General features: G+C 59.8%; 180 protein-coding genes, 1 pseudogene and 1 riboswitch (2 of these 182 cut by a window edge). Of the genes and pseudogenes, 88 read left to right on the top strand and 93 right to left on the bottom strand.

Annotated elements, in window-relative coordinates; genetic code table 11:
- The 3 genes from QOM10_RS11990 to QOM10_RS12000 all read right to left on the bottom strand — a co-directional run.
- Window positions 1–446, bottom strand: partial view of an NAD(P)/FAD-dependent oxidoreductase gene (locus tag QOM10_RS11990; protein WP_316918129.1) — the 5' portion only. The gene continues 874 nt to the left of window position 1, outside the view; 446 of the gene's 1,320 nt are visible here — the first part of the coding sequence; it begins with the start codon at window positions 444–446; the stop codon falls past the left edge of the window.
- A 206-nt stretch (window positions 447–652) separates the two neighbouring features.
- Complete coding sequence (locus QOM10_RS11995; RefSeq protein WP_160039495.1) at window positions 653–919, bottom strand: FecR/PupR family sigma factor regulator; 267 nt, start codon at window positions 917–919, stop codon at window positions 653–655.
- 63 nt (window positions 920–982) lie between these two features.
- Window positions 983–1,801 carry an alpha/beta fold hydrolase gene (locus QOM10_RS12000; protein ID WP_160039497.1) on the bottom strand — a complete coding sequence of 273 codons (819 nt, stop codon included), beginning with the start codon at window positions 1,799–1,801 and terminating at the stop codon, window positions 983–985.
- Window positions 1,802–1,983: 182 nt separating this feature from the next.
- Here QOM10_RS12000 and QOM10_RS12005 point away from each other — a divergent pair, with 182 nt between their 5' ends.
- The 5 genes from QOM10_RS12005 to QOM10_RS12025 all read left to right on the top strand — a co-directional run bounded on the left by QOM10_RS12005 (window position 1,984) and on the right by QOM10_RS12025 (window position 15,942).
- Complete coding sequence (locus QOM10_RS12005) at window positions 1,984–2,433, top strand: winged helix-turn-helix transcriptional regulator (protein ID WP_095125772.1); 450 nt, start codon at window positions 1,984–1,986, stop codon at window positions 2,431–2,433.
- A 97-nt stretch (window positions 2,434–2,530) separates the two neighbouring features.
- Complete coding sequence (locus tag QOM10_RS12010) at window positions 2,531–3,079, top strand: hypothetical protein (RefSeq protein ID WP_160039499.1); 549 nt, start codon at window positions 2,531–2,533, stop codon at window positions 3,077–3,079.
- Window positions 3,080–3,127: 48 nt separating this feature from the next.
- Window positions 3,128–3,538, top strand: coding sequence for a lipocalin family protein (locus QOM10_RS12015; RefSeq protein WP_095050056.1), 411 nt, complete (start codon window positions 3,128–3,130; stop codon window positions 3,536–3,538).
- Window positions 3,539–3,693: 155 nt separating this feature from the next.
- Entirely contained in the window at window positions 3,694–5,400 is a 1,707-nt protein-coding gene (locus QOM10_RS12020) for a ShlB/FhaC/HecB family hemolysin secretion/activation protein (RefSeq protein ID WP_316918130.1), read from the top strand.
- A 24-nt stretch (window positions 5,401–5,424) separates the two neighbouring features.
- Window positions 5,425–15,942 (top strand): toxin C-terminal domain-containing protein, encoded by a 10,518-nt coding sequence (locus tag QOM10_RS12025; RefSeq protein ID WP_316918131.1) that lies wholly within the window; start codon window positions 5,425–5,427, stop codon window positions 15,940–15,942.
- 571 nt (window positions 15,943–16,513) lie between these two features.
- Here the strand turns inward: QOM10_RS12025 and QOM10_RS12030 are convergent.
- Together QOM10_RS12030 and QOM10_RS12035 are read right to left on the bottom strand one after the other, a co-directional pair.
- Window positions 16,514–17,557, bottom strand: a complete 1,044-nt coding sequence (locus QOM10_RS12030) for an LLM class flavin-dependent oxidoreductase (protein WP_160039505.1) — start codon at window positions 17,555–17,557, stop codon at window positions 16,514–16,516.
- A 152-nt stretch (window positions 17,558–17,709) separates the two neighbouring features.
- On the bottom strand, window positions 17,710–18,195 hold the full coding sequence (locus QOM10_RS12035) for a flavin reductase family protein (protein WP_160039507.1): 486 nt from the start codon (window positions 18,193–18,195) through the stop codon (window positions 17,710–17,712).
- 324 nt (window positions 18,196–18,519) lie between these two features.
- Here QOM10_RS12035 and QOM10_RS12040 point away from each other — a divergent pair, with 324 nt between their 5' ends.
- Both QOM10_RS12040 and QOM10_RS12045 read left to right on the top strand, forming a co-directional pair.
- On the top strand, window positions 18,520–19,926 hold the full coding sequence (locus tag QOM10_RS12040) for a purine-cytosine permease family protein (RefSeq protein ID WP_160039509.1): 1,407 nt from the start codon (window positions 18,520–18,522) through the stop codon (window positions 19,924–19,926).
- Between the two features lie 249 nt (window positions 19,927–20,175).
- Window positions 20,176–21,276, top strand: coding sequence for a polyamine ABC transporter substrate-binding protein (locus tag QOM10_RS12045; RefSeq protein WP_160039511.1), 1,101 nt, complete (start codon window positions 20,176–20,178; stop codon window positions 21,274–21,276).
- Window positions 21,277–21,399: 123 nt separating this feature from the next.
- Here the strand turns inward: QOM10_RS12045 and QOM10_RS12055 are convergent, their stop codons facing one another.
- The gene (locus QOM10_RS12055) at window positions 21,400–22,374 is read right to left on the bottom strand and encodes a TerC family protein (protein ID WP_316918132.1); all 975 of its coding nucleotides are present in this window, start codon (window positions 22,372–22,374) and stop codon (window positions 21,400–21,402) included.
- A gap of 164 nt (window positions 22,375–22,538) precedes the next feature.
- Between QOM10_RS12055 and QOM10_RS12060 the strand changes: the two genes are divergently transcribed.
- On the top strand, window positions 22,539–23,483 hold the full coding sequence (locus tag QOM10_RS12060; RefSeq protein ID WP_316918133.1) for a Dyp-type peroxidase: 945 nt from the start codon (window positions 22,539–22,541) through the stop codon (window positions 23,481–23,483).
- Here QOM10_RS12060 and QOM10_RS12065 read toward each other — a convergent pair whose 3' ends face one another.
- Window positions 23,484–24,272: an AraC family transcriptional regulator gene (locus QOM10_RS12065; RefSeq protein WP_160057396.1), complete on the bottom strand. Its 789-nt coding sequence runs from the start codon at window positions 24,270–24,272 to the stop codon at window positions 23,484–23,486.
- A gap of 84 nt (window positions 24,273–24,356) precedes the next feature.
- Between QOM10_RS12065 and QOM10_RS12070 the strand changes: the two genes are divergently transcribed.
- The gene (locus tag QOM10_RS12070) at window positions 24,357–25,355 is read left to right on the top strand and encodes a bile acid:sodium symporter family protein (protein ID WP_150693596.1); all 999 of its coding nucleotides are present in this window, start codon (window positions 24,357–24,359) and stop codon (window positions 25,353–25,355) included.
- 82 nt (window positions 25,356–25,437) lie between these two features.
- Here the strand turns inward: QOM10_RS12070 and QOM10_RS12075 are convergent, their stop codons facing one another.
- The 13 genes from QOM10_RS12075 to QOM10_RS12135 all read right to left on the bottom strand — a co-directional run bounded on the left by QOM10_RS12075 (window position 25,438) and on the right by QOM10_RS12135 (window position 41,358).
- The gene (locus tag QOM10_RS12075; protein ID WP_116029146.1) at window positions 25,438–26,067 is read right to left on the bottom strand and encodes a hypothetical protein; all 630 of its coding nucleotides are present in this window, start codon (window positions 26,065–26,067) and stop codon (window positions 25,438–25,440) included.
- Between the two features lie 167 nt (window positions 26,068–26,234).
- The gene (locus tag QOM10_RS12080; RefSeq protein ID WP_127926863.1) at window positions 26,235–26,990 is read right to left on the bottom strand and encodes an ABC transporter ATP-binding protein; all 756 of its coding nucleotides are present in this window, start codon (window positions 26,988–26,990) and stop codon (window positions 26,235–26,237) included.
- A complete protein-coding gene (locus tag QOM10_RS12085; RefSeq protein ID WP_150751909.1) occupies window positions 26,984–28,045 on the bottom strand; it encodes a FecCD family ABC transporter permease in 1,062 nt (353 codons plus the stop codon). Before QOM10_RS12085 ends, QOM10_RS12080 begins: the two co-directional genes overlap by 7 nt.
- Window positions 28,042–29,223: an ABC transporter substrate-binding protein gene (locus QOM10_RS12090; RefSeq protein WP_160042504.1), complete on the bottom strand. Its 1,182-nt coding sequence runs from the start codon at window positions 29,221–29,223 to the stop codon at window positions 28,042–28,044. The genes QOM10_RS12085 and QOM10_RS12090 overlap by 4 nt, the downstream gene beginning before the upstream one ends.
- Before the next feature lie 62 nt (window positions 29,224–29,285).
- Window positions 29,286–31,700: a TonB-dependent receptor gene (locus QOM10_RS12095; RefSeq protein WP_316918134.1), complete on the bottom strand. Its 2,415-nt coding sequence runs from the start codon at window positions 31,698–31,700 to the stop codon at window positions 29,286–29,288.
- A 97-nt stretch (window positions 31,701–31,797) separates the two neighbouring features.
- Window positions 31,798–32,775 carry a FecR domain-containing protein gene (locus QOM10_RS12100; protein WP_316918135.1) on the bottom strand — a complete coding sequence of 326 codons (978 nt, stop codon included), beginning with the start codon at window positions 32,773–32,775 and terminating at the stop codon, window positions 31,798–31,800.
- A complete protein-coding gene (locus QOM10_RS12105; RefSeq protein ID WP_150773864.1) occupies window positions 32,776–33,291 on the bottom strand; it encodes a sigma-70 family RNA polymerase sigma factor in 516 nt (171 codons plus the stop codon).
- 85 nt (window positions 33,292–33,376) lie between these two features.
- A complete protein-coding gene (locus tag QOM10_RS12110; RefSeq protein WP_316918136.1) occupies window positions 33,377–34,561 on the bottom strand; it encodes an aminotransferase class V-fold PLP-dependent enzyme in 1,185 nt (394 codons plus the stop codon).
- Window positions 34,562–34,574: 13 nt separating this feature from the next.
- Window positions 34,575–35,816, bottom strand: coding sequence for an MFS transporter (locus QOM10_RS12115; RefSeq protein WP_150751915.1), 1,242 nt, complete (start codon window positions 35,814–35,816; stop codon window positions 34,575–34,577).
- 13 nt (window positions 35,817–35,829) lie between these two features.
- A complete protein-coding gene (locus tag QOM10_RS12120; protein WP_316918137.1) occupies window positions 35,830–37,680 on the bottom strand; it encodes an IucA/IucC family protein in 1,851 nt (616 codons plus the stop codon).
- A 36-nt stretch (window positions 37,681–37,716) separates the two neighbouring features.
- A complete protein-coding gene (locus QOM10_RS12125) occupies window positions 37,717–38,877 on the bottom strand; it encodes an NAD/NADP-dependent octopine/nopaline dehydrogenase family protein (RefSeq protein WP_150751917.1) in 1,161 nt (386 codons plus the stop codon).
- Window positions 38,878–38,905: 28 nt separating this feature from the next.
- On the bottom strand, window positions 38,906–39,949 hold the full coding sequence (locus QOM10_RS12130; RefSeq protein WP_077573287.1) for a PLP-dependent cysteine synthase family protein: 1,044 nt from the start codon (window positions 39,947–39,949) through the stop codon (window positions 38,906–38,908).
- Window positions 39,950–39,963: 14 nt separating this feature from the next.
- Window positions 39,964–41,358 carry a Y4yA family PLP-dependent enzyme gene (locus QOM10_RS12135; RefSeq protein ID WP_316918138.1) on the bottom strand — a complete coding sequence of 465 codons (1,395 nt, stop codon included), beginning with the start codon at window positions 41,356–41,358 and terminating at the stop codon, window positions 39,964–39,966.
- 614 nt (window positions 41,359–41,972) lie between these two features.
- Between QOM10_RS12135 and QOM10_RS12140 the strand changes: the two genes are divergently transcribed.
- From QOM10_RS12140 to QOM10_RS12155, 4 genes are all read left to right on the top strand, one after another.
- On the top strand, window positions 41,973–42,863 hold the full coding sequence (locus QOM10_RS12140) for an HpcH/HpaI aldolase/citrate lyase family protein (RefSeq protein ID WP_127926873.1): 891 nt from the start codon (window positions 41,973–41,975) through the stop codon (window positions 42,861–42,863).
- Window positions 42,864–42,888: 25 nt separating this feature from the next.
- The gene (locus tag QOM10_RS12145; protein ID WP_127926874.1) at window positions 42,889–43,290 is read left to right on the top strand and encodes a ParB N-terminal domain-containing protein; all 402 of its coding nucleotides are present in this window, start codon (window positions 42,889–42,891) and stop codon (window positions 43,288–43,290) included.
- 110 nt (window positions 43,291–43,400) lie between these two features.
- Window positions 43,401–45,617 carry a TonB-dependent siderophore receptor gene (locus tag QOM10_RS12150; protein WP_316918139.1) on the top strand — a complete coding sequence of 739 codons (2,217 nt, stop codon included), beginning with the start codon at window positions 43,401–43,403 and terminating at the stop codon, window positions 45,615–45,617.
- Window positions 45,618–45,749: 132 nt separating this feature from the next.
- The gene (locus QOM10_RS12155) at window positions 45,750–46,130 is read left to right on the top strand and encodes a fe2+ zn2+ uptake regulation protein (protein ID WP_127926876.1); all 381 of its coding nucleotides are present in this window, start codon (window positions 45,750–45,752) and stop codon (window positions 46,128–46,130) included.
- A gap of 90 nt (window positions 46,131–46,220) precedes the next feature.
- Here QOM10_RS12155 and QOM10_RS12160 read toward each other — a convergent pair whose 3' ends face one another.
- On the bottom strand, window positions 46,221–46,826 hold the full coding sequence (locus QOM10_RS12160; RefSeq protein ID WP_150751921.1) for a LuxR C-terminal-related transcriptional regulator: 606 nt from the start codon (window positions 46,824–46,826) through the stop codon (window positions 46,221–46,223).
- A 115-nt stretch (window positions 46,827–46,941) separates the two neighbouring features.
- On the opposite strand from QOM10_RS12160, the gene QOM10_RS12165 reads away from it, so the two are divergent.
- A complete protein-coding gene (locus QOM10_RS12165; protein WP_316918140.1) occupies window positions 46,942–48,564 on the top strand; it encodes a hybrid sensor histidine kinase/response regulator in 1,623 nt (540 codons plus the stop codon).
- 101 nt (window positions 48,565–48,665) lie between these two features.
- Here the strand turns inward: QOM10_RS12165 and yecR are convergent, their stop codons facing one another.
- The 4 genes from yecR to QOM10_RS12185 form a co-directional block, all read right to left on the bottom strand.
- Window positions 48,666–48,974 carry a YecR family lipoprotein gene (gene yecR / locus QOM10_RS12170; protein WP_007918065.1) on the bottom strand — a complete coding sequence of 103 codons (309 nt, stop codon included), beginning with the start codon at window positions 48,972–48,974 and terminating at the stop codon, window positions 48,666–48,668.
- A gap of 32 nt (window positions 48,975–49,006) precedes the next feature.
- Window positions 49,007–49,321, bottom strand: coding sequence for a hypothetical protein (locus tag QOM10_RS12175; RefSeq protein ID WP_127926879.1), 315 nt, complete (start codon window positions 49,319–49,321; stop codon window positions 49,007–49,009).
- A gap of 510 nt (window positions 49,322–49,831) precedes the next feature.
- Window positions 49,832–51,004: a cystathionine gamma-synthase gene (locus QOM10_RS12180; RefSeq protein WP_316918141.1), complete on the bottom strand. Its 1,173-nt coding sequence runs from the start codon at window positions 51,002–51,004 to the stop codon at window positions 49,832–49,834.
- The gene (locus QOM10_RS12185; RefSeq protein ID WP_127926881.1) at window positions 51,001–52,377 is read right to left on the bottom strand and encodes a pyridoxal-phosphate dependent enzyme; all 1,377 of its coding nucleotides are present in this window, start codon (window positions 52,375–52,377) and stop codon (window positions 51,001–51,003) included. Before QOM10_RS12185 ends, QOM10_RS12180 begins: the two co-directional genes overlap by 4 nt.
- Before the next feature lie 423 nt (window positions 52,378–52,800).
- On the opposite strand from QOM10_RS12185, the gene metE reads away from it, so the two are divergent.
- On the top strand, window positions 52,801–55,089 hold the full coding sequence (gene metE, locus QOM10_RS12190) for a 5-methyltetrahydropteroyltriglutamate--homocysteine S-methyltransferase (RefSeq protein ID WP_316918377.1): 2,289 nt from the start codon (window positions 52,801–52,803) through the stop codon (window positions 55,087–55,089).
- 204 nt (window positions 55,090–55,293) lie between these two features.
- The gene (locus QOM10_RS12195; RefSeq protein WP_316918142.1) at window positions 55,294–55,845 is read left to right on the top strand and encodes a GNAT family N-acetyltransferase; all 552 of its coding nucleotides are present in this window, start codon (window positions 55,294–55,296) and stop codon (window positions 55,843–55,845) included.
- Here QOM10_RS12195 and QOM10_RS12200 read toward each other — a convergent pair.
- From QOM10_RS12200 to phnD, 11 genes are all read right to left on the bottom strand, one after another.
- The gene (locus QOM10_RS12200) at window positions 55,784–56,548 is read right to left on the bottom strand and encodes an ABC transporter ATP-binding protein (RefSeq protein ID WP_316918143.1); all 765 of its coding nucleotides are present in this window, start codon (window positions 56,546–56,548) and stop codon (window positions 55,784–55,786) included. The two genes, QOM10_RS12195 and QOM10_RS12200, sit on opposite strands and share 62 nt — an antisense overlap.
- Window positions 56,545–57,549 (bottom strand): iron ABC transporter permease, encoded by a 1,005-nt coding sequence (locus QOM10_RS12205; protein ID WP_177413900.1) that lies wholly within the window; start codon window positions 57,547–57,549, stop codon window positions 56,545–56,547. Before QOM10_RS12205 ends, QOM10_RS12200 begins: the two co-directional genes overlap by 4 nt.
- An 8-nt stretch (window positions 57,550–57,557) precedes the next feature.
- A complete protein-coding gene (locus tag QOM10_RS12210) occupies window positions 57,558–58,571 on the bottom strand; it encodes an ABC transporter substrate-binding protein (protein WP_316918144.1) in 1,014 nt (337 codons plus the stop codon).
- A gap of 143 nt (window positions 58,572–58,714) precedes the next feature.
- Window positions 58,715–58,909: riboswitch (cobalamin riboswitch) on the bottom strand.
- A 42-nt stretch (window positions 58,910–58,951) separates the two neighbouring features.
- Window positions 58,952–59,887: a Ppx/GppA family phosphatase gene (locus QOM10_RS12215; RefSeq protein ID WP_160039541.1), complete on the bottom strand. Its 936-nt coding sequence runs from the start codon at window positions 59,885–59,887 to the stop codon at window positions 58,952–58,954.
- Between the two features lie 349 nt (window positions 59,888–60,236).
- The gene (phnX, locus tag QOM10_RS12220; RefSeq protein ID WP_316918145.1) at window positions 60,237–61,064 is read right to left on the bottom strand and encodes a phosphonoacetaldehyde hydrolase; all 828 of its coding nucleotides are present in this window, start codon (window positions 61,062–61,064) and stop codon (window positions 60,237–60,239) included.
- Between the two features lie 74 nt (window positions 61,065–61,138).
- Complete coding sequence (locus QOM10_RS12225; RefSeq protein ID WP_150751932.1) at window positions 61,139–62,008, bottom strand: LysR substrate-binding domain-containing protein; 870 nt, start codon at window positions 62,006–62,008, stop codon at window positions 61,139–61,141.
- 10 nt (window positions 62,009–62,018) lie between these two features.
- Window positions 62,019–63,314 carry an MFS transporter gene (locus QOM10_RS12230; RefSeq protein ID WP_150751933.1) on the bottom strand — a complete coding sequence of 432 codons (1,296 nt, stop codon included), beginning with the start codon at window positions 63,312–63,314 and terminating at the stop codon, window positions 62,019–62,021.
- Between the two features lie 129 nt (window positions 63,315–63,443).
- Window positions 63,444–64,535, bottom strand: a complete 1,092-nt coding sequence (gene psrA, locus QOM10_RS12235; RefSeq protein ID WP_150751934.1) for an iron-containing alcohol dehydrogenase PsrA — start codon at window positions 64,533–64,535, stop codon at window positions 63,444–63,446.
- Window positions 64,536–64,645: 110 nt separating this feature from the next.
- Entirely contained in the window at window positions 64,646–65,464 is an 819-nt protein-coding gene (gene phnE, locus QOM10_RS12240) for a phosphonate ABC transporter, permease protein PhnE (RefSeq protein ID WP_316918146.1), read from the bottom strand.
- Window positions 65,465–65,466: 2 nt separating this feature from the next.
- A complete protein-coding gene (phnC, locus tag QOM10_RS12245; protein WP_316918147.1) occupies window positions 65,467–66,258 on the bottom strand; it encodes a phosphonate ABC transporter ATP-binding protein in 792 nt (263 codons plus the stop codon).
- Complete coding sequence (gene phnD, locus QOM10_RS12250; RefSeq protein ID WP_316918148.1) at window positions 66,255–67,121, bottom strand: phosphonate ABC transporter substrate-binding protein; 867 nt, start codon at window positions 67,119–67,121, stop codon at window positions 66,255–66,257. The genes phnC and phnD overlap by 4 nt, the downstream gene beginning before the upstream one ends.
- A 109-nt stretch (window positions 67,122–67,230) precedes the next feature.
- Here phnD and QOM10_RS12255 point away from each other — a divergent pair, with 109 nt between their 5' ends.
- The 3 genes from QOM10_RS12255 (at window position 67,231) to map (ending at window position 69,168) form a co-directional block, all read left to right on the top strand.
- Complete coding sequence (locus tag QOM10_RS12255) at window positions 67,231–68,088, top strand: LysR substrate-binding domain-containing protein (RefSeq protein ID WP_127926894.1); 858 nt, start codon at window positions 67,231–67,233, stop codon at window positions 68,086–68,088.
- 64 nt (window positions 68,089–68,152) lie between these two features.
- Window positions 68,153–68,380, top strand: coding sequence for a ParD-like family protein (locus QOM10_RS12260; protein WP_007918027.1), 228 nt, complete (start codon window positions 68,153–68,155; stop codon window positions 68,378–68,380).
- The gene (gene map, locus QOM10_RS12265; protein WP_077573263.1) at window positions 68,377–69,168 is read left to right on the top strand and encodes a type I methionyl aminopeptidase; all 792 of its coding nucleotides are present in this window, start codon (window positions 68,377–68,379) and stop codon (window positions 69,166–69,168) included. Before QOM10_RS12260 ends, map begins: the two co-directional genes overlap by 4 nt.
- 201 nt (window positions 69,169–69,369) lie before the next feature.
- Here map and QOM10_RS12270 read toward each other — a convergent pair whose 3' ends face one another.
- The 5 genes from QOM10_RS12270 to ribBA all read right to left on the bottom strand — a co-directional run bounded on the left by QOM10_RS12270 (window position 69,370) and on the right by ribBA (window position 74,801).
- A complete protein-coding gene (locus tag QOM10_RS12270) occupies window positions 69,370–70,524 on the bottom strand; it encodes an ABC transporter ATP-binding protein (protein ID WP_316918149.1) in 1,155 nt (384 codons plus the stop codon).
- 16 nt (window positions 70,525–70,540) lie between these two features.
- Window positions 70,541–71,350 (bottom strand): ABC transporter permease, encoded by an 810-nt coding sequence (locus QOM10_RS12275; RefSeq protein ID WP_007918021.1) that lies wholly within the window; start codon window positions 71,348–71,350, stop codon window positions 70,541–70,543.
- Window positions 71,351–71,356: 6 nt separating this feature from the next.
- Entirely contained in the window at window positions 71,357–72,304 is a 948-nt protein-coding gene (locus QOM10_RS12280) for an ABC transporter permease (RefSeq protein ID WP_150707628.1), read from the bottom strand.
- On the bottom strand, window positions 72,301–73,326 hold the full coding sequence (locus QOM10_RS12285; protein WP_316918150.1) for an ABC transporter substrate-binding protein: 1,026 nt from the start codon (window positions 73,324–73,326) through the stop codon (window positions 72,301–72,303). Before QOM10_RS12285 ends, QOM10_RS12280 begins: the two co-directional genes overlap by 4 nt.
- 365 nt (window positions 73,327–73,691) lie before the next feature.
- Entirely contained in the window at window positions 73,692–74,801 is a 1,110-nt protein-coding gene (ribBA, locus tag QOM10_RS12290) for a bifunctional 3,4-dihydroxy-2-butanone-4-phosphate synthase/GTP cyclohydrolase II (RefSeq protein WP_095050094.1), read from the bottom strand.
- A gap of 68 nt (window positions 74,802–74,869) precedes the next feature.
- Between ribBA and QOM10_RS12295 the strand changes: the two genes are divergently transcribed.
- Window positions 74,870–75,166, top strand: coding sequence for a DUF1330 domain-containing protein (locus tag QOM10_RS12295; protein WP_127926901.1), 297 nt, complete (start codon window positions 74,870–74,872; stop codon window positions 75,164–75,166).
- A 155-nt stretch (window positions 75,167–75,321) separates the two neighbouring features.
- Here QOM10_RS12295 and QOM10_RS12300 read toward each other — a convergent pair whose 3' ends face one another.
- The 7 genes from QOM10_RS12300 to QOM10_RS12330 all read right to left on the bottom strand — a co-directional run bounded on the left by QOM10_RS12300 (window position 75,322) and on the right by QOM10_RS12330 (window position 80,652).
- Complete coding sequence (locus tag QOM10_RS12300; RefSeq protein ID WP_160039545.1) at window positions 75,322–75,885, bottom strand: NUDIX hydrolase; 564 nt, start codon at window positions 75,883–75,885, stop codon at window positions 75,322–75,324.
- A 1-nt stretch (window position 75,886) separates the two neighbouring features.
- Window positions 75,887–76,639 carry a GntR family transcriptional regulator gene (locus QOM10_RS12305; RefSeq protein WP_099758791.1) on the bottom strand — a complete coding sequence of 251 codons (753 nt, stop codon included), beginning with the start codon at window positions 76,637–76,639 and terminating at the stop codon, window positions 75,887–75,889.
- Window positions 76,640–76,681: 42 nt separating this feature from the next.
- Window positions 76,682–77,086 carry a carboxymuconolactone decarboxylase family protein gene (locus QOM10_RS12310; protein ID WP_316918151.1) on the bottom strand — a complete coding sequence of 135 codons (405 nt, stop codon included), beginning with the start codon at window positions 77,084–77,086 and terminating at the stop codon, window positions 76,682–76,684.
- 134 nt (window positions 77,087–77,220) lie between these two features.
- Window positions 77,221–77,706, bottom strand: coding sequence for a flavin reductase family protein (locus QOM10_RS12315; RefSeq protein ID WP_016984497.1), 486 nt, complete (start codon window positions 77,704–77,706; stop codon window positions 77,221–77,223).
- A gap of 12 nt (window positions 77,707–77,718) precedes the next feature.
- On the bottom strand, window positions 77,719–79,200 hold the full coding sequence (locus QOM10_RS12320) for an aldehyde dehydrogenase (RefSeq protein WP_316918152.1): 1,482 nt from the start codon (window positions 79,198–79,200) through the stop codon (window positions 77,719–77,721).
- Window positions 79,197–80,030, bottom strand: a complete 834-nt coding sequence (locus tag QOM10_RS12325; RefSeq protein WP_316918153.1) for an alpha/beta fold hydrolase — start codon at window positions 80,028–80,030, stop codon at window positions 79,197–79,199. The genes QOM10_RS12320 and QOM10_RS12325 overlap by 4 nt, the downstream gene beginning before the upstream one ends.
- A 31-nt stretch (window positions 80,031–80,061) precedes the next feature.
- Window positions 80,062–80,652 (bottom strand): amino acid synthesis family protein, encoded by a 591-nt coding sequence (locus QOM10_RS12330; RefSeq protein WP_064119855.1) that lies wholly within the window; start codon window positions 80,650–80,652, stop codon window positions 80,062–80,064.
- 462 nt (window positions 80,653–81,114) lie between these two features.
- On the opposite strand from QOM10_RS12330, the gene QOM10_RS12335 reads away from it, so the two are divergent.
- Window positions 81,115–82,158, top strand: coding sequence for a WD40/YVTN/BNR-like repeat-containing protein (locus tag QOM10_RS12335; RefSeq protein WP_127926907.1), 1,044 nt, complete (start codon window positions 81,115–81,117; stop codon window positions 82,156–82,158).
- On the top strand, window positions 82,155–84,539 hold the full coding sequence (locus tag QOM10_RS12340; RefSeq protein ID WP_150751944.1) for an efflux RND transporter permease subunit: 2,385 nt from the start codon (window positions 82,155–82,157) through the stop codon (window positions 84,537–84,539). The genes QOM10_RS12335 and QOM10_RS12340 overlap by 4 nt, the downstream gene beginning before the upstream one ends.
- A 262-nt stretch (window positions 84,540–84,801) precedes the next feature.
- Here the strand turns inward: QOM10_RS12340 and QOM10_RS12345 are convergent, their stop codons facing one another.
- Together QOM10_RS12345 and QOM10_RS12350 are read right to left on the bottom strand one after the other, a co-directional pair.
- Window positions 84,802–85,521, bottom strand: a complete 720-nt coding sequence (locus QOM10_RS12345; RefSeq protein ID WP_122600168.1) for a FadR/GntR family transcriptional regulator — start codon at window positions 85,519–85,521, stop codon at window positions 84,802–84,804.
- Window positions 85,522–85,720: 199 nt separating this feature from the next.
- A complete protein-coding gene (locus QOM10_RS12350) occupies window positions 85,721–87,457 on the bottom strand; it encodes an IlvD/Edd family dehydratase (RefSeq protein ID WP_007917984.1) in 1,737 nt (578 codons plus the stop codon).
- Between the two features lie 193 nt (window positions 87,458–87,650).
- Between QOM10_RS12350 and QOM10_RS12355 the strand changes: the two genes are divergently transcribed.
- The 8 genes from QOM10_RS12355 to QOM10_RS12390 all read left to right on the top strand — a co-directional run bounded on the left by QOM10_RS12355 (window position 87,651) and on the right by QOM10_RS12390 (window position 94,514).
- Complete coding sequence (locus QOM10_RS12355) at window positions 87,651–88,973, top strand: MFS transporter (protein WP_127926910.1); 1,323 nt, start codon at window positions 87,651–87,653, stop codon at window positions 88,971–88,973.
- 151 nt (window positions 88,974–89,124) lie between these two features.
- Window positions 89,125–90,117 carry an AraD1 family protein gene (gene araD1 / locus QOM10_RS12360; protein ID WP_127926914.1) on the top strand — a complete coding sequence of 331 codons (993 nt, stop codon included), beginning with the start codon at window positions 89,125–89,127 and terminating at the stop codon, window positions 90,115–90,117.
- 9 nt (window positions 90,118–90,126) lie between these two features.
- The gene (locus QOM10_RS12365; protein WP_316918154.1) at window positions 90,127–91,707 is read left to right on the top strand and encodes an aldehyde dehydrogenase (NADP(+)); all 1,581 of its coding nucleotides are present in this window, start codon (window positions 90,127–90,129) and stop codon (window positions 91,705–91,707) included.
- Between the two features lie 178 nt (window positions 91,708–91,885).
- Window positions 91,886–92,188 carry a DUF5629 family protein gene (locus tag QOM10_RS12370; RefSeq protein ID WP_095050106.1) on the top strand — a complete coding sequence of 101 codons (303 nt, stop codon included), beginning with the start codon at window positions 91,886–91,888 and terminating at the stop codon, window positions 92,186–92,188.
- Complete coding sequence (locus QOM10_RS12375; RefSeq protein ID WP_316918155.1) at window positions 92,185–93,360, top strand: lactonase family protein; 1,176 nt, start codon at window positions 92,185–92,187, stop codon at window positions 93,358–93,360. The genes QOM10_RS12370 and QOM10_RS12375 overlap by 4 nt, the downstream gene beginning before the upstream one ends.
- A gap of 156 nt (window positions 93,361–93,516) precedes the next feature.
- Entirely contained in the window at window positions 93,517–93,696 is a 180-nt protein-coding gene (locus QOM10_RS12380) for a hypothetical protein (RefSeq protein WP_007917967.1), read from the top strand.
- A 351-nt stretch (window positions 93,697–94,047) separates the two neighbouring features.
- Window positions 94,048–94,260, top strand: a complete 213-nt coding sequence (locus tag QOM10_RS12385) for a hypothetical protein (protein ID WP_150730916.1) — start codon at window positions 94,048–94,050, stop codon at window positions 94,258–94,260.
- Complete coding sequence (locus QOM10_RS12390; RefSeq protein ID WP_127926921.1) at window positions 94,257–94,514, top strand: hypothetical protein; 258 nt, start codon at window positions 94,257–94,259, stop codon at window positions 94,512–94,514. The genes QOM10_RS12385 and QOM10_RS12390 overlap by 4 nt, the downstream gene beginning before the upstream one ends.
- A 127-nt stretch (window positions 94,515–94,641) precedes the next feature.
- Here QOM10_RS12390 and QOM10_RS12395 read toward each other — a convergent pair whose 3' ends face one another.
- From QOM10_RS12395 to QOM10_RS12405, 3 genes are read right to left on the bottom strand one after another with little or no spacing between them, the layout of a single operon-like run.
- Window positions 94,642–95,226 carry a glutathione S-transferase gene (locus QOM10_RS12395; protein ID WP_316918156.1) on the bottom strand — a complete coding sequence of 195 codons (585 nt, stop codon included), beginning with the start codon at window positions 95,224–95,226 and terminating at the stop codon, window positions 94,642–94,644.
- Window positions 95,223–98,864, bottom strand: coding sequence for an AAA family ATPase (locus QOM10_RS12400; protein WP_316918157.1), 3,642 nt, complete (start codon window positions 98,862–98,864; stop codon window positions 95,223–95,225). Before QOM10_RS12400 ends, QOM10_RS12395 begins: the two co-directional genes overlap by 4 nt.
- Window positions 98,861–100,105 (bottom strand): exonuclease SbcCD subunit D C-terminal domain-containing protein, encoded by a 1,245-nt coding sequence (locus tag QOM10_RS12405; protein ID WP_160039561.1) that lies wholly within the window; start codon window positions 100,103–100,105, stop codon window positions 98,861–98,863. The genes QOM10_RS12400 and QOM10_RS12405 overlap by 4 nt, the downstream gene beginning before the upstream one ends.
- A 404-nt stretch (window positions 100,106–100,509) precedes the next feature.
- Between QOM10_RS12405 and QOM10_RS12410 the strand changes: the two genes are divergently transcribed.
- From QOM10_RS12410 to QOM10_RS12425, 4 genes are all read left to right on the top strand, one after another.
- On the top strand, window positions 100,510–113,739 hold the full coding sequence (locus QOM10_RS12410) for a hemagglutinin repeat-containing protein (RefSeq protein ID WP_316918158.1): 13,230 nt from the start codon (window positions 100,510–100,512) through the stop codon (window positions 113,737–113,739).
- Window positions 113,736–114,047 carry a hypothetical protein gene (locus QOM10_RS12415; RefSeq protein WP_316918159.1) on the top strand — a complete coding sequence of 104 codons (312 nt, stop codon included), beginning with the start codon at window positions 113,736–113,738 and terminating at the stop codon, window positions 114,045–114,047. Before QOM10_RS12410 ends, QOM10_RS12415 begins: the two co-directional genes overlap by 4 nt.
- Before the next feature lie 165 nt (window positions 114,048–114,212).
- On the top strand, window positions 114,213–114,653 hold the full coding sequence (locus QOM10_RS12420) for a hypothetical protein (protein ID WP_316918160.1): 441 nt from the start codon (window positions 114,213–114,215) through the stop codon (window positions 114,651–114,653).
- A gap of 346 nt (window positions 114,654–114,999) precedes the next feature.
- The gene (locus QOM10_RS12425; protein ID WP_316918161.1) at window positions 115,000–115,302 is read left to right on the top strand and encodes a hypothetical protein; all 303 of its coding nucleotides are present in this window, start codon (window positions 115,000–115,002) and stop codon (window positions 115,300–115,302) included.
- Window positions 115,303–115,414: 112 nt separating this feature from the next.
- On the opposite strand, the gene QOM10_RS12430 is transcribed toward QOM10_RS12425, so the two are convergent.
- The 7 genes from QOM10_RS12430 to QOM10_RS12460 form a co-directional block, all read right to left on the bottom strand.
- Window positions 115,415–117,052: a BatD family protein gene (locus QOM10_RS12430; RefSeq protein WP_316918162.1), complete on the bottom strand. Its 1,638-nt coding sequence runs from the start codon at window positions 117,050–117,052 to the stop codon at window positions 115,415–115,417.
- Window positions 117,049–118,788 carry a tetratricopeptide repeat protein gene (locus tag QOM10_RS12435; protein ID WP_316918163.1) on the bottom strand — a complete coding sequence of 580 codons (1,740 nt, stop codon included), beginning with the start codon at window positions 118,786–118,788 and terminating at the stop codon, window positions 117,049–117,051. Before QOM10_RS12435 ends, QOM10_RS12430 begins: the two co-directional genes overlap by 4 nt.
- On the bottom strand, window positions 118,785–119,864 hold the full coding sequence (locus tag QOM10_RS12440) for a VWA domain-containing protein (protein WP_316918164.1): 1,080 nt from the start codon (window positions 119,862–119,864) through the stop codon (window positions 118,785–118,787). The genes QOM10_RS12435 and QOM10_RS12440 overlap by 4 nt, the downstream gene beginning before the upstream one ends.
- Window positions 119,857–120,354 (bottom strand): DUF4381 domain-containing protein, encoded by a 498-nt coding sequence (locus QOM10_RS12445; protein WP_034155614.1) that lies wholly within the window; start codon window positions 120,352–120,354, stop codon window positions 119,857–119,859. Before QOM10_RS12445 ends, QOM10_RS12440 begins: the two co-directional genes overlap by 8 nt.
- Window positions 120,351–121,295 (bottom strand): DUF58 domain-containing protein, encoded by a 945-nt coding sequence (locus QOM10_RS12450; protein ID WP_127926941.1) that lies wholly within the window; start codon window positions 121,293–121,295, stop codon window positions 120,351–120,353. Before QOM10_RS12450 ends, QOM10_RS12445 begins: the two co-directional genes overlap by 4 nt.
- Before the next feature lie 5 nt (window positions 121,296–121,300).
- Complete coding sequence (locus tag QOM10_RS12455) at window positions 121,301–122,260, bottom strand: AAA family ATPase (RefSeq protein WP_007913915.1); 960 nt, start codon at window positions 122,258–122,260, stop codon at window positions 121,301–121,303.
- A 272-nt stretch (window positions 122,261–122,532) separates the two neighbouring features.
- Complete coding sequence (locus tag QOM10_RS12460; protein ID WP_150652196.1) at window positions 122,533–122,886, bottom strand: hypothetical protein; 354 nt, start codon at window positions 122,884–122,886, stop codon at window positions 122,533–122,535.
- Window positions 122,887–123,390: 504 nt separating this feature from the next.
- Between QOM10_RS12460 and QOM10_RS12465 the strand changes: the two genes are divergently transcribed.
- Window positions 123,391–128,286 (top strand): NAD-glutamate dehydrogenase, encoded by a 4,896-nt coding sequence (locus QOM10_RS12465; RefSeq protein WP_316918165.1) that lies wholly within the window; start codon window positions 123,391–123,393, stop codon window positions 128,284–128,286.
- A 61-nt stretch (window positions 128,287–128,347) separates the two neighbouring features.
- On the opposite strand, the gene QOM10_RS12470 is transcribed toward QOM10_RS12465, so the two are convergent.
- The 5 genes from QOM10_RS12470 to QOM10_RS12490 form a co-directional block, all read right to left on the bottom strand.
- Complete coding sequence (locus QOM10_RS12470) at window positions 128,348–129,646, bottom strand: hypothetical protein (protein WP_316918166.1); 1,299 nt, start codon at window positions 129,644–129,646, stop codon at window positions 128,348–128,350.
- Window positions 129,647–130,011: 365 nt separating this feature from the next.
- Window positions 130,012–130,725 carry an ATPase gene (locus QOM10_RS12475; RefSeq protein WP_316918167.1) on the bottom strand — a complete coding sequence of 238 codons (714 nt, stop codon included), beginning with the start codon at window positions 130,723–130,725 and terminating at the stop codon, window positions 130,012–130,014.
- Between the two features lie 214 nt (window positions 130,726–130,939).
- A complete protein-coding gene (locus tag QOM10_RS12480) occupies window positions 130,940–131,344 on the bottom strand; it encodes a cupin domain-containing protein (RefSeq protein WP_186616058.1) in 405 nt (134 codons plus the stop codon).
- 238 nt (window positions 131,345–131,582) lie between these two features.
- Window positions 131,583–131,876: a putative quinol monooxygenase gene (locus QOM10_RS12485; protein ID WP_016984406.1), complete on the bottom strand. Its 294-nt coding sequence runs from the start codon at window positions 131,874–131,876 to the stop codon at window positions 131,583–131,585.
- A 123-nt stretch (window positions 131,877–131,999) separates the two neighbouring features.
- Window positions 132,000–133,433, bottom strand: a complete 1,434-nt coding sequence (locus QOM10_RS12490; RefSeq protein ID WP_316918168.1) for a PLP-dependent aminotransferase family protein — start codon at window positions 133,431–133,433, stop codon at window positions 132,000–132,002.
- A gap of 312 nt (window positions 133,434–133,745) precedes the next feature.
- Between QOM10_RS12490 and QOM10_RS12495 the strand changes: the two genes are divergently transcribed.
- Window positions 133,746–134,186, top strand: coding sequence for a carboxymuconolactone decarboxylase family protein (locus QOM10_RS12495; RefSeq protein WP_122599514.1), 441 nt, complete (start codon window positions 133,746–133,748; stop codon window positions 134,184–134,186).
- A gap of 128 nt (window positions 134,187–134,314) precedes the next feature.
- Here QOM10_RS12495 and QOM10_RS12500 read toward each other — a convergent pair whose 3' ends face one another.
- Entirely contained in the window at window positions 134,315–134,629 is a 315-nt protein-coding gene (locus QOM10_RS12500; protein ID WP_102902194.1) for a hypothetical protein, read from the bottom strand.
- Between the two features lie 207 nt (window positions 134,630–134,836).
- Between QOM10_RS12500 and QOM10_RS12505 the strand changes: the two genes are divergently transcribed.
- The 3 genes from QOM10_RS12505 to QOM10_RS12515 are packed head-to-tail and all read left to right on the top strand — an operon-like array spanning window position 134,837 to window position 137,020.
- Window positions 134,837–135,502, top strand: a complete 666-nt coding sequence (locus QOM10_RS12505; RefSeq protein WP_316918169.1) for a secretin and TonB N-terminal domain-containing protein — start codon at window positions 134,837–134,839, stop codon at window positions 135,500–135,502.
- Window positions 135,499–136,050, top strand: a complete 552-nt coding sequence (locus tag QOM10_RS12510) for an RNA polymerase sigma factor (RefSeq protein ID WP_007913935.1) — start codon at window positions 135,499–135,501, stop codon at window positions 136,048–136,050. Before QOM10_RS12505 ends, QOM10_RS12510 begins: the two co-directional genes overlap by 4 nt.
- Before the next feature lie 31 nt (window positions 136,051–136,081).
- A complete protein-coding gene (locus QOM10_RS12515; RefSeq protein ID WP_316918170.1) occupies window positions 136,082–137,020 on the top strand; it encodes a FecR family protein in 939 nt (312 codons plus the stop codon).
- A 705-nt stretch (window positions 137,021–137,725) separates the two neighbouring features.
- Here QOM10_RS12515 and QOM10_RS12520 read toward each other — a convergent pair.
- Both QOM10_RS12520 and gspH read right to left on the bottom strand, forming a co-directional pair.
- Complete coding sequence (locus tag QOM10_RS12520; protein ID WP_316918171.1) at window positions 137,726–138,334, bottom strand: prepilin-type N-terminal cleavage/methylation domain-containing protein; 609 nt, start codon at window positions 138,332–138,334, stop codon at window positions 137,726–137,728.
- On the bottom strand, window positions 138,331–138,777 hold the full coding sequence (gene gspH / locus QOM10_RS12525; protein ID WP_316918172.1) for a type II secretion system minor pseudopilin GspH: 447 nt from the start codon (window positions 138,775–138,777) through the stop codon (window positions 138,331–138,333). Before gspH ends, QOM10_RS12520 begins: the two co-directional genes overlap by 4 nt.
- Window positions 138,778–138,897: 120 nt before the next feature.
- Between gspH and QOM10_RS12530 the strand changes: the two genes are divergently transcribed.
- Window positions 138,898–139,329 carry a type II secretion system protein N gene (locus tag QOM10_RS12530; RefSeq protein ID WP_316918173.1) on the top strand — a complete coding sequence of 144 codons (432 nt, stop codon included), beginning with the start codon at window positions 138,898–138,900 and terminating at the stop codon, window positions 139,327–139,329.
- A 231-nt stretch (window positions 139,330–139,560) separates the two neighbouring features.
- The gene (locus tag QOM10_RS12535) at window positions 139,561–141,831 is read left to right on the top strand and encodes a hypothetical protein (protein WP_316918174.1); all 2,271 of its coding nucleotides are present in this window, start codon (window positions 139,561–139,563) and stop codon (window positions 141,829–141,831) included.
- A gap of 275 nt (window positions 141,832–142,106) precedes the next feature.
- On the opposite strand, the gene QOM10_RS12540 is transcribed toward QOM10_RS12535, so the two are convergent.
- The 3 genes from QOM10_RS12540 to QOM10_RS12550 all read right to left on the bottom strand — a co-directional run bounded on the left by QOM10_RS12540 (window position 142,107) and on the right by QOM10_RS12550 (window position 144,754).
- Window positions 142,107–143,018 (bottom strand): hypothetical protein, encoded by a 912-nt coding sequence (locus QOM10_RS12540; protein ID WP_316918175.1) that lies wholly within the window; start codon window positions 143,016–143,018, stop codon window positions 142,107–142,109.
- A gap of 201 nt (window positions 143,019–143,219) precedes the next feature.
- Window positions 143,220–143,906 carry a hypothetical protein gene (locus QOM10_RS12545; protein ID WP_316918176.1) on the bottom strand — a complete coding sequence of 229 codons (687 nt, stop codon included), beginning with the start codon at window positions 143,904–143,906 and terminating at the stop codon, window positions 143,220–143,222.
- 107 nt (window positions 143,907–144,013) lie between these two features.
- Entirely contained in the window at window positions 144,014–144,754 is a 741-nt protein-coding gene (locus QOM10_RS12550) for a hypothetical protein (RefSeq protein ID WP_316918177.1), read from the bottom strand.
- 556 nt (window positions 144,755–145,310) lie between these two features.
- On the opposite strand from QOM10_RS12550, the gene QOM10_RS12555 reads away from it, so the two are divergent.
- A complete protein-coding gene (locus QOM10_RS12555; protein ID WP_316918178.1) occupies window positions 145,311–145,670 on the top strand; it encodes a DUF6124 family protein in 360 nt (119 codons plus the stop codon).
- A 179-nt stretch (window positions 145,671–145,849) separates the two neighbouring features.
- Here QOM10_RS12555 and QOM10_RS12560 read toward each other — a convergent pair whose 3' ends face one another.
- Window positions 145,850–146,791, bottom strand: a complete 942-nt coding sequence (locus QOM10_RS12560) for an aromatic alcohol reductase (RefSeq protein ID WP_316918179.1) — start codon at window positions 146,789–146,791, stop codon at window positions 145,850–145,852.
- Between the two features lie 96 nt (window positions 146,792–146,887).
- Here QOM10_RS12560 and QOM10_RS12565 point away from each other — a divergent pair, with 96 nt between their 5' ends.
- Window positions 146,888–147,346, top strand: coding sequence for a winged helix-turn-helix transcriptional regulator (locus QOM10_RS12565; RefSeq protein WP_141128565.1), 459 nt, complete (start codon window positions 146,888–146,890; stop codon window positions 147,344–147,346).
- A gap of 567 nt (window positions 147,347–147,913) precedes the next feature.
- On the opposite strand, the gene gspI is transcribed toward QOM10_RS12565, so the two are convergent.
- A complete protein-coding gene (gene gspI / locus QOM10_RS12570) occupies window positions 147,914–148,300 on the bottom strand; it encodes a type II secretion system minor pseudopilin GspI (protein WP_316918180.1) in 387 nt (128 codons plus the stop codon).
- Window positions 148,301–148,447: 147 nt separating this feature from the next.
- Between gspI and gspG the strand changes: the two genes are divergently transcribed.
- The 9 genes from gspG to QOM10_RS12615 all read left to right on the top strand — a co-directional run bounded on the left by gspG (window position 148,448) and on the right by QOM10_RS12615 (window position 170,860).
- Entirely contained in the window at window positions 148,448–148,906 is a 459-nt protein-coding gene (gene gspG / locus QOM10_RS12575; protein ID WP_038368790.1) for a type II secretion system major pseudopilin GspG, read from the top strand.
- A gap of 8 nt (window positions 148,907–148,914) precedes the next feature.
- On the top strand, window positions 148,915–149,874 hold the full coding sequence (gene gspK / locus QOM10_RS12580) for a type II secretion system minor pseudopilin GspK (protein ID WP_316918181.1): 960 nt from the start codon (window positions 148,915–148,917) through the stop codon (window positions 149,872–149,874).
- Window positions 149,871–151,049, top strand: coding sequence for a type II secretion system protein GspL (gene gspL, locus QOM10_RS12585; RefSeq protein ID WP_316918182.1), 1,179 nt, complete (start codon window positions 149,871–149,873; stop codon window positions 151,047–151,049). Before gspK ends, gspL begins: the two co-directional genes overlap by 4 nt.
- Window positions 151,042–151,590 carry a type II secretion system protein GspM gene (gspM, locus tag QOM10_RS12590; RefSeq protein ID WP_316918183.1) on the top strand — a complete coding sequence of 183 codons (549 nt, stop codon included), beginning with the start codon at window positions 151,042–151,044 and terminating at the stop codon, window positions 151,588–151,590. The genes gspL and gspM overlap by 8 nt, the downstream gene beginning before the upstream one ends.
- Window positions 151,587–153,962 carry a type II secretion system secretin GspD gene (gene gspD, locus QOM10_RS12595; RefSeq protein WP_316918184.1) on the top strand — a complete coding sequence of 792 codons (2,376 nt, stop codon included), beginning with the start codon at window positions 151,587–151,589 and terminating at the stop codon, window positions 153,960–153,962. Before gspM ends, gspD begins: the two co-directional genes overlap by 4 nt.
- Window positions 153,959–155,365, top strand: a complete 1,407-nt coding sequence (gene gspE / locus QOM10_RS12600; RefSeq protein ID WP_316918185.1) for a type II secretion system ATPase GspE — start codon at window positions 153,959–153,961, stop codon at window positions 155,363–155,365. Before gspD ends, gspE begins: the two co-directional genes overlap by 4 nt.
- Window positions 155,365–156,576 (top strand): type II secretion system inner membrane protein GspF, encoded by a 1,212-nt coding sequence (gene gspF / locus QOM10_RS12605; protein WP_180697982.1) that lies wholly within the window; start codon window positions 155,365–155,367, stop codon window positions 156,574–156,576. The genes gspE and gspF overlap by 1 nt, the downstream gene beginning before the upstream one ends.
- Window positions 156,577–157,064: 488 nt before the next feature.
- Window positions 157,065–158,174 (top strand): substrate-binding domain-containing protein, encoded by a 1,110-nt coding sequence (locus tag QOM10_RS12610; RefSeq protein ID WP_095049840.1) that lies wholly within the window; start codon window positions 157,065–157,067, stop codon window positions 158,172–158,174.
- 191 nt (window positions 158,175–158,365) lie between these two features.
- Complete coding sequence (locus QOM10_RS12615; protein WP_316918186.1) at window positions 158,366–170,860, top strand: filamentous haemagglutinin family protein; 12,495 nt, start codon at window positions 158,366–158,368, stop codon at window positions 170,858–170,860.
- Window positions 170,861–170,907: 47 nt separating this feature from the next.
- Here QOM10_RS12615 and QOM10_RS12620 read toward each other — a convergent pair whose 3' ends face one another.
- The 3 genes from QOM10_RS12620 to QOM10_RS12630 all read right to left on the bottom strand — a co-directional run bounded on the left by QOM10_RS12620 (window position 170,908) and on the right by QOM10_RS12630 (window position 172,579).
- A complete protein-coding gene (locus QOM10_RS12620) occupies window positions 170,908–171,249 on the bottom strand; it encodes a type II toxin-antitoxin system RelE/ParE family toxin (protein WP_127930382.1) in 342 nt (113 codons plus the stop codon).
- Window positions 171,182–171,376, bottom strand: a complete 195-nt coding sequence (locus tag QOM10_RS12625; RefSeq protein WP_095123340.1) for a stability determinant — start codon at window positions 171,374–171,376, stop codon at window positions 171,182–171,184. The genes QOM10_RS12620 and QOM10_RS12625 overlap by 68 nt, the downstream gene beginning before the upstream one ends.
- Before the next feature lie 255 nt (window positions 171,377–171,631).
- A complete protein-coding gene (locus tag QOM10_RS12630; RefSeq protein ID WP_316918187.1) occupies window positions 171,632–172,579 on the bottom strand; it encodes a transporter in 948 nt (315 codons plus the stop codon).
- A gap of 211 nt (window positions 172,580–172,790) precedes the next feature.
- On the opposite strand from QOM10_RS12630, the gene QOM10_RS12635 reads away from it, so the two are divergent.
- The 11 genes from QOM10_RS12635 (at window position 172,791) to QOM10_RS12685 (ending at window position 183,759) form a co-directional block, all read left to right on the top strand.
- Complete coding sequence (locus QOM10_RS12635) at window positions 172,791–173,888, top strand: AraC family transcriptional regulator (protein WP_316918188.1); 1,098 nt, start codon at window positions 172,791–172,793, stop codon at window positions 173,886–173,888.
- Between the two features lie 244 nt (window positions 173,889–174,132).
- A complete protein-coding gene (locus QOM10_RS12640) occupies window positions 174,133–175,020 on the top strand; it encodes a Dyp-type peroxidase (protein ID WP_150776054.1) in 888 nt (295 codons plus the stop codon).
- A gap of 10 nt (window positions 175,021–175,030) precedes the next feature.
- Window positions 175,031–175,999, top strand: a complete 969-nt coding sequence (locus tag QOM10_RS12645) for a Gfo/Idh/MocA family oxidoreductase (RefSeq protein ID WP_316918189.1) — start codon at window positions 175,031–175,033, stop codon at window positions 175,997–175,999.
- Window positions 176,000–176,209: 210 nt separating this feature from the next.
- The gene (locus QOM10_RS12650) at window positions 176,210–176,962 is read left to right on the top strand and encodes a GntR family transcriptional regulator (protein ID WP_038368826.1); all 753 of its coding nucleotides are present in this window, start codon (window positions 176,210–176,212) and stop codon (window positions 176,960–176,962) included.
- Entirely contained in the window at window positions 176,959–178,689 is a 1,731-nt protein-coding gene (locus QOM10_RS12655) for a fumarate reductase/succinate dehydrogenase flavoprotein subunit (protein ID WP_160039643.1), read from the top strand. Before QOM10_RS12650 ends, QOM10_RS12655 begins: the two co-directional genes overlap by 4 nt.
- A 27-nt stretch (window positions 178,690–178,716) precedes the next feature.
- Complete coding sequence (locus tag QOM10_RS12660) at window positions 178,717–178,962, top strand: ferredoxin family protein (protein ID WP_003225615.1); 246 nt, start codon at window positions 178,717–178,719, stop codon at window positions 178,960–178,962.
- Window positions 178,963–179,193: 231 nt separating this feature from the next.
- The gene (locus tag QOM10_RS12665) at window positions 179,194–180,597 is read left to right on the top strand and encodes an ABC transporter substrate-binding protein (protein ID WP_316918190.1); all 1,404 of its coding nucleotides are present in this window, start codon (window positions 179,194–179,196) and stop codon (window positions 180,595–180,597) included.
- Between the two features lie 300 nt (window positions 180,598–180,897).
- Entirely contained in the window at window positions 180,898–181,677 is a 780-nt protein-coding gene (locus tag QOM10_RS12670; protein WP_316918191.1) for an ABC transporter permease, read from the top strand.
- On the top strand, window positions 181,677–182,525 hold the full coding sequence (locus QOM10_RS12675) for an ABC transporter ATP-binding protein (RefSeq protein WP_150752005.1): 849 nt from the start codon (window positions 181,677–181,679) through the stop codon (window positions 182,523–182,525). Before QOM10_RS12670 ends, QOM10_RS12675 begins: the two co-directional genes overlap by 1 nt.
- Window positions 182,522–183,484, top strand: a complete 963-nt coding sequence (locus tag QOM10_RS12680) for a HEAT repeat domain-containing protein (protein ID WP_316918192.1) — start codon at window positions 182,522–182,524, stop codon at window positions 183,482–183,484. Before QOM10_RS12675 ends, QOM10_RS12680 begins: the two co-directional genes overlap by 4 nt.
- On the top strand, window positions 183,481–183,759 hold the full coding sequence (locus QOM10_RS12685; RefSeq protein WP_160039649.1) for a DUF971 domain-containing protein: 279 nt from the start codon (window positions 183,481–183,483) through the stop codon (window positions 183,757–183,759). Before QOM10_RS12680 ends, QOM10_RS12685 begins: the two co-directional genes overlap by 4 nt.
- A gap of 121 nt (window positions 183,760–183,880) precedes the next feature.
- On the opposite strand, the gene QOM10_RS12690 is transcribed toward QOM10_RS12685, so the two are convergent.
- Together QOM10_RS12690 and QOM10_RS12700 are read right to left on the bottom strand one after the other, a co-directional pair.
- Window positions 183,881–184,618 (bottom strand): TorF family putative porin, encoded by a 738-nt coding sequence (locus QOM10_RS12690; protein ID WP_150752008.1) that lies wholly within the window; start codon window positions 184,616–184,618, stop codon window positions 183,881–183,883.
- 184 nt (window positions 184,619–184,802) lie between these two features.
- The gene (locus tag QOM10_RS12700) at window positions 184,803–186,545 is read right to left on the bottom strand and encodes an amidohydrolase (RefSeq protein ID WP_316918193.1); all 1,743 of its coding nucleotides are present in this window, start codon (window positions 186,543–186,545) and stop codon (window positions 184,803–184,805) included.
- Window positions 186,546–186,648: 103 nt separating this feature from the next.
- Here QOM10_RS12700 and QOM10_RS12705 point away from each other — a divergent pair, with 103 nt between their 5' ends.
- From QOM10_RS12705 to QOM10_RS12740, 8 genes are all read left to right on the top strand, one after another.
- Complete coding sequence (locus QOM10_RS12705; protein ID WP_127927015.1) at window positions 186,649–187,566, top strand: LysR family transcriptional regulator; 918 nt, start codon at window positions 186,649–186,651, stop codon at window positions 187,564–187,566.
- 188 nt (window positions 187,567–187,754) lie between these two features.
- Window positions 187,755–188,372, top strand: coding sequence for a transcriptional repressor LexA (gene lexA, locus QOM10_RS12710; protein WP_316918194.1), 618 nt, complete (start codon window positions 187,755–187,757; stop codon window positions 188,370–188,372).
- Entirely contained in the window at window positions 188,372–188,989 is a 618-nt protein-coding gene (gene imuA / locus QOM10_RS12715; protein ID WP_150752010.1) for a translesion DNA synthesis-associated protein ImuA, read from the top strand. Before lexA ends, imuA begins: the two co-directional genes overlap by 1 nt.
- 7 nt (window positions 188,990–188,996) lie before the next feature.
- Entirely contained in the window at window positions 188,997–190,412 is a 1,416-nt protein-coding gene (locus QOM10_RS12720) for a DNA polymerase Y family protein (protein ID WP_316918195.1), read from the top strand.
- A complete protein-coding gene (locus tag QOM10_RS12725; protein WP_316918196.1) occupies window positions 190,388–193,486 on the top strand; it encodes an error-prone DNA polymerase in 3,099 nt (1,032 codons plus the stop codon). The genes QOM10_RS12720 and QOM10_RS12725 overlap by 25 nt, the downstream gene beginning before the upstream one ends.
- 259 nt (window positions 193,487–193,745) lie before the next feature.
- Window positions 193,746–194,432: a CsgG/HfaB family protein gene (locus QOM10_RS12730; protein ID WP_162483052.1), complete on the top strand. Its 687-nt coding sequence runs from the start codon at window positions 193,746–193,748 to the stop codon at window positions 194,430–194,432.
- Between the two features lie 29 nt (window positions 194,433–194,461).
- Window positions 194,462–194,833 (top strand): DUF4810 domain-containing protein, encoded by a 372-nt coding sequence (locus tag QOM10_RS12735; protein WP_007912524.1) that lies wholly within the window; start codon window positions 194,462–194,464, stop codon window positions 194,831–194,833.
- Entirely contained in the window at window positions 194,830–195,489 is a 660-nt protein-coding gene (locus tag QOM10_RS12740; RefSeq protein WP_007912525.1) for a DUF799 domain-containing protein, read from the top strand. Before QOM10_RS12735 ends, QOM10_RS12740 begins: the two co-directional genes overlap by 4 nt.
- Window positions 195,490–195,636: 147 nt before the next feature.
- Here the strand turns inward: QOM10_RS12740 and QOM10_RS12745 are convergent.
- Window positions 195,637–195,774, bottom strand: a pseudogene (locus QOM10_RS12745) (flavin reductase family protein); the annotation flags it as partial.
- A gap of 114 nt (window positions 195,775–195,888) precedes the next feature.
- On the opposite strand from QOM10_RS12745, the gene QOM10_RS12750 reads away from it, so the two are divergent.
- From QOM10_RS12750 to QOM10_RS12760, 3 genes are all read left to right on the top strand, one after another.
- A complete protein-coding gene (locus QOM10_RS12750; RefSeq protein ID WP_127927029.1) occupies window positions 195,889–196,578 on the top strand; it encodes a GntR family transcriptional regulator in 690 nt (229 codons plus the stop codon).
- 134 nt (window positions 196,579–196,712) lie between these two features.
- The gene (locus QOM10_RS12755; RefSeq protein ID WP_316918197.1) at window positions 196,713–198,824 is read left to right on the top strand and encodes a PAS domain-containing sensor histidine kinase; all 2,112 of its coding nucleotides are present in this window, start codon (window positions 196,713–196,715) and stop codon (window positions 198,822–198,824) included.
- A 31-nt stretch (window positions 198,825–198,855) separates the two neighbouring features.
- Entirely contained in the window at window positions 198,856–201,489 is a 2,634-nt protein-coding gene (locus QOM10_RS12760) for an excinuclease ABC subunit UvrA (RefSeq protein ID WP_316918198.1), read from the top strand.
- Window positions 201,490–201,700: 211 nt separating this feature from the next.
- Here QOM10_RS12760 and QOM10_RS12765 read toward each other — a convergent pair whose 3' ends face one another.
- The 6 genes from QOM10_RS12765 to QOM10_RS12790 are packed head-to-tail and all read right to left on the bottom strand — an operon-like array spanning window position 201,701 to window position 207,128.
- On the bottom strand, window positions 201,701–203,644 hold the full coding sequence (locus QOM10_RS12765; RefSeq protein WP_150752016.1) for a response regulator: 1,944 nt from the start codon (window positions 203,642–203,644) through the stop codon (window positions 201,701–201,703).
- On the bottom strand, window positions 203,634–204,509 hold the full coding sequence (locus QOM10_RS12770; RefSeq protein WP_127927037.1) for a sensor histidine kinase: 876 nt from the start codon (window positions 204,507–204,509) through the stop codon (window positions 203,634–203,636). The genes QOM10_RS12765 and QOM10_RS12770 overlap by 11 nt, the downstream gene beginning before the upstream one ends.
- A complete protein-coding gene (locus QOM10_RS12775; RefSeq protein WP_316918378.1) occupies window positions 204,502–205,512 on the bottom strand; it encodes an ATP-binding protein in 1,011 nt (336 codons plus the stop codon). The genes QOM10_RS12770 and QOM10_RS12775 overlap by 8 nt, the downstream gene beginning before the upstream one ends.
- Window positions 205,509–205,913, bottom strand: a complete 405-nt coding sequence (locus tag QOM10_RS12780; protein ID WP_064587766.1) for an anti-sigma regulatory factor — start codon at window positions 205,911–205,913, stop codon at window positions 205,509–205,511. The genes QOM10_RS12775 and QOM10_RS12780 overlap by 4 nt, the downstream gene beginning before the upstream one ends.
- On the bottom strand, window positions 205,910–206,272 hold the full coding sequence (locus QOM10_RS12785) for an STAS domain-containing protein (RefSeq protein WP_007912539.1): 363 nt from the start codon (window positions 206,270–206,272) through the stop codon (window positions 205,910–205,912). Before QOM10_RS12785 ends, QOM10_RS12780 begins: the two co-directional genes overlap by 4 nt.
- Before the next feature lie 4 nt (window positions 206,273–206,276).
- The gene (locus QOM10_RS12790; RefSeq protein ID WP_095120999.1) at window positions 206,277–207,128 is read right to left on the bottom strand and encodes an STAS domain-containing protein; all 852 of its coding nucleotides are present in this window, start codon (window positions 207,126–207,128) and stop codon (window positions 206,277–206,279) included.
- Between the two features lie 248 nt (window positions 207,129–207,376).
- On the opposite strand from QOM10_RS12790, the gene QOM10_RS12795 reads away from it, so the two are divergent.
- Window positions 207,377–207,640, top strand: coding sequence for a hypothetical protein (locus tag QOM10_RS12795; protein WP_316918199.1), 264 nt, complete (start codon window positions 207,377–207,379; stop codon window positions 207,638–207,640).
- 252 nt (window positions 207,641–207,892) lie between these two features.
- On the opposite strand, the gene QOM10_RS12800 is transcribed toward QOM10_RS12795, so the two are convergent.
- Both QOM10_RS12800 and QOM10_RS12805 read right to left on the bottom strand, forming a co-directional pair.
- Window positions 207,893–208,414: a DUF4142 domain-containing protein gene (locus tag QOM10_RS12800; RefSeq protein WP_127927042.1), complete on the bottom strand. Its 522-nt coding sequence runs from the start codon at window positions 208,412–208,414 to the stop codon at window positions 207,893–207,895.
- A gap of 30 nt (window positions 208,415–208,444) precedes the next feature.
- Complete coding sequence (locus QOM10_RS12805) at window positions 208,445–208,621, bottom strand: hypothetical protein (RefSeq protein WP_191629882.1); 177 nt, start codon at window positions 208,619–208,621, stop codon at window positions 208,445–208,447.
- Between QOM10_RS12805 and QOM10_RS12810 the strand changes: the two genes are divergently transcribed.
- Both QOM10_RS12810 and QOM10_RS12815 read left to right on the top strand, forming a co-directional pair.
- Window positions 208,620–208,862 (top strand): DUF465 domain-containing protein, encoded by a 243-nt coding sequence (locus QOM10_RS12810; protein ID WP_150752018.1) that lies wholly within the window; start codon window positions 208,620–208,622, stop codon window positions 208,860–208,862. The two genes, QOM10_RS12805 and QOM10_RS12810, sit on opposite strands and share 2 nt — an antisense overlap.
- A 107-nt stretch (window positions 208,863–208,969) precedes the next feature.
- On the top strand, window positions 208,970–209,134 hold the full coding sequence (locus QOM10_RS12815) for a hypothetical protein (protein WP_007912545.1): 165 nt from the start codon (window positions 208,970–208,972) through the stop codon (window positions 209,132–209,134).
- Window positions 209,135–209,267: 133 nt separating this feature from the next.
- On the opposite strand, the gene QOM10_RS12820 is transcribed toward QOM10_RS12815, so the two are convergent.
- The 4 genes from QOM10_RS12820 to QOM10_RS12835 form a co-directional block, all read right to left on the bottom strand.
- A complete protein-coding gene (locus tag QOM10_RS12820) occupies window positions 209,268–210,284 on the bottom strand; it encodes an SMP-30/gluconolactonase/LRE family protein (RefSeq protein ID WP_410479222.1) in 1,017 nt (338 codons plus the stop codon).
- Between the two features lie 56 nt (window positions 210,285–210,340).
- Window positions 210,341–211,486: a sterol desaturase/SRPBCC family protein gene (locus tag QOM10_RS12825; RefSeq protein WP_316918201.1), complete on the bottom strand. Its 1,146-nt coding sequence runs from the start codon at window positions 211,484–211,486 to the stop codon at window positions 210,341–210,343.
- A 111-nt stretch (window positions 211,487–211,597) separates the two neighbouring features.
- Window positions 211,598–212,461, bottom strand: coding sequence for a LysR family transcriptional regulator (locus QOM10_RS12830; protein WP_150752021.1), 864 nt, complete (start codon window positions 212,459–212,461; stop codon window positions 211,598–211,600).
- 226 nt (window positions 212,462–212,687) lie between these two features.
- On the bottom strand, window positions 212,688–214,406 hold the full coding sequence (locus tag QOM10_RS12835) for a hydrogenase maturation protein (RefSeq protein ID WP_316918202.1): 1,719 nt from the start codon (window positions 214,404–214,406) through the stop codon (window positions 212,688–212,690).
- A 296-nt stretch (window positions 214,407–214,702) separates the two neighbouring features.
- Here QOM10_RS12835 and QOM10_RS12840 point away from each other — a divergent pair, with 296 nt between their 5' ends.
- The 10 genes from QOM10_RS12840 to QOM10_RS12885 all read left to right on the top strand — a co-directional run bounded on the left by QOM10_RS12840 (window position 214,703) and on the right by QOM10_RS12885 (window position 229,025).
- The gene (locus QOM10_RS12840; protein ID WP_034152323.1) at window positions 214,703–215,209 is read left to right on the top strand and encodes a sigma-70 family RNA polymerase sigma factor; all 507 of its coding nucleotides are present in this window, start codon (window positions 214,703–214,705) and stop codon (window positions 215,207–215,209) included.
- Window positions 215,206–216,171, top strand: coding sequence for a FecR family protein (locus QOM10_RS12845; protein WP_316918203.1), 966 nt, complete (start codon window positions 215,206–215,208; stop codon window positions 216,169–216,171). Before QOM10_RS12840 ends, QOM10_RS12845 begins: the two co-directional genes overlap by 4 nt.
- Before the next feature lie 208 nt (window positions 216,172–216,379).
- Window positions 216,380–219,289, top strand: a complete 2,910-nt coding sequence (locus QOM10_RS12850; protein WP_316918204.1) for a TonB-dependent receptor — start codon at window positions 216,380–216,382, stop codon at window positions 219,287–219,289.
- A gap of 270 nt (window positions 219,290–219,559) precedes the next feature.
- Entirely contained in the window at window positions 219,560–220,036 is a 477-nt protein-coding gene (locus QOM10_RS12855) for an antitoxin Xre/MbcA/ParS toxin-binding domain-containing protein (protein ID WP_180988161.1), read from the top strand.
- Entirely contained in the window at window positions 220,033–220,536 is a 504-nt protein-coding gene (locus tag QOM10_RS12860; RefSeq protein ID WP_102901928.1) for an RES family NAD+ phosphorylase, read from the top strand. Before QOM10_RS12855 ends, QOM10_RS12860 begins: the two co-directional genes overlap by 4 nt.
- Window positions 220,537–220,654: 118 nt before the next feature.
- Window positions 220,655–223,309, top strand: a complete 2,655-nt coding sequence (locus QOM10_RS12865) for a TonB-dependent receptor (RefSeq protein ID WP_316918205.1) — start codon at window positions 220,655–220,657, stop codon at window positions 223,307–223,309.
- A gap of 225 nt (window positions 223,310–223,534) precedes the next feature.
- Window positions 223,535–225,376, top strand: coding sequence for an extracellular solute-binding protein (locus tag QOM10_RS12870; RefSeq protein ID WP_316918206.1), 1,842 nt, complete (start codon window positions 223,535–223,537; stop codon window positions 225,374–225,376).
- A complete protein-coding gene (locus QOM10_RS12875) occupies window positions 225,363–226,427 on the top strand; it encodes a microcin C ABC transporter permease YejB (RefSeq protein ID WP_316918207.1) in 1,065 nt (354 codons plus the stop codon). Before QOM10_RS12870 ends, QOM10_RS12875 begins: the two co-directional genes overlap by 14 nt.
- Entirely contained in the window at window positions 226,427–227,449 is a 1,023-nt protein-coding gene (locus QOM10_RS12880) for an ABC transporter permease (protein ID WP_316918208.1), read from the top strand. The genes QOM10_RS12875 and QOM10_RS12880 overlap by 1 nt, the downstream gene beginning before the upstream one ends.
- 1 nt (window position 227,450) lies before the next feature.
- Window positions 227,451–229,025 (top strand): ABC transporter ATP-binding protein, encoded by a 1,575-nt coding sequence (locus QOM10_RS12885; protein ID WP_316918209.1) that lies wholly within the window; start codon window positions 227,451–227,453, stop codon window positions 229,023–229,025.
- A 159-nt stretch (window positions 229,026–229,184) separates the two neighbouring features.
- Here the strand turns inward: QOM10_RS12885 and QOM10_RS12890 are convergent, their stop codons facing one another.
- A complete protein-coding gene (locus QOM10_RS12890; RefSeq protein ID WP_007912567.1) occupies window positions 229,185–229,502 on the bottom strand; it encodes an SCP2 sterol-binding domain-containing protein in 318 nt (105 codons plus the stop codon).
- A gap of 50 nt (window positions 229,503–229,552) precedes the next feature.
- Window positions 229,553–230,263 carry a histidine phosphatase family protein gene (locus QOM10_RS12895; protein WP_316918210.1) on the bottom strand — a complete coding sequence of 237 codons (711 nt, stop codon included), beginning with the start codon at window positions 230,261–230,263 and terminating at the stop codon, window positions 229,553–229,555.
- Between the two features lie 204 nt (window positions 230,264–230,467).
- On the opposite strand from QOM10_RS12895, the gene sohB reads away from it, so the two are divergent.
- Window positions 230,468–230,686, top strand: partial view of a protease SohB gene (gene sohB, locus QOM10_RS12900; RefSeq protein ID WP_127927073.1) — the 5' portion only. Its footprint extends 813 nt past the window's final position; only the first 219 of its 1,032 coding nucleotides appear in the window; its start codon is at window positions 230,468–230,470; its stop codon lies beyond the right edge, outside the window.

A 230,686-nucleotide genomic window follows, 5' to 3' on the forward strand; every position in this document is an offset into this window, starting at 1 on the left:
TCTTGCGGGGCAATCGCCGGGATCACCGGTTTCTGAAACGGGCCCGTGGCGGCGACCACACGGCTGGCTTCGATCACGCCTTCGGAGGTCTCGACGGTGAACCCCGGACGACCGACATTGCGCACCACGCTTTTCACTTCCACACCGGTGCGGATCGGCGCATTGAATTTCTTCGCATAGGCTTCGAAGTAATCGGCGACGCGTTCTTTCGGGGCGAAACCGTCAGGGTCGACGTCATCGAATTCCAGGCCGGGGAAGCGGTCGTGCCACGCCGGGCCGTTGGCCACCAGCGAGTCCCAGCGCCCGGTGCGCCAGCGTTCGGCAATGCGATTGCGCTCCAGCACCAGGTGCGGCACGCCGAGTTTGCTCAGGTGCTCGCTCATGGCGACGCCTGCCTGGCCGGCACCCACGATCAGCGTGTCTGTTTTTATTATTTCAGGGGTCATCTCTACATCCTTCCTAGCAAGGCAGTGGGATTCGGGCCGCTGTTGGCTTGTCCGTTTGGCTTGAGGTCAGACTAGGGAGAGGGGGGGTATCGGTAAAATATTATTAAGCTGGGATGTGAATATATAATTCTGATGCAGAGAGCCGAAAGCCTTTAACCATGCGGGCTACAGCTTTGCAGGCGGGAAGGGAGGGGTGAACCTGACTCTTAAATTTCACGCTTGTGTTGTGGCGCCAGCCCATGACCGGTGAGGAGTTTTTTCGCCGTCTCGGGCTCATCCGGCAATTGGCCGCTGAGATCCCAGATATCGAGCATTTTGGCGTACTCGAAAGCGTGGCGCGGGTCGCGCTCTATCCAGCGCTGGAAATCCTGGCGTACAGCCGGCGGACAATCGTCATCGTGCAGACGCATGCACCAATCGGCGGCTTGCAGAGAGAGGTCTTCGTCCATTTCGTTGCGGTCGGAAGGGGTCATTGAACGAGGGTAACAAAAAAGTCCGTCAAGCCGATGCCGACGGACTTTTTTAATGCCGAATTTTCAGCGTTTGAGAAACGCTAGCAAATCCTCATTCAATGCCTGCGCATGCGTCACCGCAAAGCCATGTGGCGCCCCGGCGTAAACCTTCAACTCGGCGCCTTTGATTTGTGCAGCAGCCTGTTTGCCGGTGGTTTCGAACGGCACGATCTGGTCGCCGTCGCCATGGATCACCAACGTCGGCACGTCGATTTTCGCCATGTCCGGACGGAAGTCGGTTTCCGAGAACGCGGTGACGCAATCCACGGTGCCTTTGAGCGACGCCAGCAGGGCGACGTTCAGCGTTTGCGTGAGCACGCCGTCGGAGACTTTCTGGCCCTGGTTGGTGCCGTAGAACGGCGCGGCGAAATCAGCGATGAACTGCGCACGATCTTGCAGCAAACCAGCCTTGATGCCATCGAACACGGCGGTATCGACGCCCTGTGGGAAGTCGGCTTTCTTGCCGAACAGCGGCGTCACCGCGCCCAACAACACCAGGCCGGCAACGCGCTCGCTGCCATGCCGGGCGATGTAGCGGCTGACGTCGCCACCACCCATCGAGAAGCCCACCAGTGTCACGTCGCGCAGGTCCAGGTGGTTGATCAGTTGCGCGATGTCGTCGGCGAAGGTGTCGTAGTCGTAACCGGTCCACGGCTGATCGGAACGGCCGAAACCACGGCGGTCGAAGGCGATGGTGCGGTAACCACGGCTGCTCAGGTATTCCATCTGGTATTCCCACATGTCGGCATCCAGCGGCCAGCCGTGGCTGAACAGCACGGGTTTACCGCTGCCCCAATCCTTGAAGTAAATCTCGGTGCCGTCTTGCGTGGTGAAAGTGCTCATGGAAACTCCTGCTTCAGGGTTCGCGATAGTGCCGAAATGGCGGTATTCACTATCAGCGCAAAGCGATCTGGCTACTTGTATGCAGGTGCTGGTTTTACGCCGGCACAGTCGTGGATCTGCTGCAGAGTTGTATGATGCAACCCAAAGCCACACGTTCGGCCACTGAAAGGGAGTACGTTTACGTGAAACGCAAAAGCCTGCAGGGCAATGCCTGCCCGGTCGCCCGGACGCTGGACCTGATCGGCGACTGGTGGTCGTTGTTGATCATTCGTGATGCGCTGGATGGCATCTGTCGCTTCAATGATTTTCAGAAGAGTCTGGATATCGCCAAGAACATGCTCAGCGCGCGCCTCAAGGGGCTGGTGGAGCAGGGGATTCTGCAGGCGATGCCAGCTGCCGACGGCGGCGCCTATAAGGAGTATGTGCTGACTGAGCGCGGCAAAGCCCTGCAGACCGTGATCGTCGCGCTGTCGCAGTGGGGCGGCGAGTTCATGTACGCGCCGGGTGAGCCGGGGTCGGTGATGGTTGATGCAAAGGATCGTCAGCCGATTCGCAAGCTGGAATTGATCTCGGCCGATGGTCGGTCGCTGGCTCCGGAGGACGTTGCGACGCGACTGGGTGTTGAGCACTGACCAACAAAGGTTTGACGCCAAAATGATGGCCAACTAGTATCGCGCCACTATTTTGATGTCATTCTTGGCGCCCGTCCTTAATCGAGAAACTTCGTCCGTGAATAAACACGCATTACTGCCTCTGGCTGTGATTTTTACGCTGGCAGGCTGCCATTCCAATGTTCGGGATTCTTCTCCAAGCCTGCTGAAAGATGGTGTTCAACTAGGCCAGAACAAAGTGGCAACGGATGACCAGCACGCCAAGGTCATCATGAAAGCCTCCGGTGGCACCCATCCGGTGGAGTTTTCCATCCGGCGCGCGGATGATCCTGACCGTCGAATGGAGGTCCTTGGCACCGTCGTCGATTCAGGTCGGGGCCATGTTTTCGGCTGGATCGCCAAACTCAATGAAGTGGCGAACAGCGCCACGGTCAAGCGCTTCCCGCAAGTGGAGGCACAAGCGGATGCCGACAAGCCCTTTGAAGTTTCGGGGTATTCGAACAGCCGGGTTACGGGAGGTATTTATACCTGCGGGCCGCTGACCACTGTTTTCACTCCCGAGCGTGGCAAGGTCTACCAGGTGGAGTTCCAGTTCAGCGGTGAGCATTGTGAACAGCACGTTTATGACGTTACTCAGCCCCGGCAGCGCACGCTCGTAAAGAGTTGAGTCGGCACGCACAGCGCACTGAATTTATCGAAAAAAAGGAAACACCCTGTGAAACGGAATCTCTCCCTGGCACTTATTATTCTGGCCGCGACATTGTCTGGCTGCGCCACTAATAAGCCGGTCGTTGACCCATCGCTGGTCGGTTCATGGAAAGGTCAGCGCGACGAAAACGGCAAATGCCAGTTCATGTCCTGGAAAAACCAGTTCAACGCCGACGGTACTTTCTCCATCACCTTTTTCCGCGACGCCAAGCAGACACAGAAGGTGCAAACCGAGCATGGCACCTGGACAGCTACCAATGGCAAAAGTGTGCTGAGAACCAATGGCGTCGCCGCACCTGATGTTTACACCTACAAGCTTACTGATGCTGACACGGTGCATTACGTCAATGTGGAGAAAGGCCCTTCGGCGGATTGCCAGGAAGATTATGCTTTTGATGAGCACCGTATTCGCGGGTAAGCCAGTCAGAAGCATTGCGGGGCTGCAACGGTCCCGTTTGTTCAATCCTTGATACAAACCCGACAAAAGGTCGAAACGATTGTTTGACGTCAAAATGATGGCCATCTAATATCGCGCCACTATTTTGATGTCACTTTCGTCTCGAGGGATCGAACATGTCCTCACCCGCCCTCGTGGCGAGGTTGTGCGTAGCTTTGCTGTGCCTGTCTCCACTTCAGATTGCCGTCGCCGCTCCTACCCCCGGTGACACTGACCTTATCCGTGACCGCCAGAACCGCCTGCTCGAAGAGCAGCAGCGGCGCCTCGAAGAACTCAAGGACCTGCCCGGCAAGGACGCCAAGCCTGCGCAACCGGCAGCCCCCACCGATACCCGCTGTTTCCCGATCAAAGACATCGAACTCAAAGGGGCCGACAGTCTTTCCGAGCGCGACAAGACTCGTCTGCTCAAACCCTATATCGGTGAATGCCTCGGTGTGCCGCAGCTCAACGAGCTGCTCAAAGTCATCACCGATCACTACATCGAGAAAGGCCTGGTCACCAGCCGCGCCTACCTGCCGCAGCAGGATCTGTCCTCCGGGCATCTGCAAGTGCTGGTGGTCGAAGGCAAACTTGAAGGCATGAAAGGCGCGGAAAACAGCCAGCTCTCGGAGCGCGAACTGGCCATGGCCTTTCCCGGCAAAACCGGTGACCTGGTCAATCTGCGCGAGATCGAGCAGATGGTCGATCAGCTCAATCGTCTGCCATCCAATCAGGCAAAAATGGAGCTGGCGCCCGGCCAGAACGTCGGTGGCAGTGCAGTGCTGGTCAACAACACCCCGCAGAAGCCATGGCGAGTCGGGCTGTCACGCAACAACGACGGCCAGCGCAGCACCGGTGAGCAACAGTGGGGCACCACGTTTGACTGGGACAGCCCGCTTGGCCTGGCCGATCAGTTGAGCCTGCGCGGTGGTCACGATGCGATGACTGACCATCAGCACACCTCGCGTAACGCCATGCTCAATTACAGTTTGCCGTGGGGCTGGTGGACGTTCAGCTACACCTATAGCCAGAGCGAATACCGCTCGCAAATCGCCGCCAACCTCTACAACTTCAAACAGACCGGCGACAGCGAAAACCATCAGTTGCGCGCCGAGCGGGTGATCCACCGCGATGCCGTCAGCAAAACCTCGCTCAGCGCTGGCCTGTCGTACCTGCGCACCAATAACTTCATCGAAGACAGCAAGCTCAAACTGAGCAGCAACCGCATCAGCGAAGCGCAGTTCGGCTTCAACCACGGTCGCCGCGTCGGCAGTGCTTTCGTCAACTTTGACGCCGGCATGCAAGAGGGCATTGGCGCCTTCGACGCTCAAGGCAGCCATGATCCGGGACCGGGTGAGCCGAATGCGCGCTATCGCAAATACACCGCCACCCTGAGCTACCTGCAGCCGTTCAAACTGTGGGGCGAGTCCTTCAGCTTCAGCAGCCTGATGACCGGCCAGCGCAGTGAAGACGTGCTGTTCAGCCCGCAACGCACCAGCCTTGGCGGCTCGTCGTCGATTCGTGGTTATAAGGACCAGTCGCTGTCCGGTGACAGCGGTGGTTACTGGCGCAATGACCTGCGCTGGAGTCGTCCGGTGACTGTCGAGTGGCTGCAACCGGTGTTCTCCGAATACGGCACTAGCCTCGGTTACGACCAGGGTGTGATCCAGAACGGTCGCTATAACGGCGATCAGCACGGGCGCATGTCGAGCAATTCGCTGGACCTGTTTGCCCGTGGTCAGCACGTCGCCGCCAGCGTGACCTTTGCCCATTCCCTGGAACGCCCGGACGCGCTGACCGAGCGTGAAGCACCGATCTATTTCCGTCTGGATTTCTTCCTCTAATACCGCCCGCCCCGAGATTCTGAAATGGACATCCTTCAACCGGCCTTTCTGGCCGGTCAGCCTGCTGCTGCCGAAAAAAACCGCGAACACTTCCTCGGCATGCCCAAGCGCGGGCTGGCGTTTCTCTTGGCGAACGTCATGTTCTGGCAACCGATGTGGGCGCAGGCCGACGGTATTGTGGTGGCCAATCCGAACACCTCGCTGGATCGCGCCGGCAACGGCGTGCCGATCATCAATATCGCCACGCCCAATGCCAGCGGTCTGTCGCATAACCAGTTCCACGACTACAACGTCGGTGCGCAGGGGCTGATCCTCAACAACGGCTCGACGCAGAATAATCTCACCCAGCTGGGCGGGCATATCATCGATAACCCGAACCTGAAAAACAGCGGTTCGGCGCAGGCGATTCTCAACGAAGTCATCAGCGGTAACCCGAGCCAGTTGCGCGGTTACACCGAAGTGGCGGGGCAGTCAGCACGGGTCATTGTTGCCAACCCTTATGGCATTACCTGCAACGGGTGCGGTTTCATCAACTCGCCGCGCGTGACTCTGACCACCGGTAAACCGGTGCTCGACAACGGTCGGCTGGATCGCTTTCAGGTGGATCAGGGCACGGTGGCCATCGACGGCGCGGGCCTTAACGCGACCAATGTCGACCGCTTCGAAATCATCACCCGCAGCGCGAAGATCAACGCCGAGATTCAGGCGCAGAACCTGACGATTGTGGCCGGTCGTAACGACGTCAACGCACAAACTCTCAATGTCACCGCCCGCGCCGATGACGGTAGCGCCAAACCGCAACTGGCTATCGACTCATCTGCATTGGGCGGCATGTACGCCGGGGCGATCAAACTGGTCGGCACCGAGGCCGGGGTCGGGGTGAAACTCGACGGCAAACTGATTGCCAGCGGCGGCGACATCCAGCTCGACGCCAACGGCCAGTTGAGCCTCGCAGAAACCTCGGCCACTGGCGCCGTCAACGTCAAGGCTGCCAGCCTCGATACCCAAAGCGCGATCTATGCAGGCACCGCGCTCAATGTGCAGACTCAAGGCAACCTGACCAACCGCCAGACCCTCGCGGCCCGCGACAGCATCAGCCTCAGCGCCGGCGGGCAATTGACCAACGCCGGCACCATCGAAGCGGGCGTCAACGCCGACGGCAGCCGCAATGCCAGCGGCGATCTGAGCCTGACCGCTCAGCATCTGGACAACACCGGCAAGAGCTTGCTCGCCAGCCGTAATCTGACGGTCAACGCCGCCACCCTGAACAACCAGAACGGTACGCTCAGTGCAAAAAACATCGCCCTCACCGGCGGGTCTCTGGACAACCGCAGCGGTCAGATTCTTGGCGATCTGGGCCTGAACATCGATCTCAGCGCGGCGCTGGACAACCGTGATGGCGTGCTCGGTTCCGGGCGGGCGGTAGACCTCAAAGCCGCCAGTGTCGATAACCGCGATGCCGGCTCGGTGGTCAGCGATGGTGGTCTGACGCTGCGCGTCAGTGGCTTGCTCGACAATCGCAACAAGGGCGAGATTACCGCCAAAGGCGCGACGAGCCTGACCAGCCAAAGGCTGGACAACAGCGGCGGCAATTTCAGCAGTCTCAATGGCTTGGTGATTACGCTTGATGATGCGCTGACCAATGCTGGCGGCGTCATCAGCAGTGAAGGCACGCTGACCCTCAACGCCGGGCGTATCGATAACAGCACCGGCAACCTGAGCAGTGCTGGCAAGCTCACGATCACCAGCGCGGGAGCATTGCTGAATCGGGCAGGTTCGATCAGCACCGATAGCCTATTGGCCGTCAACAGTGCAAGCCTGGACAACAGTCAAAAAGGCCTGATCATCGGTAAACAAGACAGCCGGGTCGATACCGGTCTGTTCGACAACAGCAATGGTCAACTCCTCGGGCAACAAGGTTTGACGTTGCGCGTAGCGCAAGCTTTGAACAACGTCAAAGGGGTGATTTCCGGCGCGTCCGTGGACAGCCACAGCGCCAGCTTCGACAACCATGATGGTCTGATCAGTAGTCGCGGTGTGTTGCTGCTGACCACCGACAAAACGCTGGATAACCAGCAGGGTACGGTGATTGCCGACGGCCAGCTCACGCTCGCGGCCGGTGTTCTGGACAACCGGGTCGGTAACATCGCCGGCAAGTCGGACGTCAGCGTGCAGGCACAGAACCTCAACAACCAGAAAGGCAAGTTGATCGCCACCGGCGTGTTCAAACTCAACGCCGATCAACTTGATAACCGTCAAAACGGTCTGTTGGGCTCGACCAAAGCCATGACCTTGACCGTTGGTGAACTGGACAACCGTGGCGGCGAAATCAGCACCAACAGCGATCTGCTGCTCACCGGTAAAAAACTCGACAACAGCGATGGCGGCAAGCTGTTTTCCGGCAAGGCGCTGAAGCTGACCATCGATGAAGTAATCAACCGCAACAAAGGCCTGATCGATGCGGGCACGCTCTTGAATGTGCAAGCGCGTACTCTGGCCAACAACGGCGGTGAATTGCGCAGTCAGCAAACCATGCTCCTGACCGCCGCCGACGCCTTTGATAACACCCAGGGCAAGGTCAGCAGTGAAGCGACGTTGACGGTCGACGCCGCGCAGATGAGCAACGCTCAAGGCAGTCTTTCCAGTGCCACTGATTTGAAACTGGTCAGCCGTGGCGGCGTGGATAACCAGGGCGGCAAGGTTGTCACCGATGGTGCACTCCTCATTGAAAGCGCCAGCCTCGACAACCGCCAGCAGGGCACGCTCAGTGGTAAAGGTGCCGTCACCGTTACCACCGGCGCCTTCGATAACAGCAACGGCCTGCTCAGCAGCGCCGATACACTGAACCTCGTCGCCGCTCAGGTCACCAATGCTGGTGACGGCATTATCGGCAGTCAAGGTGCTTTGACGGCTTCGGTTACAGGACTCGATCAACAGGGCGGCAAGCTGTTCAGCAACACGCGTCTTAGCCTGGATTTGAATCACGGTCAGTTGAACAACGGCGGTTTGATCAACGCCCCTGGCGCACTGCTGCTCAAACAACTCAACGGCGTCAACAACCAAGGCGGGACGATTTCCAGCGCTGAAGCTTTCACGCTGACCGCGCAAAGCCTGGATAACGGCAACGGCAATCTCTTGAGCAATCAGGGCCTGACCCTGCGCATTGCCGCAGCACTGGATAACGTCAAGGGCATGATTGGCGCCGCTTCCATTGATGTCCGCGCGGGAAGCGTGAACAACGGCGGTGGTGGCCTGATCAGTCGTGGCGATCTGGACATCACCGTCGACGGCCAACTGCGTAACGACGCCAAAGGCCTGATCAGCGCTGCAGAAGCACTGCGCATCGACAGTGCCGAGCTCAACAACCGTGACGGTGGCTTGATCAATAGCAAAGGCAATCTGACGCTGAAGGCGACGGGGCTCGACTCCAGCAATGGCGGCGAAGTCTCCGCCAACGGTGACGTTGACCTGACACTGACCTCGTTGACCCAGAACGGTGGGCGACTGCTGAGTGACCAATCGATCACCGTGGATCTGGCCAACGGCGACCTCGACAACCAAAACGGTCTGCTCACCGCCAAAGGCCCGCTGACCCTCAAGCGCCTGCGCGATCTGAGTAACCAGAACGGCGAAGTCTCCAGCAACCTCGGTTTTGACCTCATCGCCCGGGCGGCAAACAACAGCGCCGGCAAAATCATCAGCGGTGAAAAACTGTTGGTACGCGGCACCGAACTGATCAACCAGAAAGGCCTGCTGTCCGGCTGGCAAGGGCTCACTGTCAACGGCAACAGCCTGGACAACCGCGACAGCGGCACGATGTCCAGCAAGTACGCCGATGTCAGCGTGGATTTGACGGGCGCGCTTCTCAACAGTGGCGCGGGTGCTGTGGTCGCTCAGGGCAATCTGAGTATCAACGCTGGCAGCGTTGATAACAGCAACAAAGGTAATTTCAGCAGTGGGGCTGGGCAGACCCTGACGTTGGCCGGTGCGCTTAATAACAATCAGGGCGGCCTGATTGCCAGTGGCGCAGCGCTGGATATCGTCAGCACGGCATTCAGCAATATCGGCGGTGTGATCAATGCACAGCAGCTCTTCAATGCCACGGCATCGAGCCTCGACAATCGTGGCGGACAGATCGCCAGTAACGATGCGATCACCCTCAACCTGAGCGGTGACCTGAACAACAATGCCGGTAAACTCGCTGCTGCCGGTCCGCTGTTGATCAAGGGCGTAACTGATCTGCACAATCAGAACGGCCAGCTCGCCAGCCAGAAAACCCTGGAACTGCGTACCGGCTCGCTGGATAACAGCAACAAGGGCACGCTCGCCGCCAACGACCACTTGCTGATCACCGCGACGGGCGCCGTCAGCAACCATGCCGACGGCCTCATCTACAGCAAGAATGCCGATGTGCAACTGCACGCGGCCAGGCTGCTCAACGGCAAAGGTTCGATCCAGAGCGACAGCGGTCTGACCCTGGAAATCAGCGGCGACTTCGACAACCAGAGCGGCAAAGTCATCGCCCAGAACGGTGATGTGCTGATCAAGGCTGCCAACATTGATAACCGTGGCGGTACGCTCGCCAGCATCAAAGGTGCACTGGAAGCGCGCACGGTTGGTGTTCTGCGCAATGGTTTCGACCTGAACAACAATCGTCAGGGCGGCATCATTCAGGCACAGAGCCTGACGCTGACGGCATTGGCGGGCCTCAACAACAACGGCGGGCGGATCTCGGCGCAAGCGGCAGACAGCAGCATCACCACGGCGGCGCTGGATAACGGCGCTGGTGTGCTTTATGCGAAAGGGCTGCTGGGTGTTACCGGCGCGAGTCTCGATAACAGTGGCGGACAGATCGCCGCCGAGCGTATCGACTTCGGCCTCAGCGGTGCGCTGCGCAATGGCGCGGGCGTCATCGAAAGCAACAGCCAACTGAGTGTCAAAGCCAGCGCGGTTGATAACCAGAACGGTCGCCTGCGCTCGCTGGGTACCACCGGCAACACCGTGTTTCAGCTCGGCGGCTTGCTCGACAACCGTAATGGCGTACTGGAAACCGCCAACACTGACATGACCCTGGCGGTCGGTAGCTTCCTCAACGGCGGCGGGCAGCTCAACCATGTTGGGCGCGGCAAGTTCGATATCTCCACAGCCAATGTGCTTGGCGCTGGTGGCAGCATCGTCACCGGTGGGCTGCTGGAACTCAATGCCGATACCTGGAACAACACCGGCGCAATTCAGGCCGGTCGCCTGAACGTTAACGTGCGCGAGTTCAGCCAGAGCGCCAGCGGCAAGCTGCTGGCTTCGGAGTCTCTACAGGCCCGTGGCGGCAATTGGACCAACCACGGTTTGATCGCCAGTGACGGCATTATCGACATGCAGCTGTCGGGCAGTTACGGCGGCAGCGGCCGCTTGACCAGCCAGCGAGGGACCGAACTGTCTGTCGCGCAGATGAACATCGGTGCAGGCGGCAGTTTTGCCGCCGGTGCGACGTCGACCATTCGTGTCAGCGGGCAACTGATCAACTCGGGCCGCATCACGTCCAGTGAAGACCTGACCGTCAACGCTGGCAGCGTTGCCAACTACGGCAGTCTGGGGGCGGCGCAGAACCTGACCATCAACACGCCTTCATTGCTCAACGATCGCGGACTGATTTTCAGCGGCAATGACATGACGCTCGGCGTCAGTACATTGACCAACCAGAACGGTGATTTCTACAGCCTGGGCAATGTAGTCATCGGCGGATATGGCGGTGCGGCGCGGGCTGCCGGGGTCTACAACATTTCCGGCTCGATGGAGAGCGTGGGCGGGTTCACGCTCAATGCCGATGTGTTCGAGAACCGAACTGAAGGCTCGGCGGCTTCGTCTGAGCGCAAGCTGATATCGGGGTATATCGCGGCCAGTTGTGGCGACTGCGTCGGCAGCACTTTCAGCAACTTCCTCACGGCTCGTGAGATTTATGAAAGTGTCGACACTGACGCCAGCGCCTCTGCCGTGCTCAACGTCGGCAAGGATTTTGTATTTCAGGGTGGCACGTTTCTCAACAGTAAAAGCACGGTGGCGGCCAGTGGCAACATCGATATCAACGCTACGAGTCTGAAGAATATCGGCGCAAAAAGCGGGACTATCGAAGTCACCCGCGAGTACGCCTTTGAAATGGGCGCCGGCAGCACGGAAAATTTCATGGCCAACTACGTTGCGCCTTACAACCAGCACAACAACCCCGATTTTCCGTATGTGTATTACCTCGCCCCTGATAGCACGGTGCGCAAAGCCATCGCGAAATCAGGCAGTAAAAGGGAGGGCGGGCGAGACGGGGAGACGTTTCGAGTCGTTATTCTCACAGACAGTGAAACAGGCGAAGTCGTCAGTGATCGCAAGTATGGTCGGGGGCTATCGGGGCTGAAATATGGCTTTGAAACCTCGATGCCATCGCTGTACGACCCCAATAACCTGGTTGCGTTACCGAGCGAACTGGCGCCATACCAGCAAGGCGATGCCATCGAGCTACCCACTGACAGCACCGGCTCCACCGGTACAGTCACCAGTCGCAACGCGGTCATCCAGGCGGGCGGCAAAGTCTCGATCACGGCCACCCGGGAAGTCGAAAACAGCGTTATCCATGAGGACTACAACTCCGCTGGGGGTACTAACAAAATCGCCGACACCAACGTCGGCAAGAGTGGCACTACCGTTGTCCGCATCAACAGCCAATTGCCGCCAGATCTTGCACAGCAGCAAGTCAATCCGCTGAGCTTGCCCGGTTTCTCCCTGCCCACCGGCGAAAACGGTTTGTTCCGTTTGAGCGGGCAGGGCAGTAGCACGGCATCGCCCGGCAACGGCCCCGCGCCAACCTGGACTGTGGGCGGTCAAGCGGTCAGCGCTCAGGACCACATGGTCGCCGCCACCAGTGGCGGTCCGCGCAATCTGTTCATTGACGCGCCGGCTCAGGTCTCCGACAGCACCCGCGCAGTCGATACATTCCGTCGCACGCCGAGTGCTGGCAACGACGCCAAAGACTCGATCGACAACCGCCCGGTGACCCGCGTCACCGGCCTGCCGGACACCAGGGCGTCGTCCAACGCGCACAAATACCTGATCGAAACCAACCCGGTGCTGACCGACCTCAAGTCGTTCATGAGCTCCGACTACCTGCTGGAAAAACTCGGCTATGACCCCGACCAAAGCGCCAAGCGCCTCGGTGACGGTCTCTACGAACAACGCCTGATCCAGCAAGCCGTCACTGCGCGCACCGGTCAGGCCTTCCTCGACGGCCAGACCTCTAACGAGGGCATGTTCAAGTACCTGATGAACAACGCCATCGCCAGCAAGGACGCGCTCAACCTGTCGGTCGGTGTGGGCCTCACGTCGCAGCAAGTCGCGGCACTGACCCACGATATCGTCTGGCTCGAAGAGCATGAAGTGAATGGTGAAAAAGTGCTGGTGCCGGTGGTGTATCTGGCCCAGGCCAACGGCCGTCTCGGCCCGACCGGCGCGTTGATTGCCGGTAACGATGTGACGCTGATTGCCGGGGAAAACCTCGATAACGTCGGCACCTTGAAAGCGACCAATAACCTGTCGGCGACGGCGGGCAAGGATTTGGTCAATAGTGGATCAATCGAGGCGGGTAATCGTCTGGATCTGTTGGCGACCAACAACATCGTCAACAAGGCCGGCGGGATCATTGCCGGACGCGATGTCAGCCTGACCACGCGCACGGGTGATGTGATCAACGAGCGGACCCTTACCTCGTCCGACAACAGCACTCGATATGCCAAGCAACATAATGACTATGCCGATAACGCAGCCCGCATCGAAGCCGCCAATGACCTGACCGTCAAAGCGGCGCAAGACATCAACATCGTTGGCGGCGTCATGCAAAGCGGTCGCGACATGACAATGAACGCCGGTCGCGACGTCAACGTGTCGTCCGTGCAAGTCACCAACAGCGTGTACATGGACGCGAAGCACAACCGCAGCGACATCACTCAGTTGGGTGCCGACATCGATGCCGGGCGTGACTTCAAGGCCGATGCCAAGCGTGACATCGCTGTCATCGCCAGTGAGATTGATGCCAAGCGTGATGTAGCGATGTCAGCGACTGAGAACATGCTGATCAGCTCGGCGGCGGACGAACAACACTCGCTGTCCAAAAGCAAGAAAGTCACCCGTCAGGAAGACCATGTCAGTCAGGTCATGTCCGGCATTACCGCGGGTGGTGACGTGTCGCTGGCGGCAGGGCAAAACCTCGCCGTGGTGTCCAGTCGTGTCACTGCTGGCGATGAAGCCTACCTGGTCGCGGGTGATCGTCTGGATATCCTTGCTGCGCAGGATACCGATTACTCGCTGTATGACATGAAGAAGAAAGGTAGCTTCGGCAAAAAGAAAACCAAGCATGACGAAGTCACTGATGTGAAGAACATCAGCAGCGAAATCACCTCCGGCGGCAGCATGCTGCTCGCCAGTGGCGGCGATCAGCATTATCAGGCGGCCAAGCTGGATAGCGGAAACGACCTAGTTATCAGCAGTGGCGGAGCCGTCACGTTCGAGGGCGTGAAGGACCTGCATCAAGAGAGCCACACAAAAAGCAATACCAGCCTCGCCTGGAACTCGATGTCGGGCAAAGGCAAAACCGACGAGACTTTGCGCCAAAGTCAGCTAATTGCCAAAGGGCAATTGGTGATCAACGCGGTTGATGGCCTGAACATCGACATCAAACAGATCAACCAGAAAACGATCAGCCAGACCATCGATGTAATGGTGAAGGCAGATCCACAACTGGCGTGGCTGAAAGAAGCCGAGAAGCGCGGTGACGTCGACTGGAAACTGATCAAGGAAACCCACGACTCGTTCAAATACAGCAGCTCAAGCCTTGGTCAGGGCGCGATGTTGGCGATCATTATTATCGTCACTGTGCTGACGGCGGGTGCCGCGAGTGCGGCGGTGGGAACTGCCGCCAGCGCTGCGGCGGGATCAGGGACAGCCATGGCAGCTGCGGGCACGGCAACCGCATCGGCAGTTGCCGGTGGTGCTGCAGTCGGCTCAACAGTCGCTGCAGGGTTGGGGAACGTGATGGCCTCTGCGGTATTGACGTCCATGGCCAGCGCCGCCGCCGTTAGTACGATCAATAACAAAGGTAACGTGGGAGCAGCCTTCAAAGACGCCTTCTCTTCTGAGAACCTCAAAGGCTATGTGCTCGCAGGCGTCACCGCGGGCATCGCTGCACAGTTTGGCTTTAACCCTACAGAGTTGACGTTAGATTCGGCCGGTGCCAAGGCAGTGACAACCAAGATTGCAGCGGACACGGTGGCCAAAACGGCAATTATGGGAGGTAGCCTGACGGATAATTTGGTCGACGCTACGGTAGGGGCAGGGATCAGTATTGGCGGGGCCCTTGGGGCCAGCAAGATCGGTGATGTAACTCTGTTTGAAAACGGCAAGTTAACGAAATTCGCGATGCACGCGGCTCTCGGCGGCCTGATGGCTGAGGCCATGGGCGGCGACTTCCGTACGGGGGCTCTAGCTGCGGGGGCAAATGAAGCGGTCGTAGACTTCTTAGCTGAAAAGTTGTTACCGGTAGGTATGGATAGAAATAGCCTCGAGTATCGGCAAGGGATCAGCAAGTTGCTGGCTGCGTCTCAACTAATTGGTGTTTTAACGGCGGCCGTGACGGGGGGGGATGCATCGTCAGCCGCTGCAGTTACGGCCAACGCAACGCAATACAACAACCTCGACCACCCATCTGCTGAAAGGTTACTTGAAGAACTTCAAGGTTGTCGGGTTACCGCCGGCTGTAGTTCAGAAAATATTCGCGAGATTATTGCGCAATACGAAGATTTATCCACCACGCGTTCGATGGCAATCAATGCCTGTGATAGTAGAGCATGTGTAGACTCGATTCAAAAAAGTGCCGTTTCATTAGAAACGCCGGTGGCCAAGGATTTGATGGCGTTTTTGCGTCAGCATGTTTCTTACGATATGGCCGGACTCCTCACCGGGAATCCAGGAAGTATTGCCGTTCCATCGCAAGGGGTCGATGGTTGGGGAGCTTTGTTTACTTCGGACAAACAAATAGCTTTTGCGAAGAACCTAAAGGAAGGTTGGCTGACGCAGAGTGAGTTGGCAGGTGTCGATCAGTGGGTCAAGGAAACCAGTTGGCTTAATCCACAGTCTGGACAACAGCTGTCTCTAGAAGAGCGAGCAACGTTGCTGACTGAGCTCAAGTTCACGCTGGGAATGGCCATCCTAGGTAAAAGCCCGATCAGTGCAGGTAGTGGCGGTCCAACGACTAGCCGTGTAAAAATTGAGCCTGTGTACAAAACTAACGCTGAGGCTCAGCAGGCGGCAAAAAAACTGGGATTTGAAAAAATAAACGAGACAATCCACGGTGGTCAGGCAATATTCAAGAAGGGTAAGTATTATATTACTCGAGACATCGCTGGGCATGTTGGTGGTGCGTGGAAGATGGCAGACTCTGTCAAGTCACTTGGAAGTAAAAAGACTAGGTCAGGGACTTATGACATAAACTTAAATCGTATTGGAGATTGACATGATCGATAAAAAAAATCCCGATTGGATTGGCCGGGGGAAAACTATTAAGCAGCTTATATCGGAGCTCCAATCGTTCGAGAATCAAAATTTGTTAGTTGAGTTGTCAACGGATGATGGCGTGACTACAAAATCGATTAATTTGGTTGTCAAATCTGGAGATGCTTGTGTGTTGATAAGTTGCAGTTCGTAGAGAATAAATGGGGGCGCGTTTAGAGTAATTTGATAAACGCAGTCTGTCCCTGAGGGATCCCCACAAACCTACTCCAGGCTCTGCGCCTGATGATGCACCTCATCACGCAGAGTTTTCTCCAATGTTTCCCAGTCTCCGCTGCCTCCGAACTCTATGCATCTACGCCAATACTCTAGGCCCCGTCGCCACAATCAGAGCACAGGTCTTTCTCTGAGGCCGCTGCTTTGATAGCGCCGTCCCAGATGACTTTCACTCGCCTTAAGGGAGGCCGGGATCTGGTCGATTCCGGGAGTCGTAGTGTCTTGCCGATAGCCAAAAAATAAAACGCCCCGAACACTGTCGGGGCGTTTCATAGGTCAAGCTCAATCAGCAGAACACTTACCGAAACGCTGGCACCACATGCTTGATAAACAACTCCAACGACTTCTTCTTCTCCTCATGCGGCAAGCTGTTGTCACACCAGAAACTGAACTCATCCACCCCCAGTTCCTGGTAATACTTGATCCGCGGAATAATCTCTTCCGGCGTACCAATCATCGCCGTCTTGTGCAGACTCTCCAGTTCGAACTCCGGACGTCCGGCAAACTTCTCTTCCGGGCTCGGCGCCAGAAAGCCATTGACCGGTGTTTCTTTGTTGCCAAACCACGCATCGAACGTGCGATAAAACCGTGAGATCGCTTTCGCGCCGATTTTCCAGCCATCCGGATTATCAGCGGTGTGCACATGGGTGTGACGCAGCACCATTAATTGCGGGCGCGGTACATCTGGATTGTTGTCCAGCGCGGTCTGGAACTTGTTCTTCAGGTCGAGGACTTCTTCGTCGCCCTTCATCAATGGTGTGACCATCACATTGCAGCCGTTGGCCACGGCGAAGTTGTGTGAATCCGGGTCGCGGGCGGCGATCCACATTGGCGGATTCGGCTTTTGGATCGGTTTTGGCACGCTGGTCGAGGTGGGGAATTTCCAGATGTCGCCGTCGTGGGCGTAGTCGCCTTGCCACAGGGCGCGGACCACCGGGACCATTTCGCGCAATGCCTGGCCACCAGATGAGGCAGGCATGCCGCCGGCCATACGATCGAATTCAACCTGATAAGCGCCACGGGCGAGGCCGACTTCCATACGCCCGTTGCTGATCACGTCGAGCAACGCGCATTCGCCGGCAACGCGTAGCGGATGCCAGAACGGCGCGATGATGGTGCCGGCGCCGAGGTGGATGGTGGTGGTTTTGGCGGCGAGGTAGGCGAGCAGTGGCATTGGGCTTGGCGAGATGGTGTATTCCATGGCGTGGTGTTCGCCAATCCACACGGTGCTGAAACCGCCGGCCTCGGCCATCAGGGTCAGTTCGGTGAGGTCTTCGAACAGTTGGCGGTGGCTGACGCTTTCGTCCCAGCGTTCCATGTGGATGAACAGGGAAAATTTCATGACGCTTCCTCGGATCTTTTGTTGTTGAGGCTACAAAACTTGTAGGAGTGAGCCTGCTCGCGATGGCGGTGTGTCAGAAAACATATCGACATCGGATAAATCGCTATCGCGAGCAGGCTCACTCCTACAGTTGATTTGTGCGGGGCTGACGATCAGGCCAGGACGGGCAGGGCGCCCATCTTGCCGTGGCAGTACACCAGCGGGCCGGCGTTTTGCTCGGGGACGATCAGGTTCTTCACCGCGCCGACCATGATGGCGTGGTCGCCGCCTTCGTATTCGCGCCACAGTTCACATTCGATGATAGCCGTCGCGTTGGCCAGGATCGGGTTACCCAGTTCGCTTAAGGTCCATTCGATGCCTTGCGCCTTGTCTTTGCCTTTGCGGGCGAAGGCGTAGGCTTCGCTTTGCTGGCCGCCGGACAGAACGTGGATGGCAAAACGTTTGTTCTTGATCAGTACCGGGTAGGAATCAGAGCTGTAGTTGGGGCAGAACAGCACCAGCGCCGGGTCCATCGACAGCGAGCTGAACGCGCTGGCAGTCAGGCCGACGATCTGACCGTCATCGTCCAGGGTGGTGATAACGGTTACGCCGGACGGGAACGAGCCCATGACTTGTTTGTAGATGGCGGCATCGATCATTGGTCGGTCCTCGGGTGTGGTGCTGCTGTTTTTATGTGTTTGTTGGTCTGATGGTATACCAGTATTCAATCTTTGCAAGGGCTTTTAAGCTGAACCGATAAACGTGCTGCGTTCGTCGGAAACTCAGTATTTACGGGGCTTGCGGCTGGTCTGCAGGCCACGGTTTCAGCGAGGATGGCGTATCAGTTGGCACCGCAAACTACGGATCAGTCTTGTGAATTGTTTGGAATACCATAATATGGTCTGCATCTGAGGGGCGGCCAGAGAGTCCCCCCGGTTTGGCTTCATACAACGATAAGAACAGACAAACTCGAGTTCATGCATATGTCCCAGATGTCCCGGCAAGATCCGTTGATCGAGAATCATACGGTCGACTACGTCCCACTCGCGGAACGCCACGGGAAGGCCCGCGACCTGTTCACCCTTTGGTTCAGCACCAACATTGCGCCCCTGCCCATCGTCACCGGTGCCATGGTGGTTCAGGTGTTCCATCTCGATTTGCTCTGGGGGCTGCTGGCGATTGCGCTGGGGCACCTGATCGGCGGTGTGGTGATCGCGCTGGCGTCGGCGCAAGGCCCGCGTATGGGCATTCCGCAAATGGTCCAGAGTCGCGGCCAGTTCGGTCGTTACGGCGCGCTGCTGATCGTGTTCTTCGCCGCGCTGATCTACATCGGTTTCTTTATTTCCAACATCGTCCTGGCGGGTAAATCCATCGTCGGCATTGCGCCGTCGGTGCCGGCGCCGCTGAGCATTCTGATCGGCGCACTGGCGGCCACGGCGATTGGCGTGATCGGCTACAACTTCATTCACACGCTGAATCGCATCGGCACCTGGGTGATGGGCAGCGCGTTGCTGGCCGGGTTCATCTATATCTTTGCCCATGACTTGCCGGCGGACTTTCTCACTCGCGGCAGTTTCAACCTGTCCGGCTGGCTGGCGACGGTGTCGCTGGGGATCATCTGGCAGATCAGCTTTTCGCCGTACGTTTCCGATTACTCGCGTTACCTGCCAGCGGATATCGGTATTGCCAAGCCGTTCTGGGCGACTTATCTGGGCGCGACGCTGGGCACGATTCTGTCGTTCAGCTTCGGTGCGGTGGCCGTGCTGGCGACCCCGGAAGGCACCGAGGCGATGGTCGCGGTCAAGCAATCGACCGGTTGGCTGGGGCCGATTTTGATGGTGCTGTTTCTGCTCAATATCATCAGTCACAACGCGCTGAATCTGTATGGCGCGGTGCTCTCGATCATCACCTCGATCCAGACCTTCGCCAGCCAATGGACGCCGAGCATCAAGGTGCGCGTCGTGTTGTCGAGCGTGGTGCTCGCCGGTTGCTGCGTGGTCGCGCTGGGTGCGTCGGCGGATTTCATTTCCGAGTTCATCGGTTTGATTCTGGCGCTGTTGTTGGTGCTGGTGCCGTGGGCGTCGATCAACCTGATCGACTTCTACCTGATCAAGCGCGGCTGCTACGACATCAGCTCGATCTTCCGCGCCGATGGCGGGGTTTACGGGCGCTTCAACCTGCACGCGATCATCGCTTATTTCATCGGCATCCTCGTGCAACTGCCATTCGCCAACACGTCGCTGTATGTCGGACCGTACGCCAATCTGGTTGAGGGTGCGGACTTGTCCTGGCTGGTGGGCCTGGTTGTCACCGTGCCGTTGTATTACTGCTTGGCAACACGCAGCCAGACACAGCAGAGCAGGGCGGCGAGATTGGGTTACACCGACTGAGCTGATCCGTTACTCAACAATGCCCGGCCAAGTGCCGGGCATTGTTGTTTCCGCATCCCGGCGGTCAATCAAATTGGCCACATCGATCCCCTTTTGGCCCATCCCCCACTGTGCTCCAGCTACGCTGTCAGCAAGAATCAAAACCATAACCAGACGCTGAATCTTTTTTACCCTTGGCTACCTTTACAGCCGCTGCCGTGTACAGAACATAAAAACCATCGAACTCACGCTGCCTTTTGGGGAACAACCATGGTCACGATGAAACGCATTCTGGGAGCCACTGTGTGTGGGCTGACGCTGCTGGCCGGGGCCGTCCAGGCTGAGCAACGCGAACTCCGCGTGTACAACTGGGCGGATTACATCCTGCCGTCCGTGCCCAAGGATTTCGCCGCAAAAAGCGGCATCAAAGTGACCTGGGACACCTTCGACACCAACGAATCCCTGGAAGCCAAACTGCTGACCGGTAACTCCGGTTACGACCTGGTGGTGCCGTCGAACCAGTTCCTCGAAACGCAGATCAAGGCTGGCGTGTTTCAGAAGCTGGATAAATCGAAACTGCCGAACTGGAGCCACCAGGATCCGGAACTGTTGAAACTGCTGGGCAAGAACGATCCGGGCAACCTGTACGGCGTCCCCTACATGGTCGGCACCGTGCTGATCGGCTTCAACCCGGCCAAGGTCAAGGCTGCATTGGGTGACAACGCGCCGGTGGACAGCTGGGATCTGGTGTTCAAACCGGAGAACATGGAAAAACTCAAATCCTGCGGCGTGGCGATGCTTGATTCGCCGACGGAAATCCTGCCGTTGGCCCTGCATTACCTGGGCCTCGATCCGAACAGCCAGAACCCCGCCGATTATGAAAAGGCCAAGGAGTTGATGCTTAAGGTTCGCCCGTACGTGACCTATTTCAACTCGGCCAAGTACATGACCGACATCGCCAACGGCGACATCTGCGTGGCCATCGGTTACTCCGGCAGCTTCTACCAGTTCGGCAACCGCGCCAAAGAAGCCGGCAACGGCGTAGTGGTTGACTGGCGCTTGCCGAAGGAAGGCGCGCCGATCTGGTTCGACACTTTCGCGATTCCGAAGAGCGCGAAAAACGTCAGCGAGGCCCACGAATTCCTCAACACCTTGCTCGACCCGAAAGTGATCGCGCCGATCAGCGACTTCCTCGGTTACCCGAATGCGAACAAGGATTCGATGCCGCTGATCAACAAGGAAATCACCGGCAACCCGAACCTGACGCCGACCCCGGAAGCGCTGAAAAACCTCTACGTTGTGCAGCCGTTGCCGCAGAAACTTGAGCGTGTGCGTACACGGGTGTGGACCAGCATCAAGTCCGATAAGTAACCACCACCGCAATCCAAATGTGGGAGCGAGCCTGCTCGCGAAAGGGGAGTGTCATTCAACTTCGATGTTGACTGGTCCGACGCCTTCGCGAGCAGGCTCGCTCCCACAGGGTTTTGTGCGGTGTCATTCAGTGCTGCGTTCGCTCTCTCTGGTGGTCAATAGGCTCAGCAAAACCGAACTCAGGATGACCCCGCCCACCACCGCCAACGACCACTCCACCGGCATGTGCAACCACGGCATCAACACCATTTTGCCGCCGATAAACACCAGCACAATCGCCAGCCCATACTTGAGCAAGTGAAAGCGGTCAGCCATGTCCGCCAGCAGGAAATACAACGCGCGTAATCCCATGATCGCGAAGATATTCGAGGTGAAGACAATGAACGGATCAGTCGTCACGGCGAAGATCGCCGGGATGCTGTCCACCGCGAACATCAGGTCACTGGCCTCGATCAACACCAGCACCAAAAACATCGGGGTTGCCCAGCGCACGCCGTTTTGCAGGACGAAAAACCGTTCGCCATGAAACCCGCTGGTGATGCGCATATGCCCGCGCACCCAGCGCAGCAACGGATTCTTGTCCAGGTCCGGCTGGTGGTCGGCAAACACCAGCATTTTGATCCCGGTGAAGATCAGGAACACGCCGAACGCATACAGCAGCCATTCAAACTGCGACACCAGCCACACCCCGGCAAAAATCATCACCGCGCGCATCACGATCGCCCCGAGCACGCCGTACAGCAGCACCCGCCGCTGTAACTCCGGCGGCACGGCGAAGTAACTGAAGATCATCACGAAGACGAACATATTGTCGATCGACAGCGACTGCTCGATCAGATAACCAGTGAGGAATTCGAGGGTTTTCTCCCGCGCGATTTCAGCGCCGAACGCGCCGTGCAGATACCACCAGAGCAGCGCCGCGAAACTCAGTGCCAGCAAGCACCAGGCGATGACCCAGGACAAGGCTTCGCGCACTGATACCCGATGCGCCTTGCGCCCACCGAAGACAAACAGGTCCAATGCCAGCATGGCAAGCACGAAGACGATGAAGGCGGCCCACATCCACGGTTCGCCGATATTGATGTTTGTGGCTGGCATGTCACGCTCCCTGTCTATTCTTCGATTGGGGTCAGACGAGGCCATGCTAGCGACGGGCTTGCCGCAAAGAAAAATCGTTTATTTCTGCGCAACAGTTCGATAAAAACGAACTATCCGCCCCCGTTAACAGCTCGGGCACTTTTTACGGAGCAATGTTTTCAACGATGAATACCGACATTCTTGAACCTCAAGCGGTGTGCAGTCCGATCACCAGCAGCGCTATTTTCATCGTCGCGACGCTGAACCCGGGGGCTGATGCCGCGCAAACCGTCAAAGACTGGTGCGGTGATGTCGCCGGGCTGGTGCGCTCGGTGGGCAAGCGTGTACCGACCGGCAATCTGACCTGTATCTGCGGCTTTTCCTCGAACGCCTGGGATCGCCTGTTTGGCCATCCGCGCCCGGCGTCGCTGCACGGTTTTCGCGAATTTGGCGGGGAAGGGCGACATGCCCCGGCAACCCCGGGTGATCTCCTGCTGCACATTCGCGCCGATCAAATGGACCTGTGTTTTGAACTGGCCACGCAGATCATGGCGGTTCTCGGCGATGCGGTGACCGTGGTCGACGAAGTGCAGGGTTTTCGCTATTTCGACATGCGCAGCATCATCGGTTTTGTCGACGGCACGGAAAACCCGGTCGGGCGCAAAGCGCTCAACTTCACCATCGTCGGTGACGAAGATCCGGGCTTCAGCGGCGGCAGTTACGTGCTGGTGCAGAAATACCTGCACAACATGACCGCATGGAACGGCTTGAGCGTTGAAGCGCAGGAACGCGTGATTGGTCGCACGAAACTGTCCGACATCGAGCTGGATGACGCGGTCAAACCGAGCAACTCGCACAGTGCACTGACCACCATTACCAACGCACAAGGCGAGGAAGTGAAGATCCTCCGTGACAACATGCCGTTCGGCCGACCGGGAGCAGGGGAGTTCGGCACCTTCTTCATCGGCTACGCGCGCTCGCCCGAGCCGATGGAGCAGATGCTGGAAAACATGTTCGTCGGCAAGCCACCGGGTAACTACGACAAGTTGCTGGATTTCAGCACGGCGGTTACCGGCAGCCTTTATTTCGTGCCGTCAGCGGACTTGCTGGAAGAACTGGCGGATCGCTGATCAGCGAAAAAACTCCCCCGGCGTTTCACCAAACTGCTGTCGAAACGCCGCGATAAACGCCGACGTCGAGTCGTAACCACAGGCCAGCGCAACATCGGTAACGCGTTCACCTTTCTCCAACGGCGTCAGTGCACCAAGCAGGCGCAAGCGCTGGCGCCAGGCGCGGAAGGTCAGGCCGGTGTCGCGCAGAAACAGACGGGTGAGGGTCTTCTCGGTGACGCCGAACTTCTCGCTCCAGTGGCTCAGCGTGGTTTGCTGTTCCGGATGGTGTTCCAGGCTCTGGTAGATCTGCTTTAAGCGGGCGTCTTGCGGCAACGGCAACATCAGGTCGATCTGCGGCGCTTCGGCCAGTTGATCGAGGATCACTTGAGCGAGGCGTCCGTGCGGGCCACTCTGGTCGTATTCCACCGGGACCTGACTGAACGCGCGGATCAGCTCCCTGAGCAGATCGCTGACGCCGAGCACGTGACAACGCTCGATTGCCCATCCGGCAACGCTGCAATCGATGTAGAGGCTGCGCATTTCGGTGTGCGGCGAGCTGAACACCCGATGCGGTACGCCCGCCGGGATCCACACGGCGCGTTCGGGCGGGGCGACGAAACGGCCGGCGCTGGTCTGTATTTCCAGCACACCCTGAATCGCGTAGGACAACTGCACCCACGGGTGACTGTGGCGCCGAGTCAGGGCGCGATTGGGCAGCGATTCGGTGCGCCCGTAGAGTGGACGCGGCAGGCTGGGCAGCCCGGGAATGCTGCGACGGACGCTTTTGTCATGTCCTTTAGGCGGCATCTTGTGGCCCTTCGGCGTTAGTCGGTAATTGGCAGTCACGTTAGAGTCGTCGGCACGCACTGGCAACCCCCGGATGAACCGACCATGACTCGCCCCCGCTTTTTGCCCGACAACTTCACCCTGACGCTGATCGGCGTCGTATTGCTGGCCAGCTTCCTGCCGGCCAGCGGCCAGGTCGCCGTCGGCTTCGGCTGGCTGACCAACATCGCCATCGCGCTGCTGTTTTTCCTGCATGGCGCCAAGCTCTCGCGCGAATCGATCATTGCCGGCGCCGGACACTGGCGCCTGCATTTGCTGGTGTTTGGCCTGACGTTTGTCCTTTTCCCGTTACTGGGCCTGGCGCTGAAACCACTGCTGTCACCGCTGATCGGCGACAAGCTGTACATGGGCATGCTCTACCTGTGCGCACTGCCGGCCACGGTGCAGTCGGCGATCGCGTTCACCTCGCTGGCCCGGGGCAACATTCCGGCGGCGATCTGCAGCGCGGCGGCATCGAGCCTGTTCGGGATTTTCCTCACGCCGCTGTTGGTCACGTTGCTGCTCGATGTCCACGGTGATGGTGGTTCGACGCTGGATGCGATCCTGAAAATCAGCGTGCAATTGCTCCTGCCATTCATTGCCGGACAGATCGCCCGGCGCTGGATCGGCGCGTGGGTCGGACGCAACAAGAACTGGCTGAAGTTCGTCGATCAGGGCTCGATTCTGTTGGTGGTTTACGGCGCGTTCAGCGAGGCCGTCAACGAAGGCATCTGGCATCAGATTCCGCTGTTCGAGTTGCTGGGATTGGTGGTGGTCTGCTGCATTCTTTTGGCGCTGGTACTGCTGGCGTCGACGTTGCTCGGCAAGGCATTCGGCTTCAGCCAGGAAGACCGCATCACCATTCTGTTCTGCGGTTCGAAAAAGAGCTTGGCCACCGGCGTGCCGATGGCGCAGGTGTTGTTTGCCGGCAGCACGATTGGCGTGCTGATCCTGCCGTTGATGCTGTTCCATCAGATCCAGTTGATGGTCTGTGCGGTGCTGGCGCAGCGCTACGCCAAGCGCCCGGAATCGGTGCCAGAGCTGATGGCACAAGTCGATCCATGATTCCGACTCGGGTCTATCGGAGCGCTGATGACGAAGTATTAGCCCGGTTGCACCGCGAATGCAGGTGGTCGCAAGGCGTCTTTCAGGCGCTTAGCTGAAACGTGCACCACGCCGCACTGTCGTTGCGCTCCTTTACTCCCACGGGTGCTCCGTCGTGGTAGATACGAACATCTGTAGTGGGCGAACGACTCCCTTTGGCGTTATTCGCGACGTGTACGACTGTGCGACCGACAGACAGAGCACGGAGCTTGGCACCGAGAATATGCCAACGGCCCATCAGTGAGTGAGCCGGATTCACCAGAACGTCAAAAGGCAGTTGGATTTCAGCTTTCGCCAAACCATCGGTGTTGAAGGCGTTGATTTCACCGCAGAGTATGAATGAGACCTCACGATGGCGGATCTTGAACGTCCGGCCCTGAAAACTCGATTCCAGTTGTCGCAAGTTTTCAGCGTTTGGGGCTTGAGCAAAAATCTGCTTTGGCATCCCGATGATTTCCGTCGGGGAAACGAGCCAGGGAGTGACTGATTGCTTCTTTCCCGACTCCAGGAAAACCTTGGTGCCGGGGTGGAGTACTTTCTGAATGGCCGCTGCAGCAGGAATGTTTTCTGCGAAGCCTGGCAGTACAACGAGGTCTGAACGAAGGGTCGATATCAGGTCGACAATAGACTGCGGTGTTGCGCTGTTCAACGGTGAAATGGCTGTGATTTTCATGCCTTTTTCTTCCTGAAATTATTGACGGCCAGTCCAGTGACGACGGTGTTTTGCCACTTCTCGACGAGCAATGCTCTACGGCAAAGATCGGCGCTGATTGGCGCTTGGCACGAGGCGGGCACAACGTTACAACACCGCGCTGCACCGTTGCCAGCAGCGATTGCACTTCATACGATGTCGTCGATCAGAATGTGGTTTACCCCACGGCTGCACTGCTCGATGCGCGCCTCAACCTTGTAGACATCGCGCAGCATCTGTTCGGTGATCACCTCATTGCTCGGGCCGCTCCCCTGACTGGTGCCATCAGCAATCACCAACACCTGATCGGCGAAGCGCAACGCCTGATTCAGATCATGGATGGCAATGAACACAATCACCTCGCGTTTGCGCGCGAGGCTGCGCATGAAGTTCAGCACTTGCACTTGTCGATGCATGTCGAGGGCGCTGGTCGGTTCGTCCATCAGTAGGATTTCCGGTTCGCGCACCAGCGTCTGGGCGATGGAGACCAACTGCTGCTGACCGCCGCTGAGTTCACCAAGGTTACGGAACGACAGCCCGGTGATGCCCAGCGCGGCGAGAATCTCGTCGACCAGTTTCAGCTCATCATCATGGACCACCCAGCCCGGCGTCAGTTGCTTGCGCGCCAGCAGCACGGATTCGTACACCGTCAAACGCGCACTGGCATTCAGGCCTTGCGGCATGTAGCTGATGCCGCTCGAGCCTTTTTTCGAGCCCTGCAAAATCACCTGCCCGGGGCCATCGATCAGCCCGGCCATACGTTTGAACAACGTCGATTTGCCGGCCGCATTGGGCCCGACCACGGCCACCACCTGACCGCCAGAAAACGTCGCCGTCGAGACACCACGAATGATCTCGCGCTGACCGTAGCGTGCGCCGAGATTTTCCAGTTGCAGCGTCACCATGAGTTTTTCTTCCCGCCGAGAATCAGTGAAATGAAGAACGGCACGCCGATCAGTGAGGTGACCACGCCGATAGGGAAAATCGCACCGGGGATCAGGGTCTTGCTGACCACCGAACTGGCCGAGAGAATCAACGAGCCGGTGAGCAAGGAGGCCGGCAAAAAGAAGCGCTGATCTTCACCGATCAGCATGCGCGCGATGTGCGGCCCGACCAGTCCGATAAAGCCGATGGTGCCGACGAAGGCCACGGGAAACGAGGCGAGCAGGCTGACCATGATCAGCGTCTGAAAGCGCAGGCTGCGCACGTTGATGCCGAAACTGGCAGCCTTGTCGTCGCCCAGGCGCAGGGCGGTCAAGGCCCAGGCGCGTTTGGCGAAAATCGGCAGGGTGATCAGGATCACCAGACAAATCACCCCGAGTTTCGGCCAGGTGGCTTTGGTCAGGCTGCCCATGGTCCAGAACACCACGGCGGCGACGGCTTGCTCGGTGGCGAAGAACTGCACCAGCGCCAGCAGCGCATTGAAAGTGAATACCAGCGCGATGCCGAGCAGCACGATGGTTTCGGCAGTGACGCCACGGCGCATGCTCAGAAAGTGAATCAACAGCGCCGAGAGCATGGCCATGATGAAGGCGTTGAGCGGCACCATGAATTGCGCGGCCAGCGGGAACAACGCCACACCGAAGGCCAGGCCCAGCGCCGCGCCGAAACTGGCGGCGGCGGAAATACCCAAGGTGAACGGACTGGCCAGCGGGTTGTTGAGGATGGTCTGCATCTGCGCGCCGGCCAGCGACAGCGCCGCGCCGACCGCCACTGCCATCAGCGCCACCGGCAGACGAATGTCCCACATCACCACGCGCACTTGTGGAGACGCGCTGTCCGGTGAAAACAATGCGCCAAGCACTTCGCTGAAACTGTAACTCGCCGGGCCCAGTGCCAGATCGAGCAGCACACTGCACAGCAACAGAACCACCAGCCCTGCGAGGATCAGGCGTTTACGCAGCACCAGTCGCCGATAGGTTTCGCGCTGCACCTCGACGGTCTCGGTCAACGAACTCATGGTTTGACCTCAGGATTACGCAGGCTGACGAAGTAGCCCGGCTCATACGGCACAGGCAGAAAACGCTCGTGCAGTTCGCGGAAGGAGGCGTCCGGGTCGAGATCGGCAAACAGCTCCGGGTGAAACCATTTGGCCAATTGCTGAATGGCCACGAACTGATAAGGGCTGTTGTAGAACTGATGCCAGATGGCGTGGAAGGCTTGTGTCTCCTGAGCCTTGATCCCGGCGTAGGCCGGACGCTGCGTATACCACGCGAGTTTTTTCCGTGCCTGGTTCATGTCGGCGCCGGGCCCGACACCGACCCAGTGGCCACCGGGTGCAAAGGCTTCCCAGTTGGCCGTGGTGACCACCACGTGCGCCGGATTGGCGACGATGACCTGCTCGGGATTCAACTGGCCGAACGTGGTCGGGATGATCCCCCGGGCGATGTTGTTGCCGCCGGCCATGTCGACAAACAGACCAAAGTTCTCGTTGCCGAAACTCAGGCAGCAATCGTCGGTGTAGCCGCCAATGCGCTCAATGAACACGCTTGGACGCGGTGGGTGCTGTTTCTCGATGACGTCGGTGACGCGGTGAATCTGCTGGTTGCGAAAATCAATGAAGGCTTCGGCGCGTTGCTCTTTACCGAACAGTTTGCCGAACAGACGCATGGTCGGTTCGGTGTTCTGCATCGGGTTGTTGCGAAAGTCGACGTACACCACCGGGATGCCCAAAGCGTCGAGCTTCTCGATGTAGCGTGCATCTTCGGTGGCGTGCTGCGCTTCGATATTGAGGATGATCACATCCGGGCGCTGCGAGATCGCTTGTTCGATATCAAAGGTGCCGTCTTCAAAGCCGCCGAAGGTGGGGATTTTGGCAATGCCGGGGAATTTGCGCAGGTAGGCATTGTAGGTGTCCGGGTCGGACTGGATCAGGTCCTTGCGCCAGCCGACGATGCGTTCGATCGGATTCTGTGTGTCCAATGCGGCGACCAGATACAACTGCCGGCCTTCACCGAGGATGACCCGTCTGACCGGCAGATGCACCTTGACCTTGCGCCCGAGCAGATCGGTCACTTCGGTGCGCGCCGTATCCGCTTCGGTGGCGTTTGCATTGCGCGGCGCCAGCGCAGACAGGCTCAGCAGTCCTGCCAGTAACAGCGCAGCCAACGCGAGGCTGCGTCGATCGAAAATCACCATGGTCAAAGCCTTTGCAAAGGTCAGTTCGGCCAACGGCTCACACCGCTGTCCGGCTGAACGTTTCAGAAATCGACAGTCGCCGACAGTAATAAGGTGCGCGGTGAGCCTTGGGAGAACGCGCCGTAGGAAGCGACGCCCGACCAGTACTCGTGATCGAACACGTTCTGCACGGTGGCGCGAAACGTGGTCGGTCGATCATCGATGCGCGTGCTGTAGCGGGCGCCGACATCGAAGCGGGTCCAGTCATCGAGTTTTTGTGTGTTGGCCTGGTTCACGTACTGGCTGCCGGTGTGGATCGCGCCTCCGGTCAGTGTCAGCCCCTCGACCCAAGAGGTGTCCCATTCGGCCCAGAGGTTGACCTGAACCTCGGGCACGCCGACCGGTTTGTTGCCGCGGTTGGCGGCCACGCCGGTTTTCGTCAGTTCGGCATTAAGCAGGGTCACGCCGCCGAGCAGGCGAGTGCCCGGCGTGACTTCGCCGAACACGTTCAGCTCCAGCCCGCGATTGCGTTGTTCGCCCTGCACCGAGAACACCCCGGAGGCCAGTTCGCCGCTGGGTTTGGTGATCTGAAACAGGCTGATGGTGGAGGTGAACGTGCCGTAATCGGCTTTGACCCCGAGTTCGTGCTGGCGGGAAACATAAGGGGCAAAGATCTCGCCAGCGTTGGACGCGGTGGAAGGCGCGATGTCGCCCTTGCTCAGCCCTTCGAGGTAGTTGTAGTAGAACGAAACGTGGTCCCAAGGCTTGATCACCGCGCCGAACAACGGGGTCGTCCGGCCGTCGTCGTAGGACGTGGTCACCACGCCGGCGGCGTTGTAGTTGTCGGATTTGATGTTCTGTTTGCGCAAGCCCAGGGTTACCTGCGCGCGGTCATCGAGAATCGACAGCGTGTCGGCAAGCGCCACGCCAGTCAGTTCGCTCTGCGAGACCTTCGGCGTATCCGGCTTGGGGATGTAAGGTTGCGGGCGATCCACCGGGTGATAAATGTTCGACAGGATCGGTGCGCCGGAAATGATCCCGCGCGACAACACATCGCGATAGCGACTGACCTGCACAGTGGTGCGGTGACTGATCGGCCCGGTATCGAAGCGCAGCCGCGCACCGGTATCAACGGTGTAACGCTCGACTTCGAACTTGTAGTAACCGGGGATCGATGAGGTGTCGCCTGCGGCATTGATAATGGTCGGCGTCTGGTCGGACATTCGCGCCACATCCGATTTGCCGCCGCCGGCATGGGCGAACACCGTCAATGCGTCGCTGAGGTCATATTCGCCGCTGAGCAGCGCCGATTTGTCACGGGTTTTCGACCAGCCCCAATCCTGACTGACGTTGCTGCGACCGTTGGCGGCGGAAGGAATGTCCACGCCCGGAGCAATCAGGAACGGCCGCGAAGCGGCGTCGAAGCTTTCTTTCTGGTTGAGCCAGTCGAAGGTTGTGCGCAGGCGTTCGCCCTGATAGTCGAGGGAAATCGCGCCGATGTCGACGTGGCGCGATTGATCGTCGATCGCCGTGTTGCCCAGTTGCGTACTGCCGTTGAAGCGCACGCCAAAACGGCGCTCTTCACCGAAGCGGCGACTGACATCGAGATGGCCACCGGCCTGAGAATCCATGGCGTAACTGGCGGTGAAACGGGTCAGGTCTTCATCGAGGGAGCGTTTCGGCACCACGTTGATTACGCCGCCGACCGCGTTGTTGGGTGACATGCCGTAGAGCAGGGCGCCGGGACCTTTGACCAGTTCGATGCGCTCGGCGTATTCGGTGAACACGCGGTAATTGGGCGCCACGCCGTACACGCCGTCGAAGGCCAGTTCACCGAGGTTGCCTTCGCCGACGGGAAAGCCACGGATGAAGAAGGAGTCGACAATCCCTCCCGTCTGGCCAGTGGATCGTACCGAGGAATCACGTTCCAGCACATCGCCGACGGTGACGGCCTGTTGATCCTTGATCAGCGACGAGGTGTAGGTGCTGATGCTGAAGGGGGCGTCCATGACATCCGTATTGCCAAGAATGCCCAAGCGCCCGCCGTTGGCCACTTGTCCACCTGCATACACTTCTGGCAGGGAATCGGCGCGCTTTTCGGTGCCGATGATCGATGTTTCATCCAGCGTCACCCGGCGTGGCACCAATGTGTAGCTGCCGTCACTGCGCAAGACCATGTCCAGGCCACTGCCCGCCAGCAAGCGATTGACCGCCTCCTGCGTCGAGTAATGGCCGATCAGCGCAGGGCTGGTCAGGCCTTCGGCCAGCGAGGGCTCGAACGACAGGGCAATGTTGGCGTCCACGGCGAAGCTCGACAGGGTCGCACCCAGCGGCCCGACGGGAATGTTGTAGGCACGAACCGCGACAGCGTCCAGTTGCACCGGCACGGCGGCCAAGGCAAACGGGCAAACGGCACCGATCAGGACAAGGCTTAGCAACGCACTGCGAACAACGGGTTTGAGCTGACGTTCCGGGCGCAGGTGGCGTGCGGCAAGCATGGATGAATGAGCCTATAAACAGGACGAAAAGGTGCTTCTCCCCAATAGCCAGTCGAGATCGAAAAAAGTATCACCGCTACGGCAATTATTTTTTCACTCAGGCGGGGGAAAGCATGACCCAGTAGCCATTCAGGTGGCCGCTGACGAGGATCGGGTAGGTTTGCGCCAGCATGTTCAAGGTGCGTTGACTGTCGCTGATCGGGTAGGCGCCGGAAATGCGCAGATCGGCAATTGCCGGATCGAGGCGCACGAAACCGCGGCGATAGCGCGTCAGCTCGTTGACGAAATCGGCTAGGCGCATCTTGTCGGCCATCAGCATGCCCTGCGCCCAGGCACCGACATAACGGTCGGCAACGTTAAGCTGGCCGAAGGTGTCGGAAGAGAAGTCAGTGCGTTGACCGGCGTTGACGATCAGTGGCGTGGTCTGGCGATTGTCCGCGAGTTCAACTTTGACCGCGCCTTCCAGCACCGCGAGGTGCGTGCGCGGTTGCTGTTCGCGCACGGTGAACCGCGTGCCCAGCGCCTGCATACGGCCCTGACGGGTGCTGACCAGAAACGGTCGCGCCAGCGGTGAAATGTCCGGCGCGGTCTGCACCAGTATTTCGCCTTCGCGCAGGTGGATGAGGCGTTGATTGGCGTCGAACAGCACGTCGATGGCGGTGTCGGTGTTCAGGGTGATTTTCGAGCCGTCGGCCAGGGTCAGCTCGCGTTGCTGGCCAACGGCAGTGCGATAGTCGGCTGACCATTGCTGCGACTCTGCCAGCTTCCAGCTGCCCCAACCGGCCGGCAGGATGGCCAGAATCATCGCCAGTTTGCCCAACGCCGCACGGCGCTCCGGGCTGCTCGGGCGATCGAGCGCCGACATCGCCAGTGACGGTGGCAGGCCGCCGAGTTTGCTCTGCAACAACTGCGCCCGCGCCCAGGCACGACCGCGCTCGGGCGTGCTGGCTTTCCAGTATTCCCATTCGCCGCGCTCGCTGTCGCTGAGTTCACCATCACTCATGCGGATCAACCAGTCGGCCGCTTCCTCGAGGGCCTGATGATCAAGGTGTGGTTCATTGCTCCGTGCGAGCATTTACTCCACCAGCAACAGGCACTGCACGAAGGCTTGCTTCATGTAGCGTTTGACGGTGATCAACGACAAGCCCAACTGCTCGGCAATGTCGTCGTATTTAAGGCCGCTGATCTGCGACAACAGAAAGGCGCGTTTGACCAGCAGCGGCAGGGCGTCGAGCATCGCGTCGATTTCGTGCAGGGTTTCCAGCACCATGAAACGCACTTCCGGCGAAGGCACTTCCGGCGCCGGCACATGGGCGAGGGCGTCCAGGTAGGCACGTTCCAGCGCCTTGCGTTGATACCAGTTGACCAGAATGCCTTTGGCCACGCAGCTCAGATACGCGCGCGGCTGCTCAATGACGGTGACTTGCGAGGCTAGGATGCGCGTGAAGGTGTCCTGCGCCAGATCCGCCGCATCCATGGAGTTTCCCAGTTTTTTTCTCAGCGTCGCGTACAGCCAGCCGTGATGGCCGCTGTACAGGGCTTCGATCGCGCGCAGGTGATTGGCATTATTCGCGGGAAGGGTTTCGCTCATGGCTGCAGATTTTCATGCAATTGAGAAGTATTCCCAATGCTAGTTTACAACCCCTCTTTGACGCAAGCGCCGATTGGCGTCCTGCTCAGGCACCCTGCAAACCGCGCAGTGCAGCAACCATTGTGTCGATTTCCGCCTCAGTGTTGTACGCATGCACCGACGCACGGCTGACCTCCAGCAAGTCCCTGTGCTGCATGTCGAGCAGGGTCGAACGGAACGTCGAGGTGCTGACGTTGATGCGCTTTTCCTGGCCGGCCAGCCACTGCTGAACGTGCGCGGCGCTGCTGTCGCGATGAGTAAACGTGACGATGCCGGACTTCTGCACCCCGAGGTCTCGCGGCGTGATACCGGGGATATCTGTCAGTTGCCGGCGCAGGTAATCAGCCAATTGCTGAATCCGCTGCCACATCGGTTCGATGCCTTGCGCCAGCGCGTATTCCACCGCCGCACCGAGGCCCAGCTTGGCGGCGACGTTGCATTCCCAATTCTCGAAACGTCGGGCATCGCCGCGGATTTCGAACGTCTCGGCGTCCTGCAATGAGGCGGCATGCAAATCGAGAAATGCCGGTTCCAGCTTCTGGCACAGGGACTTTTCGACATACAAGAAGCCCATCCCGCGCGGCCCGCGCAGGTATTTGCGACTGGTGGCCGCGAGCATATGACAGCCGATTTTTTGCACGTCGATCGGCATCTGCCCGACACCCTGACAGGCATCGAGCAGAAACAGCACGCCAGCCGAACGGGCGAGGGCACCGATCTGCTCGATGGGTTGCACCGGGCCGCCATTGGTGGCGATCACCGGCAGGGAAATCAGCGCAACCCGATCATCGTCGAGCATGGCCGTTAGTGCCGACATGGAAACCTGGCCGTGTTCATCGTTAGGAATGACCCGAATCTCGATACCACGCCGCTGCTTCATTTGCAGATAAGGAATGTAGTTGCCGGCGTATTCGGTGGTCGATGTCAGCACTACATCGCCGGGTTGCAGCGGTAACGAATAGAACGCCATGTCCCAGGCGCGGGTCGCGTTCTCGATCACCGCAATTTCGTCAGGCTGAGCGTTGATCAATTGCCCGATGGCGGCGTAGACATTTTCCACTTCGGCCGATTGCTGCCCGGCGGCTTCGTAGCCGCCCAGAGTCGCTTCAAGCTGAATATGACGGGTCATGGTCTCGATCACCGGCGCGGGCATCAGCGCCGCGCCGGCATTATTGAAGTGGATCAGTTGCGCGACGGCGGGGGTGTCGGCGCGCAGTTGTTCAATGTTCAAAAGCAGACTCCTTTCATTCCCCGTCCGGGGCAGGGCTCGGTTGCATCGCCGCCGGCCAGTAGCGCAACGCGACGATCGGGATCAGTGCGACGACGTAAGCGAGGCAAACAAACAGATAGGTGTACTGCAAACCGTAGACCTGACTGAGCAGGCCGCCGGCGGAAATCCCCGCAATCGAAGCGAATTGCGCAGTGCCCTGAGCGATGCCCAGTACATGACCCTGTTGCGAGCTATCGGCGGTCTTCGAGATCAGCGCCATCAACACCGGCGTTGTTGCACCGAGCAGTACGCCCCAGATGAAGTAGGCGACCACGAACACCAGCGGGTTGTGAGTGATTCCCGCCACCGCAGTGAGGACGATGCAGCCGATGACCACGTAAGTCATGCGCTGCAAGGTGTCCTGCTGACCACGGTGTTCGAAATAACGCGACCACGCCGTGGCCGACAGAATGAAGCCCAGCGCCAGCAAGCCGTAGCAGAGACCGACCACCGAATTGCTGACCTCGAACACCGAGCTGACATACAGCGAAAACGAGGTCTGCGGCAGCATCCGCGCCAGCAACAGAATACCCATCACACCGAGCAGCGACAGCAATGGCGAGCCTTGCCAGAGGCTGCCGGAACGAACCGGCGCAGTTTTGTCGACGATCACGGCTTTCTTCACCGGCGGCACGTCTGGCAAGGTCACGGCGGCGATCACGGTACACACCGCACACAGCGCCGAAGCGATGATGTTGATCCAGAAGAACGTCGCGTAATCGAGGATCAAGCCGCCGACCACCGCACCCAGCAGCGAGCCGACATTGGTCGAGATTTGCAGAATGGCGAACAGCCGAGCGCGCCGCGACGGCGCTTCAATGCTGACGCCATAGGCCTGTGCCGGCGCGATATAGCCGGCAAACGCGCCTTGCAGAAAACGCAGGATCAGAATCACCCAGATATCACTGAAGAGCGCCAGCCCAAGCTGGGTCAACGACAAGCCGGCGAGGGCGCGGATCATCATCAACTTGTGGCCGTAGCGATCACCGATCCGGCCCCAGAATGCACTGGTGAGAATAATGCCCAGCATCGGCCCGACGTACACGGCGATGCTGGCGAAGCTGAAAAGCGACTCTGACGTCGTCAGCCCACGCAGGTGGACAGGCCAGAACGGCCCGCTCATTTCCATCGCGCCCATCGATACCAGCTGGATCGCAAATAGAAGATAAATCAGGATTCTTACTCTCGAACCCTGGATGGCACCTGCTTGGGACATGAGTCAGCCTCGGTTAAGCGCTAGCGAGCGGGTTGGTCAGGGTGTGTTGCAAACGATAGTTGCTGTACTGCATCAAGTGCATGCGCAACAACGAACGGGTTGGCCATGGCTCTTCGACGAACGCCTTGTGCTCGGTTTCCCACACGTCTGCCGCGACCCGGTCACGCACCGCTTCGAAGGCGAGGTCGGTTTCCTCGCGCAACACCTGCCAGAGCCGCGTGTTGTTGAAAGCGTATTCCTTGGTCAGCCACAGGGCGATTTCATGCAGGTGCGTGAGGAACGCCGCGTCGAGCACAAACATGCGCACCGGCTCGATATCACCGGAGAATACTGTCGGCAGAATACCCGGCTGCACGTGCGGTTGCAGGCTGTAACCACGGCCCTCGAGCAACGGCGCGTAAGTGCGGCCATCGCCGAAATCGCGGATCAGCAGACTACGTGCTTTGCCGTCCGGGGAGAACAGCACCATGGTGTTTTGCTGGTGCGCCTCAAGGCCGATGCCGTACATCAAGTAGATCGCCACCACCGGGTGAGTCACCACTTTCGCGTACTCGCGGAACCAGTTCTCGACCTGCGCAGTATTGGCGCGCACACCGTCACGTTCAATCAGATCAGTGAACAGCGGACGACCGCTGCCGGGCAAACGGGTGAACAGTGAAGCCACGGTTATCGGCAGACACTTATCGTTGCGTTCGAACGCTGGTGCGCTGGCGCGATACACCACGGACAGATGACGGCCCGGGTGATCGTCCTGCGTCACCGCGTTTTTGTAACGCACACCGATTTCTTCCGGGAAGATTTCCAGGCGCTGATCGAAGCCGTTTTCCGTCTCGAGAATCTTGCTGATCACCGTACTGATGCGCGGACCCATGTGAATCGACTTGGCTTGCAGGCTGCGCAGTTCGCTGGTCATCCATACCGCGATGGGCAGTTTGATCAGCGGCGCGGATTCGTCCAGTACCGGCATCATTGTGCGATAGGACATGGTCGGCAGGGTTGGCAGGTCCGGGCCATCGGTGATCAGGATGCCGTCGGCGATTTCCTGCGCGAAGGTTTCCAGCACGTAGGCTTGTAAATGCCAGCTGTGGATCGGCAAGGGCAGCCATTGGTTTTCGTCCAGCCCCTTGCTGTTGAGCGAGGCTTTCCATTGCGCCCATTGCGTCGGGAAATGCTCGGCGAACCAGGCGCGGTAATCGATCACGTGCGGCATGCTTTCGCTTTTCGCGTTGTCGGCGCGCAGTGCGGCGATGCGCAGCGGCACCTGTGCGTTGAACTCGGGCGACAGTTGCTCGACCTCTTCATCGGTCAGGCCCGGGCGGGCTTTCCAGGTCGGGTAATAAGGATGGCCTTCCAGCGAACCCCACTGGTCGAGAAGAATGGCGGCGTCCTTGGTTTTGGCGTGCTGGCGCAAGTAATCAGTAAAGCTGTGCAGTCCTTGATCCTTGGCGGCTTGTGCCAGTCGGGCGTTCCAGTGCTGGCGATGCTGACGGGCGTGGGCGTCGTTGGTCAGGCTGTTTTCCATGTCGGACTTGAGCCCGGCCACGCCTTCGTCGGTCGGGGCGAAGTCGAAACTGTCGCGCAGCACATCGAGCATGTCCTGGTGGCTGGTGATGAGCTGGCGCACGCCTTCATCGGTCACCAACACCACGTCGCCGTCGTTGACCACGGTATCGGCCGGGCTTTTGGCGATGTCGGAAAAGGCCAGATGGGCGCGTCCGCCCTTGAGCGGGTAAGTCGCCTGGTGTCCCTCGACGGAAAAGCTCAGGGCCGAAAGGTCGAGGATGTTTTCCGCAAACAGGCAACGCACCAGACGGCGCATGGCGTTTTTGCGGGAGTAGGCGATCAGTGTCTTGAAGTCATCCATATCAGCGGTCTGCTCATCGAAAATTGAATAAAAAGATCAAGCGGCGGCGCTTGTCGTGTGCGGCCATTGGCGCGGGAAATAGTCGAGTGCCGAGCCGCGCAGGCCTTCCATGTAGGCCACGCTCCACTGCAGGACTTCCTCGATGTAAGGCACCTTGAAGTCGAAACGCTTGGCCATTTCCACCAGCAGCACCAGGCCATAAGCGACGTCTTCGTTGAAGGCGCGGCTCTCGCGCTCGATCACGTAACCGGCGCGGTTGTCGGCGGCCGGCACCATCGGCGCGAGGATGTCGTTGTAAGCCTGATTGGTACGCAGGATCGAGAGCATGCTGCTCGGGTCGCGGATCTGCTCGCCGTAAGCCTCGACGATTTCCTGTTTCAGCGATTTCACCGAGGACAGGTCGATGCCCAGTCGCTGGCTGATCACCGCACACAGTTCCTGGCTTTCCTGATCCATGCGTTCAAGGAAATACGCGCCGAGTTCCGGGCATTCGGTCCACCAGCACATGCGTTGCGGGAAGATCTTGCGGTGCCACTGGCCGTAGGGGCCGATCAGGCCGTAGATCACCGAGCTGTGCATGATCGGGTTGCCCGGCGTCAGGGTGATTTCCAGAAAATGCTTGAGCATCGTCACGCACGGGCCGTACAGCCGCGTGAGTATTTTTTCCAATTGGCGGCGCGCGGTTTGTGGCTCCCGGGCGTGGGTCGCGACGTACAACTGGCTTTTGCCGCCGCCCATTTTGATCGAGCGTCCGGGGGTCAATTCGAACGCGGTGTGCGGCACATCCTTCATGCCCCAGATCACCACGTTCGGTCGATCGGGCAGGGTGGCTTCGGCCAGCCAGTCGAAACCGCAAAAACCGGGAATAGCGCCGATGAACACCGGTTTGCTGGTGGTCAGATGCGGCGCGATATCTTTCAACGTTTGCGGACGCGCATGGGCCGGCACGGTGATGATGACGATGTCGGCATCTTCCACCGCGGCTTTCGCGTCGCTGGTCACCCGGTCCAGTCGGGCGCTCAGCGACGAGCCGTCCGGCAACAAGGCCTGCATCGGCGTGTGACGGACGTGGTGTTCGATGACCTCCTGATTATGGGTGTGCATCGAAACCTGAACATTGGGTAGCTGCTTGAACAGGATGGCGTTGAGATGGCCGGTCCTGCCGCCACCACAGATGGCGACTTTCAACAGATTCATCGAGAGGCGTTCCTGTGTGAAGGGTGGGTCATGCGACGCTCAGTTGCAGCGGCGCGGAAACGCTGTCCAGCCAGTGGGTCTTGCCCAGCCAGGCGTCCAGTTGCGGGGCGATGCTCGGGTCGATCAGATCGCGCTCCTGCAGCCACTTGTCGTCGAACACGGTATGCAGGTATTTCTCGCCGCCGTCGGCAATCGGCACCACGACGTTGCCGCTCAGCACGCCTTTGTGGATCAACTCCAGTGCCTTGAAAATCGCACCGCCAGTGGAGCCGCCGACTAGCAAGGCGAAGTTGCGCGCGATATAGCGCGCGGTTTCGAACGCCTGCGAATCGGTGACTTGCACGCCCAGATCGATGCAGCTGTAGTCGAGCACCAGACCCACGGTGTCGCCGGCCGGTGTACCGGTGCCGGATTGGTAGTACGGGTAGCCGGGGTGACCGAAGACAATCGAACCGGCCGGCTCCACCGCGACGGTGACGGTGTCCGGGTTGTGCACTTTCAAGCCGCGCGCAATGCCGGTCATCGAACCGCCGGTGCCGACACAACCGACGTAAGCACCGACAACACCTTCAGCCTGCACAATGGTTTCGCGGACGAAATCGCTGTAACCGCCGGCATTGGCCGCATTGTCGGACTGGTTCATGAACACCGCGCCGGGAATCTCGCTCGCCAGCTCGGCGGCCATCTGTTGGCGCTCGACCACCGCGACTTCATCTTCGCGATAAGTGCCTTTGACGAAACGAATGTCGGCACCGAGGGCCTTCATCACGGCGATCTTGTCTTGCGCGGCGTGGTGATCGACTACGGCGATGAAATGCAGACCGAACTCGACCGCGGCCATGGCCAGACCAATCCCGGTATTGCCCGACGACGACTCGACAACGACACCGCCGGGTTTCAGGCGACCGGACTTGAGCGCCGCCAGCACCATGTTGCGCGCCATGCGGTCTTTGATACTGCCGCCGGGATTGTTCTTTTCAATCTTCAACAACAATCGCGCGTTGGTATCCGGAACATCGATGCCCAACATCGGTGTATTACCAATAAGGTCAGAGACTTTATTCAAGATCATTGCAATTGTTCCCTTTAGTAGTCAGGTGAAAACGCATAGTTACCTTCCGTACAACAGGTCGCCGTCAACCGCCGGGGCAGGGGATGGCGATGAAACTCGTTTTCCAGCAAGTCCATCTGGTAACCGGCGGTGTTGATATAAATCAATAGGTCACCGGTTTGCGGTGCCGTCGCAAAGTTGATCAGGCGATGGGTAATGACGTCATCGTCCAGGCAACTATGGCCGGCGATATAAGCCTGAGTCGGGGTGTTTGGCTGTTGTGTGGTGCTGATGAGTATCGGATCTACCAGATATTCCGAGGTAAACCAGGTTTCGCAAGCGCTGAAACTGCTGCCCTCCACGAAGATCACGGTTTTATTGTCAGCCAATTGTTTGCTGCGCGTGACGCGAAATACTGACATGGCGGCTTGATCGACCAGACTTCGGCCGGGTTCGAGTGCGAGCGTTATATTCTGAGCCTGCAAGTAATTGGCAATCGACAAACCCTGCGAATGCTCGGCTTCGAGCAATAATGTCAGCCATTGTGTCGCGGTCAGTTCACTGCCGTAAGGATAATAAGTGGCGGGAACTTTCTGGTTGTAATAGTGGCTCGGGTTATTGTCATTTTGCAGGAACTGAGCGTAGGTCTCAGGTTCGACATAACGAATCGGCAAGCCACCACCGATGTCGATCATCTGCGGATTCAAGCCCATTTCCCTGGCCGCTTCGATAAATCCGCTGACCTCGCGAAAGGCTTGTGCGCGGGATTCGAATCCATAGTCGCCGAGGTGAAAATGGAAACCTTCAAAGTGAAAAAGCTCAGGTTGTTCTGTTAACCGTTGCAGGCATTGCAGCAGGTCTTGCGAGCCCATTCCGAATCGGCTCTTCTGGCTGCTTTTCGGTCTGTAACGCAATAGAACTCTGGTTTTCGTCGGTCCTGGCTGTGTTGGAATCACGCTATGCAGGTGATCGAATTCCTCCCGCGAATCCACACAAATCAGTGAACCGGCGCTGATCAGCGCTTGATGGAAAACGGCTGTTTTGGCCGGTCCTGTGGCACAGATATTTGCGCCTGGCACACCTGCGCGCAGGGCAGCATTCAACTCGTGAATGCTCGACACATCGACGCCGATCCCCGAATTCGCTGCAGCGCCGAGCATGCATTGCGACTTGTTGGCCTTGGCCCCGTAGAAAATGGCATGGGGCACTTGGTATTGCTTCAACACGTTCAGCAGCGCTTGCGTGTTTAATTCAAACGCATGGGGCCAGACCAGATTTAACGGCGAGCCCTGTTGTTCCACCAAGTCTGTAAGTTTGTTCGGGAACTTGTTGATAAGCGTGGAAATAACCGGGTCGATCAGCGGCGTTAACATCTCCGGGTGAAGAACTTTATACGGCTGTTCAGCAGCATATTTATTTGTTGTAGGCATAGTTAACCCCTGGCGTCGAAAGTTGCGTCGCCATTGATAGTTCGAACACCGATCGTTATCGATGCAGGTCGTCTTTTTTACTCGTCAGCGTCGAGGCTTTAAACAACGTGGAGGCGGATGCCAAGTGAAATCCGTTATTGGATCTGTAGCCCTGATCGTAATAAATGGTTCACAAAACAATTGCATGAGAACCCCATTCCATAAGGTTTGTGCGGATGTACTGAATGGCCATTAGTTGCTGGCCATTGCCCTGTAGCAGCCTGTAGCTGATGTTTAAGTGACATCACTGACAGGTACTTTTGCAGATGCCGATGACTTGCTTTGAAACGAGAATAGTTCCTCTTGGCGGCGTGAACAATATTGCGAACAGGAACGATTATCAAGTAAGGTTTTCAAATATTTTTCAATAACAACCTGCTCAAGGCGAATCCATGAACGTGTATTTACACGCTCAAGGACTCGTTCGTCCCGAGATTAAAAAGTCTCTTAATTGCTTGATCAATAAGGCGTTAAGGGCTGTTGCGATAAGCCCCGGAACGGCAGGCAAATCTGCCGTTGAACGGGCCTGAAAATTTTCACAAACCACGACGGGTTCACGTCAAAGGAGCAACGCCATGCAATCCGATCGACTCAGCCGCAAAGCGCCACTCGCGATCAGCTACCTGTTCGTGCCGGGCAACCGTCCCGAGCGTTTTTCCAAAGCCTGCGAAGCAGGGCCGGACGCGATCATTCTCGACCTCGAGGATGCCGTTCATCCTGACAGCAAAGCCGCCGCCCGTGACGCCATCCAGGCGTGGCAGGAGAAAACGCCGAGCGTTGCTTGTGAGCGTTACATTCGCCTCAACAGCGTCAGCAGTTCGCTGTTTCGCCAGGACCTGAGCTGGCTCAGCGACATGCGTTACCCCGAGCGTTGCAGCGGGATTTTCCTGCCCAAGGCCGAATGTCCCGAGACGCTGGCGCGGGCGGTCGAGCGCTTGCTGGAGTGGCAACCGACGCTGGCGATCGTCGCGATCATCGAGACCGCGAAAGGCCTGCAGCAGGTCGAGTCGATCGCTGCGATTGCGGGCGTGGCGCGGCTGGCGTTTGGCTCGCTGGATTTCTCGCTCGATATCAACTGCAGCCAGGTGCCCGAGGCGTTTCTGTTTGCCCGCAACCGCATCGTGCTGGCGTCGCGCACGGCGGATCTGCCGTCGCCGATCGACGGCGTGACGCCGGCAATCAGCGACTTGGCGGTGGTTGCCCAAGACGCGCAATACGCGCGTTCGCTGGGCTTCGGCGCCAAACTGTGCATCCATCCCGGGCAACTGGCGACGGTGCAGCGCGCCTTCCTGCCAGACTCGCGCCAACTGGCGTGGGCCGATCGCGTGATGCGAGCGGTCGCCACGGGCAGCCACGCGGTGCAGGTGGACGGCGAGATGGTCGACTTGCCGCTGATCGAACACGCCCAACGCCTGCTCGATGTGGCCAGCCAGCATGCGCCGGTTGCCCGCGCCGATGCCTGCTGAATCCCCGGCGAATCAGGAGATCATCATGGATCACGGTTATCAGATTGCGCTGCGGCCACTGTGCGACGTGTTGCAGTCGGAGCAGGTCGATCCGGCCAACGTGACGCTGCTGCGCGAGTCGATTGTCCGCGCCGGGCATTGGCTGGAACCGATCATCGTCGAGCGTTCGCGCGGCATCGTGATGGATGGTAATCACCGTTTCACCGCGGCGTTGCAGCTGGGTTTGAAACGGGTGCCGTGCATCCAGCTCGACTACTCCGATCCGCGCGTCTGTGTGCGGCATTGGCAGACCGGGCAGGCGTTCGAGGTGGCGCGGATTTTCACCACCATCGCTCGCGGCGAGATTTTGCCTTACAAGACCACCCGGCACGCGTTTGACCCTGCGTTGCCGGTCGTCGCGATCCCCCTGGAAAGTCTCTACGCCTGACCCTGATCGAGCCACAGCAAAAAAACTTTACTGCGGGTGATACTTTTTCGCAGATCGACTGGCAATAGGAGTGATTACCATTTTCCCTCGATGAAAAGGATCCTCACGTCATGCCTGTTGTCAGTCGTCCTTGCGGTGAGCGGGTGTTAGCACTCGCCGTGCGTACCGCCATGCTGAATTTCGTTTTGGTCGCAGGAAGCGCCAACGCTTGGGCCGCCAGCCCCGAGCAACCAGGCGTTGCCGCCGACCCGACTGCGAACGCCGCGCCGGACGCGCTGACCCTCGACACCACCAACGTCAACGCCCGTTACAACGGCGCGACCGCGTTGCCGGAAACCCTCGCCGGCGGCCAGGTGGCGCGCGGCGCACGGCTGGGCATGCTGGGCAACAAAGACGTGATGGACACGCCGTTCAGCGTCACCAGCTACACCGCCAAAACCCTCGCTGATCTGCAAACCGTGACCGTCGCCGACGCCTTGGAGCGCGATCCTTCGGTGCGCTCAACCGGGCAGACTGGCGGAATTGTCGACTCGTTTTTCATCCGTGGCTTCCCGATTGGCGAAGGCAACCTTGGTGAGCTGGCGTTCGACGGTGTCTACGGTGTCGCGCCGAATTATCGGGTGTTCACCGACTACGCCGAGCGCGTCGAAGTGCTCAAAGGGCCGGGCGCGCTGATGTACGGCATCTCGCCGAACAGCGGCGTCGGCGGCGTGATCAACATCGTGCCCAAGCGTCCGCTGGATGAAGACCTGACCCGGTTCACCGGCACCTATGCCTCGGATTCTCAGGTCGGTGGGCATCTGGATCTGAGCCGGCGCTTCGGTTCGGAGAACCAGTTCGGCGTGCGTTTCAACGGCAACCTGCAGGGTGGCGATACCGCCGTCGATGATCAGCATCGCGACCTCGGTGTCGGCGCGATCGCGCTGGATTATCGCGGCGAGCGTCTGCGCCTGAACCTCGATTACATCAGCCAGAAAGAAAGCTGGGAGGGCGCTTCGCGGCCCTTCACCATTGCGCCGAGCGTTGATGTGCCGTCTGCGCCGAACGGCCGCACCAATCACTCGCAGGACTGGGGCTGGTCGGATACCAAAGAGCAGTCGGCGTTGCTCGGTGGCGAATATGACCTGACCGACAACGTCACCGTGTTCGCTCATGCCGGCGGTGGTAGATCCGACGTCAAACGCCTGTCCGACCAGGTGCCGAGAATTCTCAATGACGCCGGTGATACCAGCAACATTCCCGGCTACTACAAATTCAACGTTGATCGCTCGACGGCTGACGTCGGTATGCGTGGTGTGTTTGCCACTGGCCCGATCACTCACACCACCACGGTCATGGCGACCCGGTATCAGGATGAGCTGTCACGCGGCATCAACAACGGCACGGCCATCCTGTCGAATATCTACCACCCGATCGACAGGCCGCAGCAGTACATCAACTCGCCAAAGGTGTTGCGCGTTTCCGAATCGGAGCTGTCCGGCGTGGCGTTGACCGACACAATGTCGATGCTCGATGACCGCTTCCAGTTGACCCTTGGCGTGCGTCGCCAGGACATCGAATCGCGTAACTACAACGCGGCCGGTGCGGTCAGTTCGAAATACAAGGACAACGCCACGAGCCCGCTGGTTGGCGTGGTGGTCAAGCCTTGGGAAGACGTTTCGCTCTACTACAATTATGTCGAAGGCTTGAGCAAGGGCGACATCGCCCCGGGCACGGCGTCCAACGCCGGCGAAACCTTCGCCCCGTACGAATCCAAGCAGCATGAGATTGGCGTCAAGTACGAGCACGGTACGTTCATGACCACGCTGGCGTTGTTCCAGATCGAGAAACCCAGTGGCGAAGTCGGTGCCGACAACGTGTTCTCGGTGCAGGCCGAACAACGTAACCGTGGCGTTGAATTGAGCATGTTCGGCGAAGTGGCCCCGGGCACTCGCCTGATGGGCGGCGTGACCGTGCTCGACGGCGAGCTGACCGATTCGGCGACCAAGGCCAACCGTGGCAACAAACCGGTCGGCGTGCCGGACGTGCAAGCCAACGTATGGGCCGAATGGGACACGCCATGGCTTGAAGGCTTCACCCTCACCGGCGGGGCGATCTACACCGACAGCCAGTACGTCAACCAGGCTAACACTCAGGAACTGGATGCCTGGACCCGCGTCGACGCCGGCGCGCGTTATGCGACCAAAATCGAAGGCCGGCCAACGACGTTCCGCGCCACCGTGCAGAACGTCTTCGATCGTGAGTACTGGTCGGGCGTGGCGTCCTACGGCGCGTTTTCTCCGGGTTACCCGCGGACCTTGCAGCTGTCGGCCACGGTCGATTTCTGACGGGGCGGGAGGGGCGGCGCTGTCGTGAGCTTCTATATAGATAGTCACGATCACGTTGCCTGTCCGACACGTGGTCGGCAGGCGGGCAGCAATTGCTGTCCGCCTGAACCTTTAAAACAAGGAGTATTCGCCATGTTTAACAACCCAGGCGTTGGCGCGGTAAACGCACCGTTGGCTTTTCGGACAGCGAACAACCCATTGGCCTTTGAGTTTGATCGCAGCGCCAATACGCATATTCGCGAACTGCTGCGCCACTTCGGACTGCGCACCAGCCTGATCCGCTTCAAAGTCATCAATGCACTGGTGGTGGCCGGCCGCGACGGGCATGGGATCGGGGTGAATGGTGTGCATGCGTTTGTCGAGTCTTCATCGCCCGAGCTGTCGTTCGTCAGTGTGCGTGAAGTGCTCAAGCGTCTGGGTGAAGAGGGGCTGATCGTGCTCGGGAGTGACAAGACCTACCGATTTTCCTCTGAGGCCATGGAATTGCTGCAGCAACACACAGATCCCGTGTAGGAGCTGCCGAAGGCTGCGATCTTTTGACTTTGTTTTTTAAAAGACAAGATCAAAAGATCGTCCGATCGCGGCCCGAGCCTTCGGCAGCTCCTACAGAGTCCCCGTGTATTTCACGGCGGCGGCTGCCCGTGAGGGCACGTTCAGCGTGCGTAATAAAGAAGACACATGAATGCGCACCGTGAACGGTGAGATATCCAGTTCACGGGCGATTTCCTTGTTGGTCTTGCCTTGGGCAATCAAGCGCAGTACGTCTTGCTGACGAGGCGTGAGAGCGGCGCCGGTTTCCAGCGGCAGCAGGCCTGAGGGTGCGAACTTCACCAGTACTTCACCTTCGCGAATTGCCAGAATTGCCTGACCGATTTCGTCCGGAGCGATGTTTTTGCCGATAAAACCGTCGATACCGGCGGCCATGACTTCGCTGATCAACGACTCGTCATCGACCATCGACACCACAATCAGCGTGGTACGCGGCAAGCGTCGACGAAGTTCGGCGAGCTGGTTCACACACGTGAGCCCGGGGAAACGCAGGTCAAGAATCAATGTGTCCGGCTCATCACCCAAAGGCAGCAGCGCCAGCACGGCGTCGAGATCGCCGGCTTCGTCGATAACGGCCTCGGGCAGCAAACGCTGTACCGTACGCAGCATCGCCTCGCGAAACAGCGGGTGATCGTCGGCTATGATAATTCGGCATGTCATGGCGTGACCCTCCCTGGGTCAGGCGTTACTCAAGGCTTGCACCTTAGCACCGGGCGCGAAGGTTGCCTGTAGGCTGATTCGGAAACTGACGATTGCCGCACAAGGACGTTTAACCATGAAGTTCGAGAAAAACACCGAACTCGACCAGGCCAATCTGCGCATCATCATCGCCAGTATTGCCGTGGTTTACATGCTCATACTGGGTTTTTTGCCAGGCCAGCGCTTCGATACCTATCTGCCGGTTGTCACATACATCATCCTGTTTTTGCTGGCCTCGATCGGTTTGCGTCAGGCGATTGCACGCTGGCCGGGGCATTACCCGGCGCGGCGGATTTTCGCCATGGTCCACGATTACACCGGCACCTGCTTTGGCCTGGTGGTCGGTGGCGAGGCGGCGTTGCCGCTGTATGCGGTGATCATCTGGGTCAACCTCGGCAATGGTATGCGCTATGGCTCGCGTTATCTGGCGATTGCCACGGCATTGGCGTTGCTGGCGCTGGTGTGTGTTTATCGCCTGACCCCGGTGTGGCAGGCGCAACCGTTCATGGTGTTGATGCTGATCATCACCAGCACGGTGATCCCGTTTTATGCGCACTTGCTGCTGGAGCGTACGCGCAAGGCCTCCGAAGAGGCGGTGGCGGCGAGTCTGGAAAAGTCGCGGTTTCTCGCCCAGGCCAGTCATGATCTGCGCCAGCCGATTCATTCGATTGGGCTGTTTACCGCGTGCCTGCGGGAGTCGCGGTTGGGCGATGAGGAGCGGCGTCTGGTCGATAACATCGATCGATCGCTGCTCAATGTTTCGCAACTGTTCCGCTCGATTCTCGATCTGTACACCCTCGATAACGGCCGTGTTCTGCCCAAACTGCAAACCGTCAATTTAGGTGAGTGGCTCGCGGATCTGATTCGCCAGAACGCTGAAGCAGCGCGTTGGGCTGGAGTGGAGTTGCGTTTGCGCCCCTGTGAGTATTGGGTGCAAACCGATCCGGCGTTACTGGCGACCATGGTGCAGAACGCGCTTTCCAACTGCTTCAAATATGGCGCGCATCGGCCGGTGCTGATCGGTGTGCGCCGGCGCGGAGCAGGGCTGGCCATTGTGATTTATGACCGCGGCAACGGTATCGCCGAAGAACATCTGGCCAAGGTGTTCGAGGAGTTTTATCGGGTGCGCCAGGTACGCGACAAGGATGTCGAAGGCGTCGGGCTGGGGCTGTCGATCGTCAAGCGCCTGGGCGAGTTGATCGGTGTGAACGTTGCCCTGCGCTCGCGGCTCGGGCGGGGTACGGCGGTGACTTTGTACGGCTTGCCGATCACCGCGCCGCCGCAGGTGACGGTCAATCGGGATGAAGCACGTCAGGTCGGTTTGCTGACCGGGTTGAAGGTGTGTCTGGTGGAGGATGATCGCAACGTATTGCTCGCGACTTCGGCGCTATTGGAGCGTTGGGGCTGTGTGGTTCAGGCAGAGTTGACGGCTCAGGACCTGGTCACCGATTGCGACATCATCGTCGCTGACTATGACCTCGGCACTCATGCCACCGGCATCGAATGTATCGACGACGTACGCAGGCGGAGGGGCTGGGCAGTGCCCGCGATGATCATTACCGGACATGACGTCGAAAAAATCCAGGCCGCCCTGCACGACCGCCACATCGCGATCTTGTCCAAGCCGGTGCGCCCGGCCGAGCTGCGCGCGACGTTGCGAACCTTGCGCGACCGCCGACCGCAAACCCGAGCCTTGTAGGAGCTGCGGCACGCTGCGATCTTTTGATCTTCATTTTCAGGATCAAAATCAAAAGATCGCAGCCTCGTTGCACTCGACAGCTCCTACGAGTTAATGCGTGCTCAGCGTTTGCACAGGTAATCCTGGGTAATGGTGGTTTGCAGGCAGTTGTACTGGCCCATGGTGCGGCAGATGTTTTTCTCGGAGCCGGTGACCTCGGCGTTTTTATAGCCCCAGGTCTTGCAGCGTTGGGCGGCGACGGTCAGGCCTTGTTCCGCGCTGGTCTGGCCGCTTTCGAATTGGCCCAGCTCATAAGAGACCTGGACGACGCCATCGTTTTTGCTGCCGCCGGTGGCTTCCCACTGTTTCGGCGTGGCGCAGCCAGTGAGGAAAAGGGCGCTGAGAGTGAGTGTTGCGATCAGGGTTTTCATGGGCGAACGGTGTCCTTTACCGGGCGGAGAAGTTATTGCAGTGGGATTGGCGAAGCGCCTTTCGGCAGGCACGACAGCGGCGGCGACATAATGCCCATGCTCGCCACGGCGATGATTACGCCGCTGGGCAATTCACAGTTGTATTCCCCGGCCGGGGTGTACGCGGTGTAGTAGGTGAGGGTGCTGTCGTTGCGGATGTTGTCGATTTTCGACACCGGTTTACCAATCACCGTTTGCGCGCGTTCTTTCATGCTCGCTTCAGTGGGTTTGACGGTCTGGCAGCCGGCCACGCCGAGCAGCACGGCGCCGACCACGGCGATCTTGCAGAGGCCTGCATGGAGTTTCATGGTGTTTCTTCCTTGGTGTTGTTCTGATTTCCAGGCACAACGATCCCGCACGCTGCGAACAGGCAGCGTTGAGGAACATCGTGGGTTGCGGGGGAATATAACGTCAGGTGAGAGGGCGGTCGATTAGCACAAATGTGCTAGTGCAGTGGGGGGATCGACGGGCATTAGGCGCTTCTCTTCCTGCCCGATTCGGGCGAAGCTCAAATCGGTCTAAAAACGCCGGGGCGATCGGGCGAGCCTTTGCTAGGCTCAAAGATGTAGGCGAAGACGCAGACTGATGCGCAATCGGATAGCAAGGGGGCGTGGGGCGCGCTCCGAAAGGTACACGGTTAGAAAGATCTCCGCGCTGAGATCCAGCCCTTATGCCGTGTGAAGCAGCCGAGGCCGTAACTTTTCAATTTGGCCCGGTACTGTGGGAAGCCCGATAAACCTTGTAAGCCAGAGACCAGCACTGGCCGCCTGCTCGAACATCAAAGCCCGCTTTATGCGGGCTTTGTCGTTCCTGCAAGGTCAGATCGATTGCAGCGCCTGCGCCAGATCGGCGCGCAGGTCTTCGACGTCTTCAACGCCAACCGAAAGACGCACCAGACCATCGCCAATCCCCAGTTTTGCGCGGGTATCAGCCGGAATGGTCGCGTGGGTCATGATCGCCGGGTGCTCGATCAGGCTTTCCACGCCACCGAGACTTTCCGCCAAGGCGAAGATCTTCACGTTCTCAAGGAAGCGCCGCGCGCCCGCCAGATCACTGTTCAGATCGACGGAAATCATCCCGCCGAAACCGCGCATCTGCCGCTTGGCCAATTCATGCTGCGGATGCGAGGCCAGCCCCGGGTAGTAGACGCGTTTGACCTGTGGCTGCTGTTCCAGCCACCGCGCCAGATCCAGCGCGTTGCTGCAATGACGTTCCATGCGCAGCGCCAGGGTTTTCACCCCGCGCAGGGTCAGAAACGCATCGAACGGCCCGGCAATCGCACCGACGGCGTTCTGCAAAAAGCCCAGCTTCTCGGCCAGTTCTTCGTTCTGGCCGACCACGGCGATGCCGCCGATCACGTCGGAGTGACCGTTCAGGTACTTGGTGGTCGAGTGCAGCACGATGTCGAAACCCAACTCCAGCGGCCGCTGGATATACGGGCTGGCGAAGGTGTTGTCGGCTACGCAGATAATCCCGCGAGCGCGGCAGATACGCGCGATCGCGGCCAGATCCGACAGGCTCAGCAGCGGATTGGTCGGCGTCTCGACCATGACCATGCGCGTGTCGTCTTGCAACGACGCTTCGAACGCCGACAGATCGGCCAGATCAACGAAGCTGAAGCGGTGCCCGGCACTGCGCTGACGGACCTTGTCGAACAGGCGGAAGGTGCCGCCGTACAAGTCATTGCCGGAGACGATGTGCGAGCCGGCATCAAGCAATTCCAGCACCGTGGAAATCGCCGCCAGCCCGGAAGCGAACGCGAATGCGCGGGTGCCACCTTCCAGATCCGCCACGCAACGCTCCAAGGCAAAACGCGTCGGGTTGTGCGAGCGGCCGTAATCGAAACCCTTGTGCACGCCGGGGCTGTCTTGCAGGTACGTGGAGTTGGCGTAGATTGGCGGCATCAGCGCGCCAGTGGTCGGGTCTGGCGTCTGCCCGGCGTGGATCACCCGGGTCGCGAAGCCTTGGGAATTGTCGTCGTGCTGACTCATGCGAGGGATCTCCGTAATTGGTTGAGCATGTCGGTGCGGGTGATCAGGCCATGGAAGCCCGACGCGTCGGCAATGATGGCGACGAGGCCACGGCTGAGCACCGCTTCCAGCTCGGAAAGGCTGGCACCGGGGGCAAGGGTTTGCAGCTTGTCGGTCATCACGCTGGACACCGATTGGCTGAAGCGCGCGGCGTCTTCGTGCACCGGCAGCAGGATGTCGGATTCGTCGATCACACCGACCAGTTGCTTGCCTTCCACCAGCACCGGCAACTGCGAGACATCCGCCAGGCGCATGCGCTGGAACGCGGTCAGCAACGTGTCGTCAGGGCCGACGCTGATCACGCGGCCGTCTTCGAAACGCCGGGCGATCAGGTCACGCAGGTCACCGTAACCCTTGCGCTGCAACAGGCCTTGATCGGTCATCCACTGGTCGTTGTAGACCTTCGACAGATAGCGCGTGCCGGTGTCGCAGACGAAGCTGACCACACGTTTCGGCTCGGTCTGTTCGCGGCAATAACGCAGTGCGGCGGCAAGCAGGGTGCCGGTCGACGAACCTCCGAGGATACCTTCGGCCTTGAGCAATTGGCGGGCATGATCGAAGCTTTCTTCATCGCTGATCGAGTAGGCATGGCGCACGCTGGAGAGGTCGGTGATCGACGGAATGAAGTCCTCGCCGATGCCTTCCACCGCCCATGAACCGGGCGTCGGCAGCGAGCCGTCACGGCTGTATTGCGCCATCACCGAACCGACCGGGTCGGCCAGGACCATTTCCAGATCAGGTTGCACACGCTTGAAGAAGCGGCTCAGGCCGGTCAGCGTGCCGGCCGAACCGACACCGACGACGATCGCGTCCAGATCATGTTCGGTCTGCGCCCAGATTTCCGGCGCGGTGCTGCATTCGTGGGCCAGCGGGTTGGCTGGGTTGTTGAACTGATCGGCGAAAAACGCGCCGGGAATGTCTTTCGCCAAACGGGCGGCGACGTCCTGGTAATACTCGGGATGGCCCTTGCCGACGTCGGAGCGGGTGATGTGTACCTCGGCGCCCATGGCCTTCAAGTGCAGGACTTTCTCGGTGGACATTTTGTCTGGCACCACCAGCACCACGCGATAACCTTTGGCGCGGCCAACCAGTGCCAGGCCCAGGCCGGTGTTGCCGGCGGTGGCCTCAACGATGGTGCCGCCGGGTTGCAGGCGACCATCACGTTCGGCGGCGTCGATCATCGCCAGACCGATGCGGTCCTTGATCGAACCGCCGGGGTTCTGCGATTCAAGTTTGAGAAACAGCGTGCACGGCCCGGTGTCGAAGCGGGTGACTTGCACAAGCGGAGTATTGCCGATCAGCCCAAGTACGGCAGGGCGTGATTCCTTTGACATTTCTTCACCTCTTAATGGTGTTGATCGCGTTCCAATCGCGGGGAAAAGACTCGCGTGCAACATAGGCTCAGACATCAGCTGTCGCAACCTTTAGTCGGTCGCCAATACAGCCATTTCGATCTAACGATAGATCGAAATCAAAGACCTGCCGGGGTGCTGTCGGGTGTGTTTATACGAAGGCGTCATCGAGTTTTCAAAGGGCGTCTTCATGGCGACGAACAGCTTGAATTGCCGAGAAATTTCCTGCTGCAAAAACCGCTCAGCCTTCTCGTGCGCTCTCAGCTCTGGAGTGTTTTCAGGTGACAGGCTGTGATCATTTGATCATGAGGGAAACTTGTGTTGATCAAGATTAAAATGAGTTTGTCTCAATAATGACCGATGCCGACAATGGCCGCCATCAACAAGACATTGGAGTTGTTTGTTATGGCACTGGCCCATTCCCTTGGATTTCCGCGCATCGGTCGCGACCGCGAACTGAAGAAAGCGCAAGAGGCGTTCTGGAAAGGAGAACTGAACGAGGCCGGCCTGCGTGATGTTGGCCGTGAGCTGCGCAAGGCTCACTGGGACCTGCAGAAAAACGCCGGCATCGAATTGCTCCCGGTCGGCGATTTCGCTTGGTATGACCAGGTGCTGACGCACTCGCTGATGTTTGGCGTAATCCCTGAGCGCTTCCGCCCGCACGATGGCAAAGCCAATCTGCAAACCCTGTTCGCCATGGCCCGTGGCGTCAGCGACAGCTGCTGCGGCGGTGCGCACGCCCAGGAAATGACCAAGTGGTTCGACACCAACTATCACTACCTGGTCCCTGAATTCAGTGCTGATCAGCAGTTCCAGTTGGGCTGGGATCAACTCTTCGAAGAAGTCGAAGAAGCCCGCGCGCTGGGCCATAACGTCAAACCGGTGATCATCGGCCCGTTGACGTATCTGTGGTTGGGCAAGGCCAAAGGTGCCGAGTTCGACAAGCTGGAACTGCTTGATCGCCTGCTGCCGTTGTACGGGCAGATCTTCGCGCGTCTCGCCGCCCAAGGCGTCGAGTGGGTGCAGATCGACGAGCCGATTCTGGTACTCGACCTGCCGCAGGAGTGGAAGAACGCTTTCGAGCGTGCCTACAACCAGATCCAGCGTGATCCGCTGAAGAAACTGCTCGCTACTTACTTTGGTGGTCTGGAAGAAAACCTCGGTCTGGCGGCGAACCTGCCGGTCGACGGTTTGCACATTGATCTGGTGCGCGCACCGGAGCAGTACCCGACCATTCTTGATCGTCTGCCAGCCTATAAAGTGTTGTCCTTGGGCGTGGTCAATGGCCGTAATGTCTGGCGCTGCGATCTGGAAAATGCCTTGGCGACGTTGCAGCATGCCCATGAGCGTCTGGGCGATCGCCTGTGGGTCGCGCCGTCCTGTTCGCTGCTGCACAGCCCGGTGGATCTGGGCCGCGAAGACAAGCTCGACGCCGAGTTGAAAAGCTGGTTGGCCTTCGCTGTGCAGAAGTGCGAAGAAGTCGCGGTTCTGGCGCAAGCGGTCAATGAACCTGAAGCGCCGAAAGTGCTGCGCGCACTGACTGAAAGCCGCTCGGTGCAGGCTGCACGTGCAGCTTCCCCGCGCATTCACAAACCGGCCGTTCAGGCCCGTGTCGCCGCGGTTACGGCCAAGGACAGCCAGCGTCAATCGCTGTTCGCCCAGCGCATCGCCAAGCAGCGTGCCGGTCTGGATCTGCCGCTGTTCCCGACCACGACCATCGGTTCGTTTCCGCAAACCGCGTCGATCCGCCTCGCTCGGCAGTCGTTCAAACAAGGCAAGTTGAGCGAAGCCGAATACACCGAAGCCATGCACAGCGAGATCCGCCACGCCGTGGAAATCCAGGAACGTCTGGGCCTCGATGTGCTGGTGCACGGTGAAGCCGAGCGCAACGACATGGTCGAATATTTCGCCGAACAACTGGACGGCTATGTGTTCACCCGTTTCGGCTGGGTACAAAGTTACGGTTCGCGCTGCGTGAAACCGGCGGTGATCTTCGGCGACCTCAGCCGTCCGAAAGCCATGACCGTGGAGTGGATCCGCTACGCTCAAGGCCTCACCGACAAGGTCATGAAAGGCATGCTGACCGGCCCGGTGACCATGCTGATGTGGTCGTTCCCGCGTGAAGACGTCAGCCGCGAAGTGCAGGCGCGGCAACTGGCGCTGGCGATTCGTGATGAAGTGGTGGATCTGGAAGCCGCCGGCATCAAGATCGTGCAGATCGACGAAGCGGCGTTCCGTGAAGGTCTGCCTTTGCGTCGGGCGCAGTGGCAGCATTATCTGGACTGGGCGACTGAGGTGTTCCGCCTGTGCGCCTCCGGTGTGCGCGACGAAACGCAGATCCACACGCACATGTGCTACAGCGAGTTCAACGATGTGATCGAATCCATCGCGGCGATGGATGCCGACGTGATCACCATCGAAACCTCGCGTTCCGACATGGAATTGCTGGATGCCTTCGAAGCCTTCGCTTACCCGAACGACATCGGCCCGGGCGTTTACGACATTCACTCGCCACGCATCCCGGATGCTTCGGAAATGGCTAATCTGCTGCGCAAGGCGGCCAAGCGGATTCCGGCCGAGCGGCTATGGGTCAACCCGGATTGCGGTTTGAAAACCCGTGGGTGGCCGGAGACGGAAGCGGCGCTGGTGCACATGGTCACCGCCGCCCGGCAGCTGCGTAAAGAACTGGCCTGACACTCTGGCTGCATGAAACACAAAACCTGTGGGAGCGAGCCTGCTCGCGAAAGCGTCTTGTCAGTCAACATCAATGTTGGATGATCTGCCGCCTTCGCGAGCAGGCTCGCTCCCACAGGGTTTTGTGCAAGTCATGAGATTGGATGGCTTCGCGGGACCTGTTGTTGCTACTGTGGCCAGCCGCAGTCCAGGCGCTTTCGCTACATGAAACATCACCCCTTTATTCAAGCTGTTTCCGACGCCGACATTCCTGCCGTGCTGGATTTTGTCTTCAAGGCCCGTGCCGAGCTTTTCCCCAAGCTCAGCGCGACCGGCATGCCTGACGATCTGGCGCGTTTTGCCGAGGTTTATCTGCGTGGGGAAGGGCGCTTTCTGATTGCTCGTCATGCGGGGCAGATCGTTGCCTCCATCGGCTATCTCCCTTACGACCGACGCTTCCCGAACCTTGATTATCCCGGCCGCAAGGTAGTGGAAATCGTGCGCCTGTTCGTCGTGCCTTCACAACGGCGTTCCGGGTTGGCCGGTGCGATTTATCGATCACTCAAAGACCTGGCACTCGCCGACGGAGTCGGGGTGATCTACCTGCACACCCATCCGTTTCTGCCGGGGGCCATCGAGTTCTGGCAGCGGCAGGGTTTCGAGATTATTGCTGTCGACGCTGACCCGGTGTGGCAGACCACGCACATGCACAACGTCATGAGTGAAATCGAAGAATCTGCGCCCCATCGAACGGGTCCGTCAGATAGTGCGCCCTGACCCCGAACGTCTCCTGTAATCGCTGCGGTGTCAGCACCGCCAACGGTTCGCCCAGCGCCACCAGCCGCCCGCGCTCCAGCACCGCCAGACGATCGCATTTCAACGCCTGATTAAGATCATGCAAGGCGATCAGCGTGGTCACCGGCAACGCCTGCACCACGTTGAGAATGGTCAGCTGATGCTGAATGTCGAGGTGGTTGGCCGGTTCGTCCAGCAACAGGATTTGCGGTCGCTGCGCCAGGGCCCGAGCGATGTGTACCCGTTGTCGCTCACCACCGGACAGGCTGCGCCAGAGACGGGTGCGCAGGTGCATCGCGTCGACGTCGGTCAGCGCCTGCTGAACAATGGCGTCGTCGGCCGCGGACCACGGTTGCAGCGCCGACAGCCAAGGCGTACGCCCCAGCGCCACCGCATCGAACACGCGAATGCCGTCGTCGGTGTCGGCCTGTTGCTCGACCACCGCAAGCGTTTGCGCAATGCTGCGCCGGGCCATTTTGCCCAGGCGCTGACCTTCGAGCAGCACCTCGCCAGCGCTCGGTTCACGCAGCCCGGCCAGCAACTTCAACAGGGTGGATTTTCCCGAGCCATTCGGTCCGACGATGCCCAGCGTCTCGCCGCGCTGAACCTCAAGGCTGACACCATTGAGCAACTCGGCGCCGCGCACCTTGAAGGTCAACCCGGAGCAACTCAGAACATTGCTCATCGCGCCGATCTCCGACCCACCAGAATCAGGGCAAACACTGGCGCCCCGACCAGTGCGGTAATCACCCCGACCGGAATCACCTGGCCCTTGATCAACGTGCGCGACAGCACATCAGCGGCAATCAGAAACACTGCGCCGCCCAACGCACTGGCCGGCAACAAGCGCGCATGCCCGGTGCCGAGCAACAGCCGCGCGGCGTGGGGAATCACCAACCCGACAAAACCGATCGAACCGACAATCGACACCATCACCGCCGTCACCAGTGCCGCGCAGCCAATCAGCAGAATCTGCACACGTCGCACCGGAATGCCGAGGGATGCCGCCGAATCCGCACCAAAGGTAAACGCATCCAGCGCCCGCCGATGCCACAGACACACGACCAGTCCCAACACGGCCACCGGCACCGCCAGCCACACCGACGGCCAGCGCACGCCGCCGAGATTGCCCAACAGCCAGAACATGATGCCGCGCGCCTGTTCAGAGCTGGCCGAGCGGGTGATCAAAAACGCCGTGAGCGCGTTGAACAGCTGCGAGCCGGCGATCCCGGCAAGAATGATCTGCCCGGTGCCGCTGGCCGAACCGCTGACTCGCGCCAGCACAATCACCAGCACGAACGCCGTGACTGCGCCGGCAAATGCACCGACTGACAGCGAGATGATCCCGGCGCCGACACCGAGCAGCGCCACCATCACCGCCCCGGTCGAGGCGCCGGCAGAAATCCCCAGCAGATAGGGATCGGCCAGCGGGTTGCGCAACAGCGACTGCAAAATCACCCCGCACGTCGCCAGACCGGCACCGCATGCAGCCGCGACCAGTGCGCGGGTCAGGCGATAGTTCCAGACGATGCCTTCGTCGATAGGATCCAGCGCGTACCCGGCGCCCCACAATTTGTTCGCCAGCACTTGCACGACCACGCCCGGTTCAATCGAGGTTTCGCCGATGGCCACACCAGCGACCACTGCAATCAACAGTGTCACCAAGGCCAGCAGCGTACGGATCAGACTGGCACTCATTGCGACAGGTCATTGCCGTTGATGGCCGTGGCCAATTGCTCGATGCCATCGAACATGCGCAGGCTCGCCTGCATGGCCATGGCGTCAAGAATGATGATGCGGTTGTGCTTCACCGCGTCCATGTTGCGCGTCACCGGGTCAGTGCGCAGGAAGGCGAGTTTCTTTTCATAGTCGTCGGCGGGGAAGCGTCGACGGTCCATGCGCGCGATGACGAGAAAGGTTGGATTAGCCTTGGCGATGGTTTCCCAGCCGACCGTTGGCCACTCTTCATCGGACTCCACCACGTTACGCACGCCGAGGGTGCTGAGCATGAAATCGGGAACGCCTTTGTGCCCGGCCACGAACGGCTCGATGTCCATTTGTGCGCTGGAAAACCAGACCAGCGCGCTGGCATCCTTCAGCTGTTTGCCTTGGGCTGTGGCAATCGATTTGGCGAGGCTGGCTTTGAGCTCGTCGTTGAGCTGCTGGCCACGCTCCTGAACATCGAAGATCTGCGCCAGTTGGCTCACGCTTTTGTAAATCGTCTCGATGCGAAACGGCGCCAGTCGCGTGCCATCGGCGCCGACGAGGTTGTCCTTGGCTTCGCAATCGGAAGGCAGCAGGTAGGTCGGAATCTTCAGTTCATGAAATTGCTCGCGGGTGCCGACCGCGCCTTGCGGGCCGACCATCCATTCCAGCTCCACGGCGACCAGTTCCGGGCGCTTGCCGATCACCGATTCGAAACTTGGCTCGTTGTCAGCCAAACGCTCGATCTTGTCGTCCTGGGCTTTGTATTTGGCCAGCACATTGTTGAACCACAACGAGGTGCCGACGACTTTGTCGCCCAGGCCCATGGCGTAGAGCATTTCCGTGCCGGCCTGGCCGATGGTCACGGTGCGCGTCGGTGCGTGCTGGAAGGTCAGGGTGCTGCCGCAGTTTTCGACGGTCAGTGGATAGACAGTCGATGCCGCCTGCGCCATGGCGCCAAGGCTCAGGCCGGTGATGAGGGTGGCGATGCGGGGCAGCAGCATGTGGCAGTCTCCGAGGGAACCGTACGGGGAGCGGGAGAGTACGGTCTGGAAACACACCATCGAACGCGGTCAGGAAAACAGCGCAAGGCCGGGCAGCCAACGAAGACGCGCACGGCACGATGTCCTTCCCGGACACCCCGCCGGTTAGTAATCACTGTGCCGGCAGGTCTCCTGACTGATGCGTCATCGCCTGGCTCCGGCCTTCCCGGGATTCACCCAGTGGCAGTCGTGGAGCAGGCTCGGCACCTACAGTTGCGGGGGCAGTTCCGATCAGTGCTGAGCAAGCACCTCGGATTCCCTGTTAGTCCCGTTCGGGAACCGGCGGCGGCATGGTAGTCGATCGAGCCGCTGAAGGGGAGACGAATCTGCCGTGACGAGGATTAGTGCTGGCTCATCAAACCGTGCAACACGCCTAAACGCAGGCCCGGTTCGGAGGGCAGCATTTGCGCGATGCCGAACACCTTGAACGCCGCCAGCATCAACACCAGACCGCCGGGCAGAATGCTTTGACGATGCGGTTGCAGCCCGGCCAGTTTCAGTTGCTGGACGTTGTTCACCTTCAGCAGAAGCAACGACAGGCGCAGCAGTCCGCCGTAGGTGATACCGTCCTGACCGTAGTCGTTGAGGCGATTGGCCTTGAGCACTTTGGCCAGCATGCGCGCGGTGCCGGACGAACCGATGGTTTGCTGCCAGCCCTGAGCGCGATAGCGTCGGGCAACCTTTTCAAACTGCAGGATGGCAAAGCGTTCGGCCTCCTGTAGGGCACCGGCGGACACGTCACCGCCGCGAAAGAAGCGCGTGCTCAAGGTGCCACTGCCAATGGCGATGCTTTCGGTGAGCAATGGTTGTGAGCCTTGGCCGAGGATCAGCTCGGTGGAGCCGCCGCCGATGTCGACCACCAGGCGCAGGTCTACGGCGCTCGGCAAGGCGTGGGTCACGCCGGCGTAGACCAGCCGCGCCTCTTCATGGCCGCAAATGACGTCGATGGGAAAGCCCAGATGCCGCTCGGCACTGGCCAGAAACAGTTGCGCATTGTCGGCCTCGCGCACTGCGCTGGTCGCCACCGCGCGAACCCGGCCGGCCTCGAAACCGCGCAGCTTCTTGCCGAACCGCGCCAATGCCTGCCAGCCGCGATCCAGTGCCAACGCATCCAGCGCACCACCATCAAAACCTTCGGCGAGACGCACGGGTTCACGCAGGGTTTTCACTTCCTGAATCTGCAAGCCCTTTCGACTGCGCACTGACTGGCCGATCATCAGGCGAAAGGCGTTCGAACCCAGGTCGATGGCGGCAAACAGCGAGGCGTCGTCTTTCATGGGAATCCTTGCAATGCATCCGTCGCGAGGCTCAAGACGGTTTGCGAGGATTCTGCCGTGATCTTGATGACATCCTGATGACGGGGTGGGGGCGGTTCAATGAATTTGGTGCTGTCATGACACTGTCATTATCCGGCGTCTATGCTGAGGCCAATACATCGCGTGTTCTTAAAGTTTTTGCTGCCAGTTTTGGCAGCTTTTTTTTGCCCGCGATTTGGCAATGCCGCGAACTGATCGTTCCCATGCTCCGCGTGGTAATGCCTCTAGGGACGCTCCGCGTCCAGTGACGCGGAGCGTCACGGGCTGCATTCCCACGCAGAGCGTGGGAACGATCAGGGGTAGGGGCTACTCAGCAGGCTTGCGGGGTTTCGCCCCGGGCCAGACGCGCATTGATGTCTTCGATTACCTCAGGCAACTCGGCGATGGTGTCGATCAGATAATGCGGGCGCGAAGGCGCGAACATCTTGCCAATTCGCTCACGTTCCTCTGCCAGACGATCCGATGGCAGCGCTTTGAACTGCTCATAGGTCAGCCCCAACGCATTCCCCGAGCAGGTCAACGCCACCGTCCACATCCCCGCGCTACGCCCTTCAAGAATTCCGGGCCAGGTGTCATCGACCTTGACGCACGCCGCCACGTCACTGATGCCCAAGGCAATCACATTGGCCAGGGCCTGCGCTGGATATGGCCGGCCATTCGGCACTTCATCGGTGGCGACGACATGGTCAGCGACGTAGCCATTTTTCCGCGCCAGTTCGACGACCTTGGCCATCACCACCGCCGGATAACCGGAGCACGAACCAATTTTCAAACCCTTGTCGCGCAACGCTGCAATCGCCTCGAGCGCACCCGGAATCAGCGCTGAATGCAGGGCGATTTTCTCGATCTGCAACGGCATGAAGCGCTCGTAGATTGCCGTCACATCGTCGTCACTCGGCAAGCGGTCGAACGCCGCACGATAACGCTCGGCAATCTGCGGCAGGTTGCACAGGGTGCGGATGTGATCCCACTTGCCCATGCCCATTGGCCCGCGCGCTTCTTCCAGCGATACCGCGACGCCGAACTCGGCAAAGGCTTCGACGAAAATCTGCGTCGGCGCAAACGAGCCGAAATCGACAACGGTGCCGGCCCAGTCAAGGATCGCGGCTTGCAGGTGAGTCGGTTGTTGGTACTGCATGGTCAATCTCCGTTTTCAGGTAAGCGTGGGCCGTCCCTCGGTAATGAGGTAGGCGGTTCAAGGGTCAGTGCTGATCAGGTCAGCGGTGGATTCGCATCAAACAGTTCGGCAATCACTGGCCGGTTCCTGCGGATGCCGAGGCAGCACAGGTGGTATTCGATAAAGAACGGGTGGTCGACAAAGGTGATCGGCGTGGTGCCGGGTGTTTCGGCGTACTCGACGGCCGAGACAAACCCGATGCCGATGCCCTTGACGATGGCGTGCACGATGGCTTCGCGGCTGTTGAGTTGCATGACGCAATTGAGCTCGATATCGAGACGCTTGCAGCTTTCTTCCACCAGTTGGCGGGTGCGCGCACTTTGTTCGCGCATCACCCATTTTTCGCGGCTGATTTCGTTGATGTGTACCTGCGCCTGACTGGCCCACGGATGGTCATCGCGCACCACAGCAATGATCGGATAACGGTGATACAGCCGCGTGTGGAAGCGCTCATCGAATTCCGACAGCGCCAGAATCGCCACGTCGATATCGAAGTTGAACAACCGCGCCAAGGTGTCCTTTTCCGAGGAAAACGAGGTTTCCAGTTCGATATCCGGGTGGCGCTGCATCAGCTCATAGGTCAGATTCATCGCGATCGGCGGTGACACCGCGCCGAGGCGCAGCATGCCGGTCTTGCGCTGCTTGAAGCTCTGCAACAGTTGCACCGCTTCATCTTCCTGGCCGAACAGACCTTGAGTGATCGCGTAGAGCTTGTGCCCGGCGGCGCTCATCTCGATGTAGCGTCCACGGCGATGGAACAGCTCGACCGAGAAGGTTTTCTCCAGCGCGTTGACCTGCTCGCTGACGGTCGGCTGACCGACGCAGAGGTACTCCGCCGCGAGGGTGAAGCTGCCGGTCTTGGCCACCGCATGAAACGAACGCAACCACTTGTGATACTGGTACATGCAAGCCCCGTCAGCGTCGGATGAACAATGCCACTGCCGCACTGCACAGGCAGGCGCTGGTGACCACTATGAAGATCAGAGACGTATTTGCCGTGGTGTCAAGCAGACGCCCGATCAGTGGCTCGGCCAATCCGGCGAACAGGTAGGAGGAAAAGTTCATGATCCCGGTCGCCGTACCGGCGCGTTTGGCGCCGACCAGATCCGGGCACAGCGCCCAGAAACTCGAGGCCGGGCCGTAGACGAAGAACCCGCAAAGGAACAACGCGACCAGGCCGATCACGCTGTGTGGCGGCAGGCTCCACATCCACAGGCTGGTGGCGGCGCCGAGGAACATATAGAGCATGATCGCCAGATACCGCTTGGAGCCGAACAGTTTGTCCGACACCCAGCCGTTGCTCAGTGCACCGACCGCCATGCCGACGGGGAGGGCGACAGTGATCCATTTCGGATCGATCATGCCGTCACCGCTTTTCCAGTCCGCGCCGAGAAAGTGCACCGGTACCCAGACGATCAAGCCGTAGCGCGCGGCGTTTTGAAAGCCCAGTGACAGCGCGGCGATGAGCAGGCGAGGGTTTTTCAACACGGCTTTGTAGCGTTGGGCCGAGGACTCGACTTCGCCCTGTGCCGCTTCCTGATGCTTGTCGTCAGCGTTGGCCACACCGGTATCGCCCACCGGTTCGAAACCCATATCCTGCGGGCGTTCGCGGGCAACCAGATAGAAAATGATCCCGCCGGCGAGCATTAGCAGCACCGGCAAACGGAAGATCCAGCGCCATTCCAGTTGCAGCACTTCAAGCACAACGATAGAGGTGACGTACGACAGAATCGACGCGCAACCGGCGGCGAAAGTGTAGAAGCCATAGACCTTGCCGCGCTCGCCCGCCGCCCACCAATTGGCAATCAACCGACCGCCCGGCGCCCAGCCCAAGGCCTGAAAGTAGCCGTTGACGCCCCACGGCAGAATCAGGCTGGTGAAACCGCTGGCGAAACTGGTCACCCAGTTGGCACCGCAGGACAACACTGCACCCAGCGTCATGATCCGCCGGCCACCGAACTTGTCGGCGAGGTTGCCGTTGATGGCTTGGCCAATCGCATAGGCCCAGAGCATCGCCGCAGAGGCCCAGCCGAGGGTTTCCTTGCTCAGGCCGAACTCGGCCTGAATCCCCGGAATGGCAAAACCGAAGGTCTGCCGCCCGGTGTAGAAAAACAGGTAACAGAACATCGCCGCCAGTAGCATGCGCCACTGCGCGACCCGGAACGAGGCAGAACGGACGGCGAGACCAGGCATGGTTTGGGCACGATTCATGATCTTTTCCTTATTGTTGTCGGTTCCCGCCGGTTGTCGTCGGCGGGTGCACTCTTTTTCGGTGCGGCAGGAAATCACCGCGGCGTGACGCCGCTGGCGGTGCTTGGGTTACTCGGGTGTCATCAGGCGTCAGGCGGCTTGCGAACCAATGAAGTTCTTGCCGCGTGCGCCCTGCATCGCGAGATGGATAATGGCTTCGGCGTCCTTGGCCGAGACGCCGTAATCGGCAAACTCGGTCTTCACCCCGAGGCTGTGCAGGAACTCGCGCAACTGCTGCTGGGCTTTGCCCAGGTCCGCGCCGAACACCCTTTGCAAGGTACGGTCGCGAGTGGCGTCGTGACCCCAGGCCAAACCCAAAACCAGCGGCAAGGTGAAGGAGCAGGCGATGCCGTGAGGCAAGCCGTGGCGCAAGGTCATCTCATAGGAAATCGAATGCGCCAGCGCGGTTTTGGTGTTGGAAAACGCTAGCCCGGCCTTGAGCGCAGCGAGTGCCATGCGGCTGCGCAATTCGTGACTGGAGAGATCTTTGTGCAGACGCGGCAGGCATTCGAGGATGTCCTCGATTGCGGAGATCGCGAAGGTGTCCGAGACCGGGTTGGCGTTCACGTTCCAGATCGCCTCCAACGCATGGGACAGCGCATCGAGACCGGTGGAAACGGTCACGCCGGCCGGTACGGTGAGCATCAGTTGCGGGTCGATGATTGCCACGCGCGGCCAGGTGCAGTCCAGATGCAGCGAGTATTTCTTCTGGCTGGCGCTGTCCCAGATCGTCGCCCACGGGGTGACTTCGCTGCCGGTGCCGGCGGTGGTTGGTGCGGCGATCAGTTGTTTGCAACGGGCCGGGGTGAACGGTTTGCCGCTCGACAGCAGGCTCAACAGTTCATCGAACCGGCCGGATTCGGTGCCGACGATCAACGCTTTGGCGGTGTCGATGGCGCTGCCGCCACCTACGGCGAGGACCACGTCACAGTCGCCGGCGTGCTGCCAGAAGTGCTCGTAGGTGCTGCGCAGGTGGGCGACATCCGGGTTGGGCTGAACGTCTTCGAACACGTAGACCAGGCGCTCGCCGAGCAAGGCTTGCAGGCGATCAACCAACCCCAGGCCACGGGCCTCGGGGAAGGTGACGAGGGCCACGGTTTGCTGGTCGGTAATGGCAGCGAGGTCTTGCAGGCTGCCCCAGCCGAAACGAGTATCGACGGGGTTCTGGAAGCGGGCAGTCATGGTGGATCCTTATTGTTGTTGTCGTGTGGCGCCATACTCAGCGCCCGTCGACAACGGCTCAAATCGATAATTCGCAGGTTTGAATCGGCTCAGCCGATAGCCGCTCGACGTCAGTGTGCCGAACCGCTCTGGATCGCCGCGCGCAGGCGACTGGAGATGGCGTCGGCGAAGATCACCATGAAGGTGATGACGATGATGCAAGTCGCGGTTTCCTGGTATTTGAACAACTTCAGGCTGCTCACCAGTTCGAAACCCAGGCCGCCGGCGCCGACCATTCCCAGCACCGTGGCCGAGCGCAGATTGACCTCGAAGCGATAGAGAATCACGGCAATCCACGCCGTGATGACCTGTGGCAGGACGCCAAACACGATGACCTGCAACGGTCGCGCCCCGGTCGCTTGCAGCGCTTCAATCGGGCCTTGGTCGATCTCTTCGATGCTCTCGGCGAAGAACTTGCCGAGCATGCCCAGGCCATGCAGCGCCAGCGCCAGTACGCCGGGAAACGGCCCGAGGCCGACCGCCGAGACGAAGATCAGCGCGAGGATCAGTTCGTTGATGCTGCGGGTGAAATTCAGCGCCTGACGGGTGGCGTGAAACACCCAGCGATTGCGGCTCAGATTGCGCGCGGCGAGGAAGGACAGCGGAATCGCCAGCAACACGCCGAGCAGGGTGCCCCAAATGGCGATCTGCAAGGTTTCCACCGCTGGCGCGAGCAGACGCGGAAGAATGCTCAGATCCGGTGGGAAGGTGCGCGAAAGGAAATCACCGATCTGCGGCAATCCCGCTGCCAGTTCACCAAGGCTGAGCTGCGCACCTTGCGCGCTCCAGTTCAGCGTCCACAGCACGATCAGGACGACGGCGCCGGTGGTCAGCCAACTGCGCGGGCCACGGGGACGATCGCCGACCCACTGGTAGTTTTGCGATTGCATGTTCAGGCCCTCGAGGCAGCGCGGTAGGACAGGGTGGGCGTGGGCACGTCAGCAGGGGGTTCCGCCGATTGCCCCGGATAGATTCGTGCCAGATCCGCTTCGGTCATGCTCGACGCTTTGCCATCGAACACCAGGCTGCCGTGAGCGAGGCCGACCACGCGGTCGCCAAACTCGCGGGCGTATTCGACCTGATGCAGGTTGCACAGCACGGTGATGCCCAGCTCGCGAGTGGCATCGCGCAGATACTGCAACACCAGTCGCGCGGTTTTCGGGTCGAGGCTGGCGATCGGTTCATCGGCCAGAATCACCTGCGGTCGTTGCGCCAATGCGCGGGCGATGCCGACGCGCTGCTTCTGCCCGCCGGACAATGAATCGGTGCGTTCGCCGGCCTTGTGCGCCAGCTCGACGCGCTCCAGGCATTGCATCGCCAGTGCCACATCGTCACGGCGGAACAGCTGCAGAATCGAGGCGAGGGTACCGACAGAACCGAGGCGACCGGTCAGTACATTCTTCAACACACTCAGGCGCGGCACGACGTTGTGGTGCTGAAAAATCATCGCCACTTCACGGCGCAAAACGCTGGTGTCAGGGCAGGAGAGGGCGTCGATGCCGGCCACGCTCAGCGTGCCGCTGTCGGCCTGCGCCAGACGATTGATGCAACGCAGCAAGGTCGATTTACCGGCGCCTGACTGACCGAGCACCACGACGAATTCGCCCGCAGCGACGTCAAGGTCGATGCCGCGCAACACCGGGTTGCTGCCGTAGTGTTTGGTCAGTTGGCGGATGCTGATCATTTCATGCTCCGCAAATCGAGATCGAGCACCTTGGCGGTGTCGCGCACCACGTCATACGACGCGTCGGTGGTCGGCTGGAAACCATTGAGCACGCCCTGATCACCCCACGGCACGTCCTTGATCGAAGCCAGTGCGTCGGCGACTTTTTTCTTCAATTCCGGATCAAGCGCCTTGCGCCAGACCATCGGCGATTCGGGAATCGGCTTGGAACTCCAGACAATTTCGAAGTCATCCTGCTTGACCACGCCTTTGGCCACGGCGCTGGCGAAGATGCGGTCAGCCACGGCGGCGGCGTCGACTTTCTTGTTCTCGACCGCAAGGATGCTGGCGTCGTGGGAGCCCGAAAAGATCACTCGTTTGAACAGCGTGTCCGGCGCAAATCCTGCCTGCTCCAGACCTGCTTTCGGGAACAGATGACCGGAGGCCGAACTCGGGTCGACGAACGCGAACGTATGGCCCTTGAGGTCGGCCAGCGTATGAATGCCGCTGTCCTTGCGCGCCAGAATCACGCTTTTGTAAGCGCTCTGGCCGGTCTTCTTGGTCACCGCCACCGAGAACGCCTCGACATCCGCGACCGAGGTCGCCAGCACGTAAGAGAACGGCCCGAGGTAGGCGACGTCGAGTTTGCCCGAACGCAGCGCTTCGATGATGCCGTTGTAGTCGGTGGCCACGAACGGCACCACCGGCATGCCGATTTTGGCTTGCAGATCGTCGAGCACCTGTTTGCTCGATTCGATCATCGCCTGGGAATCTTCCGAGGGGATCAGGCCAATGGTCAGTTTGTCCTTGGCCCACACCTGACTGGCACTCAGGGTAAGTACGGCAAGGCTGGCGACACGCAGAAACTGTTTGATTGTTTTCATGGCATTCCACGGTGTGGTTGGGAGTTGCCACAGGCTAGGTCTGTCACGTGACAGTCATTCAATCAATTCAATATGCGAAACGACAGCTAACTATTGATGGAGTCTATGGATGTCGAGCGCCAAACTACGGGCCTTTCTCGCCGTCGCCCGTCACGGCAGTTTCAGTGCCGGGGCGCGGGCGTCAGGATTGAGCCAGCCGACGCTGACCACGCAAGTGCAAGCCCTGGAACGCCAGCACAATGTTGAGCTTTTCCACCGGCGTGGGCGGCGCATCGAGTTGTCGGATGTGGGGCGGCAATTACTGCCGATCGCGCAACGGCTTGCCTTGCTGGAGCTGGAAGCGCACAACCTGCTGCGCGATTCCGGGCGGCTCGACAGCGGCCAGCTGAAGGTCGGTGCGGTGGGGCCGTTTCATGTGATCGAGATGGTCGACAGCTACTTGCAACAGCATCCGAATATCGACGTGTCGATCCGCGTCGGCAACTCGGCGCAAGTACTGTCGGACCTGGAAAACTATGTGACCGACATCGCCGTGCTGGCCGGGCGTCAGGATGATCCGGCGTTGTGTGCGGTGCGTTATGCGCGGCACGCGATCATCCTGTTTGCCCATCATGAGCATCCGCTGGCCAATCGTGGCAGAGTGCGCCTGGAAGAACTGGAAGGGCAGCGGCTGCTGCAACGCGAACCCGGCTCGACCACGCGGCTGGTGCTGGAACAGGCGCTGAATGCGGCGCAGGTGAAACCGCGCATCGCCATGGAAATCGGCAGTCGTGAGGCACTGCGGGAAGCGGTGGTGCGTGGGTTGGGGCTGGGTGTGGTGTCGGAAGCGGAGTTCATTGCCGACCCGAACATCCGCACGATCAGAATCGAGGGCGAAGAGCTGTTTACGGAAACGTATTTGTATTGCCTGGCCGAGCGGCGTTCCAGTCGGCTCATCTCATCGTTTTTCGATGCGGCGCTGAGTTGATTTGCAATTTCGCGTAAGGCTTGGCTAATATACGATCCATATACACATCGTATCGGATTCATATATGGGCATCGTAAAGATTTCAGAGGACATGCACGAGAACCTGCGTATCTCCAGCAACGCCCTCAGCCGCTCGATCAACGCGCAGGCCGAGCACTGGATGCGCATCGGCATGCTCGCCGAACTGCACCCCAACCTCGACCACAGTGCCATTTGCCGCTTGCTGATCCGCGCCGAACAGAACGGCGGGCTGGATCTGCAACAACTGACTCAGGAAGCCGTCAGCGCATGAGAAACCAGATCAAGATCAACACCCCGGCCGACATCGCCCAATCGCGTGCTGCCGGCAAACTCGCCGCTGAAGTGCTGGCGATGCTGGTGCCGCATGTGAAGGCGGGCGTCACCACTGACCAACTCGATCAGCTGTGCAACGACTACATCGTCAACGTGCAGAAGGCGGTGCCGGCCAACGTCGGTTATCACGGTTTTCCGAAAACCGTGTGCGCCTCGGTCAACGATGTGGTGTGTCATGGCATCCCATCGGGGACGCCGTTGAAGGATGGTGACATCGTCAACCTCGACATCGCGGTGATCAAGGATGGCTGGTTCGGCGACACCAGTCGCATGTACGTGGTCGGTGAGGCGACGCCTGAAGCGCAGCACCTGATCAAGACCACTTATGACGCGATGTGCGCGGGTATTCGTGTGGTGAAACCAGGTGCGACGCTGGGTGATATCGGCCATGCGATCCAGACGCTGGCGGAGAAAGAAGGCTTCAGCGTGGTGCGCGAGTATTGCGGGCACGGGATTGGCAAGGTTTATCACGATGAGCCGCAGATTCTGCATTACGGCTTTCCCAATCAGGGCATGAAGCTCAAGGCCGGGATGATTTTTACCGTGGAGCCGATGCTTAATGCCGGTAAGCGTCATGTGAAGAACATGCCGGACGGCTGGACCGTGCTGACCAAGGATGGCTCGTTGTCAGCGCAGTGGGAGCATATGGTGGCGGTGACGGAGACGGGCTTCGAAATCCTCACGGCGTGGCCGGACGAAATCGAAGGCTACCGCGCTATTGTCTGATACCGCGTCGACTGGTTCCCTCACCCTAGCCCTCTCCCAGAGGGAGAGGGGACTGACCGAGGTGTTTGGACAAGTTACACCGACGTGTGATACCGAGTCGAACTCAAGTTTTGAACAACATGAAGATCTGCTCCCTTTCCCCCTCGCCCCCCTGGGGGAGAGGGCTGGGGTGAGGGGGTAGATATCACAGACAACACGATTTCAGTGGGAGCCGGCGGCTTTGTTGAGGTCGCTTTCGGTCCATTCGGTGTAGACGCAGGCATCAGCGGTGGCCCAGCGCACTTGCACCGGATCGCCAGCCTTGAGCGGCATGCCGGCGGCGGACAATGCTTTCACTGTCATTGATGTGCCGCCCGAGGTGACCACGCTGCAAGTCTGGCTCTCACCCAGAAATAGCACTTCCACAACCTTCGCTGAAACCTCATTCCAACCCGACGGCAACGGTTCGCTAATCGCCTGCGCCACGCTCAACGCCAGTGCCTTTTCCGGCCGCACCATCAGCAACACATCCTGATCGGTGTGCAAACCAGCGGTCAGTCGAATCGACAATGACTGTCCTTCAAACGAAGCCGCCGCATTGCCCTGCGCCTTGAGCTTGAGGAAGTTCGAATTGCCCAGAAACGACGCGACAAACGCATTCGGCGGATTCTGATACAGGTCATAACCGCTACCCAGACCAACAATCTTGCCGTGACTGAAAATCGCAATGCGTTGCGACAAACGCATGGCTTCTTCCTGGTCGTGGGTCACGTAAACAATGGTGATGCCCAGACGACGGTGCAATTGGCGCAACTCATCCTGCAGATCTTCACGCAGCTTTTTATCCAAAGCACCGAGCGGTTCGTCCATCAACAAAATGCGCGGCTCGTAAACCAAGGCACGGGCAATGGCGACACGTTGTTGCTGGCCGCCAGACAGTTGCGAAGGGCGGCGATGGGCGAACTGCTCAAGCTGCACCAGTTTCAACATCGCATCGACGCGCTTGTCGCGCTCAGCCGCCGCTAGTTTGCGAATCGCCAAAGGAAAGGCGATGTTGTCGCGCACCGACAGGTGCGGGAACAGCGAATAACGCTGAAACACCATGCCGATGTCACGCTTGTGCGGAGGCACATTGACCAACGATTCACCGTTGACGAGGATCTCGCCACTGCTCGGCGTTTCAAACCCGGCGAGCATCGACAGCGTGGTGCTTTTGCCCGAGCCGCTGGAACCGAGGAAGGTGAGGAATTCTCCGTCCTTGATGTCCAGCGAGATGTTGTCGACGGCAGCAAAGTCGCCGTAGTGCTTGTTCAGGTTGCGCAGGCTGACCAGGGGTTTGTCATTCTGCTGGGAAGCGTCTTTGATCACGGCACTCATGTCGTACTCCTGGCGCTCAGGCGCTGATTTCGTTGCGCCGGCGCAATGCGGCGGCGATGACCATGACCAACACCGACAAGCCGATCAGCAGCGTCGAAGCGACGGCGATCACTGGCGTCAGGTCCTGGCGCAAAGTGGTCCACATTTTCACGGGAAGGGTTTGCAGGGTCGGGCTGGCCATCATCACGCTGAGCACCACTTCGTCCCACGAAACCAGAAAGGCGAAGAGGGCGCCGGCGACCATGCCCGGACGAATCGCCGGGAACGTTACCTTGAACACCGCTTGCAGGCGTGAAGCACCGCAGATCACCGCCGCGTCTTCAATAGACTGATCGAACAGCTTCAGCGAGTTGATGATCGAGATGATGGTGAACGGCAACGCGACAATCACATGGCTGACCACGAAGGCGAACATGGTCCCGGTGTAACCGAGCTTGAGGAACAGCGCGTACACCGCCACAGCAATGATCACCAACGGCACGATCATCGGCAGGGTGAACAGACCGTAGAGCATTTCCCGGCCAGGAAAGCGTCCGCGCACCAGCGCAAATGCAGTCGGCAGACCGAGGGCCACGGCGCAGATCGTGGTCAGCACGGCAACCTTGAGGCTGGCCGCGGCGGCGTTCATCCAATCGGGGTTGGAGAAGAACTGGCCGTACCATTTCAGCGTCCAGCCCGGCGGCGGGAATACCAGCCACTGCGATGAACCGAACGACAGCAGCACGATGAACACGATCGGCAACAGCAGGAACAGACCGATCAGCCCGGTGGTTGCATACAAGCCGAAGCGCATGCGTCGGCTCATCGCATTGGGGGTCAGGAGCATGTCGGCTTACCTCGCGTTACTGGCGCCAACCGGGGATTCCGGCTGAAGCTTCAGGTAGAAGTAGAACAGCACCAAAGTGATCGCGATCAGCAACGCGGCGCCGGCACTGGCCAGGCCCCAGTTGAGGAACGATTGCACCTGCTGAATGATGAACTCCGGCAGCATCATGTTCTGCGCCCCGCCGAGCAGCGCCGGGGTCACGTAGTAACCGAGCGACATGACGAACACCATCAAGCCACCGGAGGCCAGACCCGGTCGGCACAGCGGCAGGAACACCCGGAAGAAGTTGGTCCATGGACTGGCACCGCAAATCGAGCCGGCCTGCAGAATCATCGGGTCGATAGCCTGCATGGTCGCCTGCAATGGCAACACAATGAACGGGATCATGATGTAGCTCATGCCGATCACCACGCCGGTGAGGTTGTGCACCATCTCCAGCGGCTGATCGATGATGCCCATCGCCATCAAGGCCTTGTTGATCACGCCCGAAGCCTGCAGCAACACCAGCCACGAATAGGTGCGGGCGAGCAGGCTGGTCCACATCGACAGCAGCACGATGTTGAGAATCCAGCGTCCCCAGCCGCGCGGCACCAGGGTGATCGCCCAAGCCAGCGGAAAGCCCAGCAGCAAGCTGAACAGCGTCACCAGCCCGGCTACCGAGAAGGTGTTGAGCAGGACCCGGGCATACGCTGAGTTGGCGAACAGTTGTTCATAGTTGCCAAGGCCAGGCGTCGGTTCGAGCACGCCGCGCAACAGCAGGCCAATCAACGGCGCGAGAAAGAACAGGCCGATGAACAGCAGCGCCGGTACGAGATTGCCGGCGCCGCGCCAGCGTTGTCTGAGGGACGGGGCTTGCTGCATCGCAACCGCCTGTGTTCCGTGGGCCGAACCGGCAGCGCCGTTGGCGCTCCCGGTGGCAGTGGAGGGACGGGACGCGGTGGCCGCCATTTTCATTTGACCAGCCATTCGTTCCACCGTGTCGCGATGGCCTGGCCGTTTTTGGCCCAGTACGCGAAATCAAGAGTGATCTGATCCTTAGCGTAGGCAGTCGGCAGGTTGGGGGCCAGCGTCGAATCCAGACGCTCCACACTGTCGAGGTTGACCGGGGCGTAGGCAGTCAGGTTGGAGAAGTCGGCCTGACCCTTGGCGCTGCTGGCGCTGGCCAGAAACTTCATCGCCGCGTCCTTGTTTTTCGAGCCTTTGGGGATGACCAGAATGTCGGCCATGACCAGGTTCTGTTTCCAGCTCACGCCGACCGGTGCGCCGTCTTCTTGCAGGGCGTGAATGCGGCCGTTCCAGAACTGGCCCATGCTCGCTTCACCGGACGCCAGCAGTTGCTGCGACTGCGCGCCGCCGCCCCACCAGACGATGTCTTTCTTGATGGTGTCGAGTTTTTTGAAAGCACGATCCAGATCCAGCGGGTAGAGCTTGTCAGCCTCTACGCCGTCGGCCAGCAGCGCCAGTTCGAGCACGCCGGGGCTTGGCCATTTATAAAGGGCACGTTTGCCGGGATAGGTCTTGGTGTCGAACAGGGCGCTCCAGTCCTGCGGCTTGTTGGCGCCGAGTTTGCCCTCGTTGTAGCCGAGGACGAAGGAGAAGAAGAACGAGCCGACGCCGTGATCGCTGACGAAACGCGGGTCGATCTTGTCGCGCTGGATCACTTTGAAGTCGAGGGGTTCGAGCAGGCCTTCGGCAGCGGCGCGCAGGGCGAAATCGGCTTCGACATCGACCACGTCCCACTGCACGTTGCCGCTCTCGACCATGGCTTTGAGTTTGCCGTAGTCGGTCGGGCCGTCTTGGACGACGGTGATGCCGCTGGCCTTGCTGAACGGATCGGCCCAGGCCTGTTTCTGCGCATCCTGGGTGCTACCGCCCCAGCTGACGAAGTTCACGCTTTCGGCAGCCATTGCAGCCTGGCCGGTGACGCTGAGCAGTCCCGCAAAAAAGATCGCGGTTGCAGCTTTGTTCAACACCATTTTCACGCCCTCATTGTTGTGTTTTTGAGCGGGCTTGCGTTGTTGCCCGCCTATCGGGAGCAGTAGATGGACGTTCGTTGGAGTGTCCGGTCTATGGAATATCATATTATGGTATTCCAAGCTTTGTGCAAGCACTTTGCCTTACCGGTTATCTGGCCGGGCGGTTATTTGATGCGTTCGGCTTGGATGTTTTTTGTGAATGTTAGATCCAGCCCCTCACCCCAGCCCTCTCCCTTCGGGAGAGGGGGCCGATCGGAGGCTGTTCAAAACCTGAGTTCGACTCGGTATCTCAGCTCGGTGTATAGCGACTAAACAACTCGGTAGGCTCCCTCTCCCTCCGGGAGAGGGCTGGGGTGAGGGCAGCTTTATTCAGTGAACGGAATACTCTCGACCACCTCCAGGTCATACCCGGTCAGGCCAGCGTATTTCAGAGGAGGGCCCAGGTGACGCAGCTTGCCAACCCCCAGATTCTGCAGAATCTGCGCCCCAGTCCCGACCTCCGAATAAATCCGCGATTGCGAACGGCTGAACTGCCGCGGCGGCTGGGTCAGTTGCGGCACCCGCTCCAGCAACGCCTGCGACGACTCATGATTGGCCAACACCACAACAACCCCATGTCCCTCAGCCGCAACCCGTTGCAGTGCCGCCCACAGCGTCCAGTTGGTCGGCCCGCTATATTCCGCGCCAACCAGATCCCGCAGCGGATCAATCACATGCACACGCACCAGCGTCGGCTCTTCGCGGCGCAGATCGCCCATGACCATCGCCATGTGCACGCCGCCCTCGATGCGATCCTCAAACGTGATCAAACGGAACGTGCCATGCACCGTCGGCAGCTCGCGTTCGCCAATCCGTTCGATGGTGTGTTCGGTGCTCAGGCGGTAGTGGATCAGATCGGCGATGGTGCCGATCTTGATCCCGTGCTTGCGCGCGAACACTTCCAGATCTGGCCGACGGGCCATGGTGCCGTCGTCGTTCATCACCTCGACGATCACCGAGGCCGGGGTGAAACCGGCGAGACGAGCCAGATCGCAACCCGCTTCTGTGTGACCAGCGCGAGTCAGCACCCCACCTTCCTTGGCCCGCAGCGGGAAGATGTGGCCCGGCTGCACCAGGTCTTCAGCGCGAGCATTCGGCGCGACAGCGGCGGCAACCGTGCAGGCGCGATCAGCCGCCGAAATACCGGTGGTCACGCCAACCGCCGCTTCGATCGACACGGTAAACGCGGTGCTAAACACGCTGCCATTGGCTGGCACCATTTGCTCCAGGCCCAAACGCTGACAATGTTCGTCGGTCAGTGTCAGGCAGATCAGCCCTCGTGCTTCACGGGCCATGAAACTGATCGCTTCCGGCGTGCAACGGTCGGCGGCCAGCAGCAGGTCGCCTTCGTTCTCGCGGTCTTCGTCATCGACCAGCAAGACCATTTTGCCGAGACGATAATCTTCGATGATTTCTTCGATGCTGTTGAAGGCCATGCTGGACTCTCAGGGTTCGTTGGAAATATATTGGTATACCATAATACAAAATCAACAAAGAGGTCACTATGAAGGCGTACTGGATTGCTCATGTGGATATAGCCGATGCCGATCACTACAGCCAATACACCCAGCGCGCGCCGGCAGCCTTCGCCGCGTACGGCGCGAAGTTTCTGGCCAGAGGCGGGCGCAGCGAGGCGATGGAAGGACGCAAGACGCCGCAGCGCAGCGTGGTGATCGAGTTTGAAAGCTATGAAAAAGCCGTGGCGTGCTACCACTCGGCGGCGTATCAGGAAGCGAAAAGTTATCGCGAAGAATGGGCGAGGGCGGAGATCATCATCGTTGAAGGCATCGCCCCAGTTTAAGCAACACCACTAAACCCCTGTATTGATCATTCCCACGCTCCGCGTGGGAATGCAGCCCGGGACGCTCCGCGTCCCTTTCAAAGCCGAACGCGGAGCGTCCGAAGAGGCATTCTCACGCGGAGCGTGGGAACGATCAGACAGAAAGCGAAGCGTTGTCAGCGGATGAAGTGGATCTTGCCGCTGTCGTCATTGCCCATGTAAATCCCGTACACCCCAGCCTGGCGCTCTTCGATATAGCGCTCAAGAATCTGCCGGATCGCCGGGTAATAGATCTGTTCCCACGGAATCTCTTCAGGCGCGAAGAATTTGTAATCCATGGTTTCGGGGCCGTACTGCCCGGTGATCTCCAGTGCGATCGCACGGAAGATGATGTACACCTCGCTGATCTTCGGCACGCTGAAAATCGAGTACGGCGAGACGATTTCCGCGCGTACACCGCTTTCTTCCCAGACTTCGCGGATGGCCGCTTGCTCAGTGGTCTCGCCGCTTTCCATGAAACCGGCCGGCAGCGTCCAGGTGCCCGGGCGCGGTGGGATCGCGCGTTGGCACAACAGGTATTTGCCGTCCTGCTCGATGATGCAGCCGGCGATGATCTTCGGATTGACGTAGTGGATGTAGCCGCAGCCGCGACACATCAGGCGCTCGTGCGTATCGCCCGCCGGTATCTGCTGACCGAGGTCAGGGCCACCGCATTTCGGGCAATAGCTCGGGCTGAACATATCAGTGACCTATACGGGGTTCTTTCAAGGCGATCGGCAGGGTGATTGGCGGGGTAGCCCCGGTCTCTTCCTGTTTGCGCTTGAGATAGTCGAGCGCCACGGCAGCAGCGGCGCGAACGTGATCAACACAGGCCTGATGCGCCGCCAGCGGATCGCCGCTTTTGATCGCCTCGACCATTTTTTCCATTTCGTGGTTACTCGCGCCACGACGGTTTTCCTGGGAAACCGAGGTCGCGCGCAGGTAGCTGATGCGCGCCTGCAACTGACGCAACTGAGTCGCCGCGACATGGTTGCCCGAGCCTTCGAGCAGCACATCGTAGAAGCCCTGCACCGAGTCGATCACCTGCTGCAATTCGCCGTCCTTCAACGCCTTGCGGTTGTCGTCGAGGGCCTTTTCCAGGGCTTTGATGTCCTTGGCCTTGGCGCGCAGGGTGAACAGCTGGACGATGAGACCTTCCAGTACACAACGCAATTCGTAGATATCGACGGCATCGGCGAGGGTGATGATCGCTACGCGCGGGCCTTTGGCATCGGCGAACTCGACCAGGCCTTCGGATTCCAGGTGACGCAAGGCCTCGCGCACGGAGGTGCGGCTGACGCCAAGGCGATCACACAGATCGCGCTCGACCAGACGATCGCCGGGCATGAGCTGGAAATTCATGATCGCGCTACGCAGTTTATCCAGCACGATTTCGCGCAGGGTAACGGGGTTGCGATTGACCTTGAAGCTGTCGTCGAGTGGCTGGCGTTTCATGGGGTCCGCTCTTTAAGTTGGCTGTCCATGCCAGACGGGCATCTAAACAGCCGAGGGGTTGACTGAGGCTTCGGCGTCGGTTTCGGCAAAGGCTTCACGGGCCAGCCGGAAACTGTCCACGGCTGCCGGAACGCCGCAATAAATGCCGACCTGAAGCAGAATTTCGCGTATTTGCTCACGACTCAGGCCGTTACGCAAGGCGCCGCGCACATGCAGCTTGAGTTCATGCGGACGGTTGAGCGCCGAGATCATCGCCAGGTTGATCATGCTGCGCTCTTTGAGCGACAACCCCTCGCGCCCCCAGACATGGCCCCAGCAGTATTCGGTGACCATTTCCTGGAGTGGGCGGGTGAAGTCGTCGGCGTTGTCGATTGAACGCTGCACATAGGCTTCGCCGAGCACCTGAGTGCGGATCTTCAGGCCTTTCTCATACTTCTCATTACTCATAAATCCTCCAGTCACCACAAATCCCTTGTAGGAGTGAGCCTGCTCGCGATAGCGGACTGACATTCAACATGGATGTCGACTGATCCACCGCTATCGCGAGCAGGCTCACTCCTACAGGGTTTTGTGTGAATCCGTCAGGCCAGGGTCGGCAGGGGGCCGAGCTTGCCTTTGTGGTAGATCATCGGCGTCACCGGTTGCGCCGGCAGGATCAGGTTCTTCACCGCGCCAACGATGATCGCGTGATCGCCACCATCGTATTCCCGCCACAACTCGCACTCGATGATCGCCGTGGCCTTGGCCAGAATCGGGTTACCCAATTCGCTTAAATGCCACTCGATGTCTTTGGCCTTGTCCTTGCCTTTACCGGCAAACGCATAGGCCTCAGCCGTCTGGTCAGCGGACAGCAAATGGATCGCGAATTTCTTGCTGTCACGCAACACCGGGTAGGTGTCGGAAGCATAGTTGGGGCAGAACAGCACCAGCGCCGGGTCAATCGACAGCGCACTGAAGGCGCTGGCGGTGATGCCGACGATCCCGCCTTCGGGGTCAACGGTGGTGACCACCGTGACGCCGGACGGGAACGAGCTCATGACGTCTTTGTAAATGCCGGGTTCGATCATTTCGCAGGACTCCTAGCGCATCACAAACGGATCAGGCATTGGCGCCTGAGACAGGTTGATCCACACCGTTTTCAGTTCGGTGTAGGCCAGCACCGAATCGATGCCGCTTTCGCGTCCATAGCCACTGTTCTTGAAACCGCCGATCGGCGCCATCGCTGACACCGCGCGGTAAGTGTTGACCCAGATGATCCCGGAGCGAACATCGCGAGCGAGGCGGTGAGCACGACCCAGGTCGCGGGTCCAGATGCCCGCCGCAAGGCCGAATTGCGAGTCGTTGGCGATGGCCAGCGCCTCGGCCTCATCTTTGAAGCGAATCACCGACGCCACCGGGCCGAAGACTTCTTCCTGCATGATCTTCATCGAATTGCGGTCGCATTCGAACAGCGTCGGCTCGTAGAACCAGCCTTCGCCGAGACCGGTTGGGCGTTTGCCGCCGGTACGCAAACGCGCGCCTTCAGCGATGGCATCAGCGACCAGACCTTCGACCACCGACAGTTGCTGCGCGGTGGCCATCGGGCCCATTTCACTGTTGTCTTCCTGCGGATTACCGATGCGAATGCGCTGGGCGCGTTCGACCAGTCGATTGACGAACTCGTCGTAGATTTCGTCCTGCACCAACAGCCGTGAACCCGACACGCAACTCTGCCCGGACGCGGCATAGATCCCGGCGATCGCGCCGTTGATCGCGCTGTCCAGATCGGCGTCGGCGAAGATGATGTTCGGCGACTTGCCGCCCAGTTCCAGCGACAACTTGGCGAAGTTCTCGGCGCTGCTGCGCACCACATGCCGCGCCGTGGCCGCGCCGCCAGTGAAGGCGATTTTGCGGATCAGCGGATGGCGGGTGAGGGCGGCGCCGGTGCTCGGGCCGTAACCGGTGACAACGTTGACCACGCCCGGCGGAATCCCCGCTTCGAGGGCCAGACGCGCCAGCTCAAGAATGGTCGCCGAAGCGTGCTCGGACGGCTTGATCACAATCGTGTTGCCAGCGGCGAGCGCCGGGGCGAGTTTGATTGCGGTCAGATAGAGCGGGCTGTTCCACGGAATGATCGCCGCGACTACGCCCATCGCTTCGTGCACGGTGTAGGCAAACAGGTCGGGCTTATCCAGCGGCAGCGTGCCGCCTTCAAGCTTGTCGGCAAGGCCGGCGGTGTAGTGGAAGAACTCCGGCAGATAGCTGACTTGCCCACGGGTTTCGCGGATCAGTTTGCCGTTGTCGCGGCTTTCCAGCTGCGCCAGTTGTTCCTTGTTTTCCGCGATCAAGTCACCGAGACGACGCAGCAATTTGCCGCGTGCAGTGGCAGTCAGACCACGCCACGCCGGGCTGTCGAAAGCAGTCTGTGCCGATTGCACAGCGCGTTCGACATCCGCCTCATCAGCGTCGGGCAGTTCGGCCCAGGCTTGCGCCGTGGCCGGGTTGAGGCTTTCGAAGGTTTTCCCGGAGAGGGCGTCGACCCATTCTCCGCCGATGCACATCTGGAAGCGTGCGAGTGTCATGCAACGATCCCCTTTATATGGTTTTGTCGGGAGTGTGCGAATTGGAGAAATTCCAGCAGCGTCTGATTGACCAGACGCGGCGACTCTACGGGCATCATATGCCGTTGCTCGGGCAGCACAGCAACCTTCGCACCGGGGATGCGCCGGGCCAGTTGCTCGGCCATTTCCGGGGTCGAACCCGGATCGAGTTCGCCAGTGGCGATCAGCGTCGGCGCCTGAATGCTGCCCAGGTCGTCGGTGCGGTACATGTCTTGGGTGGCGAACAATTCATAAGTGGTCAGGTAACCCTGCGGATCATTATTGGCTAGGGTCTGGCGCAATGCGGCGATCTGCGCCGGATTGGCCGCCTGATATTCGCGACTGAACCAGCGTGACAACGCCGCTTCGGCATTGGCGTCCGGGCCATGTTCGGCGGCTTGCGCGGTGCGCGCGATGACGCCGGCACGCTGTTCTTCACTGCGGTTGAACACGCTGTTCAACACCACCAGGCTTTGCAGGCGCTCCGGGTAATGCAGGGCAAAGGCCCGCGCGACCAGACCGCCCATGGAGAAACCGATCACCGCTGCCTGCGGCAGATTGAGGTGATCGAGCAACTCCAGCAACTGATCGGCGTAGCCGAGCAGGGCGGTGCCGCTGGCCGGTCGCGGGCTGGCGCCATGACCGAGCATGTCGTAGGCGATCACCCGGTACTGGCTGGACAGGCCGACAATCTGCCCGCCCCACATTTCTTTGTTCAGGCCCACGCCGTGGATCAAAACCACGGGCTGGCCTTGGCCGGTCGCCAGGTAACTGGTGCCAGCCGGGGTGAGTTCAGCGGTGAGCCGAATCATGGAGCGCTCCTGCAGTGCCTTTTTATTGTGATTACTGGGCTTTTTCGGCGGCCAGTTCTTCCAGATCGATGTAGCGGTTGCCGATGCGCGGGTGCAGGCGACCACCGTCGGCGCAACCCAGCACCACAACGATTTCGTCGGCACGCGGCGCGTCTTCGATCTGCATTTCCAGAGTGATGTAGTGCGAACGCTGGCCTTCGTCGTCCTTGTGCATCATCGGGATCTGAATCGAGGTGCCCGGACCGCCGCGCTTGTTGGTGAAGCTCAGGTAGCTCTTGGCGTTGACGGCTTCGCGGTAGTGGTTGCCGAAACGCAGGGTGTGGATCACGGCGGAGGCGTGTTCGATCTCGCCATCGGCACCGACCACGGCGGCTTTGCCGTAGGCCTCGATTTTTTCCGCACCGCCGATGATGCCGACCAGACGCTCGACCATCAGTGCGCCGAGGTCAGAGCAATTGGCGCGGATCTGCGGCTTGAGGTCTTCAATGAAACCGTTGCCCACCCATGGGTTTTTCATCACCACGGCGAGGCCGACCATGGTCACTGGCTTGTCAGTGGCTTTGCCGCCTTCGATAAAGGTTTCTTCGACATAGCTGACGATCTTGCGAATTTCGAAACTCATGAGCTGCTCCGTAGGGGGATTGAGAGTGTCTGTGCGTCTGATGGTATACCATAATACCAATCGTGCAAGTCCCCCGCGCAAGAATTGCGTCATACATCCGGCGAATGGCGCCGCATTCACTGACAACCACAAATACCAAGACCACCCCTAACCCCTGTGGGAGCGAGCCTGCTCGCGAAAGCGGTGGGTCAGCCAATAAACTGGGTGACTGGTGCACCGCATTCGCGAGCAGGCTCGCTCCCACAATGGAAATCAGCGTCGGTAGAGGGCCGCTTTCGGTTAACAAAAGATAACGTGGCGCCGATTGTCAGACGTTTCGAAAGCCCGATAGGATGAGCCAGCTTCCGAAGTGGCTCTGGATTGCGGGTTTCAGGACTATGCTCCTGAGCAGCCATCAGCGGAGCACACTTGCGGCGCCCTTGAAGGTCAGATGGCCTAACAATAATAAATAGGGGAAGGTCTATGAGTCGTTGCCGCCCGCCGGCGTTACGCAACACCGCGTTGCTGGCCACAGCACTCTCTCTGCTGGGCTTTGCCACGTTGTCGGCACCCGTGATTGCCGCCGAGGCCCCGGCCGATGTGGTCTATGCCACCGAATCCGCCAAAGCCGCGAAAAGCCTGATTCTCGACGTCGTCCACGCCGGTGCGCGACTGGTCGCGGTCGGCGATCGCGGGCACATCCTTTATTCCGATGACCAGGGCAAAACCTGGAAACAGGCCAAGGTGCCGAGCCGGCAGCTGCTGACGGCTGTGTATTTTGTCGACGACAAGCACGGCTGGGCGGTCGGTCACGACGCACAAATCCTCGCCAGCGCAGACGGCGGTCTGACCTGGACCAAACAATTCGAAGACCTCAAACGTGAATCGCCGCTGCTCGACGTCTGGTTCAAGGACGTCAACAGCGGCCTCGCCGTGGGCGCGTACGGCGCGTTGATGGAAACCACCGACGGCGGTAAAAACTGGCAAGACGTCAGCGACCGCCTCGACAACGAAGATCAATTCCACCTCAACGCCATCGCGGCGGTGAAGGATGCCGGGCTGTTCATCGTCGGCGAGTCGGGCAGCATGTTTCGCTCCGCCGACGACGGCCAGACCTGGGAAAAACTCGAAGGCCCGTACGAAGGTTCGCTGTTCGGCGTGATCGGCACGGCGCAGCCGCAGACCCTGCTGGCGTACGGCTTGCGCGGCAATCTTTATCGCTCCACGGATTTCGGCAGCACCTGGGAGCAGGTCGAACTGAAAGCTGCACGTGGGGCGCTGGAGTTCGGCCTGTCAGGTGCGACCCTTCTTGAAGACGGCTCGATCGTGATCGTCGGTAACGGCGGCTCGGTGATCAGCAGCAGCGACAACGGCGAGACCTTCAGTGTGTTCAACCGTCCGGACCGCATTTCGCTGTCATCGGTCACTGCTGCCGGCGACGGCAACCTGATTCTGAGCGGGCAGGGCGGCGTTCACACCACACTGCCTAACGGTGCCGAGATCAATAACAAGAAGGCGGGGCTATGACTTCCTTGATCACTCCTCAGCAGGACAAGGCGACGTTTCTTGAACGCCTGATCTTCAACAACCGCCCGGCAGTGATCCTGATCTGTCTGGTGGTGAGCATTTTCCTGTTCTGGCAGGCCACGCTGATCCGGCCGTCGACCAGTTTCGAAAAAATGATCCCGCTCCAGCATCCGTTCATCGAGAAGATGATGGAGCACCGCAATGATCTGGCGAACCTCGGTAACACCGTGCGTATTTCGGTGGAAGCCAAGGACGGCGACATCTTCTCCAAGGAGTACATGGAGACCCTGCGGCAGATCAACGACGAGGTGTTCTACATCTCCGGCGTCGACCGCTCCGGCCTGAAGTCGCTGTGGAGTCCGAGCGTACGCTGGACCGAAGTGACCGAAGAGGGTTTTGCCGGCGGTGAAGTGATCCCGCAGAGCTACAACGGCTCGCAGGACAGCCTCGATCTGCTGCGCAACAACGTGCTCAAATCCGGCCAGGTCGGGCGTCTGGTGGCCAACGACTTCAAGTCGAGCATCGTCGACATTCCGCTGCTGGAGTCCTACCCGGACCCGGAAGACCAGGGCAAGTTGCTCGCGCTGGACTACCGCAAGTTCTCCCATGAGCTTGAAGACAAGATCCGCAACAAGTTCGAAGCGCAGAATCCCAACGTCAAAATCCACATCGTCGGTTTCGCCAAGAAGGTCGGTGACCTGATCGACGGTCTGGTGATGGTGGTGCTGTTCTTCGGCATCGCCTTCGTCATCACCCTGATCCTGCTGCTGTGGTTCACCAACTGCGTGCGCAGCACCATCGCCGTATTGAGTACGACGCTGGTGGCGGTGGTCTGGCAGCTCGGCTTGATGCACTTCTTCGGTTTCGGACTCGATCCGTATTCGATGCTGGTGCCGTTCCTGATCTTCGCCATCGGTATTTCCCACGGCGTGCAGAAGATCAACGGCATCGCCCTGCAATCCAGCGAGGCCGACAACGCCCTGACCGCAGCGCGGCGTACCTTCCGGCAACTGTTCCTGCCGGGGATGATCGCGATTCTGGCGGATGCGGTGGGTTTCATCACGCTGCTGATCATCGACATCGGCGTGATCCGTGAATTGGCCATTGGCGCGTCGATCGGCGTGGCAGTGATCGTGTTCACCAACCTGATTCTGCTGCCGGTGGCGATTTCCTATGTCGGCATCAGCAAGCGCGCGATTGCCCGGAGCAAGAAGGACGCCAACCGCGAGCATCCGTTCTGGCGCCTGCTGTCGAACTTCGCCAACCCGAAAGTCGCCCGCATCTCGGTGCTGCTGGCATTGATCGCCTTCGGTGGCGGCCTCTGGTACAGCCAGAACCTGAAAATCGGTGACCTCGACCAGGGCGCACCGGAACTGCGTCCGGACTCGCGCTACAACAAGGACAACAACTTCATCATCAACAACTACTCGACCAGTTCCGATGTGCTGGTGGTGATGGTCAAGACCAAGTCGGAAGGCTGCTCACGCTATGAAGCCATGGCGCCGATCGACGAGTTGATGTGGAAGATGCAGAACACCGAGGGCGTGCAGTCGGCGATCTCGCTGGTGACCGTGTCCAAGCAGATGATCAAGGGCATGAACGAGGGCAACCTGAAATGGGAAACCCTGTCGCGCAACCCGGACGTGCTGAACAACTCGATTGCCCGCGCCGACGGTCTGTACAACAACAGTTGCTCGCTGGCGCCGGTGCTGGTGTTCCTCAACGATCACAAGGCTGAAACCCTTGATCGTGCGGTGCACGCGGTGCAGGAATTCGCCAAGGACAACAACAAGGACGGCCTGGAATTCATCCTCGCGGCCGGTAACGCCGGGATCGAAGCGGCTACCAACGAAGTCATCAAACAGGCTGAGCTGACCATCCTGATTCTGGTGTACATCTGCGTGGCGGTGATGTGCATGATCACCTTCCGTTCGTGGGCGGCGACCTTGTGCATCGTCCTGCCGCTGGTGCTGACCTCGGTACTCGGCAACGCGCTGATGGCGTTCATGGGCATCGGCGTGAAGGTTGCGACCTTGCCGGTGGTGGCGTTGGGTGTGGGGATTGGTGTCGACTACGGCATCTACATCTACAGCCGTCTGGAAAGTTTCCTGCGTGCCGGGTTGCCGTTGCAGGAGGCCTATTACCAGACGCTGAAATCCACCGGTAAAGCGGTGCTGTTCACCGGCCTGTGCCTGGCAATTGGTGTGTGCACCTGGATCTTCTCGGCGATCAAGTTCCAGGCCGACATGGGCCTGATGCTGACCTTCATGCTGCTGTGGAACATGTTCGGTGCGCTGTGGCTGCTGCCGGCACTGGCGAAGTTCCTGATCAAGCCGGAGAAACTGGCGGGGCAGAAGGGGAACTCGCTGTTTGCCCACTGATCTGAAGGGCTGAAAAGACAAAGCCGCAACCTTAGGGTTGCGGCTTTTTTTGTGTTTTAAGATCAAGAGCCCCTCACCCTAACCCTCTCCCGGAGGGAGAGGGGACTGACCGAGGTGTGCGGCTTGATCCATCGACCTGAGATACCGAGTCGATTATGGATTCACAGCAAATCGTTCAAGTCGGCGTAAATCTCGAATATCCCCCAATCGGTCCCCTCTACCTCTGGGAGAGGGCTAGGGTGAGGGCAGAGGATCTCAAGCGTTAAGTGAGTTCAGCGCCAAGCACAACACTCAACGCACTACGCGCATCATCCAGCTGCACCAACGTCGCATGCCGAGCACCCAGCGCATCACGATTCTCAATGGCGGTCAAAATCGCCTTATGCCGAGGCAACGCCAATTCATGCAGATTCGGCCGCTGATTCGAATGCTTCAACGCCTCGGCAATCGCCACCGACAACATGTTGCACAGGTTCGCCAGCAAATCATTGTGCGTCGCATCGGCAATCCGGCTATGGAAATCCAGATCCGGCTGCAACAACGCTTCTGGCGTCGGCGCGGCTTCCATGCGCTGGTAAGCCTCACCGATCCCGGCAATTTCGGCATCGGTGGCATGCTGGGCGGCGAGGGCAGCAGCGGCCGGTTCGATAATGCTGCGCACACTGGTCAGCACATTGAAGAATTCATTCTGCGGGCTGCTTTGCATCAGCCAGTGCAGCACGTCCGGGTCGAGCATGTGCCATTCGCGGCGGGCCTTGACCACCGTGCCGACGCGTGGCTTCGAATACACCAACCCCTTGGCGACCAACACCCGCGTGGCTTCGCGCAACACTGGCCTGCTGACCGCGTACTCCTCGCACAGCAGGGCTTCGGCGGGCAGTTTGTCGTCGGGCTTGAAGCGTCCGGAGACGATCTGCATGCCCAGTTCCTGGACGATGCGCGAGTGCATGCTTTTGCGGTCGGAGGGTTTGCGGTAATCCATGGGGAACGGCGCGATCCTGAGCGATGGAGATGCCGCGCATCATAGCAGGCACGGCACAATCTTGAGGCGGGTAATGATCGTTCCCACGCTCTGCGTGGGAATGCTGCCCGGGACGCTCTGCGTCCCATTTCAGAGCTGGAACGCGGAGCGTCCCTTGAGGCATTCCCACGCGGAGCATGGGAACGATCGGTGGAGAAGGTCAGTGGGAGTGGCGGGGGACTTCCGCGCCTCGGCAACCGACCAGGAAGTCAAAGTCACAACCCTGATCCGCCTGCAGCACATGGTCGATGTACAACTGGCGATAGCCACCCACCAACAACTGCTGCGGCGGCTGCAGATCCGCCATGCGTGCCGCCAGTTCGGCGTCCGGAATGTCCAGGTGCAAGCGTCCGGTGGCGCAGTCCAGCTCGATCCAGTCGCCTTCTTTCACCGTCGCCAAAGGCCCGCCAGCCGCGGCTTCCGGCGCCACGTGCAAAACCACCGTGCCGTACGCCGTGCCGCTCATCCGCGCATCAGAAATCCGCACCATGTCGGTCACGCCCTGCGCCAACAGTTTGGCCGGCAAGCCCATGTTGCCGACTTCAGCCATGCCCGGATAACCCTTCGGCCCGCAGTTCTTCATCACCAGAATCGAATCTTTATCGACATCCAGCTCCGGATCATTGATCCGCGCCTTGTACATATCGAAGTTTTCAAACACCACCGCACGACCGCGATGCTGCATCAGTTCCGGCGTTGCAGCGGACGGCTTCAGCACCGCACCGAGTGGCGCCAGATTGCCGCGCAGCACACAAATCCCGCCGTCGGCGCGAATCGGATTGTCGAGCGTGCGGATCACCTCGTCTTCGCCATAGATCGGCGCGTCCTTGGTGTTCTCGCCGATCGACTTGCCGTTGACGGTCAACGCATTCGGGTTAGGAATCAGATTGGCCTCGCCGAGACGTCGCAGCACCGCTGGCAAACCACCGGCGTAATAGAACTCTTCCATCAGGAAACGCCCCGACGGTTGCAGGTCGACAATGGTCGGCATGCCGCGACCGATACGGGTCCAGTCGTCCAGATCCAGCTCGACGCCAATGCGCCCGGCGATGGCTTTCAAGTGAATCACCGCGTTGGTCGAGCCGCCGATCGCGGCGTTGACCCGGATGGCGTTTTCGAAAGCTTCCTTGGTCAGAATCTTCGACAGTTTCAAATCTTCGCGAACCATCTCCACCGCCCGCATGCCGGACATGTGCGCCAGCACATAACGCCGCGCATCCACGGCCGGAATCGCCGCGTTGTGCGGCAGGGAAGTGCCGAGTGCTTCAGCCATGCAGGCCATCGTCGACGCCGTGCCCATGGTGTTGCAGGTGCCCGCCGAGCGCGACATGCCGCCCTCGGCTGCAAGGAAATCGTCAATCGTGATGGTGCCAGCCTTGACCTGTTCGCTGAGCTGCCAGACCACCGTGCCGGAACCAATGTCCTTGCCCTTGTGCTTGCCGTTCAACATCGGCCCGCCGGTGACAACAATCGCCGGCACGTCGCAACTCGCCGCGCCCATCAGCAGCGCCGGGGTGGTTTTGTCGCAACCGGTCAGCAGCACCACGCCGTCGATCGGGTTGCCGCGAATCGCTTCCTCAACGTCCATGCTCGCCAGGTTACGGGTGAGCATGGCGGTCGGGCGCAGGTTCGATTCGCCGTTGGAGAACACCGGGAATTCCACTGGGAAGCCACCGGCCTCGATCACCCCGCGTTTGACGTGCTCCGCGATCTGGCGGAAGTGCGCGTTGCACGGGGTCAATTCCGACCAGGTATTGCAGATGCCGATGATCGGCTTGCCATGGAACTGGTGGTCGGCGATGCCCTGATTCTTCATCCAGCTGCGGTACATGAAGCCGTTCTTGTCGGCCGTGCCAAACCATTGGGCGGAGCGCAGGGTGGGTTTCTTATCAGACATGATCGATTCTCTTATTGTATGACTATAGTGTTCCAACTACGGCTTAATCTAAGCGCAAAATCCTAGGTTTGGAAGTGTTGTTGGTGAATTAGTATTACTATATAGTCGTTTTCGACGGAGGGATGGCCCTGACGGTTTTCCGTGAGAGGCGTCCCCCGAGGTTCTATAAAAACAACAATCGGAGACCGATCTCATGAGCCAGGAACTGCGGCTGATACGGCGCATTACGCTGAAACTGATTCCCTTCCTGATCCTGCTGTACCTGATCGCCTATGTGGATCGCTCCGCCGTCGGCTTCGCCAAGCTGCACATGGGCGCCGACATTGGCATTGGCGATGCGGCTTACGGCCTCGGCGCCGGGCTGTTCTTCATTGGCTACTTCCTCTTCGAAATTCCCAGCAACCTGATGCTCGAACGCTTCGGCGCACGACGCTGGTTCGCGCGGATCATGATCACCTGGGGCGCCATCACTATCGGCATGGCCTTCGTCCAGGGCCCGCACAGTTTCTACGTGATGCGCTTTCTGCTCGGCGCGGCCGAGGCGGGGTTCTTCCCCGGTGTTCTCTACTACATCACTCAATGGTTCCCGGTGCGCCATCGCGGCAAGATCCTCGGGCTGTTCATCCTCTCGCAACCGATCGCAATGATGATCACCGGCCCGGTGTCTGGTGGTTTGCTTGGCATGGACGGCGTCCTTGGCCTGCATGGCTGGCAGTGGTTGTTCATCGTCATCGGTACTCCGGCGATCCTGCTCACCTGGCCGGTGTTGCGCTGGTTGCCGGATGGTCCGCAGCAAGTGAAGTGGATGGATCAGGCGGAAAAGGACTGGCTGACCGGCGAGCTGAAAAAGGATTTGCAGGAATACGGCCAGACTCGCCACGGCAACCCGCTGCATGCGCTGAAAGACAAACGTGTGTTGTTGCTGGCGCTGTTCTATCTGCCGGTGACGTTGAGCATTTATGGCTTGGGTTTGTGGTTGCCGACATTGATCAAACAGTTCGGTGGCAGCGATCTGGTCACCGGTTTCGTCTCGTCGGTGCCGTACATCTTCGGCATCATCGGATTGCTGATCGTGCCGCGCAGTTCCGATCGCTTGAATGATCGTTACGGCCATCTCGCCGTCCTTTATGTGCTGGGCGCGATTGGCTTGTTCATGAGTGCGTGGCTGTCGTTGCCGGTGGCCCAGTTGGCGGCGCTGTGTCTGGTGGCGTTTGCGCTGTTTTCCTGCACGGCGGTGTTCTGGACCTTGCCGGGACGGTTCTTTGCCGGCGCGAGTGCAGCGGCGGGGATTGCGCTGATCAATTCGGTGGGGAATCTGGGCGGGTACATCGGGCCGTTTGTGATTGGGGCGTTGAAGGAATACACCGGGAATCTTGCGTCTGGCCTGTATTTCCTGTCGGGCGTGATGGTGTTCGGTTTGATCCTGACCGGCGTTGTCTACCGCGTACTTGAGCGCAAACACGTCCTGCCGGTTGACCAATTTGCTGCCAGCGCCCGTGGCGCCACCCGCACCTGAATTTTTAAAGCAACGCAAATCCCTTGTGGGAGCGAGCCTGCTCGCGAAGAGGCCGGCACATTCAACATTTGAGGTGACTGACACACCGCTTTCGCGAGCAGGCTCGCTCCCACAGGGGATAGCGGTGTTTTTGAGAGAATAGGAGAAGAACATGCATCTGGTTCAATTCGAATTAAGCAACCGCGAACGCCGCGTCGGCGTGGTCGACAACGGTCTGGTGCGCGAAGTCCAGGACGCCCGCAGCGTGCGCGATCTGGCACTGGCCGCCATCGAAGCCGGCAACACCCTTGAGCAGCAAGTGCAAACCCTCGGACTCGGCATCAGCCACGACTACGCCGAGTTGCTGTCCCAGTTGCGCATCCTGCCGCCACTCGACCACCCGGACCCGGCGCACATGCTGATCAGCGGCACCGGCCTGACGCATCTGGGCAGCGCCTCGGCGCGGGACAAAATGCACCAGCAGGCCGGCGATGAAGCGACGATGACCGACACCATGCGCATCTTCAAATGGGGCGTGGAGGGCGGCAAACCGGCGGCGGGGCAGGCTGGCGTACAACCTGAATGGTTTTACAAAGGCGACGGCAGCATCGTCGTCCGCCCGGGCCAACCCTTCCCGGTACCGCCATTTGCCGAAGACGCCGGTGAAGAGCCGGAAATGGCCGGCCTGTACATCATCGGCAACGACGGCAAGCCTTATCGCCTGGGTTTTGCGGTCGGCAACGAGTTCTCCGATCACATCATGGAGCGCAAGAATTACCTGTACCTCGCGCACTCGAAATTGCGCAGTTGCAGTTACGGCCCGGAACTTCGCACCGGTGAACTGCCTCAACATCTGGCAGGCACCAGTCGCATTCTGCGTGACGGCGAAGTGCTCTGGCAGAACGAATTTCTCAGCGGTGAAGCGAACATGTGCCACAGCCTCGCCAACCTCGAATACCACCACTTCAAGTACAGCCAGTTCCTGCGTCCCGGCGACGTGCACATTCATTTCTTCGGCACTGCGACCCTGTCGTTCGCCGATGGCATCCGCACCCAGCCGGGCGACGTCTTCGAAATCAGCCAGGCCGAATTCGGCGCGCCGCTGGTCAATGGCATCGTTCCGGTTCCAGCGGCTTTTGTACCGGACAGCATCGGCACCCTTTAAGGAGATCCCATGACTCAGATTCTCGGTCACAACTACATCGGCGGTCAGCGCAGCGCCGCTGGCAACGTCAAACTGCAATCGGTCGACGCCACGACGGGCGAACAGCTGCCGCACGATTTCATCCAGGCCACGGCTGAAGAAGTCGACGCCGCCGCTAAAGCCGCCGCTGCCGCGTATCCGGCATACCGCAGCCTCAGCGCCGAACGCCGCGCGCAGTTTCTCGACGCGATCGCCGATGAGCTGGATGCGCTCGGCGATGATTTTGTCGCCGTGGTCTGCCGCGAAACGGCGTTGCCGGCCGGACGCATTCAAGGCGAGCGCGGTCGCACCAGCGGGCAGATGCGTCTGTTCGCCAAAGTGCTGCGTCGCGGTGATTTCTACGGTGCGCGGATTGATCTGCCACTGCCGGATCGCCAACCGCTGCCACGTCCGGATCTACGCCAATACCGCATTGGTCTCGGCCCCGTCGCCGTGTTTGGCGCAAGCAACTTTCCACTGGCATTTTCCACGGCGGGCGGCGACACCGCTTCGGCACTCGCCGCCGGTTGTCCGGTGGTGTTCAAGGCTCACAGCGGTCACATGGCCACGGCTGAGCTGGTCGCTGACGCGGTGATTCGCGCCGCCGAAAAAACCGCCATGCCCGCCGGTGTGTTCAACATGATCTACGGTGGCGGCGTCGGCGAATGGCTGGTCAAGCATCCGGCGATCCAGGCAGTGGGTTTCACCGGTTCGCTCAAGGGCGGTCGTGCGCTGTGCGACATGGCCGCTGCACGCCCGCAACCGATTCCGGTGTTTGCCGAGATGTCGAGCATCAACCCGGTGATCATCCTGCCGCAGGCCCTTGCCGAGCGTTCGGAAACGGTCGCCCGCGACCTGACTGCTTCGGTGGTGCAGGGCTGCGGTCAGTTCTGCACCAATCCGGGCCTGGTCATCGGCATCCGCTCGCCAGAGTTCAGCGCGTTCGTGCAGCAGGTTGCGGGTTTGATCGGTGATCAACCGGCGCAAACCATGCTCAACGCCGGCACCCTCGGCAGCTACGGTAAAGGCTTGCAGCAACTGCTGGCGCATCCCGGCATTGAGCATCTGGCCGGCAATCCACAGCAGGGCAATCAAGCGCAGCCGCAGTTGTTCAAGGCCGATGCCAGCCTGTTGATCGATGGCGATGAAGTGCTGCAGGAAGAAGTGTTCGGCCCGACCACGGTGATTGTCGAAGTGGCAGACAAATCGCAACTCAGCGCTGCACTTCACGGCCTGCACGGGCAACTGACGGCGACCATCATTGGCGAGCAGGCGGACTTCGAACGCTTCCCTGAGCTGACGCCGTTGCTGGAACAGAAGGTCGGGCGGATCCTGCTCAACGGTTATCCGACCGGTGTCGAGGTGTGTGATTCGATGGTGCACGGCGGGCCGTATCCGGCGACATCCGACGCACGCGGCACCTCCGTCGGTACGCTGGCCATCGACCGCTTTCTGCGCCCGGTGTGCTTCCAGAACTACCCGGACAGCTTGCTGCCCGAGCCGCTGAAAAACGCCAACCCGCTGCGCATCCAGCGCCTGGTTGACGGCAAGTCCTCACGCGACGCGCTGTAACTGCCAGGCAATATCCCTGTGGGAGCGAGCCTGCTCGCGAATGCATTCTTTCAGTCAGCCTTTCATGGCCTGACACACCGCATTCGCGAGCAGGCTCGCTCCCACAAGGGTTCCCATAAGGCCTCTGGATCACATTGAGCTATCATTGGCCCTTTCCCCCCTAGAAAGACTGTTTGCCATGACTGCCCAAACCCTTCTCGACGTCCTCGAACAATCCGATATGGTCGAAATCGACGGCTTGCACGCCTTCGAATTTTTCCTCGATGAAGACGACAACCTGCACATCGAATGCATCGACGGCCGAGCGGCCAAGCATTGGGAATTCACCCCGGTTCAGGTTGCCGCTGCAACTTTCGACGACTCTTTGCAGAGCTGGTTGATCGTCGGTTATTTCAATGAAACCAAAGCGATCGGCGAACACCGCTTGGTTTGTCATGGCGACGTAGTCAGCAGCAGCGATGACGAGGATGACAATCAATGAAAATGCGTAAATTCTGGCCGCTGCTGATGGCCGGCAGCGTCGGTGCCATGGGGCTTTCCAGCGCATCCGCCGAGAACTTCCAGTTGCTGGTCGGTTCCTACACCGCCAACACCAGCCAGGGCCTCTATCGAATGAACTTCGACAGTGCCACCGGCCAGATCGCCGCCAAACCGCTACAGGTGGTCAAGAGCGAAAACCCGTCATGGCTGACCCTGTCCAAAGACCAGCGCAGGCTGTTCGTGGTCAATGAAAACGGCCCGGGCCAGAAAGACCCGGTCGGCCGTGTCAGCAGCTATTCGATCGATCCGAAAACCCACGCCCTGACCCTGATCAATCAAGTGCAGAGCCTGGGCAACGAGCCGACCCATTCGAGCCTCAGTGGTGATGCTAGCCACTTGTTCGTCAGCAACTATTCGGTGATGGAAGATCCGGGTGGAACGCTGGCGGTATTGCCGGTCGGTGCCGACGGCAAACTCAAACCCGTCGTGCAGATGAGCGCGCACCCGGCGAGCCGGATCAATCTTGAGCGCCAGGCCTCCAACCACGTGCACTCGACGGTTTCTTCGCCTGACGGCCGCTACGTGTTCTCCAACGATCTGGGCGCGGACAAAGTCTTCGTTTACCTGTTCGATCCGAAGGCCAACCCGGACTTGCCGCTGACGCCGGCGATGACCGCCGCAGTGCCCTTGCCGGCCGGCAGCGGCCCGCGTCATCTGCTGTTCAGCGCTGACGGCAAACACGCCTGGCTGACCATGGAAATGAGCGCGCAGGTCGCGGTGTTCGATTACCACGATGGCGTGCTGACCCAGACGCAACTGGTCGATCTGGCCGCCGGTCAGCCAACCTCGGACAAGGCCGGCGCCGCGCTGCATGCCTCGGCCGATGGCAAGTTCCTCTACGTCAGCAACCGCGGTACCGCCAATCAATTGGTGGTGTTCGCGATCGATCCGGCCACCGGCCAGCTCAAAGAGCTGCAAAAGCGTTCGGTGGACGGTGATCACCCGCGCGAGTTCAGCCTCGATCCAAGTGGCAAATTCCTGCTGATTGCCAACCAGAAGAGCAACGAAATTGTCGTCGTCGAGCGCGATGGCAAGACCGGTCTGCTCGGCAAAACCGTGCAGAAACTGCCGATGGACGCGCCCAGCGACCTCAAGTTCATAGTGCGACAATAAGCCACAGGCCCCGGTTTACGGGGCCTGTCTCTTTGTATTAATCGCGCTGATATCCGGTAATGCTACAAAGCATTTCAAGCGATCAACCCTCGAGCGTTAAGTTTGCTTCACGGCCCAACCGGGCAAACCAGCTAACTGAACACGAGGGTTACCGCCATGAACTTCAATCTCTTCTCCGTGATTGCCGCTTCCGCCATCTCTGCCACCGTTGTGCTGCCAGCCAGTGCCAACGTTGAAATCAACAGCAAAAAATCCCACACCCAGAGCTACACCCAGAAATACCTGCAACAGAGCGCCAACTTCTACGCCGCCCTGGATCACAAAGCCCAACACTGAAATGCCCGTTCTGCACAACTCCCTGTAGGAGCTGCCGAAGGCTGCAGTCTTGATCTTGCCCTTGGGATCGTTCCCACGCTCCGCGTGGGAACGCAGACCGTGACGCTCCGCGTCACTGGACGCAGAGCGTCCCGAGAGGCATTCCCACGCTGAGCATGGGAACGATCAGATCGCAGCCTTCGGCAGCTCCTGCACGTGTGTTTTTCGCAGCACGATAGTTTTGTTCAAACACGCAAATAGACTGGCTAAATAATCAACGAAGCTGATGTTTACTATGGCAAACCCTGAGTGGTTAGCGCGGCTTTTTTGATTGATTCTGTGGACATCGAAACATGCCCACGGGAGAACACCATGGCCAGCACAATCATTCATTCAGCCAAACGCGGCGCCTACCTGGTCATCGGTCTGTACCTGGCCGTGGTGCTGGTCGTCAGCATCGCCTCGCAGATGGAACACAGCTTTGACGCACCGATTCAAGTCGACCACCCCGGCATCCAGTTCGAAGTCCGCTCGCAAAGCGTGATGGTCCACCGGGCCGAACTCGCAGGAGTCGGCGGAGCATGAAAGGCTACAGACTTTGGGTAGTCGCCGGTTTGGCGTTTTTCACCAACGGCGCTTCATTATTGGGTATCGGTCAAGGCTCGGTGGGCGCACTGGCCCGGGCCATAGAGGCCAATCACAACATTGCGCACAATATCGAACGGGCGAACACGCTGGGGCTGATGGCCGGCAATCCACCGGTAAAGGCTTCGGCCGATTTTCTCGGGCCATTCGAAGTGGATTGCATGGCGCTCGGCATGTGCCAAGCGCTGGCCTGACTGATCGTTCCCACGCTCCGCGTGGGAATGCAGCCCCGGACGCTCCGCGTCCGATTGGAACGCAGAGCGTCCCTTGAGGCATTCCCACGCAGAGCGTGGGAACGATCATCAAGCAGGAAGGTGAGGGTTATTTCTTCATGATCGAGGTGAACAGTTCGGACTCGAGGAAACGCTGTAACCAGGCCTGTAAACGAACATAGGGCGTCTGCGCAAACCACTCACGATCAACATGCGCAAACTGCCGAACAAACGGCAGCAATGCCACATCCGCCAGGCTCGCAAGGTTGGTCAGCAAGTACTCACGATCAGTCAGCAGCTCATCCAGCCTCTGCAAGAACAACGCCCCCTCAGCCCGGTAAACCTCCATCGGCTGCTCCGGGTAGCGCTCAGGGTATTTATAGCGATTCAAATGCACCTTGAACCCCTGATCATTCGCTTCGATCAGTTCAGCAATCCGTGAATCGCCATCAAGCAACCAATCATCCGGATCATTCTGCGCCAACGCCCAGCGCATGATCTCCAGGCTCTCATCAATCACCCGCCCACCCGCATCCAGCACCGGCACCGTACCCTTGGGCGAGATCGCCAGCATCTCCGCCGGTTTCGCCTTGAGGCTGACCTCAACGATGTCCACCGGTACACCCGAGTAACGCAGCGCCATCCGCGCCCGCATCGCGTACGGGCAACGGCGGAAGGAATACAGCGTGTTCATTTCACCTCCAGCGTGCTCAAACCATTGCCTTGGCGCTGCACCTGAATCTGCACCGGAATCCGCTCGTGCATTTCCTGCACATGGGAAATCACCGCGACCTTGCGCCCCTGCGCCTGCAAACCATCGAGCGCATCCATCGCCAGTTGCAGCGACTCCGGATCGAGGCTGCCAAAACCTTCATCGATAAACAGCGATTCGATCTTCAGCGTACTCGAGGCCATCGATGCCAGGCCCAACGCCAGCGCCAACGACACGAGGAAAGTTTCGCCGCCGGACAACGAATGCACCGAGCGCAGTTCATCGCCCATTTCGGTGTCCATCACCAGCAGGCCGAGCATGCTGCCGCCGCGTTTCAAGCGATAGCGTTTGACCAGTTGGCGCAGTTGCACGTTAGCGTGATGCACCAGCAGGTCGAGGTTGTAGGCCTGGGCAATCTTGCGGAAGGTGTCGCCTGTGGCCGAGCCGATCAAGGCACTCAGTCGCGCCCAGCGCTGATATTCGGCGTAGGCATCGGCGATCTGCTGGGCCAGCGCCTGATTGGCGTTCTGCCGGCGCTGATCTTCAGCCTGTTCGGCACGCAGTTCGGCGCATTGCTGCTCGCTGACATTGAACTGATTCTGCAAATCGCTCAGAGCGGTGGTGAGTTGCTCGGCATCAAGATTGCCGTTGTGTTGCGACTGATGATCGAGCAACAACCGATCACGCTCCTGCAGCAAGACCCTGGCTTGTTCGATGGCTTTTTCATTGAGCTGCAAGCGCTGGCGCAATTGCGCGACTTGCTCATCATCGACCCGCAACAAGTCTTCGAGGCCGCCGTCATCCAGCTCGGGATGACGAGCGCGCCAGTCGGCAATCTTGCTCGCCAGATCCTGATCCTCGCTTTGCAGCGCCTGCAAACTCTGTTGCTGCGCCTTGAGTTCAGCGGCGATCTGCACAATCTGCGTGCGTACGTTTTGCAGGTCTTGAGCGGTGCCAGTTTCGGCAGAGCGCGCTTGCTCCACAGCCTGTTCCAGTTGCTGCTGCCACTGCTCGGCGCTGCCGTGTTCACCCAGCAACTGCGCAAGTTTGTCCTGGCAGAGTTGCTGCTGTTCGGCCAGCGCATTGAACTGTTGCTCAGCCGTTTGCGCTTGCTGGACGCGGGTCTGCTGGCGATCCTGCTCTTTCTCCAGCGTCTGCTGACGCTGTTGCTGCTCGGTGAGTTCTTCCTTCTGCTGGTCGACTTGCGCCAGACGCTCGGCGATCTGCCGGTCGAGCTGCATGAAGGTCGCCGCCGGTTCCTGGCGCAAGGCTTCAAGTGTATCGGCGGGGAGCAGAGTGGCGAACGCTGTCAGTTCCTCATCAAGGCGCTGACGGTCGCTGCCGAGTTCGCGCTGCTGATTGCTCAGGTGCTGCGCGGCTTGCTGATGCGCGGTTTCGGCCTGACGCAATTGCTGGGTCAGGCGCGCGGCATCCTGTTGCAGGGTGAGCAGGGCGCTCTGGCGTTGTTCGTCCTGAGTGATGCTCTGGTTCAGTTGCTCGTTTTGCCGGGCGAGCCAGGCAACGCGCTTGTCGGCGTCCTGATTGAACAACTGCGCGGACAGCGGATGCGCATCGAGGCTTGGCGCCAACGCTTGCTGCTGGTTCACCAGTTGTTCTTGCTGTTGCAGCAGCTCTTTCTGTTGCGCAATCACGCCACCGACTTCGGCGCGCAGTTCGATGAGCTTTTCCTTGAGCTGATCGACCACTTGCTGGGCGTTGGCCTGTTCGCTTTCATCATGGCGACCAAGACTTTGCAGCAGCGCTTCAGGCTGATGATACGGATGCTCGTTGCTGCCACAGACCGGGCACGGCTGATCGTCCTGCAACTGCGCGCGCAACTCTTCGACACTGGCACTGCGCGCCAGCCGCTGGCGTTCAAGCAGCTCGCGGGTGACGTTGAGGGTTTGTTCGGCGACGGTCAGTTCGGCTTTGCTTTTCACCCCGTCCTGAGTCAGGCGATCACGCTCCTGCTGGGCGTTGAGTTGACGCTGTTGCAACTCGGCGCTGCGCTTGTCGAGATCCTGCTGCGTGGCCCACAGGCGCGACAGGTCTTCGAAGGCGCGCAGTTGTTTGCGGTTGTCCTGCAGCAGCGTGCCGAGGATGCCGATTTGCTCGGCGACGGCATCGGGTTCGGCGCCGGCCTCTTTGAACAGCACTTCCAGTTGCTGCTTCTGCGTGGTCAGTTCTGCGGCGCTGCGCGTGGCATTTTCTTCGAGGCTCGCCAGTTCGGCTTGGCCCTTGTTCAAGCGGTTGCCGATCAGCATCAGCTGTTGCAGGCGATCGCGGTAGGCATTCCACGCGTCACTCAACGGCGCCAGATGAGCACTCTGCTCAAGCTCGGCGGCGATACGTTGCAGGCGTTCGCCGACCTGGGTCTGTTTTTCCAGCAAGGCTTGAATGGCGTTTTGGCCGTCAGTGCAAGCCTGCTGCGCACTGAGCCTGGCTTCGGCACTTTGCGCGACATCCTTGGCCAGACGGGCGAGGGTGCTTTGCTCATCAAAGGCCTGACGCAACAGCGGCGCGTTTTCACTCTGCCGTTGCTGCGCTTCGCTCAGGGCGACTTTCGCCGTTTCGAGGTTGTGCTCCAGTTGCGTTTGGCGCTCGGTCAGCTCGGTGTGTTGCTGCGAGTGCGCAGCAATCTGTGCGGCCAACGGCGTCAGCAGCGCATCGAGTTCGGTTTTACGCGCGAACTGGTGCCGCTGCGGGCCGAGCTGCTCCAGTCGCGTCAGTGTCACCCGCTCGCCGGCCAGACTTTCCGATTGCTGCTGGGCGCTGTGCAGTTGTTCTGCGGCGGCTTGCTGCGCGTCCTGCAATACACGCAAGTCCTTGAGCCAGCCGTGCTGCTGCTCAAGTTGTTTGAGCTGCGCCTGCTGCAACTTCAACTGCTGTTGCGCGGCGTTGAAGCGCTCGTCCAGCTCGGCCCGGGCTTCGGGCGCCAACGGGGTCACGCCGGTGGCCTGATCCTGCAACAGCTTGTGCGCTTCGCGGGCCTCTTTGGTCTTGTCGAAGGCGCGGCGGCCGAGGCGGGTATACAGCGCGGTGTCGGTGAGTTTTTCCAGCAGTTCGCTGCGGTCGTTGTCGTCCGCTTTGAGGAACGCACTGAACTCGCTCTGCGCCAGCAGCACGGCGCGGGTGAACTGTTCGAAGTTCAGGCCGAGTGCGGCTTCCAGTTGGGTTTTGTATTCGCCTTTCTGGCTGGCGAGCAGTTGATCCTGATCGATGTCGCGCAGACTCTGACGGCTGGCTTGCAGCTTGCCGCCGGCCTTCTCACGGGCGCGATTGGCCTCCCAGCGCGCACGGTAGCGCCGGCCATCGACACCGACGAAATCCACTTCGGCGTAGCCTTCACCGGTACCGCGACGCAGCAACGTGCGCGGGTCGCCGGTGGCGATTTCGCCGTCGGCATCGGGGACTTTGGCGTCGCGGCCAGTGTTGTTCAGGCGCGGCACGGCGCCGAAGAGCGCCAGGCACAAGGCGTCGAGCAAAGTACTTTTACCGGCGCCGGTCGGGCCGGTGATCGCGAACAAACCGGCACTGGCCAGCGGTTCAGCGGTGAAATCGATTTCGAAAGGGCCGGCCAGCGAGGCGAGGTTTTTCAAACGAATGGCGAGAATCTTCATGGCTGCTCGCCCTCCAGTTGTACGTCTTGCAGCAGTTCGGCGAAGTCCTTCAGCGTCTGTTCATCGACCTCGTTGCCGTAGTTGTCGAACCAGGCGCGGCTGAACAATTCCTGCGGGGTGAGTTGGTCGAGTTCGATCAGGGAGGTGCCATCTTCGACGCCGTCAGCGCCACGGTTGCCAGCGTATTCAGCGGCGATACGCACCAGGCGCACGGCTTTGCCTTGCAGGGCGCTTTCGACTTGATGGCGCAGATCCGGCTGTGGTTCATCGAGGGTTACGCGCACTTCTAGCCACGGCTGCCGCTGGGTTTCGGCGAGCAGGTCGATGTTCGGCAGATCCGCCAGTTGCAGCAGAATATCGGCCAGCGGTGCCGGGCCGATGCGCTGCAGGTTGACCGAGCGCGGGATCAGTTTCGGCTCGACGCTGACCAGGGTTTCGCCGTCGAGGGTGATGTCGAGTATCTGGTGCTGATAGCTGATTTCCGAAAACGACAACGGGATCGGCGAGCCGCTGTAACGAATGCGTTCTTCACCATTGACCTTCTGCGGCTTGTGCAGGTGGCCGAGGGCAACGTAGCTGATGCTCGGCCCGAACAGGCTGGCGGGCAGGGCTTCGGCGTTGCCGATGATCAGGCTGCGTTCGGAGTCTTCCGACACCGAACCGCCAGCCATGTGCGCGTGGCTGATGGCGATCAGCGCCTGACCGGGTTGGCGCTTGGCGTTGGCGGCTTCGATCAGCCATTCATGCACCTGACCGATGCCACGCAAATAGTTGTCGCCCAGATGCGCGCCGGTCACCTCCGCCGGGCGCAGAAACGGCAGCGCCAGGCACCACGCGGCGACTTCGCCGGTTTTATCCGGCAACGGCAGCAGCAGGCGTTCGGCATCCAGTTGCCCGTCATCCAGCCACAACACCCGACCCAGCGCATGCGTGCGCAAACGCCTCATCAACGGCGCGGGCAGTTCGATCCGCGAGCCGGAATCGTGGTTGCCGGCAATCATCACGATGGTCAGCAACGGCTGCTGCTCGTGGGCGCTGACGATGAAATCGTAGAGGCGTTCCTGGGCTTTGACCGGCGGATTGACCGTGTCAAAGATATCCCCGGCAATCAGCAGCACATCCGGCTGCGCCAGTTGCAGTTGGCGCAGCAGCCATTCGAGAAAACAGGCGTGCTCGAAATCGCGCTCCTGGCCGTGCAGGTTTTGCCCAAGGTGCCAGTCGGAGGTGTGAAACAGACGCAAGGTGGACTCCGCAACAATTAAAGAGGTGATGGCCGCGAGGAAATGAAGGGCGGCGAAAGAGGGGAGAGTTTACAGATTATTGCGGCGCGAGGGCTTGTTGTGCAGGCCAACGACTATTCAGCAAGGCCCGGTTTGACTCATACCGCTCATCGGGATCGACTCTTCAAGTGATTCAAAAATTGACGCCAAAATAGTGGCCATCTAATATCGCGCCTCTATTTTGATATCAATGCGCTACTACCGGTTGCAATAGGCCGTTTCACCTGCTCCGAGATCGACTTCGTCATTACGTCATCTCCCTATTCCCGTTATTTGCTCTGATCGCATCCATGTGGGTGCCATCAGCCGGTAGTGCGCCTGCCGTCAATCCAACTATTACTGCCCGTTGTAAAGAGATCTTCAACATGGACGTTCGCCAGTACGCCTTTCTCGCTCGTCAGCCTGCTGCTGCCGTGAAAACCCGCGAGTCTTTCCTCGGCATGCCCAAGCGCGGCCTGGCGTTTCTGCTGGCGAACGTCATGTTCTGGCAACCGATGTGGGCGCAGGCCGACGGTATTGTGGTGGCCAACCCCAATACCTCGCTGGATCGCGCCGGCAACGGCGTGCCGATCATCAATATCGCCACGCCCAATGCCAGCGGCCTGTCGCACAACCAGTTCTACGACTACAACGTCGGTGCGCAGGGGCTGATCCTCAACAACGGCTCGACGCAGAACAATCTCACCCAGCTGGGCGGGCACATCATCGACAACCCGAACCTGAAAAACAGCGGTTCGGCGCAGGCGATTCTCAACGAAGTCATCAGCGGCAACCCGAGCCAGCTGCGCGGCTACACCGAAGTGGCGGGGCAGTCGGCGCGGGTCATCGTTGCCAACCCTTATGGCATTACCTGCAACGGTTGCGGCTTTATCAACTCGCCGCGCGTCACGTTGACCACCGGCAAACCGGTGCTCGACAACGGTCGGCTAGACCGTTTTCAGGTTGATCAGGGTTCGGTGGCCATCGAAGGCGCGGGCCTTAACGCGACCAATGTCGACCGCTTCGAAATCATCACCCGCAGCGCAAAGATCAACGCGCAACTTCAGGCGCAGAACCTGACCATCGTTGCCGGTCGCAATGACGTCAACGCACAAACCCTCGATGCCACGGCCCGCGCCGATGACGGCAGCAGCAAACCGCAACTGGCCATCGATTCCTCGGCGCTGGGCGGCATGTACGCTGGCGCGATCAAACTGGTTGGCACCGAGGCCGGGGTCGGGGTGAAACTCGACGGCAAGCTGATTGCCAGCGGCGGTGATATTCAACTGGATGCCAACGGCCAGTTGAGTCTGGTCGACACCTCGGCCACCGGCGCAGTCAACGTCAAGGCCGCGAGCCTTGATGCACGCGGCCCGGTCTACGCCGGCACCGCGCTCAACGTACAAACCCAGGGCAACCTGACCAACCGCCAGACCCTCGCGGCTCGCGACAGCATCAGCCTCAGCGCGGGCGGCCAACTGACCAACGCCGGCGCCATCGATGCCGGCGTCAATACCGACGGCAGCCGCAATGCCAACGGCGATCTGAGTATCACCGCGCAGAACCTCGACAACACCGGCAAAAGCCTCACCGCCAGCCGCAGTCTGACGGTCAACACCGCGCAAACCCTGAACAACCAGGGCGGCACGCTCAGCGGGCAAACCGCGGCCATTACTGCCGGCACACTGGACAACCGCAACGCCGGCAAAGTGCAGAGCAACACCACCCTGAACCTAAACGCCGCGCAGGTGCTCAACAGCCAAGGCGTGATCAACAGCAACGCCATTCTTGCCGCCAACATCGGCCAGTTGATCAACAGCAACGGCGAACTCAGCAGCCAGACCGACGCGGTTCTCAACGTCACCTCGCTGGACAACGTTGCCGGCCTGATGAGCGCCGGCCGTCTGCTCGACATCAGCGCCCTCGGCGCGATCAACAACCGCACCGGCAAGATCGGCGCCAAACAGACCCTCACGCTAAAAGCCCAACAACTCGACAATAGCCAGCAAGGCCAGTTGACCAGCGAAGGCACACTGACCACGCGGATCCGCGAGCAACTGAACAACCAGAACAAGGGCCTGATCCAGGCCAACGGCGCCATGGACGTGCAGGCCACGCGCCTGGATAACCGTGCCGGCAAGATTTCCAGCCTCAACACCCTGACCGTCAGCAGCGCCAACACCGACAACCGCGGCGGGACGATTCGCGCCGATCAGGCTGCCAAACTGCTGATCGACAACCTGGACAACCGCGACAAGGGCCGCCTCGAAAGCAAAACCGCGCTGACCTTCGACGGCAACACGCTGGATAACAGCAATGGCGGCCTGCTCACCGCAACCGGTCTGTTGAGCCTCAAAGCCAAAGCCGTGACCAACGACGGTGGACGGATTTCCACCAAGGGCGATATCGACGCCAACATCGACAGCCTCAATCAAGAACACGGTGAACTGGTCGCCGAAGGCAACCTGTTGCTGACCGGCAAAACCCTCAACAACCATCAGGACAGTCTGGTTGGTTCGCTCAAGACTTTGACCGTCAATGTCGAGCAGATCGACAACCGTGCCAGCACACTCTCCAGCCAGCTGGACCTGCACATCAACGGCGCACGGCTGGACAACAGCGATGGCGGCAAGGTGCTGTCCGACACCACGCTGGCGCTGAAGGTCGCGCAGATCATCAATGCCAGCAACGGCCTGATTTTCAGCAAAGGCGCGAGCACCCTCAGCGGCATCGGCCTGAGCAACGTTGGCGGGCGCATCGTCAGCCAGAACACTTTCGGGCTGACCTTTGACGAGACCATGGACAACCAGCAAGGTCTGATCAGCAGCGAAGGGCAGATGACCCTCAGCGCCGGCAGCCTCGACAACCGTCTGGGCAAACTGTCGAGCCTTGAAGCGATGGCGCTGACCGCCAGCGGTTCCGTGCTGAGTCAGGGCGGCCTGATCGTTTCGCAGAAAGGCCTGACCTTTAAAAGTGGCAGTCTGGATAACAGCGACAACGGCATCATCAGCGCCAAGGCTGATTCGACCCTGACTACCGGTGAGTTGAAGAACCGACAGGGCGGCAGTATCGCCACCGATGGCTCACTATTATTGACCGCCGCGCACCTGGACAACTCCGGCGGCAGCCTCGGCAGTCAGCAGAAACTCGAGGCGTCGCTGACCTCGCTGGAGCAGGATGGCGGTGAGCTGTTCAGCAACGGCGACCTGACCCTGGACATGAACAACGGTCTGCTCAATAACCAGCGCGGCAATATCCATACGCCGGGCCAGTTGCTGCTGAAAAACCTCAAGGACGTCAACAACAGCGCCGGCGAAATCTCCGCCGCCAAGGCCTGGAGCGTCAACGCACAAAGCCTGAACAACGACGGCGGCAAACTGCTCAGCAACGAAAAGCTCACCCTGGTCATCGAGCGTGCGCTGAGCAACGTCAAAGGCCTGATCGCCTCCGCCAGCCTCGACAGTCGCAGCGACAGTTTGAACAACAACAGCGGTGACATTCGTGTGCGGGGCGATGTTGATTTCAGCGTGACTGGCATGTTCGATAACCAGAACGGCGTGGTCATCGCCGACAACGGCCTGACGATCACCGCCGCGAGTCTGGATAACCGTCAGGAAGGTCTGATCGGTTCGACTAATGCGCTGAAGCTCAACGTCGAGCGTGTCGACAACCGCAGCGGCGAGCTGTCGAGCAAGAGCGATGTCAGCCTGATCGGCGCCTGGCTCGATAACAGCGACAGCGGTTACATGCTCGCGGGAGGCAATCTGGCGCTGACCGTCAACGACGTCATCAACCGCAATAAAGGCCTGCTGTCCGGTGATACCGGGCTGACGCTGAGCGGCAAGACGCTGGAAAACAGTGGTCGCCTGACCAGCCAGAAAGACCTCGCGATCAATCTCTCCGGGGATCTGAACAACGCACAGGGCAGCCTCGTCAACGAAGGCGCCCTGGCGATCAACGCCGCTAGCCTCAACAACGACGCCGGCACGGTCTCCAGCGCCAAAGCGCTGACCGTCGACACGCGTGGCGCCATCAGCAACCAGGGCGGCAGCCTGCTGACCGATGGCGATCTCACCCTCAACAGCAGCGCGCTGGATAACCAGAAAAAAGGTGTGATCAGCAGCAAGGCCAATCTGAACATCAGCACGGGTGCCCTCAACAACAGTCAGGCGAGCATTTACGCTGACGACCACGTCGAGATCAGTGCCGGTCAGGTGACCAACAGCGGTGGCAGTCTGGGCGCGGGCAAGACGCTTGACGCCAATGTCCAGGGCCTCGATCAGCAGGGCGGAAAACTGTTCAGCGGCGGGACTGTCAGCGTCGATCTGAACGGTGGCGCGCTGAACAATCAGGGCGGTGTGATCAACGCACCGGACCAGTTACTACTGAAAAACCTCACCGAGGTGAACAACCGTGGCGGCGAGATTTCCAGCGACCAGGCTTTTGAACTGATCGCCAAGTCGCTGGACAACAGCGGCGGGCAACTGCTGAGCAACCAGAAACTCACCCTGACCCTCGACAATGCACTGACCTCGATCAAAGGCACGATTGCCGCCGCTGCATTGCAGGTTCGCGCGGAAAGTCTGGATAACAGCGACGGCGGTGTGTTGCTCAGTGACAGCGACATCGAGGTCAGCGTCGATGGCCTGCTGAACAACCAGAACAAGGGCAGCATTCGCGCCGCACAACAACTGACCCTGAACAGCACCGGCCTGAACAATCAGGGCGGCACGCTGGTCGGTGTCTCAGGCCTGAATATGGATCTGGGCGCTAGCGCGCAGGATCTGAATAACCAGGACGGTGTGATCAGCAGCAAAGGCGGGTTGAGCATTGCCCATCTGCGCGACCTGAATAACCAGAACGGCGTGATCAACAGCAAAGGCGTGCTGAGCATCGCCACCCTGCGTGACCTGAATAACCAGCAGGGCGAAATCTCCAGCGTCAACAGCTTCAGCCTCACCGGCAACCGTTTCGATAACCGCGGCGGCAACCTGATCAGCAACGATCAACTGACCGTGACGGCGGTCGATCTGAACAACCAGAACGGTCTGGTTTCCGGCTGGAAAGGCGCAAGCCTCAGCGGCGGCACCCTCGACAACAGCCTGGAAGGCGCGATCTCCAGCCAGCTCGGCAACGTCAACATCGACCTCAGCGGCGCCTTGCTCAATCACAGCAAGGGCGGCATCGGCGGCCTCGGCGAAGTAACCATCAAGGCTGCCAGTCTCGACAACACCGCCGGCACGCTCAGCAGTGACGGCAAACAAACCCTGACCATGGCCGGAGGCGCGATCAGCAACGCTTCGGGTGGCCTGATCAAAAGCGGCGACACCCTCGATATCCGCGCGGCCAGCCTGAACAACACCGCCGGCAACGTCATGGCGAAAAAAGCTCTGACCTTCACCGGCGGACCGCTGAACAATACGAAGGGCAGTCTGGTCGGTGACGACAGCGTCACCCTCGATCTGCTCGGCGCCCTGACCAACGTCAATGGCGCACTCGGCAGCGGTGCTGCGCTGCTGATCAAACGCGCTGCCAGCGTCGACAACCAGGGCGGCCAGTTGATCAGCCAGACCCTGCTGAGCCTGCTCACCAGCGGCGACCTGAACAACAGCCAGCGCGGCACCGTCTCGGCCAACGGCCAACTGGACCTCACCGCCGGCGGCACGTTGCGCAACGACGCCGACGGCCTGCTGTCCAGCCGCGATGCCGGCGTGACTCTTACCGCCGCCGCGATGAACAACTCCAAAGGCGCGGTGCAAAGCATGACCGCGCTGACCGTGAACACCGGCAACGGCGCGATCGACAACCAGGGCGGCAAAATCATCGCCCAGAACGGCGACCTGACCCTCAACGCTGCCAGCCTCGACAGCCGAGGCGGTGTGCTCTCAAGCCTTAACGGTTTGCTGCAAACCCGTCTGAGCGGCGTGTTGCGCAACGGCCAGGGCGGCAAGGTCGAAGGCAGTCGCCTCGACCTGCAAGCGCTCGGCGGTATCTACAGCGACGGCGGACGAATCGCCGCCAACACCGGCAACATCCTGCTCAACGCCGGCGGCAACACCCTCGATAACAGCGGCGGCGGGATCTATGCCAAAGGCGTGGTGAAAACCATCGCCGGCCTGATGAGCAACAACAACGGCCAGATCAGCGGCAGCAGCATCCAGCTGGGTGCCGACGGCAACTTGAGCAACCGCAGTGGCTTGATCGAAAGCGCCAGCACACTGGCGATTCGCGCCGCCAATCTCGACAACCAGGGCGGCAAACTGCGCGCGCTCGGCACCAGCGGCAAAACCGATTTCCAGATCGGCAGCCTGTTCGACAACCGCAACGGTCTGGTGGAAACCGCCAACACCGATTTCACCCTTGCAGCCCCGAGCTTTCTCAATGCCGGTGGTTCAGTAACGCATGTCGGTCTGGGTGAATTCGGCATCTCCACCGCCAACGTGATGAACGCCGGCGGCTCGCTGGTGACCCGTGGCGGCCTGACGCTGAACGCGGACAGCTGGACCAACAGCAGCGTGATTCAGGCCGGGCGGTTGACGGTGAATGTCGGCAATTTTGTGCAGACTGCGAGTGGGCAGTTGCTGGCTTCCAATCAACTGGTGGGGCGTGGTGGTAACTGGACGAATGAAGGCTTGATTGCCAGCGATGGCAACATGGATATCCAGCTCTCCGGCAACTATGGCGGCAACGGTCGGGTGAGCAGCGTCGGCGATCTGGGGCTTACTGCTTCGCGCATTGACTTGAGCAATGTGGCGAGCATCACCGGAGCTTCCACCGCCACGATTACCAGCCGTGGCAACCTGACCAATCTGGGCCGACTCACCTCGGTCGACAGTCTGACCGTCAACGCCGCGTCGTTGGTCAACAACGGTACCTTGGGCAGCGCCGGCAATCTGCGGATCAACAGTGATTCGTTGCTCAACCAGAACGGGCTGATCTTCAGCGGCCGCGACATGAACCTGCGCGTGGGTTCGCTCACCAACCGTTATGCCGATATTTACGGCATGGGCAACATCAGCATTGCCCGCGATGACAGCAATGGATGGAGTTCATCGATCAATAACATTTCGGCGACCATCGAAAGCGTTGGTGATCTGAGTCTGGCGGCTGATCACATCGAGAACCGCAAGGATGTGTTTGAAGTAACCGGCGGGGCACTTATCTCCGGAGCCATCGGAGTTCGATGCGAAACCTGTACCGATTTCCGTAACATTTTTTACGAAACCCGCCTGCCAAGCCACATGGTGTGGGTCGAAAAATATCAGGCAACCGTCGTTCAGGATTCGGCGTCAGGCACATTGACCGCAGGTCGTAACCTGACCGGTATCGGGCGGGAGTTCATCAATAACGCCTCGGTGGTCAGTGCCGGGCGCGATATGACACTTAACGTTCAGGACTTCTCGAATAAGGGCGCCAGTGTCGGCGAATACATGGTCACTCGCTGGTTCGCTGCGCCAGGGCGTTTCGATGTGCCTTTCTGGAGGTCTGTCCTCAATTACAACGCTGCCAATGATCCGGATTACGATTCCGGCAAGACGGGGGTTTCCGACGGGAAAATCAAGATGATTCCCAACCTCCATACCTGGAACAAGGACAACGTCGAAACGTTGACCACGGTGGGAGGCCGTCACTCTGGGGGTGAAGCGGCAAATTTCTTCCTGTTCGGTTCGATCCTTCTCGATTACGACGGTAAGTTGTCTTTTCCCGCGCCGAGCTATAGCAGTGGGGTGCGCGTAGAAGCTCCTGACGTTGTCAAGAACGCGGCTTTTACCCAAAACACCATCACCGAAAGTAGCCCGACAGCCAATGCCAACGCTGTAGTTCAAGCAGGCGGCACCGTTTACATAAACGCCACGAACAAACTCGACAATGGCGTGGTTCGCAACGGCAATGCATCGGCCGCCGGCGCATCGCGTCTGGGTTCCACCCAACTGGCCGGCCAGGTCAAGCCGACCGTCATCCGCATCAACTCACAGCTACCGCCAGACCTCGCCCAACAACAGGTCAACCCGCTGGCCTTGCCGGGCTTCACCCTGCCAACCGGCGATAACGGTCTGTTCCGACTCAGCCGCAAGGACGGCAGCGAACAATCGATCTCGCCGATCAAAGACTGGACGATCGGCTCGATCACGGCTGCATCCTCTGGACATACCACCGGAATGCCGGTCAGACATGCGACCGATTTCCAGATCGACAAAGACGCTCCGGTCTCGATGAAAAAACGCGATCTGGCGTTGAGTGATGCCGCTTCGCTGAATCTCAACGACAGAACGGCTCAGTTCAACGTGGGTGCAACTGCGGCTGACGGTCCAGTCGGGGTGCTGGTGCCCGGCCGTGGCAGCCCTACCTTTGACGTACCGCGCGTACAAGGCTTGCCCGACACCAGCGTGCGCTCCAACCCGCACAAATACCTGATCGAAACCAACCCGGTACTGACCAACCTCAAGCAGTTCATGAGCTCGGACTATCTGCTGGGCAAGCTCGGCTACGATCCCGACACCAGCGCCAAACGTCTGGGCGATGGTCTGTTCGAGCAGCGCATGGTCCAGCAGGCCGTGGTTGCCCGCACCGGCCAACGCTTCATCGATGGCCAGACCTCTGACGAAGGCATGTTCAAGTACCTGATGAACAACGCCATCGCCAGCAAGGATCAGCTCAACCTGTCGGTGGGCGTCACCCTGACCGCGCAACAAGTGGCGGCACTGACCCACGACATCGTCTGGCTCGAAGAGCACGAAGTGAATGGTGAAAAAGTGCTGGTGCCGGTGCTGTATCTGGCCCAGGCGAATAACCGACTGGCGCCGAACGGGGCGTTGATTCAGGGCGGCGACGTCACTCTGATCGCTGGCGTCAACCTCGATAACGCCGGCACGTTGCGCGCCTCCAACAACCTGTCGGCCGAAGCCGGTAACAACCTCACCAACACCGGACTGATCGAAGCTGGCGAACGCCTCACGCTCAAGGCCGGCAACGACATCATCAACAAGTCCGGCGGCATCATCTCCGGCAAGGACGTCAGCCTGACGGCCACCAACGGCAGTGTGATCAACCAGCGTGATGTGACCAGTGTCGATGTCAGCCGCGGTGGCAGTGTGTACCACCGTGACTATCTGGATAACGCTGCGCGGATCGAAGCGGCCAATGATCTTACGATCAAGGCTGGGCAGGATATCAACAACATCGGCGGGGTGCTGAAAAGCGGCCAAGACATGAAGCTGGATGCTGATCGCGATGTGAACATCACCTCGGTTCAGGTTCGCAGCACTGATGCACGGGGCGGCAGTTACCTCAATCAGACGATTACGCAGCACGGCGCTGAAGTGACGTCCGGGCGGGATCTGTCGATCAGTGCTGATCGTGACGTGGCGATTGTGGCCAGTCGGCTGGATGCCAAGCGCGATGTCAACCTGAATGCGGGCAACGATTTGCTGGTGACTTCCGCGGCGAATGAAAGCGAGTATGTAGCGCGCAGCAAACGCACGCAGGTCGAATCCCTCAATGTTTCCCAGCAATCGAGCGTTATCAGCTCGGGCCGTGACATTGCTGCCAGCGCCGGCAAAGACCTGAACCTGATTGCCAGTCGCATCAGCGCCAGCAACGAGGCGTACTTGTTCGCTGGTGATGACGTCAATATCGCGACGGCAGAAGACGTCGATTACGACTACTACTCGAAAACCAAAAAGGGCTCCTTCGGCAAGAAGAAGTCGACGATGAGTGAAAGCGAGACGGTCTTGTCCGTCAGTTCGACAGTCGAGGCGGGTACCAAGCTGGTGGTGTCAGCAGGTCAGGACATTAATCTGACCGGAGCCAAGCTCAACAGTGATGGGACTTTGCTTGCTACCGCGGGGCGCGACATCAACTTGTTGGCTGCTGAAGATTCTTACAGCCAAGCCAACGCGTCATCGAAGAAAAGCTGGAACAAGAGCAAGTCCAGCAGCAGTGAGCAGACGCAGACACGTCTGAACAGCACCGAACTCAGCGCCAAGGATATCGAGCTCAAATCGAGTCACGACATCACTTTGCAAGCGGCTGCCCTGCGCGCGGAAAACGAAGTGAAGCTGACAGCGGCCAATGATGTTCTGATCGGCACCGCTGAAGAAACCCAGACATCCAGTCAGTCCAAGAGCTCCAGCAAGACCGGGATGACAGTTACCGGCTGGCTCTCCAATACGCAGAAAACCCAGCAATCACAGCAATCATCCACACAGAGCATCGGCAGCGATATCAGCGCTGGCAGCATTCAGATCAACAGTGGCCGCGATTCTGTTGTTGAAGGCAGCACGCTGGTGGCCGACAAGAATATTGGCATCAATGCCGGGCGAAATCTGGAAATCACCAGTGCAGAGAACTCGGCGTCGTCCAGCTCGAAATCCGGCAGTAAAAAAGTCGGCGAGGTGGGCTCCTGGTGGCAAGGCGCGACCGGGATCGTCAAAACCAAAGAAACCGATGACAGCACTTCAACGCGCCAGTCGGGCAGTCAAATCGCCTCCCTCGGCGGCAATATTTCCCTGACCGCCGGGGATCATTACAGCCAGAGCGCGAGCCAGTTGGTCACCCCTCAGGGTGACATCAGCATCAAAGCCAAGCATGTCGATATCGAGGCCGGATTCGACACGCTCAACACCAATAAAACCGCGAGCACCAGCCGCACGGCAATCGGCGGCACCGTCAGCATTCCGCTGGTCGATGCCCTGCGTGGCATTCAGCAAATGGGCGAAGCGGCGCAGAAAACCAGCGATGATCGAATGGTCGCACTGGCAGCGGTGAACGCCGCCATGAGTGCCAATCAGGCGCTGGATGCCGGACAGGCGATGATGCAGAACCCGGTGGGCGGGGTGAAGGTCAGTGTCAATCTGAGCAACAGCCAGAGCAAAATGAACAGCAGCCAGAGCGGCCGCAATGTGGTTGCCAGCGATGTTGTCGCGGGTGGCAACGTCAACATCGTTGCAACGGGAGCCGGTGCTGACAGTGACATCAATGTCGTAGGCAGCCGAATCGAAGGCGGCGGCGATGTCAGCCTGAAAGCTGACGGCGAAATCAATCTGTTGTCCGCACAAAACACCGCACATCAACAAAGCGCCAACAGCAACAGCGGCTGGAGCGCAGGCATCGGTTTTGGCTTCGGTGAAAGCAACGGCTTCACCTTCGAACTCGCCGCCAACGTGGGACGGGGCAATAGCGATGGCGATGACGTCACTCACACCAACACCTCGATCAAGTCCGGTCATACGCTCAACCTGGAGAGCGGTGGCGACACCAACATCAAAGGCGCTGTCGCCACCGGTGAAACGGTCAAGGTAAAAGTCGGCGGTGACCTCAATGTCGAGAGTCAGCAGGACACCAGCACCTATACCTCCAAACAGATGAGTGCGAACGTCGGCCTGAGTGTCTGCATACCGCCGTTCTGCTACGGCACCAGCAGCGTCAGCGGCGGTATTGCTGCGCAGCACATGCAAAGCGAGTACGCCAGTGTTTCCGAGCAATCGGGCATCAAGGCTGGCGACGGCGGCTTCCAGGTTGAGGTCAAGGGCAATACCGATCTGGTCGGGGCGGTGATCGCCAGCACCGACAAAGCGGTTGCTGACGGTAAGAACACTCTGAGCACCGGCACGCTGACGAGTTCCGATATCAAGAACAAGGCCGAGTACGACGCCAGTAGCATCAATCTCAGCGGCGGCTACGGCTTCAATGTGAAGGGCGGCGGCAATGCCAGTGGTACCCCGACCCGAGGCGGGCCGGTCGTAAGCACCAAGGAAGGTGCGAACGCCAATACACCGATCGTCCTGTTTGCCAGCGGTGATTCAAGCAGCACCACGCACAGCGGGATCAGCGGTGCTGCAGTCACCATCACCAACGGTGCCAAACAACAGGAATTAACCGGCAAAACAGCTGAGCAAACCATAGCCGCGATCAATACGGATGTGTCCAGCGACCGTGACGGCAGCAACAAGCTCAAGCCGATTTTCGACGCCCAGGAAATTGGCGTGGATTTCGAAATCGTCGGCAAGTTTGTGCAGAATGTTTCGCAGTTTATCGAAAACCGTGCAAACGAAGCTGATAGCAAGAAGAAGGAGGCTGAAAGAGAGTACCTCGCAGCACATGACGACAGCCTTTCGCAGGAAAAAAAGGATGCCCATCATGAAAAATATGTAGAGCTCACTCAGCAAATCAAGGACATCAACAAGAACTGGGGGCCGGGAGGCACTTATCGGCAGATCACTACGGCGTTGGTCGCCGGGATCACCGGTGGTGTTACTGGCACTAGCGCTCAGTTTGCGCAGAACATGGTGGTCAATTACGTCCAGCAGCAGGGATCGGATTACATCGGGAAGCTGGTCTTGAAAGGGCTGAAGGAAGGTAGCCCGGTACACGCTGGCTTGCATGCGATCCTTGGCTGCGCGGGCGCTGCTGCCAGTAGCCAAAGCTGTTCGGCGGGTGCGTTGGGTGGAGCGGCAGCCAGTGTGCTGACAGCACTGTTTGCGGACCCTGATCCAAACGAAACAGCTGCGGATCGCGAAACCAAGCGCAACCTCATCACCAGCCTGGTGACCGCTATTGCTGCGGCTAGCGATCCAAGCGGTGCAGCGACGGCCAACAACGCCGCAATTGCGAACGTTGATAACAACTGGTTGGCGACGCAGCAGAAGGTCCAGAGGGATAAAGAAATCGATGCTGCACCGACTCTACTTGAAAAAGCGAAGGTGTGGCGAAAATGGGCAATCATCAGCAATACTCAAGACACGGCCACGGGTATTGGAATAATCGTTGGTTTGCAGGAAGGTGGCTGGAAGGATATTGGTGGGCTCGCGGACTTTATGGCAAGCCCACTAGAAAGTCTCAGCGGTTTACGCCAGATAGTTCTAAGCGAAGAGTTACGTTCCAAACTCGATGATGCCGCGGTAAATAGTCTGCTGGCATCAATTGATAGAATGACGTACGCATTAGAGTACGGTGGTACCGATCAGGCATTGCAGCTCGGGCGTGACATGGGTTTGCTTTTGCAAACGGTGGGTGGGTTGGTAACCGATATAGGTGGATTGGCCAAAGGCGCGTCTACATTAGGAAAAGTTGGCGTAGAAATTACTAGCAAAGCTTTAGGGCAGTTTGCAGGTAAAGACGCAGCGAAGGTAAGTGAAACTATTGCCAAATTGGAGGTTTCCAGCGCTGACAATATAGCGGACGTTATTACAACAAAAAATTTGCCCAATAAGTCTATTGAAAATGTTCGCGCTATCAGTGCCAATGAGGCGAATGCGCCGTTTGTTGAACGAGGGTGGAGCCCACCGTATGATACGGGATCGCAGGTGAGAACTTTTACAACAGCTACGGAAATAAAGTTCGCAAGGGTTTCTACAGTCGATAACCCTCAAGGAGCATTTTTAGTGAGGGCCGACGAAATTGCAGGTATGACACCCGAACAGATTCAACAGCATTTGGCATTGCCGAAAGTCCCAACGCAGGTTGCGGAAGTCTCTGTTCCTCCGGGTACTAACATGCAAGTAGGGCGTGTGGCGGCTCAGCCGCAATTTGGAGCAAGCAGTAAAGGTGGAGTTCAGTATCAGTTATTGAGTAAGATACCAGATGAAAGTTTTGGATTTCCAAGGAGCTTGCGATGAATAGAGTTATCGAGCTGAACTCAATTTCAAAAGTCATCCCCGTTTCGGACTTGCGAAGTGTTGTATTGCTTGATCGCCTGGGGCAGGAAGCGTTGTATGGTTTGATGGAGTGTGCGAGAAATGTTTTTTTGATTGATGACGCGGGAAGCGTAGTTTGGCAGGTGAGTTCTGATTTTGATTCTGATGGGGACCCATTTACCAATATTTTCGTGGAAGGAGGGCAGCTTAAAGCTTATAGATGGGATGGTGGTAGCTATAGTGTTGATGTCCAAACAGGCAGGGCAGTTCCGGATCAGCTATTGAAATGAGTGCCCTTGGACTTCATTTGTCCTGTCCTGTCGCGAGGACGAAGAGGTTAGAAAAGAATTCTACTATCTGCGGGTCAGGCTAATTCGGGGTGGTCTGGAGGATAATGGGACAGACCACGTTTAAATAAACGTGGTCTGTCTCGAGAGATCAAAGGTCTTTAATTTATGACAGTTGAGAATGAAGAAGGCCATCTCCTGACTGTTATTGCTGAAATTGGCGTCTTGGAGTGGCAAAAGTATCAACAGCGTTTTCCAAAAGTAAGGGTTGGGAATGAAATGCAGCGGGAGGATCATTCTGCGCTGCCACCCTTCATCGCTTTCAGATTTGAGTGTATTAGCACGGTTGATATCGACAAGTTGAAGGCCGCCGTGGAAGGCTACAAGGGGGGGTTATCATGGTCGCTTGTTGGCCGGTCACGCGAAGGGCTGCCGGGGATTAACTGGATGATTGCACCGTCAAGGTTGTGGGACGTGGGTGAATGTGCTTTGCAAGTAAACATGACGACAGCAGTCTATTTGTCCATTCATGAACCTCTGCTTGGTCCAGTGGCATACGAGGATTTAATTGGACTGACGGAACATGTTCGTTCTGTATTCGATCTCTGAGAGATAATAGGGCAGGCCTCGTTTAAATAAAACGTGGTCTGTCCCTGAGGGATCACTGACTGTTATTGCTGAAATTGGCGGCTTGGAGTGGCAAAAGGGGGAAATGGGGACAGACCACGTTTAGAAAGTGCTCCGAAAACGTTGTCAGTCCCCGTTTTACCAAAAATAGAATCAAGGAAGCACTTGAAGATCCTTCCAAAACAGTCGGCCTCACGAGAATAAAGTTCAAGCGTGAGGAGCCTGGATCTTCTCGGCCTGATTCGTTGCAAGTGTTTTACACGATTGATGGCAAGACCAAGTCTGTAGTGTTTGAAAACGAAGCCCGAAAAATACCGGAGATAATCGAGTGATTACAGATGATCTAGAAATCGTCAAAAAAATTTTTCAGATGGTCCACGAGGGTATTGTTCACGGATACGACGCCTTCCGTTACGAAATAGAGATGGGTGAAGGGTTCATGGAGGCCGAACTGACAGTCGAAAAAGACGGAGTTGAGGTAACGGACGCTGAAATCGATTTTGATGTCTCCGACGTGTATTTTTTGGCAAAAGATTTAAAGGCGAATGCCGTGCAGCGTGGCGAGCCCTGGAAGGCATTTGTTCTCTCCTATCGCGAAGGCGAACAAGTGAAAACGAAATTCGACTATTGATTCCGATTGTCTTCAGCCTTTTTTCCCTAAAGCAAAATCGAAAGATCGCAGCCTTCGGCAGCGCCTACACATACCCTCTGTAGGACCTGCCGCAGGCTGCGATCTTTTGCTTTTACTTCGGATAAAGCGGCGGCAACCCGCTATCACCCACCGGATCCTGAACCCGTTCCGCCGCCGGAATAGTCCGGATCGCCCGCCACAAATCCTCACCCTGCCAATGCTGCCCCGTCTCGCTGTACAGCGCACCATTCAACCCATCCAGCGCATCCGACAACGGCACAAACCGCGCCGCCATGTCCGCCAATGTCTCCGGCTGCTGACGCGCCCACGCATCCAGCGCCTGCCGCGTTGCCTGCGGATCATTGGCCTGACTCGCCCGTTTGATGTCATCCATCAACGTGCGCGGGCTCGGGCCGGTTTGTGCGGCACGATGCACCGCCGGTTGCCAGCGTGCGCGCCACCACAGGCCGAAGCCGAGGAGGGTGGTGCAGGCGAGGATCAGCGTGCTGAGTTTCCACCACCACAACACATCGTTATCGACGGCGCTCACTTGCAGATTGCCGGCCGGGGTGTCGACTTGCAGGCTCGGGTTGTTGGCCACTTGCAGCGTGCGCGCGGGCAGGCTGCTGTGTTCCAGATGGTCTTCGAAGGTGTTCCACCAAACCACGTCCACCGTCGGCAATTCGATGGCGCCGCTGCGGCTCGGCACCAAGGCTTCGCGTTCTTCACGGCTGCCGACAATGCCGCGGTCAGTGCTCTGGTTGCTCAGCACCGGTTGATCGGGGTAGCGGCGCAGGCCGTTGACGTCGGTGGCGGGCAGCGCTGGCAGTTGCGAGCTGGCGAGGCCTTCGACTTTCAGGGTCAGGCTGCGCGTCATCGAATCGCCGACCTGAGTGTGTTCCGGCTCCGGGTTCCAGCTTTCGCTGAGACTCAGGCTGCGCGCGGGCAGCCATGGCGCGTCGACCGGATAGGTCAGGGGTTTGGGTTTGACGGTCAGGGGTATTTCAGAAGAACTGACGCGCATCAGTTTGCCCGGCTTCGGCCCCTGCGCATTCGTGTCCTGAGACGGCTGCGTGTCGACCAGTGTCGCGCTGAAAGTCTGCGGAGTAATGGTCAGCAAACCGCTGTGCTGCGGGTAGATCGCGTAGCGCATTTCGATCACGCCATGACGGACACCGTTGAGGTCTTTCTCGTAGGTGCGTGTGTCACCGAGTTGCTCGATGCGCGCATCGGCGATTTGCAGCGGCGTCAGGCTGCTGTCGTCGTACAGCGACACTGAATGGTAGATGCGCAGGGTCAGGATCGCCTGTGCCTGCACATAGACGCTGGACTGGTCGAGGCTGGCCTCGATAAACACCGGATCAAGGCTGTTCTTGTTCTCGCGGGTATCGCTTTCGACCACTTGTACGGTGATCGGCTGGCTCTGCGCGTCGCCCAGTTGCAGCGGCGGGATCACCACGCTGCCGTTTTCTTTCGGTAGCAGGGTGATGATCCAGCGCGTGGTCGCGCGGTTGTCACCGTTGAGGGTGTTGAGCTGGTTGACCTGGCGCGTGCCGCGCACTTCGAACAACGCTTCGAGCGCGGTCAGGTCGGGTTTGCCGAACTGGGTGACATCGCTGGTTTCGAGGGTGAGTTCGACCGTCTCGCCGGAGTTCAGGCGACTGCGATCCACGCTGGCCGTCAGCTCGGCCGCCTGGGCGGTGGCCGTGCAGATCAGCAGGGGCAGCAAGAGAGCGGTGAAGCGGGTCATCGAGTGTTTTCCTGATCCTGATGTTGTTGCTGTTCGTACCAGAATTTGCGGCGCAGCAGCTCGCCCGGGTCGTCCGGGATCTTGCCCAGCCATTGTTCCAGCGCCTGACGCTGCTCGCCTTCGAGGTTGTCTTCACTCGGGCGCAGCGTCGGCACGGTGTCCGTTTGTTCTTCCTCGTCGCTGCCAGGAATTTCGTTGGGGCCTGGCTGCGGCGGCGTGGTCGGTGGCGGTTCGCTGGCCGATTCGCTCGGTTGCGCTTCGCTCTGGGTTTCACTTTTTACAGCCGGTGGCGGTGCGGTCGCGGGCGCTGGTTCGTCGCCGGGCAGACTTTGCTGCTCGCTTGGCTGGTTGTCCGGCTCGGCGGGCGGGGGGGCGTTTTTCTGCTTGAGCAGATTTTCCACCAGCGCCTTGTTGGTCTGCGCCGGACGCAAATCCGGTTGCTGTTCCAGTGCCTGCTCATAGGCGTCGATCGCCGCTTCCAGCTCACCGCTTTTCGCCAGCGCGTTGCCACGATTGTAGTGGGCGCGGGCATCGCTGCCTTCGGCGAAACGCTGAGCGGCGCCACTGTAGTCGCCGGCCTCGTACAACGCCACCCCTTGCCATTGGTGATCGTCAAAATGCTGCGCGGCTTCGGCCGGGCGCTTCTGTTTGAGCAGGTGCAGGCCCTGTTGGTCGGGACGCAGCCACAAATCCTCAAAGTCAAAAGCGTAGCTCGGCTGCGGCAAGCAAAACAGCAGCGGCAGGCAGAACAACCAGCCACGCCGCCCGGCGCAAGCGGCGAGCAACAACAGCGGCAACAGCAGCCAGTAACCCTGATCGGCCCAGGTATCGAGGCGCACGGTCTGGCCGTCGTCGCGCAGGCTGCGTGGGCCGTTGAGCAGGCCGAGCGCGCCGAGATCAGCCTCGTCGAGACGGGCAGGGTGGTATTCGCCGCCGACACTGTTGAGGAACGCACTCAAGGCCGGGCTGTCGAGCTGCGGCACGCGGATCGCGCCTTGTTCGTCCTTGAGGAAACTGCCGTCCTCTTGAGCGATTGGCGCACCTTCGGCAGTGCCGACGCCGAGCATCAACAATTGTGCCGACTGTCCGCTGAGTGCGCGGCGAATGCCTTGGCGTTCTTCTTCGTTCAATGACGAACCAATCAGCAGAATTCGTCCCTGACCGAGCGCGCCCTGTTTCAGCAGGGCCAGCGCTTTGCTCACGGCCAGATCGGCGCGATGACCGCTTTCCGGCATCAACGACGGTTTGAGCGCGTCGAGCAAATTGCGACTGGTCGCGAGGTCATCCGACAGCGGCACCAGCGTGTGCGCGCTGCCGGCGTAAACGACGATCGCGGTCTGCGCATCGCTGCGCGCCTGCAACAGATCAAAGAGCTTGCGCCGCGCCTGTTCCAGCCGCGTCGGTGGTGAGTCGGTGGCGAGCATTTCCGGGGTCAGCTCCAGCACCACCACCAAGGGATCGGCCGGTTTCTGGCTGGTCTGTTCGACGCGCTCCCAGCTTGGCCCGAGCAGCGCCAGAATGGTCAGCAACCACGCCACGCCGAGGGCAATCCACGGTAATTTGCTGTCGCGACCGTTCCCGCCGCTGAGCAGGGTTGCATGAAACGCCGGTGGCAAGATCATCTGCCAGCGCCCTGCACGTTTCTGCCGGTGCCAGAGTTGCCAGATCAGCCAGCCCAGCAGCGGTAGCAACAGCAACCACCACGGACGGAACCAGTGCGGCCAGAGCGCGATCATCGGCGCCTCCGCAAACGCAGGCGCTTGAGGCGCTCGCGCCAGTCGGGCAGCGGACTTTGCAGATACAGCTTTTTGGTAAACAGGCGTTGCAATGGGTTGTCCGGCCACAATTCACGGGTGACCTGCAACAGGCTCAACCATAGCGCCAGCGCCAATGGCCAGTGATACAAGGCTTGCGCCGGGCGCGCCTGGGTTGGTTGCTGGGTCACGGGTTCGAGCTGGTCGAGGGTGTCTTTGATCGCTTGCAACTCTTTGCCGTCGTGGGCGCGGAAATACTGGCCGCCGGTGACTTCGGCGATGGCTTTGAGCGCCGGCTCGTCGAGGTCCAGGCTCGGATTGACCCCGAGCAGGCCGGTCGAACCGCTGTCCTCAGGATTGGCGCCAATGCCGATCGGATAAATCTTCACACCTTCTCTGGCAGCCAGTTTTGCCGCCGTCAGTGGATCGATTTCGCCACCGTTGTTGGCGCCGTCAGTGACCAGAATCAGCACGCGACTTTGCGCCGGACGCAGGCGCAGGCGTTTCAGTGCCAGACCGATGGCATCGCCGATGGCGGTGTTCTTACCGGCAATGCCGATCCGCGCTTCGTCGAGCCAGACGCGCACGGTGTGGCGATCAAAGGTCAGCGGCGCTTGCAGATAGGCCTGACTGCCGAACAGGATCAGGCCGACACGGTCGCCATCGCGACTTTCAAGGAAGTCACCGAGCAGGTGCTGCACCAGCGTCAGGCGACTGACTTCTTCGTCCTGCCACTGCATATCCGGGAAATCCATCGAGCCGGACACATCCACCGCGACCAGCAAATCCCGTCCGCTGGCAGCGATCGGCAGTGGTTCGCCGAGCCATTGCGGACGGGCGGCGGCGCTCAGCAGCAACAGCCACAGCAACATGAATGGCGCCTGTTGACGCCACGCTGGCAGATTGGCGCGAGCGCGGCGGCGGGCGAGGCCTTCCAGATCAGCGAGGAAGCTCACTTTCAGGGCTGGCTCGCCACTGTCGGCCACCGGCAGCACGAGGCGCATCAGCCACGGCAGTGGCACCAGTACGAAGATCCACGGCCAGGCGAATTCAAACATGTTTGCGAATCCACGTGTCGACGGCCTGAGTCAGGCCGGCGATGGCTTTGTCGTCGAGTTTGCATTCTGGTTTGTACGCGCCTTCGACCAACACCATCCAGCGCGTCAGGCCGGCGGCCGGGCAACGGTTATCGAGAAAGGCCAGCCATTTACGCCCGTTGAGGGTGTGGCTCTGGCTGTAGGGGTAGTGGTTGCGGCACAGGCGTTTGAGCAGGCCGTTGAGTTGCTGCAGCCAGGCGCCGGCCGGGGCGCCGTCGTAGGGTTTGGGCATTTGTGCGAGTTCAGCGAGGGCGGCGATGCGCACCGGGTCGAGCGGCTGTTCAGCACGGACGATCGGGCGCTTCTTCAGCGGAATGAAACGGCGCAGGCGCCACACGGCAAAACCCAGCAGCGGCAACAGCAGAAGCAGCAGCCACCAACCCGGTGCCGGCGGCCAGAAGGCGATCGGTGGCGGCGAGATCAGTGGTTGCAGTTGTTCGAGGCCGTTCATCGACCTTTCCCCGGACGCTGCGGATTGAGGAATTCGCGCATCTGCTCGACCATTTCGCTTTGCGTGCTTAGCGGCATCAGCAATACCCGCAGCTTCTGCGCGAGCAATTCCCAGCGCGCGATGCGCGCTTCGGCCTGGGCGCGATAGGTCTGGCGCAGGTCGAAGTTCAACGTGTCGAGCTCCAGTTGTGCACCGCGTTGCGCGAACCGCAAAAGCCCGGCGGCGGGCAGGGCGTGATCGAGCGGATCGGACAACGGCAGCATCAACAGATCGCAATGCCGCGACAACAGACTCAGCTGCTGTTCGGCGCTGTCGGACAACGCACGCTCGTCGCAGATGACAATCACCAGACTGCCCGGGCGCAGCACTTCACGGGCACGGCGCAAGGCCACGCCGAAGGCATCGCGATCCGGCTCACGCTCGCTGTGCAGTGACTGGTTGACCTTGACCAAACGGTTGAGCAATTGCAGCAGGCTTTGTTTGCTGCGCCGTGGCTTGATTTCGTAGTGCTCGTTGTCGCCGAAGACCAGCCCGCCGACGCGGTCGTTATGGCCGAGCGCGGCCCAACCGATCAACGCCGCGACTTGTGCCGCGAGCACCGATTTGAACATCAGCCCGGAACCGAAAAACAGCCGCGTGCTTTGCTCGACCATAATGAAAATCGGCCGCTCGCGCTCTTCATGGAACAGTTTGGTGTGCGGCTCTTGCGTGCGTGCAGTGACGCGCCAGTCGATGGTGCGCACGTCGTCGCCGGCCTGATAGACCCGCACCTGATCGAAGTCGACGCCACGGCCACGGAATTTCGAGTGATGCAGGCCGATCAGCGGGCTGCGCTGGCTCGGCGTCGAAAACAGCTGCACCTCGCGCACACGGTGGCGCATCTCGATCAGCTCGGCGAGGCTGACGCGGATGCCCGGTTCGGACGGCAGGGGGGCGTTCATGGGGGTCAAGCGACGGCTACGACGTCGAGAATCCGCTGCACCACCCGATCCTGATCGATGCCGGCGGCTTCGGCTTCAAACGACAGAATGATGCGGTGACGCAACACATCGAACAGCACCGCTTGAATGTCTTCCGGGCTGACGAAATCGCGACCTGCCAGCCAGGCGTGGGCGCGGGCGCAACGGTCGAGGGCAATCGAGCCGCGCGGGCTGGCGCCGTAGGCGATCCACTCGGCCATTTCCGGGTCGAACTTGGCCGGGTTGCGCGTGGCCATGACCAGTTGCACGAGGTATTCCTCCACGGCGTCGGCCATGTACAGACCGAGGATTTCCTTGCGCGCGGCGAAAATCGCCTGCTGGCTCACACGGCGCTCGGGCTTGGTCTCACCGTTCAACGCTTCGCCACGGGCCTGCTGCAGAATGCGGCGTTCGACGGCAGCGTCCGGGAAACCGATTTTCACGTGCATCAGGAAACGGTCGAGCTGCGCTTCCGGCAGCGGGTAAGTGCCTTCCTGCTCGATCGGGTTCTGCGTGGCCATCACCAGAAACAGCGGCGACAACTCATAGGTGCTGCGGCCGACACTGACCTGACGCTCGGCCATGGCTTCGAGCAGCGCCGATTGCACCTTGGCCGGGGCGCGGTTGATTTCGTCGGCCAGCACCAGGTTGTGGAAGATCGGCCCTTGCTGGAACACGAAACTGCCGGTTTCCGGGCGGTAGATCTCGGTGCCGGTGATGTCGGCCGGCAGCAGGTCCGGGGTGAACTGGATGCGATGGAACTGGGCTTCGATGCCCTCGGCGAGTTCTTTGATCGCTTTGGTCTTGGCCAGACCCGGAGCGCCCTCGACCAGCATGTGGCCATCGGCGAGCAGGGCGATGAGCAAACGCTCGATGAGTTTTTCCTGGCCGAGAATCTGCGTTGAAAGAAAGGTTCGCAGCGCCAGTAGCGCTTCACGATGTTCCATCGGTGACTGTTCCTGGAAAGGGGTGGCCACCGGCGTTCGGATAACGCCGGGGCTGGGGGCGTTACTTTAATCCATCGCGGGGGGTGGCGACTAACGGCATTTTGCGCAAAGTGCGGGAAATGACTGGGGCAATTGTTGGATTTTTGTAGTACCGGGGAGGGGTAGTGTTCTTTCGGGCCTCTTCGCGAGCAGGCTCGCTCCCACATTTTGAGCGGCGTACATCCGTCAATGTGGGAGCGAGCCTGCTCGCGAAGGGGCCAGCCCAGACACCATCAAACTTCGTTGATGAAGGTGCCAGTCCCATCAAGGATATTCTTCAAAGTCTCGACTACCTCATCCATATCCACCATATCCGGGTTAAAACTGATCTCCAGCACATCATCCCCATTCAGCGCATCGGCATCCGCCGCCGCGATCTCGATCTTCAGCAGATTCGAAGTCAGCGTGACTTTCACGCCATCGAGCGTCGAAGGCTCGCCATCCAGCGTGATCTCCAGCTCATCCTCGTCCGGGTAGCGGCTCATCAGGAACATGTCGCCCTTGTCGCTGTGGCAGCAGAGCATGGCCATGTTGTCTTCTTCGTCATCGCATGGGTTGACGATCAGTAGGGCGGTGGTCATTTGCATGGTCAATTCCTGCCTCGAGGGACGTGTTGGTCGCTAATGGGCGCGATTCTGCCAGTCCTCGGGAATTTCTGCATGTGAGAGTGTCAGAGGATGTGTCGTGAGCGCGACGTGGGTCAATGGTCATTTCTGGCACGCATGTACCGTAAAAACGGGCATTCAGACCAGCGTTTTGCGCCACGAGTGCTAGTGTTTACCGATGCCAAACCCTCGGTTTACGTGCCAATGACCGAATATGTCGCAGCACCGCAAGCAGACACATTGTCGCACCCTTTAAGCTGCGCAACGGATGAGCACCCGTAAAGGCATTGTCGGCACCGCTGGCAGTCGCTTTTGCAGATGCCCATTCAATGGAAGGTGAATGTGACCTGAGTGTCCCGTCCAGCTTCACCCACCTGTCCCCCTGTTTCCTCTGCCCGAGAATCAGGAACAGGGCGACACAAGCCCCGAAAGGGGTGTTGCACGCGACGCTTTCCATCAATAACAAGCTTAAGCGGAGTACCACAGATGGCGTTCTTCACCGCAGCCAGCAAAGCCGACTTCCAGCACCAACTGCAAGCGGCACTGGCGCAGCACATCAGTGAACAGGCACTGCCACAAGTGGCGCTGTTCGCTGAACAATTCTTCGGCATCATTTCCCTGGACGAGCTGACTCAACGTCGCCTCTCCGACCTCGCTGGCTGTACTCTTTCTGCGTGGCGCCTGCTTGAGCGCTTCGATCACGCGCAACCGCAAGTGCGCGTCTACAACCCTGATTACGAGCGTCATGGCTGGCAGTCGACCCACACCGCGGTCGAAGTCCTGCACCATGACCTGCCATTTCTGGTCGACTCGGTTCGCACCGAGCTGAACCGTCGCGGCTACAGCATCCACACCCTGCAAACCACCGTGCTCAGCGTGCGTCGTGGCAGCAAGGGCGAGTTGCTGGAAATCCTGCCGAAGGGCAGCACCGGCGAAGGTGTTCTGCACGAATCGCTGATGTACCTGGAAATCGACCGCTGCGCCAACGCGGCCGAACTGAATGTGCTGAGCAAAGAGCTGGAACAGGTTCTCGGTGAAGTCCGCGTTGCGGTCGCCGATTTCGAGCCGATGAAAGCCAAGGTGCAGGAAATCCTCACCAAACTCGACAACAGCGCCTTCGCCGTCGATACCGACGAAAAGAACGAAATCAAGAGCTTCCTGGAATGGCTGGTGGGCAACCACTTCACCTTCCTCGGCTACGAAGAATTCGTGGTCACCGATCAGGCCGATGGCGGCCATATCGAGTACGACCAGAACTCCTTCCTCGGCCTGACCAAACTGCTGCGCACCGGCCTGACCTACGAAGACCTGCGCATCGAAGACTACGCCGTTGCCTACCTGCGCGAACCGACCCTGCTGTCGTTCGCCAAAGCTGCGCACCCAAGCCGCGTGCACCGTCCGGCGTACCCGGACTACGTGTCGATCCGTGAAATCGACGCCGATGGCAAAGTCATCAAGGAACACCGCTTCATGGGCCTGTACACCTCCTCGGTGTATGGCGAGAGCGTGCGGGTCATCCCGTTCATCCGCCGCAAGGTCGAAGAAATCGAAACGCGCTCCGGCTTCCAGTCCAAGGCTCACCTGGGCAAGGAACTGGCGCAGGTGCTTGAAGTACTGCCGCGTGATGACCTGTTCCAGACCCCGGTCGACGAACTGTTCACCACCGTGATGTCGATCGTGCAGATCCAGGAACGCAACAAGATCCGCGTGTTCCTGCGCAAAGACCCGTACGGTCGTTTCTGCTACTGCTTGGCCTACGTGCCGCGCGACATCTATTCCACCGAAGTTCGCCAGAAGATCCAGCAAGTGCTGATGGAGCGCCTCAAGGCTTCCGATTGCGAATTCTGGACGTTCTTCTCCGAGTCGGTACTGGCGCGCGTGCAGTTGATCCTGCGTGTCGATCCGAAAAATCGTCTCGACATCGACCCGGTGCTGCTGGAAAAAGAAGTCGTGCAAGCCTGCCGCAGCTGGCAGGACGACTACGCCGCACTGACCGTCGAAAGCTTCGGCGAAGCCCACGGCACCAACGTGCTGGCCGACTTCCCGAAAGGCTTCCCGGCCGGCTACCGCGAGCGTTTCGCAGCGCATTCGGCCGTGGTCGACATGCAGCACCTGCTGAGCCTCAACGAAAAAAATCCGTTGGTAATGAGCTTCTATCAGCCGCTCGGTCAGGTTTCCGGCCAACGCGAGTTGCATTGCAAGCTGTACCACGCCGACACCCCGCTGGCGTTGTCCGACGTGCTGCCGATTCTGGAAAACCTCGGCCTGCGCGTGCTGGGTGAATTCCCGTACCGTCTGCGTCACACCAATGGCCGCGAGTTCTGGATTCACGACTTCGCGTTCACTGCCGCTGAAGGCCTGGACCTCGACATCCAGCAACTCAACGACACCCTGCAGGACGCCTTCGTCCACATCGTTCGCGGCGACGCCGAAAACGATGCGTTCAACCGTCTGGTACTGACCGCCGGCCTGCCATGGCGCGACGTTGCGCTGCTGCGTGCTTACGCGCGTTACCTGAAGCAGATTCGTCTGGGCTTCGATCTGGGTTACATCGCCAGCACCCTGAACAACCACACCGACATCGCTCGCGAGCTGACCCGGTTGTTCAAGACCCGCTTCTATCTGGCGCGCAAACTCAGCGACGACGATCTGGAAGACAAGCAACTGCGTTTGGAACAAGCGATTCTGACCGCACTGGACGATGTTCAGGTGCTGAACGAAGACCGCATCCTGCGTCGTTACCTCGACCTGATCAAAGCCACCCTGCGCACCAACTTCTATCAGACTGACGCCAACGGCCAGAACAAGTCGTATTTCAGCTTCAAGTTCAACCCGCACGCGATCCCTGAACTGCCGAAGCCAGTGCCGAAGTTCGAAATCTTCGTTTACTCGCCACGCGTTGAAGGCGTGCACCTGCGCTTCGGTAACGTCGCTCGTGGTGGTCTGCGCTGGTCCGACCGTGAAGAAGACTTCCGTACCGAAGTCCTCGGCCTGGTTAAAGCTCAACAAGTGAAGAACTCGGTCATCGTGCCAGTGGGTGCGAAGGGCGGCTTCCTGCCGCGTCGTCTGCCTCTGGGCGGCAGCCGTGACGAGATCGCGGCCGAGGGTATCGCCTGCTACCGCATCTTCATTTCCGGTCTGTTGGACATCACCGACAACCTGAAAGACGGCGCACTGGTACCGCCATTGAACGTGGTTCGCCACGACGATGACGACCCGTACCTGGTAGTGGCGGCGGACAAGGGCACTGCAACCTTCTCCGACATCGCCAACGGCATCGCCATCGACTACGGCTTCTGGCTGGGTGACGCGTTTGCGTCGGGTGGTTCGGCCGGTTACGACCACAAGAAAATGGGCATTACCGCCAAAGGCGCGTGGGTGGGCGTACAACGTCACTTCCGCGAGCGCGGCATCAATGTTCAGGAAGACAGCATCACTGTGGTCGGCGTCGGCGACATGGCCGGTGACGTGTTCGGTAACGGCCTGTTGATGTCCGACAAGCTGCAACTGGTCGCGGCCTTCAACCACATGCACATCTTCATCGACCCGAACCCGAACCCGGCGACCAGCTTCGTCGAGCGTCAGCGCATGTTCGACCTGCCGCGTTCGGCCTGGACCGACTACGACACCAGCATCATGTCCGAAGGTGGCGGTATCTTCTCGCGCAGCGCGAAGAGCATCGCAATCTCCCCGCAGATGCAGGAACGCTTCGACATCAAGGCTGACAAGCTGACCCCGACCGAACTGCTGAACGCCTTGCTCAAGGCACCAGTGGATCTGCTGTGGAACGGCGGTATCGGTACTTACGTCAAGGCCAGCACCGAGAGCCACGCCGATGTCGGCGACAAGGCCAACGACGCACTGCGCGTGAACGGCAACGAGCTGCGCTGCAAAGTCGTGGGCGAGGGCGGTAACCTCGGCATGACCCAACTGGGTCGTGTGGAATTCGGTCTGAATGGCGGCGGCTCCAACACCGACTTCATCGACAACGCCGGTGGTGTGGACTGCTCCGACCACGAAGTGAACATCAAGATCCTGCTGAACGAAGTGGTTCAGGCCGGTGACATGACCGACAAGCAACGCAACCAGTTGCTGGCGAGCATGACCGACGAAGTCGGCAATCTGGTGCTGGGCAACAACTACAAGCAGACTCAGGCCCTGTCCCTGGCGGCACGTCGTGCCTACGAACGCATTGCTGAGTACAAGCGTCTGATGGGCGATCTGGAAGGCCGTGGCAAGCTGGACCGTGCCATCGAGTTCCTGCCGACCGAAGAGCAACTGGCCGAGCGTATTGCTGAAGGCCACGGTCTGACCCGTCCTGAGCTGTCGGTACTGATCTCGTACAGCAAAATCGACCTCAAAGAGCAGCTGTTGGGCTCGCTGGTACCGGACGACGATTACCTGACCCGCGACATGGAAACGGCGTTCCCGCCGACCCTGGTCAGCAAGTTCTCCGAAGCCATGCGTCGTCACCGCCTGAAGCGCGAGATCGTCAGCACCCAGATCGCCAACGATCTGGTCAACCACATGGGCATCACCTTCGTTCAACGACTCAAAGAGTCGACCGGCATGAGCCCGGCGAACGTGGCCGGTGCTTACGTGATCGTGCGCGACATCTTCCACCTCCCGCACTGGTTCCGTCAGATCGAAGCGCTGGACTACCAAGTCAGCGCTGACGTTCAGCTGGAGCTGATGGACGAGCTGATGCGTCTGGGCCGTCGCGCTACGCGCTGGTTCCTGCGTGCCCGTCGCAACGAGCAGAACGCTGCCCGTGACGTCGCGCATTTCGGTCCGCACCTGAAAGAGCTGGGCCTGAAACTCGACGAACTGCTGAGCGGCGAAATCCGTGAAAACTGGCAGGCGCGTTATCAGGCGTACGTCGAAGCCGGTGTGCCGGAACTGCTGGCGCGTATGGTTGCGGGTACCTCGCACCTGTACACGCTGCTGCCGATCATCGAAGCGTCCGACGTGACTGGCCAGAACCCTGCCGAAGTGGCCAAGGCTTACTTCGCCGTGGGCAGTGCGCTGGACATCACCTGGTACCTGCAACAGATCAGCGCTCTGCCGGTTGAAAACAACTGGCAGGCTCTGGCCCGTGAAGCGTTCCGTGATGACGTCGACTGGCAGCAACGGGCGATCACCATCTCCGTCCTGCAACAGGGCGACGGCACACTGGATGTGGAAGCACGTCTGGCGCTGTGGATGGAACAGCACGAAAGCATGATCTCGCGCTGGCGCGCCATGCTGGTGGAAATCCGCGCGGCAAGCGGCACGGACTACGCCATGTATGCCGTGGCCAACCGTGAACTGCTGGATCTGGCATTGAGCGGGCAAGCGGTCGTGCCTGCGGCTGCTGCGAATGCCGAGCTTGAATTGGCGTAAGTAGTGGTTGAATGAAAAAGCCCCGCTCTCGGAAGAGGCGGGGCTTTTTCATTGTTCTTATTTACACCAGTTCCGAACAACGAAAGGCGAAACCGCGTACGCCATCGGCATGAGGCAAGGAAGTGCCAGCCCCGATAATCTGATCATTTTGGGTGGCTATGGATACGCCTAAATCGAGAACATCAGTTAGATTAATGGTCAAAAAACCTTTATCTGCAAAATGGGTGTCTTGAACACCGTCCAGGTCGAACTTGGCCATGATCGTTTTTGAGTCCTCCTCTCCTAAGGTGTCGGCGATAACCATAATGTGCTTACCCTGACGCAGGGTGCCTTGATGCCATTGAATACCCATCGGCGCCCGTGGATATGCGGTAATCAATGGCTCGCCTTGATTAAAGGAAGAGACCAATGCGCCTTTGTTGTCGATACAAAACAATAGGCCACTTTGAATCCCGTGTGACGACGTGCTACCAATACCCAGGATATTGCCGTCAGGTAATTCTATAAGTTGACTTGTACCGCCACTATGCTGATCAGTTTCAATCACAACGAAGCCTTTGTTTCCGAACTCTTTAATGATCTCGCCCTGTGCATTGAAGCGAGCAATCATCGGCATCATTTTGCCTTCCACGGCAGTGTTTCCGCCAACGACAAACGATCCATCCTGGAGCATTATCAGTGAGTTAGCCGTTGTGTAATTAGCAAGGTACTGGACAGCGACATAGCCTTTTCCATGAAAATCCATGTCCAGCGAACCGTTCTTTTCCAGCCTGATTAATAAACCGATATTGTCGCTGAAGCTATATAGATGATTGCTGATAATCATCAGCTTGCCGTCTGGCAACTCAATGGAGTGTCCACCTTCGCGGGACGTCGATGCGTCTTTATTGGCGATCTCTTCTTTGGACAATCGGTAGGCGGGTGTCGAGATGGGAGCAACGATCAGTACCCCATCGTTTCCAAATGCCTTGACGGGCATTCCTTTATCGTCAAAAAGAGCCAAACCACGCAGCAATGGGGACGAAGGATCGTACTCGAACCACCCTTCAAGCAGTATTGTCTTGTCTTTGAGTACGCGAACACCCCTGCCCGTTGATAGATCGCCGACTGCGAACTCACCAATGACACTTCCTTGATCACCGAAATCGGGATCTTGTCGACCATCAGTCTTCAGGCGCACGATTGAGAAACGTTTTCCAGCTCTGCCTGCGATCAACAGTTTGTTGTCCGGCGCGACGGTGATGCCCCACACAAATCCATTGGTGCCATCCGGATATTTTAACCAACTCACGCCTGATTCATCAGATCCGAAAGTCGGGTCGAGAGCTTCCACGTTGGCGCTATTGATAATGTTAGACATTGCCTGCTCCTCAAACCTGTGGTTTCTGCATACGCCGATAACCGACCTGGGATCGAGAGATCAATACAGTCAGATTATTGGAAGCCAATTTGGCGAGACGGTCTACTGTCAGGGTTGACAGTAGACAGATGAGGATATGTGTGAAGTTCGAGGGCGCGGTATCTCGCCTTTGCTGCCAATGCCGAGTTTTACTCGGCTTGGGCAGTGGTTGAACGAGGAAGCTCCGGTGTCGTGAGATGCCGGGGCTGTTTTATGTCTGAGGGGGTTGTGCTGGCAGTTCCGGCGCCATCGCGAGCAGGCTCGCTCCCACAGGGGAATGCATTTCAACTGTAGGAGTGAGCCTGCTCGCGAAAGGGCCCTTACATTCAATACAACTTCTGACCGTGTTGACTATTCAGCATTGACACTTTATTCGCAGGCATCGCGACTAAATTGCTGAGCGACTGGTCAAACTTCTGCAGCGCCCGAACTTGCACATCCTGCTGCTGATTAATATCCGCCACTATCTCTTCCGAACCCTTGAAGTCCGCCCATACCGGCGTCAATTCCCGTGCATCCGAACCTTTCGCCGTGCCGATATAGTTCAACTGCGCATCATAAAAGTCGGCACTGACATCCGCCTTGATGTCGGAACTGCGCGAGGTGATCAACTGGCTGTGGGTGTCGACGATTGCGACTACATCCGGTCTGGCCGCGCGCAGGCTTTGCATGTCTGGATACACCGCCACTGAGCCGAACTGACGCTGCAGGGACGCGTTGACCCAGTCCACCGCCATGTCCGGTTTCGAGCTGGCGACGTAGGCGTCGTGGATCGGCTGCACCAGCAGGCTCTGGCCGAAACCGGTGCCGGCGTTGGCCTGATAGTCGCGCAGGTATTCGCGGTTGGTCTGGGTGCTTGGGCTGTAGACCACGCCGAGCGATACGCCGGGACCGCTTTTTACCTGGGTGGCGCTGCTGCGGCCGGTGGGATGGGGGAGCAGGGTGTCCAGTGAGGAAACGGCTTGAGGCGCGGTGGGTACCGAACAGGCTGACAGAGCTAAAACCGATATCGCCAGTACACTGGTGAGCGCAAGTTTCATGGTGTTTCTCCCGTGAAACAACAGACGGAAAGTTTGCAATGCCGTCGGCGACGACAGTTGATTCAGACTAAACCCGCGAAGCTGACAATTTGCTGTAATAAAAGCAGAGCAATAGTTTTATTGGCTTTAACCCGTAACCGCTAATTGCGCCGGGAAATAAAAAGGTGCCAATCGTCGATTTGCGCCTGTTTATTTATGGCTGGTTAAACAGCCATCAGTTTTTCAGCGGGATCAACACTTGTTCATCCGGAGCCAGGACCATGAATACCAGCAACTTGGCAGGCTTGGTCTGGCTGGCGTTTTTCGAGACCAAATGTTCCGAGCCGGCTGGTTCGTACCAGAACTGACCCTTCTTGTAGGTGATCGGTTGTTCGCCTTTGACCTGGGAAATCACTTCGCCTTCCAGCACGTAGGCCATGGCGGTGCCGTCGTGTTTATGGGCGATGGAGGACTGACCGGGTTTGTAATCGACCTCGATCATCATGGCTTTTTTGCCGGGGGCGTTTTTCAGCATCTGGTCTTGCAGGACGGTGACTTTTTCAGATGGATCGTGGGCGAAGGTGGCCGAGGTGCAGAGGCTCAAGGCGAGGGCGGCGGCGAAGAAGGGCAGGGCTTTCATGGCGGGTTACCTGTGAGGATTGGGGTGTTGCTGATCACAGTAGTCCGCAGGGCGGGGCATTCAAACGGCCAATATTCGGGAAGATTGGGTGACCAATTGGCGGTGTTTCAGAAAGGTTGTCGGTGCGGCTGAATACGCCTTCGCGAGCAGGCTCGCTCCCACAGGGTTCAGCGTCGTTCGATAATTAATGTACGACACAAAAACCTGTGGGAGCGAGCTTGCTCGCGAAGGCGTCAGATCAGACGATAGGGAAGCTATTGAAGTCGACGCTATTGGCCAACCGACTATCGATCAGGTCAATAAACCCCTGCGCCTCGGGCCGGTTGAAATGCGCCTGCATCGCTGCTTCCGATTGCCAGCGGGCACTGACCGTCCAGCGGTGGCTGTCCTCGGGGCAGCGGTCGACCAGGTAGGAATCGCAGCCCGGGGTTTCGCGCAGGGTTTCGACGATCTTCTGCAGTTGCCTGCCCAGTTCATCCGAGCGGCCGGCGGCAGCCTGCACCTGGACCGTATTGATCACTTCGTTGGACATTGCTCACACTCCTGAATCAGGCCGGACGAATCCTGCTCATTGAGGGATAACGCCTGTGCAGGATAGGCCTGCACCCCCGGAACACCAATAACCAATCGGCGGTTAAATCTTTAGGCCAATCGCTCAGGCGACTTGCTGGAGGATGTCGCGCAGGCGATCCAGAGCGATATCGATGTCGAGGGTTTCGATCGCGCCGAAGCCGAAATACAGGCCATTCTTTGCCGGTTGTTGATGGTAGAAACCATTGATCGAGTACAAACCGACTTCGACCTTTTTCGCCAGTTCGATCACCAGCGGCAGGTCGATCGGCACCTTGCAGAACACCGCCATATGAAACCCGGCGCTGGCCGGCACCGCCTCAAGCCATGGCGACAAGTCATCCGCCATGCGCGCCAGAATCCGCTCGCGGCGCTGGGCGTAGATCGCGTGACAGCGGCGGATATGCTTGAGCAGGCAGCCCTCGGCGATGAACTTGGCCAGCGCCCATTGCGGCAGGGTCGAGGCGTGCAGATCGGTGAGCTGCTTGGCGCGGATCACCGCCTCAAGGATCGCCGGCGGCAGAATCGCATAGCCCAGACGCAACTCCGGCAGCAGGGTTTTCGAGAAGGTGCCGACGTAAGCGACGATGCCGCGCTGGTCGAGATTGAACAGCGAATCGGTCGGCCGGCCTTCGTAGCGAAACTCGCTGTCATAGTCGTCCTCGATGATGATCGCGCCCAACTCATGAGCGCGGGCCAGCAAGGCTTCACGGCGCGCCTGACTCATCGGCATGCCCAGCGGGAACTGGTGCGACGGCGTGACATAGATGAGGCGCGTGCCATCGGGAATCTGCTCAACCTGAATGCCCTCGGCATCCACCGGAATCCCGACCACCTCGGCGCCATGGGTGCCGAACAGCAGACGCGCCGGCGGATAACCGGGATCTTCCATCGCCACCCGACTGCCGGGGCGGATCAGCACGCGGGTGATGAGGTCCAGCGCCTGTTGCGCGCCATTGCACACGACGATGTCTTCGTCCTGACAGTTGATCCCCCGGGAAAACGCGATGTGCCGGGCAATCGCATTGCGCAGCGCCGGCAGGCCTTCGGCGACACTGTAGAAACCCTTGGACTGGCTCATCTGGCGCATCGCATGGGCGACGCAGCGGCGCCAGTCATCCTGCGGAAACTGGCCCTTGCTGGTCGCGCCGCCGATGAAGTCGTAGCGCAGCGAGCCTTCCAGCGTCGGGTGGCGCAGAAACACCGGCAGATTGCGCCAGCTCTCGATCACTTCGGCACTGGCCAGTTCGCTGTGGCTTTGCTTGCGCTGGATCTGCGCCGGGCGCGCGTTGACGTAAGTGCCTTTGCCGATCACGCCGGTGAGGAAATTTTCGTAGGTCAGCTGCGCGTAGGTGTCGGAAATGGTCTTGCGCGAGATGCCCAGTTGCTCGGCGAGCAGACGGCTGGGCGGCAGTTGTGTGCCAGCGGCCAAGCGCCCGGACTCGATGGCCCCGCGCAACTGCTGATACAACTGACCGGCAAGATCCTTGCGGCCGTTGATCACGACGTGAAGTTCCATACCGACGAGGCTCCCGGGGCTATTTGGCGTGCCCGCCAGATTACCGCTGAAGCGTGACCCACAATAGTTGCCTACCCGAAAAACTCGAAATTGGCCTAGATCCCCTGTAGGAGTGAGCCTGCTCGCGATGACGGTGGCACATCCGACATCAATGTTGCCTGACACACCGCTATCGCGAGCAGGCTCACTCCTACAGGGATTTGTGTTTGGCGGGGATTCAGTGGTGTAGCGGTTTTCCGTGCAATTGGGGCTGTAATGCATGGCTGTCGGCGTTTACGGTGAAGTCATTATTCCGTCTAACGAGACCTGCCCATGTCCCCGCGCCTGGATTACTACAACGCTTCGCCCAAGGCGATGAAAGCGATGATTGCCATGGAGGCGCTGACCGCCAACCTCAGCATCGAGCAGCCGCTGCTGCAATTGATCCGGATCCGCGCCTCGCAGCTCAATGGCTGTGCGTTCTGCACCGATATGCACTCGGTGGATGCGCGACGGGCCGGGGAGAGTGATCGGCGTTTGTATGCGATCGCGGTGTGGCGCGACAGCAACTTCTTCAACCCGCGTGAGCGTGCGGCGCTGGCTTGGGCGGAGGCGGTGACGTTGTTGGCGGAGAGCCGTGTGCCTGATGACGTTTATGAGCAGGCGCGCGAGCAATTCAGTGAAGGCGAACTGGTTGACCTGACCATGGCCGTCACAACCATCAACAGCTGGAATCGCCTCGCGGTGAGCTTCCGCCAAACCCCAAGCGACTGAACACCCATGATCGTTCCCACGCTCCGCGTGGGAATGCCTCAACGGACGCTCTGCGTTCGGCTCTGGATGGGACGCGGAGCGTCCCGGGCTGCATTCCCACGCGGAGCGTGGGAACGATCGGTGGGGTGTCATTGCGGTGGGCGTTGTGGTTTTACTGAGGTGCCGAAGGTATTGCCCATCCGCGTGCTGGTTGCGGCCGGTGTCGCGAGGCCAACCTGATTCGGCGGCCGTTTGTTCACCGGCACATTCAGCGCCTCTTGATTCTTCTCCGCCGCCGCAGCACCTTCCGGGTTGTTGCCCATCTGCTGGCTCAGACAATCGTAATTCGGCGCCTTGTAGCCGCCGACCGTCACTTCCACACAGCCCAACGGCTGTTCGGCATAAGCGCTCGACAGCGCCATCAACAACAGCCCGCCAAGGCTCAATCGCCACAGTGTGTTCATGCTCGCCTCCTGGCCGGCCCGACGGGGCCGCGCTTTGGCTTGAGTCTAGTGCAAGCCATGCGCAATTCCCGTGATGGTTTTTTTGCACCGCCCGTCACACCAGATTCATAAACAGCCCTCAGGATGACGATTTCCAAGGATTCGTCAGCCGTGCAGCGAGGCAATTCCACGGACGGTTTTCAGCGTTCAACGAGGCTTGTACGCCGGATGTGTCTGGGGTGGCTGCTTGGCTGTGCGCCGGGCCACGCCATGGCCGACGCGGTGCCGGCGGACCTGCGCATGTCGCTGCACATTCCGGCACAGGATCTGGCCCGCGCGCTGGATCAGTACAGCCACGCCACCGGCGTTGCGGTGCTGGTCGACAGCCAGTTGAGTCGCGGCCGACGTTCTCTGGCGGTGGACGGTGAATACACCGCCGCCGATGCCCTGCGTCGATTGCTCGGCGGCAGTGGATTGATGGCGCGGTATGCCCGCGACGATGCGTTTACGTTGCAAGTGGCTCAGGTCGAAGACGTACCGGCGCCGCCGCAAAAACAGACGCCGGAGAGCGTCGCCGTCAACCGCAATTACGCGACTGCCGTGCAAGCGGCGATCGAGCGCAACCTGTGCCGCTCGCCGCTGACCCGTCCGGGCAGTTATCGCGCGGTGTTGCAGGTGTGGGTCGGCCGCGACGGCGTGGTGCAGCACAACCGGTTGGTCACTTCGACCGGTGATGTACGGCGCGACAACGCGCTGGTGGAGAGCTTTCGCAATCTCAAAATCGACCGGCCGACGCCCAGCGCCTTGCGTCAGCCGGTCACGTTGCTGTTGTTACCGGAGTCGTCAGGGAAACGCATGGAATGCACCAAATGGGAAGGAGTTTCCGGGGGATGAAAGACACCGGACAAGGTTCGATGGTCCAACTGTTCCTGACGTCCTACGAGGACTTTCGGGTGCGCCTGCGCAGGCGTCTCGGTTCGGAAGATCTGGCCAACGACGTGCTGCACGAAACCTACCTGCGCGTCGACCGCATGGAGACGCCGCCGAACGTCCTGCGGCCGAATGCCTACCTCTATCGCATGGCCCTGAACATCGCCGCCGACCGCCGTCAGGCCGATGCGCGCCTGCTCACCGGCGAGGAAGTCGAAGAGCTGCTGCAAATCGGTGACGAAGCCCTCGACCCGGCGCGGGTAGTGGGCGGGCAAAAGGAAATCCAGTCGCTGCTCAGTGCGTTGTACGAGCTGCCCGCACGGCGCCGGAAGATCTTCATCGCGGCGCGTCTGGAAGAGGCGCCGCATCTGGAAATCTCGCAGCGCTTCGGCATTTCCACGCGCATGGTCGAGAAGGAAATCAAAGCCGCGTTGGGCTTCTGCGCCGCGAAACTGGAAAGAAAAGTGTTTCAGCGGTTCGGTCGCGGGGCCGGAAAACCGTCTTCTGAATAGTGCCCGATCAATTCGTTGAGAATCTGCGCGTTTGAACATCTTTCGACTGACACCTGCCGAGCCATCGGCGGCCGACCATCTGCACAGCGAAGCCCGCGACTGGCTGGTCCTGCTGACCTCCGGCCGCGCCACCGTGGCCGATGCCCGCGCATTGCGCGAATGGTGCGCGCAGAGCGCCGAACATGCGCGCGCGTTCGAAGAGGCCAAGCGGTTGTGGCAGCAACTGCAACCGGCCGTGGAGCAGATGCAGGCGCCACGCGGGTTTGGTCGACGTGCTTTTCTCGGTGGGGCGATTGCTGCGTCGGCTGCGTTTTTGCTGGTGCGCGGGACGATTCCTGGTGGTTTTGAAGGGCTGGGCGCTGACTACATCACTGAAGTTGGCCAGCAGCGTCGTTTTGAACCTGTGCAGGGTGTGAGCCTGGAGCTGAATACTCAGACGCGGATCAATCAGCGCTCCATCGATAACGGTGTGCAGGGTTTTGAACTGGTCAGCGGCGAAGTCGAAGTGCAGACCGCTCGATTGCCGCTGGCGATGCAGGCTGGGGGAGGGTGGTTGCGCGCCAGTCAGGCACGTTTCAACCTGCGTAACACTGATCAGCAAGTTTGCGTGACCTGTCTTGACGGTGCGGTGGAAGTCGACGTGGAAGGCCGCAGCATGCGCCTCGAATCGGGGCAGCAAGTGACCTATGACGCGCGGCAAGTCGGCAGCGTACAAAGCGTCGACACAGCCGCAGTGATGAACTGGCGCCAACAAGTGCTGGTCTTCAACGGCGCGACCCTCAGCCAGATGATCGACGAAATCAACCGCTACCGCCCCGGCATGTTGCTGCTGCTCAACCGTGAGCTCGGCCAACGCCGCGTCCAGGCCCGATTCAGCCTCGACCAACTTGCTGGCGTTGCACTGCTGATTCGGGATGCCTATGGCGTCAAATGCACCGAACTACCCGGCGGCGTCGTCGTTTTGAGTTAGTGAGTTTGACTGGGTACATATCCGTTGCTGCGGTAACGGCTGCTTAGGGTTTCGCCCTTACGGCGACTCACTTTTTTTACAAACGCCTAAAAAAAGTAAGCAAAAAAACGCTTGCTCCTACGTACGGCCCGCTCGCTGAGGCTCGGGGTTCCTTCGCTCCGGGATCCATCCGGGCGCATCGCCTACGGTTTGCTTCGCTGCACCTCCTCTCGATGCATTTGGCTGCGCCAAACGGTCGCTGCGCTCCCACCCCCGGATGAATCCCTCCACTCAGCCTTCCGACGTCGCCCGTGGATCAAGATCAAAAGCTGCAGCCGAGCTTGCGCTCATCCTGTTGAGTGGGGCGGCTTTGCCGCTTGGGTTGTACGCAAATTTAAAACTGTGGGAGCGAGCCTGCTCGCGAAGACGGCCTAACAGCCAACCAATCCCCAACTGACTCCACCCAATCCAATTGTAGGAGTGAGCCTGCTCGCGATGACGACCTCACAGCCAACCAATCCCCAACTGACTACCCCCAATCCAATTGTAGGAGTGAGCCTGCTCGCGAAGACGTCCTAACAGCCAACCAATCCCCAACTGGCTACCCCCAATCCAATTGTGGGAGCGAGCCTGCTCGCGAAAGCGTTCTATCAGTAACAACCATGTCGACTGACCCACCACATTCGGTCGCAAACCCCCTCCCACATTTAATTCATGGCCAGCAAATCACTCCAACGGCCCAATCACCTGCCGATACTTCTCCACCCCCTGCGCCGTCCCCCGACTCAACCGAATCTCCAACCCCAACGGATCCTCCCGCCGATTCCCACTCAACTGCCGCCAGCCCTTATCCACCTCCCAAACCCGCACCTGCACATCACTGACATCACTCAAAACAGCAACCCCATTCCCAGGCGCCGGCAACGGATACCGACTCCGCGCCTCAGCCACCGCCCGATACAAAGTGTCGCCCTTGACCCACCACCGCACCCGCTGCAACGCCCCCGGTTGATCCGCCGCCGTGCGAATAATGTCCAGACGAAACCCCTTACTGTCGCTACTGCGCACAGTCAAAGCGGGCGGGGCGCTCGGCGGCTCATCATCCACCCCAACCTTCTTCGGCTCGGTCAACTCAATCCCCGCGCGCATCTCCACATCCCGCTGCAACTGATTCAACGCCCGCAACAAACCGTCACTCTGCTCACTGCTCGCCTGCAAATGACTGTCCGCCCGCGTCACACTGTCCAGCCCCCGCCAGGCAATCAGACTCACCACCGCCATCAACAAAATCGCGACCATCACCTCAATCAACGTAAACCCTTGCTGGCTCTTCATTGCAGGCTGATCCTTCCACTGCCATCGCGCAGCACACTCAAGCGATTCAACCCATCCGACAACGTCAATTGCAGCGGCGGATTGATCCACTCAGCGTTCAGCACGACCCTCTGTTTCGGCTCCACCCGCACCTCCACTTTCGGACTCTGCCAGGCACGCGGCCGCAACTGCGGATCCTGCGCGAAATGATCAAACCCCTTGCCACTGTCACTGCGCCGACTAAACCGAAACCCCTTGGCATCACTCACCCAAACAATCGGCCGGCCATCGGCGCGCGCCTCCGCCTGCGCGACCTGCAGCAACTGCGCCACACGCTCGGCATCCTTGCGCAGCAACTGCAACGGATCGGGCTTGATACTCAGGCTGATCGCCGCACTGGCGATGCCGATGATCACCAGCACCACCATCAATTCGATCAGCGTAAAACCCTGTTGCCTGTTCATCGCGCGCGCGCTCCTTTGCGTCCTGCGCCATCGTGCACGGCCAACATGTAAGGCGTGTGAAATAAAACGGAGAGAATTGCCGCGTAGGCTTACAGCAGGGATAAAAAGGAGATTCAACCCATGACCTTCACCGCACGCGTTTCCCCACCCCAAATGGTCCAGGCCCTCGCACTGCTCGCAGCGCTGGTCGGCGTGGCGACATGGTCGTCGCTGCTGCTGACCTCCGCCGAATCACACACCCCGGCAGCGGCCCCGCAGTTGCTCGCGGCGCGCAGTGATAGCCCGGCGTTGCAGTGGTTTTCAAATCAAACGGCGCCGATGGACATCAAGGTGAGCGGGGTGATGGCGGGGAGTCGGGGGGCGGTGGCGATACTGAGTTTGAACGATGGGCCGCCGAGGAGTTTCTTGCAGGGGGAGAAGGTTGGGCCTGGGGTGAAGTTGGTGGCGGTGGAGGGGGATGGGGTGGTGATTGAGCAGGGTGGGGAGACGGTGCGGTTGGGGGTGGAGAGGTTGGGGGAGGGGGTGGAGATGCCTAGGTTGGTTAGGCCGTGATTTGCCGTATGGAGTCAATTACATTCTCGCTTAAGTTGGAATAATGTCTGCTAGACTTCCGGTCAAGCACCTTGGCACAAGAAAGTTCGGGTAAGCAGAGAATACTTTTACTTACCTGTGGCGATGAAATAGATAACTAGAGATTATTAAAAATAAGCCTCTGGTTTTAATCGTGGTACGTAGAAAATATCGTATTGTTTCATTTTAAAAAAAGAAGGGACTCTATATTTCATGTTTAATAATCGGTTTGAAAAGCTAAGCTTTATAGTTGAAGAGCTGCAGTTGACGCTGTACCTTGCCACCCATCTGGTAGACCCTTTTGTAGCTCGGACACTTGCGCGTCACATATTAATTAGGTCGGAAAACTTCATTGCTCATGCGCGCGCTCTCCGTAGGCCACTACTTAATAATGGTTTTAATATTGGCTCATATCATCGCACTAAAGAAATTTACGCTTCGAGCTTTGAGGAATACTTCAAGGTTTCTCGTCATCGGCTAAGTGCTCACGTACAGGACTTGGATTTCGGTAGGCGAATTGATTTGTGGAATGATATAGAGGTCGAAAAGAGTCGATACCTGGTGGATGGGGCTTTGGAGATTTATCTGAGCCTAAAGCATTTAAATATTCCCGGTTATGTTCTTTATTCTGAATCCTCAGTGCTAGTTGGTGCGCAGCTTATAAAAAATCTTCATCAGTACCAATCGCATGCGTTAGGTAATGCGCGTTTAGAGCTAGCGTCTGATTCGCTTGGGTTGGCGCGAAGCAACACAATATCTGGACTCAATACTACAGCTGTACATTCCCGCGCTGCACAGCTTGCACTGATTCGTCGCTGGATTAAAATACAAATAGATCTGCTCGGTCAATGCTCATCACATGCGGGAATTGTCCGAATTTTAAAGGCGCGAATAATTACAGATATAGTTAGCTTTTGCGACTGTCTCGTGACTCGGCAAGTCGGTGGAGGTTCGCAGCAGGAAATGGAGGGGTTAGACGAACTAATAATCGCCGCAGGGCAATCAAGCGATGCAATAACAAATTTTGTCGCCGTATCTAATTTTCACACGTTGCTGGAAGATGCGCGCAATGTACGCAACGTTATCGGGGCACATGTGGAGGTCGATGATGTCTGTACAATTTCCGATCTAACAACGCTTCTTGATGATTACGATTTAGACAAAACACTGATTTTTTACAAACTTGCCTCTGCCGCCTTTATTAAAACGTGTCGCAGTATAATTTTTTTGTCTATGTATGCCGCGGACGGGCAAAGATTAAGTGGGATTACGTCTACTCCTTCGAAATCTGTTTCTTTTTTGAGCGAACAGGAGATAAGTGCGCCCGCGCCCGCATTGTCTCATTCGTTAAGCGATGTAGAAAGTTACCGCACGAACCTGGGTTATTGGATTGAGGGCGATGAGATTCTAAAAGAAGATGCACGCCAGTTTTTCTGGAGTGCATTCGGTCATTCAGAAATTGTTGAAACAATCGAAGAAGTTGAACAATTAGGTGGAGGGCAACGATTTTCAAGGCACGAGTTTCGGAGGGCACACAAGTTTATAGAGGATTTTATAGCTGGCGGAGTCGTGGCCGACGTATTTGATAAAGTAGTTGAGCTAATTCTTGCGTGCCGGAGCGGTTGGCCATACCCTCTTGCAGAAATACTTATTCGCAATAGTCGATCTGCCACTATCCCCCGCAAATGGCTAATTTGTCGGGCCTTGGGAGAAATTGGCAGCGACCCACATTTAAATGTTCAAGGCTTCTTGAAAACCTGCGCCAAATCTAGAGTTTGGCCTGTTAGGCTGCAAGCGGTGTTAGCACTCTATAAATCTTTTATAAAAAATGAAGGTCTTTTTAGGTTGAATCATAAAGGCCAGCAAAAGTTGGCGTATGTTACATTTGTGGAGCCACTTTTGTCATCGATGTCGGAAGAGCAACGCTTGATTTGCTTAATTGCTTTCGCGAGCATTTTCTCCGGTCCTGATCACCACATATTTTCTAAAGCTTTCGACCAAAGCCTCTCTTCGCTTCAAGAAGAAATAAAAAAATCTTGTGTCAAGCTACTATCGAATGAAGATAAGCAATCAAAAATCACTACGTTATCTCAATTGATTCGCAATTTTGATTATGTTGGGGTCTGTGTACTCGTATCTATAGATCTAAGCGCTCAGCAAAAGTTGCCCACGCTTCGTGAGCAGCTTCTTGAAAATTGTTGTAATCGAACCATCGTAACTGCAAATCATGACTGCGCTTGGCGGCATCATGCGATGTGCTTCCTTCTTCGTGGGGAATTGTCGGTAGCACATGAGATAATTACTTGGTTAAGCTCGAAAAGTCCGGAATCTTTAGACTTACGAATTCTTGCGGCAGAAATTCAGGTCGATATAGCAGGGCAAAAAGAATTAGTAAGGAAAGAGGTCGAAACTATTCGTCGTTTATTCAAGCTCGCCCCTGAGTTTTCTGTTCGCCTTGATAATGTCGAGGAAAAAATAAATTAAATTGAGCTGGTGCGGTTTCGACGTAATTAGTTGCGATGTTTTTCGCGTAGCAAGTTAAGCGGCCGGTTCTGAATGCTGGATTGCAGGCGTCAACCTAATTAGAAAACCTCACCCTACGTAACCTGTGCTCACACGGACAAAACAATGAGCAAAAAAAGGGACTGATTTATTTCCATAAAATAAATCAGTCCATTTTGTTATCAGAATATAAATCAACTCCATTTGTTTCTGGTAATAGATTACTTTCTGCTTTTTTATGGCGTTAATATAAGTATTTACAAACTTGATAAAGAAAAGAAGCCAAAGAAAATCCAATATAATAGTATTAACGCTAAAGAGGCGATGAATCCTAGATGTTCGTAGAAGCTTTTCTTGTCATCCAATATTCGACCGAAATACTTAGAGGTTATGAAATGCAGTCTGTCAGCCGTTATCTTCAATACTAGCATCAGTGAAAGCGTACTAAGTAGTATTATTAACGATGGTATGGCGCCCAAAGCGATGTATCCCATATTAATACCTTGGATCGCTACATTTGAATCAAAAGGGTGCAGCAGTTGGTGAAAAAACCAGCTTTGTATAATGGGCAGTAGGATATTTGTAAATGTCTCTTTGCTGAATGGATTGTTTAATAAAGGTATTGCGGTCATTGCACCCCCTACAACAAGCGAAATCGTTGTGGCTAACCAGCCAATGGAGGTAACTAATGAGAATGAAATAATTATTCCTACGGTAGAGTGTGGAGGGCGCCTAAGTAAATACCTTGTTAGCAAATAAGCAAGGCAGTCTAAGGCTGTATTAATAAAAATAAATGCGGCAGTGATCTTGATCCATAAGGTTAAATTGTGGGCGTTAGATGTGACGGGTGCTCCTGAAAATATTGTTGGTAACATAGCAAGGAGGCAGTTAAGTGCAATTGAAAAAAAACTAAATTTTAATATGCTTTCAGCGCTTAATGGTTGCTTGCCGAATATATTGCTTAGCATTTTATCGGCGAGTAGCGCTGCTCGTTGATAAAGTCGGCTCCACGATTGTCGAGCGAAGGCGAGCCAGTATTTCTCTAATTTATATTTTTTCTTTTCTTCAGTGATGTTTTTTTCACCAAGCCAGAAATCCCATACCTTTCCTGCTCTTTGAAGTGTAAAGCTAAATGCAATTCCGCTTAGAATGCTGAAGACGCTAATCATTTGGATTAATGCTCTTATGTTCTCTTATGTAAAAAGAAGAATGCTTTTTCTAGGTGGGAAACCAGTTTCTTTGTTTTGTCTTCAAAATAGTCCTTGTGTGAGCTTTTTATGAATCTCATTAGCTCTTGGAGAAAGTGTGGGAAAAGGGGGGTGATTTTGTTGTTAGGAAATAAATCACCCCTATATTCTGCTCCCTAGATTCTACAGTCCTAAGCTTTTCTTTATTAAGTCACCAATGATCGGCCACATTACCGGTTGGACGGAGTTCCAGATGGGGCCGCATACTTTTTCAAGGGAAGTTTTGGCGGCTTTTCCGTTACCTTCATTTGCATGATTAATAGCAGTTGAGAGTTCGGTTTTTTGTTCAAGCGAAACGTGTTGTCCTTGCGTTTCCAATATGTTGATAAGCTTGGCTAGGATATCGGTGTCAGTACCAGTGCTAGATTGAATTTTTTGGTTGATGACTTCACCAGCGGCAAGCTGTAGGTGAGTGAATTGGCCACCTGAAATGTGGAGGTTGTTTACGATTCGCTGGCTTTTCGCGGGGCGGTTGGGAGCTTGTCTAGCGGTTTTATATCCAAGCTCTGTAAGGCAGGCGTATTCTTTTAGGCTGTATCCGCCAACCATAATAAACCCTGAGCTCGGTTGGTTTTCATAAGGTCGCCATGGGCCAGTTTTTATAAATTTTTTCTTTGCAAGATCATCGAAAGCAATATCAAAATCAACTTTTGTGATTTCGTCACCGGAACAAATTGCCAAGATTAGATCTGAGACCTTTGGGCCTTCATAAATTTTCTTCAGTTCATGTGCATCTAGCTGGCGCTCTGAAAAGTCTACTAGCAAAGCACCAAGAATTTGTTTTTCAGCTTCATCTAACTGCGCAGCCATTTTATTGTTCCTTATTTTTTGGAGGGCGGATTAATACTGATCGTAAAATTCTTGCGGGGGCGACTTATAAAGCTGGATCACCTTACATTGTTGGTTGCCTCGCGATTTCACTGAATGGGTGCCGATGTCTGCCAGATCAGATTATGTGCTTGGATCTTAAGCTGAGATGTTTCGAGATCTGCTCGAATAAGACTGGTTGGAGCACGTGCAGCGAGCGCGTTGAAGGACTGTCCGAGGCTCCACGATTCTCGCTCGTCAATTATGATCAGCCGGTCATGGAGCGACCGGTTCGGCGCGAGTCTCCCTTCCATTGGTCGTTCTAAGCCGTACTGCTGTATCCAGCTTTTCAACGCTGGGGCGAAAGCTGCTTTTCTGCTGCCTACATCAGCTAACACTCGCGTGGATACACCGTTGGGTACTAAGACGGCGAAGTCGGTCAGGAGATTGGCGTCGGCATATGGATCAACGAACATCACACTGATTGTGGCTTCGCTCAGAATCTTGGACATAGCGGCAAATGCAGAAAATATCTCACCTACAGGTATGAAAGAGCCACGGCTAGTAGGGGATGCTTGGAGCTCTGCGCGGCCGAGCGCTCGATAAAGGATCGTGGTTAAACGCGGTACTGCGGCGATGTGGGTTGGAAAACGTGGATTGGGGTTTAAGCTGTTTACGGCAGCGTTGAACGCAGCCGCGTCCACCAAGTCACCGCTCTGCTCAACCCACGCCGAGGCACGTCCGAGCCATCTATGGGCGTCAGTGGTTTGCCATTGGGACGTCATTAGGTCTGGCATTTCAGCAATGAGGTAACCGAGTTCGTGATACAGGCGATCAGGTTCGATGGGCATATATGATAAGGCTTCGGGAGGGAAAGAATAAGGCTAGCATCAGATGTGTTCGCGAACCATGCCATGCTGGAAGTTAGCACTGTAGAGCTGTTCATCTGGCCTAGGTTTCCGTTACGACTGGTAATTTGGGCCATTTCCTCCATCTGTTGGGATAACGGGACGGATCTGTTGAAGGATAAGTAACGGAATCAGGCCTCGATAAACGCCGATGTTTAAAAAGACATTTCCAAACACTCTCTCAGGCTACATATCCTTGCGCCTTTGCCTACAGCTACGCCAGAATCCGCCGGCTTGTGCGCTTTGTACCTGGTCTTTATCGTCTACGTGTCGCTGGCAACCCAGCGACCGGGTTTAGCGACCTGACCAGGTATAAGTACAACGACGCTCCAGTTTGTCGCAGACGTTTGCGATGACGATATGGTGGCTGTGCGTGGGAGACCTTCGGGTCTGCCGGGTCTTATACCTCTCGGTTCGCTAACCCGCGCACAGCTGCCACCCTTACTTGTTTAGCGACAGGTGTTGGTGGTTCCACCAGGTATAAATTTGGAGCTTCACCATGATCAAACCAACACCCAACCCGCCCGAAACCGCCTCGGTTTCCCCCTACGAATCCATCGATTCCAAAAAACTCCACGAAGCCGCCGACCGCGCGCTCGATCATTACCTCTGTCCACCCGGTTCCATGCCGCCCCCACGTAAAAACCGTGGGATGTACGCCGTGACGGCGGACAACAAAACCGAAGAACTGCTGGTCGATGCCAGTGCAACACTCGCTTCGGCCAAAACCATCGCCCAGAACGTCTCCAGCCTGTTGCCGGCATCGCAGCGCCATGCGCTGGCGGGGATCGCGCAGTTGATCATGCTCGGGGAGTTGGCGGTGAATCGGGCGTTGGATAATTTGCAATTGCCGGAGTGATGCGTGTGTCGGGGGCACTTGGTGATTGATCAGGTGTGAACTCTGGCGCCTTCGCGAGCAGGCTCGCTCCCACCTTTAAGTGTGTTTCAAGGTGGGAGTGCGCTGGCTCTTCAGCCGCGATAAATGTCGAGACGATGTACGCGTTTCTGTAACTGTGAGTGGCGGGGTGCTTGCTAGCGTCAATCGACTGCCAGGTTGTCTCGAGCCCACTGTTCAGCCGTTGTGACCTGAATCGACTGCTGTTCGTTGAAAGTCCCCGCTTTCGGCCACGACACGCCTCTGCCTTGGGCAAATACGGCGCGGTATTTTTTGATGTGGTGAGTGGGGTCCTTTTCCAGTTCCTGCATCAGGTACGGAACCGTCCAGACGTTACGTTTGAACGGACGCCCCAGCACACGCTCAAGCAGGCTCGCCACCTGCCCATACGTCACCGTGTCGCCAGACAGGTAGACGATCTCATTGCGAAAGCGCGGTTCGAAGAAAACGATGTCCGCTGTCAGCTTGCCGATGTCTTCCGGTGTCGTGAGCGTCACGCTGGTTTCCAAGCTGCCCAAGGCGTTGACTGTGTGGTTGTCAAAATCGACGACTTCAAAGACCGGCTCGAACAGAAAACTGGTGAACATGCCGGTCGAGATGATCACCCATTCGGTTTTGTCCTGAGCGCGGAGCAACTCGCGCACGTCGAGTTGCGCATCGAACAAATCCTGCGGGCTGCCCCGGCCAATCACTTCGAAATCGACGCCAAACTGCCAAGGGAAGTAGCGCTTCACGCCGGACCTGAGCGCTGCTGTCGCCAGTTTCATCGGCGTTTCCCGGCCCGCGACCATGCCTGCGCAGCCTATGACGGTGTCGAATGCTGCGAACACTTCGGCCAGTTGATCGATGGAATCGTTAACCAGGTCTGCAGCGACTAGCTGGATGCCCAGACTGCGCAGTTCATCGACTTCCAGTTTTTTCTCGGGGGCTTGCGTGTTGATGGTCGAATCCCTGAGCAGGACGCTGATGGTGCTGCCGGTCGAGCGCTCGGCTACCCGCGCAAGATTGCGCAGCACCGGCAGGCCGAGTTCGCCGGCGCCGAGTACGAGAATGGATTGTGGGGAAGGGTGGGTCGCTTCGGTCATGATGTCTCCTGAGATCCGTCGTCTGTATGATTTGGCGATGCTGGCACGATTGCGCAGCGCTCAGAAGAAGGCACACGCGTGATACCAGGGGGACACATGACCGATGAGGAAACCCTTAGCCAGGCAGAAGCGATCTGCCAGACGCTAAGACGAGACGATGATGGCGTGCGGCGCGAAGTCCTGGCTCACGCCGGTAGCCGCTGGTCACTGGGTATCCTGCATGCCCTGGGTGTGTACGGCACGATGCGTCATGCCGAGATCAAACGGCAGATGACGGGCGTGACTCAGCGCATGTTGACCAAGACGCTGCGTGCGCTGGAACGCGATGGTCTGCTGATACGGCGGGAGTTGGATCAAGTGCCGCCCCATGTCGAGTACGAGCTGACGGCGTTGGGGATGGAGTTGTTGGTTCGCATGTCGCCGATTTGGACTTGGGTTGTGGAGCACGTCGATGATTTTCGCGAGGCGCGTCGGGTGTTTGATGGTCAGAGTGGGAAAAAGCCTTCGTGGCAGGTTCCGGTGGTGGGGCTGGTTGATTTGGATGGGGCTGATTGATTGGATGCTTTGGTTCAGGCCATTGCGCAGAACGTGGCGAATCTGTTGCCGGGTTTGGGGCTTGCGATTAGAAGCGGCCCTCACCCCAGCCCTCTCCCGGAGGGAGAGGGGGCCGACCGAGTTGTCTTGCGGGGTACGCCGACCTGAAAGATTTTGGCGATTATGGCTTTGGTGATTCTGGAGGCTGCGTGAGTAGAAGCGGCCCTCACCCCAGCCCTCTCCCGGAGTGAGTGGGGGCCGACCGAGGTGTCTTGTGGGGTACGTCGACCTGGAAGATTTTGGTGATTATGATTTTGGTGATTCTGGGGGCTTCTCGAGTAGAAGCGGCCCTCACCCCAGCCCTCTCCCGGGGGGAGAGGGGGCCGACCGAGTTGTCTTGCGGGGTGCATCGACCTGGAAGACCTTGGCGATTATGGCTTTGATGAAAGGCCTTGGCGATTATGGTTTTGGTGAAGGATCTTCGATTTGGCTTTGTGAGCTTGGCCATTTTGGATTCAACGAAAGACGTTCAAGTCGGTGTAGCTCTCGAATTTCCCCCAATCGGTTCCCTCTACCTCTGGGAGAGGGCTAGGGTGAGGGGCTTTCCGTTCGGGACAACAAAGTCTCAAGCCTGGCCAACGGCGGCGCATCCTGATTGCGGTCGAATACCTGGATACCAATCTTGAGTAAGCGGCCGTTTTCGGCTGCGCTAATCACCTGTTCACAGCGCAGTAATAGCCGGCCCTGATCACATTCCTGCGCTTTCATCCCCATCGGCAACTTCCCTTCCAGTCGCAACTCCGCCATCCGACTCTGCGCCGCAATCATCGCCACCGACCGATCCCTTAAAATCCCACTACTCTGCGTCATCAATCCCGCCACGCGCACAGCCGCTGACATCGCCACGGCAATAATCGCCAGCGCCACCAGCACCTCAATCAACGTGAAACCCGCTTCCCGCGAACGCGCACGCATAAACAGCCCAAAACCAAAACCCAGCCCTCGACGCTAACCCGCGTCCTTGACGGCTTGACGACGAAAACACCCGAGGATTTTCAACATCACTGACATATCTTCTTGCAACACTGCGCGTCGAATCGAATCAAGCCAGGGTATGTCGAGATGGATATCGCACCTTTCAAATCGCTTCAGCAACCGATGCGCACGCCGCGTGGGCAGCAGGGTTTTACCCTGATCGAGATCATGGTGGTCGTGGTGATTTTGGGGATTTTGGCGGCGATGGTGGTGCCCAAGGTGCTTGACCGGCCGGATCAGGCGCGGGCGACGGCGGCGAAGCAGGATATTGGTGGGTTGATGCAGGCGTTGAAGCTGTATCGCCTCGATCACGGCACTTACCCGAGCATGAACCAGGGGCTGAAGGTGTTGGTGGAGCGGCCGGCGGATGCGAAGAACAGCAATTGGCGCTCGTACCTGGAGCGTTTGCCGAACGATCCGTGGGGGCGTCCTTATCAGTACCTCAACCCCGGCGCCAATGGCGAGATCGACATCTTTTCCCTCGGTGCCGACGGTCAGCCGGACGGCGACGGTGTGAATGCCGATATCGGTTCCTGGCAGTTGTAAGGCCGGCCATGAACAGCCGCTCGCCTGAGGGGGCGAAGCAACAGGGCATGGCGATTATCAGCGCGTTGTTGATTGCGGCCGTGGTGGCGGTGATTGCGGCGGGCATGTTGACGCGCCAGAGCGTGTCGACCCGTGCGCTGGAGGCGGATCAGCAGCGTGTGCAGGGGCGTTGGCTGGGGCAGGGCGGGTTGGAGATCAGCCGTCAGTTGCTCTGGGATGCACGTCAGCGCGATCCGTTGACCCGGCTCGATCAGCCGTGGGCGCAGCGTCTCTCCGCGCAGGGTTTTGAAGGCCGACTGGAGGATGAGCAGGGCAAGTTCAACCTGCGTAATCTGGTGGCCAACGAGCGGGTGGATGAGGCGCAGGTCGCGGCTTTTCAGCGCTTGTGCGAGTTGATCGGGGTCAGTGCCGGGTTGAGTCAGCGCATCAGTCAACGGGTGATTGCTTCGTACCCGCGACTGCTGAATCCGCAAATGGCCGAGGCGCCGAAAAGCGGTTTCGACAGTGGTCGCGCGACCTCGCCTAACGCTTCACACAAACCGCAGAAGCCGACGCTGCCGATGCTGCGCAGCATCGATGATTTGCGCAGTGTCGACGGTGTTAATGAGGCGTTGATCGGCAAACTGGCGCCGTACCTGACGGTGATCCCCGCGACGACTTGGCTCAATGGCAACACAGCCGCTGCTCCGGTTTTGGCCGCGTATGTGCCGGGGCTGTCGCTGGAGCGCGCGAATGCGCTGATCGCCGAGCGCGATGCCGGGCGCTGGTTTATCAACCGTGGCGATTTCGTCAACCGCTTGCGCATGCCGCAACTGGAGCTGACCAGCGTCAAGGTCGGCATCACCAGTGACTGGTTTCGCCTGCGCGGCGAGGCGCGGCGCGATCAGCGGCGGGTCAGTCTTGAGGCGTTGTTGCATCGCAGCCAGGACCGCTTGCCGCAGGTGATTTGGTCGCGGGTGGGCGTATGAGCCAGTTGAAAGTGGCGTTGCCGCCCTTGGCGGAACTGGAGCTGCACAGTCAATTGCACTGCGCCTGGCTGGATCGTCAGGGCCAGGTCACGCGGGAAGAACGCCACAGTCTGAGCCAGTTGAGCCAGCAGTCGAAACTGCCGCCGCTGGTGTGTTTTCTGCACCCGGCTGACAGCCTGTTGGCGAGTCTCGATTTACCGCCGTTGCCTGCGAACAAGATTGTCGCGGCGGTGCAGTGTGCGGCGCAGGCGTTGATGCTGGGTGACAGCAGCGAGATGCACATCGCGCACAGCGCGCGGGACGAGGCCGGTCAGGTGCAGATCGCCTGGGCGCCTCGGCAGCACTTATTGCGTTTTGGCCAGTTGCTCAAAAGCGCTGGGCTGAACCTGCGCGGACTCTACCCGGCGCCTTACAGTTTGCCGGTGTTGCCCGGCACCGTCGCGTGCGTGCAGGACGGGCATTTGTTGTTGCGCGACAGTGTGCAAGCGGCGCGGGTGCAGCCGTTGTTTGATGACGGCCTTGACGGTGTTGTTTGGGAACCGGGTGCGACTCTTCACTGGATCGGGGATCAACCGCCGCCGGGCGCCGAATTGCCGATGAGTGATGCGCAGCGCTGGACCGGGCCGCTTCCGGGTTGGGGGCTGCATGGCGCGGTCCAGCAACAAAAAACCGAGCATCGCGGTTGGGGCCGAGCCATTGGTTTGTCTGCGTTGGCCGTGGCGGTGTGGGTGATCGGTTTGAACCTGTATGCCGCTCGCGAGGCCGGGCAGGGCCAGCAACTGAAAACCCAGATGAACCTGCGGGTAAAGCAGGCCTTCCCCGAGTTGCCGGTAATCCTCAACCCGTTGCAACAGGCCCGTCAGCAACTGGCGGCGCGGCAGAAGGGCGCGGCGGATGATCCCGCGCAGACGTTCAATCGTCTGGTGTTGCAGGCCGGCAGCGGCATGCCGTCGATGGCTGGCAGTGTCGAGCGGCTGACATTTGTCGACGGCGTCTTGCAACTGAGTCTGCTGAGTGAGGCCCGTCGCGGCGGCAATGATCAGGAGTGGCAAAGCACCTTGGCCCAGGCCGGCATCAGCGTTGCGGCAGATGATGAAGGTTGGACCTTGCGTCCGGCCACTGAGGCCACCCCAAGCGACAGCGATGACAGCGGCGGAGCAGAAGAAGATGAATAAGGCCTCGCTCGCGCTGTACCGCGCCAAGTGGCAACGCTTCAACGCTCAGGTGCAGGCGCGTTGGCAGCCGTTGGCCCTGCGCGAAAAACGTATGGTCGGTGGCATGGCCGTTGCGCTGATCGGCCTGTTGCTGTGGGTCGCGCTGATCCAGCCGCCGCTGAAGAAAATCGCTTATTGGCAAACCGAGACGCCAAAGCTGCGCGCGCAGACCGAGGCGCTGGAAGTGCTGCTGCGCGAAGTCAGCGTGCGCCCGGACGGGCAAAGCGTGGCGCAGTCGCTGGAGCAGACCCTGCAGGCCAGCGGCCTCGGCGGGCACTATCAATTGCAATCCGGGGAGGCGGGTTCTTGGCAGTTGACCTTCGACGCCGCGCCGGCCGACGCCGTGCTCGACTGGCTGTTGAGCAACCCGGCACAACTTTCTCTGCAAGTGGTCGAGGCCCGTTTGCAACGCGCGGACAACCCCTCGACCGAAGTCACCGCCGGCACTTTGTCAGGCACCGTTCGCATGGATCAGGCGCTGGGCGCTAAGGAAGCTTCATGAAGGGGTCAGGATCCAAACCGGCACGTCTGGCGTTGCCGATGCTGCTGATGGCGTTGAGCGCATGCAGCAACACCAGCACCACGCCGCAGAATCAGCCGCCGTTGCTGGTCGACAGTGAACTCGGTCGACCTCTGGCCAACACCCAGCGCAGCGGCGACGCGGTGCTCGACCGCGAGCGCGCGCAGGCGCAGGCGCGACCGGCGCCGAAGCAATTGCACAACATCAGCAAGAGTGCGCGCAGTGGTGCGGCGGCGTCGGGCATTGAGTTGCCGAGTAATCCTTTGGGTGATCAACCGGTGACGCTGAATTTTGTCGACGCCGATATTCAAGCGGTGGTGCGGGCTCTGTCGCGTTCCACCGGGCAGCAGTTTTTGGTCGATCCTCGGGTGAAGGGCACGTTGACGCTGGTCTCGGAAGGTCAGGTGCCGGCGCGGCAGGCTTACGATATGTTGCTGGCGGCGTTGCGTATGCAGGGTTTCAGTGTGGTGGATGTTGGTGGCGTGGCGCAGGTGGTGCCGGAGGCGGATGCGAAGTTGCTTGGTGGGCCGATTTACAGTGCCGACAAACCAGCCGGCAACGGGATGCTCACCCGCACGTTTCGGCTGCAATACGAGAATGCGGTGAACCTGATTCCGGTGCTGCGCCCGATCGTTTCGCCGAACAATCCGATCAACGCCTATCCGGGCAACAACACCATCGTCATCACTGATTACTCTGAGAACCTGACGCGCGTCGCGCAGTTGATTGCGAGCATTGATTCGCCGAGTGCGATCGACACGGATGTGGTGCAGATTCAGAACGGCATTGCCGCTGACATTGCGCCGATGGTGGCGGATCTGCTCGATGCGCCGGGCAATGATCCGACGCAGAAAATCGCCGTGATTGGTGATCCGCGTTCCAACACCATCATCATCCGCGCCGGCAGCCCGGAGCGTACCGAGTTGGCGCGCAACCTGATCTACAAACTGGATAACGCGCAGAGCAATCCGAGCAATTTGCACGTGGTTTATCTGCGTAACGCGCAGGCGGCGAAACTGGCGCAGGCCTTGCGCGGTTTGCTCACGGGTGAGAGTGACAGCGGCACCAGTGACAGCGCGCGTTCGGTGCTCAGTGCGATGGGCGGCAGCACCGGTGGCAGCGCTGGGCAGAATGGCCAGAGCGGCACGCAAAGTAGCGGCAGCACCTCGACCACCAACAGCAGCGGCAGCACGGGTGGCAGTTACGTGCAGGGCAGCAGTGGCGGCGCAACCGGTAGCGGCGGCGCGCAAAGCAGCGAACAGAACGTCGCCTTCAGTGCCGGCGGCGTGACCATTCAGGCTGACGCCACCACCAACACTTTGCTGATTTCCGCGCCGGAGCCGTTGTATCGCAACCTGCGCGAGGTGATCGATCTGCTCGACCAGCGCCGCGCGCAAGTGGTGATCGAGAGCCTGATCGTCGAAGTCGGTGAGGACGATGCCAGCGAGTTTGGCGTGCAATGGCAGACAGGCAATCTTGGCGGCAACGGCGTGATCGGCGGGGCGAATCTGGGTGGTTCGGGGATCAACACTAACGGCAAGACCAGCATCGACGTGCTGCCGCAGGGTTTGAACCTGGGCTACGTCAACGGCACCGTCGACATCCCCGGTATCGGCAAGATTCTCGACCTGAAAGTGCTGGCCCGGGCCTTGAAGAGCAAGGGCGGCACCAACGTGTTGTCGACGCCGAATCTGCTGACCCTCGACAACGAAGCGGCGAGTATTTTTGTGGGCCAGACCATTCCGTTTGTCAGCGGCAGCTACGTCACTGGCGGCGGGGGCACCAGCAATAACCCGTTCCAGACCGTGACCCGCGAAGAGGTCGGTTTGAAGCTCAATGTGCGCCCGCAAATTTCCGAGGGCGGTACGGTCAAGCTCGATATCTATCAGGAAGTCAGCAGCATTGATGAGCGGGCTTCGGCCAGTTCGACATCGGCGGGGATTGTCACCAACAAACGCGCGATCGATACCAGCATCCTCCTTGATGACGGGCAGATCATGGTGCTCGGTGGGTTGCTGCAGGACGGCTACAGCCAGAGTAACGACGCGGTGCCATGGCTGGGCAGCCTGCCGGGGATTGGCGCACTGTTTCGCAACGAACGCCGGGCGATCACCAAGACCAATCTGATGGTGTTCCTGCGCCCTTACATCATCCGCGACAGCGAAGCGGGGCGCAGCATCACCCTCAACCGCTACGACTTCATGCGCCGTGCGCAGGGCGGTTTGCAGCCTGAGCGCAGCTGGGCGATGCCGGACATGCAAGCGCCGCAGTTGCCGACGGCGCAGCAGGGGGTGCCGGCGGTTATGCCCGCCTCAGGGCCTCGCGCGACGATCAAAGCGGTGCCGATCCAATGAGTGCATTGCCTTACGCCTGGGCCAAGGCGCAGCGCATTCTGTTGTGCGATGGCGTGCTGACGGTGTGCCCGTCGACGCCGGGCTGGTCGATCAGCGAGGCGCGGCGTCAGTTTGGTGCGACCACGATTCAGCGGGTGCGCGATGATGAGCTGGATGGCTTGCTAGCCGCCGCTTATGCCGACACTGGTAGTGCAGCGGCGGTGGTTGGGGCTGCGGAAAACGAAGTTGATCTCGATCGGCTGATGCAGGACATGCCGGAAATCACCGACCTGCTCGACACTCAGGACGGCGCGCCGGTGATTCGCATGATCAACGCCTTGCTCACCCAGGCCGCGCGCGATGAGGCCAGCGACATTCATATCGAGCCCTTCGAAACCCATTCAGTGGTGCGCTATCGCGTCGACGGCACGCTGCGCGATGTGGTCTCGCCGCGCAAGGCGTTACACGGTGCGCTGGTGTCGCGGATCAAGATCATGGCGCAGCTCGACATCGCCGAAAAACGCCTGCCGCAGGATGGTCGCATCGCCTTGCGCGTGGCCGGGCGGCCGATCGATATTCGTGTTTCAACCGTGCCCACTGGCCACGGCGAACGCGTGGTGATGCGTCTGCTCGACAAACAGGCCGGGCGTCTGCATCTGGAAACCCTCGGCATGGACGCGCAGGTGCTGGCCAAACTCGATCACCTGATCCGCCAGCCCCACGGCATCGTTTTGGTCACCGGGCCAACCGGCAGCGGCAAAACCACCAGCCTCTACGCCGCACTGGCACGGCTCGATGCGAGCACCAGCAACATTCTCACCGTCGAGGATCCGGTGGAATATGACCTACCGGGGATCAGCCAGATTCAGGTCAACGCCAAGATCGACATGACTTTTGCTTTGGCGTTGCGAGCGATCCTGCGCCAAGACCCGGACATCATCATGATCGGCGAAATCCGCGATCTCGAAACTGCGCAAATTGCCGTGCAGGCGTCGCTGACCGGGCATTTGGTGTTGGCAACCTTGCATACCAATGACGCGGTGTCGGCGGTCAACCGCTTGATCGACATGGGCGTCGAACCGTTTCTGCTGGCGTCGTCAATGCTCGGGGTTTTGGCGCAGCGACTGGTGAGGCGGTTGTGCAATCACTGCAAGGAAGAAGACCCCACCGCGCCCGGCACCTGGCGCCCGGTCGGTTGCGCAAACTGCAATCAAACCGGCTACAGCGGCCGCACCGGCATCCACGAATTGTTTTGCATTGATGACGACATCCGTACCCTGATTCACCAAGGGGCAGGGGAGCAGGCCTTGCGCGCATCCGCCGCGAAAGCCGGGATGTTCAGCCTGCGCGAGGACGGTGAGCGCTGGATTCGCAGCGGCGCCACCGCCCCTGAAGAAATCCTCCGTGTGACACGGGACGCCTGATGAATCGCTATCGTTTTGAAGCCGCCGATGCCACCGGCAAGATCGAATCCGGGCACCTTGAGGCGGACAGCCAGGCTGCTGCGTTCACAACATTACGCGGGCGCGGTTTGACCGCACTGTCGGTGCACAAGGAAAGCAACGTCGCTCAGCACGGCGGTGGCGGACTGTTCAGCGCCAAACTCTCCGACAACGATCTGGCCTGGGCCACGCGGCAACTGGCGAGTCTGTTGGGCGCGAGTCTACCGTTGGAAGCGGCGCTGAGTGCCACGGTCGAGCAGGCTGAGAAAAAACACATCGCCCATACGCTCAGCGCTGTGCGTGCGGATGTGCGCAGCGGCATGCGTCTGGCGGAATCGCTGGCGGCGCGGCCACGGGACTTTCCGGAGATCTATCGTGCGCTGATTGCGGCGGGTGAAGAATCCGGCGATCTGGCGCAAGTGATGGAGCGGCTGGCGGATTACATCGAAGAGCGCAACAACCTGCGCGGCAAGATTCTCACCGCGTTCATCTATCCGGGCGTGGTCGGGCTGGTGTCGATCGGCATTGTGATTTTTCTGCTCAGTTACGTGGTGCCGCAGGTGGTCAGCGCGTTTTCCCAAGCGCGGCAGGACTTGCCGGGGTTGACGTTGGCGATGCTCAACGCCAGTGATTTCATCCGCAGTTGGGGCTGGCTGTGCGCCGCGATCATGGCCGGCGCGTTTTGGAGCTGGCGCCTGTATTTACGCAATCCGGCGGCGCGTTTGAGTTGGCATCATCGGGTGCTGAAGTTGCCGTTATTTGGGCGTTTCATCTTGGGCCTGAACACCGCGCGTTTTGCCTCGACCCTGGCGATTCTCGGCGGCGCCGGGGTGCCGTTGTTGCGTGCGCTGGAAGCGGCGCGGCAGACCTTGTCCAATGATCGCTTGAGTTTGAGCGTCACTGAGGCCACGGCCAAGGTGCGTGAGGGTGTGAACCTGGCGGCTGCGTTGCGCGTGGAGAATGTGTTTCCGCCGGTGCTGATTCACTTGATCGCCAGTGGCGAGAAAACCGGTTCACTGCCACCGATGCTCGAGCGTGCAGCGCAGACCCTGTCGCGTGATATCGAGCGGCGGGCGATGGGCATGACCGCGCTGCTGGAGCCGCTGATGATTGTGGTGATGGGCGGGGTGGTGCTTGTTATTGTGATGGCGGTGTTGTTGCCGATCATTGAGATCAATCAACTGGTCCAGTAGCCGGTTTTGATGGTGTCTGATCGGGCCCCTTCGCGAGCAAGCTCGCTCCCACAGTGTTCTGTGGTGTGAAGTCAATTGCATTAACAACATCAATCCCTGTGGGAGCGAGCTTGCTCGCGAAGGGGCCAGTCAGGCCAATAGATAACTCAAAGTTTTTGCAAAAGATTCTCCATCACCCGAGCCATGTTTCCCCCATCCTCGGGTTCTCCTTTCTGTCATCTGCAACCACCCGCCAACGCCTCCAGCCCGATTCCGCCAAACCCCCGATCCAGACGCTGCACGACACCCGACAAACACCCGAGAAAATCCCTTCGGAAACACCTCACAGCTCCCGAGGTTTTTTCCTTTATCTGTCACCGGAAACTGCGAATTTCTCAGTGCGACTTAACCAAGGCCAACGCTAGCGAGGGCCCCGGTGAGTCCTCCCAGTGTCATGCAAGTCACCCGAAAACCTGTGTTCCCAAACCTAGTTGAAAAGGAGATTCTTCATGTTCAAGCGCACTCTGATCGCAGCCTCACTGACCGTCGCCGCTCTGGCATCCGCCCAGGCCATGGCCGTAACCGGTGGTGGCGCTTCACTGCCTGCCGCTCTGTACAAAGGTTCTGCCAACAGCATCCTGCCTGCCAACTTCAGCTACGCCGTAACCGGTAGCGGCATCGGCAAAAGTGCTTTCCTCTCCAACACCGCTTCGCAATTCGGCACCACCGGCACTGTGCACTTCGCTGCCAGCGATTCGATTCTCAACGCTACGGAACTCAGCAACTACACCGCCAACTTCGGTACTTCCTACGGCCCGCTGATTCAGTTGCCATCGGTTGCCACCTCGGTAGCGATCCCTTACAAAAAGACTGGCAACACCACCCTCAACCTGACCAGCGCGCAACTGTGCGACGCCTTGTCCGGTGCCAAGACCACTTGGGGTGAACTGCTCAACAACGACGCCAAAACCGACCCGACCCTGATCCGCGTGGTCTATCGCACGGCTTCCAGCGGCACCACTGAAATTCTCACTCGTCACCTGAACTCGGTGTGCCCTGGCCAGTTCGCCGTCAACACTACCTTTACCAGCGCTCGTCTGGGTGGCTCTCCGCTGCCGGGCAACTGGGTAGGTGTGGTCAACACGGCTGACGTCGCTACCGCCGTGAACGCTGTAAACGGTTCGATCGGTTATGTCGGTCCGGACGGTGTGAACGCGTCGAGCAACGCCGTAGTGGCGCGCATCAACGGTGTTCAGCCTACCAGCGCCAACGTCAACGCTGCCCTGTCATCGGCTGCTCTGCCAGCCACTCCATCCAACCCGGCGCAGTGGGTACCGGTCGTAGCCAACCCAGGGACCGGCTATGCCATGGCGGCCTACACCAACTTCATCTTCGGCCAGTGCTACAAGGACGCCGCTGTTGCCGCTGACGTGAAGGCCTTCCTGACCCAGCACTACAGCACTCCAGGCAACGCTGTTGCTACCGCTGCCCACGGCTTCATTCCGGTTCCAACCAACTGGAAAAACGCTGTGACCGCCAACTTCATCACCAACTCCTCCGGCAACAACCTGGACATCAACAACGCCAGCGTCTGCAACGGCGTGGGTCGTCCTTTGTAAGTCCTGCTACACGCACAATGAAATGGCAGCAGCCTTAGGGCTGCTGCCATTTTTTTTGGCCGATTTACACCTCAATCATGAAGTTTGTGTGACATCCGTTCGGTCGTGGCCCTCGCCAACAGCCTATGTCGTAACAGCAGGTTTTTGCTGGCCTGCAGCTTCGTGTGGCAATCAAAAAGGATCTCGTAGTGATGCTCGCTCGCCCATCCCGTCGCAATATCCCCGGCCAGACTTTCAGGCGTGACGTTGCCGATCCGGCGCTGTGGTTGCTCAAGCCCCTGGCGCACGCGGTGGCATTGTGTCTGGTAGCCGGCAGTGCCGAGGCGGCGACCGCGTTCAGCTCTGGCTGGTTCGCGGCCAAGGGCGCTGCGCAACAAGCCGCGGCCGCCCGGCCCGGTGCGGCTGGTTTGCCGGGGATGACGCCACCCTTGGCGCAGCAGCAAAAAGCCAACCAGCAACTGCAACGCTCGTTGCAGACCCTCAACAACACCGTGGCGGCCATTGCCGCACAGCAGGCGGCTCAGGCTGCCGGGCGCGCGGTGGCCCTGGGCAGTCTGCAGACCGTTCCGGACGGGCTGGGCGAGGGCGGCCTCAAGGTCGACAACAGCCTGACTCAGGGTTGGCTGAACGCCAAAGGCCCGCAGCAGACGCAAGCCGATGGCAAGACCAACGTGAAGATCGAGCAGACGGCCGACAAGGCCATTCTCAACTGGGAGACCTTCAACGTCGGGCGAAATACCACAGTCGAATTTGCTCAGCAGTCGAATTGGGCCGTGCTCAACCGTGTCAACGATCCGAACGCACGCGCCAGTCAGATCCAGGGCCAGATCAAGGGCGACGGCACGGTGATGCTGATCAACCGCAACGGCATCGTGTTCAGCGGCAGCAGCCAGGTCAATGTGCGCAACCTGGTGGCCGCCGCCGCCAATATCACCGACATCCAGTTCCGGGATCGTGGTCTGTATTTCGACAGCAACGGCAGCCAGCCGACGTTCAGCGATGCCGCCGGCAAGGTGCTGGTGGAGCGCGGTGCGCTGATTGAAACCCACAAGCCCGTCGTCTCGACCGACGCCGGTGGCTATACGCTGTTGCTCGGCAAAGACGTTGTCAATGACGGCACCCTCAACACCGCCAAAGGCCAGACCGTGCTGGGTGCCGGTGATCGTTTTTACATCCGCAAAGGCTCAGGCACAGAAGGCAACACGTTTTCGACAACCTTTGGCAACGAAGTCACGCCCGGCTTCAAGGCTGGCGAGAGTGGCGGCCGGGTCAGCAACAGCGGGTTGATTCAGGCTGCCACGGGTGACATCACCCTGACCGGGCATGAAGTGGAGCAGGGCGGCGTGTTACTGAGCAGCACCTCGGTCGCCACTCGCGGGACCATTCACCTGCTCAATCCGGCGAGTGACACGAGCGGCAGCGTGACCCTGGCGCCCGGCAGTGTCACGGCGGTCATGCTCGACAGTAGCGACCTGACGGCGCTGGACAGTCAGCATCAGGCGGCCCTGAGCGGGGTCAACCTCAATAACAGGATTCGCGGCGATCAGTCGCGTATCGATCTCCAGAGCGGCGGCAGTGTCGAATTCCAGAACGGTTCGATCACCCTGGCCACCGGGGGGCAGGTCGCTGTCACCGCGCAGCGTCGCAGCCTGGTTGGCGAAGGCGCGGTGATCGACGTTGCCGGCGCTGTCGGCGTCAAGGTGGCGATGGAATCGAACAACATCAAGATCAACGTGCAGGGCAACGAGCAGCGCGATGCGTCGGTCAATCGCGAGAACGGCGCGCTCAATAGTAACGATGTCTGGGTCGATGTGCGTGAACTGGTCTACGTGCCGGCCGGCACCAATGGCTATGCGACGGACCGTTGGTACACCGCGGGTGGCCTGCTGGAAGTCGGCGGTTATCTGGGCACCCAGGGGCATGGCATCGGCGAGTGGATGGCGCAGGGCGGCACAGTGAGTTTTGCCGGCAACGACGTGGTCACGCGTAAAGGATCACTGATCAACCTGTCCGGCGGCACCCTCGATGTGCAAAGCGGCGAGATTCGACAGAGCTGGCTGCGCGGTGCAGACGGTCGTCTTTATGAAGTCTCGCGTGCGCCGGGGGATCAGCTCTACAACGGTTTGTACAAGGGCTACGAGGATCACAGTGAGCGGTGGGGCCAGACCCGCACGTTCTACAACCCGCTGATTTCACCGTCCAGTCGTACAGAGTCGGGTTACACCGTGGGTCGCGATGCCGGGCAACTGGTGGTCAGCACTGGAAACGCGGTGCTGGACGGGCAACTGCTGGGTGAGGTTTTCCAGGGTGAACGACAGACTCAGACGCCGCGTGCGGTCATCGACGGTTATGAGCAGAGCCAGACTGCGCTGGCACGGCGCGCGCAGTTGATTGTCGGCAGTTATCTGCCGAGCTATCAGGCGGCGTCCGGCGGATTGCGCTACACCCTCAATCCGCTGCTGGATCAGGTTCTGATCGGCGGCGAACGGCGGGACGAGGAATTCACCGGGGATCTGAACGGCGCCGTCGCGCAAGACCGTCAGGGCAAGTTGTTTCTCGACGCCGGCCAGCTCAATGGCTTTGATCTCGGCGCACTGAAGATTTCGGCGCTTGAGCGGATTGAAGTCAACGACGCGCTCAAGGTAGACACCGGGGGTGACATCACGCTGTACGCACCGGATGTCCGTGTTGCGGCCGATCTGACGGCGCGCGGCGGCAGTCTGAATCTGGGCAACGTGCTGAACCAGCTGCGCAGCAGCACCCTTGACGACATGCTGATTGCTGCACCGGCGGGTGAACCGGTGCAGGTGACAATCGCCAGGGATGTACGCCTCGACACCCGTGGTCTCTGGAGCAATCTGCGTACCGATCCGGACGATGTGGCAAGTCTCGGATACCTGAACGGAGGCCGGGTCTCGATCCGCAGCAGTGGCGATATCGATGTGGCGACGGGCAGCTTGATCGATGTGTCGTCCGGTGGTGCGATTCTGGCCAATGGCAAGACCCGGGGCGGCAAGGGTGGCGACGTGAGTCTTGAGTCCAGCGCGATTTCTGCGCTGGGCGATTCGCATCTGACGATGGCCGGCGACATTCTCGGTCATGGCGTGACGGGCGGCGGTACGCTCGCTATTCAGGCCAATCGGGTGCGGATCGGTGCGTCCGCAGACACGCTGCCCGAACATGCCTTGCAGCTGACGCCCGAGTTGTTCGACAACGGTTTCTCTGCCTACCGGGTTACCGGTCTGAACGGTCTGGAGGTGACGGCGGGCACACAAATCGATGTGACGATGCCGGTCTACCGTTTTGCCGACACAACGCTGAATCCGGTCAGCGGGGTCGACCCGAGCCAGGCGATGGAGCGGTGGACACCCACGCTGTATCAGGAAGACCCGCTCAAGGGCGTACTCAGTCAGCGCGCCGGTGCGAGTCTGGCGCTGCAAGCCGGCTCGAGTGAACTCGACCGGTTCGACACCGCCAGCACCCTGACGCTGGGACGCGGATCGCGCATCACGGTCGATCCCGGACAACGGATCAATCTGCGCGGGACCGGGCAGATCACCCTGGAAGGCGAACTGCAGGCCTGGGGCGGAACCCTGGATATACGTCAGCAACAGTTCGGCTCGATCGACGTTGCCACTTCACAGCAACAAGCCGACAGCAAGGCGCACAACCGCTCGATCTGGATCGGTGAGCAGGCGCTGCTGGACGTCGCGGGGCGTGCCCACACGGCGGTCGATGCGTCGGGTCGGGTCTACGGTCAGGTCGACAAGGGCGGCAGCATTATCATCGGCGGCGAAATCGATCCCAAGCGTGCGACGGCGACGGCGGCCGATGCATTTCTGATTGTGCGCGAAGGCGCACGTCTGGATGCCTCCGGGACGCAGGCCGTGCTGGACATCTCCGGGCAGGGTCCGACCCGCGTTGCCTCGGATGGCGGACGTATCAGCCTGAGTTCGTATAACGGCCTGTGGATCAATGGTCAATTGCGCGCCGCTTCAGGTGGCAGCGGTGCTGCCGGCGGACGGCTGGAGGTAGCTCTGGAGACCCCGCTGTACGCTACGCAGAAGGCGGGTGCCGAGGTTCTGCGAGCTCGGGAAATCGTCATTGGTCACGGACCGGGCGATGCAGTGTTGCCCGTGGACCTCAAGCCCGGTGACGCCGCGAACACTCTTCGTTACGGGCATGCCCGCCTGAGCACCGATACGTTGATGTCGGGCGGATTCGACAATCTGAGCGTGTTCAGCAACGGCCTCTTGTCATTTGACGGCGACGTCGACCTGCACATGAATCAGAGTCTGAATCTCTATGCTGGGGCCTTGTCCCTGGCGCAGACTTCCAGCGACTCGACGCGGGTCAATCTATCAGCGCCTTCGGTGCGGCTGTCCGGTGTGGGGACTTATTACGGTGTGGTGGGCACCATTCGTCCCCGGGTCCTGAACAGTCCGACTGCGCAAGTTTCGCCGGCGCAGTTCAACGTCAATGCCAACGTACTGGATATTGCCAACAGCCTGTCGTTCGGCGCGCAAGGGTCGATCTTGCAGAACAACGACGCCCCGGTTGAAGTCAGCCGTCGCGGCTTTGACCAGGTATCGCTGACCAGCACCGGGGACGTGCGGTTTCTTGCGCCCACCAGTGGCCAGGTGAAGTCAGAGTTGTGGACACCGGGGGACCTGAATCTGCGCGCCGCGCAGATCTACCCTGCGAGCGGGGTCTCGGCCGAAGTCCGGGTCGGCTATCAGAGTCAGAGTTCTCTCGCCGATACCCATCGGACATTGCGCATCACTGGCCAGGGGCCGGCGCCGACAGCGCTGCCGTACTCGGTGTTTGGCACGCTGGCGATGAGCGCCAGCCGGATCGATCAGGGCGGTGTTCTGCGTGCGCCTCTGGGCGTCATCAGTCTGGGTGATCTGCTGACCAAAACCCAGGAACTGCGCCTGCTGCCCGGGAGTACGACGTCGGTCAGTGCGGCCGGTCTGGTGATGCCTTATGGCGGCACCACCGACGGTATCGAATACCTTTACAACGGCGCGCCGATCATATTGAAAGGCATCAGTGGCGACAGCGCCGGGGTGAGCCTGCGCTCGCAGTACGTGGATGTGCAGTCCGGCGCGTTGATCGACCTGTCGGGCGGCGGAGATTTGCGCGGTGCCGGGTTTGTCTCCGGTCGCGGTGGCTCCACCGATGCGCGGTTCAGTCCACTGGTGCGTAATGCCAGCGATGGAACGTTCAGTCTGCCGGGGCTGGCCAGCAACCCGGTGTACGCCATTGTCCCGGGCGATCAGAGTGCCTACGCACCGATACTGGGGGAAGCGGGAGCGGTCGATCCGCGCATCGGTCAGCAGATCACCCTGGGCAGCGGCGTGCCAGGGTTGGCGGCAGGCACTTATACATTGTTGCCTTCCACCTTCACGTTGCTGCCGGGCGCGTTCCGGGTGGAAGTGAACGGCCAGGCCGCCCCGGGCGCCACCAACGGCGCGATTGCAATGCGCAACGGCTCGTGGACAAGCAGTGCGCGGATGTCGATTGCCAATACCGGTGTGCGGGACAACCTCGCCAGCCAGGTCATCGTGACATCGGCGGATGTGTTGCGGCGTTACTCGCAATACAACGAAACCACACTGGAGCAGTTCATCGTCAGCGATGCGGCGCGCCGGGGTGTTCCGCGTGCTTTGGCGCCCATGGACGCCAAAGCGCTCAACCTGTTCGTCATTGCTGGGGGCAAGCAGGATACCGCGCTGGACTTCAACGGCCGGATCGCCTTCGCAGCCGCCAAGGGAGGCGTGGCCGGGACGGCGGTGATTCGTGGCGGCAGTGGCGACAGCTTTGAGATTCTCGCCACCGGGCAGTCAGCCACGAAAGGCTTTGCCGGCGTTTCGCTGAATGCCGATACGCTCAACCGGCTGGGCGCTTCTCGTCTGGCGATCGGTGCGACCCCGACGGTGAATTACGGCACGGCCGGTAACATCGTCAGTTTCACGGGCAGTACCTACAACATCACCTTGCGTGAAGGTGCGCTGCTTTCAGCACCCGAAGTGCTGCTCTGGACCAACAGTGGGGACGGTGCCATCACGGTCGAGGCCGGTGCCGGCGTCAACTCTCTGGGACGCGGCGAGGTGCCGTACGACTCCTCGAGCGGTTTCGTCTATCAGCCCGGCGCCGCGAGTCTGCTGGTGGTGTCCAACGGCTGGACGAATGTGCTGGCGCCAGAGGTCAACGTCAGCACTGCGTCTGGCAGCATCCGCATCGGTACCTGCGATCGCCAGGCATGCGCCAATCCGGCGATGCTTTATTCGAATGGCAGCATTACGGCGGCCACCAACAATCAGTTCGAACTGGCCGAAGCGGTGCGTTTCGGCACCCGTCACCTGGCATTGGCTGTGGGTGCGGTCAACATCGGTACCACTGAAACACTGGCGGCGGTCGGTCGCCTGCCTGCCGGCCTGACGTTGAATCAGGGCGTGCTGGACCGGTTGCTGCGCGGCGATACCCAGTTTGCTGCGCCAGCCCTGGAAACGCTCAGCCTGACCACTCGCGACGCGTTCAACTTCTACGGCAGCGTCGCGCTGGACACTCTGGATCCTCAGACCGGGCGCAGCAGGTTGCAGAATCTGATGATCACGACCCCGGCCATCTACGGCCTGGGGGATACGAGCGACGTGGCGACCATCCGCACGGCCAACCTGATCTGGAACGGCACCACTCAGGCGCCCGGGGCCGTGGCCAGCGGCGGTGCGGGCACCGGGCACGGCACGCTGAACATCGAGGCTCAGCGCATCGATTTTGGCTACGGCCCTTATTCCCAACCCAACGGCCTGGATCAGAACGCTCGTCTTGCGCTGGGCTTTGCCAACGTCAACCTCAACGCCAGTGACCGCATTACCGCCAACCACAAGGGCAGCCTCGCGGTTTATGAAACGCAGGGGGCTTACGACCCGATCAAGGGTTATCTCTACAGCGGCGGCAACCTGAACCTGCGCACACCTCTGCTGACCGGGGAGGGCGGCTCGGTGAATGCGCTCAAGGCCGGCGGCAGTCTGGTATTGAGCGGGCCGACCGGGGTGGCGCCCGCCGATGCACTGGGTGCCGAACTGACGCTGGAGGGGCGTAATGTGGTGCTCGACGGCCGGATTGCGCTGGCCAGCGGCAAATTGCAGGTCAAGGCCGAGGGCGATCTGACCCTGACGAGCGGGGCTACCCTAGACTTGGCAGGCCGCACCCTGCCATTCAACGATATCAATCAGTACAGCTGGGGCGGCGACGTGGCGTTGTACAGCCGCGACGGCAATATTCGTCAGGCGGCCGGCTCGCGCATCGATCTGTCAGCGCAGAACAATCAGGCCGGCAATCTGAGTGTCGTGGCACTGTCAGACACCGCGGGCGAGGTCGATCTGCAAGGCGAAATCCGTGGCAGCAGTACAGGGCATTACGATGCCGGCGGCACGTGGGTACCCTACAAATCCGCTGGCGTGGACATACGCGCGCAACACCTGGGTGGAGCGCTGAATGAACAGTTTGCTGCGCTCAACCAACGCTTGAACGCCGGGCAAGTCTTCGGCAGTCGCAGCTTCCAGTTCAAACAGGGCGACCTGGTGATCGGCGATGGCCTCAAGGCGGGCGAGGTCTCGGTATCGGTGGACAACGGCAGCCTGACGGTGAACGGCCTGGTCGATGCCAGCGGCGAACGTGTCGGCAATATTCGCCTGTCGGCCGCCCATGGCCTGAATGTGGCGGGCGGCGCGGTACTGGATGCTCACGGTCGGGTACTGCGGGTCGACAGTTACGGCAAGATTATCGACGCGCCCAACCGGGCCATGGTCGAGCTCAGCTCCGGCGACGGCCTGCTGACCCTCGCTCCCGGTGCACGGATAGACCTGCGCCATGGCACGGACGCGGCAGTCGGCACCCTGGCGGGTCAGAATGACGGTCGCCTGCGCGGCACACTGGAACTGAACGCACCGCGACTGGGCGCCGATGACATCGCCATCGATGCCCGTGGCGCGTTGATCATCCAGGGTGCGCGGTCCATCGGGCTCAATGCCGTGCGCCGCTATACCGATGCCGCCGACGGGGTAGATCCGGCGGCCAGCGGTCGGCCTTATCAAATCATCGACCAGGCTTACCTGAACCGCATCCACGGTGACAACGACCTGTTCATCAACGCAGCCTTGGGCAACGCTGATCTGTTGCAGCGCAAACTGGCAGGGTTGAACAATGCGGGGTATGCCGATGCCTTCCATTTGCGACCAGGTGTAGAGATTGCGAGTAAAACCGCCGACGGCGATATGGTGGTGCAGGGCGATCTGGACTTGTCCGGCTATCGCTACGCCAGTCTCAACCCGAACACCGGCAAAACTTCGCTCTACGGTTCTGGCGAGGCGGGGAGCCTGGTGATTCGAGCCGGGGGTGACCTGGACATCTACGGCAGCATCAACGATGGCTTCGCGCCGCCGCCGGAAACCGTGGACGATGCGGGATGGAAACTGCTGCCGGGCGTCCAGCCGTTTGGCGGCGATCTGATTGTGCCGGGGGCGGGCGTGACGCTGGCCGAGGGCACGTTGTTCCCAGCGGGCGTCAAGCTGAACTATGACTTGCCGATCCAGGCCGCCGTCCTCGCCAGCGGTACGCTGTTGCCCACCGAGGGCGTGCTCGCCGGCCCCTACACGTTGCCGGCCGGCACCGTGTTGAGCGCAGCCGTACACGATGCCTCCGGTAACCTGCTGTATGGCGCCGGAACGCTGCTCAATGACAGTGTGATATTGCCGGCCGGCAGCCGCCTGGGCGCCGGGACCCGACTCGCTCAGGCTACCGGGATGCAGGCCATGCTCTGGCCAAAAGGCGTGCCGCTGCCCAGTGTTCTGGATGACCAACAGCGTGCGGTGGGGGCGAAGTTGAGTGGGTCGCTGGCGCTGCTGCGCGGCTCCCTGATTCCGTCCATGACCGATGTGGTGCTGGCTGCCGACACACCCTTTATCGAACTTCGTTCATTGAACGGTACACGCCAGGGCGCGAACTGGGCGATCGCGAGCATGTTGCCGTCGGGCAGCGCATCGTGGTCGATGCGGATAGTTGCAGGTGCCGACCTGGAAGCCGCTGACAGTCGTGTGGTGAAACCCGTCACCAGTGGCGGTGACTTACGGCTGGCAGACACTCACCTCGGGATTATCGTCACCGAGAAAAAGCTCGACAGCACCTGGTCGGCGGATAACCCGTTGGGGTATCCGGCGGGCAGCGTCGTCAGCGATGAGGACAGTTTCTGGTGCGATCTGATTCCCGGGGTCTGTCTCCCACCGGCCAAGTTCCTGTGGGCGGATGGCAACATGATGGGCATACCCGCCGGAACCCCGGTCAGTGACGACGATCTGTTCTGGTGCGACATCGATCCGGGGAACTGCCTGGCCAACAAGGGCGGGATAACCGCCAATCCCCACTCGCAGATGTTCAGCGTGCTGCGCACCGGTACTGGCGATCTGGATTTGATGGCTGCGGGCAATCTGCGCATGGACTCACCGTTCGGCGTTTATACGGCGGGCACTCAGTCCAGCGATGTCGATTCACGTTTCAACCAGGCCCGCGGCCGCCTGTCTGACGATGGATCGGTACTGGGCAGCGCCGGCAGCGCTTACGAAAAATGGGTCAATGGCGGTTCAGAAAGCCTGTATCAGGCGTGGTATCCGCAGATGGGCGGCAACCTGACGATCGGTGCCGGTGGTTCGGTGTCGGGGGACACGCTCGGGCGGCGCAGCTACGCAATGAACGCGCCACTGCGTGAACAGGTCCCCAGCGTTGCTGTGGGCAACTGGCTCTGGCGTCAGGGCGACGCAAAGGCGGATCTTCCTACGGCCTGGTGGATCAACTTCGGCAGCTACGCCACGCAGCCCTTGCCGGACCAGAGCACCGACACCGGGTCGTACCTGGTCGGGTTCACCGGCTTCGGCACGTTGGGCGGCGGCAATATCAGCCTGCGCGCTGGCGCGGATGCAGGCATGCTCAGGGCCATAGGCGATCAGTTGCTTAACCCCCGCAGTCAGGGACTGATCGTGGCAGTGGGCAGCACCGGCCGCGTTGGCGCTGACGGTAGCCTGCAGTTGACCGGCGGTGGCGACATGGACATTCGTCTTGGCGGCATGCTCAATCCGTCATTGCAGGCGAGGTCGGGGCAGAACGGCACGACACCGCCGCGACACGACCTTCAAGGCGCCCTGATCAATCTACGGGGTGCGGCACAGCTGACCGGCGCTGCTGCGGGTGCGATCAACCTGCAATATGGCGTCGAGCAATTCCAGCAGGACGCCCGGGAAACCAGAGCCTACGATTTGTTCAGTGCCAGCACCGGAGCGGCCGGCGGTGGCGTGGTCTTGATACCGGGTGATTCGGGGATGCGCATCAGCACACGCGGCGACCTGGTGATAGGGGGCGCGGCGGATCCGGGTCGGGTCAGGCTGCAGAACTCCACGCCGTTCACCACTGACAATGGCGAGGTCCATGCGGGTGGTGGACTGAGCGGCTTCTCGTTGTGGACCGGGCACACGGCCATCGATCTGTTTTCCGCCGGAGGCAATCTCACACCGAGCACACAGATGGCTGAAGTCATCACGACGTCGTCTCAAACCGTAAGTGGAATGAACAGCTCGCCGACTGATGGTCGCTTTGTATACCCCTCGATTCTTCGGGCCGTTGCAGGCCAGGGTTCCATCTATGCGGGACCGTCGGCCGCTTTCGGTGCATCAAGCAATCTGTTTCCGGCGGTGGGGTACTCGTTATTGCTGGCGCCTTCGACAAACGGGCAACTGTCGTTGCTGGCCGGTGACTCCATCTACGCCGGCGGTTATGCGATCAATCAGTCCGGCGCGAGCCCGGCAGCCATTGCGACCCCCTTTGCGCCTGCCTTCTCGGGATACGGAGCCAGCGCGAACGTGCCGTTGGTCAGCAACTACAGCCCCGATGGTGTGATCCCGAAGGGAAACCTGCGTTATCCGCTGTTTGCCTTTGGCGCCGACACCTTCTCGGGGTTAAGCGATGTACAGGGCCCGGCGCGTTTCTATGCCTTGACTGGTGATCTGGTCGGTTTACGCAGCGGCGAAACGCTGAGTTTTTCCCCGTCCGCTCGTACCTGGTATGAAGCGGCGGGGCCGGTGTGGATGATGGCCGGTCGCGATATCGTCGCGTCCGGTACTTTCCTGGGGCAGCCGACAATCGCGCCGAATGAGGAATTGGGCGGAACCCGACAAAACGTCAGTTCGACCGGCAACCTGTTCATTCACAACGACCCGCGGGATGTCTCGCGCGTATCTGCCGGGCGCGACATTCTCTACAGCAGCTTCGATATCGCCGGCCCGGGCCTTTTGGATGTCAATGCCGGGCGCAACATCCTGATGGAGAATCAGGCCGCTATTACCAGCCTCGGACCGATCACGGCGGGAGACAGCCGATCGGGGGCAAGCATCGTGTTGCAGGCCGGCGCAGGAGTGCAGGGGCCGGACTACACGCGATTCATTGCGCGTTACCTTAACGCGCAGAACCTGGCCGATCCGAACGCTTCCCTCAACGGGCAACCGGGCAAAGTGGTCAAGACCTACCTGGACGAGTTGCAGAGCTGGCTGACCCTCGGCTACGGCTTCAGCGGCAGCGAAGAACAGGCGCAAGCCCTCTTCGCCGCACTGCCGAGTACCGAACAGGCGATCTTCGCCCGCCAGGTGTACTTCGCCGAACTGCGTGCCGGCGGCCTCGAATACAACGACGTCGATGGCCCGCGCACTGGCAGTTATCTACGCGGTCGCAACGCGATTGCGGCGCTGTTCCCGACCAGCGATGTGGCGGGTAATTCGATCCGTTACGACGGCGACATCACGATGTACGGCGGTGCCGGGGTCAAGACGCTGTTTGGCGGCGACATCCAGATGCTCACCCCGGGTGGCGGTCAGGTGTTCGGCATCGAAGGCGCGGCGCCGCCCTCCACGGCGGGGATCATCACCCAGGGTTCGGGCAATATTCAGCTCTATTCGCAGGGCAGCATTTTGCTGGGGCAGAGCCGGATCATGACCACGTTCGGCGGTTCGATTCTCGGCTGGTCGGCCGAGGGCGATATCAACGCCGGTCGTGGCTCGAAAACCACCGTGGTCTACACCCCGCCGAAACGCGTCTACGACACCTGGGGCAACGTCACGCTGTCGCCGTCGGTGCCAAGCACCGGCGCCGGTATCGCCACGCTCAACCCGATCGCCGAAGTGGCGCCGGGCGACATCGACCTGATCGCGCCGCTGGGCACCATCGATGCGGGCGAGGCGGGGATTCGCGTGTCGGGCAACGTCAACATCGCCGCGCTGACGGTGGTCAACGCCGCCAACATCTCGGTGCAGGGCAAGGCGACGGGTGTGCCGGTGGTGTCGGCGGTGAATACCGGGGCGATCACCTCGGCCAGTTCGGCGGCATCGTCGGCCACCCAAGCGGCGGAAGATGTCGCGCGTCAGCAGCAGGCGGCTTCGCGGCAGAATCAGGCTTCGGTGTTCACCGTGCAGGTGTTGAGCTTCGGCAATGAACAACTTGCGCCGTCCCGCGATGGCGCCAGCCGTGCACCGGCCCCGGGTTACAACCCGAACAGCCCGGTGCAGGTGCTGGGCGCCGGGGCGCTGGATGAACAGGCGAAGCAGCAGTTGACCGAGGAAGAACGTGGGCAACTGACGTTGTAAAAGACTCTCGTGTAGTACGTTTGGGCGGCCGGTGGGTCGCCCTTTTTTTATGTTGACGAAGTTGAAGGGTATTTTTGCCGGGCGTGAAGCACCCTCAGTATTCTGATGCGCCCATTCACTCGATAGACCAGAAGATAGTTCGGATGAATCACCATCTCACGAGTACCAGGCACTCGGCCAGGTCGGTAACCGTAAGGTATTGATGAAAGCCGTTGTGCTGCCGCACCAACCTTGTGTCTTAGCGAAATTGAAGCGTTGGTGTTGTGTTGCTCGATGTATTTGAAGATGTCAGCCAGTTGACGCGAGGACTTGCTGCTCCATTCAAGCAGCAGAGCGGCGCTTCCTGCGCATCTCTTCCAGCATCTGGTCGAGCATCGCCATAGCCTCATCATGGGGAATACCAGGGCTAGGATCATCGAGTGCAGCCTGTACCTCTGCACGAAACCAGCGATCGTAGCTCTCGGCCTCTTCTTCGGATTCGAAGTCAGAGTAAAACGGGGAAAGTAATATGCTCATAGTGATCTCCGTGATCAATCTCGGCAGTTTAAGGGGGGACATGGTCCATTGTCGTCACTGGCAGACGATGCACCCCATGAGCCCTTGAGCAACCATGGGATAACGGAGCCCAGTATCTGCAAGCGCACCCTTTAAATCTGCCAGACGTTTCCCCCTGTTGTCCGGTAATCTCGACCGCCGCTGTAGGCGTATTCCACCCATGCGTTTTTCAGGTTTTCAGGCTACAAATCCAGGTGCGCTTTCCTACAAATGCACTCAGAACGCATAGGGAATACTCACCTTCGCCCACAACATTTCCCCCTCTGGCCGGTTCTCCACATCAAACTCCTTGGCCCAGCGAATCTCCGCACTGGCGTACTTGAGAAACGTGAAGTGCAGCGCCGGGCCAATCGCGAACACTTTGCCGCGCACGCCGTCATTCACGTCCTGCCCGGCGAACTGCACGGTATGACCGAACTGTTTGTCGTCGGTGGTTTGCTTGAGGTAGTAGCCGTTGATGCCGAGCATCAGGTCGTCGGTGATCTTGTAGCTGGCCGAATAATCGAAGTGGAAGATCTGCCCGGACTTGTAGTCGGTGTCCTTGTTTTTCTCGTTGAAGCTGTAGGTGGTCTTCATCGAGACTTCGGTGCGTTCAGTCGGCAGCCAGGTGAACGAGAACAGCGGCTTATACGTGTAGAAATTGTTACTGGTGTTGGCCAGTCGATCGACGCTGTATTCGCCGGTGGGCACGGTGACTTCCACGGCGGCGCCGAGGGTCAGGTTCTTGCCCATGTCCCACAGAATGATCGGCGCGAAGGTGGTATCGCCCATGCCTTCGCGGGTGTCGCTCAAGCCGAACACCGAGACTTCCTGCTTCAACCACGGCTGGGCGATGTACCCGGCCAGACGTCCGCCGAACACGCGCACCGGGCTTAAATAATCGAGGCGCGGAATCACGGCCGTGGATTCGATCTCGACATTCGGCACCTTGCCGCCCAGCGAGCTGATGTTGAGCTTGGTCGATTTGTAATGGTTGTAGTAGAGGTTGAACGCGACCATGTTCTGCGGAAGGCTGTCGACTTCCAGCGGCAGCATGAAGAAACCGTCGGTGCCGGTGCCGATGTTGTCGACGCCGGCTTCGGTGGCCAGGGCGGGCAACGTCAGAGGGCAACCCGCGATGAAAAGGGCGAGCGGCAAGAAGGATGTTGCACGGTTCTGGCTCATGACTGTCCTCATTATTATTGTGATTGGGACCTGGTACCGGTCGCTCGGAGCGCCGGTACGCTAGAAATAAGCGTTTGGCGTACGTTGGGGCAGGGTATTGGCGGACACCGAGGGGGGCATCTGCGGACAGTTCGCGCACCCTGTGCTAACTTCCTTCGACATAACCGGTTACAAAAATAACAATCAAGCGTGATCCGGAATGTCAGCCCCCATGAACGTAAAAGTCCAAGACCCGACCTTTGAACTGGCGCTGGTCTCGCCGTTTCTTTTGCAAACCCTCGCCGAAGTCGCGCAGAGCAAAGGCATCGATCCCCAGAGCCTGTGCCGTGGGCTGGGTTTCACCCTTGAGGATCTGCAGGATCCGGCGCAGCGGATTTCCTATCGCCAAGCCGTGGCGATGATTCAGCGCGCGCTCAAAGTGCTGCCCAACCAGGGGTTGGGATTGTGGGTCGGCGCGCAGAATGTACTCGGTACTTTGGGTCTGCTTGGGCATGTGTTGTCGCTGTGCAAGACCTTGCGTGATGCCTTTGCGCTAGGCATTCGTCATCAACACACCTCGGGCGGGATTGTGGTGTCCAGTGTTGATGTGGTCGGCGCTCAGGTGCATCTCGATGCAGAATGTCGCTTGCCATTCGCCGATGTGCAGGTGTTTGCGGTCGAGGAGTTCTTCGCCAGTTTGCTGGTGTATGGCCGCGCGCTGGTGGGGGGTGAGTTCAAGGCGATTGCCGTGGAATTTGTGCATGCCGCACCGGATTACCTCAGCGAATACCAGCGCCTGCTCGGGCCGGACGTGCGCTTCGGTTGCCTGCACAACCGCATGCTGATCGATGCGCAATGGCTGGACGTGCACCTGCCCAATCATCATTCGCTGGCGTTGCGTCAGGCGGTGGCATTGCTGGAGCTGGAAGCGGCGCAGGTGCATCAGAAACTTGATTTGATTCAGGCTGTGGAACGGGCGATTGCGCGGGATTTGAGTAGCGGCAGTCACATTGAAAAGATTGCTGGCGATTTGAATATGAGCAGCCGCACCTTGCGCCGGCGGCTGACCGAGCATGCGTTGACGTTTGAGGCTTTGCTGGAGCAGGTGAGGCAGGCGCGGACCCTGAGTTTGCTGGCCAATCCTGATATGCCGATTGAGCGGATTACCGAGGAAGTCGGCTACAGCGATGTGCGCAGTTTTCGCCGGGCGTTCAAGCGCTGGACGGGGCTGAGCCCTAGCGCCTGGCGTAATGACGCTAACCCTCACCCCAGCCCTCTCCCAGAGGGAGAGGGGGCCGACCGAGGTGTCTTGCGTCATGCATCGACCTGAAAGATTGTGCCGATTATGGACTTGAGAGAATGATGGCCGACCGCAGTTGTCTTGAGTCATGCACTGACCTGAAATTATGGATTCACTGATGCACGTTCAAGTCGGCGTAGCTCTTCAATATCCCCGAATCAGTTCCCTCTCCCCCCGGGAGAGGGCTAGGGTGAGGGGCTTTTGACTTCCATCCAAACCCACACAAACCCTCCGGCCACAGGTAAACTCCCGCGCACTTTCCCAAGGAGTTCACATGAGTTACTACCAGCCGGGCATTCTCGCCACCCCAGTTCCTGCGCAAGCACGTCACCTGTTTTTCGCTCTTGAGTCGGTTGAAGCACTGCCACAGGCGATCGACAACCTGATGAATCAGGTGGACGGCAAGTCGGCAGTGGTCGGTTTTGGTGAATCCCTGGCCAAGGCCCTCAACGTGCAGATCGACGGCCTGCGCAGCTTCCCGGCCATGACGGGTGTCGGCGTTGAGAACCCGTCGACCCAGCACGCGCTGTGGGTGTGGCTGCACGGCGTCGACCGTGGTGAACTGCTCAACCGCTGCAACGCCCTCGAAGCCGCACTGGCCCCGGCCCTGCGTCTGGTCGAGATGCAGGAAGCCTTCCGCCACAAGGACGGCCACGACCTGACCGGCTACGAAGACGGCACCGAAAACCCGCACGACGAAGCCGCCATCGCGGCCGCCCTGCAAAGCGCAGGCGTTGACGGCATGGTCGGCGGCAGCTTCGCCGCGATCCAGCAATGGCAGCACGACCTCAAGGGTTTCCACAAGCTTTCGGCCGACGACAAAGACAACATCATGGGCCGTCGCCTCAGTGACAACGAAGAGATCGACGACGCGCCAGTCTCCGCCCACGTCAAACGCACCGCGCAGGAAAGCTTCGCGCCGGAAGCGTTCGTTGTGCGTCGCTCGATGCCGTGGATCGAAGGTGATCGTGCCGGCCTGATGTTCCTCGCTTTCGGCTTCTCGCTGGATGCCTTCGAAGCACAACTGCGCCGTATGAGCGGCCTGGAAGACGGCATCACCGATGGTCTGTATCGCATCAGCCGGCCGATCACTGGCGGCTATTACTGGTGCCCGCCGCTGAAGGACGGTCACCTCGATCTGCGCGCCTTGCGCATCGGCTAAAGGAAGAGACATGAACGTGGTGCGCTGGGGCATGATCGGTTGCGGCAGCGTCGCTGAACGCAAGAGCGGCCCGGCCTTCTACAAGGCGCCCGGTTCGGCGTTGGTGGCGGTGATGGGCCGACGCCTTGAGGCCGTGACTGACTATGCCGCGCGCCACGGCATCGAGCGGGTTTACACCGACGTCGATGCGCTGATCAACGACCCTGAGGTGGACGCGGTGTACATCGCCACGCCACCCGACAGCCACCACGCCTACAGTCTCAAGGTTGCCGCTGCCGGCAAACATTGCTGCGTGGAAAAACCCATGGCGCTGCATGCCGGGCAAAGCCGCGAGATGCAGCAGGCGTTTGCCGATGCCGGTTTGCATTTGTTCGTTGCCTACTATCGCCGTTCGTTGCCGCGTTTTGCGCAGGTGCGGCAATGGCTGGAGGAGGGGCGCATTGGTGAGGTTCGGCATCTGAGCTGGACATTGACCAAGGCACCGTCGCCGGCGGATCTGCAGGGGCGCGACAATTGGCGCACCGATCCGGCGGTGGCCGGTGGCGGTTACTTCGCTGATCTGGCCAGCCATGGTTTTGATCTGTTCCAGTACCTGCTCGGCGACATTGTCGAGGTCGCCGGATTCACCGCACGTCAGGCCGGGTTGTATGCGGCGGAAGATGCGGTCAGCGCCAGTTGGCGGTTCGCTTCCGGAGCGCTGGGCATGGGCTGCTGGAGCTTTGTCGCGGATCGGCGGGAGGATCGGGTCGAGATCATCGGCAGCCTTGGGCGGATCGGCTTTTCGGTGTTTGATGAGCATCCGGTGCAGTTGCATACCGATGAAACCATCAGCCTGGAAATCCCTCATCACGAACACATTCAGTGGCATCACGTGCTGGGCATGAATGCGCACATTCGTGGTGATTCACAACATCCCGCCGTCGCCGAACAAGCCCTCAAGACCGACTGGGTCATGGACCAGATCCTCAAACGCCAGTAGCACACAATTCCCCTGTAGGAGTGAGCCTGCTCGCGATAGCGGTGTATCAGATACGAATTCGGCGTCTGACACTCCGCTATCGCGAGCAGGCTCACTCCTACAAAAAGCGATCGTGTGAAGTATCTAAGGTTATGCCCATTCGGTATTTCTCAACCTCGTCATAACAACTCTAAGATCACGTCATAACTCGTTATAACAAGTGATCCCGTGATGACCGATAACGTTCTCTCCCTTAGCAGCGTTCCTCTGCACACCCAACTGCGCGACGTCCTCCGTGCGCGGATTCTCGACGGCGAATACCCGCAAGACAGCCAGATGCCCTCCGAAAGCGAACTCGGTGCGCTGTTCAAAGTCAGCCGCATCACCGTGCGCCAAGCCTTGGGCGATCTGCAAAAGGAAGGGCTGATCTTCAAGATCCACGGCAAAGGCACCTTCGTTGCCAAGCCGAAAACCTTTCAAAACGTCAGCAGCCTGCAAGGCCTCGCCGAGTCGATGACCGGGCGCGGTTACGAGGTGATCAACCGCCTGCGCAGCTTCAAATTCATCCCGGCTGACAAACGCGTCGCCGAGCGTTTGCAGGTCGCCGAAGGCGAGACCGTCGCGCAGATCAAACGTGTACGGTTGATCAATCGCGAGCCGATCTCGCTGGAAATCACCTACCTGCCCAAAGCCGTCGGCGAGCGCCTGGAGAAGGCCGATCTGGTCACTCGCGACATCTTCCTGATCCTCGAAAACGACTGCGGCATTGCCCTCGGCCACGCTGATCTGGCCATCGACGCAGTGCTCGCCGACAGCGACCTGACCCAGGCGCTGAACGTCGAGGCCGGCTCGCCGATCATGCGCATCGAGCGTCTGACCCACGACGCGCAAGGCCAGCCGCTGGACTTCGAACACCTTTACTACCGTGGCGATGCGTTCCAGTACCGCCTGCGGATCGACCGGCAAAAAGGGGAGCAGGCATGACCCGCAACGTGCTCGAACAGGAATACGACATCGTCGTCATTGGCGGCGGCACTGCCGGCCCGATGGCCGCGATCAAGGCCAAGGAAAAGAACCGCGACTTGCGCGTGTTGCTGGTCGACAAGGCCAACGTCAAACGCAGCGGCGCGATCAGCATGGGCATGGACGGCCTGAACAACGCGATCATCCCCGGCCACTCGACGCCCGAGCAGTACACCAAGGAAATCACCATCGCCAACGACGGCATCGTCAATCAGGCCGCCGTTTACGCCTACGCGACCCACAGCTTCGAGACCATCGAGCAGCTCGACCGCTGGGGCGTGAAGTTCGAGAAGGACGAAACCGGCGATTACGCGGTGAAAAAGGTCCACCACATGGGCGCCTACGTGCTGCCGATGCCGGAAGGGCACGACATCAAAAAAGTGCTGTATCGCCAGTTGAAACGCGCACGGGTGAGCATCACCAATCGCCTGGTTTGCACGCGGTTGCTGACCGACGCGGAGGGCACCGTCAACGGTGTGATGGGCTTCGATTGCCGCACCGCCGATTTCCATGTGATCAAGGCCAAAGCGGTGATCCTCGCCTGTGGCGCTGCCGGGCGCCTCGGTCTGCCGTCGTCGGGCTACCTGATGGGCACCTACGAAAACCCGACCAATGCCGGCGACGGCTACGCGATGGCCTATCACGCCGGCGCCGAACTGGCCAACCTCGAGTGCTTCCAGATCAACCCGCTGATCAAGGATTACAACGGCCCGGCCTGCGCCTACGTCACCGGCCCGTTGGGCGGCTACACCGCCAACAACAAGGGCGAACGCTTCATCGAGTGCGACTACTGGAGCGGGCAGATGATGTGGGAGTTTCACCAGGAACTGGAGAGCGGTAACGGTCCGGTGTTCCTCAAACTCGATCACCTGGCCGAAGAAACCATCCAGAACATCGAGGAGATCCTGCACAGCAACGAGCGCCCGAGTCGCGGCCAGTTTCACGCCAATCGCGGCACTGATTACCGCACGCAAATGGTCGAAATGCACATTTCCGAAATCGGTTTTTGCAGCGGTCACTCGGCGTCCGGCGTGTGGGTCAACGAACGCGCCGAGACTTCGGTGAAAGGCTTGTATTCGGCGGGTGACATGGCCGCTGTGCCGCACAATTACATGCTCGGTGCCTTCACCTACGGCTGGTTCGCCGGGCATAACGCCGCAGATTTTGTCGCCGGCCGCGAGTTTTCCGCGCTGGATGCCGAGCAAATCGAAAAGGAAAAGGCCCGGGTCTACGCACCGCTGGATCGCGAACACGGTCTGCCGCCGGCGCAGGTCGAGTACAAGCTGCGGCGTTTCGTCAACGATTACCTGCAACCGCCGAAAGTGACCAAGAAGATGCAGATCGGCCTGCAACGCTTCAGCGACATCGAGCGCGATCTCGAGCAGATGAAGGCCAACAACGCCCACGAACTGATGCGCGCGATGGAAACCAGCGTGATCCGCGACTGCGCCGAAATGGCCGCGCGCGCCTCGTTGTTCCGCGCCGAAAGCCGCTGGGGTCTGTACCACTATCGCGTCGATCACCCGCAGCGCAACGACAGCGAATGGTTCTGCCATTGCCACCTGAAGAAGGGCGAGGACGGCCAGATGACCAGTTTCAAGAAAGCCGTCGAGCCTTACATCATCCCGCTCGATGCTGAAGAAATGCAGGCATACGACCGTTTGCGGGTCGGCGCTTTCGCCGCTTGATGCACCACTAAAAAGAGAGTCCGGACCATGGCCTATCAAGCTCAGGAAATCTTCTTCCGCTCCAACGCCCCCGTCACCGTGGACGAGGACAAATGCATCGCCGAAAAGGGCTGCACCGTGTGCGTCGACGTTTGCCCGATGGACTTGCTGGCGATCAACCCGGCAACGCAGAAGGCCTACATGGCGTTCGATGAATGCTGGTACTGCATGCCGTGCGAAAAGGATTGTCCGACGGGTGCCGTGAAAGTCGACATCCCCTATCTCCTGCGTTGAAACGCTTTCCCCTGTAGGAGTGAGCCTGCTCGCGATAGCGGTGGGTCAGATGTAGATGTGTTAGCTGACACACCGCTATCGCGAGCAGGCTCACTCCTACATTGGATGTGTGACAACCCAAAGCCATCCGGTGAACCCCGGACGCTGGATTCACCGAACACCCCTCGTTTCCCACCGCGCCCTGATCGCGGCGGAGACGAACTCAAATAAATGATTCGAGGGGAAACAACCATGTTGCGTGCAGCAATCGCCGGTCTGGTACTGGCTTCGTTCACCTTGTCGGCCTCAGCCGAAACCATCCGCATTGCCATCGGCACCCAGGACACCACCATCAACTGCGCCGCCGGCGGACTGTTGATTCGTGAGCTAGGCCTGCTCGACAAATACCTGCCCCACGACGGCGCCTACAAAGACGCGAAGTACGACGTGCAGTGGAAGAACTTCACCAGCGGCGCGCCGCTGACCAACGAGATGGTCGCCGGCAAACTCGACTTCGGCGCGATGGCCGATTTCCCCGGTGCGTTCAACGGTGTCGCGTTTGAAACCGCCGGCAAGCACAGTCTGTTCATCAGCGTGTTATCGGGGAGTATCAAGGGCAGCGGCAACGGCATCGTCGTGCCGAGCGCGTCTGGCGTGCAGTCGCTGAGCGAGCTCAAGGGCAAGACGATTTCCGTGCCGTTCGCCTCCACCGCCCACGGCATGTTGCTGCGTGCGGTGGCGGCACAGGGTTGGGATCCGCTCAAGGATGTCAACATCATCGCCCAGCCGCCGGAGGTCGCCGGCTCGGCATTGCAGGCCGGCAAAATCGACGCCCACGCCGATTTTGTGCCGTTCGCCGAGCTGTTCCCGAGCCGTGGTTTCGCCCGCAAGATTTACGACGGCGCTCAGGCCAATGCGCCGACTTTCCACGGTGCGCTGGTGGATCAGGCGTATGCGAAGAAGTACCCGGAGATTGTCGTCGCTTACCTGCGCGCCAGCATCGAGGCCAGTCAATTGCTCGCCGCCGAGCCTGAGAAGTACAGCGAACTGATCGCCAAAGTCACTGGTGTCGACGCCGAGGTGAATTATCTGTTCCACGGCCCGCTCGGCGTGCAGTCCCGCGACCTGAGCTGGAAGCCGGAATATCGTCAGGCGGTTGGTACGGCTATCGATACGTTGAAGCTGCTGAAGAAGGCTGATCGCGGGCTCGATCTGAATACCTTTGTCGACGATCAGTACATTCGTGCGGCGTTCAAGGCGTCGAACCTGGATTACACGGCGCAACTGGCCAACTACGCGCAGACACCGTTGCAGGCGACGGATGCGGCGACCGGTAAAGCGATTACTGACTTCAGTCATGTTGCGGAAATCTGGGTGCGTGGTGAGGACAAAGTGCGGCAGTACGCGTCTGCGGAAGAGGCGTTTACCGCGCTGGCCGCGTTGAAGCAGGCAGGCAAAAACGTCCGTGCGGTGTATGCGCAGGCCAGTGACAGCGGGATCAAGTTGCTCGCCGAGCAGGCGTGGTTTGCCAGTGATGCGAAAGGGCGGCTGAGTGCTTTCCTGCTCAAGGGGCAGGCTCAGCAATTTGCCTCGGCGCAGGGTGGCAAGGTTTTCGACTTCAGCGATGCCACTACCCAGGCAGTTGCTGCGCGCTGATAGAAGATCAAGAGCCCCTCACCCTAACCCTCTCCCGGGGGGAGAGGGGACTGACCGAGTTGTTTGGGCAAGGTACACCGACCTGAAATACCGAGTTGAACTCAGGTTTTGAAAAGAATCTGTCGAGCCGAACTCAGGTTTTGAAAACCATGAAGATCGGCTCCTGCTTGAGCCGAGCTCAGGTTCTGAAAACCATGAAGATCTGCTCCCTTTCCCCCTCGCCCCCCTTGGGGGGAGAGGGCTGGGGTGAGGGGGGTAATTCTCAGCCACAACACAGATCCAGAACTGGAAACCCGCTCCATGAAAACACCCATCCGCTGGACATCAAGAGCCGCCTCACTGCTGCTCTGCCTGCTGTTCTGGCAACTCGCCGCCAGCCACCACTGGAACCTCGGCCTGGTCACCTTCGCCAACGTCCCAACACCGTTGGCCGTCATCGAAGCCGCATTGGGCCTCGGCGACTCAGGCAAGCTCCTGCAACACCTGACCGCCAGCCTCAGCCGCGTCTTCGCCGGCTACCTCGCTGCGCTAGTCATCGGCATCGCCCTCGGCCTGGCCATCGGCCGTTCAAAATGGGCCGAAGACCTGCTGCTGCCCCCACTGGAAGTCCTGCGTCCAATCCCTGCCGTCGCATGGATTCCACTGGCGATCCTGATGTTCCCGTCCTCGGAACTGTCGATGGTCTTCATCACCTTCACCGGCGCGCTGTTCCCGATCCTGCTCAACACCGTGCACGGCGTCGAAGGCGTCGACCCACGGCTGATCGCCTCAGCGAAAAGCCTCGGGGCCGGGCGCCGGGCGATCCTGCTGGAAGTGATCCTCCCGGGCGCGGCGCCAAGCATTATCACGGGGCTGGCGATCGGCATGGGCACCTCGTGGTTCTGTCTGGTCACGGCGGAAATGATCTCCGGCCAGTTCGGCATCGGTTACTACACCTGGGAGTCCTACACCATTCAGAACTACGCCGACATCATCGTCGGCATGCTCCTGATCGGCGTGCTGGGCATGGGCAGCAGTCTGCTGATCAAACGCCTGGGCGGGTTGTTCACGCCTTGGCATCGACCGCGAGGAAAAGCCTGATGAGCGTGATGCAAACCCCGGAAGGGCGGATCGACATTCGCCAGTTGTCCATCGTCCTTGGGCAGGGAAAGGAAGCCTTCGAAGCGGTGCGCGAACTCGATTGCCAGATCGAACCGGGCCAGTTCGTCTGTATTCTCGGCCCGTCCGGTTGCGGCAAGTCGACCCTGCTCGGCGCTCTGGCCGGGCACCTGAGCGCTCATGCCGGCAGTCTCAAAGTCGATGGCGGCGAAGTGTCCGGGCCGTCGCCGCAGCGCGGCATGGTGTTCCAGCATCACACGCTGTTTCCGTGGCGCACGGTGCGCGACAACGTGGCTTTTGGCCTGAAAATGCGCGGCATCGGCAAGGCTGAACGGCATCGCGCCGCCGACGAAATCCTCAAACTGGTTGGCCTCGAAGGTTTCGCCGAACGCTGGCCAGATCAGCTGTCCGGCGGCATGCAGCAACGCGTCGAAATCGCCCGTGTGCTGGTCAATCGCCCGCGCCTGTTGCTGATGGACGAACCGTTCGGCGCGCTGGATGCGCTCACCCGTTTGAACATGCAGGAACTGCTGCTGGACATCTGGACGCGGATCCGCACCACGGTGGTGTTCGTCACCCACGACATCGACGAGGCGCTGTTCCTCGCCGACCGCTTGCTGGTGATGAGCGCACGACCGGGGCGAATCATCGAAGACTTGCGCCTGGATTTCGCCCGGCCACGCACCAGCGAACTGGTCACCAGTCCTGAATTCTCGCGCCTCAAACGCCACTGCCTCGATCTGCTGCGCCACGACGATGACCGACCGCTGCCGCGCCTCAATCCGCTCGGCCTGCCTCCCGAAAACCCTTTGCCGCGATTTGCCCTATGACCTCTATTTTTGCTGTGACCGATAACCAAGACATTCTCGATCTGCAACCGCGCCTGACTGCTGAAGATGCTGGCGTGCGGCGTATTGCGCTGATTGATCTGGCAGATCTGGAGGAGCCCGATGGCTTGCTCTGGCTGGTCGATCGCCTCGGCCAGGATCCCGCTGAAGACGTCCGCGCTGAAGCCGCGCGTTTGCTGGAAGCCTGGGAGGATGAAGACGTTGTGCAGGCCTTGTGCGAGGCGCTGACCGACTCGTCGCCCACCGTGCAATCCGCTGCTGCGCAGAGCTTGAGTCTGCTCAAGACGCAAGCAGCGGGGCGGGTGATTCTGCCGTGGACCGATCATGCCGACGTCAGCGTGCGCATCGCCGCGTTCCGCGCCTTGCGCGAATTGCGTTTCGCCGACGCCGCACCGGCTGCCGTCGCCGCACTCAACGATGCTGACGCCAACGTTCGCCGTGAAGCCGTGGGCGTGCTCGGCTGGCTCAAGCAACTCGACGCGTTGCCCGCCCTGGCCCGATTGGCCAGCGCCGACCCGGACACCGAAGTCCGCCGGGCTGCTACCGGCGCTTTGGGCCTGGCCTCCAGCGCTGAAGTCCTCCCGGCCCTACGCCAGGCCTTGCAGGACAACGCCTGGCAAGTGCGCGAAGAAGCCGCAACGACACTGGGCAAAGTCGGCCACCGCGACGCCGGCCCGGCGCTGGTCGAAGCGCTGAGCGATGACTACTGGCAAGTACGCCTGCGCGCCACTCGCAGCCTCGGCCGTTTGCAATTTGCCCCGGCGCTGGACGCCCTGATCGACACCCTCGGCCATCGCATCAGCAACCTGCGCAAGGAAGCCGCACTCGCCTTGGGCGAATTGAATGATCGTGGTGCCGTCGCTGCCTTGCAGGCCGCGCAGGACGACGGCGACCCGGAAGTGCGCAAAGCCGTGCGCATCGCCTTGAGTCAACTGCAATGAATCCGCTATCGGTGGGGAATTCGCAAAGCGAAGGCACCTTGCGCTTGAGCTGGCCGGACGGCCGCGAACAGCAGCTCAACCATGCCGAACTGCGCCGCCAGTGCCCGTGCTCGCAATGCCGCGCGTTGCGCCTCAAAGGCATGACGCCCATGGTCGATGACCGCGTACGCCTGATCGAACTCAACCCGCAGGGCTACGGTGTGCAACTGGTGTTCAGCGACGGCCACCAGCGCGGCATCTACCCGTGGGCCTATCTGGCAAACCTCAATTCCTGATACACCACAATCCCCTGTAGGAGTGAGCCTGCTCGCGATAGCGGTGTGTCATTCAACAATGATGTTGGCTGATCCACCGCTATCGCGAGCAGGCTCACTCCCACAGGTGAACAGTGTATTTTCAGAAGGATTTGCTGAGGCTGGCGACGACGGTGGCAGTGCAGACGTCTTTGAAACCCCAGTTGCTCAGGCACTGGCTCTGCGACAGGTTAGTGTCGATGTAGCTAAGGCCCAGCACCACGCCGGCCAGATTGTGGGTGACTTTGACTTCCCATTCGCGATAACTGTCCTCAGCCTGCCCCGACGCCGAGTACAAATGCGGATCCTTGAAATCCATATTGCCGTAACGCAGCTTCAGACCTGAATCAAACGGCAACTCGGTTTCATAACCGATGTAGCTGTACAGCGAGCTCTGCTTGCTATCGATCCCCGGCGCATCGCTGGAGTAATACGCCGCCAGCTTCACCCCATAAACCCCGAGAATCCCGTAGACCTCGCTTTGATTGAACTGGCTTTCCTTGGGGTAGGCGTACTTGATGTAACCCAGATCGAGACTGACATCCTCGGTCGCCTGCCACAGCCAGCCGCCGTAGTAATCGACTTCCTGACGGGTTTTCAGGCCGCCGCCGAAATCGACGTTGGAGCTCCATGCGCCGAGGTACAGACCGCTGCTGTGAGCGAGGGTCAGACCGGCCTGCACCGCCGGGTCGTTCTGGGTTTGCGAGATGCCGCGAGTGCGGTAATCGCTGGCCAGGGTCAGGTCTACCTCGAGCGCAAAGTCATCGTTCAAGGGGATCGCTTGGCTGCTCAACGGCAGCAGACTGAAAAAACTCAGGGCGAACAGGGGCAAGGCTTTCATGTGAAGTCCCGATGTTGTGATTATTTTTGGGCAGAAAGAGAACTGCGGGGGGATTCGATTTCGACCACCCTCACAGACCCTGTGGGAGCGAGCCTGCTCGCGAAAGCGGTGGTTCATTCAGCATTGATGGCGACTGATACGCCGCCTTCGCGAGCAGGCTCGCTCCCACAGGGGAACAGTGTTGTTATTTTGCGGCGGTGTAGACCTGACGGCCGCCGAACCAGGTCTGCAGGACCTGGGTGTCATGCAGGGCTTTGTTGTCGACGCTGAACACGTCGCGGTCGAGCACGATAAAGTCGGCTTGCTTGCCCTGCGTCAGCGAGCCGATCTGTTTCTCCAGGCCAATCGTGCGCGCCGCGTTGACGGTGTAGGCATAGAACATGGTGTCGCGGTCCAGACGCTCGTCGGCATTGAGCACACCCAACGGGCCGACACGAGTAATCGCCTGAGCCATGGCATTGAACGGGTTCGGCGTCGACACCGGCCAGTCACTGGCGCCGGCAATCGTCGCGCCCTGTTTCAGCAACGAGTGCGCTGGATATTGATAGCGAAAGGCGAGGGCGCTGACGTAGGGCTTGATCATGTCGGTGGTGTAGTCGTCGGCGCTGGCCCACAGCAGTTGCATCGAGGCGATCACGTTGAGCGGTTTGAAACGGGCGAACTCTTTTGGGTTGACCATTTGCAGGTGAGTGATCGAGTGGGTCACGCCGCTCTGGCGATCCTTGCGTGCCTGAGCGATGCCGTTCAGCGCTTCACGCACCGCGCGGTCGCCGATCGCATGGATGTGCACCAGCCAGCCGCGCTGATCGATGGCGCTGACCAGTTCGCCAAAATGCTGCGGATCGATCAGCAGTTCGCCCTGTTTGTGCGAGTTGCTGTAGGGGTCGATCATCGCCGCGCTCTGCGCCGGGAACTCGATCACGCCGTCGGCGAAGATCTTGATCCCGGGCAGCGTCAGGTTGGGGATGCCCTGAAATTGCTGGCGCACCTTGTCCAGCGTATCGAGGTCGGCCGGCACGCTTTTCGGGTTGGCCACCAGCAGCGCCGCGACGTGCACGCTCATGTCGCCGCTTTCCGACAGCGCTTTATAGGCCGGCAGCACGCCGACGGTTTTTTCGGTTGGTTTGAGCGCGAACACTGCTTCGCCCGGTGCGGCGTTGGCGGCCGGGTCCATCCACGCGGTGATGCCGAGGCTGTTGTTGTAGCGCACCGCTGACTTGGCGGCGTTGAGCATGTCGGCAGGGCTCGGTACCGGCATTTTCGAGGCGACCCGATCCCACCCGGCGTCGACCACAAAGCCGTTCGGCTCGCCGTTGGCCAGTTTGCCGATGGTGTCTTTTTCCGCGTCGGGCAGGGTTTTCAGCAGGGCCGCATCAATCCCGGCGCGCTTGAGCATGACGTTATTGGCCCACGCGGTGTGGTGGTCGCTGCCAATGAACACCACCGGCACATCGGCCCATTCGCCGCTGTTGAAGGTGTTGCCCAAGGCTTCGGCCTGCGCCCAGTAAACCGAACTCATGCCAGCGATGCTCAGCACATCGCCGTGTCTGGCCTTGCCGTCTGCACGCCAGCTGCGCAGGCGTTTTTGCAGTTCGCCAAGGTCGACGACTTCGTCTTCCATGTTCGCCGAGACCATTTCCAGTCCGCCGAAAATCGCGTGGGAATGGCTGTCGATCAGGCCGGGCATCAGCGCTTTGCCCTTGAGGTCGATGACTTTTGTGCCAGGTTCGATCAAGGCTTTGATCTGCGCGTCGCTGCCGACTTTCAGCACTTTGCCGTTCTCCACGGCCAGCGCTTGTACTTTGGGTTGCGCGCGGTCGGCGGTGAAAATCTTGCCGTTGAGCAGGATCAGATCGGCGGCGGCCATGGCTTCCATCGAGGCAAAACTTACAGCGGCTACCAACAGACTCGGGATGAATCTTTTCATTGAAGATTTCCTTGTTATTGCGTCTGATGGCGAGATTAGTGGCTGACACCGGCCGACAGAACGCCTCCCTCACGAAAAACGTTTTTGCCTGAATGGAAAAAGCATGGACAAGTTGGGTGCATTGAAAATGTTCGTGGTCACCGCGCAGCTCGGCAGTTTCAGTCGCGCCGCCGAGCAGTTGGGCAAGACCCCGTCGGCGCTGACCAAAGCGGTCAATCACCTGGAATCGGAGCTGGGCGCACGGCTGTTCGAGCGCAGCACGCGGCGGATTTTGCTCACCGAAATTGGCCGCGTGTACCTGGAAACCGCGCGGTTGGTGCTGCAGCGGCTGGACGAGGCCAGCGAGGAAATCGAGCAGTTGCAGCACGGCTTGCGCGGCAGCCTGAAAATCACTGCGCCGCTGGCGTATGGCCGGGCGTTTCTCGATCAGGTGTGTGACGGATTTTTGCAGCAATACCCGCAGATCAGTCTGCAAGTGGACCTGTGCGATGCGTTCGTCAATCTGCTGGAAAGCGGTTACGACCTGGCGTTGCGTGAGGGCCACGATGACTTGCCGGGGCTGATTGCGCGGGTGGTCGGCAGCAATCGTCTGGCGTTGTGCGGCAGCCCCGAATACCTGACGCGCAAGGGCTTGCCGGTGAATCCGCAAACCCTTGAGCAGCATGAATGGCTGCTCTATCAGCACCCGTTGCTTAGCCGCGAATTCTGGTGGGCCGAACGCGACGGGCAGCGCTTGAGCCTGGCGCAACCGACGGCGCCGCTGTTACGCAGTGACAATTACGATCTGTTGCTGGCCAGTGCCTTGGCCGGACGCGGTTTGCTGCACACGCCGCTGTGGAGCGCCGCGCCGTACATTGCCGACGGGCGACTGGTGCGGGTCATGGCCGATTATGAGATCGACCCGGATACCTTTGGCCCGCACATCCTGGCGGTGTATCCGAGTCATCGGCGAGCCACGGCGAAGGTCGTCGCGTTCATCGATTACATCGCCGCATTTCTCGCCGAACGCGGCCTTGGCTAACACCCACGCACTGATCGTTCCCACGCTCCGGCGTGGGAATGCAGCCCGTGACGCTCCGCGTCACTGGACGCAGAGCGTCCCTAGAGGCATTCCCACGCAGAGCGTGGGAACGATCAAGAACGTAGGAACGATCAACGTGGGGTGGGCCGACCTGCGGCGCTTGTCAGGAAAATCCTACAGGAGTACAAATGTACTCCATGACGAACCTGACTCCCCGCCGTACCGCCATCCTGACGTTTATCCGCGATCGAATCGCCGAACACGGTCAGCCCCCAAGCCTCGCTGAAATCAGCGAGGCTTTTGGTTTTGCCTCGCGCAGCGTGGCGCGCAAGCACGTGCTCGCGCTCACCGAAGCCGGGTTTATCGAGGTTAATCCGCATCAGGCCCGCGGTATTCGCCTGCTCGGGCAAGCACCGCGCCCGGAACTGCTCGACATTCCTGTGCTCGGCCGCGTCGCTGCCGGTGCGCCGATTGGCGCCGATGCCGACATCCATAGTCGCTTGCTGCTCGACCCGGCGCTGTTCTCGCGCACACCCGATTACATGCTGCGAGTGCAGGGCGATTCGATGATCGAGGACGGCATCTTCGACGGCGATCTGGTCGGCGTGCGGCGCAATCCCGAAGCGCTCAACGGCCAGATTGTCGTGGCGCGGCTCGACGGCGAAGTCACCATCAAACGCTTCGAACGGCTCGGCGCAGAAGTGCGCCTGTTGCCGCGCAACCCGGCGTATCAGCCGATTGTCGTGCGCGACGATCAGGATCTGGCCATCGAAGGGGTGTTCTGCGGTCTGGTGAGGCAAGGCTGATGGGCGCCGTCGTTGCGTTGGACACGCTGTTCAATGGCGGCCAGGTCTGGAAGGGCCGGCCTGCGCCACCCACCGCCAGTCCGCAACCCACCGGGCATGCCGCGCTGGACGCGGCCCTGCCCAGCGGTGGCTGGCCAGAGGCGGCATTGAGCGAAATCCTCCTGGCCGGCCCCGGTGTCGGCGAACTGCAACTGGTCTGGCCGACGCTGGCGCGGTTGTCGGCGGCGGGCGAGCGTATCGTGCTGGTGGCGCCGCCGTTCGTGCCGTACCCGCAGGCGTGGGCAAACGCCGGGGTCGATCTGCGCCAGTTGTCAGTGATTCAGGCCACTGAGCGCGATGCCTTGTGGGCGGCGGAACAGTGCCTGCGTTCGGGCAGTTGCGGCGCCGTACTGTGCTGGCCGCACAAGGCCGATGACCGCGCGTTGCGGCGTTTGCAGGTGGCGGCAGAAACCGGCCAGACCCTGGCATTTGCCTGGCGTCCGTTGAGTGAAGCGGTCAATCCGTCACCGGCGGCGTTGCGCATCGCCATCGACGCCAAACCCGCGCAGTTGCGCGTGCTCAAGTGCCGTGGCGGACTCGCGCGTACAGCGCCAATTGCTTTTGCTGTGGGTCACTGAGGTCGCCATGCGCTGGGTGTGTATTCTGTTTCCGCAATTGGCCCTCGACGCGGTGCTGCGTCAGCGTCCCGATCCCGATGAACCGTTGGTGCTGCTCAGCGGCCCGGCCCAGCGCCGGGTGCTGCAAGCGGTTAATCCTGCCGCGCGCAAACTCGGTCTGCGCGCCGGCCAGTCGATGACTGCCGCCCAGGCCATGAGCAAGGGGTTTGTCACTGCCGATTACGAGGCTGCCGAGGTCGAGCACTGGCAGCAGTTTCTCGCCGCGTGGGCCTACGGTTTCAGTGCGCAGGTCAGCGTGCATTACCCGCGTTCCGTGGTGTTCGAGATCGAATCCAGCCTGGGCCTGTTTGGTTCCTGGGCACAGTTCGAAGCACGGTTGCGCAAGGAACTGAGCGATCTGGGTTTCCGTCATCGCATCGTCGCCGCGCCGAATCCAGTGGCGGCGCGGGTGCTGGCCAATGCTTACGACGGCTTGGTGGTGCCCGACGGCGAGGCTTTGCAGCATCACCTCGGTCAGTTGCCCGTCGACCGCGTCGGCCTGGAACCGGCGGTGGCCACGGCGTTGTCGCGCATGGGCCTGCGCAACCTCAGTCAGGTGCAGAGCCTGCCGCGTCAGGCGCTGGCGCGGCGTTTCGAAGCGCAGATGTTCAAACACCTCGACACCTTGTTCGGTGCGCGTCCGTTGGCGCTGGCGTTTTACCTGCCGCCGGATCGCTTCGATGTGCGCATCGAACTGAATTTCGACGTGCAGTCGCATCAGGCCTTGCTGTTCCCGTTACGCCGTTTGACCGCTGACCTGTCGGCGTTCCTCTGCGGGCGTGACAGCGGCGTGCAGCGTTTCGACCTGCATCTGGAACACGCCGGGCTGCCGGACAGCGTGATCAAGGTCGGTTTGCTCAGCGCCGAACGTGATCCGGCGATGCTTTTCGAACTGGCGCGCGGGCGGCTGGAACAGGTGCAAGTCGAGGCGCCCGTGCGCGGCTTTCGTCTGCGCGCCGAGGACCTGCCGAGTTTCGTCCCGCAGTTTCAGGAACTGTTCGACGACCGTCCGCAACAGACCTTGCCCTGGGAGCAGTTGCGTGAACGCCTGCGCGCACGGCTTGGTGATGACGCCGTGCAGGGGCTGCGTTTTCAGGCTGATCATCGCCCGGAGTGCGCGTGGCAGCACGGCGTCGACAAACAGCGCTGCGCAGGCTTGCCGAGCGTGCACCGTCCGGGCTGGCTGCTCGGTGAACCGCAGAGCGTGGCGCAAGGTTCGGCGCGGATTCTCATGGGCCCGGAGCGCATCGAGTCCGGCTGGTGGGACGGCGATGATGTGCGCCGCGATTATTACCTGATCCAGAACCGCGCCGGCCAACAGGGCTGGGCTTATCGTGCGGTGGGCGAGGGCGGTCCGTTGTGGCTGCAGGGCTGGTTTGCATGAGCGACGGTTATGCCGAACTGCACTGTCTGTCGAACTTCAGTTTTCAGCGCGGTGCTTCCAGTGCCCTTGAGCTGTTTCAACGGGCGAAGAAACACGGCTATCAGGCGCTGGCGATCACCGATGAATGCACACTGGCCGGGATTGTGCGGGCGTGGCAAGCGGCGAAGTCAGTTGAGCTGCCGCTGATCATTGGCAGTGAAGTGCGCATCGAAAACGGCCCGAAACTGGTGCTGCTGGTGGAGAACCTTGCGGGCTATCAAGCGCTGTGCGGCTTGATCACCCGCGCCCGGCGGCGCACGCAGAAAGGCCAGTATCAGGTGCTGCGCGAGGACTTCGACGAGCCGCTGCCGGGATTGCTGGTGTTATGGGTGCCAGACTCGCTTGATCAGGTGGAGGAGGGCCGTTGGCTGAAACAAACCTTCACTGAACGCCTGTGGCTGGCGGTGCAATTGCATCGCGGCCAGGACGATCAGCAGCGGCTGACGGCGTTGTTAAGTCTGGCCGCCGAGTTGCAGGTTCCGGCCGTGGCCAGCGGCGATGTGCACATGCACGCCCGTGGCCGACGCGCCTTGCAGGACACCATGACCGCGATACGTCATCACGTGCCGGTGGCCGAGGCCGGGCTGCGATTACACCCCAATGGCGAGCGGCATTTGCGCAGTGTCGAAGTATTGCGTGAGTTGTATCCGCAGGCCTTGCTCGACGAATCGGTGAATCTGGCCCGGCGCTGCACCTTCGATCTGGGTGAATTGCGTTATCAGTATCCGAAAGAACTGGTGCCCGAGGGGCACAGCGCCAGTTCCTGGCTAAGGCAACTGACCAAGGAAGGCATCGCCTGGCGCTGGAAAAAGGGCGCGCCCTTCAAGGTGCTGCGGCAGATCAACAAGGAGCTGAAGCTGATCGCCGAACTCGGCTATGAAAGCTACTTCCTCACCGTACATGACGTGGTGCGCTTTGCCCGCGAGCAGAGCATTCTCTGTCAGGGCCGTGGCTCGGCGGCCAACTCGGCGGTGTGCTTTGCCTTGGGCATCACCGAGATCGACCCGGATCGCACCACGTTGCTGTTCGAACGCTTTATGTCGAAGGAGCGCAACGAACCGCCGGACATCGACGTCGACTTCGAGCACGAACGCCGCGAAGAAGTCCTGCAATACGTGTTCCGTCGCTATGGCCGCCGTCGCGCAGCACTGACCGCAGTGGTCAGCACCTACCACGCCGCTGGCGCCGTACGCGATGTGGCCAAGGCCTTGGGCCTGCCGCCGGATCAGATCAACGCACTGGCCGATTGCTGCGGCCACTGGAGCGATGAAACGCCGCCAGTCGAGCGTTTGCTCGAGGGTGGTTTCGACCCGGAGAGCCCGGTGTTGCGCCGGGTGCTGAGCCTGACCGGACAACTGATCGGCTTCCCCCGACATTTGTCGCAACACCCCGGTGGTTTCGTGATTTCCGAGCAGCCGCTGGACACGCTGGTGCCGGTGGAGAACGCCGCGATGGCCGAGCGCACGATCATCCAGTGGGACAAGGACGACCTCGACGCCGTCGGCCTGCTCAAGGTGGATATCCTCGCCCTCGGTATGCTCAGCGCGATCCGCCGCTGCTTCGATTTGCTGCGTCGTCATCGCCATCAGGATCTGAGTCTTGCGACCATCCCGCCGGAAGACAAACCGACCTACGACATGATCAGCCGCGCTGACACCATTGGCGTGTTCCAGATCGAGTCGCGGGCGCAGATGTCGATGCTGCCGCGCCTGAAACCGGCGAAGTTCTACGATCTGGTGATTGAGGTAGCCATCGTTCGCCCCGGGCCGATTCAGGGCGGGATGGTCCATCCGTACCTGCGCCGCCGGAACAAGGAAGAAGAGGAAACCTACCCGTCGCCAGAACTCAAGGTCGTACTGGAAAGAACCCTCGGCGTGCCGCTGTTTCAGGAGCAGGTGATGCAGATCGCCATTGTCGCCGCCGATTACAGCCCCGGCGAGGCCGATCAATTACGTCGCTCGATGGCCGCGTGGAAACGCCACGGTGGATTGGAGCCGCACAAGGAACGCCTCGCCGCCGGCATGAAGAAGAATGGCTACACACCGGAGTTCGCCGCGCAGATCTTCGAGCAGATCAAAGGCTTCGGCAGCTACGGTTTTCCCGAATCCCACGCCGCCAGTTTTGCTTTGCTGACTTACGCCAGTTGCTGGCTCAAGTGCCACGAACCGGCGGCGTTCGCCTGTGCGTTGATCAATAGCTGGCCGATGGGTTTCTACAGCCCCGATCAGATTTTGCAGGACGCGCGCCGGCATCAGTTGCAGATCCGTCCGGTCGACGTGCGCGCCAGTGACTGGGATTGCAGTCTGGAAACCACCACGGCGGCGCAACCGGCGATTCGCATGGGCCTGCGGATGATCAAGGGCTTTCGCGAGGACGATGCCCGGCGCATCGAAGCGGCGCGGGCGAGTGGGGCGTTTGCCGATGTCGCCGACCTGGGCGAGCGGGCGGCGCTCGACAGTCGGGCGCAGGCCTTGCTGGCCGACTCCGGGGCGTTGCGCGGCCTGGCCGGGCATCGGCATCGGGCGCGCTGGGAAGTCGCCGGGGTGCAGAAACAGTTGGGTCTGTTTGCCGGGCTGCCGAGTCAGGAGGAGCCGGAAGTGCTGCTGCCAAAACCCAGCGTTGGCGAGGACCTGCATGCCGATTACAGCACCGTCGGCACCACGTTGGGGCCGCATCCGTTGGCGCTGTTGCGCGGCGAGTTGAAGGCCTTGCGCTGCCGCAGTTCGCAGGAGTTGCTCGACGTCGAGCACGGTCGGCCGGTGAGCGTCGCCGGGCTGGTCACCGGACGCCAACGACCGGGCACCGCCAGTGGCGTGACCTTCGTGACCCTGGAAGACGAGTTCGGCAACGTCAACGTGGTGGTCTGGCGTGATCTGGCCGAGCGTCAGCGGCAAGTACTGGTCGGTTCGCAATTGCTCAAGGTCGATGGCCGCTGGGAGCGCGAGGGCGAAGTGCGCCACCTGATCGCCGGGCGCCTGAGCGACCTCAGCCCGCTGCTCAACGGCATCCGCGTGCAGAGCCGCGATTTCCATTAGCGCGCCCTGATCTGATCGTTCCCACGCTCTGCGTGGTAACGCCTCCCGTGACGCTCCGCGTCACAGCGGACGCGGAGCGTCCGTGGCTGCATTCCCACGCAGAGCGTGGGAACGATCAAGTCCGGAACAGCCAATTCACTGGCGTCAAAAAAACCTGTCACGAATGATGGCACTTTGTCATAATGCCGACCCTTTTCAGCTCCCGCTGCGCATTGCCGTGCCGGGACATCCCCGTTTTTCAAAGGAATACTCAGTGAGAATGATCTCCCGGATGCTGGTCTCAGGCGTCGCGATTGCTGTGCTTGGCACGATGGCTGGCACACTCTCAGGTTGCGCGACCGAAAGCTCGCGCGCCTTGCCGGTGGCCAAGGTTGAAAGCGCCTCCCAGGTCTGGACCGGCGTTCGCGTGCCAATGGCCGTGGGCAAGTTCGACAACCGCTCCAGCTACATGCGCGGGATCTTCTCCGACGGTGTCGACCGTCTCGGCGGTCAGGCCAAGACCATCCTCATCACTCACCTGCAGCAGACCAACCGCTTCAGCGTGCTGGACCGCGACAACATGGGTGAGATCCAGCAGGAAGCGGCAATCAAGGGCCAGGCCCAGCGTCTCAAAGGTGCCGATTACGTGGTTACCGGTGACGTCACCGAGTTCGGCCGCAAAGAGACCGGCGATCACCAGTTGTTCGGCATTCTTGGCCGTGGCAAGACCCAGGTCGCCTACGCCAAGGTCAACCTGAACATCGTCAACATCAGCACCTCGGAAGTGGTGTATTCCACTCAGGGCGCTGGCGAATACGCGCTGTCCAACCGCGAAATCATCGGCTTCGGCGGCACCGCTGCCTACGACTCGACCCTCAACGGCAAAGTACTGGATCTGGCCATGCGCGAGGCGATCAATCGTCTGGTGGATGGCATGAACGCCGGCGCCTGGAAACCGGGCAACTGATCGACGCCCATTGCAAGGAGCAACACCCCATGACTCTGAATCTGTCGCGCTCGTTGATGGCGCTGACGCTGGCCGCCAGCGCCTTGCTGGCCGGTTGTGCCTCCGGCCCGCAAACCCTGTACCAGTGGGAAGGCTACGAACCGCAGGTCTACGAATACTTCAAAGGCGAAGAGCCGAAAGAAGCCCAGGCTGAAGCACTGGAACGTGACCTGCAGAAAATCCGCTCCACCGGCAAAGCTGTACCGCCGGGTTACCACGCGCACCTTGGCCTGCTCTATCTGAGCATGGGCAAGGACGACCAGATGGTGCAGCAGTTCAAAACCGAGAAAACCCTGTTCCCCGAGTCCGGGACGTACATGGATTTCCTGCTCAAGAACGCCAAGAGCGGAGACGCGAAATGATCGCGCGTACCTTGAAGTTGCTGGCCGCCGGTCTGGCCCTGACCGTGCTGGGTGGCTGCGTTGCGCCCAAGACCGTGGATTACTCGGCCTACAAGCAGGCGCGGCCGAAGACCATTCTGGTGCTGCCACCGCTGAACACCTCGCCGGATGTGAAGGCGTCGTACAGCCTGCTGTCGCAAGTGACGTTTCCGCTGGCCGAGGCCGGTTACTACGTGCTGCCGATCGCACTGGTTGACGAGACGTTCCGCCAGAATGGCCTGACCACCCCGGACGATATCCATCAGGCGCCGCCGAGCAAGTTGAAGGAGATCTTCGGTGCGGACGCGGCGCTGTACATCACCGTGACCGAATACGGTACGCGTTACATGGTGATCAGCAGCGAAACGGCAGTGACCGCGACGGCGAAACTGGTCGACCTGAAAAGCGGCACGACGCTGTGGACCGGTTCGGCCCGGGCGTCGAGCGAAGAGGGCGGCAATAGCAATGCCGGCGGTATCGTCGGCATGCTGATCTCGGCGGCAGTGAAGCAGATCATCAACAGCTCCACCGATGCCGGCTACCCGATTGCCGGTGTGGCGAGCAATCGTCTGCTCTCGGCCGGGCATAGGGCAGGCCTGCTGTACGGTCCGCGCTCGCCGAAATACGGCACCGACTGAGCCCGGTAATGATCGTTCCCACGCTCTGCGTGGGAACGCATCCCGTGACGCTCCGCGTCACAGTGGACGCAGAGCGTCCATGGCGGCATTCCCACGCAGAGCGTGGGAACGATCAGTAGTCAACGCTCTGGCCAAAACCGCTCACCACCGCCTGATCGCATCCAGGCCCAATTGATCGATGTACAGCGTCTTCGGATCGATCAACTCATCGCGCACATGCGCCATCACCACCTCGCCAAAAATGATCTCCCGCGACTGACCGATGTTCAGCGCCATCCTCCGTCGGTATGCAATATATGAATGCAATTTGCCAAGGCCCGGATTAACCTGCGTCTGCCGCCCTTTTTCCATGGCCAGGCATCGCCGGGGCTGGTTGCCTGACGCTAAAGGAGTGTTCGAATGACCGACAAGAAACCGGAAACCACGGTCGACCGCGTCTACCAAGGGGTTTACGAGGCGATCAGCAAGCGTTCGTTGCGCCCGGGGATGAAGCTGGGCGAGGCCTCGCTGGCCGAGTTATTCAATGTCAGCCGCACATCGGTGCGCGCGGCATTGAAGCAACTGGAGGCCGATGGGCTGGTCACCACCGAGCCCAATAAAGGGGCATCGGTATCGCTGCCGAGCAACGAAGAGCTCCGTTCACTGTTCGAAACCCGGCGGCTGATCGAGATCGGCATCGTCACTGAACTGTGCCGGCGCAAGGACAGCACCGCGATGCAGGACCTGCGCGAACACCTGCTGCTGGAAGATGAAGCCCATGCGGCGGGCGATCACGAACGGCTGATTCATCTGCTCGGCGAGTTCCACATCAAACTGGCGCGCAGCCTCAATAATCCGGTATTGCTCGACTGGTTCCAGAAGCTGATTTCCCGCGCTTCGCTGTACGCCGCTGCGCTGGACGACGACAGTCATGAAGTGTGCCGCGACGACGAGCATTTGCGCCTGATCGAGTACATCGAGGCCGGCAATCAGGGTGCCGCCATCGAGCTGACCTGCATGCATTTGAACGGTATCGAGAAGGCCATCCTCGACGTCGCCGCGAAGATGAAAACTGGCTACCATCCGCTCAAGCACCTGATCGGGGTCTAGGCTCCGAGCCGGGATGAAATCGGCTATACCTCTAATGAAACCAATGCGACTGAAGACGCTCGAAACAGACGGGCGTCGCGTCGTTATGGCGTCGCGATTTATCGGGCAACCACCTAAGGACACTGAGTCAGTCGATGCAGTTTTTATCCGATAGCCATGGTTGTGAGGGCTGGAAAGGCGAAATGGCCGGACGCATCAGTGCGTTCGACTGGAGCCACACCGAACTCGGCCCGCTGAACAGATGGCCGGCCAGCCTGTGCAGCGCGGTGCAACTGATGCTGGCGTCGCCGCTGCCGATGGTCATGCTCTGGGGCCGCGCCGGCTACATGATCTACAACGATGCCTATTCGATATTTGCCGGTGGTCGGCACCCGTATCTACTCGGTGCGCCGGTGGAGCTGGGTTGGCCGGAAGTCGCCGATTTCAACCGGCACGTGGTCGATACCTGCCTGGCCGGCGGCACTTTGTCTTTCCGCAATAAAGAACTGGTGCTGTTGCGCGATGGCGTCCCCGAAGACGTCTGGATGGATTTGTATTACAGCCCGATCGCCAACGATGACGGGGTGCCCGCCGGGGTGATGGCGATGGTGGTGGAAACCACCGAATTCATGCACTCCGAACGCCGCCGTCAGGCCGCCGAAAAGGCTTACCGCGCTGACAATGAGCGGGTACGTCTGGCGCTGAATGCCGGTGCCTTGCTCGGCTCGTTTGTCTGGGACGTGAAAAACAACACATTGTCAGCAGATGAGCGTTTTGCCCGTACGTTCTCTTATCCGCCGGATCATGACCTGAGCAATCTGGCCCAGGACATTGCCGAGTCGCGCATCCATCCCGATGACCACGCCTGGGTACAGGAGCGCGTCGCCCATTCCGTGCAGACCGGTGAGCCGTATAACGCCGAATATCGCGTCCGGCGCAGTGACGGCAGTTATCTATGGGTGCTGGCCAGCGGCGCTTGCGAGTTTGACGAACACGGCAAACCGCTGCGCTTTCCCGGTGTGCTGATCGACATTCATGAACGCAAGATTGCCGAAGAATCACTGCTCAAATTTACCCGCAACCTCGAACAGCGCGTCGGCGAAGAAGTTGAGGCGCGGCTGGCGGCTGAAGAGCAGTTGCGCCAATCACAGAAGCTCGAAGCCATTGGCGGGCTGACCGGCGGCGTCGCTCACGACTTCAACAATTTGCTGCAAGTGATCGCCGGCAATCTGCATTTGCTTGCACGTCACGAACTGAACAACGCCAACGTGCAGCGCCGGGTCAGTGCCTCGCTGGCGGCGGTCGAACGCGGTGCCAAGCTGTCTTCGCAATTGCTCGCGTTTGCCCGGCGCCAGCCGTTGTCGCCGGCGGTGTGCAACCCGCAGCAGATTTTCGAAGGCGTTGGCGAATTGCTGCAGCGGGCGCTGGGCGAAACCATTCAGATCGACGTGCAGTTGCCGACCGCGCCGTGGCACATCAACGTCGACCGCAATCAACTGGAAAATGCGATTCTCAATCTGGCGATCAACGCCCGGGATGCGATGAAGGGCGAGGGCACCATCGGCCTCAGCGCTGCCAACGTGCGACTCGAGCGCGAGTTTTGTGCCGGTAAAGGCATCGTTCCCGGCGAGTTTGTCCGAGTCGCCGTCAGTGACAGCGGCGCCGGCATTGAGCCAGAAATTCTCGAGCAAGTGTTCGAACCGTTTTTCACCACCAAGGCCGATGGCCAGGGCACCGGGTTGGGCCTGAGCATGGTGTTCGGCTTCGTCAAACAGAGCGGCGGGCATGTCGACATTGCCAGTGCCGTCGGCGAGGGCACGCAGGTGCAGTTGTACTTCCCGCGCAGCCTGCGCCCGATCCTTGATGAGTCACCCAATCTGCAACGGCAGCAGAGTGGCGGCCACGAGACGCTGCTGGTGGTCGAAGACAACGACGCGGTGCGCGCCTCGGCGGTCGAGTTGCTGCGCGAGGAAGGTTATCGCGTGCTGACCGCCGGCAATGGCGATGCGGCGATGCAGATGCTGCTCGAAGGTGTCGAGGTCGACCTGATTTTCACTGACGTGGTCATGCCGGGGCTGATCAAGAGCTCCGACCTGTTCGCCTGGGCCAAGGTGCAGACGCCGCCGGTGGCGGTGCTGTTCACCTCTGGGCACACCCGCGACATCATTTCGCGCAATCACCAGCTCAGTCCCGACACCCATTTGCTGAGCAAACCGTATAGCCCGGAAGCCATGTTGCAGATGATTCGGGTGGTGCTCGGTAGCTGAGCGTTGAACATTCCTTCACCAAGGCAGGTCGATGACTTCCAAACGCACCTCCAAAGCGCCCGCCGGCATGGTCCGGGTACGCGGCGCCCGTGAACATAATCTGAAAAACGTCGATGTCGACATTCCCCGTGATGCGCTGGTGGTGTTTACCGGTGTCTCTGGGTCGGGCAAATCGTCGCTGGCGTTTTCCACGTTGTACGCCGAAGCCCAGCGCCGCTATTTCGAATCGGTGGCGCCGTATGCGCGGCGCCTGATCGATCAGGTCGGCGTACCGGATGTCGACTCCATTGAAGGCCTGCCACCGGCCGTGGCCCTGCAGCAGCAGCGCGGCACGCCAAGTACGCGTTCGTCGGTGGGCAGTGTCACCACGTTGTCGAGCCTGATCCGCATGCTGTATTCGCGCGCCGGCAGCTATCCGCCGGGGCAGCCGATGTTGTACGCCGAGGACTTTTCGCCGAACACCCCGCAAGGCGCCTGCCCGGAGTGCCATGGCCTCGGCCGCGTCTATGAGGTCACCGAAGCGCTGATGGTGCCGGATCCGAACCTGACCATCCGCCAGCGCGCGGTGGCGTCCTGGCCGTTGGCGTGGCAGGGCCAGAACCTGCGCGACATCCTCGTGACAATGGGCATCGATGTCGACATCCCGTGGAAAAAGCTGCCGAAAAAGCAGCGCGACTGGATTCTCTTCACCGAAGAAACCCCGACCGTGCCGGTGTATGCCGGGCTGACCCCGGAAGAAACCCGCGTCGCCCTCAAACGCAAGATGGAGCCGAGTTATCAGGGCACCTTCACCGGCGCCCGACGCTACATCCTGCACACGTTTACTCACTCGCAAAGTGCGCTGATGAAGAAGCGCGTTGCGCAGTTCATGCTCGGCAGCCCTTGCCCGCTATGTGACGGCAAGCGCCTCAAGCGTGAAGCGTTGTCGGTGACGTTTGCCGGTTATGACATCGGTGAACTGGCGCAGATGCCGCTGCTGCAAGTGGCCGAGGTTTTGAAACCCGTGGCGGCGCAAAGTTATCTGGAGCACGCCGAGGAAACCGGCGAGACCTTGAGCCATGCGCAAACCCGCGAGGCCCGCCAGCAACGGGTGGCCCACGGCGCCAGCGGCCATGCCAGCGCGCCGGATGTGCGGCACACGCCGAACCTGTCGCTGGAAAAACGTCTGGCGGCGCAGCGCATTGCCGAGGATCTGCTGGAGCGGGTCAGCACCCTGACCGATCTGGGCCTCGGTTATCTGGCGCTGGAGCGCAGCACGCCGACGCTATCGTCGGGTGAGTTGCAGCGCTTGCGTTTGGCGACGCAGTTGGGCTCGCAATTGTTCGGGGTGATTTATGTACTCGACGAGCCATCCGCCGGTTTGCACCCGGCCGATGGCGAGGCGCTGTTCGAGGCCTTGCAACGCTTGAAGGCGGACGGCAACACGTTGTTTGTGGTCGAGCATGATCTGGAAACCATGCGTCGCGCCGACTGGCTGATCGACGTGGGTCCGGCGGCGGGCGAGCAGGGTGGGCAGGTGCTTTACAGCGGCCCGCCGGCAGGTCTGGCCGAGATCGCACAGTCGCAGACTCGCGCCTATCTGTTTGCCGAGTCGCAACGCCAGACCAGAACGGCGCGTAAACCGACGGCGTGGCTGAAACTCGAGGGCATTACCCGCAATAATCTGAACAACCTAAGTGCGGAATTTCCCTTGGGCTGCTTTACCTCGGTGACGGGTGTGTCCGGCTCCGGCAAGTCGAGTCTGGTCAGTCAGGCGTTGCTGGAATTGGTCGGCGCGCAGTTGGGGCGACCGACGGTGGACAGCGAGCCGGAAGAACTCAGCCTCGAAGACGATGCGCCGCAGGTCAGCAGTGGTCAGGTTACGTCCGGGCTGGAGTCGATCAAGCGACTGGTGCAGGTCGATCAGAAACCGATCGGCCGCACGCCACGCTCCAATCTGGCGACCTATACCGGTTTGTTCGACAACGTGCGCAAGCTGTATGCCGCGACTGACGATGCACGGGCGGCAGGCTATGACGCCGGGCAGTTTTCCTTCAACGTCGCCAAGGGTCGTTGCGCCACCTGCGAAGGTGAGGGCTTTGTCAGTGTTGAATTGTTGTTCATGCCCAGTGTTTATGCGCCGTGCCCGACCTGCCATGGCGCACGCTATAACCCGCAAACGCTGGCGATTCTCTGGGAGGGTTTGAGCATCGCCCAAGTGCTGCAATTGACCGTCGCTGAAGCGGTGACGGTGTTTGCCGGGCAACCGGGGATTCGTCGGTCACTGGAGGTGTTGCGCGATATTGGCCTGGGTTATCTGCGCCTGGGTCAGCCGGCCACGGAGCTGTCCGGCGGTGAAGCGCAGCGGATCAAACTGGCCACCGAGTTGCAGCGCAACCAGCGCGGCGCGACGTTGTACGTGCTGGACGAACCGACCACCGGGTTGCATCCGCGGGATGTCGATCGGCTGCTGGAGCAGTTGGATACGCTGGTCACGGCGGGGCACACGGTGATCGTGGTCGAGCACGAAATGCGCGTGGTGGCGCAGAGTGACTGGGTGATCGACATCGGACCGGGGGCAGGGGATCAGGGCGGCCGAATCGTGGTCGCGGGTACGCCGCAGAAGGTTGCGGCGAGCAAGAAGAGCAAGACTGCGCCGTTTCTGGCTCGGGCTTTGAGCCGATAGGTGTGTTGGCTGGGCTGACGTCTTCGTCGGAACGCCGCCCGGAGCAAGCTCGCCCACCCATATCCCGCGTGCACGCCGACCCCTGTAGGAGTGAGCCTGCTCGCGATAGCGGGGTGTCAGCCACAGATGAATTGGCTGACCTGACGCCATCGCGAGCAGGCTCACTCCTACATTAGATCTGTGTTCGACATTAATCCCTGTGAAGCTGCAGTCAGGCACCATCGAGCGTGCGGCGGACCTTGTCGAGCAGTTCGCTGATCTGAAACGGCTTGACCAGCATGTCCATGCCGCTGCCCAGAAACACCTGGCGGTTGATCGCCGTTTCCGCGTACCCGGTCATGAACAGAATCGGCAGCCCCTCACGCCAGCCCCGCGCAACATCCGCCAATTCACGACCGCTCATGCGCGGCAGGCCAACGTCGGTCAGCAGCAGGTTGATCGACGGATCATTCTGCAAGCGCTCCAACGCCGTTTCGATATCTGCCGCCTGGGTGCAGCGATAACCCGCGTCTTCCAGCACTTCAGTGACAAACATGCGCACCGACGGCATGTCCTCGACAATCAGCACATGCTCGCCGGTACCTTGCGGGTCAACCACTGGCGCGGGGATGTCGGCCCCGGTCGGGTCGGTGGTGGCCGGCAACATGATCGTCACTTCGGTGCCGCGCCGCGCGACACTGCGGATGTGCGCATCGCCGCCCGACTGGCGGGCAAAACCATAGATCGTCGACAACCCCAGCCCTGTGCCCTGGCCCAACGGTTTGGTGGTAAAAAACGGATCGAAGACTTTATCGATGACGTTGTGCTCGATCCCGGTCCCGTCGTCACGCACCGACAGTGCCACGTACGCGCCATCGGCCAGATTCGGGTCGCCATGGGAGTAAGCGGCGTACGTGCTGACCCAGATATTGCCACCCACCGGCAGCGCATCGCGGGCGTTGATCACCAGGTTCAACACCGCACTTTCCAGTTGCACCGGGTCGACCAGAGCGATCGCCGGTTTGTTGGTCAGCTCAAGCTTGAGGCTGATGCGTTCACCGATGGTGCGCATCAGCAGTTCTTCCAGCGAACGTACGTGCTCGTTGATGTCCACCGGCCGCGTGTCCAAAGGCTGCTGGCGGGCAAAGGCCAGCAGGCGGTGGGTGAGCGACGCCGCGCTCATCGCCGAATTCAGCGCCGCTTCGGAATAAAACTGCACTTTGTCCAGACGCTCGTCGGCGACACGTTTCTGGATCAGTTCCAGGCTGGTGATGATCCCGGTCAGCAGGTTGTTGAAGTCGTGAGCAATACCGCCCGTGAGCTTGCCCAGCGCATCCATTTTCTGCACTTGCAGCAATTGCGCCTCGGCCCGCACGCGTTCGGCGGTTTCCTTGACCAGTTGCGTGGTGGTGTCGTCCAGGCGCGCCAGATGCGAGCGCTCGCGATGGCGGTGTTCGGTGACGTCTTCGACAAACACCAGGCTCAGTTCGGGTGTGCGATATGGTGAAATCTGCCACTCGGTCTCGCGGATCTCGCCTTGCACACGCATGTTCAGCGTGCCTTTCCAGCGCTCGCCATCGACCAGACGCAAGCGCAGTTCATTGAGGATGGCGCTCTGCTCCTCGGCGAAGCATTCACGCAGGATTTGCGGGTCCTGATTGTCGAGAATCAGTTGCGCGAAGGCATGGTTGCACTCATGCACCTTGAGGCTGGCATCGAGCACCGCGATCGGCGCGGACACATTGACGAAAATTTCGCGAAAGCGCGCCTCGCTTTCGCGCAGGGCATTTTCCGTGTCGCGTACCCGCAGCAGCGTGCGCAGGGTGGCCAGCAGCACGTCCGGGTCAACCGGGTGAATCAGGTAGGCATCGGCGCCGGCGTCGAGGCCGGTGATGATGTCGCCGGTCTGGATCGACGCCGCAGACACATGGATCACTGGCAGCAGCGCCGTGCGGCTGTCCGCGCGCAGAATCCGCACGATGTCGAAGCCGCTCATGTCCGGCAGATTGACGTCGAGGATCAGTGCGTCGAGCACTTCACTTTCGATCAACGCCAGCCCCTCGCCGCCGGTGCCGGCCTCCAGCACCTCATAGCCGTGACGCTCCAGTCGCCGGCGCAAGGCGTAGCGGGTGGCGACGTTGTCGTCGACGATCAACAGGCGGATGTCACGTTTCATCGACGTTCTCCAGAGCGATCGCCAACGGGATGATCACGAAAAAGGTCGAGCCGACCCCCGGCGCACTGTCCATCCCGACTTCACCGCCGAGCAGGGCGGCGAAGCGTTTACACAGCGACAGGCCCAGCCCGGTGCCGCGCAGACGTTTCTGCAACGGCGAGTCGACCTGGGAAAAGTCTTCGAACAATGCGCCATGCAGCTCGGCAGCGATACCTATTCCGGTGTCACTGACGGCAAAGCGCACCTTGTCCGCCCCTTCGAGCCGCGCGGAAACCCGCACTTCGCCACGGGTGGTGAACTTCAGCGAGTTGGAAATGAAGTTGCGCAGGATCTGCGCGAGTTTCTTGTCATCGGTGTACAGGCGCGGCAAACCGACCGGCTCTTCGAAGATCAGATCGACCGCCGAGGCGTCGACGATCGGTCGGAACATCCCGCGCAGGGCCGAGAACAGGTCGAACATGTCGAACCATGCCGGGGAAATGGTGATGCGTCCGGCCTCGATCTTCGCCAGATCGAGCAGGTCATCGACCATGTCGCTGAGTTCGCGCGCAGCCGTGCTGACGAACGCCACCTGCTTGTGTTGCTCGGGACTGAGCGGGCCGTCGAGCTCATCGGCGAGCAGGCTGTTGATGCTCAGGATCGAACCCAGCGGCGTGCGGAACTCGTGGCTCATGTACGACAAAAAGCGGCTTTTCAGATCCGAGGCCTGGCGCAGTTCCTCAGCCTGTACATCGAGTTCGGCGTACAGCGCCAGCACACCCTGATTGGTTTCATCGAGTTCTTCGCGCAGGGCTGCGGTTTCGCTCTGCAACTGCGCAATCAGTGCGGCCTGTTCCGCGCTGTTCAGAATCGGCGACTCAGCCATGTGCGGCCTCCAGGGCAACGACCAGCACCGTTACATCGTCGCGCCCGCGACAGAAGTCGCGGTGCAGGACGCTGGCTATCACGGCGGGATGGCGGTGCACCAGGCCGGGGTAGTCTTGAAGATTCCAACGGGACTGCAAGCCGTCGCTGTACATGATCAATAGATGTCCGTTCACGTGAGCATAGTCAAAGGGCCGGGCTTTCCGGTATTGCACGCCGACAATGCCCGGGTGCGAGGCCAGTCCACGGGACTTGTCGGCGTTGATCAGGCTGGCGCCGATGTTGCCGACGCCGGCAAAGGTCAGGCTGTCGCGCCTGCCGTCGAACTGAGTGAACGCAACGGCGCCACCGCGGGTGCCGATCATGTCCCTGTGCATGTCCTCCATCAGCATCACCGGGTCGGCAAATGGCGTCAGGGCAAAGGCTCTCGCCCCCTCGCGACCGGCGCGTTCGGCTTCTTCACCGTGACCGAGGCCGTCGATGATCAGCGCGCTGATGCTGCCGTTGTCATACGCCAGGTGCCAGACATCGCCGCACGCCGGATCGTTGTGCAACGAGTGCTGGCTGACACCAAAGCGCATGTCAGGGGCGCGATCCGAGCGCGCGTACAGGCGGGCCAATAACACCGCGCCACGGGCATCGGCGTACACATCGAACTCTTCGGCCTGACGTGATATCGAGCCGAGGCCGATGCCTTGGGTGCCGCCGGTCGAGAATCCGTCGGCCATACAGGCTTCCAGATCAAAACCCTGAGCACGGTCGATGGCGAGCAATTCAATGCCAAAACCATTGGCGCGCGGCAACACCCGCAGATGCATTTCACCGTGGCTGGCGTGCTTGAGCACGTTACTCGCCAGCTCCGTCGCCACCAGTGCCACGCGCCCGGCATCGCGCTCGTCGAAGCCATGCTGTTCGGCCAGTTGTTGCGCCGTGCGCCGTGCATGGCCGATCTGGCTGCTGTCCTCGATCAGTAAAACCTGGGTCATCGACCCGCTGATATTCATGTCCATCGGGTAATCGTTATGCGCGTGCCTTTGCCGGGCTCGGTGTCCAGTTCGAACTCTTCAACCAAGCGTTTCGCCCCGGTCAGACCCAGGCCCATGCCGCTGCCTGAGGTCCAGCCGTCGGTCATCGCCAGTTTGATGTCGGCAATGCCCGGGCCTTCGTCGCGGAAGGTCAAGCGCAGACCGACCTTGTGATCTTCATCGAGAATCTGCCAGTCCATGTCGCCGCCGCCACCGTAAACCATGGTGTTACGCGCCAGTTCGCTGACCGCTGTGACCATTTTGGTCAGGTCGATCAGGCGCATCCCGCATTCGGTGGCCAGTTTGCGTGCGGTCTGGCGCGCGAGCACGACATCCTGCTCGATGTTGATGGGTTGAGTACCGCTGCTGCGTACGGTCATTGCCGGTCTACTCGTTCCTGCAGCAGTTTCATCCCGCGCTCGACATTCAGTGCCGTACTGACGCCGGGCAAGGTCAGGCCGAGTTCGACCAGGGTGATCGCCACGGCCGGTTGCATGCCGACCAGCATGGTTTCGGCGTCCATGATTTTCGACAGGCCGGAGATCGTGCTGATCATCCGGCCAATGAACGAGTCGACCATGTCCAGCGCCGAGATGTCGATCAGCACGCCACGCGCCGAGGTCTTGCTGATGCGCTCGGACAAGTCGTCCTGCAAAGTGAGGGCGAGCTGGTCATGCATGTCGACCTGAATGGTCACCAGCAGGAACTTGCCCATTTGAAGAATCGGAATTCTTTCCATGGGCTCAGACCGCTTTGCCGATGCTGATGCCCAGGCGGGTCAGGGCCAGTTTCAACGCATCCGCCAAATTGGCCTTGGTCACCACGCCTTGCAGGTCGAGGCCGAGGTGGACGATGGTTTGCGCGATCTGCGGACGCACACCGCTGATGATGCAGTCGGCGCCCATCAGGCGGATCGCGGTCACGGTTTTCAGCAGGTGCTGGGCGACCAGCGTATCGACAGTCGGCACGCCGGTGATGTCGATGATGGCGATTTCCGAACCGGTGTCGACGATGCGTTGCAGCAGCGATTCCATGACCACTTGCGTGCGCTGCGAATCGAGGGTGCCGATCATCGGCAGCGCCAGCACGCCGTCCCACAGCTTGACCACCGGGGTCGACAATTCCAGCAGTTCTTCCTGCTGACGCTTGATCACCGCTTCGCGGGATTTCTGGAAGGTGCGGATGGTGTGCATGCCGAACGCGTCGAGCAGTTCCGAGACTTCCCAGAGCTGTTCGGCGAGCAGCGCAGGCTGGTCTTTGTAATGGCTCTGCAGCAGGTTAAACAGCGGGCCCTTGAGGGCGAAGATGAAACTGGCGGTCTGCTGCGAATCCTGGCCGAGCAGGGCGCGGCTGTGGGAGAGCTTTTCGAGGAACTGGCGGGTGGCTTCCCAACCCGGTGCGGCGATGTTGGTGCCGTTGTCGTTCTCGATGCCACTGACCACCAGTTGCAGGAATTCCGTGGTCTGTTGCTGCAGATCGTGATCTTTCAGATTACGCGTGGCGCCGCTGGCTTGCAGGCCGTTGATCCATTCGCCCAGCAGTTGTGCTTGTTTGTTTTTCATCGCATCGAGTGTGCTGTTCTGCAGTGCTGCCATGTGCCTGTTGCTCCGTCGCGAATTGGGGGGCGATCGTGAAAATGATCGCCGCGAAGTGATCGACATTTGCCGTTCGAAATAGTTGTTCGTTCATGCACGTATATTTTTGATCCGGCGCAAGGAACGTCCCGGTAACTCTAGTCGGGGTGACGGCGAGCGGCGATGTTTTGAACGTTGGCGCGCGGCAGGCTTCGAATCTTTGACACCCGGCGGATGTGCGTCGGGGGTGTTTGACCAACGAGGTGGCCATGAACGAGCAAACGAAGCAGAGCCAATCTGGCGAACCGATCAATCGCAATGATCCGGCCATTGACCCGCAGGTGCCGGGGCAGCCGGCGCCCGCGCAGCAGCAGGGCGATAGCGGGCAGGCGCAGAGTGGCGATCCGGCGGTGGATCAGAAGAACAAGCACACGGACAACGACAATGAGTTCAGTCCGGGCTTCAAACCGCAGCCGGATCGGGCGAAACCGGGGGAGGAGACGGATGCGGATATTGATACGGATGGCGGTTGATTTCGACGGATATGACAAGGCCGCATCTATCTATTGGATGCGGCCTTTTTTTGCTTTGGATTTGTGGTGTTGCGTACATCGATCCCCCTCACCCCAGCCCTCTCCCCCAAGGGGGCGAGGGGGAAAGGGAGCCGATTGGGGAATGTTCAAAACCTGCGTTCAACTCGAGACTGTCAGGTCGATGCAACTCAAACATTCACCTCGGTCGGCTCCCTCTCCCTCCGGGAGAGGGCTGGGGTGAGGGTAAAGCTTTTACTTGCTCGGATGCTTGGCCTGCAATTCTTTGGCAGCCGCGAGGTGTTTCTCCAGCGCCGGCAGCATTTTCTGCGCAAAGGCCTTCAGTTCAGGAGCGCCTTTGACCTTGTCATCGGTCACAGTATTGGCTTGTTTCTTGAACAGCTCGATGGTCTCTTCGTGCGCCTTCACCTGATTGTTGGCGTACGCCGCGTCGAAAGACTCATCACGCACTTCAAGGATTTTTTCCTTGGCCTGTTTGACCAGCGTTGTGGTGTCCGGGACCTCGATGTCATTGGCCTTGGCAATGGTTGCCAGCTCATCGTTGGCATTGCCGTGATCGGTGATCATCATGTTGGCAAACGCCTTGATGTCTGCCGATTGGCTTTTTTCCAGGGCCAGACGACTGGTTTCGATTTCCGCGATGCCACCGGCCGCGGCGTTATCGACAAAGTCGTTGTCAGTCGCAGCGAAGGCGCTGCCCATGCCGCTGCTCAAAGCGACAGCCAAAACCAGATGACGCAGGTTGAATCCGTCCATTGGTGTATCTCCACGCAGTTTTTGTTGGTGTTAAGCAATGGAGGCAATGCGGCGAACAAAGGTTTGATCGCATTTGCGACAGGGCGACGAACGGGCACCGCTGGTCTGACAGGTGGTCGACAGAAGCGTGCAACCGAGGCCATTCTGATAACTGGCCAGCGCAATCGGTCGCGGTGGCCAGCCGATCAACTGACGGAGGTGTTCCATGCCGGTGACCCATGATCTGTTACAGGATTTGAAGCTTACGAAGGAAGAGATCCAGCAAAAACGCACCGCGGATCCCCATCTGGACGCACTGATCAACAAGTATTCCCAGGCGGACGCCGACGTGGTCAAGGCCGAGACAGCCACCTCGGATGCACCCAGCGATGACACGCTGAAAAAACTCAAAGAGAAACGCTTGCAGGTCAAGGACAAGATCGTCGAGCAAATACAGGCGCGATCCTGATAACCCATTGATCCGCCGACCTACGGTTGCGGATTGACTGGAACGACAGCCACGACCGGCACCTCGAATGTACAGAGTCTTCCATCCGACTCATTGCGAGGTGCCTTATGAACGATCCCAAATTCCCCAGTGAAGAGCAGGGCGCATTCGACCCGGTTCCCACGCATCCCGAACCCAACAGCCCGGCGCATACCACGGCCAATCCCGAAGAGCCGGATGAGGATCTGCCTGAAGACGAAGATCCGGACAAGTTCGATAAATCAAGTAACTGACAGACCGCATTCGCGAGCAGGCTCGCTCCCACAAGGTTCTCGGCTGACCACAGCATTTGTGGTCAACACAATCCAATGTGGGAGCGAGCCTGCTCGCGAAGGCGTCAGTCCATGCAACACAAAAACATCAGGTTCACTTAAGGGCCGCATCCAACGGCATCCGTGCCATATGTGTGGCTTTCAGCGAGCCAAAATACAACCACGATCCATACTCGCGCACCGTGGTAATCGGCGAATAATTGCCACTGCTCGCATCCTGCAAATTGGCAATCACCTTGCCCTCCAGATCCAGCCCCAGAACAAACCCGCGCTTTTCCACCGGTTTCGGTAAAACCTTCAGCGCCCGCACGATCATCTTGCGCACGAACGGATGCTCCGCTGTGCCGTCGAGCAAGGCATTACGCGGCGCATACAACGCCACCCAAAAGCGATTACTGCCATTGAACGCCAGGTTGTCCGGCAGCCCTGGCAGATTGTCGATGAACAAATCGTGAGTGCCGGCTTTCGGCCCGGTCAGCCAATAACGGCTGATGCGGTAGGCGCCGGTTTCATTGACCAGCACATAGGCGTCGTCCGGGCCGAGGGTCACGCCGTTGGCGAACTCAAGCTTATCGAGCAGGACACTGGTTTTGCCGCTCTGGAAGTCATAGCGCAGCAGGCGTCCGTCGCCGCCGTGCTCAATGATCGCCTCGCCGTCATGGCCATAGCCCCAACGGCTGGAAGCATCGCTGAAATAGGCGTAATGCCCGGACTTATCGATGGCCACATCATCAGTGAAACCGAAGGCCAGACCATTGGCCTCCGTGGTCAAAGGAACCAGCTGACCTTGCGCATCGAGGGACAGCAAGCCCTTGACCCCGTCGGCGATCACCAGCAAGCCGTTCGGATGTCGGGCCAAGCCCAGCGGACGGCCACCGGTGTCGGCGAGGACTTTGCGTTGCTGGCCGTCGAGGCTGGTGCGGATCAGTCGGCCGTCGTGCAGCCCGGTGATCAGGAAATCACTCTCCAGCAGCAAGGCTTCCGGCCCTTCGATGTCGCTCGGCCCGACCTGCGCTGCGCCTTTGAGTTTCTGGTTCTCAGCGTACAGACCTTCTTTTAGCGATGGCGCCGGCTGCGGTGTCCAGGCCACCGGTTCGACTTTGGTGGGCATCAACAATAAGAACGCGATGACGATGAGCACCAGTAGCAACAGCAGATGACGAAGCTTCACGCGCTGGCCCTCGCCGAGGCCAGGTATTGCGTGGCCATGTCGCGCAGCGCCAGCATCGAGGCGGCAGATTCGCGTTCGATGCGGCGCTTGAGCAGCAGGTGATTGGCGATGCGCATGGCCAAACCATTGAAGCGATAATCCAGCGTGCGCACGAACCGCGTGCCGCTGCCCTCGGCGGTACATTCATACGTCAACAGTAGCGACAGTCCATGATCGCCTTGCGCTCGCGCGCACCAGCGCCGGCCGGGCAAGTACTCGGTGACTTCCCAGCTTAAATGGCCTTCACGTCCACCCGCGTGAATGTCCTCTTCAAAGCGCGAGCCGGCATGCAGTGGGCCGTGGGCGCCGTCGATCTTCAGCGACGACGGGTGCCATTCCGGCCAGCGACTGACACTGGCGGCATAGGCAAGCACGGCAGTGGGTTCGCCAGCGATATCGATGGTGTGCTGCATGCGGGTCATGGCTTGTCTCGAACAATTCAACGGGGCGGTTTCCGGCTCCCAGTAAAGGGTGCCGAACAGGTAGTCCATCAGCGGCAGGACGATGTTGAAATTGCGCTCCTGCATGCGCTCGCGGCGGTGATGCAACTCGTGCAAGCGGCGCATCTGGCGGATCCATGGCAGGCGCGTCAGCGGGTTGTGCGGCGGCAGGTGTTCGCAGGCATGGAACACCTCGTAAGTCAGATAACCCAGCACCATGCAGCCACCGAACAAACCGGCGACGTTGGCGTTTACCTGTGCCAACAGCCACCACAACGGCAGGGTAATCACCAGCGTGTGCAGTACGATCAGCCAGGCGGGAAACAGAATAACCCGCCAGTCGCGGGCGCCGTCGTAGGTCATATGGCCGGGGGTGAAGAAGCTGTGATGATCGCCCGCATGTCGGGCATAGAACATTTTTGCGAAGGTCTTTTTGTGGTGACCGAGATGGCGATGGACCATGTACACGCCGAAATTGAACAACAGCAGGGTCAACGGCACCGTTAGCCACTCCAGCAGGGCGACCTGCTGCACGCTGCTCCAGAACCCGCCGATGGCCAGCACCCCGAACAGCAGCACGAAGGCGCCGTGCAGCCATGGGTTGTACAGCGGATGAATGGCCGCACGATAGCGGCTGCGGAAAATCTCGGTGGTCTGCCTCACTGCATCACCTGCGGGGATTGTTGTTATACCCGGCAGATTAGCCGATCCGGCCGCTTGTGCAGGCCGGACCTCAATGGCACATGCGCCATGCTCCGGTACGAAGCCGCTGCTTCAGCTCAGAGGGTTCCAGCGCTGCGACCAGTCGTCATCGGTGCGGATCACTTCACGCAGCAGATTGAAGGCCTGTTGCAGCGTCGCCGAATCGCGATCGCGGGAGTAGACCAGGTAAGTCGGATAGCCGAATTCCGGGGCTTTGGTCACCGCTTCGAGGGCGCCGCTTTCCAGATAGGTGCGCACCACGCGGGTGCGGAAGTAGCCGCTGCCGCCGTGTTCGAGGATGTATTGCAGGGCCAGCGGGCCGAGGTTGAAACTCAGCGCCGCTTTGGCTTTTTCCGGCAGGGCGGCGTCATGTTGGCGGCGGAAGTCCGGACCCCAGTCGATGTAGACGTAGGGATCGGGGCGCTCGGGCGCGCGCACCAGAATCAGTTTTTCTTCCAGCACTTGCTCGACCTGCAATCCCGGCCAGTATTCCGGCTGATAGACCAGTGCGGCGTCGAGCACACCGAGTTCGAGCTGGCGCAGCAGGTTTTCGCCATCGCGGATTTCCATGCGCAGGGCATGCCCGGGAATCTTCTCGCGCAGCTCTGCCGCCCAACTGAGCATCAACGGGTTGCACAGGCTGACTTCGCCACCGATGTGCAGCACGTTGTGATAGCCCTCGGGCAGCGGCAGATCGCGCCGCGCGGCTTCCCAGGTCTGCACCAGTTGATTGGCGTAGATCACAAAGGCCTCACCATTGGGCGTCAGTTTCGCCCCGGCGCGGTTGCGCACGAACAGCGTGCTACCCAATTGGCTTTCGAGTTTCTGCACCCGGGCGGTGATCGCCGTTTGAGTGACGAACAGCTTCTGCGCGGCAGCGGCGAGGCTGCCGTGGCGGACGATTTCCAGAAAGGTGCGAGCGAGATCGATGTCCATGGGCGGGCCGGTGTTTGAGGTGTCGGGCATTGTAAAGGCAAAAGCCCCTCACCCTAACCCTCTCCCGGAGGGAGAGGGGACTGACCGAGGTGTCTTGCGTCATACATCGATCGATTATGGATTCAGTAGAGATCGTTCATGTCGGCGAACCTCTACAGCATCCCCCAATCAGTTCCCTCTCCCTTGGGAGAGGGCTAGGGTGAGGGGAAAGCAGTCACCGCCAAAATCAACTGGCCAACTCGGTCAAACGCACCCGCGCCCACTCTTCAATCAACCGTGCCGGCGTGCCACACACCTTGCGCTTGTACACGAAGTTGCGGCACTTCTCGGCAAACTGATTGCGGTTGTACAGCATGTCTTCCTGCATTTCCTGCAACTCGGTTTCACGGCACTGCTGGATCAACACCTGATCAACCCGCGCCTTGCGCTCGCGCACCGCAGCATAGGTCGGATCGCTCACTACTCCGTTGGCCCGCTGCAGCAACCACAGGGAAAACTCGTCCGGGCAACGCGGGCCGATTTCCTGAACCATGCCCAGTTGCCACGCCTGCACCGCGCTCACTGGCAGGCAGGCCTGGGTCAGTTGTTCGGCCATGGCCGGGCCGACGGCGCGGGGCAGGCTGTAGGTCCAGTATTCGGAGCCATACAAACCCATGCTCTTGTAATGCGGGTTGAGCACGATATCGGCGCGGGCAAACACAATATCGGCGGCCAGCGCGAGCATCACACCGCCGGCGCCGGCATTGCCGGTGACACCGCTGACCACCAACTGCCGGGCCGTGAGCAGTTCTGCGCAGACATCGTCGATAGCCTGAATATTCGCCCAGGCTTCAGCTCCGGGATCCTGCGCGGCCTGAATCACGTTCAAATGCACGCCGTTGGAAAAACTGCCGCGCCCGCCCTTGATCAGCAACACCTGCGTATCACGGGATTTGGCCCAGCGTAGCGCGGCGACCATGCGCTGGCATTGCTCGGTGCTCATGGCGCCGTTGTAGAACTCGAAGGTCAGCTCACCGACGATGCCGGATTCGCGATACCGCAGCGGTTGATAGGCTTCGTCACTGAACGGCTGTGTAGCGATCGACCAGTCCAGCACCGGCACGTCGGCCAATTGCTCGGCCAATACATGCCGCGCTGGCTGTTTGAAGGTTTCTTCGCCGGATTGCGGTTTGCGCCGCAGCGAACCAATCCACAAACTTTGATCGCCAGCGGCGACCAGCACCGCATCGTCATGCACCGCGAGAATTTCGCCGGGCATACCGCTGCGCGAATCGAGGTGCGCGTCGTACACGTAATACTGACCGCCGGCCAGGCTCGCCAGCACACCGGGCTGGCCGTCGGCGGCATCGATGCAACGTTTGATGAAGCGCGCGCAGTCGTGCCAACTGAAACTGCGGTCGACCTGCTTCATGTTCGGCTGCAAACGCCCACGCACTTTTGCATCGGCATAGTCCAGCGCCACCGGCTCGAATCCTTCGACGAATTTCTCCACCACTTCGCGTATGCAGCGAATCGCCGCGTCACTGACCCGGCCGTTATACAGCTCGGATTTGCGCAGGCCCGCCGGCAGGTTGAATTCACAAGTGGCCCACACTGGCCCGGCGTCCATTTCCTCGACCGCTTGCAACGCGGTAACGCCCCAGCTCGACAATTCATTGGTAATCGCCCAGTCGAGGGCACTGGCGCCGCGATCGCCGACGATGCCGGGATGAATGATCACCACCGGGCGCTGGGCATTGCTCCACAGTGCCTCGGGCACACGGTCCTTGAGGAACGGGCAGATCACCAGATCCGCGCCGCTGTGTTCGATCTGTTCGCATACAGCGTTTTCATCGGTAAACAGCACGACGCTCGGCGAGTGCCCGGCCTCGCGCAGTTCCAGCCAGGCACGTTGGGTCAGGCCGTTGAACGCTGACGACAGCAGAATGATGTTGAGTGGTCGCATGCTTGCTCTTCCTTGAGTGGGTTCGCCGTGGGCTCTCGGTGAGCCGTCCCTGGCTTTCGATGGAGCCGCGAGATTAATCAGTGGCCGGCCACGCGCCAGTGACCGAGGTCAACGTTGTGTCAGCCAATGTTTCTGCGGCGACCAAGTGCCTTATGCTCAATGGTTTGCTTGTGTTGATTTTTTATTACTTCAAATGTCTTCGAGGCTATTGCACAGTCGCGCCTGATCAGAGCCGGACGATCCCGGCAGAACGATGGTTTTTCGCAGCGGGTGGGACCCGTTTCAGGGAGCAAGGCATGGGTGGGTACAACCCGCATTACCAGATCATCGGGCAGATGTTCCAAAAGGACTATCGCTGGCTGTGCGCTGCCGTTGGCCGCACGCTGGGTTGCCCACACAGTGCGCAGGACATCGCTTCGGAAACCTTTCTGCGGGTGCTGGCATTGCCGGACCCCACGGCCATTCGCGAGCCACGCGCGCTGCTCACCACCATCGCTCGCCGACTGGTGTACGAAGGCTGGCGTCGCCAGGACCTTGAACGTGCTTATCTGGAAAGCCTGGCGCTGGCACCCGAACCGGTGCATCCGTCTCCGGAAGAACGGGCGCTGGTGATCGAAGCGCTGCTGGCGGTCGATCGGTTGCTCAACGGGTTGTCGGCCAAGGCCAAAGCGGCGTTTCTCTACCACCAGCTTGACGGCTTGACCTACAGCGAGATCGGCGAACGCCTCGGCGTATCGACCAGTCGCGTGCAGCAATACATGGTCGAAGCGTTCAAGCGTTGTTATCAGGCAATGCAGGCATGAGGCCGGACGACGCGGTGATCGACGAGGCGGCGCAATGGCTGGCGTTGCTGCAGTCGGGCGAGGCGGGCATGGCTGAGCGGGCAGCGTTTGAGGCCTGGCGGGTTGCCGATCCACGGCATCAGCAGGTCATCGAGCAGATGGGCGGCGGCCTGAATTTGCTGCGCAACCCGACCCTGCGCACCTTGCCGCGCAGCAGTCTGCTGCACAGTCTCAATGCGCCGTCGAGTCGTCGACGCTTTATCAGCGGCAGTCTGAGTGTGCTCGGTGTTGCGCTGTTGGCCGGGTTGCTCGGACGGCGCTACGGCTGGCTGCCGGAGGCGGGGGAGTTGTCGACCGGGACCGGTGAACGACGTGACTTCACCTTGGCCGACGGCAGTGCGCTGACCCTCAATGCGCGCAGTCGTGTGGTGCCGTTGTTCGATAGCCAGCAACGCTTGCTCGCCTTGCGCAGTGGCGAATTGTTGGTCGATGTGGCGAAAGAGTCGGCGCGACCCTTTGTGGTCGAGACCGAGCACGGGCGCATGCGGGCGCTGGGGACGAAATTTCTCGTGCAGTACAGTGAAGATACGACGCGATTGGTGCTGCTCCATTCGCAGGTCGAAGTGGTCACCGCAGGTGGCGCGCGGCAAGTGGTGGCGGCCGGCGAGAGCCTGCTGTTCAACGGCGCAGGGTTGCTGTCGCTGGAGTGCAGCAACGGTCAGGAAAGTGCCTGGGTGCAAGGTCGACTGGAGGTGCGCGACCGGCCTTTGTACGAAGTCATCGACAGCTTGCGCCGCTACCGTCGCGGCATTCTGCACCTGAGTCCCGACGTTGCGGATCTACGCCTCAGCGGCCTCTATCCGCTCGACGACAGCGATCGTACGTTGCAACTGCTGGAACGCTCGCTGCCGATCCGCGTCACCTGGCACAACCCGTACTGGGTCAGCATCGACTCCCGCTCAACGGCTAACTCATCCCTGTAGGAGCTGCCGCAGGCTGCGATCTTTTGACTTTGGTTTTTCTCAATCAAAGGCAAGATCAAAAGATCGCAGCCTGCGGCAGCTCCTACAGAGTCAGGCGTTGAATTGGATGGGTTATAGGGATATGACTTATTGGCCTAATCGCCGCCCTATAAAAAGCGCTGGCCCGCTGCTCATTCCCTGCAGATGCCTTCAACAGGGAAACCCTTCGATGTTCTCAATCAAACAACAATTACCTCGATTGACCCTCGCCGCTGCCTTGGCGATGGGCATCAGCCCATGGGCGGCGGTTGCCCAGGAGCCTGCTGCAGCGGTGTTTACCTTCGACATCGCTACCGGACCGCTCGACGAAGTGCTGCTGGACATCTCGCGGCAGAGCGGCGTGCCGATTTCCTTTAGTCAGGAATTGGTGCAGGGCAAACGCAGCGCAGCGGTGCGCGGTGCGTTGGGCGGTCGTCAGGCAGTGGAAAAAGCTTTGCTCGGCAGTGGTCTGCAAGTCGAGCAAAGCGCTCAGGGCCTGACCGTTCGCGCAGCCGATGCGCCGGCAAAAGTCACTGCCGTGGCACCGGTCACCAGCGCCGATTACCGCATGGAAAAAGTCACCGTCACCGGTTCGCGCATTGCCCGTGCGCAGAGCGATGGCGCGACGCCGGTCAACGTCATCACCCACGAAGAAATGGAAGCGCGCGGCTACAAAAACGTCTACGACGCCCTGGCCACGCAAACGCAAAACACCGGCATGACCCAAGGCGAAGATTACGGCAACACCTGGCAACCAGCGGCCAGCGCACTGAACCTGCGCGGCCTCGGCCCGAACCATACGCTGGTGCTGATCAATGGCCGTCGCGTCGCCGACTACCCGACGCCGTACGACGGCAAGGTCAACTTCACCAACCTGGCGAACATTCCGTCGGCGGTCATCGAACGCATCGAAATTCTCAGCAGCGGCGCCTCGGCGATTTACGGCTCGGACGCGATCGCCGGGGTGGTCAACATCATCCTCAAGGACAAGATCAACGGCGTCGACGTCAATCTCAAGGGCGGCACCAGTGAGCGCGGCGGCGGTGACAACCAGCGTTTGCAGATCAGCGGTGGCGGCAGTTGGGGGAATTTTGACGGCTTGTTCGGTCTGGAACTGACCAACCGCGATCCGATCTGGGCCGATGACCGTGGCTTTATGCAAAACGGCCCGCTGGCGGACGTCGGTTACCGCCGCGACCTGAGCAACAGTCGTTATCTGGGACCGGGTTGCGGTGCTTATCAGGGCACCTTCGACAATAAACTGGTCAACAGCGGCGGGCGCTGCCGCACCGACCAGATGTACAACGATTACTGGACCGTGCAGACCCAGAAGGAAAACTACGACGGCTACACCCGTGGCACCTGGCATTTCAGCGACAGCGGCCAGGTCTTCGCCGATTTGATGTACGGCCTCGACCATATCCAGAACAACACGCGCGGGCCGACCTTCACCTCGCCGGATTTCATCAACCAGAACAGCGGCAATCTGGAGCGCTGGTATCGACGCTTCGGCGAAGAGGAAATCGGTGGTCGCACCAGCAACAACAGCAAGTGGCGCGACACCTCGTGGACCGGCACCCTCGGTCTCTCGGACAAGATCGCCGACACTGGCTGGAGTTACGATCTGGCGGCCAATCGCTCGGAATATCGCAGCGTCAGGACCACACGCTACACGCCACTGTCTTCGATTCAGGATTTCTACCTCGGCCCGCAACTCGGTGTCAGCGGCGGTTATCCAGTATTCGCCCCGGATGCTTCACGGCTCGACCGGCCGCTGACGCCGCAGGAGTGGCAGCAGTTTCGCGGCAACCTCACCCAGAGCAGCAAGTCGGTGTCGACCAGTTACAACGCTTCGGTCAACGGTGATCTGTTCGACTTGCCGGCCGGCCCGGTGGGCTTCGCCGGAGTACTGGAAGCGGGCAAACAGGAATACCGCGTCGACCCGGATGACGGCCTCAACGACGGCACGTTTTACGGCGTGAGCCCGCAGCAAAGTTCCGGCGGCTCGCGCAAACGTTACGCGGCGGGTGGCGAGTTCAGCATTCCGGTCACCGACACGTTGTTGGCGACTGCCGCCGGACGCTGGGACCAATACAAATTCAGCGGCCGCACCGAGCAGCAGAAAACCTACAACCTGGGACTGGAATGGCGTCCGGTTACCAGCCTGTTGCTGCGCGGCAGTTACGGCACCAGTTTCCGTGCGCCGGACCTGAACTACATCTATCAGTCCGACAGCAATGGCTACTATCCGGCGCAGATCGATTACTACGGTTGCAGCCAGGGCGTGGACGGCGCGTGTGATCGTGGGCGGGTCGATTACACCCAGAGCGGTACGGCGAATCTGGAGTCTGAACGCGGCAAATCGTGGACCTACGGCTTTGTCTGGTCGCCGTCGCGCAACTTCGATTTCTCCACGGATTTCTGGCGTGTCGAGATCGATGATCTGCTGACCACCGTCGATGAAAACCGCTTGCTGCAACAAGAGAACGAATGCCGCAACGGCACGCAGGACATCAATTCGGCCAATTGCCAGTCGACCCTGGCGCGCATCGATCGCAACGCCGGCAATGCCGCAGTCGATCCGAACCAGTTGAACCGCGTGCGAGTCAACGCGATCAACGCCGCCAGCGAGCGGGTCAGTGGTCTGGACTTCAAGAGCAACATTCGCTGGGGCGCCGGGCAGTACGGCGCATTCAGTTCGGCGCTGGGCTACACCTTGGTGCTGTCGCATTACTACAAGGAGTCGGAAGAAGCACCGACGCAAGACTGGCGCACCTCACGCACCAATTACGACTGGCGCAGCAAGGTCAACGCCAGCCTGACCTGGGATTATCAGAAAGCCACGGCGACGCTGATGGGCATTCGTTACGGTTCAGTCACCAACGGCGCAGGAGACGGGCGTCTGTCGCCGTGGACGGTGTTCAACGCCAGTGCGCGTTACAAGCTTAATGATCGGGCAAGTGTCGGTCTGACCGTGAACAACGTGCTCAATCAGGTCAAACACGATGATTCAGCGGGGTGGCCGTATTACCCGACCGGCAACTATGACCCGTACGGGCGGCAGTGGTGGCTGGACGTGAGTTATCACTTCGGCGGCTGAGGGCAGGAATCTCGCGTTGACGTCCTACGGAAAATGGCGGGTTTTGCGGTAAGCAGGGGATATTTCCGACGACTTTTTCAGGTTGGTCGTCGGAAGCGCGATCTATAGCATCGGACCTGACATTGAAGTCGCTGAGCGGCTTGAACGCTCAGGCTCCCAGATCAAGGATCAATTATGCGTACACCACACATTCAGCATGAAACCGCTATTTATTCCCTGCGCAACTTCTGGATCGACGATCGCGCCAGATGCCCCATGGAGGATGTCGCGATGCCCACAGCAAAAGTGCCTCGGCTGACGGGGCTGAAGAAGGTCGCGGGCAAGCCTGTCGATTTGCTCGTGCATGGCCAGGACCTCGGTGACGACGCCATGCTGATTGTCCGCCTTACCGAGGAGGGCTTTGAGCTGAGCGACGTCGTCAACATGCTTTCAACTTCCGAAATGTACCTGCGCGAAGACATGGTCAAACGCATCACCGGCCGGTCTGTCAGAACCGTGCAGCGGCTGTTGAAGGAAGGCAAATCGATACGGCTTGACTCGCAGCAGAGTGTTGTCGCCTACCAATATGCGCTGGTGCTGGAGATGGCCACTCGTGCGTTCGGGGGGCTGCCACAGGCGGAGGTATGGATGCAGAAATCCACCCCTTACCTTAACGGCTACGTGCCGTTGGAACTGACCCACCATCCGCTCGGTTTCCAGATGGTCGAGCAATACTTGTGTCGGCTCCTGTACGGGGGTTACCCATGAATCCCTTGCCTTGGGAAGGGCACTGGTATGGCTGGCGCCTGGATCAGGAGGCCTACGGAGAGACGTGGGACAGCGGGATGGGTTCAAAACTGAAGGGCGGTCGATGGAATGCGCCTGGCCGGCGAGTCGTCTATGCATCTGTTGACCCGTCCTCAGCCATTCTGGAGGTGGCGGCCAATAACAGTTTTGATGCACTGGACAGAGAGCCTTATGTGCTGACGTGCTTTGAAGTCATCCGAGATGCACGGGTCAAAGTCGTTCAGCCTGAAGAGGTACCGAATCCTTACTGGTTGAGTCCCGCGTGGCCGTCGCCCAATCAACAGCGGTTTGCCGACGCTTTACTGGATGAGCATCCGTTTGTCCTGATTCCCTCGGCGGCAACCCGCCACTCGTGGAATCTGCTGGTGAGCTGCGACCTGGCAGCGGGGCAGTTCAAGATGGTCTCCCAAGAGCGGTTTGGCCTGGATACCCGGTTGTTGAGGGAGGTGACATTGGCTTGATGCGGACGCACGGCAGTTTGTGCATAACCTCATCACCCAACGGTCTAAACCGCCCTCTATAAATCCTTATTCGTCATTGCACATCCCTGCATAAACCAAAACGCAGGGATGGCTGTTCATGATTCAGTTTTCACCCGTCAAATCACCTTTGAGCCTGGCCTTGCTGCTGGCAATCAACACGCTGCCGGCCATCGCCGCCGACAGCACGGCAACCGAACCGACCACTCAGCTGCAGCGTGTCGAAGTCACGGGGACGGCAATCCGTCGGGTCGACGCGGAAACTGCGGTGCCGGTGACCATCCTGCGCGTAGAAGAGCTGCGCGAGCAGGGCGTGTCCACCACCGAGGAACTGGTCAGCCGGATATCCGCCAACCAGTCTTCGGTTGGTTCCGGGCGTTCGGTGGGGTCGAGCAGTGGTGGGGCGTCTTATGCGGATCTGCGCGGCATCGGCGCCAACAAAACCTTGGTGCTGCTCAACGGCCGGCGCCTGAGCAACAACGCCACCAATGCGATCAACGGCTCGGGTGTCGACCTCAACACCATTCCGTTCGCCGCCATCGACCGCGTCGAAGTGCTGCGCGATGGCGCCTCGGCGCTGTACGGCACCGATGCGATTGGCGGGGTGATCAACTTCATCACCAAGACCAGCCTCACCGAAGGACAGATCAGCACCAACTACGACACGCCAACCCATTCGGGGGGCGGTGAAAGTCGAAACTTCAGCGGCAGTTGGGGCTTCGGTGATTTGCAGGAGGATCGCTTCAACGTGTTTGGTGTGGTCAGTTACGACAAGCAGCAACGCCTGGCCGCTGAAGACCGGGGTTACACCTACAACTATCAGCCAAAGCGCGGACTTGATTACACCTCCGGCACCGCCTCGCCGGCCAACTGGAGTCAGGGCAGTAACGCCACCAACCCTTTGGCCGGTTCTGGCTGCAACGCACCGGGTTTGCTGGCGCGCAACGGCATCTGCCGGCAGAGCCTGTGGAATTACCTTGATCTGGTGCCGGAAACGGAGAAGACCTCGGCCTTCGCCAAAGCCACCGGCAAACTGTCGGACGATCACAACGTCAGCCTCGAATACTTCTGGGCGCAAAACGAAAACCGCACGCAAATCGGCCCCGGCACTTTGATGGGTAATCAGGTCAACCCCGGCACGGCGTTCTATCCGGGCAACGGCATCACCCCCGGGCCGAACGGTTTTGCCCTCGACCCGACGCAACCGGTCGACGTGAACTGGCGCGAAACTGCCGTCGGCGCGCGTAAACACGAAGACGACAACACCAGTCAGCGTTTGCTGCTGAGTTTCGACGGCACGCTGGTCGGCTGGGATTACAACCTCGGCGCCTCGTATAACCAGAACAAAGTGGTCAACAGCATTCAGGACGGCTACGTCAATGACCGTGCAGTCAGCGCCGGTATTGCCAACGGCGTGATCAACCCGTTCGGCCCGCAGACGGCTGCCGGGTCCGCGCTTTTGGCGGCCAACGCGGTGGACGGTGATTACGCCACGGCGGTCGGGCGGGTGAAGGCCATCGACGGGCGCATCAGTCGTGAAATCGGCGACTGGTTCGGTGCCGGCCCTTCGGCATTGGCGCTGGGCGGCGAGTATCGCAAGGAAGACTTCCATCAGGATTTCGCGGCATTTGCCGGCGACGTGCAAAGCCTCGGTGTCGATCCGAACGGCAGCGTTGCCGGGGATCGCAGCGTTTCCGCCGAGTACGCCGAGGTCAACGTGCCGGTGCTCGACAGCCTCGAACTGTCCGCCGCCGTACGCCACGACAAGTACAGCGACTTCGGCAGCACCACCAATCCGAAATACTCGTTCCGCTTCCAGCCATTCAAGGAGTTGGTGGTGCGCGGTGCCTACAGCGAAGGATTCCGCGCACCGTCGTTGTATGAGCTGTACAACCCGACCTTCACCAGTTTCACCAACGCCAACTACAACGATCCACGTTTGTGCGCTGGCGGCAATCCGAGCAATGGCGGCATCGCCAACCGTGATTGCGCGCAGCAGTTCAATCGCACCAGCGGCGGCAATACCGACCTCAGCCCGGAAACCGCGCGCAACGTTACCCTCGGGTTTGTCTATCAACCGTTTGAGCGCCTGAGCGCCGGGCTGGATTTCTGGTGGATCGACATCGCCAACCAGATTGCCGAGTTCCCGGAATCGGCGGTGTTCGAGAATCCTGAGCTGTACCCGGATCGGCTGGTGCGCAAGCCGGATGGCTCCATCGATCACATCGTCACCGGCCTGGCCAACCTCGGCAAGATCAAGACCAACGGCGTCGACGTCAGCTTCGATTACCGTTTGCCGAGCACGCCGTACGGAAACTTCGGCATCGGCCTGCAAGGCACTTACGTCACCCGTTATGACTATCAGCAGCAACTCAAGGGCGACTATATCGACAAGCTGGGCGATTTCCGTGGCGGTGACTTTGCCTCGGCGGGTGCCGTGGCGCGCTGGCGCCACAGCCTGACCGGCAGCTGGAATTACGGCCCGTTCGGCGCCGCGCTCACCAACCGCTACACCAGCGGTTACCACGACTCCGATCGCGACACCCACGATTACGTCGGCTCTTACAACGTCTGGGATCTGGCCGGTACTTACACCTGGCGCAAGACCCTGAGCGTGACCCTTGGCGCGAAAAACCTGTTCGACCGCGAGCCACCGTTCAGCAACCAGACCTACACGTTCCAGAGCGGCTACGACCCGAAATATGGCGATCCGTTTGGGCGGACGCTGTACACGCGGGTCAGTTACAAGTTTTGAAAATGCTCAGAGATGGCGGGTTTTAGTCACCTATTGATCTAAAGCACGCCCTATAAAAATCGCCGGCCTGTTGCACATCACAGGTAGGCAGGATGTGTGGTGACTGTTCCGGCGTTATCGCGAGCAGGCTCACTCCTACATTGGCTTTGTGTTCACCGCAGACCCTGTAGGAGTGAGCCTGCTCGCGATGAAGCCAGTAGCAGCACCGTGTAAAAGGATCTGCCCATGTTCTCCAGGCTCATTTTATTCAGCGCATGTGCGCTTTTAACCCCGTTCAGTTGGGCGGCCCCGCAACCGGCGTTAACGGTCTACGGCGAACCCGCCAAATACGCCCCCGACTTCCAGCACCTGGCCTACGCCAACCCCGACGCGCCGAAGGGCGGCAGCCTGCGCCGGTCTTCGCTGGAAAGCGGCCCGTTCGATCACCTGATTCCTTACACCGACAAAGGCACCGGCGTGGCCGACATCGATGGCTGGCTGTACGCGCCACTGGCCTATCGCAGCAAGGACGAGCCCTACAGCGTCTACGGTCTGGTGGCGCAGCAGATGGAGCTGGATCCGGATCGCCGCTGGATCCGCTTCTATCTGAACCCGAAGGCACGCTTCGACGACGGCACGCCGATCACTGCCGAAGACGTGCGCTACACCTTCAACCTGTTCATCACCCAGGGCAGCCTCAAATACCGCCAGCAGTTTCGCGATGTCGCTGAAGTCGTCGTGGAGTCGCCGACACAAGTGCGCTTCCTCTTCAAGAACAACGACAGCCGCACCTTGCCGCTGGACCTGGCGACACTGCCGGTGCTGCCCGAACATTGGTGGCGCACCCGCGATTTCGCCGAGGGCGGCGGTTTCGAGATTCCGCCGGGCAGCGGCCCGTACCGCATCAGCGCGGTAGATGCCGGGCGCAGCGTGAAATTTCAGCGGGTGCAAGACTGGTGGGCCAAGGATCTGCCGATCACCCGTGGGCTGTACAACTTCGATCAGTTAAGCGTGGAGTTCTTCGCCGACACCGACGTGTCGCGGCAGGTGCTCAAGGCCGGCGGCTTCGATTACAACCGCGAGTTCTCCGCCACCAGTTTCACCATCGGTTACGCGGGCGCTGCACTCGAGCAAGGCAAATTGCTTCGTGAACATCTCGCACCCGGTGCTGCGCAAGGCGCGCAGGGCTTTGTGTTCAACCTGCAAAAACCGCTGTTTCAGGATCGCCGGGTGCGTCAGGCCATCGCCATGCTTTGGGATTTCGAATGGAGCAACCGGCAAATGATGCGCAGCATGTACCTGCGTCAGCGCAGCTTCTTCTCCCACAGCGCACTGGCGGCCACCGCGTTGCCGGATGCCGAAGAGCTGAAGATTCTTGAGCCGTTGCGCGGAAAGATTCCCGATGAAGTGTTCACCACGGTGTTTGAAGCACCGAAAACCGACGGCAGTGGCAATATCCGCGCTGAACAACTACAAGCGCTGAAACTGCTGGAGGCCGCTGGCTGGAAACCTCAGGGCGATCAATTGGTGAACGCCAATGGCGAGCCGCTGCACTTCACGTTTCTCAATGGCCAGAAAGGTTTCGAACGGCTGCTATTGCCGTTCAAACGCAACCTGGCGCAGATCGGCATCGGCTTCGATATTCGCCAGGTCGACACCGCGCAATACACCAACCGTGTGCGCAATCGCGACTACGACATGATCGTCGCCGGTTACCCGGTGAGTCAGGCGCCGGGGCGCGAGATGTTCAATTACTTCGGCTCCGACGGTGCCGACGATCCCGGCTCGAACAATTACATGGTCCTGCGCGACCCGGCCGTCGATGCACTGCTCGAAGGGCTAGTGCAGGCTGACAATCGCGAGAGTCTGCTGCGTCACGCTCATGCACTGGATCGAGTGTTGCAGTGGGGCTACTACTGGGTACCCAACTATTACCCTCCGGGGATTTCCACGGTGTGGTGGAACCGCTTCGGCCGGCCGGCGATTGCGCCGCTGTACGACGCCGGTCTCGACACCTGGTGGGAAATCAGCCCGACCGCACTGACCACTACTCAGATGCCCAAGGAGTACAGCCATGTGGGGTTATAGCCTGCGGCGTCTGCTGCTGATCGTGCCGACCTTGCTGGCGATCCTGCTGGTCAACTTCGTTATCGTGCAAGCCGCACCCGGTGGCCCGGTCGAGCAGGCCATTGCGCGCTTGCAGGGGATTGGCGTGGGGGCCGCGGTGGGTTCCAGCCATGTCGAAACCGTCGGTGGCGAATCCCGCGCGACCCGAGGGCTGGACCCGAAACTGGTGGCTGATATCGAACGTCAATACGGCTTCGACAAACCGGCCAGCGAGCGCTTGTGGCTGATGCTCAAAAGCTATGCGCAACTGGATTTCGGTCAGAGTTTCTTTCGCGGTGCCAGCGTCACCGAATTGATCTGGCAGAAACTGCCGGTGACCGTGTCGCTGGGACTGTGGGCGACACTGATCACCTATCTGGTGTCGATTCCGCTGGGCATTCGCAAAGCCGTGCACAACGGCTCGGCGTTCGATGTCTGGAGCAGCGTGGCGATCATCATCGGTTATGCGCTGCCGGGATTTCTCTTTGCGCTGCTGCTGATCGTGGTGTTTGCCGGTGGCACGGCGCTGGACTGGTTTCCGGTGCGCGGGCTGGTCTCGGACAACTTCGCCGAGCTGTCGCCGTGGGCCAAGGTGGCCGACTATTTCTGGCACTTGGTGCTGCCGGTGACTGCCTTGGTCATCGGCGGTTTTGCGACCTTGACGATCCTCACCAAGAACAGGTTTCTCAACGAAATCTCACGGCTGTACGTGGTCACCGCGCGTGCCAAGGGACTGAGTCAACGGCAGGTGTTGTACGGCCATGTGTTTCGCAATGCGATGCTGCTGGTCGTCGCCGGTTTGCCGCAAGCACTGGTGACGGTGTTCTTCGGCGGTTCGCTGCTGATCGAAGTGATCTTCTCCCTCGATGGCCTCGGGCGCCTCAGTTACGAAGCGGCGGTCGCACGCGACTATCCAGTGGTGTTCGGCTCGCTGTTTATCTTCACCCTGTTTGGCCTGCTGATAAAACTGCTCGGCGACCTTTGTTACACGCTGGTTGACCCGCGTATCGACTTCACCGCGAGGGCTGCCTGATGCTGACGTTATCTCCAATCGGTCAGCGCCGCTGGGCGCGCTTCAAGGCACATCGGCGTGGCTGGTGGTCGTTGTGGCTGTTTCTCGCGCTGTTCGGCCTGAGCCTTGGCGGTGAGCTGGTGGCCAATGACAAACCGCTGCTGGTGACGTATCAGGGCGATTGGTATTTCCCGGCGTTCAAGCGCTACACCGAGCAGGACTTCGGCGGCGAGCTGCCGTTTCAGCCGGACTATCGCAGCGCGCAGGTGCGGCAATTGATCGAGGGGCAGGGCGGGCGGCTGTGGTTTGCGCCGATTCCGTTCGCGTTCGACACGGTCAATTACGACCTCACGGAGCCGGCGCCGAGTCCGCCCAGTGGCGACAACTGGCTGGGCACCGATGATCAGGCGCGCGACGTGCTGGCGCGGGTGATTTTCGGCACACGTGTATCGCTGCTGTTTGCCTTGGCGCTGACGGCGGCGAGTGCAGTGATTGGCATCGCTGCCGGCGCGTTGCAGGGTTACTACGGCGGTTGGGTCGACCTGATCGGTCAGCGCTTGCTGGAGGTCTGGTCGGGGCTGCCGGTGTTGTACCTGCTGATCATTCTGTCCGGGTTTGTCGAGCCGAATTTCTGGTGGTTGCTGGGGATCATGGCGCTGTTTTCCTGGCTGAGTCTGGTCGATGTGGTGCGGGCCGAGTTCCTGCGCAGCCGTGGCCTGGAATATGTGAAAGCGGCGCGGGCTCTGGGTGTCGGCGATGCGCAGGTAATCGTTCGACACATTCTGCCCAATGCCATGAGCGCCACGCTGACCTATCTGCCGTTCATTCTCACCGGGGCGATTGCGACTTTGTCGGCGCTGGATTTTCTCGGTTTCGGCATGCCGGCCGGCAGTGCTTCGCTGGGCGAGTTGATCGGTCAGGGCAAGAGCAATCTGCAAGCGCCATGGCTGGGTTTGACCGCGTTCTTTGCCTTGGCACTGATTCTTTCGCTACTGGTATTTATCGGCGAAGCCTGCCGCGATGCGTTTGATCCGAGGACTTGATATGCCAGAACATCTGATCGAAATACGCGACCTGCGCGTCGCCTTCAATGGCCAGTCTGTGGTGCACGGCATCGACCTTGATATCCGCCCCGGCGAATGTCTGGCGCTGGTCGGCGAATCCGGCTCGGGCAAATCGGTAACGGCGCACAGCATTCTGCAATTGCTTGACCCGGCCATCACCCGGATCGACGGCAGCATCCGTTATGCCGGCGAGGAGCTGCTGGGCGTGCATGAACGCTACTTGCGGCAATTGCGTGGCAACCGCATCGCGATGATTTTTCAGGAGCCGATGAGTTCGCTGAACCCTTTGCACACGATTGAGCGGCAGTTGGGCGAGAGCCTGGCGCTGCACAAGGGGCTGGCCGGGGCGGCGGCGCGTCAGCGAATTGTGCAGTTGCTTGAACTGGTGGGTATTCAGCGCCCGCGCGAACGGCTCAAGGCCTATCCGCATCAACTGTCGGGCGGTCAGCGACAACGGGTGATGATTGCCATGGCGCTGGCCTGCGAGCCGCAGTTGCTGATCGCCGACGAGCCGACCACCGCGCTGGACGTGACCGTGCAACGCAAGATTCTGCTGTTGCTCAAAGAACTGCAGGAGCGCCTGGGCATGGCGCTGTTGATCATCAGTCATGATCTGAATCTGGTGCGAAACATCGCTCAGCGAGTGGCGGTCATGCGTGGCGGTCTGATCGTCGAACAAGCGTCGTGTGAACAGTTGTTCAACGCACCGCAACATCCTTACAGCATCGAGTTGCTCAACGCCGAACCGGGTGGCGAAGCGTTGTGCCGGGAGCCTGCGGAGGATTTGCTGGAGGTGCGTGATCTCAATGTGCGCTTCCGTTTGGGCGGCGGTTGGTTGCGCGCGAAGTCGTACTTGCACGCGGTCAACGGCATTGACTTGAAGCTTCAGCGCGGCAAGACCTTGGGGATTGTCGGCGAATCCGGTTCCGGCAAGTCGACGCTGGGCCAGGCGATTCTGCGTTTGCTCGATGCGCAAGGCAGTATTCGCTTTCAAGGCGAGGCGCTGGAGCACTTGAGCGGCAAACAACTCCGGCCGCTACGCAAACGCCTGCAAGTGGTGTTTCAGGATCCGTTTGGCAGCCTCAGTCCGCGCCTGTGTGTGGAGCAGATCATCGCCGAAGGACTACAGGTGCACAGCGATTTGGATGCCGCTGAGCGCGAACGGGCGGTGATCGATGTGTTGCGTGAAGTCGGTCTCGACCCTGCCACACGGCATCGCTATCCCCACGAGTTTTCCGGTGGTCAGCGGCAACGCATCGCGATTGCCCGGGCGCTGGTGCTCAAGCCCGACTTGATCCTGCTGGATGAGCCGACGTCGGCACTGGATCGCACGGTGCAGAAGCAGATCGTGGCTTTGCTGCGGCGTTTGCAGCAAGAACATGGCCTGACGTACCTGTTCATCAGTCACGATCTGGCGGTGGTGCGCGCGTTGGCGCATGACTTGATTGTGATGAAGGACGGTGAAGTGGTGGAGCGTGGCGAGACAAATACGCTGTTTCATGCAGCGCAGCATCCGTATACCCGAGAGTTGCTGGCCGCTTCGTTCAGCGGGTAACCCTGTAGGAGCTGTCGAGTGAAACGAGGCTGCGATCTTTTGACTTTGCGTTCTAAAAAAACAGGGTCAAAAGATCGCAGCGTGCCGCAGCTCCTACAGGGCCGAAACGCAAAAATCCCGCCACAGGGGGCGGGATTCTTGTGTCACTGAACGTCGCTATTACGACGGGAACAGCTCGGACAGTTTCATCGACAGCATCATGTCGCCTTCAACGCGCAGCTTGCCGCCCATGAACGCCTGCATGCCGTCGGTTTCGCCGCTGACGATACCTTTCAGGGTTTCGCTGTCCAGCACCAGCGTGCAGTTGGCGTCCGGGTTTTCGCCTTCCTGGATGTCGCAGGTGCCGTCTTTGACGATCAGCGAGTACTGCTTGTCTTCGTCAGTGATGTTGAAACCGAAGACCAGATCCAGACCGGCAGCAGCGGCTGGGTTGAACTTGGCTTGCATTGCTTTTACGGCATCGGCTACGGAGGTCATGGTTCGATCCTTATGAGGTTAATTACAGCAAGGTTCACAGTTAACCGGACTCAGCGGAAAGTGATGAGTTCCGGAGCCTTCAACAGCTGCAGATGCGCATGACTGTTGAAGGAGGCCAAAGCCACCTCGCGACCGCGGAACTTCAGCTGGTTGAGCGAGGTGTTGACGATTTGCCAGTTCAATTCAAAGGCCTGTTTCGCAGGCATTTGCGTAATGAGGTGGAGCAGGGCCGTGATGGTGCCGCCGGAGGTGAACACGGCGATTTTCTGGTTTTTATCGGCCAGATCGAGGATCCGGTGCAGCCCGGCCTGGACGCGTTCGACGAAACCCAGCCAGCTTTCCAGCCCGGGCGGGTCGTAAGTGCCGGCCAGCCAGCGTTCGATGATCAGGGCGAAAATACGTTGGAATTCGCCACGGTTCTGCGCGGCGTTGCGCAAGATGTCGAGGGCTTCCGGCTCGTCCGCCAGCATGTCCGGGAGCAGGGCGCGGATCACCGCGTCGGCATCGAATTCGTTGAAGGCAGAATCGGTTTCCAGGATCGGCACCGACAGACCTTGGGCGGCGAACTGTTCCAGCGCGCTGGTGGCCGTGTGCTGCTGACGACGCAGGTCTCCGGCGAGGCAGCGATCGAAGCTGATCCCCAGTTCAGCGAGGTGCTGACCGAGGATTTCTGCCTGACGCACACCGGTCGGCGACAGGACGTCATAGTCGTCTGCACCAAAGGAGGCCTGGCCATGTCGAATCAAATAGATACTGCCCACGTCCGCGTCATCCCGGTACGTTGAAGGTTTGGCGAGGTTATGAGGATGACGGTTAGCTGTCAATGAAAAAACATACGCTTGTTTGAAATGCCCGTTACAGGGGTGTTGCCAGAGGTTTCACGGCTGGCCGATGAGCCGGCGCATGGGTATGCTGGAGCCATCCCGCGTGTGTTTCACATCCACGCACTGTTCTAAGGAGTCTCTGTGGAGTTTTTCACCGAATACGCCAGCTTCCTGGCCAAGACCGTCACGTTGGTGATAGCCATTCTGGTAGTGCTCGCCAGTTTTGCTGCATTGCGCAGCAAAGGCCGGCGCAAATCTGCCGGTCAGTTGCAGGTCAGCAAGCTCAATGATTTCTACAAGGGCCTGCGCGAGCGGCTGGAGCAGACCTTGCTCGACAAGGATCAGCTCAAGGCCTTGCGC

The sequence above is a fragment of the Pseudomonas sp. P108 genome, assembly GCF_032613195.1.
Classification (GTDB): Bacteria; Pseudomonadota; Gammaproteobacteria; order Pseudomonadales; family Pseudomonadaceae; genus Aquipseudomonas.

Excerpts from the sequence above, each read along its gene's own strand:
- QOM10_RS12175 (WP_127926879.1), bottom strand. The coding sequence starts at position 49,321 with ATGAAACTCCATGCAGGCCTCTGCAAGATCGCCGTGGTCGGCGCCGTG.
- QOM10_RS12355 (WP_127926910.1), top strand. The coding sequence starts at position 87,651 with ATGAGCCAGGAACTGCGGCTGATACGGCGCATTACGCTGAAACTGATT.
- QOM10_RS12145 (WP_127926874.1), top strand. The coding sequence starts at position 42,889 with ATGGATCACGGTTATCAGATTGCGCTGCGGCCACTGTGCGACGTGTTG.
- QOM10_RS12180 (WP_316918141.1), bottom strand. The coding sequence starts at position 51,004 with ATGAGTCAGCACGACGACAATTCCCAAGGCTTCGCGACCCGGGTGATC.
- QOM10_RS12300 (WP_160039545.1), bottom strand. The coding sequence starts at position 75,885 with ATGTTCAGCCCGAGCTATTGCCCGAAATGCGGTGGCCCTGACCTCGGT.
- QOM10_RS12380 (WP_007917967.1), top strand. The coding sequence starts at position 93,517 with ATGAACTTCAATCTCTTCTCCGTGATTGCCGCTTCCGCCATCTCTGCC.
- QOM10_RS12800 (WP_127927042.1), bottom strand. The coding sequence starts at position 208,414 with ATGGACGGATTCAACCTGCGTCATCTGGTTTTGGCTGTCGCTTTGAGC.
- QOM10_RS12620 (WP_127930382.1), bottom strand. The coding sequence starts at position 171,249 with ATGAGGCTATGGCGATGCTCGACCAGATGCTGGAAGAGATGCGCAGGA.
- QOM10_RS12470 (WP_316918166.1), bottom strand. The coding sequence starts at position 129,646 with ATGTCTAACATTATCAATAGCGCCAACGTGGAAGCTCTCGACCCGACT.
- QOM10_RS12075 (WP_116029146.1), bottom strand. The coding sequence starts at position 26,067 with ATGAAAATCACAGCCATTTCACCGTTGAACAGCGCAACACCGCAGTCT.
- QOM10_RS12840 (WP_034152323.1), top strand. The coding sequence starts at position 214,703 with ATGGGTGGGTACAACCCGCATTACCAGATCATCGGGCAGATGTTCCAA.
- QOM10_RS12340 (WP_150751944.1), top strand. The coding sequence starts at position 82,155 with ATGACTTCCTTGATCACTCCTCAGCAGGACAAGGCGACGTTTCTTGAA.
- QOM10_RS12230 (WP_150751933.1), bottom strand. The coding sequence starts at position 63,314 with ATGAATCGTGCCCAAACCATGCCTGGTCTCGCCGTCCGTTCTGCCTCG.
- QOM10_RS12370 (WP_095050106.1), top strand. The coding sequence starts at position 91,886 with ATGACTGCCCAAACCCTTCTCGACGTCCTCGAACAATCCGATATGGTC.
- QOM10_RS12185 (WP_127926881.1), bottom strand. The coding sequence starts at position 52,377 with ATGTCAAAGGAATCACGCCCTGCCGTACTTGGGCTGATCGGCAATACT.
- QOM10_RS12135 (WP_316918138.1), bottom strand. The coding sequence starts at position 41,358 with ATGCCTACAACAAATAAATATGCTGCTGAACAGCCGTATAAAGTTCTT.
- QOM10_RS12385 (WP_150730916.1), top strand. The coding sequence starts at position 94,048 with ATGGCCAGCACAATCATTCATTCAGCCAAACGCGGCGCCTACCTGGTC.
- QOM10_RS12435 (WP_316918163.1), bottom strand. The coding sequence starts at position 118,788 with ATGATCGCGCTCTGGCCGCACTGGTTCCGTCCGTGGTGGTTGCTGTTG.
- QOM10_RS12460 (WP_150652196.1), bottom strand. The coding sequence starts at position 122,886 with ATGCAAATGACCACCGCCCTACTGATCGTCAACCCATGCGATGACGAA.
- QOM10_RS12685 (WP_160039649.1), top strand. The coding sequence starts at position 183,481 with ATGAATCCGCTATCGGTGGGGAATTCGCAAAGCGAAGGCACCTTGCGC.
- QOM10_RS12285 (WP_316918150.1), bottom strand. The coding sequence starts at position 73,326 with ATGGTGTTGAACAAAGCTGCAACCGCGATCTTTTTTGCGGGACTGCTC.
- QOM10_RS12870 (WP_316918206.1), top strand. The coding sequence starts at position 223,535 with ATGTTCTCCAGGCTCATTTTATTCAGCGCATGTGCGCTTTTAACCCCG.
- QOM10_RS12835 (WP_316918202.1), bottom strand. The coding sequence starts at position 214,406 with ATGCGACCACTCAACATCATTCTGCTGTCGTCAGCGTTCAACGGCCTG.
- QOM10_RS12035 (WP_160039507.1), bottom strand. The coding sequence starts at position 18,195 with ATGATCGATGCCGCCATCTACAAACAAGTCATGGGCTCGTTCCCGTCC.
- QOM10_RS12680 (WP_316918192.1), top strand. The coding sequence starts at position 182,522 with ATGACCTCTATTTTTGCTGTGACCGATAACCAAGACATTCTCGATCTG.
- QOM10_RS12700 (WP_316918193.1), bottom strand. The coding sequence starts at position 186,545 with ATGAAAAGATTCATCCCGAGTCTGTTGGTAGCCGCTGTAAGTTTTGCC.
- gspI (WP_316918180.1), bottom strand. The coding sequence starts at position 148,300 with ATGCGTGCGCGTTCGCGGGAAGCGGGTTTCACGTTGATTGAGGTGCTG.
- QOM10_RS12090 (WP_160042504.1), bottom strand. The coding sequence starts at position 29,223 with ATGGTGATTTTCGATCGACGCAGCCTCGCGTTGGCTGCGCTGTTACTG.
- gspF (WP_180697982.1), top strand. The coding sequence starts at position 155,365 with ATGAATCGCTATCGTTTTGAAGCCGCCGATGCCACCGGCAAGATCGAA.
- QOM10_RS12790 (WP_095120999.1), bottom strand. The coding sequence starts at position 207,128 with ATGGCAGCACTGCAGAACAGCACACTCGATGCGATGAAAAACAAACAA.
- QOM10_RS12375 (WP_316918155.1), top strand. The coding sequence starts at position 92,185 with ATGAAAATGCGTAAATTCTGGCCGCTGCTGATGGCCGGCAGCGTCGGT.
- QOM10_RS12615 (WP_316918186.1), top strand. The coding sequence starts at position 158,366 with ATGCTCGCTCGCCCATCCCGTCGCAATATCCCCGGCCAGACTTTCAGG.
- QOM10_RS12565 (WP_141128565.1), top strand. The coding sequence starts at position 146,888 with ATGACCGATGAGGAAACCCTTAGCCAGGCAGAAGCGATCTGCCAGACG.
- QOM10_RS12630 (WP_316918187.1), bottom strand. The coding sequence starts at position 172,579 with ATGAGCCAGAACCGTGCAACATCCTTCTTGCCGCTCGCCCTTTTCATC.
- QOM10_RS12400 (WP_316918157.1), bottom strand. The coding sequence starts at position 98,864 with ATGAAGATTCTCGCCATTCGTTTGAAAAACCTCGCCTCGCTGGCCGGC.
- QOM10_RS12795 (WP_316918199.1), top strand. The coding sequence starts at position 207,377 with ATGAACGAGCAAACGAAGCAGAGCCAATCTGGCGAACCGATCAATCGC.
- QOM10_RS12040 (WP_160039509.1), top strand. The coding sequence starts at position 18,520 with ATGTCCCAGATGTCCCGGCAAGATCCGTTGATCGAGAATCATACGGTC.
- map (WP_077573263.1), top strand. The coding sequence starts at position 68,377 with ATGAGAAACCAGATCAAGATCAACACCCCGGCCGACATCGCCCAATCG.
- QOM10_RS12855 (WP_180988161.1), top strand. The coding sequence starts at position 219,560 with ATGCCCACAGCAAAAGTGCCTCGGCTGACGGGGCTGAAGAAGGTCGCG.
- QOM10_RS12120 (WP_316918137.1), bottom strand. The coding sequence starts at position 37,680 with ATGGATGACTTCAAGACACTGATCGCCTACTCCCGCAAAAACGCCATG.
- QOM10_RS12860 (WP_102901928.1), top strand. The coding sequence starts at position 220,033 with ATGAATCCCTTGCCTTGGGAAGGGCACTGGTATGGCTGGCGCCTGGAT.
- QOM10_RS12295 (WP_127926901.1), top strand. The coding sequence starts at position 74,870 with ATGAAGGCGTACTGGATTGCTCATGTGGATATAGCCGATGCCGATCAC.
- QOM10_RS12335 (WP_127926907.1), top strand. The coding sequence starts at position 81,115 with ATGAGTCGTTGCCGCCCGCCGGCGTTACGCAACACCGCGTTGCTGGCC.
- QOM10_RS12485 (WP_016984406.1), bottom strand. The coding sequence starts at position 131,876 with ATGTCCAACGAAGTGATCAATACGGTCCAGGTGCAGGCTGCCGCCGGC.
- QOM10_RS12365 (WP_316918154.1), top strand. The coding sequence starts at position 90,127 with ATGACTCAGATTCTCGGTCACAACTACATCGGCGGTCAGCGCAGCGCC.
- QOM10_RS12085 (WP_150751909.1), bottom strand. The coding sequence starts at position 28,045 with ATGAGTTCGTTGACCGAGACCGTCGAGGTGCAGCGCGAAACCTATCGG.
- QOM10_RS12765 (WP_150752016.1), bottom strand. The coding sequence starts at position 203,644 with ATGAAACGTGACATCCGCCTGTTGATCGTCGACGACAACGTCGCCACC.
- QOM10_RS12060 (WP_316918133.1), top strand. The coding sequence starts at position 22,539 with ATGAATACCGACATTCTTGAACCTCAAGCGGTGTGCAGTCCGATCACC.
- QOM10_RS12665 (WP_316918190.1), top strand. The coding sequence starts at position 179,194 with ATGTTGCGTGCAGCAATCGCCGGTCTGGTACTGGCTTCGTTCACCTTG.
- QOM10_RS12555 (WP_316918178.1), top strand. The coding sequence starts at position 145,311 with ATGATCAAACCAACACCCAACCCGCCCGAAACCGCCTCGGTTTCCCCC.
- QOM10_RS12740 (WP_007912525.1), top strand. The coding sequence starts at position 194,830 with ATGATCGCGCGTACCTTGAAGTTGCTGGCCGCCGGTCTGGCCCTGACC.
- QOM10_RS12115 (WP_150751915.1), bottom strand. The coding sequence starts at position 35,816 with ATGTCCCAAGCAGGTGCCATCCAGGGTTCGAGAGTAAGAATCCTGATT.
- QOM10_RS12330 (WP_064119855.1), bottom strand. The coding sequence starts at position 80,652 with ATGAGTTTCGAAATTCGCAAGATCGTCAGCTATGTCGAAGAAACCTTT.
- QOM10_RS12420 (WP_316918160.1), top strand. The coding sequence starts at position 114,213 with ATGACAGTTGAGAATGAAGAAGGCCATCTCCTGACTGTTATTGCTGAA.
- QOM10_RS12140 (WP_127926873.1), top strand. The coding sequence starts at position 41,973 with ATGCAATCCGATCGACTCAGCCGCAAAGCGCCACTCGCGATCAGCTAC.
- QOM10_RS12255 (WP_127926894.1), top strand. The coding sequence starts at position 67,231 with ATGTCGAGCGCCAAACTACGGGCCTTTCTCGCCGTCGCCCGTCACGGC.
- QOM10_RS12845 (WP_316918203.1), top strand. The coding sequence starts at position 215,206 with ATGAGGCCGGACGACGCGGTGATCGACGAGGCGGCGCAATGGCTGGCG.
- QOM10_RS12320 (WP_316918152.1), bottom strand. The coding sequence starts at position 79,200 with ATGACACTCGCACGCTTCCAGATGTGCATCGGCGGAGAATGGGTCGAC.
- QOM10_RS12305 (WP_099758791.1), bottom strand. The coding sequence starts at position 76,639 with ATGAAACGCCAGCCACTCGACGACAGCTTCAAGGTCAATCGCAACCCC.
- QOM10_RS12455 (WP_007913915.1), bottom strand. The coding sequence starts at position 122,260 with ATGGAACATCGTGAAGCGCTACTGGCGCTGCGAACCTTTCTTTCAACG.
- gspM (WP_316918183.1), top strand. The coding sequence starts at position 151,042 with ATGAATAAGGCCTCGCTCGCGCTGTACCGCGCCAAGTGGCAACGCTTC.
- QOM10_RS12325 (WP_316918153.1), bottom strand. The coding sequence starts at position 80,030 with ATGATTCGGCTCACCGCTGAACTCACCCCGGCTGGCACCAGTTACCTG.
- QOM10_RS12885 (WP_316918209.1), top strand. The coding sequence starts at position 227,451 with ATGCCAGAACATCTGATCGAAATACGCGACCTGCGCGTCGCCTTCAAT.
- QOM10_RS12045 (WP_160039511.1), top strand. The coding sequence starts at position 20,176 with ATGGTCACGATGAAACGCATTCTGGGAGCCACTGTGTGTGGGCTGACG.
- QOM10_RS12310 (WP_316918151.1), bottom strand. The coding sequence starts at position 77,086 with ATGAGTAATGAGAAGTATGAGAAAGGCCTGAAGATCCGCACTCAGGTG.
- QOM10_RS12650 (WP_038368826.1), top strand. The coding sequence starts at position 176,210 with ATGACCGATAACGTTCTCTCCCTTAGCAGCGTTCCTCTGCACACCCAA.
- QOM10_RS12415 (WP_316918159.1), top strand. The coding sequence starts at position 113,736 with ATGAATAGAGTTATCGAGCTGAACTCAATTTCAAAAGTCATCCCCGTT.
- gspE (WP_316918185.1), top strand. The coding sequence starts at position 153,959 with ATGAGTGCATTGCCTTACGCCTGGGCCAAGGCGCAGCGCATTCTGTTG.
- QOM10_RS12315 (WP_016984497.1), bottom strand. The coding sequence starts at position 77,706 with ATGATCGAACCCGGCATTTACAAAGACGTCATGAGCTCGTTCCCGTCC.
- QOM10_RS12445 (WP_034155614.1), bottom strand. The coding sequence starts at position 120,354 with ATGAACGGCCTCGAACAACTGCAACCACTGATCTCGCCGCCACCGATC.
- QOM10_RS12155 (WP_127926876.1), top strand. The coding sequence starts at position 45,750 with ATGTTTAACAACCCAGGCGTTGGCGCGGTAAACGCACCGTTGGCTTTT.
- QOM10_RS12545 (WP_316918176.1), bottom strand. The coding sequence starts at position 143,906 with ATGGCTGCGCAGTTAGATGAAGCTGAAAAACAAATTCTTGGTGCTTTG.
- QOM10_RS12775 (WP_316918378.1), bottom strand. The coding sequence starts at position 205,512 with ATGAATATCAGCGGGTCGATGACCCAGGTTTTACTGATCGAGGACAGC.
- QOM10_RS12500 (WP_102902194.1), bottom strand. The coding sequence starts at position 134,629 with ATGAACACACTGTGGCGATTGAGCCTTGGCGGGCTGTTGTTGATGGCG.
- QOM10_RS12675 (WP_150752005.1), top strand. The coding sequence starts at position 181,677 with ATGAGCGTGATGCAAACCCCGGAAGGGCGGATCGACATTCGCCAGTTG.
- gspL (WP_316918182.1), top strand. The coding sequence starts at position 149,871 with ATGAGCCAGTTGAAAGTGGCGTTGCCGCCCTTGGCGGAACTGGAGCTG.
- QOM10_RS12440 (WP_316918164.1), bottom strand. The coding sequence starts at position 119,864 with ATGTTTGAATTCGCCTGGCCGTGGATCTTCGTACTGGTGCCACTGCCG.
- QOM10_RS12655 (WP_160039643.1), top strand. The coding sequence starts at position 176,959 with ATGACCCGCAACGTGCTCGAACAGGAATACGACATCGTCGTCATTGGC.
- gspK (WP_316918181.1), top strand. The coding sequence starts at position 148,915 with ATGAACAGCCGCTCGCCTGAGGGGGCGAAGCAACAGGGCATGGCGATT.
- QOM10_RS12670 (WP_316918191.1), top strand. The coding sequence starts at position 180,898 with ATGAAAACACCCATCCGCTGGACATCAAGAGCCGCCTCACTGCTGCTC.
- metE (WP_316918377.1), top strand. The coding sequence starts at position 52,801 with ATGGCACTGGCCCATTCCCTTGGATTTCCGCGCATCGGTCGCGACCGC.
- QOM10_RS12105 (WP_150773864.1), bottom strand. The coding sequence starts at position 33,291 with ATGAGCGAAACCCTTCCCGCGAATAATGCCAATCACCTGCGCGCGATC.
- QOM10_RS12195 (WP_316918142.1), top strand. The coding sequence starts at position 55,294 with ATGAAACATCACCCCTTTATTCAAGCTGTTTCCGACGCCGACATTCCT.
- phnX (WP_316918145.1), bottom strand. The coding sequence starts at position 61,064 with ATGCAGTACCAACAACCGACTCACCTGCAAGCCGCGATCCTTGACTGG.
- QOM10_RS12275 (WP_007918021.1), bottom strand. The coding sequence starts at position 71,350 with ATGCTCCTGACCCCCAATGCGATGAGCCGACGCATGCGCTTCGGCTTG.
- QOM10_RS12270 (WP_316918149.1), bottom strand. The coding sequence starts at position 70,524 with ATGAGTGCCGTGATCAAAGACGCTTCCCAGCAGAATGACAAACCCCTG.
- QOM10_RS12390 (WP_127926921.1), top strand. The coding sequence starts at position 94,257 with ATGAAAGGCTACAGACTTTGGGTAGTCGCCGGTTTGGCGTTTTTCACC.
- QOM10_RS12530 (WP_316918173.1), top strand. The coding sequence starts at position 138,898 with ATGACCTTCACCGCACGCGTTTCCCCACCCCAAATGGTCCAGGCCCTC.
- QOM10_RS12890 (WP_007912567.1), bottom strand. The coding sequence starts at position 229,502 with ATGACCTCCGTAGCCGATGCCGTAAAAGCAATGCAAGCCAAGTTCAAC.
- QOM10_RS12225 (WP_150751932.1), bottom strand. The coding sequence starts at position 62,008 with ATGTACCAGTATCACAAGTGGTTGCGTTCGTTTCATGCGGTGGCCAAG.
- QOM10_RS12395 (WP_316918156.1), bottom strand. The coding sequence starts at position 95,226 with ATGAACACGCTGTATTCCTTCCGCCGTTGCCCGTACGCGATGCGGGCG.
- QOM10_RS12000 (WP_160039497.1), bottom strand. The coding sequence starts at position 1,801 with ATGAGCACTTTCACCACGCAAGACGGCACCGAGATTTACTTCAAGGAT.
- QOM10_RS12450 (WP_127926941.1), bottom strand. The coding sequence starts at position 121,295 with ATGAACGCCCCCCTGCCGTCCGAACCGGGCATCCGCGTCAGCCTCGCC.
- QOM10_RS12735 (WP_007912524.1), top strand. The coding sequence starts at position 194,462 with ATGACTCTGAATCTGTCGCGCTCGTTGATGGCGCTGACGCTGGCCGCC.
- QOM10_RS12410 (WP_316918158.1), top strand. The coding sequence starts at position 100,510 with ATGGACGTTCGCCAGTACGCCTTTCTCGCTCGTCAGCCTGCTGCTGCC.
- QOM10_RS12815 (WP_007912545.1), top strand. The coding sequence starts at position 208,970 with ATGAACGATCCCAAATTCCCCAGTGAAGAGCAGGGCGCATTCGACCCG.
- QOM10_RS12200 (WP_316918143.1), bottom strand. The coding sequence starts at position 56,548 with ATGAGCAATGTTCTGAGTTGCTCCGGGTTGACCTTCAAGGTGCGCGGC.
- QOM10_RS12475 (WP_316918167.1), bottom strand. The coding sequence starts at position 130,725 with ATGAAACTTGCGCTCACCAGTGTACTGGCGATATCGGTTTTAGCTCTG.
- QOM10_RS12770 (WP_127927037.1), bottom strand. The coding sequence starts at position 204,509 with ATGGCTGAGTCGCCGATTCTGAACAGCGCGGAACAGGCCGCACTGATT.
- gspG (WP_038368790.1), top strand. The coding sequence starts at position 148,448 with ATGGATATCGCACCTTTCAAATCGCTTCAGCAACCGATGCGCACGCCG.
- QOM10_RS12780 (WP_064587766.1), bottom strand. The coding sequence starts at position 205,913 with ATGACCGTACGCAGCAGCGGTACTCAACCCATCAACATCGAGCAGGAT.
- QOM10_RS12070 (WP_150693596.1), top strand. The coding sequence starts at position 24,357 with ATGACTCGCCCCCGCTTTTTGCCCGACAACTTCACCCTGACGCTGATC.
- gspH (WP_316918172.1), bottom strand. The coding sequence starts at position 138,777 with ATGAACAGGCAACAGGGTTTTACGCTGATCGAATTGATGGTGGTGCTG.
- QOM10_RS12830 (WP_150752021.1), bottom strand. The coding sequence starts at position 212,461 with ATGGACATCGATCTCGCTCGCACCTTTCTGGAAATCGTCCGCCACGGC.
- imuA (WP_150752010.1), top strand. The coding sequence starts at position 188,372 with ATGGGCGCCGTCGTTGCGTTGGACACGCTGTTCAATGGCGGCCAGGTC.
- QOM10_RS12065 (WP_160057396.1), bottom strand. The coding sequence starts at position 24,272 with ATGCCGCCTAAAGGACATGACAAAAGCGTCCGTCGCAGCATTCCCGGG.
- QOM10_RS12080 (WP_127926863.1), bottom strand. The coding sequence starts at position 26,990 with ATGGTGACGCTGCAACTGGAAAATCTCGGCGCACGCTACGGTCAGCGC.
- phnC (WP_316918147.1), bottom strand. The coding sequence starts at position 66,258 with ATGATCAGCATCCGCCAACTGACCAAACACTACGGCAGCAACCCGGTG.
- QOM10_RS12635 (WP_316918188.1), top strand. The coding sequence starts at position 172,791 with ATGAACGTAAAAGTCCAAGACCCGACCTTTGAACTGGCGCTGGTCTCG.
- QOM10_RS12130 (WP_077573287.1), bottom strand. The coding sequence starts at position 39,949 with ATGATCTTGAATAAAGTCTCTGACCTTATTGGTAATACACCGATGTTG.
- lexA (WP_316918194.1), top strand. The coding sequence starts at position 187,755 with ATGTACTCCATGACGAACCTGACTCCCCGCCGTACCGCCATCCTGACG.
- QOM10_RS12610 (WP_095049840.1), top strand. The coding sequence starts at position 157,065 with ATGTTCAAGCGCACTCTGATCGCAGCCTCACTGACCGTCGCCGCTCTG.
- QOM10_RS12535 (WP_316918174.1), top strand. The coding sequence starts at position 139,561 with ATGTTTAATAATCGGTTTGAAAAGCTAAGCTTTATAGTTGAAGAGCTG.
- QOM10_RS12505 (WP_316918169.1), top strand. The coding sequence starts at position 134,837 with ATGTGTCTGGGGTGGCTGCTTGGCTGTGCGCCGGGCCACGCCATGGCC.
- QOM10_RS12750 (WP_127927029.1), top strand. The coding sequence starts at position 195,889 with ATGACCGACAAGAAACCGGAAACCACGGTCGACCGCGTCTACCAAGGG.
- QOM10_RS12210 (WP_316918144.1), bottom strand. The coding sequence starts at position 58,571 with ATGCTGCTGCCCCGCATCGCCACCCTCATCACCGGCCTGAGCCTTGGC.
- QOM10_RS12465 (WP_316918165.1), top strand. The coding sequence starts at position 123,391 with ATGGCGTTCTTCACCGCAGCCAGCAAAGCCGACTTCCAGCACCAACTG.
- araD1 (WP_127926914.1), top strand. The coding sequence starts at position 89,125 with ATGCATCTGGTTCAATTCGAATTAAGCAACCGCGAACGCCGCGTCGGC.
- QOM10_RS12645 (WP_316918189.1), top strand. The coding sequence starts at position 175,031 with ATGAACGTGGTGCGCTGGGGCATGATCGGTTGCGGCAGCGTCGCTGAA.
- QOM10_RS12625 (WP_095123340.1), bottom strand. The coding sequence starts at position 171,376 with ATGAGCATATTACTTTCCCCGTTTTACTCTGACTTCGAATCCGAAGAA.
- gspD (WP_316918184.1), top strand. The coding sequence starts at position 151,587 with ATGAAGGGGTCAGGATCCAAACCGGCACGTCTGGCGTTGCCGATGCTG.
- QOM10_RS12030 (WP_160039505.1), bottom strand. The coding sequence starts at position 17,557 with ATGAAATTTTCCCTGTTCATCCACATGGAACGCTGGGACGAAAGCGTC.
- QOM10_RS12865 (WP_316918205.1), top strand. The coding sequence starts at position 220,655 with ATGATTCAGTTTTCACCCGTCAAATCACCTTTGAGCCTGGCCTTGCTG.
- QOM10_RS12730 (WP_162483052.1), top strand. The coding sequence starts at position 193,746 with ATGATCTCCCGGATGCTGGTCTCAGGCGTCGCGATTGCTGTGCTTGGC.
- QOM10_RS12560 (WP_316918179.1), bottom strand. The coding sequence starts at position 146,791 with ATGACCGAAGCGACCCACCCTTCCCCACAATCCATTCTCGTACTCGGC.
- QOM10_RS12160 (WP_150751921.1), bottom strand. The coding sequence starts at position 46,826 with ATGACATGCCGAATTATCATAGCCGACGATCACCCGCTGTTTCGCGAG.
- QOM10_RS12510 (WP_007913935.1), top strand. The coding sequence starts at position 135,499 with ATGAAAGACACCGGACAAGGTTCGATGGTCCAACTGTTCCTGACGTCC.
- QOM10_RS12755 (WP_316918197.1), top strand. The coding sequence starts at position 196,713 with ATGCAGTTTTTATCCGATAGCCATGGTTGTGAGGGCTGGAAAGGCGAA.
- QOM10_RS12640 (WP_150776054.1), top strand. The coding sequence starts at position 174,133 with ATGAGTTACTACCAGCCGGGCATTCTCGCCACCCCAGTTCCTGCGCAA.
- QOM10_RS12020 (WP_316918130.1), top strand. The coding sequence starts at position 3,694 with ATGTCCTCACCCGCCCTCGTGGCGAGGTTGTGCGTAGCTTTGCTGTGC.
- QOM10_RS12095 (WP_316918134.1), bottom strand. The coding sequence starts at position 31,700 with ATGCTTGCCGCACGCCACCTGCGCCCGGAACGTCAGCTCAAACCCGTT.
- QOM10_RS12820 (WP_410479222.1), bottom strand. The coding sequence starts at position 210,284 with ATGCCCACCAAAGTCGAACCGGTGGCCTGGACACCGCAGCCGGCGCCA.
- QOM10_RS12805 (WP_191629882.1), bottom strand. The coding sequence starts at position 208,621 with ATGGAACACCTCCGTCAGTTGATCGGCTGGCCACCGCGACCGATTGCG.
- QOM10_RS12215 (WP_160039541.1), bottom strand. The coding sequence starts at position 59,887 with ATGAAAGACGACGCCTCGCTGTTTGCCGCCATCGACCTGGGTTCGAAC.
- QOM10_RS12430 (WP_316918162.1), bottom strand. The coding sequence starts at position 117,052 with ATGACCCGCTTCACCGCTCTCTTGCTGCCCCTGCTGATCTGCACGGCC.
- QOM10_RS12280 (WP_150707628.1), bottom strand. The coding sequence starts at position 72,304 with ATGAAAATGGCGGCCACCGCGTCCCGTCCCTCCACTGCCACCGGGAGC.
- QOM10_RS12550 (WP_316918177.1), bottom strand. The coding sequence starts at position 144,754 with ATGCCCATCGAACCTGATCGCCTGTATCACGAACTCGGTTACCTCATT.
- psrA (WP_150751934.1), bottom strand. The coding sequence starts at position 64,535 with ATGACTGCCCGCTTCCAGAACCCCGTCGATACTCGTTTCGGCTGGGGC.
- QOM10_RS12785 (WP_007912539.1), bottom strand. The coding sequence starts at position 206,272 with ATGGAAAGAATTCCGATTCTTCAAATGGGCAAGTTCCTGCTGGTGACC.
- QOM10_RS12025 (WP_316918131.1), top strand. The coding sequence starts at position 5,425 with ATGGACATCCTTCAACCGGCCTTTCTGGCCGGTCAGCCTGCTGCTGCC.
- QOM10_RS12055 (WP_316918132.1), bottom strand. The coding sequence starts at position 22,374 with ATGCCAGCCACAAACATCAATATCGGCGAACCGTGGATGTGGGCCGCC.
- phnD (WP_316918148.1), bottom strand. The coding sequence starts at position 67,121 with ATGAAAACAATCAAACAGTTTCTGCGTGTCGCCAGCCTTGCCGTACTT.
- ribBA (WP_095050094.1), bottom strand. The coding sequence starts at position 74,801 with ATGGCCTTCAACAGCATCGAAGAAATCATCGAAGATTATCGTCTCGGC.
- QOM10_RS12150 (WP_316918139.1), top strand. The coding sequence starts at position 43,401 with ATGCCTGTTGTCAGTCGTCCTTGCGGTGAGCGGGTGTTAGCACTCGCC.
- QOM10_RS12480 (WP_186616058.1), bottom strand. The coding sequence starts at position 131,344 with ATGAAAGCCCTGCCCTTCTTCGCCGCCGCCCTCGCCTTGAGCCTCTGC.
- QOM10_RS12100 (WP_316918135.1), bottom strand. The coding sequence starts at position 32,775 with ATGCTCGCACGGAGCAATGAACCACACCTTGATCATCAGGCCCTCGAG.
- QOM10_RS12345 (WP_122600168.1), bottom strand. The coding sequence starts at position 85,521 with ATGGATTACCGCAAACCCTCCGACCGCAAAAGCATGCACTCGCGCATC.
- QOM10_RS12540 (WP_316918175.1), bottom strand. The coding sequence starts at position 143,018 with ATGATTAGCGTCTTCAGCATTCTAAGCGGAATTGCATTTAGCTTTACA.
- QOM10_RS12880 (WP_316918208.1), top strand. The coding sequence starts at position 226,427 with ATGCTGACGTTATCTCCAATCGGTCAGCGCCGCTGGGCGCGCTTCAAG.
- QOM10_RS12720 (WP_316918195.1), top strand. The coding sequence starts at position 188,997 with ATGCGCTGGGTGTGTATTCTGTTTCCGCAATTGGCCCTCGACGCGGTG.
- QOM10_RS12125 (WP_150751917.1), bottom strand. The coding sequence starts at position 38,877 with ATGAATCTGTTGAAAGTCGCCATCTGTGGTGGCGGCAGGACCGGCCAT.
- QOM10_RS12690 (WP_150752008.1), bottom strand. The coding sequence starts at position 184,618 with ATGAAAGCCTTGCCCCTGTTCGCCCTGAGTTTTTTCAGTCTGCTGCCG.
- QOM10_RS11995 (WP_160039495.1), bottom strand. The coding sequence starts at position 919 with ATGACCCCTTCCGACCGCAACGAAATGGACGAAGACCTCTCTCTGCAA.
- QOM10_RS12760 (WP_316918198.1), top strand. The coding sequence starts at position 198,856 with ATGACTTCCAAACGCACCTCCAAAGCGCCCGCCGGCATGGTCCGGGTA.
- QOM10_RS12350 (WP_007917984.1), bottom strand. The coding sequence starts at position 87,457 with ATGTCTGATAAGAAACCCACCCTGCGCTCCGCCCAATGGTTTGGCACG.
- QOM10_RS12520 (WP_316918171.1), bottom strand. The coding sequence starts at position 138,334 with ATGAAGAGCCAGCAAGGGTTTACGTTGATTGAGGTGATGGTCGCGATT.
- QOM10_RS12705 (WP_127927015.1), top strand. The coding sequence starts at position 186,649 with ATGGACAAGTTGGGTGCATTGAAAATGTTCGTGGTCACCGCGCAGCTC.
- QOM10_RS12810 (WP_150752018.1), top strand. The coding sequence starts at position 208,620 with ATGCCGGTGACCCATGATCTGTTACAGGATTTGAAGCTTACGAAGGAA.
- QOM10_RS12490 (WP_316918168.1), bottom strand. The coding sequence starts at position 133,433 with ATGGAACTTCACGTCGTGATCAACGGCCGCAAGGATCTTGCCGGTCAG.
- QOM10_RS12660 (WP_003225615.1), top strand. The coding sequence starts at position 178,717 with ATGGCCTATCAAGCTCAGGAAATCTTCTTCCGCTCCAACGCCCCCGTC.
- yecR (WP_007918065.1), bottom strand. The coding sequence starts at position 48,974 with ATGAAAACCCTGATCGCAACACTCACTCTCAGCGCCCTTTTCCTCACT.
- QOM10_RS12165 (WP_316918140.1), top strand. The coding sequence starts at position 46,942 with ATGAAGTTCGAGAAAAACACCGAACTCGACCAGGCCAATCTGCGCATC.
- QOM10_RS12850 (WP_316918204.1), top strand. The coding sequence starts at position 216,380 with ATGTTCTCAATCAAACAACAATTACCTCGATTGACCCTCGCCGCTGCC.
- QOM10_RS12260 (WP_007918027.1), top strand. The coding sequence starts at position 68,153 with ATGGGCATCGTAAAGATTTCAGAGGACATGCACGAGAACCTGCGTATC.
- QOM10_RS12875 (WP_316918207.1), top strand. The coding sequence starts at position 225,363 with ATGTGGGGTTATAGCCTGCGGCGTCTGCTGCTGATCGTGCCGACCTTG.
- phnE (WP_316918146.1), bottom strand. The coding sequence starts at position 65,464 with ATGCAATCGCAAAACTACCAGTGGGTCGGCGATCGTCCCCGTGGCCCG.
- QOM10_RS12495 (WP_122599514.1), top strand. The coding sequence starts at position 133,746 with ATGTCCCCGCGCCTGGATTACTACAACGCTTCGCCCAAGGCGATGAAA.